168 protein-coding genes, 3 tRNA genes, 1 other RNA gene, 3 pseudogenes, 2 riboswitches and 1 other annotated feature are annotated in these 171,954 nt (G+C 33.5%); of the genes and pseudogenes, 75 read left to right on the forward strand and 100 right to left on the reverse strand.

Annotated elements, in window-relative coordinates; all coding sequences use genetic code 11:
* Positions 1 to 704: 704 nt before the first annotated feature.
* The 8 genes from recR to gltB form a co-directional block, all read right to left on the reverse strand.
* The gene (recR, locus tag HMPREF3154_RS02675) at positions 705 to 1,301 is read right to left on the reverse strand and encodes a recombination mediator RecR (RefSeq protein WP_002434514.1); all 597 of its coding nucleotides are present in this window, start codon (positions 1,299 to 1,301) and stop codon (positions 705 to 707) included.
* Positions 1,302 to 1,307: 6 nt separating this feature from the next.
* Complete coding sequence (locus HMPREF3154_RS02680) at positions 1,308 to 1,625, reverse strand: YbaB/EbfC family nucleoid-associated protein (protein ID WP_002434018.1); 318 nt, start codon at positions 1,623 to 1,625, stop codon at positions 1,308 to 1,310.
* Positions 1,626 to 1,713: 88 nt separating this feature from the next.
* Positions 1,714 to 3,420 (reverse strand): DNA polymerase III subunit gamma/tau, encoded by a 1,707-nt coding sequence (gene dnaX / locus HMPREF3154_RS02685; RefSeq protein WP_030065376.1) that lies wholly within the window; start codon positions 3,418 to 3,420, stop codon positions 1,714 to 1,716.
* 68 nt (positions 3,421 to 3,488) lie between these two features.
* Positions 3,489 to 4,019 carry a GNAT family N-acetyltransferase gene (locus HMPREF3154_RS02690; RefSeq protein ID WP_030065378.1) on the reverse strand — a complete coding sequence of 177 codons (531 nt, stop codon included), beginning with the start codon at positions 4,017 to 4,019 and terminating at the stop codon, positions 3,489 to 3,491.
* Between the two features lie 367 nt (positions 4,020 to 4,386).
* Positions 4,387 to 4,656, reverse strand: an RNA gene (gene ffs, locus HMPREF3154_RS02695) — signal recognition particle sRNA large type.
* A 274-nt stretch (positions 4,657 to 4,930) separates the two neighbouring features.
* Positions 4,931 to 5,023: transfer RNA gene (locus tag HMPREF3154_RS02700), tRNA-Ser, on the reverse strand.
* Positions 5,024 to 5,084: 61 nt separating this feature from the next.
* Positions 5,085 to 6,548 carry a glutamate synthase subunit beta gene (locus tag HMPREF3154_RS02705; protein ID WP_023349874.1) on the reverse strand — a complete coding sequence of 488 codons (1,464 nt, stop codon included), beginning with the start codon at positions 6,546 to 6,548 and terminating at the stop codon, positions 5,085 to 5,087.
* A 17-nt stretch (positions 6,549 to 6,565) separates the two neighbouring features.
* Positions 6,566 to 11,062 carry a glutamate synthase large subunit gene (gene gltB, locus HMPREF3154_RS02710; RefSeq protein ID WP_070474320.1) on the reverse strand — a complete coding sequence of 1,499 codons (4,497 nt, stop codon included), beginning with the start codon at positions 11,060 to 11,062 and terminating at the stop codon, positions 6,566 to 6,568.
* Between the two features lie 200 nt (positions 11,063 to 11,262).
* On the opposite strand from gltB, the gene gltC reads away from it, so the two are divergent.
* The 3 genes from gltC to HMPREF3154_RS02725 all read left to right on the forward strand — a co-directional run bounded on the left by gltC (position 11,263) and on the right by HMPREF3154_RS02725 (position 14,195).
* On the forward strand, positions 11,263 to 12,144 hold the full coding sequence (gene gltC / locus HMPREF3154_RS02715) for a glutamate biosynthesis transcriptional regulator GltC (protein WP_070474324.1): 882 nt from the start codon (positions 11,263 to 11,265) through the stop codon (positions 12,142 to 12,144).
* A 150-nt stretch (positions 12,145 to 12,294) separates the two neighbouring features.
* Positions 12,295 to 13,407, forward strand: coding sequence for a YibE/F family protein (locus tag HMPREF3154_RS02720; RefSeq protein ID WP_030061234.1), 1,113 nt, complete (start codon positions 12,295 to 12,297; stop codon positions 13,405 to 13,407).
* On the forward strand, positions 13,404 to 14,195 hold the full coding sequence (locus tag HMPREF3154_RS02725) for a YibE/F family protein (RefSeq protein WP_030061236.1): 792 nt from the start codon (positions 13,404 to 13,406) through the stop codon (positions 14,193 to 14,195). Before HMPREF3154_RS02720 ends, HMPREF3154_RS02725 begins: the two co-directional genes overlap by 4 nt.
* A 56-nt stretch (positions 14,196 to 14,251) precedes the next feature.
* Here HMPREF3154_RS02725 and HMPREF3154_RS02730 read toward each other — a convergent pair whose 3' ends face one another.
* Together HMPREF3154_RS02730 and HMPREF3154_RS02735 are read right to left on the reverse strand one after the other, a co-directional pair.
* Positions 14,252 to 14,716, reverse strand: a complete 465-nt coding sequence (locus HMPREF3154_RS02730) for a GNAT family N-acetyltransferase (RefSeq protein WP_037582502.1) — start codon at positions 14,714 to 14,716, stop codon at positions 14,252 to 14,254.
* Between the two features lie 9 nt (positions 14,717 to 14,725).
* A complete protein-coding gene (locus tag HMPREF3154_RS02735) occupies positions 14,726 to 15,121 on the reverse strand; it encodes an NUDIX hydrolase (RefSeq protein ID WP_030061240.1) in 396 nt (131 codons plus the stop codon).
* Positions 15,122 to 15,305: 184 nt separating this feature from the next.
* Between HMPREF3154_RS02735 and HMPREF3154_RS02740 the strand changes: the two genes are divergently transcribed.
* Positions 15,306 to 15,575 (forward strand): hypothetical protein, encoded by a 270-nt coding sequence (locus HMPREF3154_RS02740; RefSeq protein WP_002434052.1) that lies wholly within the window; start codon positions 15,306 to 15,308, stop codon positions 15,573 to 15,575.
* A gap of 184 nt (positions 15,576 to 15,759) precedes the next feature.
* On the forward strand, positions 15,760 to 17,265 hold the full coding sequence (locus HMPREF3154_RS02745) for a glycosyltransferase (RefSeq protein WP_030061243.1): 1,506 nt from the start codon (positions 15,760 to 15,762) through the stop codon (positions 17,263 to 17,265).
* A 66-nt stretch (positions 17,266 to 17,331) separates the two neighbouring features.
* Here the strand turns inward: HMPREF3154_RS02745 and HMPREF3154_RS02750 are convergent, their stop codons facing one another.
* The 4 genes from HMPREF3154_RS02750 to HMPREF3154_RS02765 all read right to left on the reverse strand — a co-directional run bounded on the left by HMPREF3154_RS02750 (position 17,332) and on the right by HMPREF3154_RS02765 (position 21,361).
* The gene (locus HMPREF3154_RS02750) at positions 17,332 to 18,342 is read right to left on the reverse strand and encodes a LysM peptidoglycan-binding domain-containing protein (RefSeq protein WP_070474327.1); all 1,011 of its coding nucleotides are present in this window, start codon (positions 18,340 to 18,342) and stop codon (positions 17,332 to 17,334) included.
* Positions 18,343 to 18,778: 436 nt separating this feature from the next.
* Positions 18,779 to 19,624 carry a dipeptide ABC transporter glycylmethionine-binding lipoprotein gene (gene gmpC, locus HMPREF3154_RS02755; RefSeq protein ID WP_030061247.1) on the reverse strand — a complete coding sequence of 282 codons (846 nt, stop codon included), beginning with the start codon at positions 19,622 to 19,624 and terminating at the stop codon, positions 18,779 to 18,781.
* Positions 19,625 to 19,673: 49 nt separating this feature from the next.
* Positions 19,674 to 20,333, reverse strand: a complete 660-nt coding sequence (locus HMPREF3154_RS02760) for a methionine ABC transporter permease (protein WP_002434501.1) — start codon at positions 20,331 to 20,333, stop codon at positions 19,674 to 19,676.
* 2 nt (positions 20,334 to 20,335) lie between these two features.
* Entirely contained in the window at positions 20,336 to 21,361 is a 1,026-nt protein-coding gene (locus HMPREF3154_RS02765; protein ID WP_030061249.1) for a methionine ABC transporter ATP-binding protein, read from the reverse strand.
* 265 nt (positions 21,362 to 21,626) lie between these two features.
* Between HMPREF3154_RS02765 and HMPREF3154_RS02770 the strand changes: the two are divergent.
* Positions 21,627 to 22,559: pseudogene (locus HMPREF3154_RS02770) on the forward strand (alpha/beta hydrolase family protein).
* Between the two features lie 100 nt (positions 22,560 to 22,659).
* Here the strand turns inward: HMPREF3154_RS02770 and HMPREF3154_RS02775 are convergent.
* Together HMPREF3154_RS02775 and HMPREF3154_RS02780 are read right to left on the reverse strand one after the other, a co-directional pair.
* Entirely contained in the window at positions 22,660 to 23,805 is a 1,146-nt protein-coding gene (locus tag HMPREF3154_RS02775) for a bifunctional cystathionine gamma-lyase/homocysteine desulfhydrase (protein ID WP_002434084.1), read from the reverse strand.
* A complete protein-coding gene (locus tag HMPREF3154_RS02780) occupies positions 23,798 to 24,706 on the reverse strand; it encodes a PLP-dependent cysteine synthase family protein (RefSeq protein ID WP_023349885.1) in 909 nt (302 codons plus the stop codon). The genes HMPREF3154_RS02775 and HMPREF3154_RS02780 overlap by 8 nt, the downstream gene beginning before the upstream one ends.
* Before the next feature lie 336 nt (positions 24,707 to 25,042).
* Here HMPREF3154_RS02780 and HMPREF3154_RS02785 point away from each other — a divergent pair, with 336 nt between their 5' ends.
* Both HMPREF3154_RS02785 and HMPREF3154_RS02790 read left to right on the forward strand, forming a co-directional pair.
* Entirely contained in the window at positions 25,043 to 25,582 is a 540-nt protein-coding gene (locus HMPREF3154_RS02785; protein WP_002434461.1) for a pentapeptide repeat-containing protein, read from the forward strand.
* 78 nt (positions 25,583 to 25,660) lie between these two features.
* Positions 25,661 to 26,209, forward strand: coding sequence for a hypothetical protein (locus HMPREF3154_RS02790; protein WP_002434499.1), 549 nt, complete (start codon positions 25,661 to 25,663; stop codon positions 26,207 to 26,209).
* A 49-nt stretch (positions 26,210 to 26,258) separates the two neighbouring features.
* Here HMPREF3154_RS02790 and HMPREF3154_RS02795 read toward each other — a convergent pair whose 3' ends face one another.
* The 6 genes from HMPREF3154_RS02795 to HMPREF3154_RS02820 form a co-directional block, all read right to left on the reverse strand.
* The gene (locus tag HMPREF3154_RS02795; protein WP_030061254.1) at positions 26,259 to 27,587 is read right to left on the reverse strand and encodes a sodium-dependent transporter; all 1,329 of its coding nucleotides are present in this window, start codon (positions 27,585 to 27,587) and stop codon (positions 26,259 to 26,261) included.
* A gap of 130 nt (positions 27,588 to 27,717) precedes the next feature.
* Complete coding sequence (locus HMPREF3154_RS02800; protein WP_030061256.1) at positions 27,718 to 27,966, reverse strand: hypothetical protein; 249 nt, start codon at positions 27,964 to 27,966, stop codon at positions 27,718 to 27,720.
* 33 nt (positions 27,967 to 27,999) lie between these two features.
* Complete coding sequence (locus tag HMPREF3154_RS02805) at positions 28,000 to 28,734, reverse strand: alpha/beta hydrolase (protein ID WP_030061258.1); 735 nt, start codon at positions 28,732 to 28,734, stop codon at positions 28,000 to 28,002.
* A gap of 133 nt (positions 28,735 to 28,867) precedes the next feature.
* Positions 28,868 to 29,719, reverse strand: a complete 852-nt coding sequence (locus tag HMPREF3154_RS02810) for a patatin-like phospholipase family protein (RefSeq protein ID WP_030061261.1) — start codon at positions 29,717 to 29,719, stop codon at positions 28,868 to 28,870.
* A 24-nt stretch (positions 29,720 to 29,743) separates the two neighbouring features.
* Positions 29,744 to 30,421, reverse strand: coding sequence for a phosphatase PAP2 family protein (locus HMPREF3154_RS02815; RefSeq protein WP_070474330.1), 678 nt, complete (start codon positions 30,419 to 30,421; stop codon positions 29,744 to 29,746).
* Between the two features lie 69 nt (positions 30,422 to 30,490).
* Positions 30,491 to 31,174: a GNAT family N-acetyltransferase gene (locus HMPREF3154_RS02820; RefSeq protein ID WP_030061263.1), complete on the reverse strand. Its 684-nt coding sequence runs from the start codon at positions 31,172 to 31,174 to the stop codon at positions 30,491 to 30,493.
* Between the two features lie 211 nt (positions 31,175 to 31,385).
* Here HMPREF3154_RS02820 and HMPREF3154_RS11210 point away from each other — a divergent pair, with 211 nt between their 5' ends.
* Positions 31,386 to 31,634, forward strand: a complete 249-nt coding sequence (locus tag HMPREF3154_RS11210) for a hypothetical protein (protein WP_023349893.1) — start codon at positions 31,386 to 31,388, stop codon at positions 31,632 to 31,634.
* 41 nt (positions 31,635 to 31,675) lie between these two features.
* Here HMPREF3154_RS11210 and HMPREF3154_RS02825 read toward each other — a convergent pair whose 3' ends face one another.
* From HMPREF3154_RS02825 to HMPREF3154_RS02835, 3 genes are all read right to left on the reverse strand, one after another.
* Complete coding sequence (locus tag HMPREF3154_RS02825; RefSeq protein ID WP_002434441.1) at positions 31,676 to 32,044, reverse strand: Na-translocating system protein MpsC family protein; 369 nt, start codon at positions 32,042 to 32,044, stop codon at positions 31,676 to 31,678.
* Between the two features lie 106 nt (positions 32,045 to 32,150).
* Positions 32,151 to 34,721, reverse strand: a complete 2,571-nt coding sequence (locus HMPREF3154_RS02830; protein WP_030061265.1) for a DUF2309 domain-containing protein — start codon at positions 34,719 to 34,721, stop codon at positions 32,151 to 32,153.
* A gap of 17 nt (positions 34,722 to 34,738) precedes the next feature.
* Positions 34,739 to 36,238: an NADH dehydrogenase subunit 5 gene (locus tag HMPREF3154_RS02835; RefSeq protein WP_030061267.1), complete on the reverse strand. Its 1,500-nt coding sequence runs from the start codon at positions 36,236 to 36,238 to the stop codon at positions 34,739 to 34,741.
* 613 nt (positions 36,239 to 36,851) lie between these two features.
* On the opposite strand from HMPREF3154_RS02835, the gene HMPREF3154_RS11770 reads away from it, so the two are divergent.
* The 4 genes from HMPREF3154_RS11770 to HMPREF3154_RS02840 all read left to right on the forward strand — a co-directional run bounded on the left by HMPREF3154_RS11770 (position 36,852) and on the right by HMPREF3154_RS02840 (position 38,524).
* Complete coding sequence (locus HMPREF3154_RS11770; protein WP_098905584.1) at positions 36,852 to 36,920, forward strand: alpha-1/alpha-2 family phenol-soluble modulin; 69 nt, start codon at positions 36,852 to 36,854, stop codon at positions 36,918 to 36,920.
* A gap of 90 nt (positions 36,921 to 37,010) precedes the next feature.
* Positions 37,011 to 37,082 (forward strand): PSM-delta family phenol-soluble modulin, encoded by a 72-nt coding sequence (locus HMPREF3154_RS11775; RefSeq protein ID WP_095323428.1) that lies wholly within the window; start codon positions 37,011 to 37,013, stop codon positions 37,080 to 37,082.
* A 260-nt stretch (positions 37,083 to 37,342) separates the two neighbouring features.
* Positions 37,343 to 37,606, forward strand: a complete 264-nt coding sequence (locus tag HMPREF3154_RS11215; protein ID WP_023349896.1) for a hypothetical protein — start codon at positions 37,343 to 37,345, stop codon at positions 37,604 to 37,606.
* A gap of 39 nt (positions 37,607 to 37,645) precedes the next feature.
* Entirely contained in the window at positions 37,646 to 38,524 is an 879-nt protein-coding gene (locus HMPREF3154_RS02840) for a trypsin-like serine peptidase (protein ID WP_002434468.1), read from the forward strand.
* A gap of 155 nt (positions 38,525 to 38,679) precedes the next feature.
* On the opposite strand, the gene HMPREF3154_RS02845 is transcribed toward HMPREF3154_RS02840, so the two are convergent.
* The 11 genes from HMPREF3154_RS02845 to xpt all read right to left on the reverse strand — a co-directional run bounded on the left by HMPREF3154_RS02845 (position 38,680) and on the right by xpt (position 52,109).
* Positions 38,680 to 39,882 carry a GTP-binding protein gene (locus HMPREF3154_RS02845; RefSeq protein WP_023349897.1) on the reverse strand — a complete coding sequence of 401 codons (1,203 nt, stop codon included), beginning with the start codon at positions 39,880 to 39,882 and terminating at the stop codon, positions 38,680 to 38,682.
* Between the two features lie 171 nt (positions 39,883 to 40,053).
* Positions 40,054 to 40,437, reverse strand: a complete 384-nt coding sequence (locus HMPREF3154_RS02850; RefSeq protein WP_002454466.1) for a VOC family protein — start codon at positions 40,435 to 40,437, stop codon at positions 40,054 to 40,056.
* Positions 40,438 to 40,846: 409 nt separating this feature from the next.
* Positions 40,847 to 42,022: an MFS transporter gene (locus HMPREF3154_RS02855; RefSeq protein WP_030061270.1), complete on the reverse strand. Its 1,176-nt coding sequence runs from the start codon at positions 42,020 to 42,022 to the stop codon at positions 40,847 to 40,849.
* Positions 42,023 to 42,038: 16 nt separating this feature from the next.
* Positions 42,039 to 43,250 carry an ATP-grasp domain-containing protein gene (locus HMPREF3154_RS02860; protein ID WP_023349899.1) on the reverse strand — a complete coding sequence of 404 codons (1,212 nt, stop codon included), beginning with the start codon at positions 43,248 to 43,250 and terminating at the stop codon, positions 42,039 to 42,041.
* Positions 43,247 to 44,494: an ATP-grasp domain-containing protein gene (locus tag HMPREF3154_RS02865; protein WP_023349900.1), complete on the reverse strand. Its 1,248-nt coding sequence runs from the start codon at positions 44,492 to 44,494 to the stop codon at positions 43,247 to 43,249. The genes HMPREF3154_RS02860 and HMPREF3154_RS02865 overlap by 4 nt, the downstream gene beginning before the upstream one ends.
* A gap of 3 nt (positions 44,495 to 44,497) precedes the next feature.
* Positions 44,498 to 46,207, reverse strand: coding sequence for a hypothetical protein (locus HMPREF3154_RS02870; protein ID WP_070474361.1), 1,710 nt, complete (start codon positions 46,205 to 46,207; stop codon positions 44,498 to 44,500).
* Between the two features lie 5 nt (positions 46,208 to 46,212).
* Positions 46,213 to 46,452, reverse strand: a complete 240-nt coding sequence (locus tag HMPREF3154_RS02875) for a ferredoxin (RefSeq protein WP_002434152.1) — start codon at positions 46,450 to 46,452, stop codon at positions 46,213 to 46,215.
* A gap of 585 nt (positions 46,453 to 47,037) precedes the next feature.
* Entirely contained in the window at positions 47,038 to 48,579 is a 1,542-nt protein-coding gene (guaA, locus tag HMPREF3154_RS02880; RefSeq protein ID WP_023349905.1) for a glutamine-hydrolyzing GMP synthase, read from the reverse strand.
* A gap of 178 nt (positions 48,580 to 48,757) precedes the next feature.
* Entirely contained in the window at positions 48,758 to 50,224 is a 1,467-nt protein-coding gene (gene guaB, locus HMPREF3154_RS02885) for an IMP dehydrogenase (RefSeq protein ID WP_030061277.1), read from the reverse strand.
* A 38-nt stretch (positions 50,225 to 50,262) separates the two neighbouring features.
* The gene (pbuX, locus tag HMPREF3154_RS02890; RefSeq protein WP_030061278.1) at positions 50,263 to 51,531 is read right to left on the reverse strand and encodes a xanthine permease PbuX; all 1,269 of its coding nucleotides are present in this window, start codon (positions 51,529 to 51,531) and stop codon (positions 50,263 to 50,265) included.
* Positions 51,531 to 52,109: a xanthine phosphoribosyltransferase gene (gene xpt, locus HMPREF3154_RS02895; protein ID WP_070474333.1), complete on the reverse strand. Its 579-nt coding sequence runs from the start codon at positions 52,107 to 52,109 to the stop codon at positions 51,531 to 51,533. The genes pbuX and xpt overlap by 1 nt, the downstream gene beginning before the upstream one ends.
* A gap of 288 nt (positions 52,110 to 52,397) precedes the next feature.
* A riboswitch (purine riboswitch) is annotated at positions 52,398 to 52,500 on the reverse strand.
* 216 nt (positions 52,501 to 52,716) lie between these two features.
* Here xpt and HMPREF3154_RS02900 point away from each other — a divergent pair.
* The 4 genes from HMPREF3154_RS02900 (at position 52,717) to HMPREF3154_RS02915 (ending at position 56,574) form a co-directional block, all read left to right on the forward strand.
* On the forward strand, positions 52,717 to 53,124 hold the full coding sequence (locus HMPREF3154_RS02900; protein WP_002434071.1) for a YflT domain-containing protein: 408 nt from the start codon (positions 52,717 to 52,719) through the stop codon (positions 53,122 to 53,124).
* A 160-nt stretch (positions 53,125 to 53,284) separates the two neighbouring features.
* Complete coding sequence (locus tag HMPREF3154_RS02905; protein ID WP_023349907.1) at positions 53,285 to 53,953, forward strand: hypothetical protein; 669 nt, start codon at positions 53,285 to 53,287, stop codon at positions 53,951 to 53,953.
* 116 nt (positions 53,954 to 54,069) lie between these two features.
* The gene (locus HMPREF3154_RS02910; protein WP_030061279.1) at positions 54,070 to 54,924 is read left to right on the forward strand and encodes a hypothetical protein; all 855 of its coding nucleotides are present in this window, start codon (positions 54,070 to 54,072) and stop codon (positions 54,922 to 54,924) included.
* Between the two features lie 261 nt (positions 54,925 to 55,185).
* Positions 55,186 to 56,574, forward strand: coding sequence for an L-cystine transporter (locus HMPREF3154_RS02915; RefSeq protein WP_030061280.1), 1,389 nt, complete (start codon positions 55,186 to 55,188; stop codon positions 56,572 to 56,574).
* 58 nt (positions 56,575 to 56,632) lie between these two features.
* Here the strand turns inward: HMPREF3154_RS02915 and HMPREF3154_RS02920 are convergent, their stop codons facing one another.
* Positions 56,633 to 57,388 (reverse strand): NADPH-dependent oxidoreductase, encoded by a 756-nt coding sequence (locus HMPREF3154_RS02920; protein WP_030061281.1) that lies wholly within the window; start codon positions 57,386 to 57,388, stop codon positions 56,633 to 56,635.
* Between the two features lie 159 nt (positions 57,389 to 57,547).
* Between HMPREF3154_RS02920 and HMPREF3154_RS02925 the strand changes: the two genes are divergently transcribed.
* The 5 genes from HMPREF3154_RS02925 to HMPREF3154_RS02945 all read left to right on the forward strand — a co-directional run bounded on the left by HMPREF3154_RS02925 (position 57,548) and on the right by HMPREF3154_RS02945 (position 62,365).
* Positions 57,548 to 58,327 carry a 2-keto-4-pentenoate hydratase gene (locus tag HMPREF3154_RS02925; protein WP_049427022.1) on the forward strand — a complete coding sequence of 260 codons (780 nt, stop codon included), beginning with the start codon at positions 57,548 to 57,550 and terminating at the stop codon, positions 58,325 to 58,327.
* Positions 58,328 to 58,773: 446 nt separating this feature from the next.
* Positions 58,774 to 59,343, forward strand: coding sequence for an alkyl hydroperoxide reductase subunit C (ahpC, locus tag HMPREF3154_RS02930; protein WP_030061284.1), 570 nt, complete (start codon positions 58,774 to 58,776; stop codon positions 59,341 to 59,343).
* A gap of 14 nt (positions 59,344 to 59,357) precedes the next feature.
* Positions 59,358 to 60,881, forward strand: a complete 1,524-nt coding sequence (gene ahpF, locus HMPREF3154_RS02935) for an alkyl hydroperoxide reductase subunit F (RefSeq protein ID WP_030061286.1) — start codon at positions 59,358 to 59,360, stop codon at positions 60,879 to 60,881.
* A 321-nt stretch (positions 60,882 to 61,202) separates the two neighbouring features.
* On the forward strand, positions 61,203 to 61,829 hold the full coding sequence (locus HMPREF3154_RS02940; RefSeq protein WP_030061288.1) for an NDxxF motif lipoprotein: 627 nt from the start codon (positions 61,203 to 61,205) through the stop codon (positions 61,827 to 61,829).
* A 158-nt stretch (positions 61,830 to 61,987) separates the two neighbouring features.
* Positions 61,988 to 62,365 (forward strand): hypothetical protein, encoded by a 378-nt coding sequence (locus HMPREF3154_RS02945; RefSeq protein WP_023349914.1) that lies wholly within the window; start codon positions 61,988 to 61,990, stop codon positions 62,363 to 62,365.
* A 107-nt stretch (positions 62,366 to 62,472) separates the two neighbouring features.
* Here the strand turns inward: HMPREF3154_RS02945 and HMPREF3154_RS02950 are convergent, their stop codons facing one another.
* The 4 genes from HMPREF3154_RS02950 to HMPREF3154_RS02965 form a co-directional block, all read right to left on the reverse strand.
* Positions 62,473 to 63,051 (reverse strand): histidine phosphatase family protein, encoded by a 579-nt coding sequence (locus HMPREF3154_RS02950; RefSeq protein ID WP_030061291.1) that lies wholly within the window; start codon positions 63,049 to 63,051, stop codon positions 62,473 to 62,475.
* A 27-nt stretch (positions 63,052 to 63,078) separates the two neighbouring features.
* Positions 63,079 to 63,711, reverse strand: a complete 633-nt coding sequence (locus HMPREF3154_RS02955; protein ID WP_070474336.1) for a LysE family translocator — start codon at positions 63,709 to 63,711, stop codon at positions 63,079 to 63,081.
* A 340-nt stretch (positions 63,712 to 64,051) separates the two neighbouring features.
* Positions 64,052 to 64,906, reverse strand: a complete 855-nt coding sequence (locus HMPREF3154_RS02960; RefSeq protein WP_002434588.1) for a patatin-like phospholipase family protein — start codon at positions 64,904 to 64,906, stop codon at positions 64,052 to 64,054.
* Between the two features lie 162 nt (positions 64,907 to 65,068).
* Positions 65,069 to 65,323, reverse strand: a complete 255-nt coding sequence (locus HMPREF3154_RS02965; RefSeq protein WP_002434433.1) for a GlsB/YeaQ/YmgE family stress response membrane protein — start codon at positions 65,321 to 65,323, stop codon at positions 65,069 to 65,071.
* 301 nt (positions 65,324 to 65,624) lie between these two features.
* Between HMPREF3154_RS02965 and HMPREF3154_RS02970 the strand changes: the two genes are divergently transcribed.
* Positions 65,625 to 65,885 (forward strand): hypothetical protein, encoded by a 261-nt coding sequence (locus tag HMPREF3154_RS02970; RefSeq protein ID WP_002434577.1) that lies wholly within the window; start codon positions 65,625 to 65,627, stop codon positions 65,883 to 65,885.
* Between the two features lie 3 nt (positions 65,886 to 65,888).
* Here the strand turns inward: HMPREF3154_RS02970 and HMPREF3154_RS02975 are convergent, their stop codons facing one another.
* Positions 65,889 to 66,638, reverse strand: a complete 750-nt coding sequence (locus tag HMPREF3154_RS02975) for an amidohydrolase family protein (RefSeq protein ID WP_030061295.1) — start codon at positions 66,636 to 66,638, stop codon at positions 65,889 to 65,891.
* Between the two features lie 156 nt (positions 66,639 to 66,794).
* On the opposite strand from HMPREF3154_RS02975, the gene HMPREF3154_RS02980 reads away from it, so the two are divergent.
* Positions 66,795 to 67,052 carry a helix-turn-helix domain-containing protein gene (locus HMPREF3154_RS02980; RefSeq protein WP_030061297.1) on the forward strand — a complete coding sequence of 86 codons (258 nt, stop codon included), beginning with the start codon at positions 66,795 to 66,797 and terminating at the stop codon, positions 67,050 to 67,052.
* Between the two features lie 70 nt (positions 67,053 to 67,122).
* Here the strand turns inward: HMPREF3154_RS02980 and HMPREF3154_RS02985 are convergent, their stop codons facing one another.
* The 13 genes and pseudogenes from HMPREF3154_RS02985 to HMPREF3154_RS03045 all read right to left on the reverse strand — a co-directional run bounded on the left by HMPREF3154_RS02985 (position 67,123) and on the right by HMPREF3154_RS03045 (position 74,641).
* The gene (locus HMPREF3154_RS02985; protein WP_023349918.1) at positions 67,123 to 67,476 is read right to left on the reverse strand and encodes a magnetosome magnetite crystal formation protein family; all 354 of its coding nucleotides are present in this window, start codon (positions 67,474 to 67,476) and stop codon (positions 67,123 to 67,125) included.
* Between the two features lie 83 nt (positions 67,477 to 67,559).
* A complete protein-coding gene (locus HMPREF3154_RS02990; protein WP_030061299.1) occupies positions 67,560 to 68,123 on the reverse strand; it encodes a DUF5067 domain-containing protein in 564 nt (187 codons plus the stop codon).
* A 136-nt stretch (positions 68,124 to 68,259) separates the two neighbouring features.
* Positions 68,260 to 68,514 carry a hypothetical protein gene (locus tag HMPREF3154_RS02995; RefSeq protein WP_023349920.1) on the reverse strand — a complete coding sequence of 85 codons (255 nt, stop codon included), beginning with the start codon at positions 68,512 to 68,514 and terminating at the stop codon, positions 68,260 to 68,262.
* Positions 68,515 to 68,842: 328 nt separating this feature from the next.
* The gene (gene rpsR / locus HMPREF3154_RS03000; protein WP_001831354.1) at positions 68,843 to 69,085 is read right to left on the reverse strand and encodes a 30S ribosomal protein S18; all 243 of its coding nucleotides are present in this window, start codon (positions 69,083 to 69,085) and stop codon (positions 68,843 to 68,845) included.
* 46 nt (positions 69,086 to 69,131) lie between these two features.
* On the reverse strand, positions 69,132 to 69,641 hold the full coding sequence (ssb, locus tag HMPREF3154_RS03005; protein ID WP_023349922.1) for a single-stranded DNA-binding protein: 510 nt from the start codon (positions 69,639 to 69,641) through the stop codon (positions 69,132 to 69,134).
* A 21-nt stretch (positions 69,642 to 69,662) separates the two neighbouring features.
* Positions 69,663 to 69,959: a 30S ribosomal protein S6 gene (rpsF, locus tag HMPREF3154_RS03010; RefSeq protein ID WP_002434058.1), complete on the reverse strand. Its 297-nt coding sequence runs from the start codon at positions 69,957 to 69,959 to the stop codon at positions 69,663 to 69,665.
* Positions 69,960 to 70,091: 132 nt separating this feature from the next.
* Positions 70,092 to 70,256: pseudogene (locus tag HMPREF3154_RS03015) on the reverse strand (recombinase family protein); the annotation flags it as partial.
* 115 nt (positions 70,257 to 70,371) lie between these two features.
* Positions 70,372 to 71,118, reverse strand: coding sequence for an HAD family hydrolase (locus HMPREF3154_RS03020; RefSeq protein ID WP_002434512.1), 747 nt, complete (start codon positions 71,116 to 71,118; stop codon positions 70,372 to 70,374).
* 3 nt (positions 71,119 to 71,121) lie between these two features.
* Positions 71,122 to 71,538 carry an NUDIX hydrolase gene (locus HMPREF3154_RS03025; RefSeq protein WP_227489929.1) on the reverse strand — a complete coding sequence of 139 codons (417 nt, stop codon included), beginning with the start codon at positions 71,536 to 71,538 and terminating at the stop codon, positions 71,122 to 71,124.
* Positions 71,535 to 72,425 (reverse strand): DMT family transporter, encoded by an 891-nt coding sequence (locus tag HMPREF3154_RS03030; protein WP_030061331.1) that lies wholly within the window; start codon positions 72,423 to 72,425, stop codon positions 71,535 to 71,537. Before HMPREF3154_RS03030 ends, HMPREF3154_RS03025 begins: the two co-directional genes overlap by 4 nt.
* Positions 72,425 to 72,808: an NUDIX hydrolase gene (locus HMPREF3154_RS03035; RefSeq protein WP_030061333.1), complete on the reverse strand. Its 384-nt coding sequence runs from the start codon at positions 72,806 to 72,808 to the stop codon at positions 72,425 to 72,427. Before HMPREF3154_RS03035 ends, HMPREF3154_RS03030 begins: the two co-directional genes overlap by 1 nt.
* Positions 72,809 to 72,820: 12 nt before the next feature.
* A complete protein-coding gene (locus HMPREF3154_RS03040; protein ID WP_070474339.1) occupies positions 72,821 to 73,498 on the reverse strand; it encodes a hypothetical protein in 678 nt (225 codons plus the stop codon).
* A 3-nt stretch (positions 73,499 to 73,501) separates the two neighbouring features.
* Positions 73,502 to 74,641 (reverse strand): aminotransferase class V-fold PLP-dependent enzyme, encoded by a 1,140-nt coding sequence (locus HMPREF3154_RS03045; RefSeq protein WP_070474342.1) that lies wholly within the window; start codon positions 74,639 to 74,641, stop codon positions 73,502 to 73,504.
* 641 nt (positions 74,642 to 75,282) lie between these two features.
* Here HMPREF3154_RS03045 and HMPREF3154_RS03055 point away from each other — a divergent pair.
* Both HMPREF3154_RS03055 and HMPREF3154_RS03060 read left to right on the forward strand, forming a co-directional pair.
* A complete protein-coding gene (locus HMPREF3154_RS03055) occupies positions 75,283 to 76,098 on the forward strand; it encodes a GH25 family lysozyme (RefSeq protein WP_002434109.1) in 816 nt (271 codons plus the stop codon).
* 78 nt (positions 76,099 to 76,176) lie between these two features.
* On the forward strand, positions 76,177 to 76,368 hold the full coding sequence (locus tag HMPREF3154_RS03060; RefSeq protein ID WP_002434516.1) for a hypothetical protein: 192 nt from the start codon (positions 76,177 to 76,179) through the stop codon (positions 76,366 to 76,368).
* 132 nt (positions 76,369 to 76,500) lie between these two features.
* Here HMPREF3154_RS03060 and ychF read toward each other — a convergent pair whose 3' ends face one another.
* The 4 genes from ychF to HMPREF3154_RS03080 all read right to left on the reverse strand — a co-directional run bounded on the left by ychF (position 76,501) and on the right by HMPREF3154_RS03080 (position 79,650).
* A complete protein-coding gene (gene ychF, locus HMPREF3154_RS03065; RefSeq protein ID WP_002434081.1) occupies positions 76,501 to 77,598 on the reverse strand; it encodes a redox-regulated ATPase YchF in 1,098 nt (365 codons plus the stop codon).
* 11 nt (positions 77,599 to 77,609) lie between these two features.
* The gene (locus HMPREF3154_RS03070; RefSeq protein ID WP_002445134.1) at positions 77,610 to 77,813 is read right to left on the reverse strand and encodes a DUF951 domain-containing protein; all 204 of its coding nucleotides are present in this window, start codon (positions 77,811 to 77,813) and stop codon (positions 77,610 to 77,612) included.
* A gap of 20 nt (positions 77,814 to 77,833) precedes the next feature.
* Positions 77,834 to 78,715, reverse strand: coding sequence for a mechanosensitive ion channel family protein (locus HMPREF3154_RS03075; protein WP_002454411.1), 882 nt, complete (start codon positions 78,713 to 78,715; stop codon positions 77,834 to 77,836).
* Positions 78,716 to 78,819: 104 nt separating this feature from the next.
* The gene (locus HMPREF3154_RS03080; protein ID WP_030061344.1) at positions 78,820 to 79,650 is read right to left on the reverse strand and encodes a ParB/RepB/Spo0J family partition protein; all 831 of its coding nucleotides are present in this window, start codon (positions 79,648 to 79,650) and stop codon (positions 78,820 to 78,822) included.
* Positions 79,651 to 79,920: 270 nt separating this feature from the next.
* Positions 79,921 to 80,333, forward strand: a binding site (T-box leader).
* Between the two features lie 65 nt (positions 80,334 to 80,398).
* Here HMPREF3154_RS03080 and HMPREF3154_RS03085 point away from each other — a divergent pair.
* From HMPREF3154_RS03085 to HMPREF3154_RS03105, 5 genes are read left to right on the forward strand one after another with little or no spacing between them, the layout of a single operon-like run.
* Positions 80,399 to 81,502: a PLP-dependent transferase gene (locus HMPREF3154_RS03085; protein ID WP_030061346.1), complete on the forward strand. Its 1,104-nt coding sequence runs from the start codon at positions 80,399 to 80,401 to the stop codon at positions 81,500 to 81,502.
* Complete coding sequence (gene metC / locus HMPREF3154_RS03090) at positions 81,499 to 82,674, forward strand: cystathionine beta-lyase MetC (protein WP_030061349.1); 1,176 nt, start codon at positions 81,499 to 81,501, stop codon at positions 82,672 to 82,674. The genes HMPREF3154_RS03085 and metC overlap by 4 nt, the downstream gene beginning before the upstream one ends.
* Positions 82,628 to 84,466 carry a bifunctional homocysteine S-methyltransferase/methylenetetrahydrofolate reductase gene (locus tag HMPREF3154_RS03095; RefSeq protein ID WP_037550897.1) on the forward strand — a complete coding sequence of 613 codons (1,839 nt, stop codon included), beginning with the start codon at positions 82,628 to 82,630 and terminating at the stop codon, positions 84,464 to 84,466. The genes metC and HMPREF3154_RS03095 overlap by 47 nt, the downstream gene beginning before the upstream one ends.
* Entirely contained in the window at positions 84,463 to 86,709 is a 2,247-nt protein-coding gene (gene metE, locus HMPREF3154_RS03100) for a 5-methyltetrahydropteroyltriglutamate--homocysteine S-methyltransferase (RefSeq protein WP_070474345.1), read from the forward strand. The genes HMPREF3154_RS03095 and metE overlap by 4 nt, the downstream gene beginning before the upstream one ends.
* A 21-nt stretch (positions 86,710 to 86,730) precedes the next feature.
* Positions 86,731 to 87,474: a cyclase family protein gene (locus tag HMPREF3154_RS03105; protein ID WP_002454405.1), complete on the forward strand. Its 744-nt coding sequence runs from the start codon at positions 86,731 to 86,733 to the stop codon at positions 87,472 to 87,474.
* A gap of 393 nt (positions 87,475 to 87,867) precedes the next feature.
* Here HMPREF3154_RS03105 and HMPREF3154_RS03110 read toward each other — a convergent pair whose 3' ends face one another.
* The 3 genes from HMPREF3154_RS03110 to HMPREF3154_RS03120 are packed head-to-tail and all read right to left on the reverse strand — an operon-like array spanning position 87,868 to position 90,406.
* On the reverse strand, positions 87,868 to 88,515 hold the full coding sequence (locus tag HMPREF3154_RS03110; RefSeq protein WP_030061357.1) for a 3-oxoacid CoA-transferase subunit B: 648 nt from the start codon (positions 88,513 to 88,515) through the stop codon (positions 87,868 to 87,870).
* Between the two features lie 4 nt (positions 88,516 to 88,519).
* Entirely contained in the window at positions 88,520 to 89,215 is a 696-nt protein-coding gene (locus HMPREF3154_RS03115; protein ID WP_030061359.1) for a CoA transferase subunit A, read from the reverse strand.
* Between the two features lie 3 nt (positions 89,216 to 89,218).
* Positions 89,219 to 90,406, reverse strand: coding sequence for an acetyl-CoA C-acetyltransferase (locus tag HMPREF3154_RS03120; RefSeq protein WP_030061361.1), 1,188 nt, complete (start codon positions 90,404 to 90,406; stop codon positions 89,219 to 89,221).
* A 403-nt stretch (positions 90,407 to 90,809) separates the two neighbouring features.
* Between HMPREF3154_RS03120 and HMPREF3154_RS03125 the strand changes: the two genes are divergently transcribed.
* Positions 90,810 to 91,196 (forward strand): VOC family protein, encoded by a 387-nt coding sequence (locus HMPREF3154_RS03125; protein WP_002434067.1) that lies wholly within the window; start codon positions 90,810 to 90,812, stop codon positions 91,194 to 91,196.
* Between the two features lie 181 nt (positions 91,197 to 91,377).
* Here the strand turns inward: HMPREF3154_RS03125 and HMPREF3154_RS03130 are convergent, their stop codons facing one another.
* Together HMPREF3154_RS03130 and HMPREF3154_RS03135 are read right to left on the reverse strand one after the other, a co-directional pair.
* Complete coding sequence (locus tag HMPREF3154_RS03130) at positions 91,378 to 91,629, reverse strand: helix-turn-helix domain-containing protein (RefSeq protein WP_002469649.1); 252 nt, start codon at positions 91,627 to 91,629, stop codon at positions 91,378 to 91,380.
* A gap of 112 nt (positions 91,630 to 91,741) precedes the next feature.
* Positions 91,742 to 91,942 (reverse strand): YozE family protein, encoded by a 201-nt coding sequence (locus HMPREF3154_RS03135; RefSeq protein ID WP_016898412.1) that lies wholly within the window; start codon positions 91,940 to 91,942, stop codon positions 91,742 to 91,744.
* 328 nt (positions 91,943 to 92,270) lie between these two features.
* Between HMPREF3154_RS03135 and HMPREF3154_RS03140 the strand changes: the two genes are divergently transcribed.
* From HMPREF3154_RS03140 to HMPREF3154_RS03160, 5 genes are all read left to right on the forward strand, one after another.
* Entirely contained in the window at positions 92,271 to 92,474 is a 204-nt protein-coding gene (locus HMPREF3154_RS03140) for a helix-turn-helix transcriptional regulator (protein ID WP_002434049.1), read from the forward strand.
* Positions 92,471 to 93,190 carry a DUF3169 family protein gene (locus tag HMPREF3154_RS03145; RefSeq protein WP_030061364.1) on the forward strand — a complete coding sequence of 240 codons (720 nt, stop codon included), beginning with the start codon at positions 92,471 to 92,473 and terminating at the stop codon, positions 93,188 to 93,190. The genes HMPREF3154_RS03140 and HMPREF3154_RS03145 overlap by 4 nt, the downstream gene beginning before the upstream one ends.
* 36 nt (positions 93,191 to 93,226) lie before the next feature.
* Positions 93,227 to 94,069: an ABC transporter ATP-binding protein gene (locus HMPREF3154_RS03150; protein WP_030061365.1), complete on the forward strand. Its 843-nt coding sequence runs from the start codon at positions 93,227 to 93,229 to the stop codon at positions 94,067 to 94,069.
* Entirely contained in the window at positions 94,069 to 94,704 is a 636-nt protein-coding gene (locus HMPREF3154_RS03155) for an ABC-2 transporter permease (protein WP_030061366.1), read from the forward strand. The genes HMPREF3154_RS03150 and HMPREF3154_RS03155 overlap by 1 nt, the downstream gene beginning before the upstream one ends.
* A gap of 410 nt (positions 94,705 to 95,114) precedes the next feature.
* Complete coding sequence (locus HMPREF3154_RS03160; protein WP_049427055.1) at positions 95,115 to 96,473, forward strand: MFS transporter; 1,359 nt, start codon at positions 95,115 to 95,117, stop codon at positions 96,471 to 96,473.
* A gap of 77 nt (positions 96,474 to 96,550) precedes the next feature.
* Here HMPREF3154_RS03160 and lepB read toward each other — a convergent pair whose 3' ends face one another.
* From lepB to HMPREF3154_RS03180, 5 genes are all read right to left on the reverse strand, one after another.
* On the reverse strand, positions 96,551 to 97,126 hold the full coding sequence (lepB, locus tag HMPREF3154_RS03165; RefSeq protein WP_002454395.1) for a signal peptidase I: 576 nt from the start codon (positions 97,124 to 97,126) through the stop codon (positions 96,551 to 96,553).
* 25 nt (positions 97,127 to 97,151) lie between these two features.
* Complete coding sequence (locus tag HMPREF3154_RS11365) at positions 97,152 to 97,313, reverse strand: VraH family peptide resistance protein (protein WP_002434595.1); 162 nt, start codon at positions 97,311 to 97,313, stop codon at positions 97,152 to 97,154.
* A 25-nt stretch (positions 97,314 to 97,338) separates the two neighbouring features.
* Complete coding sequence (locus HMPREF3154_RS03170; RefSeq protein ID WP_023349949.1) at positions 97,339 to 97,995, reverse strand: hypothetical protein; 657 nt, start codon at positions 97,993 to 97,995, stop codon at positions 97,339 to 97,341.
* 14 nt (positions 97,996 to 98,009) lie between these two features.
* Positions 98,010 to 98,390, reverse strand: coding sequence for a hypothetical protein (locus HMPREF3154_RS03175; protein WP_030061370.1), 381 nt, complete (start codon positions 98,388 to 98,390; stop codon positions 98,010 to 98,012).
* A gap of 217 nt (positions 98,391 to 98,607) precedes the next feature.
* Positions 98,608 to 98,802 (reverse strand): hypothetical protein, encoded by a 195-nt coding sequence (locus HMPREF3154_RS03180; RefSeq protein ID WP_133063776.1) that lies wholly within the window; start codon positions 98,800 to 98,802, stop codon positions 98,608 to 98,610.
* A gap of 274 nt (positions 98,803 to 99,076) precedes the next feature.
* Between HMPREF3154_RS03180 and HMPREF3154_RS03185 the strand changes: the two genes are divergently transcribed.
* The 5 genes from HMPREF3154_RS03185 (at position 99,077) to HMPREF3154_RS03205 (ending at position 102,920) form a co-directional block, all read left to right on the forward strand.
* Complete coding sequence (locus HMPREF3154_RS03185) at positions 99,077 to 99,478, forward strand: YxeA family protein (RefSeq protein ID WP_030061372.1); 402 nt, start codon at positions 99,077 to 99,079, stop codon at positions 99,476 to 99,478.
* Between the two features lie 13 nt (positions 99,479 to 99,491).
* The gene (locus HMPREF3154_RS03190; protein WP_049427063.1) at positions 99,492 to 99,890 is read left to right on the forward strand and encodes a YxeA family protein; all 399 of its coding nucleotides are present in this window, start codon (positions 99,492 to 99,494) and stop codon (positions 99,888 to 99,890) included.
* A gap of 162 nt (positions 99,891 to 100,052) precedes the next feature.
* Positions 100,053 to 100,811, forward strand: a complete 759-nt coding sequence (locus HMPREF3154_RS03195) for an ABC transporter ATP-binding protein (protein WP_002454391.1) — start codon at positions 100,053 to 100,055, stop codon at positions 100,809 to 100,811.
* Positions 100,801 to 102,681, forward strand: coding sequence for an ABC transporter permease (locus HMPREF3154_RS03200; RefSeq protein WP_030061376.1), 1,881 nt, complete (start codon positions 100,801 to 100,803; stop codon positions 102,679 to 102,681). Before HMPREF3154_RS03195 ends, HMPREF3154_RS03200 begins: the two co-directional genes overlap by 11 nt.
* A gap of 44 nt (positions 102,682 to 102,725) precedes the next feature.
* Positions 102,726 to 102,920, forward strand: a complete 195-nt coding sequence (locus HMPREF3154_RS03205; protein WP_002434632.1) for a VraH family peptide resistance protein — start codon at positions 102,726 to 102,728, stop codon at positions 102,918 to 102,920.
* Positions 102,921 to 103,007: 87 nt separating this feature from the next.
* Here HMPREF3154_RS03205 and lip read toward each other — a convergent pair whose 3' ends face one another.
* From lip to HMPREF3154_RS03215, 3 genes are all read right to left on the reverse strand, one after another.
* Complete coding sequence (lip, locus tag HMPREF3154_RS03210; RefSeq protein ID WP_070474348.1) at positions 103,008 to 105,311, reverse strand: YSIRK-targeted triacylglycerol lipase; 2,304 nt, start codon at positions 105,309 to 105,311, stop codon at positions 103,008 to 103,010.
* 501 nt (positions 105,312 to 105,812) lie between these two features.
* Positions 105,813 to 105,962, reverse strand: a complete 150-nt coding sequence (locus HMPREF3154_RS11495) for a hypothetical protein (RefSeq protein WP_002454386.1) — start codon at positions 105,960 to 105,962, stop codon at positions 105,813 to 105,815.
* A 477-nt stretch (positions 105,963 to 106,439) separates the two neighbouring features.
* Positions 106,440 to 107,189, reverse strand: a complete 750-nt coding sequence (locus HMPREF3154_RS03215; protein WP_049427071.1) for a C40 family peptidase — start codon at positions 107,187 to 107,189, stop codon at positions 106,440 to 106,442.
* A 118-nt stretch (positions 107,190 to 107,307) separates the two neighbouring features.
* Between HMPREF3154_RS03215 and HMPREF3154_RS03220 the strand changes: the two genes are divergently transcribed.
* Positions 107,308 to 107,718 (forward strand): DUF3139 domain-containing protein, encoded by a 411-nt coding sequence (locus HMPREF3154_RS03220; protein WP_030061380.1) that lies wholly within the window; start codon positions 107,308 to 107,310, stop codon positions 107,716 to 107,718.
* Positions 107,719 to 107,857: 139 nt separating this feature from the next.
* On the opposite strand, the gene HMPREF3154_RS03225 is transcribed toward HMPREF3154_RS03220, so the two are convergent.
* The 3 genes from HMPREF3154_RS03225 to HMPREF3154_RS03235 are packed head-to-tail and all read right to left on the reverse strand — an operon-like array spanning position 107,858 to position 110,851.
* Positions 107,858 to 109,060: an ABC transporter permease gene (locus HMPREF3154_RS03225; RefSeq protein ID WP_030061382.1), complete on the reverse strand. Its 1,203-nt coding sequence runs from the start codon at positions 109,058 to 109,060 to the stop codon at positions 107,858 to 107,860.
* Complete coding sequence (locus HMPREF3154_RS03230; RefSeq protein WP_023349962.1) at positions 109,053 to 109,739, reverse strand: ABC transporter ATP-binding protein; 687 nt, start codon at positions 109,737 to 109,739, stop codon at positions 109,053 to 109,055. Before HMPREF3154_RS03230 ends, HMPREF3154_RS03225 begins: the two co-directional genes overlap by 8 nt.
* A complete protein-coding gene (locus HMPREF3154_RS03235; protein WP_030061384.1) occupies positions 109,736 to 110,851 on the reverse strand; it encodes an efflux RND transporter periplasmic adaptor subunit in 1,116 nt (371 codons plus the stop codon). Before HMPREF3154_RS03235 ends, HMPREF3154_RS03230 begins: the two co-directional genes overlap by 4 nt.
* Before the next feature lie 243 nt (positions 110,852 to 111,094).
* On the opposite strand from HMPREF3154_RS03235, the gene HMPREF3154_RS03240 reads away from it, so the two are divergent.
* Positions 111,095 to 111,745: a YIP1 family protein gene (locus HMPREF3154_RS03240; RefSeq protein ID WP_049427073.1), complete on the forward strand. Its 651-nt coding sequence runs from the start codon at positions 111,095 to 111,097 to the stop codon at positions 111,743 to 111,745.
* A 598-nt stretch (positions 111,746 to 112,343) separates the two neighbouring features.
* Here HMPREF3154_RS03240 and HMPREF3154_RS03250 read toward each other — a convergent pair.
* The 3 genes from HMPREF3154_RS03250 to HMPREF3154_RS03260 are packed head-to-tail and all read right to left on the reverse strand — an operon-like array spanning position 112,344 to position 113,638.
* Positions 112,344 to 112,898: a TetR/AcrR family transcriptional regulator gene (locus HMPREF3154_RS03250; RefSeq protein WP_030061518.1), complete on the reverse strand. Its 555-nt coding sequence runs from the start codon at positions 112,896 to 112,898 to the stop codon at positions 112,344 to 112,346.
* Positions 112,864 to 113,259 (reverse strand): DUF3147 family protein, encoded by a 396-nt coding sequence (locus HMPREF3154_RS03255; protein ID WP_030061520.1) that lies wholly within the window; start codon positions 113,257 to 113,259, stop codon positions 112,864 to 112,866. Before HMPREF3154_RS03255 ends, HMPREF3154_RS03250 begins: the two co-directional genes overlap by 35 nt.
* Positions 113,260 to 113,278: 19 nt before the next feature.
* Complete coding sequence (locus HMPREF3154_RS03260; RefSeq protein WP_002454376.1) at positions 113,279 to 113,638, reverse strand: DUF3147 family protein; 360 nt, start codon at positions 113,636 to 113,638, stop codon at positions 113,279 to 113,281.
* 260 nt (positions 113,639 to 113,898) lie between these two features.
* Here HMPREF3154_RS03260 and HMPREF3154_RS03265 point away from each other — a divergent pair, with 260 nt between their 5' ends.
* Complete coding sequence (locus tag HMPREF3154_RS03265; RefSeq protein WP_002434582.1) at positions 113,899 to 114,534, forward strand: HAD family hydrolase; 636 nt, start codon at positions 113,899 to 113,901, stop codon at positions 114,532 to 114,534.
* Positions 114,535 to 114,600: 66 nt separating this feature from the next.
* Positions 114,601 to 115,311 carry an SDR family NAD(P)-dependent oxidoreductase gene (locus HMPREF3154_RS03270; protein ID WP_070474350.1) on the forward strand — a complete coding sequence of 237 codons (711 nt, stop codon included), beginning with the start codon at positions 114,601 to 114,603 and terminating at the stop codon, positions 115,309 to 115,311.
* A gap of 63 nt (positions 115,312 to 115,374) precedes the next feature.
* Here HMPREF3154_RS03270 and noc read toward each other — a convergent pair whose 3' ends face one another.
* The 6 genes from noc to rpmH all read right to left on the reverse strand — a co-directional run bounded on the left by noc (position 115,375) and on the right by rpmH (position 121,071).
* Positions 115,375 to 116,214, reverse strand: a complete 840-nt coding sequence (gene noc / locus HMPREF3154_RS03275; protein WP_030061524.1) for a nucleoid occlusion protein — start codon at positions 116,212 to 116,214, stop codon at positions 115,375 to 115,377.
* 47 nt (positions 116,215 to 116,261) lie between these two features.
* On the reverse strand, positions 116,262 to 116,981 hold the full coding sequence (rsmG, locus tag HMPREF3154_RS03280; protein ID WP_002454373.1) for a 16S rRNA (guanine(527)-N(7))-methyltransferase RsmG: 720 nt from the start codon (positions 116,979 to 116,981) through the stop codon (positions 116,262 to 116,264).
* A complete protein-coding gene (gene mnmG, locus HMPREF3154_RS03285; RefSeq protein ID WP_030061526.1) occupies positions 116,981 to 118,858 on the reverse strand; it encodes a tRNA uridine-5-carboxymethylaminomethyl(34) synthesis enzyme MnmG in 1,878 nt (625 codons plus the stop codon). The genes rsmG and mnmG overlap by 1 nt, the downstream gene beginning before the upstream one ends.
* 82 nt (positions 118,859 to 118,940) lie before the next feature.
* The gene (gene mnmE, locus HMPREF3154_RS03290) at positions 118,941 to 120,320 is read right to left on the reverse strand and encodes a tRNA uridine-5-carboxymethylaminomethyl(34) synthesis GTPase MnmE (RefSeq protein WP_030061528.1); all 1,380 of its coding nucleotides are present in this window, start codon (positions 120,318 to 120,320) and stop codon (positions 118,941 to 118,943) included.
* Between the two features lie 157 nt (positions 120,321 to 120,477).
* Positions 120,478 to 120,825, reverse strand: coding sequence for a ribonuclease P protein component (rnpA, locus tag HMPREF3154_RS03295; protein WP_030061530.1), 348 nt, complete (start codon positions 120,823 to 120,825; stop codon positions 120,478 to 120,480).
* A gap of 108 nt (positions 120,826 to 120,933) precedes the next feature.
* Entirely contained in the window at positions 120,934 to 121,071 is a 138-nt protein-coding gene (gene rpmH, locus HMPREF3154_RS03300) for a 50S ribosomal protein L34 (RefSeq protein ID WP_000240855.1), read from the reverse strand.
* Between the two features lie 735 nt (positions 121,072 to 121,806).
* On the opposite strand from rpmH, the gene dnaA reads away from it, so the two are divergent.
* From dnaA to gyrA, 6 genes are all read left to right on the forward strand, one after another.
* A complete protein-coding gene (gene dnaA, locus HMPREF3154_RS03305) occupies positions 121,807 to 123,162 on the forward strand; it encodes a chromosomal replication initiator protein DnaA (RefSeq protein WP_016898446.1) in 1,356 nt (451 codons plus the stop codon).
* A 309-nt stretch (positions 123,163 to 123,471) separates the two neighbouring features.
* Positions 123,472 to 124,605 carry a DNA polymerase III subunit beta gene (dnaN, locus tag HMPREF3154_RS03310; RefSeq protein ID WP_002434447.1) on the forward strand — a complete coding sequence of 378 codons (1,134 nt, stop codon included), beginning with the start codon at positions 123,472 to 123,474 and terminating at the stop codon, positions 124,603 to 124,605.
* A 374-nt stretch (positions 124,606 to 124,979) separates the two neighbouring features.
* Entirely contained in the window at positions 124,980 to 125,225 is a 246-nt protein-coding gene (gene yaaA / locus HMPREF3154_RS03315) for a S4 domain-containing protein YaaA (protein WP_002454368.1), read from the forward strand.
* Positions 125,222 to 126,337 carry a DNA replication/repair protein RecF gene (gene recF / locus HMPREF3154_RS03320; RefSeq protein WP_023349972.1) on the forward strand — a complete coding sequence of 372 codons (1,116 nt, stop codon included), beginning with the start codon at positions 125,222 to 125,224 and terminating at the stop codon, positions 126,335 to 126,337. The genes yaaA and recF overlap by 4 nt, the downstream gene beginning before the upstream one ends.
* Before the next feature lie 10 nt (positions 126,338 to 126,347).
* Positions 126,348 to 128,279 carry a DNA topoisomerase (ATP-hydrolyzing) subunit B gene (gyrB, locus tag HMPREF3154_RS03325; RefSeq protein ID WP_023349973.1) on the forward strand — a complete coding sequence of 644 codons (1,932 nt, stop codon included), beginning with the start codon at positions 126,348 to 126,350 and terminating at the stop codon, positions 128,277 to 128,279.
* Between the two features lie 36 nt (positions 128,280 to 128,315).
* A complete protein-coding gene (gyrA, locus tag HMPREF3154_RS03330; RefSeq protein WP_037550842.1) occupies positions 128,316 to 130,988 on the forward strand; it encodes a DNA gyrase subunit A in 2,673 nt (890 codons plus the stop codon).
* 177 nt (positions 130,989 to 131,165) lie between these two features.
* Here gyrA and HMPREF3154_RS03335 read toward each other — a convergent pair whose 3' ends face one another.
* A complete protein-coding gene (locus tag HMPREF3154_RS03335) occupies positions 131,166 to 131,978 on the reverse strand; it encodes an NAD(P)H-hydrate dehydratase (protein ID WP_030062309.1) in 813 nt (270 codons plus the stop codon).
* 415 nt (positions 131,979 to 132,393) lie between these two features.
* On the opposite strand from HMPREF3154_RS03335, the gene hutH reads away from it, so the two are divergent.
* From hutH to rlmH, 18 genes are all read left to right on the forward strand, one after another.
* A complete protein-coding gene (hutH, locus tag HMPREF3154_RS03340) occupies positions 132,394 to 133,899 on the forward strand; it encodes a histidine ammonia-lyase (protein WP_002434518.1) in 1,506 nt (501 codons plus the stop codon).
* Positions 133,900 to 134,272: 373 nt separating this feature from the next.
* Positions 134,273 to 135,559: a serine--tRNA ligase gene (gene serS, locus HMPREF3154_RS03345; protein ID WP_002434130.1), complete on the forward strand. Its 1,287-nt coding sequence runs from the start codon at positions 134,273 to 134,275 to the stop codon at positions 135,557 to 135,559.
* 335 nt (positions 135,560 to 135,894) lie between these two features.
* Positions 135,895 to 136,587, forward strand: coding sequence for an AzlC family ABC transporter permease (locus HMPREF3154_RS03350; RefSeq protein ID WP_070474353.1), 693 nt, complete (start codon positions 135,895 to 135,897; stop codon positions 136,585 to 136,587).
* The gene (locus tag HMPREF3154_RS03355) at positions 136,584 to 136,913 is read left to right on the forward strand and encodes an AzlD domain-containing protein (RefSeq protein WP_030062311.1); all 330 of its coding nucleotides are present in this window, start codon (positions 136,584 to 136,586) and stop codon (positions 136,911 to 136,913) included. The genes HMPREF3154_RS03350 and HMPREF3154_RS03355 overlap by 4 nt, the downstream gene beginning before the upstream one ends.
* A 125-nt stretch (positions 136,914 to 137,038) precedes the next feature.
* A riboswitch (SAM riboswitch) is annotated at positions 137,039 to 137,139 on the forward strand.
* Between the two features lie 65 nt (positions 137,140 to 137,204).
* On the forward strand, positions 137,205 to 138,173 hold the full coding sequence (locus HMPREF3154_RS03360) for a homoserine O-acetyltransferase MetX (RefSeq protein WP_030062313.1): 969 nt from the start codon (positions 137,205 to 137,207) through the stop codon (positions 138,171 to 138,173).
* A gap of 153 nt (positions 138,174 to 138,326) precedes the next feature.
* A complete protein-coding gene (locus HMPREF3154_RS03365; protein WP_030062315.1) occupies positions 138,327 to 139,253 on the forward strand; it encodes a YybS family protein in 927 nt (308 codons plus the stop codon).
* A 29-nt stretch (positions 139,254 to 139,282) separates the two neighbouring features.
* Positions 139,283 to 141,250 (forward strand): DHH family phosphoesterase, encoded by a 1,968-nt coding sequence (locus HMPREF3154_RS03370; protein WP_023349981.1) that lies wholly within the window; start codon positions 139,283 to 139,285, stop codon positions 141,248 to 141,250.
* On the forward strand, positions 141,247 to 141,693 hold the full coding sequence (rplI, locus tag HMPREF3154_RS03375; protein WP_002434521.1) for a 50S ribosomal protein L9: 447 nt from the start codon (positions 141,247 to 141,249) through the stop codon (positions 141,691 to 141,693). The genes HMPREF3154_RS03370 and rplI overlap by 4 nt, the downstream gene beginning before the upstream one ends.
* Before the next feature lie 48 nt (positions 141,694 to 141,741).
* Positions 141,742 to 143,142 carry a replicative DNA helicase gene (gene dnaB, locus HMPREF3154_RS03380; RefSeq protein ID WP_002434020.1) on the forward strand — a complete coding sequence of 467 codons (1,401 nt, stop codon included), beginning with the start codon at positions 141,742 to 141,744 and terminating at the stop codon, positions 143,140 to 143,142.
* A 278-nt stretch (positions 143,143 to 143,420) separates the two neighbouring features.
* Positions 143,421 to 144,704 (forward strand): adenylosuccinate synthase, encoded by a 1,284-nt coding sequence (locus HMPREF3154_RS03385; RefSeq protein WP_002434422.1) that lies wholly within the window; start codon positions 143,421 to 143,423, stop codon positions 144,702 to 144,704.
* 273 nt (positions 144,705 to 144,977) lie between these two features.
* Positions 144,978 to 145,052, forward strand: a tRNA-Glu gene (locus tag HMPREF3154_RS03390).
* Positions 145,053 to 145,057: 5 nt separating this feature from the next.
* Positions 145,058 to 145,130, forward strand: a tRNA-Asp gene (locus HMPREF3154_RS03395).
* 512 nt (positions 145,131 to 145,642) lie between these two features.
* On the forward strand, positions 145,643 to 146,344 hold the full coding sequence (gene yycF, locus HMPREF3154_RS03400) for a response regulator YycF (RefSeq protein ID WP_070474356.1): 702 nt from the start codon (positions 145,643 to 145,645) through the stop codon (positions 146,342 to 146,344).
* A gap of 12 nt (positions 146,345 to 146,356) precedes the next feature.
* Positions 146,357 to 148,189 (forward strand): cell wall metabolism sensor histidine kinase WalK, encoded by a 1,833-nt coding sequence (gene walK / locus HMPREF3154_RS03405; RefSeq protein WP_002434451.1) that lies wholly within the window; start codon positions 146,357 to 146,359, stop codon positions 148,187 to 148,189.
* Positions 148,182 to 149,519 (forward strand): two-component system activity regulator YycH, encoded by a 1,338-nt coding sequence (yycH, locus tag HMPREF3154_RS03410; protein ID WP_002434631.1) that lies wholly within the window; start codon positions 148,182 to 148,184, stop codon positions 149,517 to 149,519. The genes walK and yycH overlap by 8 nt, the downstream gene beginning before the upstream one ends.
* Positions 149,520 to 150,308, forward strand: a complete 789-nt coding sequence (locus tag HMPREF3154_RS03415; protein WP_030065550.1) for a two-component system regulatory protein YycI — start codon at positions 149,520 to 149,522, stop codon at positions 150,306 to 150,308.
* Between the two features lie 624 nt (positions 150,309 to 150,932).
* The gene (locus HMPREF3154_RS03420) at positions 150,933 to 151,715 is read left to right on the forward strand and encodes an MBL fold metallo-hydrolase (protein WP_030065548.1); all 783 of its coding nucleotides are present in this window, start codon (positions 150,933 to 150,935) and stop codon (positions 151,713 to 151,715) included.
* Positions 151,716 to 152,126: 411 nt separating this feature from the next.
* Positions 152,127 to 152,606: a 23S rRNA (pseudouridine(1915)-N(3))-methyltransferase RlmH gene (rlmH, locus tag HMPREF3154_RS03425; RefSeq protein ID WP_030065546.1), complete on the forward strand. Its 480-nt coding sequence runs from the start codon at positions 152,127 to 152,129 to the stop codon at positions 152,604 to 152,606.
* Between the two features lie 377 nt (positions 152,607 to 152,983).
* Here the strand turns inward: rlmH and HMPREF3154_RS03430 are convergent, their stop codons facing one another.
* The 11 genes from HMPREF3154_RS03430 to HMPREF3154_RS03475 all read right to left on the reverse strand — a co-directional run bounded on the left by HMPREF3154_RS03430 (position 152,984) and on the right by HMPREF3154_RS03475 (position 164,890).
* Positions 152,984 to 156,013, reverse strand: a complete 3,030-nt coding sequence (locus HMPREF3154_RS03430) for a type I restriction endonuclease subunit R (RefSeq protein ID WP_058649866.1) — start codon at positions 156,011 to 156,013, stop codon at positions 152,984 to 152,986.
* A gap of 12 nt (positions 156,014 to 156,025) precedes the next feature.
* On the reverse strand, positions 156,026 to 157,264 hold the full coding sequence (locus HMPREF3154_RS03435; RefSeq protein ID WP_228279883.1) for a restriction endonuclease subunit S: 1,239 nt from the start codon (positions 157,262 to 157,264) through the stop codon (positions 156,026 to 156,028).
* Entirely contained in the window at positions 157,257 to 159,044 is a 1,788-nt protein-coding gene (locus HMPREF3154_RS03440) for a type I restriction-modification system subunit M (RefSeq protein WP_058649867.1), read from the reverse strand. The genes HMPREF3154_RS03435 and HMPREF3154_RS03440 overlap by 8 nt, the downstream gene beginning before the upstream one ends.
* Before the next feature lie 142 nt (positions 159,045 to 159,186).
* Positions 159,187 to 159,408 (reverse strand): hypothetical protein, encoded by a 222-nt coding sequence (locus tag HMPREF3154_RS03445; protein ID WP_058649868.1) that lies wholly within the window; start codon positions 159,406 to 159,408, stop codon positions 159,187 to 159,189.
* A gap of 13 nt (positions 159,409 to 159,421) precedes the next feature.
* The gene (locus tag HMPREF3154_RS03450; protein WP_058649869.1) at positions 159,422 to 159,925 is read right to left on the reverse strand and encodes a DUF1643 domain-containing protein; all 504 of its coding nucleotides are present in this window, start codon (positions 159,923 to 159,925) and stop codon (positions 159,422 to 159,424) included.
* Between the two features lie 14 nt (positions 159,926 to 159,939).
* Positions 159,940 to 160,251 carry a DUF960 family protein gene (locus HMPREF3154_RS03455; RefSeq protein WP_058649870.1) on the reverse strand — a complete coding sequence of 104 codons (312 nt, stop codon included), beginning with the start codon at positions 160,249 to 160,251 and terminating at the stop codon, positions 159,940 to 159,942.
* 86 nt (positions 160,252 to 160,337) lie between these two features.
* A complete protein-coding gene (locus HMPREF3154_RS03460; protein ID WP_058649871.1) occupies positions 160,338 to 160,688 on the reverse strand; it encodes an SAUGI family uracil-DNA glycosylase inhibitor in 351 nt (116 codons plus the stop codon).
* A 520-nt stretch (positions 160,689 to 161,208) separates the two neighbouring features.
* Positions 161,209 to 162,834 (reverse strand): cassette chromosome recombinase CcrB, encoded by a 1,626-nt coding sequence (gene ccrB, locus HMPREF3154_RS03465; RefSeq protein ID WP_058649872.1) that lies wholly within the window; start codon positions 162,832 to 162,834, stop codon positions 161,209 to 161,211.
* Complete coding sequence (ccrA, locus tag HMPREF3154_RS03470) at positions 162,831 to 164,192, reverse strand: cassette chromosome recombinase CcrA (protein WP_058649873.1); 1,362 nt, start codon at positions 164,190 to 164,192, stop codon at positions 162,831 to 162,833. Before ccrA ends, ccrB begins: the two co-directional genes overlap by 4 nt.
* Before the next feature lie 213 nt (positions 164,193 to 164,405).
* Positions 164,406 to 164,582 carry a hypothetical protein gene (locus HMPREF3154_RS11500; protein WP_172412331.1) on the reverse strand — a complete coding sequence of 59 codons (177 nt, stop codon included), beginning with the start codon at positions 164,580 to 164,582 and terminating at the stop codon, positions 164,406 to 164,408.
* Positions 164,583 to 164,587: 5 nt separating this feature from the next.
* Positions 164,588 to 164,890, reverse strand: coding sequence for a hypothetical protein (locus HMPREF3154_RS03475; protein ID WP_070474359.1), 303 nt, complete (start codon positions 164,888 to 164,890; stop codon positions 164,588 to 164,590).
* Positions 164,891 to 165,042: 152 nt separating this feature from the next.
* Between HMPREF3154_RS03475 and HMPREF3154_RS03480 the strand changes: the two genes are divergently transcribed.
* Complete coding sequence (locus tag HMPREF3154_RS03480; RefSeq protein ID WP_058649875.1) at positions 165,043 to 166,236, forward strand: FAD/NAD(P)-binding oxidoreductase; 1,194 nt, start codon at positions 165,043 to 165,045, stop codon at positions 166,234 to 166,236.
* Positions 166,237 to 166,320: 84 nt separating this feature from the next.
* Here HMPREF3154_RS03480 and HMPREF3154_RS03485 read toward each other — a convergent pair whose 3' ends face one another.
* Together HMPREF3154_RS03485 and HMPREF3154_RS03490 are read right to left on the reverse strand one after the other, a co-directional pair.
* Positions 166,321 to 167,016, reverse strand: a complete 696-nt coding sequence (locus HMPREF3154_RS03485; protein WP_058649876.1) for a CocE/NonD family hydrolase C-terminal non-catalytic domain-containing protein — start codon at positions 167,014 to 167,016, stop codon at positions 166,321 to 166,323.
* Complete coding sequence (locus tag HMPREF3154_RS03490) at positions 167,013 to 167,192, reverse strand: hypothetical protein (protein WP_058649877.1); 180 nt, start codon at positions 167,190 to 167,192, stop codon at positions 167,013 to 167,015. The genes HMPREF3154_RS03485 and HMPREF3154_RS03490 overlap by 4 nt, the downstream gene beginning before the upstream one ends.
* 153 nt (positions 167,193 to 167,345) lie before the next feature.
* Here HMPREF3154_RS03490 and HMPREF3154_RS11505 point away from each other — a divergent pair.
* Positions 167,346 to 167,765, forward strand: a pseudogene (locus HMPREF3154_RS11505) (hypothetical protein); the annotation flags it as partial.
* An 86-nt stretch (positions 167,766 to 167,851) separates the two neighbouring features.
* Here HMPREF3154_RS11505 and cstB read toward each other — a convergent pair.
* Together cstB and HMPREF3154_RS03505 are read right to left on the reverse strand one after the other, a co-directional pair.
* Entirely contained in the window at positions 167,852 to 169,180 is a 1,329-nt protein-coding gene (gene cstB / locus HMPREF3154_RS03500) for a persulfide dioxygenase-sulfurtransferase CstB (RefSeq protein WP_058649879.1), read from the reverse strand.
* A gap of 18 nt (positions 169,181 to 169,198) precedes the next feature.
* A complete protein-coding gene (locus HMPREF3154_RS03505) occupies positions 169,199 to 170,272 on the reverse strand; it encodes a DsrE/DsrF/DrsH-like family protein (protein ID WP_070474360.1) in 1,074 nt (357 codons plus the stop codon).
* Positions 170,273 to 170,410: 138 nt separating this feature from the next.
* On the opposite strand from HMPREF3154_RS03505, the gene cstR reads away from it, so the two are divergent.
* The 3 genes from cstR to HMPREF3154_RS03520 form a co-directional block, all read left to right on the forward strand.
* Positions 170,411 to 170,671 carry a persulfide-sensing transcriptional repressor CstR gene (cstR, locus tag HMPREF3154_RS03510; protein ID WP_000456194.1) on the forward strand — a complete coding sequence of 87 codons (261 nt, stop codon included), beginning with the start codon at positions 170,411 to 170,413 and terminating at the stop codon, positions 170,669 to 170,671.
* Entirely contained in the window at positions 170,668 to 171,426 is a 759-nt protein-coding gene (locus HMPREF3154_RS03515) for a sulfite exporter TauE/SafE family protein (RefSeq protein WP_000623680.1), read from the forward strand. Before cstR ends, HMPREF3154_RS03515 begins: the two co-directional genes overlap by 4 nt.
* 214 nt (positions 171,427 to 171,640) lie before the next feature.
* A partial coding sequence (locus tag HMPREF3154_RS03520) for a YSIRK-type signal peptide-containing protein (RefSeq protein ID WP_031811701.1) occupies positions 171,641 to 171,954 on the forward strand: 314 nt, incomplete at its 3' end.

Here is a 171,954-nt window from a genome sequence, read left to right on the forward strand (position 1 = left end):
TTACCGACAAGAATTAATTATACGCTTTATTGATAATGAAGTCAATAACTTTTTATAATTAATTTTATTGTCTTTTTTTAGAATTAAGTTGATTTGTTTCGTTCAACAAATAAATACTATACAGGCTTTAGAGAGTTTTAACAACAGTAAAATTTACACTAGCTTAACAAAATCACTACACTATACCTCCAATAACCGAACTTTATGATTTTATATCGAAATAACTATCGTTTTTAGAGACAAAAATGAACTTTGCGATAAATTATACAATCTTACTATAGCCATTTCACAAACTTTAAAGAAATTTTATTTTTTTTGAAGTTAGTTACTTCATTATTGTTTCATAGTCTCAACTACTTTAATAATGTCAGCCGTTTTAGTTATAAAACATAAATGCATTATCCTCTCTACGCTACGTTTAATGAATTATTTCCTCTTATTTAGGAAAAACTCAAGGACATAAAATTTAAACTTATAATATATCTAAAATTTTCACCCCCTTAATTACTAACCAATTACGTATGCTATTTAAAAATCACATATAAGCAACTCTTGGAAAACTTAGCTGAGAATTTACACCAAAAACATGAATCTATAGAATCCCTATTATTAAAATAAAAAGCACAAAGATGATTTCTAATTCACAACATCTTTGCGCTATTACTCCTTTGGGTATTTATAGCCCGTTCTTATTAATTTTAAATCTACATTTCGGTTCTACCAGCAATCGCTTTAGATAACGTAACTTCATCTGCGTATTCTAAATCTCCACCAACCGATAGTCCTTGTGCTAAACGTGTTACTTTAATACCAATTGGCTTCACTAATCTCGAAATATACATTGCTGTAGATTCTCCCTCTAAGTTGGGATTCATTGCTAAAATAAGTTCTTTAACTTCATCACTTTTTAGTCGCTCAACTAATGCTGGGATGTTAATATCTTCTGGCCCTATACCATCCATTGGTGATATCGAACCATGTAGAACATGATATAAACCTTTATACTCGCGCATTTTCTCCATCGCTATAACGTCTTTATCATCTTCAACAACACAAATGACCGAACGATCACGTTGCTTATCTTGGCAAATGTAGCAAGGGTCATTTTCAGTGATATGACCACAAACACTACAATAAGTAAGTTCTCTTTTAACATCTACCAATGCTTTAGCAAATTGAACAACATCGTCTTCCTTCATATCTAAAGTATGAAAAGCCAGACGTTGAGCCGTCTTAGGTCCAATGCCTGGCAGTTTCATAAAACTGTCTATAAGTTTAGAAATTGGTTCTGGATATTGCATGTGTTATCACATTCCAGGGATGTTTAAGCCTTGAGTATGTTTACCTAAACGTTCTTGAGTTAACTCGTCAGCTTTATTCATCGCTTCATTAGTAGCAGCTAATACTAAATCTTGAAGCATTTCAACGTCATCTGGATCTACAGCTTCTTCTTTAATTTCTACATCTACAACTTCTTTATGGCCAGTAACTGTTACAGTAACCATACCGCCGCCAGCTGTTCCAGCAACGCGTTCTTCTTTTAATTTTTCTTGTTCTTGAGCCATTTTCTTTTGCATTTTTTGCATTTGTTTCATCATTTGTTGCATATTTCCGCCACCGCGCATAATATCATTTCCTCCTTGAAATTAAACAGTCTCTATTAAAAATTAGCTTTTATTATATTATACATACGAATATATTGCTTGTCATGTATCAGTCTTCGTCTATCATATGTACTGTTTCTTCACCAAATAAATCTTTAGCCTTTTGGGCCACATCAACTTGTGCTGGCTGTTGTGCCTCTCCTGACTCGCTGTTATTTTCACCATTAGCGTTACGATTTTGAATATATTCAGATCTAACTCTTAACCATTGATCCGAAGGTACACCAACGACTTTTACCGTTTTATTTACTATATTACAAACTACACTCTCTATATTGTTACGCTTTTCATCATCTTTATTTACAATTTCGCAATGAATCTCTTCCTCAAACTTAACTAACACATGATCTTCACTCGCTGCCACTGGTTCTGAGTTTTGGAGTAAACTTACTAATGATTTTTTGTCATTACTTTTAGCATGATCAATCACTTCTTGCCAGTGGTCTTTTAATAATTTTATGTCTTCTTTATTAGCTTTATCTAATACTTTAGCTATTTGTTGCATTGAAAATGCATTTTTAGAGCGTTGAACTGTACGTGTAGGTTTCTTCGGTTGTTGTGTTTGACCACTATTCGAAGCACCTTGCGCTTTCAGTGTTTTTAATTCATTTTCAAGTTGCTCCATACGTTGAAGCAGTACATCATTATCAGGTTCAGTAGCTACAGCTGTTGTAGCCATATTCTGAACAGTCTGTGGTTGCGCTTTAATCATTTCCGCAAGTTTAACTAGTAACACTTCAAAATGAACGTTTTGGTTAACGCTAAAACGAATTGAAACAAGTGTATCATTAATGATATCAATCATACGATATAGTGTGTCTAATTCAAAACTAACTAAAGCATCATATTCAATTGATTCATTTGATGTTTTTATCATTATCGTATCTCTAACGAAGTAAATCATGTCGTTAATAAGTCGATTCACTTCTTTTCCTTCTGAAATAAAGTGATGATATCTACCAAAAGCTTCTTTGACATTCCCCTCAACAACATCTTTGAACAAATCATTTAATGCCGCTTCATCAACGCTACCAGTCACGTTTAACGCATCTTGTAGTGTCAAACGCTCGTCCCCAAAAGCAATCGCTTGATCCATGATACTTAAAGCATCACGCATACCACCTTCTGAAGTTTTAGCAATAAATTCTAATGCTGCATTGTCATACTCTAGTGACTGTGATTCAGCTACGAACTTTAGGCGGTCTACAATTTGATCCATACTAATCGCTTTAAAATCAAAACGTTGTGCTCGAGAGATAATAGTAGGAGGAATTTTATGTGGTTCTGTAGTCGCTAGAATAAATATCGCGTGACTAGGAGGCTCTTCCAAAGTTTTAAGTAAGGCGTTGAACGCCCCCGTCGTTAACATATGTACCTCATCTATAATATATACTTTATATTTGGATTCACTTGGTGCGTATTTCACCTTATCTCTTATATTTCTAATCTCATCCACACCGTTATTACTCGCCGCGTCAATTTCAATCACATCAGAATTTGTACCTTGAGTAATACCTTTACAAATCGCACACTCATTACAAGGTTCTCCATCATCGCTATTAAGGCAATTAATCGCCTTGGCAAACACTTTTGCGATACTTGTCTTCCCAGTTCCTCTGGGTCCACTGAAAATGTAAGCATGTGATTGTTTACCTTTAGAGATGGCATTACGTAACGTTTTCGTGACGTGTGTTTGTCCAACAACATCATCGAAACTTTGCGGTCTATACATTCGATACAAAGCTTGGTAATCCACTGTAACACCTCCATTAACAATTACTCATCATTATATCATGTTCGTAACAATTCTTTTCAATGAAAAAATTAATCAAATACTTCAGGTAACATAACAGTCATACCATGAAGTGATGCTATGTCTGAAGTTAAAAATTTCACACTTAAGGTATCATCGTTACCTAATTCTTCCATAACAATATCGTATTGTTTCGCATCAACGTATCCTATGTGATTGAAAAATTCAGTATAGCAATGAACAAAAATTGCTGGATACCCTTCAGCTTTGGCACGCTCTTCTACTGCTTGCATTAAAGCTTTTCCTAGTCCTTGTTCACGCACATCTGGTTGTACTGATAAAGCTCCAACTGCTAGTGCAGTAGTTTGATGATTATTAGAAACTAATAAAATTTCTCCTAATAAGACATGGCCAATGACATCGTTCGTATCATTTTTAGCAATAACTTCTAATTCAGAATTATAATTCTCGGATTTTCTGAGATTCTTAACTCTGGCACGTTCTTTCCAACTCATCTCTGGGTCTTGATCATAATTTTGTTCAATGCTATCAAGTGATCGTTCATAATCAACTTCAGTTAAAGTACTTAAAAATATTTGCATGTATCCTCCAATTTTTCTATCAACTTTTTAATGATATATCAATACACGTTATATATTATTTGCTTAGTTCGTTATAACCTTAACAAATTATTGAAAATTAATCTATTTAATGAAAGAAGAGTGGGATAGAAATTTAAATTTGTAAAAAATTAATTTCACTATCCCACTCCAACTTGGTTTGTATATAAAATTTTTTATAATTCATCTCTAGTAGAGGCTAGCTGACAAAGTTGTTTAGAAGTATGAGAAGCTCGGTTCAAACATATTTCCAGATCAGTTAACTACTGCCAAAATAAAAAAGGCTACGACAATCTGATATGTCCCAGCCTTTTATCTATGTGATATTTGCTTAAATCTCATAATAATACCGTGCACCTTTGTATCGAACGCATATCATAAACGTTACCGAAGTCGACAGCTAAATCTCGGCTACCCTACGGCACATATGAGGATCCACTTAATGCTGCTTCCGTCAGGACCTGACATGGTTCATGGGTTCATATTGCATAGGACCGAAATCTTCAAACACTACGTGCTTCGGGCAGACTTCACAAAAATGCGCCCTCAACAAAGGAATTAAGTCTCGCATAAAGCGGATTTCGAGTACAGGGAACCGCTACCTCCCCACCTAGCACGGTAAGATTTATAATACTATAATTTCATATCCCTTTGCAAGCGTAAAAATTTCATCAACAACTTATATATGAGTTTAGATTACTCTTTTAATGAACTCAAAATTTCGAAATGATAGGCACATTGCTAATATATAAAAATCGATAAATTTAAAAAAATTCTATTTGTATGTATGAGCAATTCAGTTAGAGGAGGGTAAAAGCAAAATAAAAAAGGCAAATACTCATTAAAATAAGTACTTGCCTTTTATATCTATTAGTCTTGGATTTTAATTCTAATGGCGGAGGAAGAGGGATTCGAACCCCCGCGGCCCGTTAAGGCCCTGTCGGTTTTCAAGACCGATCCCTTCAGCCGGACTTGGGTATTCCTCCAATGAACACAATAACAATCATATAATAGCGTTCATTAAAAGTCAATATAATTATTTTGTGTCTACACCAGAATTTTTTTATTTAAATATTGGTCAACAGATCGTGCTACAGCGCGACCTTCTTTGATTGCCCATACGACTAAACTTTGACCTCTACGAGCATCTCCAGCTGCAAAAAATTTAGGATGATTAGTTCGGAAGTCAATGTCATTAGCAACTATTTTATTACGTTCAGTTTTAATACCAAACGCATGAGGAATAGTTGTTTCTGTTCCTATAAAACCAATTGATAATAAGACTAAATCAGCTGGCCAAAAACGTTCTGGACCATCTGACATTACCATGCCTTCAGATGTCTCTTGCAGCACTTGAGTGTACAATCCTCTCACACGACCAAGACCATCTACATCATAGCGCATTGTTTGTACCCCATAAGCTCTTGGTTCTTTACCAAATTTTGCTTCATATTCTTTATGCGCATAATCCATTTTAAATACAGGCATGGCTAAAGGCCAAGATGTATTACTTTCAAAGGTAATTTCTTCAGGCTGCTTAGTATACTTGTTAAATTGTACGATTGATTTACAGTTTTCACGCAATGCAGTCGCTACACAGTCGGCGCCTGTATCACCTGCACCTATGATAATAACGTTTTTATCTTTAGCAGTAATAGAAACTTCATCAATTTCTCCATTGAGATATTGTGTTTGTTCAGTTAGGTAATCCATTGCAAAATGAATACCAAAGCCCATACGTCCTTCTAAAGGTAAATCTCTCGCATTCTGCGAACCCGTACATAAAACAATTGCATCAAATGCATCTTCAAGCTCTTCTTTACTAATATCAACGCCAATCTCAACACTTGTTTTAAACTCTATACCTGCCTCTTTCATTAACGCTATACGACGACGTACTACATCTTTATCTAATTTCATATTTGGGATACCGTACATTAATAAGCCACCTGGTTCATGTGCTTTTTCAAACACGGTCACTTGGTACCCTTTAATGTTGAGTTCTTCAGCAGCTGTAAGTCCTGCAGGTCCACTTCCTACTATTGCAACTTTTTGCTCTTTACGTTCTTCAGGATACTTTGGTTTAACCCAACCATTATCATAAGCTTCATCTATAATAGTACGCTCAATACCTTTAATTGCAACGGATTCTCTATTGATTTTCATGACACAAGAATTCTCACATGGCGCGGGGCATACACGTCCAGTAAATTCCGGAAAATTATTTGTCTCACTCAATCTTTCATAAGCCGTTTTAAAGTCTTGATGATATACTAAATCGTTCCACTCTGGTATATAATTTCCAATAGGACAGCCGATAGTTTCTCTTCCATATAACTGTCCTGTTTGGCAAAATGGTGTGCCACAATCCATACAGCGTGCACCTTGAACGGAGGCATCTTCCTTAGTAAAGCGTTGTTGAAACGCATCATGACCAGAAAGACGATCTACCAAAGACAATTCTGATAAAGACTGTTTATTATATTTCATAAATCCTTTAAATTCGCCCATGATTATCCCCCACTTTTTTAATAAACTACTGCTGGTTGTAATTCTTCTTCAATACTTTTCCTATCATCATAAAATGCTGCGAGTGTCGCTTCATCTACTTGTTCTATTCGTCGTTTTTGTAAATCAATTTTTTGCATCATCAATTTGTAATCTTTCGGTATGACTTTCACTACATATTGGCTTACATTTTCAAATTGATTCAAAATTTGTCGTGCTTTCGTACTACGTGTATGTTTATAATGCGCTTCAAGCATCTCTTTAATTAATGCTTTTTCCTCATCATAGCGAACCTCACTAAATTCAAGAGTTTCTAGTGCATTGACCTTTTTAAATTCTTCAATACTTGATGGGAAGATATAACTTACGCCGCCACTCATACCTTGGCCAAAGTTTTTACCAACATCTCCTAAAATAATGACATGTCCACCAGTCATGTACTCTAGTCCGTGGTCTCCAATACCTTCTACCACAACATCAGCGCCACTATTTCTAATACAAAAACGTTCTCCCGCCTTACCATTTATATAAGCTTTTCCTCTTGATGCTCCATAAAAACTTACATTACCTGCGATAATTTCTTGTTCTCGCTCTTCATTTGGCGCATTAACAATAACTGTTCCACCTGATAAACCTTTACCTACATAGTCATTCGCATCACCAGTATGATGAATCGTCAAACCGTGTGGCGCATAAGCAGCAAGACTTTGGCCGGCATGCCCTTCTGTATAAGCGAATATTGTATCCTCAGGAAGGCCTTCTTCTCCGTATTGACGTGCAATGGCACTACCTGTGATAACGCCTACATCTCTTTGTTCATTGTTGACCACATAACTTCCTGTGAATGAATGTCCATTTTGAATACTGTGCTTAGCATCTGGATATAGATAATTCAAATCAAAGCCGATATCTAAGTGATGATCTTGCATTATTTGTTTCGTATTAGGTCCTTCAGACTGTTCGATAAGATTCTCTATTTGAATTGCTGCAGCTTTGCTTCCAGAAGTTAACTTAGAAGAACGCTGTAGTAAATCTGTTCTACCTACTAACTCCTCTACTGTCGCTAGACCTAGAGAAGCTAAAATTTCTCGTAGTTCTTCAGCAATGAAATACATAAAGTTGACTACATGTTGCGCCTTACCTGTAAATAGCGCACGTAAATCTTTGTTTTGCGTAGCAACTCCTACTGGACATGTATCGTTGTGACATACACGCATCATGATACATCCCAATACAACAAGTGGGGCTGTCGCAAATCCAAACTCTTCCGCTCCAAGCGCACAAGCGTACGCTACATCTACTCCAGTGAGTAACTTACCATCTGTTTCTAACTTCACTCGACTACGTAAATGATTTAATTTCAATGTTTGATGTGTTTCCGCTAATCCTATTTCCCAAGGAACTCCAGCATGTTGAATACTGGTCTTTGGTGAAGCCCCAGTACCTCCGTCATAACCACTAATGACTATCTTATCGGCGAATGCTTTAGCTACCCCTGAAGCGATGGTTCCTACACCTGTTTTAGAAACTAATTTAACTGCAATATCCGCTTCTTTATTCGCATTTTTTAAATCATGAATAAGTTGAGCTAAATCTTCTATAGAATAAATATCGTGATGTGGTGGAGGAGAAATCAATCCTATACCCGGCGTTGAACCTCTTGTTTCAGCTATCCACGGATAGACCTTTGACCCTGGTAATTGTCCACCTTCCCCTGGTTTAGCGCCTTGTGCTACTTTGATTTGAATCTCTCTTGCATGTTGGAGATAATCACTCGTTACACCAAATCGTCCGGACGCAACTTGTTTAATTGCGCTCGTCTTATTACTTCCATCCTTTTGCAATTCATATCGAGACGGATCTTCTCCGCCTTCACCACTATTGCTTTTACCACCAATTTGATTCATCGCCTGTGCCAAAGTTTCATGCGCTTCAGCTGAAATTGAACCATAACTCATAGCACCAGTATTAAACCTTTTCACAATTTCACTTGCCGGCTCCACACGACTAATATCAATGGCTTTTTGTTTTTTAAACTCTAACAGATGACGTATGTGATCTGTACGTTTATCATTGACTGCCTCTGAAAATTCTTTAAACAGTTCATAATCATTTTCTCTACAAGCATGTTGTAGTAAAAAGATTGTACGAGGGTTAAATGCATGATGTTGACCTTGTTGTCTCCATTGAAATGTACTACCTGATTCTAAGTAATCTGTTGCATTACTTTGTCGCGCTTTATTCTCATTGTCGATTTGTTCAATACTTATTCCAGATATTTTTGACTGTGTTCCAGTAAAATAACGATCTATAACATCTTGAGATAATCCAACTGCTTCAAAAATCTGCGCCCCTTGATAACTTTGCACAGTTGAAATTCCCATTTTCGCCATAACTTTTATGACACCTTCTGATAATACGCGTGTATACGTTTCTACGTTCTCAATTACTGAACCAGATAACTGTCCTTTAAGTGTCAATTGTTCAATCGTACGTTGCGCAAGATAAGGTACGATTGCATTAGCACCATATCCAAGTAGACATGCCACATGATGTACCTCTCTAGTTTCACCTGTTAGAGTTACAAGACTTGTATCCATTCGCAATCCTTCACGTATCAGTAACTGATGAACATGACTAAGAGCAAGTAACATTGGCATCGCATAACCTTCCTGTGAGACAAGTGTTTGATCATCTAGCACAATAATCTTAGCACCGGATTTTACTGCTTCAATTGCTTGTTCTCCAAGTGAGTTTAATGCACTTTCAAGCTCCCCTGTATACACCGTTGATAGATGGGTTACATTGAAGCAACTTGAGTCTATGGAAGCAAGTTGTGCCTCAGTAATAACAGGTTTCTTCAATTGAATACGTTGTAGCGCTGTCTCATCAGGATGAAGTAAATTACCTTCTCCACCTAAATATGACATTTCACTCGTTACAATCTTCTCTCGATAAGCGTCGATAGGAGGGTTAGTGACTTGCGCAAATAATTGTTTAAAATAATTAAATAATGATTCTGGCTTATCATTAAGAACAGCAATTGGTGCGTCATACCCCATCGCTCCAATAGGATCCTTTTTGCTACTAACTAAATCAACCATGTATTTATTTATATCTTCTTTAGTATAGGCAAATTGCTTTTGCAGACGAAATAACGTATGTTCATCCCAATCAGACGGCTCATAATCTATTCGATCAAAGCGATCATCAATTTTAAATGTTTCTAACCATTGTTGATAAGGTAATTCGCTAGCTATATCTGCCTTTAAGTCATTGTTTTCGACTACTTTATTTTGTAAAAAGTCGACGAGTAACAATTTGCCTGGATTAAGTTGTCCTTTAAAAGCGACATTCTCTTCCGGCACATCAACTACACCAACTTCAGAAGAAAATACAATAAAGTTATCTTTAGTAATCGTATAGCGGCCTGGACGTAAACCATTTCTATCTGTAAGCGCACCAATTTTATCGCCGTTACAAAATGAAATCATCGTTGGACCGTCCCATGGTTCCATTAAATAGCTATAATATTCATAAAAAGCACGCACATTTTTGTCATTAGCTTTGTTATATAACCAAGGTTCTGGAATCAATAACATTGCTGCTTTTTCAGGTTCCATAGCCAATGAAAGAAACTCAAGCGCATTATCCACAATAGCTGAATCACTTCCATCTTCATCTACTATGAAATGAACTTTATCTTTTTCATCTCCAAATAACGTCTCAACCAATTTATTTTGGCGTGCTCTCATCCAATTCACATTACCTTTAATTGTATTAATCTCACCATTATGCATGAGCATTCGGTTAGGATGTGCACGTTTCCAGCTGGGAAAAGTATTTGTGCTAAATCTTGAATGCACTAATCCTAATTTAGATTGAAACGTTTCATTCTGAAGATCTAAATATAATTCTTTGATTTGATCAGAGCGTAACCAACCTTTATAAACAATTGTCCTCTTGGATAAACTTGTGAAATATAACTCCAGTGATTGCTCTTCTCCATATCTCTCAATCTGTTTTCTCGCTAAAAATAATTGTTTTTCAACATGTTCAACGCCTCTAATATCTACAAAGATTTGTTGAATGTAAGGCATTGTATCAGCAACATGTTTAGCTATCGCATTAGTATTTACAGGGACATCTCGATAACCAATAACTTTGAAACCTTCATTTTCGAAATATGAGTTAAAAATGGGTTCATGAATCGAATCTTTAACTTTTTCTTTAGAAAAAAATAATCCCACAGCATAGTTACCTTCGCCGGGAATATTAATTTCATCTAATTGATCAAAAAACTTAAATGGAATTTCAGTCATTATGCCCGCACCATCACCAGTGATACCGTCAGCACCAACGCCACCTCGATGGTCTAACCGACGTAACATTTCTAAAGATTTTTCAATAATATCATGAGACCTTTTATTATCCATATTGGCATAAAATCCAATACCACACGCATCATGCTCTTCACGATAATCATATAAACCTTTTTTTAATTTCTCATTGTACATGATGCACACTCCTCTTATTAGAATTTTCTGACAATTTTAGTTTGATAATAATTACTATAATGTAATATATTTATCTGTTCAATATATAAATTAGATATAACTCATCTAAAAAATAGAACAATTACTCAAATTACTGCTATAATACACTTATACCATTTTAAATTTTAGAATTTTTCGTCAATTAATAAGGAGTGGCTATTGTGGAGATTAAACAACTTAAATACTTTGTAGAAGTGGCACGTCGTGAACATATATCAGATGCCGCTTTAGAATTAAACATTGCGCAGTCAGCGGTAAGTCGTCAAATCACACAACTTGAGAAAGAGTTGAACGTAACCCTTTTTAAAAGAAGTGGTAGGAATATCATCCTCACCTCCGAGGGAAAGAAACTCATGTCTCAAGCTACTCAAATTCTCAAACAAATGGACCACACGATTCAATTATTCAAACAGCAAGCTTCTACAGATCAACGGACGATTTATATTGGTTACGAAGAAGGCGACATTTCACAAATGATGTTGCCACTATTACAATCCTTTGAGCAACAAAGTGAGAGTATTATAACGCCGCAACTCTTGAAACATAATCACATTGTAGATCGAGTAAATTCGGGCCAACTCGATATAGGGCTTATTGAAATGACTAAGGATATAACAACACAGACAGAACTTCATGTCACACCTTTATTCGAAGAGAAATATCATATGTATGCGCCTAAAGACCATCCCATTACTTTGACAACTCAACCCCTTTTAACTCAACTTGAAAATGAATCATTATATTGTCTCATGCCTTTCGCCAACTCAATAAAAAAGAAACTCGAACAATTAATTAAAGCAAATGTGTATACATTATCGAATAAACAACTTGCTCAGTATCTCGTGCGTCAAAATAAAGGATTTATTATTAGCAATGAAAATATTCATCTTAACGAAAGCGAAGATTGGGTCCAAATCCCTCTTTCACATACTGAATTAAAAAGAACAATATGCGCCATCACTAAATATGATAATAAGAAAAAAGATATAGATTTAGTATGGCATTATATTCATACTATGATTAATCAAACGGCTCAATTTTAGTTGAACACATCGTTAATCACACTCGCTTTATTTATAAAATCCGACGAATCATTCAATTAACTCATTTTATAAATTTTTGTAATCATTGATTAATGGGCGTATAATCACTATGTCAATTTAATACACTAAATTGAGAATTGAGGTTCAAATATGCAGTTCAAATCTTTTTTTAAACAGCCTTTCAGTTGGATGATTATAATTTTTTGTTGCATCTTTCTTGGCTTATTTATATTTACGTTTTTTAACGATAAATTTTACAATATGCCGATAGGAAAAATTACAAATGTACATCCTATTCACACTGAAAAAATTACGGATGAACAACACAATAAAGATATTAAATATAAAGAAAAACTCACTTTAGAAATTTTGAATGGTAAATTTAAAGGTCAAACAGCAACGATTGACCACCAATATGTAAAATCTCAAGCGGACTCGGAGTCATTTTCCAAAAATGACAAAGTGTTATTACATATTTCTAAGAAACCTAGTGATGCCAATATTATAGAGAAAAAACGTGATGGTTTGGTTGTGGCAATAACAGGAATCTTCCTACTCACAGTACTCATCGTTGGTAAAAAAGTTGGCTTACAATCAATATTATCACTAATCATCAATACAATTGCCGTCATAGGGGCAATCTATATACACAATCAAAATGGGCAAATCAACTTATTCCTATTAATGACGATCGCGATTATTGTCTCGACAACGTTAACCCTATTACTTGTAACTGGGTGGCACATGCGTACACTCGTCACAATAGTAAGTACACTCATTGGTACATTTCTTTGCGTTGGAATTACAGAATTAGTGATTAAAATGACAGGTGGTAACGGGATTAAGTATGAAACAATGACCTTCCTTACACTACCTCCTAAAGACGTCTTTCTCGCTTCCGTCTTAATTGGAACGCTCGGAGCTATTATGGACGTAGCCATTACGATTTCAAGTGGAATGTATGAAATTCTTCAACGTACTCCAAATATAACAATGGGTCGTTGGGCGCTTGCGGGACGTCACATTGGCCAAGATATTATGGGTACAATGACCAACATCTTACTTTTTTCTTATCTGTCTGGAAGTTTACCAATGTTTCTAATTTATTTGAAAAATGCTAATACAATCACTTACACCATTTCAATGAATTGGTCATTAGAAGTTGCTAGAGCCATGACAGGTGGCATAGGCATTGTGTTAACAATTCCTATTACCATTGCATTAATGGAAGTATTGCTAAAATTGAGAGGTGCTAAACAATGAGTGCGATAACAATTTTAGGCTTATTACTCTTGGTGCTAATGATAATTTTCGGAGGAAAAAAAGGTCTCATTTCTTTCTTCACACTATTTTTAAACTTCATCATACTTATTATTAGTATCATTTTAATAATTTTTGGTGTACCGATTTACTTAGTAACTTTTATCTTCTGCATAGTTATTGCTGCTGTGAACTTATTCGTGTTAAATAGTTATAACGTTAAAACACAAGCAGCATTTATCGGTACAATAATTACGACACTCATATTGATACTAGTTATTTTCCTATCGGTTAAGGTAGGTCATCTTCAAGGGTTTGCGACAGAACAACAAGATGAAACATATGTGTATTCAATGAATATTGGTATTGATATGATAGAGTTTATGGTTTTTACAATCGTTTTGGCTGTTATAGCCGCTGTAATCGATTTAGCCATTACAATTAGCTCACCAATGTATGAATTAAGCGAGACCAATCCGGAACTAAATCAAAGACAACTATTCACTTCTGGCATGCGAGTAGGTAGAGAAATTTTAGCTACTTCTGCCAATACTATTTATTTAGCATATTTTGGGGGTCAATTAACTTTATTTTTCTGGTTCTTTAAATTACATTATTCTTTTGGACATATTATTAATTCTAAAATTTTCGCTCAAGAATTTGTGTCGATATTACTAGGAGGCATTGCAGTTGCACTCAGTATTCCAATAACTGCATGGGTAACTGCTTTGATGATTAAAAATAAAAAACGTAAAAATTCTACTCAATCACAACATCTTAAGAATGATTAATATATTTAAAGACCCCAGTGCCTTATTCTCTTAGCATTGGGGTCTTATTATTATGATTAAATTTTTAGCGACATCACGTAAACAGGTCGCCCTATTAATTCACTATCATGTGTGTGGCGATAACCAGCTTGCTCATATAAATTGATTGCTTTCTCATTATCTGTATTTACTGCTAATGTAATTTCATTAATGCATGGATAATGTTGTTTAATATATGCAGGCAATATTTCAAGGGTCCTCTTACCTATGCCTTGTCCTCTATAACGTTGATCAACACTAAATGATCTAAAGAAAATGGCCTTTGGATTATCAGTGAATGGTTTAGGCCCATTTCCTTCGTGTAAAGTGAAAAACGCGATACACGACTCATTATTCATAACTAACGTAGGATGTCTATCACTATCTTGATTAGCCGATTTGATGTTTTCAACTGGTGATTTCGTAAATTTATAGTCACTTTCTAGAATTTCTAAGTTTTCGACTTGCTCAAATAATTCCGGTTCATATGCTTTTAAATACACATTTTTCACCTAGCCTTTAGCTTTTTTAGAAAATTGGTCTATCCAAGTCAATACGGCAGGTGCTATGTTCTCTGAATCATTGATATTAAACCATCTAATATCAGTAATTTCATTGTCAGCAGTTATACTGGACCAATCAATAGCATTTGTCGTTTTAAATCCGTTTAATTCAGTAAGCGTATCTGGTTGAGGATATGCCTTTCCAACAACGGTGCCTATAAATTCTAAATCAGTTTCAGCCAAATCGAGGCGTAACTCTTCTTTAAGTTCTCGTTGTAACGCCTCAACATAGCTTTCACCTTCATCGATTTTACCACCCGGGAAATAATATTTGTCTCTATTACGAACTTGAACGAGTAAAATTTGATTTTCTTTCTCTTCAACTAAACAAACACATTTAATCATTCGAATAAACACCCTACCCTATTCTTTATTACTTCAAAAAGCTTTTTATATTTAGTATTATGTTATCATAAATTAAATGATGAAGTGATTGAGTTCAAAATGGATAATTTTGAGTATAACAATATATCAATCATTTATGAGCGTATGCTTTTCATGCAAAGATATCATTCGGAGGGAATTTTTTATGGCAAAACAAACTGGCGCTGTACGTTTATCTAACTTATTTAACATGGCAGGTTTCATCGTCGACGGTTATAATGGAATACGTCACGATGCTAAAAATAAACAAATGGTATATTTATCATTGGGTCTAAGTGCTATCGGTACAATCATCGATTTTTATGTATCTATTAAGTCACCATCAAAATTACGTAAATTAGGTGCGCTTACTTCATTCGCGATAAACGGTTTACGCTTATTTACTAGTTTCCGTAAAGTTAAAAATGAATATTAAAGATTATGATTGAGAAAGGAAGACGAAACAATTAGTACATTCTTAAAGAATGTACTAATTGTTTCGTCTTTTTATATTCGATTTTCTTGTAATTTTCATAAAAATCTTTAACATGTGTGATAATTAATTTTTGATAGTATTCTAATGCAACAGTATGAAGGTAACTACTAAAGGAGACATTTACATGCTTTACACTGTCACAACAACACTTCCTATTTCTCACGGTGGAAGAACCCAAGCTCTTTTAAGACGTATCAAACTTATAGATGAAGAATTTAACTTACCTACTAAAATTCTTACCACAAACTATTATGGCAACTACCCAAGTGTCTACAAACGTTTTTTAAAAGAAAATAAAATTACTAAAAATATAGAGTTTGAAAATATGTATGAATGGTTGTCTAATTTCAAACTTTATAAGGTTCCCAAAACTTTTATTACTAAAAATCCTAAATACGTTAAAACTAAACGTAAAATTAAAGGTCTAAAATATGAATTAGGCAAAGACCAAAGCGAGGTTCATTACTATAATAAGAAGTCATATGTCCGTTTTCGCAAATATTATGGCCAATCTAATGTTCTTCAATATGAAGACTATATCTCGCCTTCAACTGGTTTAAAGTATGAGCGACATGAATATAATTTATATGGCTTACTTCACAGAAAAATTTTCTATGTAAATAACTCATCAATAAGACACAGTGATGAATTAATAGATGCTGAAGGTACCATGTATTGTAAAAGATATTTTAATAATAATGAGAAAAATAAAATTATCTGCGTCGAGTTATACGAAAATGGCAAAGTTATTAAAACTTTTAAAAATGATAAAGTACTTGCGCAGTATTACTTTCAATCGCGTTTTAAAGACAACGATGTGGTGTTTAGTGATGCAAGATTTTTAGATGCACCATTAATTAAACAAACGCATCAAACTAAAAATATCTTAGTCTTTCATAGTTCGCATTTAAAAGAGGGTAAAACTAAAAAATCTTATAAATATGCTTTAGAACATAGCAATAACGTGGATAAATATATAGTACTTACGCACCAACAAATGCAAGATATTCAAGAGATGTATCCTATTGAAAATGAACGCTTTGAACTCATACCTCATTTTATAGAACTCAATCATAGAAAAGGTGAAAATGAAGTTATACAAGAAGATCGTTTCATTTATATCGGTAGATTTAGTAGTGAAAAACAAATGGATCATTTAATTAAAGCTTATGATAAGTTTGTTAAAAGTGGTCATCAAACAAAATTACATTTATTTGGTAGGGATGAAGATAATCAATTACCTATGATGAGAAGCTTGATTGCTGAGTACCATCTTGAAGATATGGTTAAAATTTCAAAATATACAAAAAAGCCTTTAGTAGAATTTGAAAAATCGAAAGCTTCTATATTAACAAGTAAGTATGAAGGTTTTGGATTGACTATTATGGAGAGCATTGAAATGGGTTGCCCTGTTCTATCATATGACGTTCGATATGGACCTAACGAAATTATCAATCATGGAGAAAATGGTTATTTAATAGAGGAAAACCACATCGAGCAATTAGCTCATCGAATGATAGACATTGTGGAACATCCATTAAGAAATGTAAGAAATCAAGAGAAATTAACATATTCTGCAGCAGTAAAGAATTATCATCACTTACTAAGAAATCTCAATTTAAACATTTAAACACAGTAAAGCTGACGAGGATGAGTGACCTCGTCAGCTTAATTTATTGTTTAAATGATATATCACTTAGTGAATAAATTTATAATTTCTAACTTGATATGAAGGGATAGTTCTATAAGTCATGTAACCTGGTGCTGCACTCCAGTTCATTTCAGAGACTAAAATACCACCATCACTATTCACGCGTTCAACAAAGGCTACATGACCGTAGTAACCAGCGTCAGTTTGAGCAATTGAACCTACTGTCGGATTATAATCAATAGTATAACCATCTGCAGCTGCTGCGTTGTCCCAATTATTTGCATTCCACCAATATGTGCTGATACCTTTTCCGATTTCAGAACGACGGTTAAACACGTGCCAAGTACATTGACCCCATGTATATAAGTTTTGGTGGTAGAAAACTGGCGTATAATAGCCACCACTTGAAGTTGATTTACTAGTAGATGAACTACTTGAACCTCCACTACCTCCACCTGGCACTTTTAATTTTTGACCTGGGTAGATAAAGAAATTAGAAAGTCCATTTAATTGCATGATTTTTTGATATGAAGTACCGTACTTACTTGCAATTAATGATAAAGAGTCACCATATTGAACAGTGTACGTAGATGTACGACCTGAGCTACTTGAAGTCGCTTTTTTAGAGCCACTTGTAGATTTAGACGTTGATACTGATCCAGAAACCTTTAACTTCTGACCAGGTACAATTAAGAAGTTATTTAAACCATTTAACTTCATAATATTTTTATAAGTAGTTCCGTATTTAGCTGCAATAGATGATAATGAGTCTCCCGCTTTTACAGTGTACACTGAACCACTATTAGATGATGTCTTAGATTTTGACGCGCTAGATGATGATCCTGATACTTTAAGTACTTGATTAGGGAAAATTAAGTTTGAAGTTAGGCCATTAAGTGATTTTAATTTAGCAATTGAAATACCGTATTTATGAGAAATTGACCAAACTGATTCTCCACTTTTTACTGTATGTGTCGTTGCTGCATGTGCTTGCGTAGTTGCTAAAGCACTAATTGCTGTTGTTCCGATAAGGGCAGTAATATATTTTTTTTGCACTTGAAATCCTCCTCTACTTGTCTTTTTTTATCCCCGAATTTTTTAATACAAGCACATTATACTCTTTAATTATGTATAGGATGTGTGTTTTAGATGACATTATGATTACAAAATATTATTTCATTTAAAAAATAGCACTCCAGACAAATATCATTTTGCCTATCTAAACTAATACAATTTATCATAAATTACAATGACAATTTTATTACGAATTCACTAATGACAACTACACAGTATTACCCTCACAACTGAATACAATTTTCATTCTATTTAAAAAGTAATATCAAAAGATAAACGAATTAAGTAGAACATTCAATAAAAACAAAGATATTTACATAACTTTCATAATGCCTAAAGCAAGAAAATACTGCCGTCAAAATGATATTTTGTCGGCAGTATTGAAATGAGTATTACGTCTTAAATATAAATTTGTTAATTATTTTTTAACTAAGTCATCTTCAATTTCTTTGATTTCTTTTTTAGATAAATCTACTGCTTTTTCACCATCTTTAGTGTCTTCTTTAAGCGCTTTTTGGGCTTCTTTAGAATGATATAATTCTACAATTTTCTTGTATGTTTTATTATCCATATCTTTAGAATTTACTGCTATAACATTAATGTATGGTTTCACAGCGTCTGAACTTACTTTTTCTAAATAAATTGGGTCCTTCTTAGCATCTTTACCTGCTTTAGTTGCTACACCATTATTAATAACTGAAATGTCTACATCTGATAATGCACGTGCTGTTTGTTGTGCATCTACAGCTTTGATTTTGAGATCTTTGGGATTGCTTTCAATATCTTTAGTAGTTCCATTTAAACCGAAATTCTTTTTCAATTTAATTAATCCAGCAGACTCTAATAATTTAAGCGCACGTGCTTGATTAGATACATCGTTAGGAATGGCTACTTGAGCGCCCTTTTTAACATCTTTAATATTTTTAATTTTATCAGAATAAATACCCAGTGGCGCAAGAACAGTTGTACTTAGCGCTTGAATTTTAGCATCTTTATGCGCTTTTTTATATTGATCTAAAAATGCAAAGTGTTGAAAAGCATTCATATCAATATCACCGTCACTCAAAGCTTTATTAGGTACGTTGTAATCTGAAAAGTGTTTAATTTCTAAATCTATATCATCTTTTTTAGCTAATTCTTTTACTTTCTCCCAAGCTTTTGTATCATTAGAAGCTACACCAATAGTTACTTTTTTGTCATTATTGCCTCCACAAGCAGCTAACACAATAACTGCCGCTATTAATAAACCAAGAATTTTCTTCATCTAGAAAATGCCCCCTAACAATTGTAATTTTCAATATATAATTAAGTACTTAATTTCTACGAATAACCCTTGAAATAAAGTTACCTAATGACTGAATAACTTGTACGATAATAATTAACACAATGACAGTAATAATGATTACCATAGTATCGAAACGTTGATAACCGTATACTAATGCAAGATCACCTATACCGCCGCCACCTACAGCACCTGCCATAGCCGTACTACCAATAAGACCTATAATTGCTGTAGTTATAGCTAAAATCAGTGAACCTAATGCTTCAGGTAACAAAAAGTAGCGTATAATTTGAAGAGGTGATGCCCCCATCGCTTTAGCTGCTTCAATAATACCGTCATCTACTTCCAGTAAAGAGTTTTCTACTAAACGCGCTATGTACGGCGCTACATAAACCGTTAGAGGCACAATAGCCGCCGTCGTCCCTATAGATGTACCTACTAACAATTTAGTAAATGGCACGATTGCTATAAGTAAAATTATGAAAGGGATAGATCTTAAAATATTGATTATAGGATTTAAAATTTGATGTAACACTAGGTTTTGCCAAATACCATTTTTACGGGTCACTACTAATAAAATCCCTAAAGGTATACCAATTAACGCACCAATTACTAGTGCTACAGTAACCATATACAATGTTTCATATAATGCTTGAAACAGTTGGGATGCATCTAAACTTGAACCAAACATATTTATTGCACCTCCTCAAATTGAATATGCCGTTCAGTGAAATATGTTTCTGGATTAAATCGTTTAAACTGCGAATCATGCTCAAATCTCAACCACATATAACAAACGGTTTCATCTTGAATATCTGACATAGATGAGAAAAGTACATTCACATTTAGCTGATGACGATAAATCAATTCATTTAATAATGGCCTCTGGATTTGTTTCGCGTCTAAGAATAATTTATAGTCAGAGAAATCATCTTTTCTACTTCGGTTGAACGATTCTCGCAAACGTTTCGAAGGTTCAGTACTAATGACTGTTGATACGAAGTTTTTAGCTGTTATTGTTTGAGGATGACTAAAAACGTCTTTTACTGTCCCCATCTCCACAACTTCACCATTCTCCATCACTGCAACACGATTACAAATCTTTTGAATGACACTCATTTCATGGGTAATCATCATAATCGTTACACCAAATGTCCGATTGACATTGCTTAATAACTTTAATATCGAGCTCGTTGTTGCAGGATCTAAAGCACTTGTAGCTTCGTCACAAAGTAAAATTTTGGGATTTGTTACTAAAGCACGTGCGATTGCTACACGTTGCTTTTGTCCTCCTGATAATTCATCAGGAAACTGATTCTTCTTATCAGCTAGTCCAACAAACTCTAGCATTTCATTAACCTTTTCTTTAATTTCATTTTTATTCTTTTTACTCAAAATAAGGGGCATAGCCACGTTTTTATAAACTGTTTTAGAATTGAGTAAATTGAAATGTTGAAATATCATTCCGATATCTTTTTTAACATTTCTTAAATCTTTTTCTTTATAAGTATCAATTTCATGACCATCTACAACAACTTGGCCATCCGTCACTTTCTCCAGTTGATTAACTAGTCGAACTAGTGTACTTTTACCAGCACCACTATATCCAATGACACCAAATATATCGTGTTTATCTATCGTAAATGAAATATTTTTCAAAGCATGTACAGTCTTATTCTTTTTCTTAAAGACTTTGTTCACATTACGAAATTCAATCAATTCGACTCACCCTCATCAACTCTGATTATACTTATCTGAATATTTGAATTATATTGAATTGTCTTAATACCGTCAATAGTATTTTTTGATTTTTTTAAATCTAATAAATATTCTGAATAATTAATATCGTTTTTCGTCCTATGATGTTGGTGAGCATTCTTTTTGTCCTCTTAAATATCTTGAATTTTAAGCAAATTAATTCATTATACTTATGCTTTTTAATATACTCAGAAGCACCTCATTTCTATAAAGAAAGGAAGAGATTATGAGTTTAAGTGAATTTAAAATACCAACTTCAACGTCAATATTGTCAATGAAGCCTATTGTAGTACCCGCTTCCTATAGAGGAATAGATTTACAGCTAAAGGTCTCTTTCCCTAATGAAGGACATCAACTTCCTATTATTTTGTTAGCACATGGATTTGGTTCATCTATGGAGGGCTATGGACCCTTAGCTGATTTTTACGCGAGTCATGGTTTCATAGTTATTCAACCAACTTTTCTAGATTCAAGAACGATAAATTTAGATAAAGATGATAAAAGACAATCAGAACTCTGGAGATATAGAGTGCAAGATATGAAAAATATCATCGATCATTTAGATCAAGTCACTGAAGAAATTCCAACATTACATCAACGAATTGATAAAGATAATATTGCAGTAGTGGGTCATTCATTCGGAGGTCAGACTGCCGGCAATCTACTTGGTCTACAAGTCTTTGATCCATTAACAAATTCTTATACCGATTACCTAGATTGAAGAGTGAAAGGCGGTGTACTGTTAGCAACTGCAGGTGAAGGTGGAGATAAATTAACTCAATTCGCCAAAGATAACTTCCCATTCCTTAATCCGACATTTAAACACATGTCCAAACCTGCTCTTATAATTGCTGGGGATAAGGATGATTCTCCATTAACACAGTTAGGGCCTGAATGGATGGAAGAACCTTACTATTTAAGTCCCGGTAAAAAATCATTGCTTAAATTATATGATGCCGAACATTCTCTTGGCGGCATAGCTGGATATGAAGTGAAAGAAACCACAGATGAAAATCCAGAGCGAGTATCATTAGTACAGTATGTTACTTGGGCATATTTACGTTCATTATTGGATATTGAACACGATAGTTGGAATCATGCTCAATCCGTTTTAGATGATAAAAATGCAATGGGAATCATTCAATCTAAAATGCATTAAAATTACAACTGCACACTCTAAAAATTGTTTTATAAAAATTAAAAAAAAACGGTAATGTTTATTCGTCTAAATAAACATTACCGTTTCTTTAAATGATTAACTAATTTAATGTGTCTAATGCATGACTTAAATCATTCACAAGATCATCTGTATCTTCAATACCAATTGATAATCGAATTAAGCCATCAGTAATACCTTCTTTTGCGCGGACATCCGCTGGTATAGAAGCATGTGTCATTAATGCTGGTACTGAAATAAGACTTTCAACTGCACCTAAACTTTCAGCTAAAGTGAAATATTTTGTAGCATGAATCACTTGTTTAGCCGCTTCAGTGTCTTTCACTTCAAATGCAATAACACCAGTGTGTCCACTTGCTTGAGATTGGTGAATATCATGATTCAAATGACCTTCTATACTTGGATGGAAAACTTGTTGAACTGACGAGTGGTCTTGCAACATTTTAACAATACCTTCAACATTGCGATTGATTTGTTCCATACGTAAACCAAGTGTTTTAATACCTCTTACTAATAAATAACTATCTTGAGGTCCAAGAACGCCACCTGTTGAATTAGAAATAAAACCTAAACGCTCACCCAATTCATCATCAGCAGTTGCTACTAAACCAGCGACCACATCACTATGTCCACCAATATATTTAGTTGCCGAGTGTAAAACGATATCAATTCCGAAATCTAGAGGATTTTGATAATAAGGTGTCATAAATGTATTATCAACCACTGAAATAAGATTGTGTTTTTTAGCAATTTCAGCTGATGCTTTTATATCAGTTACACGTAATAATGGATTTGATGGTGTTTCAATGTATAACATTTTAGTTTCTGGCTTAATGTATTTTTCAACATTTTCAATGTGCGTTGTATCTACAAAATCAACTTCTACACCAAATCGTGTAAATACTTTAGTTAATGCACGATATGTTCCTCCATAGACATCAGAGTTTAAAATTAAATGATCACCTTTATCTAACAACATTATAACTGCACTAATCGCAGCCATGCCTGAACCAAACGCGAACCCATGCTTACCATGTTCTAAATCCGCAATAACACTCTCTAGTGACGCACGTGTTGGATTAGCTGTACGTGAATATTCATACCCTTGTCTTAAATCACCGATATCATCTTGTAAATACGTACTTGTTTGATAAATTGGCGTTGTTACTGCTCCAGTATAATCGTCAGTTGTATGTCCACCATGAATCATTTGCGTTTTTTTATTCATTGTCATTACTCTCCTTATAATTGAAAATTTGTTTCGACATATAACGGTCACTACCATCAGGGAATATCGTTACGATTACGCCTTTTTTAATGTGTTTTTTTAATTCTAAGGCACCTTGCAATGCAGCACCAGATGAACTTCCTACTAGTAATCCCTCTTTATTAGCGATGAGTTTGACGTTATTAAAGGCATCCTTATCTGAAATAGTAAATATGCCATCCACTAAATCTCTGTCTAAGAATGTAGGCCACTTTTCAGAACCTATGCCCTCTGTCGCATGCGCGTGTATTGGGCCTCCATTCAAAATAGATCCTTGAGGCTCAACTATATAATTCTTAACTCCCAGTGTTGTCATATGTTTCGCAACACCAGTAAATGTACCGCCTGAACCTACACCTGCTACGAAATAATCAATATGGTCTAATTGATGAGTGATCTGTTTGGCTAAGGTATTCGTATATGCACCAGGATTGTCTTCAGTACCAAATTGATTCATATACAACGCATTGTATTTTTTAGCATAAGACTTCGCTTCTTCTTGCGCCCCGATCATACCGTCAACTTTTGGTGTTCGCCTAACATCTGCACCTAACGCTTTCATAATTGAGATCTTCTCCTCTGAAAAGCCCTCCGGTGCAAAAATAACGCATTTGACTCTGAAACGGTTCGCAGCTATGGCAAGTCCTATACCAGTGTTTCCAGCTGTCGCCTCAACAATTGTGCCACCTTCTTTGAGACGCCCATCCTCAATTGCCGTTTCAACTAAATATTTTCCTAGACGATCCTTTACACTGCCTCCAGGGTTGAATTGCTCTAGTTTCGCATATATTTTTACATTTTCATCACTAAAACTTTCCAATAACACCAGTGGTGTCTGCCCAATTAAATCATAAGCTATCATATTCCATCTTGTCCGATTAACGCTCTACACGTCTCACGAACGTAACCTACTTTCTAATTTATGTTTTTTAAATTCTTACTTATCAGGTATGAATTATAAACGAAACCTTCCCTTTTTGCAATTTTCGAAAATGAAGAACACATACTAAGCGAAGAAATCAAATTACTTTTGCGAAATATAAAATCCTTAGAAATTAATTAAAAGTCAATCATATGTGATTATATGTGCAACATGTTATCATTAAAGTGAATAGAGCTAAGTTAAAGATGTATATACACATCTAAATATATGAATCCAAAATTGAGAGAAATTATAAACTAAAGGAGATAACAAATTATGACGAAACGTGACTTGTCCTTATCAGTATTTACGAAAGAAAATTTTAAAAATCTACGTTATACATCGTCTAATTTTAGAAATTCAATGTATGATGAATTAGAAGTTAATAAAAGTCGTTTTAAAAACTGCAACTTTAATGAAGGTATTTTTAAAAATATAAAAGCGATTTCTAATAGTAAGTTCACTACATGTGGTTTTAATAATTGCATCTTTGAGAGTGTTCATTTTTATAAGAATCAATATAAAGACACAACATTTGTGAATACATCATTTGATGAAACTGTTCTTAATAACATGGTCTTCCAAGATATCTTGTTCGACGAAAATCTCGCTCGTAATGTTAAAATGACGGATACTACATTCAAAAACGTTAACTTTAAAAATGTTGAAGTTGATAATGCTTCATTTGAAAATGTTAAATTCAAAAATTGTGCGTTCGATAATGTAGTCATTAAAAATGCTACAATGTCTCAAAAACTTATAAATGAATTACAAAAGCAACACGTCGAATTAGAGAATGTTCAACCTTCAAAGTAGATTTAATATAATTATGTTTAAGATAGGTCTAAGCTAGGTAAATTAAACCTAAATTAAAACTTTTGAGGAGGCCTTTATATGAATGTCACTGGCCATTATGAAGAATTTGATAAAAGTAATTTAAATAAAGAAGATTTAACATCTTTTGATAAAATTAAGCAAAATATAGAGAAAATTAAACAACTTAATGATTCAAATTCGGAAGATAGTAAAAAGCTTGAACAACAAATACAAAAAGATTTAAATGATTGGAAAGAATATTTAAAAGATGAGTTTAGACCTGATAACGAACCAGAAAAAGAACGTTTATCCAATATTAATGATAAGGTTAAAAGTGATTTAGATGCAGCTTTTAATTATAAAAATGGCGCTAAAGTAATGAGTTTATTAGAACCTGCTTATCAACGTAGTAAACGTGACTTACCTTATGGTAGAGCGCTCATCATTTATAGCGATAGTAGCATTGTAGAAAATGCTAAAACGTTCTTCGAGTCTAATGAAGAAAATGAAAAATTAGCACATTTTATTTTAGATAAAAATATTGAATTAAGCGAAGAAATTATGTCTGATGATTTTGTAGAGTTACTTAAACTAGATAAAGCATATCTTGAAGCATACTTTAACTAAAAAATAAGGGATCGTTACCAATGAATTATTTTTCTGGTAACGATCCCTTTTATACTAATTGAACGATAAAGACTAATATAATCACCACTGGCATTACAAATTTAATTAAATAATACCAAGGTAAGAATAATTTGAACTTGTCTTTACCAAAGCTCTCTTGTAATAACTTTTTATCTAACAATTGACCTACAACTAATGTGGTACCTAAAGCACCTATTGGCATTAAAATGTTTGAAACAATAAAATCCATGTTATCGAAGATGGTGCCCGCACCTATTTTCACATCACTTAAACTACTAAATGAAAGGGTAGCCGGAATGCTAATCACAAATACTAATACACTGCCGATGAATGCTACTCGTTTACGTTTGCGATTATCATTTTTAGTAAAGTTAGATACATTTAACTCTAACAATGAAATAGAAGATGTCAATGCTGCAAATAAAAACAATACTAAAAAGATAAAGTAGAAAATCGCTCCAAAGTGCATTTGATTAAACACTAATGGTAAAACTTTAAATAATAAACCAGGACCTTCTTGAGGTTGGTAACCAAACGCTTTTAAAGCTGGGAAAATGGCTAAACCTGCTAAGATAGACACTAGAATATTCATAACTACAATTGAAATTGCTGAAGATTTAATAGTCATTTCTTTTGGTGCGTAGCTTGCATAAGTAATCATTCCTGTTGTACCAAGTGATAAAGTAAAGAAAGATTGCCCTAGTGCAAAGAGCACACCTTCCATTGAGACATCATGAAGTCTTGGTTGTAAAATATAGCGCACGCCCTCTAGCGCACCGTCTAAAGTTAAAGATTTTACTACAATAATTAATAAAAAGATAAATAATAATGGCATCATAATTTTAGATGCTTTTTCCAAACCTTTTTCAACACCGAGCATAACAATAATCATCGTTAGAAAAATAAATATCCCCTGTCCGAGTACTGTTAGCCAAGGATTACTAATAATATCTTCAAATTTGATACTAGTTAGAGAAATGGGCTTGAAAGATAGTGCTTGTACAATAACATTGCCCATATAGATGATAATCCAACCACCTATAACACTATAAAATCCAAATAATATTAATACGGCTAAATTCCCGTTCCATCCAATGAGATTTAACCATTTCTTACCAGTTAATTTACTATAAATTTGAGTCGTATATGTACGCCCCATCTTGCCTACAGTAAATTCCATTATGAGTAACGGAAGTCCTACAAAAATAGTGAAAATCAAAAACATTAATAAGAATGCGCCACCGCCGTATATTCCGGCCATGTATGGGAATTTCCACATTGCGCCTAAGCCAATTGCAGAACCTGCGCTAGCTAGGATAAAACCGGTAGATGTCTTCCACTGCGATTGGTTGCTCATTTTACCAACTCCCTTTAAAGCGCTAAAGTGTTTTTGTGCTTAAATACCACTGTATCACGAGTTGATTTTAAGTGCAATGTACCTATATATTGTCAGAATAATTAGATTTAACATTTTTGAATTTTAACTTTTACTCATCATCTAATCCATAAACAATATTTTGCCCCTCAGATACTTCCTCAATATCTAAACTCTCAATATGATTTACATTAATATAACGAACAATATCTTTTTTGATATATAGATACGGGAGTTCATCAAACTCATCTATAATACGTCTCACACAAGTGTCATAGTCGGGACCATTTTCAAAAGTTTTAAATTCTGTATAAGTTTTACCTGAAATAGTTGTATAAGTAAGTAAGAATGTGCGTTTCATAAACTATTAGTCTCCTTTAATATTTTATAGCTCTTACTCGTTATCGTTAAAAAATTCAACAATAGCTTGCTCTAATGCTTCTCGTCCCTCTCCATATGTCATTAAATGACCGCTTCTTTCAAAAGAATTCAATTCTTTATCCTCACTAGCAATATGGTCAAAAATAAATTGCGCACTATGGGAATACGCCTTATCATCTTGCTCGCCATACATTACCTTAGTTGGAATTGTAATTCTATCAAGATGAGACATGATATCATCAATGATATTTTGAAAAACCTCAATTTGTTTATTATACTTTTGAATATTTTCCAATTGATCAAAGCTTTCTGCGTCATCGAAGTTTAAAATTTGATTCATTCTTCGCCCGTAAGTTTCAAGTCTTTTAGCAATACCACTCTCACCTTTTTTATGAGGTGCTGACATGACAGCTATTCGCTCTAAATCAAATTGCTCAGCTAGCCTAAGCGTAAACAATCCTCCTAAAGAAACACCTGTAGCATAAATATGTTGATAACCTTCGTCCTCTAAGAAGTGATAGGCATCTTTAACTTCATTCCACCAATCATTAATATTAAATTGTGTAAATTGATCTAATGGTAAACCATGACCTGGATAGTTTGGCACATAACAGGTAAAACCTTGGTCATTTAAAGTTGTCGCTAAGTGCTTGACGTCGCGCACTGTACCTGTAAAAGAGTGTAATAAGAGAATCGCTTGGTCACGATTTCCCTTTAAATAAATTGGTTGAGGTGCTTTAATCTTCATTTCTTAATGTCACTCCTAATATAATTACGTTTTCTCAATTTTAGACGGCTCGCATGATACAGATAGACTGAATCATTTAAAAACACATTATTACTGAGCTATTCTATTTATTTTAACAAATGGATGATGGTATCTATGACATCCATACATGATGATGTTGTTTGATTTCTTCAGCTATTGATATGCCCTGCTCATAACCAGCATGTCCAATATTAATTAAATTATCAGGACTATAAATGTTCTCACCAATAGCTTTTTGACTATCATTATTTGGTGTGACAGTAATTACATTACTATTTTTATTTAATTTATTTGCATCATCGTTTACACTAGGTAGATTTCCATAACCATCAGCTAACGGGGCTATGATAATGATATTTTTAAAATCTTTAGCTGCCATTGCATTTGCTGGAGAAGTCATTCCTCCATCAATCCAATCTTGATTTAATAGGCGTATATGAGGCCATAAACCTGGTACAGCACCACTTGCTGCTACCGCTTCTTCTAACGGTATGTTGCTCTCTTTATTGAAAGTGGCTAGCTGTCCAGATTTGGCATTAATAGCGGTTATAAAAAGATTACCTGTCCAATCCACATTACCTAAGCGCTGACGGACTGCATGCATACGTTGGTTTAATGGCATTTTAGATGGATGCGTATAAACAATATCTCCAAGCATTTGACCTACTTTAATTGGATCATCTTTGCCTACAACAAATGCATTTTGCCAAAGACGATATAAATCCGAATTTAATGAACCTCTATCATTCGAACTAATTTGAGATGGTAATTCTAAATAATAGGATTTCATATCCACTTGATTTGCTAATATAGCACCAATAAATGAACCAGCTGATGTCCCAATAATCGCATCGGCACTAGATACATTTATATCATTTTCAATTAATCCTGCTAGAACACCTGCTTCCCATGCCATTCCTGTGATTCCACCGCCGCCTAGTACAAGTGCTTTATCATTTCCCATATTATCTAAACTCCTTATATCACTCTAGTTTTTCTTATTATTCCGTAAAGTAAACAAAGGGTAAGCCATTATAAATAGTAATACCCATACAACTGCTAATGTTCCACCGCCAATAACATCAGTAAGATAGTGTGCATGAAAATATAATCTGCAAAACAAAATGCTTATCCAGAGTATGCTTGTTACAATTATAATAATGATTCGAATCACTTTTACTTTTATAACAGGTACAATTGTAAGCATAATCACTAAAAAGAGTAAGGTACTCGCATTAGAGTGACCACTAGGAAAGGACCATCCAGAATCAATAGCTAAATGACTAAATGGACGCTGTCTTTCCACAGTTTGCTTAATAAGATAATTAATCCATGTACCTGTAGTCATTAATAATAATACCCATATCGCTTGATGTTTATTTTTGAAAATAAACAAACATATAACGAGTATTGATGCTAATTTAAGAACGGCACTTACATCGCCAACTGTAGCACAAAAAGTCATATATAAATTTAAAATATCACCTTCATATACTCTTGGTGGGTGACCAAAGCATTGTGTAAACCACTCTAAAGATGATTTATCTATAACTTTGAGTAAGTGACAGTTTGTCATTGCACCATACATCATAAAACTAAAAATAATAAGCAACATGATAAGCAAAGGAATTGTTACTTTTATTAAATTCAACCTTTCAATCTTCATTTAAACACCTATTTCTCTTAGTTGTGATAGAAGATAAATCATATTCTTGTTCTTCTTAAAACTAACTTTTTACAACTTATTAACTTGATTGCCTTTTTCATCAAAATTTTGAGGTTTTAGCCAAATTTCATATCTCTTTTTTATTTGAGGCCACTCTTTATCGATCATAGAAAACCATGCAGTATCACGATTTCTATTTTTATAAATAACTGCCTGTCTAAACACACCTTCAAAGGTAAATCCTAAGCGTTGTGCAGCTTTTTTAGAAGGCTCATTTAAATGATCACATTTCCATTCATATCTCCGATAACCTAAACCTTCAAAGACATATTGTGCTAATAAAAATTGGATTTCAGTAGCAACTCTTGTACGTTTTAACTGATTAGAATAATGTACATTACCTATCTCAATTGAGCCATGATTTTGATTTATCCTCATTAGTGAGACATAGCCTAATGCACGTTGCTGGTTGCGATCGATAATTGCGTAAAATACTGAGTCCTCCTTGTGTATTAAACGTTGGATGTACTTATTAAATTCCTCTTTGTGTAGAATTGGATTCTCAAATAAATATGTCCAACTAGGCCGACTATCTTCCTTACCTAAAACTTGAAACAAATCGTCAATATGAGATTCATTTAATTTAACTAATGAACTATACCTTCCGTCTAATTGTTCTTTTTTAGGAAATTGGAATTGATAATTATGAGATACTTCATCCCCTATAGGCTGATTAAATTGATTTATTCTCATTGAATACGCCTCACTTTAACCACAAATTCACTTGCTAAATGATTTATTATTTCTCATTCTACCTCAAATTCTAATCAATTACTTTTTCAAACAATCTCTTGTATTAATTTATGCACTAAGCTATCATTTATCATTAAGATTTTATACTTATTACATGAATATTAATGTATAATAAGTTTTATCTATTTTATATATGTTAGGAAGGAATATTTTGAAGGATAAGCGAATACTCATTTACATTGCTCTCATTATTACACTTATACGCTTTTTTATACCATTCCATCCCAACTTTGACACGTTATTATTATGGTTATTTATACTTTATATAATCCCTATTATTTTAAGTTTAATTGCATTTAAATCTGAAAAGTTAATCGCCACAATGGTTATTATTCCTAATTTAATGGGAATCATCTATCGTTTAGTTGTATACGTCAATGATTTATTTCATCTAAAATAAAAAACAGCACTATCTCTTCGATAGTACTGTCTTCATTCCGTTTATTGATTTATTCTTTTTTCAAAATTATCTTCTAATTTAAAAACAATCACGCGCTCACCAGTAACTGTGCTTAAATCACTATGAAATGTCACAACTTTTACGCCTGTCAAATCATAAATAATCGCATTTAAATCATCTTCTCCTGATTCGACAAGTTCTGAACGTGTACGCTTAATATTTAATAAGCCTTCGTTCGTCTTACATACACGATATTCAGCAGGTGTTAATATACCTTGTAAATTAACAATTATCATATCGCGTAATATGTCAGTTTTTACAGATAATGACCCTCTACCTAGAAAGTCCTTTTCCCATTGCGTAATAGCTTTACTTATTTCGGATTCATAAATACCTTTAGTCTTTTTCATAACTAGACTACTCCTATATCTTGATTAACTATAGTTTAACATTAATCTAGATATTTCCGAAATCGCGTTAATTTAGATCACAATTCTTTATCACACTAATTAACAATTACCAATCTTTCCAGCTATTATTTTCATCAATACTAGCAAGTCTGACCCAACGATGATCAACTTTACGACGAAAATGATCATTTTCATTTAGCAGGCGTTGAATATGCGCATCAGGCGCTTGGATAACTACAAGGAGGCGTATTGGCGAATGATACATTTCATTATCTCCTGCCATAACAGACTGCCACGGCAGCCCGTACATTAAATCACTTGAGTTCCCTTGCATCACACCTACACCTGAAGTCACAGATTGTGTCGTCTTATTTCCACTACCATAAAAGTGTGGTGCCACTGTAGACGCATAATATTGTAAGTTAATCCATTGAGCAACAAGGGCAGGGCCTGAGATAATCGTGTTTAAAATTTGGCCATCTTCATCTTTCGCCCAATCATAATTGTGTAAGAATGCTCGCCCCTCTAGATCACTATTCTCAGTAATTTCACGTTTACCAATTATAAATTCTGCATTTTTAGCTAATCCCCATTCAGGTCGAACTTCGCTCCAATCACTTGCATAACGATGCGCTTCACCAATAGGGTCCTTGTGATGTTCATCAATACTCGGTAATTCACCTAGACGTTCTAAATTAGCTTTATAGCTTACCTTAGGCATTGCTGCTTCTAATTGATCAAAAGCATGTTGTGCGGCTTCACTTAAGTGTGGCATGTAAATGTACTCTAAATAATCTACTGATGTTTTATGTTCTGCAGCTATAAAAACAGTGTCCTCAGGAATGTGAATTCCTTCTTGGGCTAACCCTTCTCTTACAGATGGCATATTACACATGGTAGCTAATAATTTAGCGTTAAATCCACTCGATGCCCCCCCACAAGCGCCACACTCTAATGTGGCATGATAAGGATTATTATGAGACTCACTACCATGACCGCCTAAAACTACAAGTGGTGCAAAGTCTTTTGTTAAATCCATTAATTGTAAAGCATTTTTAGAAAATTGAACTTGCTCTTCCTCAGTAAACCCTATCGGTAATTCAGAGTATTGACCGTGTTCTCTTTCAATTGTTAATTTGGCATCAGGTTTACGAAGCCATTTTTTTGTAAGACGATTCACAAATTGATGTGCTTTCTTCGGTAAAATGGTATTAGCAATAGTATTAATACTGAGAAATGGCCCACTTAGTTCGGGTAATAATAGACTAGGTAATACATTATGCTTCATTAGTTTAAATGTATAAAACATCGAAGTTACAGAACGTTGTTGTTGATTATACATATTTAACTCTTGTCGATCAGCATATTCCTTAATTTTATATGCAGGTTCTACCATGACCGGTAATGAATTATGCGTAAATTGCTCATCTAGCACTTCTTTTTGAATAGGTAAACCAAAGAATCCTGCTATACCTATCGTTTCAAAAGGACCTTCACTCTCTAAATGACGTCTAAACGGTTCAGAACGTACATCAATACAGAATGCTAGTTGTACTTGTGTTCTTTGTTTATCATGTATCTTACGTGGTGAATCATAGATTTTTTCAACTAATTCATTTTCATGCGTTTCTTCCCACGCATAAAGCCACAGTTTCTGGAAATATGCCGGACTAAAAGTTTCTACTAATTTTAAATAATCACTCTGTTTAGACGCCGGTAACTCTAACCATTCACTCACAGACATGTTGCTGTGATAAAGTAACGTATGAACTTGCTCCAAACCTTTTTTTATATGAAAAGGCAGTCCATTAGAGGTATCAAATTGACTATTAATCAGCAATGCTTCCATAGACAAGCGTATAGCTACATATTCAGTAAGTAAGTCTTTTTCAAATTCATTTTTTTCTGCACGGTAATACATCATTCCAGCCCAACCAGGTAATGATAATAAATGACTTTCTACATATGCTTGCTGGTTTTCTTCCTTAATGTTCAAATATTTAAAAGCTTGATAAATCGCTTCATTGACGTCATGAGATAGCATTTTAATTTTTTGACGTTGTTCTTTCTGTAACATTGGGTCGTGTTGTGCTAAATGTAACCATGCTGTATAAAAACCTTTATCACGTTGTGGCATTGTCCAACTTGATTGAAAATCGTCTAAATATAATTTTGACCATTTAATCATGTGTGCGTCTAAAATATCGATAAGTTTTTCTCCGTTTGAACTAAGACGGTCAGCACTCTTAGCTCTAACACGTGTTTGACTCACAGAATCTTTAAAATGATCTTTCACCCATTCTTCTAATTTTGTTTGATCATTTTCATTAAAATATTCCTCATCAATGTGAGATAAATGTTTAGCATTATCCATATATGCGTGAACTTCATTTTCAGAGAGAGGCGTATCAAAAGCGTTTATATCTTCTTGAAGAACGTCTTCAAACACCTTCTTATCAATCTCTCCATTTTTAATTCCTGCATGAATAGAAGCATGGTTAGGATACATATCAATATCTCTTACCTCTCTAATCCACTTTGCAACTTGATCAAAGGTACGATCTTCTAAACTTTCCCATGGATTGCGTGCAGCAAATATAGAAATAGGTGATAAGGGTGTAATGACACGTTTTGCACGTGATACCAATTCATTCATATCTTGTTGATATTGAGTCATAACCTTTCTCTCCTCTTTTATAAATATTTCTTCAGATAAGTTGGGTGACTTTCGATTGATTTCGTCTTGGCTTCACCTAATTTAACCAGCCACAAATACAAAACAGCAAACGCTTTTGAATCTCTCTGACGTGCAACCCAAATACTAAGAACGCTTCCAAACACTAAAATTAAAATACCAATGATCACACTCATTAATGGTGGATGAGCAACATTCATATAAACATGACTTAATGTATTGTAGAAATAATGATGTGTAACAATATAAACAAGAGCAACAATAACAATCATTATAATACCTATCACTCTACCGATTAGTCCTCTACTAAATGCCACCATTTGATTCCATGATACCATTAGCGACCACGCCAATATTAAAGCACTTAAAATTTCATATGCACTGCGGTCACTACCTAACCAAAATAAAATAGCAATAATAATTGCTAAGCAACGACCTAATACTACCCAACTATAAGAACGCTTAGCGCTAGGTGGTATTGGTATATTAAATCGTTTCACAACCGAACCTGATTGTAAGAATAGCGTTGCTTTAAATACACCATGTAAAATTAAATGAATAATCGCTGCTGAGTAAACTCCTAAGGCACATTGAACAAGCATAAAGCCCATTTGGCTCATCGTAGAACCAACTAATTGTCTTTTATAATCCACATGTACCAAGCTGATGCCAGACCCTAGTAATACAGAAATACTTGCGATAATTAACAAGATAGTAATTGCTAATGGGTCATTAAAGACAGGTGAAAACCGTGTTAGTATTATGCCTCCCGCATTCACAATGCCCGCGTGCATAATTGCAGAAACAGGCGTAGGTGCAGCTACTGATTCAATTAACCAACTTTGGAATGGAAATTGAGCAGCAGGTACGATTACTGCTAAAACGATGAGCATATCAATGATGAATCTCATACCACTAGTTATTACGTCATCGTTTGCTAAAGTGACATTAATATGCCAGTTTCCTGTAGCTACATATAATAAGATGACAGCAACAAGTAATGAGAGCCATCCCAAAGCAAATGACTTTCCAGATACTTTAGCCGCCTCGTAAGGTATCTTCCAAGAACGATTTACTCTTATGAGTAGCGTTAAAGAAAGTAACGTTGCTCCCCAAAATAAAACCATCAATCTCAAATCTCCACTTAACCATGCAATAGATGCAAAAGATGTGATTAACGTAAATAATGGAAAATACTTGCGGTAATTACGGTCACCTATTAAATAACGAACTGAGAACTTTTGAATAATAAAACCTAAAATAAGTATGAAACTTCCCATTAACCACGCGAGATGATCCATTGTAAAAGGCCCAATTTGTTCTCTATCACTAACATTCAATAGTCCTATAACACTTATAATAATTGGTAGAACAATGAGATAAAGGTGTATTTTAATGTATTTAATTGGTACTGATGGAATGAGAAATATTAATCCACTCAGTATAGCAATGACAAGTGTTATAAAAAATACTATTAAAATGATGCTCATACTTAACATTGCACGTCCCCCACTTTTCAAAAATGACTTCTATTTCACTTAATTTCCATAATAAAAAAGCCTACAATAGTTAATCCCTTCACCACCATTGAATACAATGATGGTTTAAAAGAATTTATAACTACTGTAGGCTTCAATTCAACTCAAGTATGTATAGAGTAAACATGTTAATCAATTAAACATGTACTATTATTAACTTTATTTAAATAAGCTGCCTATATATCATTTATAGCAAAGTAAAAACTCTTTCTTCTTCATCAATTTGGATGTCGAAATCCATAATCGCTAAAGTAAGACTTAGCTGTTACTTTTGCGCACATTAGTATAAATGTAATTCATTTTAATACTAATGTCAATTTAAATTGGCTTGTCACACCAATTTTTCTACCTAAAATAAGGTTAAATTGTGAAGTGAAGAACAAGCTCAAAATATGAATGTAAAGGTTTTGTAAAGGTTTACACTACTTAACTACATCTAGGAATAATTGTGTGTAACTTAATGACCTAAAAATTTCACTTAGGCTATTTAATAAACGAGTTAGGGAATATCACACCCAAAACATCACTTTCTCGTTAAACTATACATATCAACTAAGCAAAGGAGGTAATTTTAATGAGTGATATCATCAATCAAATCGTTAAAGTTGTCAAAGGCTTAATTGAAAAATTCACTAACAAATAAGTTTATTGATTCATTTAGCTATTACTCATAGCTTATGAATATTCAATAAAAATTCTCTAACATACAATGTTGTGAAGGGAGGCAACAAACATGGGTATCGTTACAACTATCATCGAAATCGTTAAAACTATCGTAGACTTAGTTAAAAAATTCAAAAAATAGTCTATAATTTTTATCCAAACCACTACCTAATAAGGTAGTGGTTTTTTTATTTGCAAATCACTTACTACTTGAATAATAGATCTCCCCACTATCTAATCGCCCTTTCTTTTTGTTTATTTATATTAAAAATTAAAATAACTATTGTAATAAACATATTTATACATATAATAGAATATACAGCATGAAATTTGCTAACTCTTAACTATGATTTCAATGCTAAAAATTTAATTATTACTACGACATCGAAAGGAACGACATACATGAGAAATCTATCAATTTTAGATATTTTATCAATCTTATTCACACTAATTAGCGTGTTTATTTGCTATACAACAATGTTCACTAATCTATATAACGAAAGTGGATTTAGTTTTTGGTATTTCCCAGGTGCAACATTTTTCGTTATATCTATCATTGTTAACATTTTAGGAATGTTTAGAAATAATAAATCACTTAATATTTCTCTATTCTTCGTTAACTTTTTTGTGTTACTCATTTTCACTACGCCATTCGCTATTGTCTAATTAGATCATTTATTTTCATTAACAAAGGGAGAGCTAATTATGAAAATATCTCAAATCATTAAAACTGTTATTGCTGGTACACTGATTTCAACATCCACTATTACATTTAGTTTGTACCACAGTGAAAAAGCTAAAGCTGAAGTTGATCATTATTATCGAGACGGGTTTCAGTATCCAACATATGTTACAGCTTTGAATAAAGCTAAAAAAATCAGTAATAAGAAACTTAGTATCTCGCATTACACAACTACTAAACAAAGTAAATTAAAAGCAATTGGTAGAGTATCTAATAAGAATGGCTGGAAAAAAGGAAGCAACGACCCAAAAGTAAGAAAACAAGATTCAATGGGAACAGGAACAGTGATAGGTTCGCATACATTTATTACGAATGCCCATGTCATTGATGACAGATATGGTAAAGCTGCAGCTGCTAAATACATTTCATTCGATATGAATCGAGATGGCAAGTCTATCCCATATCATTTTCATGCCTCAAAGGTGATTAAAGTACCTCAAAGCGATATTGCGGTAGTACATACTAAAGAAAATATGGGCAAGTATGTTAAACCTATACGAATCGCTACGGACAAAGAAATTAAAAGTTTAAAATTCAACTCGACACTTTACTCATTAGGTTATCCATGGCAACATAATGATAATACTAAGGCATATTTTAATCGTTTACGCTTTGTACAATTTTCTGGAAATGGTTCAGAAATACTAACAAAAGATATTTTCAGATCAGGCGCTTCAGGTTCACCGATGTTAGATTCCAAATTCAGCAAAATTTATGGCTTGAGAACATATGGATATAATTTAGATGGAAAATCAACAGACCAATATGCGAAACAAGAAATGGCTGGTGGCGAATCATTTAAAGGTTCGGCAGGTCAATTTGTTAGAAAGAATATTAAATAAATTAAAACAGGTTATTGCAGGAGTGCTTAATTACATTCACTTTTACAATAACCTGTATTTTTAATGTATTTTTCACGTGGAACAATCACTTATTTTCTTGAAACTCAAGACTCTAAGTTCACCCAGAATAGTAAATGATACGCATCAACTCCTCACTACATTCTTTTATCATATTTCCATTGATAAGGATCGTAAAGTAATCGCCAATCTTGATTAATTTCTGAAGTATTTATTAAACAAGCATCTAGCTGTCTAGTTATTTCCTCTTGGTCTAAGTCAGTTCCTATAACAACAAATTGCGTATGACGATCCCCATATTCTAAATCCCATTCAGCAGCTACTTCCGCACGTGCTTGAAGTATTTCTTTCTGCTTTTGTTCAGGCATGGTAGCAACCCAATATGTTACAGGATGAACATCACATGACGAGCCTGCTTGCGACAATAAACAAGCTACACTATTATGTTGTGCAAACCAAACGATTCCCTTTGCTCTCACGATATTGCTAGGTAAATGATCGAACCAATCTTTAAAACGTTCTGCGTTAAATGGGAGTTTTCTGCGATAAACAAATGATGAAATTCCATACTCCTCTGTTTCAGGCGTATGATGTTCATGACCACCTTCTGTAAGCTCTTTGATCCATCCCGCAGACTCACTTGCCTTCTCAAAGTCAAATAACTGTGTATTTAATACTTCTGATAAATCAACTTCTGAATTTACTGTTTTAATCATCTTTGCTTCAGGTTGTAACGCTCTAAGAGTCTGTTCTAAACGACCTAATGCCTCTTTACTTACTAAATCAGTTTTATTGATAATCATCACATCACAGAATTCAACCTGGTCAATCAGTAAATCTGCTATTGTGCGTTCATCAGCATCCCCTATACTTTCATCTCTATCAGCTAATAAATCTTCAGATTGTATATCGTTAACAAAACGATTCGCATCCACTACAGTTACCATAGTATCTAACCTACATAAAGCGGTTAAATCAATCCCCAATTCTTCATCTATATAGGAAAATGTTTGCGCAACCGGTACAGGTTCTGAAATTCCTGTAGACTCAATGACAATTTGGTCAATACCGCCCTTTTTAACTAAACGTTCAACTTCTTTAAGTAAATCATCTCTTAAAGTACAACAGATACACCCATTTGATAGTTCGACAAGTTTTTCATCCGTTCTAGATAACCCTCCGCCTTGAGCGACTAAGTCTTTATCAATATTGACCTCACTCATATCATTGACTATGACAGCAATTCGACGCCCCTCTCTATTTTTAAGAATATGATTAAGCAATGTTGTCTTTCCAGCACCTAAATATCCACTTAGCACTGTCACTGGTATCTTAGCCATTCATATAACCTCTCTTTATGTAAATAGTAATTATTACGTTTTACATTTTATAGAAAGTTGGTTTAAGTATCAACCTATTCTTTTGAAAATGAGTTTAGCAATAGCACAAATAAAAAAAGTTAGTTAAAAACGTTTCTCGTTTTTAACTAACCCATAACGAATTGTTTAATTTTAAAATGTGCCATTAATGAAGTAATTTAATACCCATGTAATACCATTTAGGCGGTCTTTAACTTCAGCATGATACGCATTAAAGAACGTCTTCTCTAATTTCACTTTAATTTGACCACCGTCATCTACTAATCGTTGATACACACGTTCCAATTCTTCTTGCGAATCACATTCGATAATGAGGTGAGGATTTTTAGAAATCGGATGTTTATGGAAAGTATCTGCGAAATGAACAAAAGTACTCTCTCCAATAATCAATTGGGCATGATACGTTTTACCATCTTTACCCATCAGAATTTCAGTATTTGCCTGAAATACATCTTTATAATAACTTAATGATTTATCTACGTCTTTTACATAAATAAATGGACTGACAGTCTTCATATACCCCTCCATAATTTTAGTCTTAAAGTTTGTTTAACAAATATATATTAAACTTTCGAAAATTTCAAAAATCTTAATGTTTAATTTTTTACGTTGTACTACAATTCAATACAACAAAGCCACTCCTTAATGGAGTGGCAATTTATTTAAAACTTAGGTCCACCATGTACTAGAATACTTCTTAAGAAGTCGAAGACTTTTTTCGCGAATTGAATTAAATCACTCATGAAATTCATCTCCTCTCAATTATTTCTTTACATTATTATTATAAAACCTTTAAGATATAATGAATAAATTTTGCTTAACTGACAGACTTGAATACTTAGACGTTGAAATCATCACAATATATAACATTTAAATCTATATTTATACACTTATGAATTTAAATATACAATTCCAATCTTGATGATTATGCAATTTTATTACTTTTATAGAAAAATAATATACTGAAAGAGGTTATAATTGATAACAATCCGAATATTATCCAACTTTGCTGAATAATGTCTAAACACACACCACCTATGATTGGCGCTAACAAAGCTCCCAGGTTTTGCAACCCAGCTAACGAATAATATGTCCCTTTAAAATTATCATTAGATAATGCATCAATACGTATATCCATCATTGTAAAAACCAACATTTCGCCTAAAGTAAACACGACCATTGATATACATTTTAAGATAACATCATCAATTATCCCTAGAGCAAATAAACTCACAGGTAATAAGAAGGCCCCCGTAATCATTGCTGTTTTAATGGATGCGCGTTTGCTAAAAACATAAACGAAGAATTGACATGTGATAACAGTAATTCCATTTACTGAAAGTAACAACGCAAATAACTTTGAGGCATTAAGATTTTTATAATATATAGCAAAATATTGGGGTAATATGCTAGTCATAACGGTATAACCAAACACAAACAGGATCAATCCAATGATTAAATATGAATATGCTCTATCATCACGAAATGTAGTATACATACGACTAATATCAACTTTCAAAGTATTATTTTTATTTTGTAAATCTATTTTAAGTACGTAAAATGCATATATAAACGCATTGAAATTGATACAATAAGCCATAAAAATGATGTAACAAATAATATGTACACCTAAGAATTGTAATTGTACTGACACCAATGGAGCTAATGTAGCTGAAATGTTAACAAGATAATAGCGTATATTAAATACAAATTCCTTATTCATTTTATCAGTGGATAATGCCAAAATTGTTTTATATGTCGGCGAAAGAAGACTACTTCCAATACTATTAACTAAAGCAAATATAACGAAAAATAGACATTTACTGATTAGAGGGAAACATAGGAAACTCATTGCCGATAGAAATAAACCAACAAAAATAATGACTTTTTTATCGATTTTGTCTATAAAAGGCGCCGCTATAAAACTCATAAATAGAGATGTAATCGCAAATGTCGAAACTACCAAACCTATTTCCAAACCACTTAAATGATAATTTTGAGCTAAATAAATAGATAAAAAAGGTATAATCAGAAAATAGCTAAATCTTTCAAGAAATGTAGCTAAAAATAATATATATATGATTTCAGGTAAATTTTTCAATAAAAACTCCTTTATTCTATTGATGATGTTCCCATATAACATTTTTTTCATACCATTCATTGACAATATTAATTCTAGAAATAAGTTCATTTTCACTGTTGCCTTCTATTACAACAGATATGATATGATCAACACTTAATTGCGCATCGTTATATGTTTTATTTTTTTTAGCAAAAATTTTAGTCGCTACTACCCAGTCAAAATCTAAATTTTTCTTAATTCCTTTATAGACGCCACGTTGAGGTGGAATCAAAACAAAACCAGAGTATCGTTCAACTGGTTCTTGTGGAATTGAAATAGTATGTTCCTCAAACATTTGCAAATATAAACTTTCTTTATTTAAGTGTATATACGTCGAATTTTGAATCACTTTTCCTATTTCTGCGCCTCCAGTTCTACTGCCTATTTCACAAAAATAAACTTCGCCACTGTTAGTTACGAAAAATTCAGCATGAAATGAGCCGTTTGGAAAGCTAGGTAATATATCTATGACTTTTTCAGCTTGTGCTTTTAAAATTTTATTGATCGAATTTTTTTCTTCAATCATAAAACTCGATAAAGGTTGATTTTCTTGAAATTCTAAACAGCCTTTATAGTATTTAGAAACATAAGAAACGATGACTTCATGATTTTGAATTAATCCATCAACATGATACATTTCTCCATTGATAAATTCTTCGATTTCATAATTATTTATATTTAGATTTTTTTCAAAAAAGGCGTCTATGTCTTGTTGATTCTTAATAATATATACATCCATGGATCCTGAACCATAGATTGGTTTTAAAACCACAGGATAGCTCGTTTGTTGAATAAACTTTTCAACTTGTGTTTTAGAAATTACTTTTTCAAATTTAGGAATATTTACAGATGAATCATATAGTAATTGTTTCATCAATATTTTATTTCTATATGATTCCGCACTCATCAATAACTGACCGGGACAATGTAGTATCTCTCTTAACCGCGCACTCCGTACAACGTCAAATTCCGATATGGATAATACATTTGTGATATTGTACTTTTTGCTTAGCTGTATCGCTTTAGTTTCAACCTCCACGTTATCCATGTAATTTTCAAATGCTTCAATTAATAAAAAATGCTGTGAATTGAATGTATGTTCTTTTTCTACTGGACAAAAAAGAATAATATTTTCTTTAGCATTAGGAAACCATAAATCGTAAGGCGTTTTGTTTCCATCGGTACTAGACAATATAATTACAGTCATTGTATCTCAACCTTTATAAACGATTCGATTTCATCGATAGTATTTTCAATATCTTCAGTGCTTTCTCCTTCTAAAATAATATTTGCAATGAAGCAACTAGAGAAATGTTGTGGTGGCATAATGACTTCATCGCCTTCTTCTTTCAAAGGTATGACGGCAATGACTCCGGGAATTTCCATAATAAAATCTAGACCTGCAATTTTTTTGAACAGTCCACTTTGATGTGCACGTATACTATAAAAGCATAATTTTTTATTACCATTTTCATAATCTGGCCAGCTATCTTTAACATTATTTCCAATAGCAACATCAATGATTTTTTCGATAAATGAGTGACCCGAAGAGAGTCTAATAAGATGCGACGTTATGAAGCCACCAGCTGGTCTCGCTGCAATCTCTATCACTTTAAAACCAGATTCCGTCAACCGACCTTCTAAATGAAATGCACAGTGATCAATTTTTAAACTTTGAATCGCTAATTTCGTTTTCTTTTTAATTTCATCTTTCACCTTTTCAGGCTTATCAGAAGGGAAAAATGCAATATATTCTAAAGAAAATTTAGGTGTTACCCTTTTATCAGTAATTCCAGCAATAAATACTTCTTTATTTTGCACAACACCTTCGACAGAGAACTCTTCTCCTTCAATGTATTCTTCATAAATATATAGATTAGGGTAGTAACTATAAACCTTATCTTTATTTGGGGAGGTAGAATCCAATAATAAATTAAAAGTATCTTCCAAATGTGCTTTACTTTCAATTTTAAAAATACCTTTGCTACCAGAGGCACCAACTGGTTTTAATATACCTGGCATTCCAATATTAGCTACTGCCTCTTTTAAATCATTCAAGCTTTTAACCTCTTGAAAATTTGGGCAAAGCCCCTTAACACTCGACATAGCTTGTCTCATAAAATATTTATTTCTCACATTTTGTACTATTTCTGGATTAATACCAGGCAAACCCAATTCTTTGTTTAAAAATGACACAAGCTCTACATCTTTATCTGACCAAGTAAAAACACCACTAATTTTTATATTTTTGTTGTATTCAATAACTGTATTAATCGTTTTTTGAATATCATAAGAATCTATAATAATTAATTCATCTACTAATTTTCCGATTAACTTAGGATTTTTATCTGCCATTAAGACAACACGATACCCTAAATTTTTAGCTTCTATAATAGGTTGAACTCTTTCTACCTTATGGCTTCTTATATTTATAAACAATAAGGTTTCCATATCCTAACCACCCACTTTATCTTTAGTATATTTATTTTGGTACCATTCTCTACTATAAATATTGATATTTATTTCTTTCTTGGTTTTTTTACATATATCAAACCAAGATTGAAATAATGACTTCAATATTTCTTTATAATATATAGCGATGACTAGGTCATTCTTACTGTAATCACTTCCGCTTTGCTTCATTAATCTTAGATCAAAAAATGCGTTATATATTGTTGCCCCATTTTCAATAAATCCCGGACAACGTATGGCATGTTTAACTTTAGCGAACACATGTCCTTTATGATGCTGATCACTCCACATAGTTATGTCAGCCATAACAGGTGGAAAATAAAAATGACGAGTGATCCTTGTTTGATTATTCAAAAAATTTCCCGGGGTATAATGCCAACTGTTATATTCCATTCTTTTACTTATAGCGGTAAGTATTCCTGCTAATATTTTAGAATTATCTTGAAATGCATCTTTCATGAGTGAACTTGGGATAACACAACAAAAATATTGATTTTGTCCCCAGTTAAAAATTTCTTCTAACTTATCTTTTTGATGGGCTTCATAAAATTTGAGTGGCGCTCTAAAACCTCTAGCCATACCTATATCGGATGAAGTTCGGTCAATTGCTTTATTGATAATCATATCCATAATTTTTTCAATCATTTGATATGGTTCTTTATCAATATTTTTCTCTATAATTTGGCAAAAATAATGATAATAATCTTTTTTGAATTTAATTGAGGTAAATTTTTCTAAATCAGTTTTTAAGCTACCGTCATTTAGTTTAGCTAGTTCGCTTTTATCGATATATCTTTCCTCTTTATGTAAATTCAGACCATTGATATACCTGTAGATTAAATAGCTATTTTCAATTTCTTTTCTCAACGAATATATACGTGCCGCTTGTTTTTCTAGGCTAAGACTACTATTCGTCTCTCTTTTCAAAATATGACTATATTCTTTGATTTTTTCATTAAAATAATCTTTTAAAAATGACAGCGAGAAATGTATACCATTTACTTCCTCTCCACGTGAGGGAGGTCCAGATTTAAGTAATAGATACATATTAAAAACAAAAATTTTTTCTGCTTTATCCCATTTTTCAGCACTTTTATAGGGCAAATCATTTAATAAAAAGTCCTCTGTATCTCCATCGAATTCTTTTATCAAATTATTATAATTATAAAATGTACTAAAAGTTTTATCTTTAACATAAAGCAATATGGGTGCCATGTGATAGATATTAAACTTAATAAATTTTATTATTTCGTTAATCTCATCTTTGCTTTTACCTTTGAAAAAGTTCTTTACTTCTTTATTGTATATTTCTTCTATCTCTAACGCTTTTCTTATCTTTTCATTTATGATTTTTATCACTTGTTCATTTACAACGAAGTAACCTAATACAAGTGCATAATCATCAAAAAAGTTATCCGCACCCAAGAGTATTCTTCCATATTCAGTTATACCGAAATAAATTCTATTTTCATCAACATTTTCTAACTCAGAAGTAAAAACGATTCTAGAATTATGTTCGGTTAAACATTGATAAATAGCATTTTGTTCTATATTGAGACTTTTCACTCCAACAGATTCAGCTATTTTCCCATCTAACGTAAAAAGCGTACGAATAATTGTAGATGGATTCTTTAAACGCTTAACTTTATTTTGAACTTCTAACAATAACTTGCCAAAACCATTTTTATTCATATTCATCACTCACCCTTTTCATTAAAAGGATGTTGCGATATTTTAATTGATTCTGTTGGACATCCCTCAAGTGCATTTTTCAAATGTTCAATTTCATTAGATGGCACCGATTCACATCCGCGGTTATTATCTAAGCACGCATATGCAATATCTTCTACATCATATTTAAATAAATTAGGAGCAGCTACTCCACAGGCAGCACATGAAATACAATTTTCTCTATCTACATAAGTATAATAGTTCATATAGAATCCCCCTTATATTCAATTCTCAATGTGCAAGTGGAAATATTGATATATTAATCATGATTTTCTAAAAGAATGATAGCTAGAAATACATTGCTTATACAAAAGATAATTTCTCTAAAATCATATTATTTTAATTTTATATAAATCCCCTTTTCCCACAATCCCAAAATAATTTTAACTTTTCGAGTGTAATTTTGCAATAAAGATGAAAATATAAATTAATAAAATAATAGAAGATAGCTTCATTAAACAAAAATATAGAAAGAAATACATATACTTTAAATATTTATGCAACAAAGTTTTTATTTTTTTATATTTCATAATACAAAGCAAATAAATAGTGGTAATAAACTTCAGAGTGGGTTTAAGTTAAATTGTTAAAACGGTAGGCTAATAGTTATAACTTAATAAATCATCATTTCTTTCCTTCTGTTTATTAAAGTGAATAACACACCAAAAAACCTTTAACCACAATGGCTAAAGGTTTAGAAATGCGTAATCATAACGTATTCAATATAAAAATAAATAGGCTAGAGACCCTATTGTTATGATGTCTCTAACCTACTTAGTATGATTATTTCATTATTCCCATTCAATTGTACTTGGGGGCTTAGAAGTAATGTCATAGACGACGCGGTTTACGTGGTCAACTTCATTTACAATACGACTTGAGATCTTTTGTAAAACTTCCCAATCAATACGAGCAAAGTCACTTGTCATTCCATCAATGGATGTCACTGCACGAATACCTACAGTGTGATCGTACGTACGATAGTCACCCATCACACCTACCGATTGAATGCCAGGTAAAACTGTGAAATATTGCCAGATATCTCTTTCAAGACCTTCTTCTCGCACAACTTCACGTAAAATTGCATCAGATTCGCGTACAATTTCTAATTTATCTTCAGTAATTTCTCCAAGTACACGAATACCTAAACCGGGACCTGGGAATGGCTGTCTCCAAACTAAGTGCTCTGGAATGCCTAATTCAATACCTAAAGCACGTACTTCGTCTTTAAATAACGTGTTAATCGGTTCGATAAGCTCAAATTCCATATCTTCAGGTAACCCACCTACGTTATGGTGAGATTTGATTGTTTGAGCCGTTTTAGTACCAGACTCAATCACATCAGTATAAAGCGTACCTTGAGCTAAGAAATCTACATCCGTTAATTTAGCCGCTTCATCGTCGAAAACATAAACAAACTCATTACCTATAATTTTACGTTTTTGTTCTGGATCAGACACGCCTTTTAACTTGTCCATAAAACGGTCTTGCGCATTAACACGAATAATATTCATATCAAAGCCTTCACCGAATTGCTCCATGACCATATCGCCTTCACCTTTTCGAAGTAAACCATGGTCAACAAATATACAAGTTAATTGATCGCCGATTGCTTTATGTAACAACACTGCTACCACTGATGAATCTACGCCACCACTCATAGCACATAAAACTTTACGGTCGCCAACTTGTTCACGAATCTTCTCTATTTCAATTTCAATGAAATTCTCCATTGTCCACTCGCCTGTACAATTACAAACGCGACGTACGAAGTTTCTTAATAAGTCATTACCATATTCAGTATGACGTACTTCTGGATGGAACTGAACGCCATAAATACGACGTGATTTATCTTCAATCGCAGCATAGTTTGTACTAGGACTATCTGCAATCACTTCAAACCCTTCAGGAATCTCAATGACTTTATCAGAGTGGCTCATCCATACAGTTTGTTCTGAAGGTAGTCCAAAGAATAACTCATCAGATTTAGCATTGATAATAGCCTTTCCATATTCACGCTCGTTTGCACGCTCTACCTTACCACCTAGAAGTTTTGTCGTTAATTGCATTCCGTAGCAAATACCTAATACAGGGATACCTAAATTATATATTTCAGGATCAATTGTAAATGAACCTTCTTCATATACAGAATTAGGACCACCCGAAAGTATAATTCCTTTAGGATTCATTCGTTTGATTTCTTCAATTGAAATCTCATGATCATGTAATTCACTGTAGACGCCCATTTCACGAATACGTCGTGTAATTAATTGATTGTATTGGCTACCAAAGTCTAAGACAAGAATTAATTCTTGCTCTTTCGCCATCTCCATAATTGCGAATCTCCTTTATTATTGTGATTTTTATGTATAAAACTTAGAGAAACGCTCCTCCCAGTGCTATACTTCGCTATCATTTTTCATCCGATTATCCGAAAAAGAATTTCAAGCTAACATATAACATAGTCATGAAGAGCGATCTCTAAAATAATGAATGTATTTCAATTCCTAATTAGAAAGAATAATTTGGTGATTCTTTAGTAATTTGAACGTTATGAGGGTGACTTTCCGCTAAACCAGCAGGTCCCATGCGAGTAAATTGGGCTTCTTCACGTAGAGCTTTAAGGTCTTTCGAACCAGTATAACCCATACCTGCTCTTACACCGCCCATAAGTTGATAAACAGTGTCTTGTAAAGGACCTTTGTATGCTGTACGTCCTTCAATACCTTCTGGAACAAATTTTCTAGGAGCTTTATCTTCTTGGAAGTAACGGTCGTTTGAACCTTTTTCCATAGCACCTAATGAGCCCATACCACGATAAACTTTATATTGTCTTCCTTGGAATACTTCAGTAGCACCTGGGCTTTCTTCAGTACCAGCTAATAAGCTACCTAACATAACGGCATGTCCACCTGCTGCTAATGCTTTGATAATATCTCCTGAGAATTTAATACCACCATCGGCAATAATAGCTTTGCCATGTTTACGTGCTTCAGTCGCGCAATCATATACAGCAGTAATTTGAGGAACACCAACACCTGCTACAACACGTGTCGTACAAATAGAACCAGGTCCAATACCTACTTTAACAACGTCAGCGCCTGCTTCAAATAACGCACGTGTAGCTTCAGCAGTGGCAACGTTACCAGCTACAACAGTTACCTCAGGATACGTGTCTTTAATGTGTTTAACTTGATCGATAACACCTTTAGAGTGACCGTGCGCTGTATCAATGATTAATGCATCGACACCCGCTTCAACAAGTTTTTGAGCGCGGATTTCAGTATCTTTAGACGTACCGATAGCAGCTGCTGCTAATAATCTACCGTATTCATCCTTAGCAGCATGTGGGAATTCAAGTACTTTTTCAATATCTTTAATTGTAATTAAACCTTTCAATTTACCATTTTCTACTAAAGGTAGCTTTTCAATTTTGTGTTCTTGTAAAATTGCTTCTGCTTCATCTAAAGTTGTACCTACTGGAGCTGTGATTAAACCTTCTTTCGTCATCACATCTGAAATTTTAATTGAGAAATCTTCAATAAAACGTAGATCACGGTTAGTAATGATGCCTACTAAATTTCTGTCAGAGTCGTTATCAACAATTGGAACACCTGAAATGCGATATTTACCCATTAAAGCTTCTGCTTCGTAAACACTTTCATCAGGAGTTAGGAAGAAAGGATTAGAGATGACACCATTTTCAGAACGTTTTACTTTTTGTACTTCATCAGCTTGTTCTTCAATGCCCATATTTTTATGAATAACACCTAATCCACCTTGGCGTGCCATTGCAATTGCCATTTTTGATTCTGTTACTGTATCCATACCTGCAGAAATTACTGGAATGTTTAATTTAATTTTATCTGATAATTCAACGCTTAAATCTACGTCACTTGGTAAAACATTTGACTCAGCTGGAATGAGTAATACATCGTCGAATGTTAAAGATTCTTTAGCAAACTTATTTTCCCACATTTAAAAACCGCCTCCATTTTTATTTATAATTAGTTACATTATTTCACATTTTCATCACTTTGTTTATAGTTTATACCATTAAAAAAGAAATTTAAGATAATTGCCGAAATAGCACCCAATACAATTCCATTTTGAGTTAACCAAGCGAATTGATCTCCTAAGCTTTTGAACGCTTGGGGAACGGCACTAATACCTGTTCCTAAACCAACAGATACAGCAATGATTAATAGATTGTTTTGATTATTAAAGTTAATATTTCCTAAAATACTTACCCCATACGCCATTACCATTCCAAACATGGCAATCATAGCTCCCCCTAATACAGGGAGTGGGATAATATTCGCTAATGCACCTAACTTAGGAATACAACCACAAATGAGTAGTAAAATAACCATCCCATAAATAACGTTGTTCTTTTTCGCACCTGATAGTGACACAAGACCAACATTTTGTGAATAAGCAGTATATGGGAATGAATTAAATACAGATCCTAAGATGATGGCTAGACCTTCCGCAGTGTAACCCTTACGAAAATCTTTTCTCTCAAGTTTTTTACCAGTTATCTCACTAAGTGCGTGATAGACACCTGTGGATTCAATTAAACTTACGATTGCTACAATAAAGAAGACAAGTGTCGAACTTAGATCAAAGCCAAAACCTGAGAATCTAAATGGTAAAGGTAAGCCTACCCAGTGTGCATCTCCCACTTGTTTAATATCTACAAGGCCAAACACTGCTGCCAAGGCTGTACCTAGAACTAGACCTATTAAAATAGCTATCGATTTTAGGAAACCTTTAGTAAATCTTTGTAATACCAAGATGATAATTAAAGTCACGCCACCTAAAATTAGATTTTTAGGATCCCCATAATTTTTAGCACCTTCTCCACCTGCTAGATAATTCATTGCGACAGGCATAAGATTAATTCCAATTATTGTAACTACACTTCCTGTTACTACAGGTGGAAAGAATTTAACTAAATAGGAAAAGAATGGTGCAATAATAACAACTAAAATTCCTGATACAAATAATGAACCATAAAGTACTCCTAAACCTTTTGTCTGCCCAATTAAAATCATCGGAGCGACTGCTGTAAATGTACAGCCTAAAACAATAGGTAATCCTGTACCTGTTATTTTATTAGCTTGTAAAAATGTTGCTACACCACACATGAAAATATCAACTGTTACTAAATAAGCAATCTGTTCAGAGGAGAACTTCAAACTCGTACCGACTATAATAGGTACTAAGATTGCTCCAGCGTACATAGCTAAGAGATGTTGAAGACTTAAAATGAAATTTTTCATTATTGCTCACCTAAGAACGTCACTTTATTACCTTTTAAAGAAGCTACTTTACATAGCGACGTTACATTTAGACCTTCGTTCTCAAGTCGTTGACGTCCGTCTTGGAAACTTTTTTCAACCACAATACCAATACCTACAGTTGTTGCTTTAGCTTGTTGCACGATATCATTAAGACCTAATGATGCGTCTCCATTTGCAAGGAAGTCATCAATAATAAGAACTTTGTCGCCCTCTCCAAGAAATTCTTCAGAGACAATAACTGTGCTTGTCTTGTTTTTAGTAAATGAATGAATCTCTGTGCTATAAAATCCATCTTTCAAAGTACTAGGTTTAGCTTTTTTTGCGAATAGACAAGGAACATCAAAATGGAATGCCGCCATAATAGCAGGGGCTATACCGGACGCTTCAATAGTTAAAATCTTTGTTATTCCTGCGTCTTTATACGCGTCATAAAATGTCTGACCTACTTCATTCATTAGCGTTGCATCAATTTGGTGGTTTAGAAATCCATCCACCTTTAAAATCTTCTCATCGATGACTACACCGTCTTCTTTGACTTTACGTCCTAACGACTCCACTCAAAAAACCTCCTCAAATAATTAATAATTTGAATAAATTAGATATAAAAAAATCCTCAAACTAAAATTTAATAGTTTCAGGATCTACGAGTGAACATGCAATACTTTGCATTAAAGCAAAAATAAGAAGAAGTTACGCAAAATTAGTCCTAAAAACGTTTATTAAAATTTGATAAAGCTTAATTACAATTGCGCTAAAGGTATTTATGTACAAATACTCACTTCATAGCTATAAGACATATCAAAAACGTTTTACTTTGTGTTGTTTTACGATCTAAACTGCTCTTAATGTATTGTATTGTTACTCATAGTCATGTCGTTTGAGGCGACACGGTAGAAACTTCTAAAGCCATATTCTCTAGATTATATGAGTCATATAAATTATTTAATGATAATAGCAAACTTTTTGTGTATTTTCAATATGGTTAGAGGTAAGTTAATGATTGCAATATCAACAATTAATTGTGAAATCGCTTTAATTTTCAACTATTAATTCATATTGGAAAAACCTAAATCAAAATTATATAATTATATATGTAAAAGTTTTATATAAAAGGACAAGGGTATAACTTTGTAAAGCAAGTTTTAAGATGAAGGGGCGATAACCATGGCAGAAATTACTGTAGTAAATGACAAAAGTGAATTATATAATGTCATTAACCAAAAGAAATCTGAAGGCTATTTAGAAACTGAATTAGCAGTTATTAGTAAAAGTAAATTACACTTAGATGACCTACACAATTCTCAAATCTCTATGATTGCCACAAGTGGTTCATTTAGTGATCGCATGTCTCGTTTATTAACTGGCGAAGATGGTGAAGAGGCTGTTCTTTCTCGTTACAATTTAACTGAAGATGAATTAGAATCACATAAAAACGACATTTTAAATGACAAATTATTACTTGTAGCAAATCGTGATCGTTCTTCTCACGATGAAGTTGAAGAGAATAATTCAGCTTATGAAGAGATAGATATTACGCATTATGCTGCTGAATCAAAAGGTCCTAAATCATAAGTTCTTATAATTAGAACGTTTCAATTTACGTCACCACAATGTTTACGTTAAAAATCGTAGACCTTGTGGTGCTTTTTTATAAATAAATCACTCACAGGCAGTGAATAGAGCTTATAATTATCCTATAATAGAATAAATAAAATTTGATGGGGGCAGTGTTATGGAGTTTAAAACGATTCAAACCGCTAAAGATCCTTTATTTGAAAAAGCACTCCAATTATATGATGCAAAATTAGATATAAGTTTAAGTGAAGATAGTTCTATATTTAAACGTTCACTTGAAAATAACAAAACTGAAAATGACTATGCATTCGTTGTAGGTATAGAACATGACCAAGTGGTTAGCCTTGCTACAGCTCACTATGAAGCGACAACCAATGCCGCGTTTCTAATCTATTTAATCGCCCAAGATGGACCTAATCATGACGAGCTCATTACTTTAACGTTAGAGGAAGTCGAAAAACAACTTAATCTTTTATCCAACGAAGTTCATGATAGAGACATTAATTTTATTATGCTCGAAGTTCCAAAAGAACCAAAGACTGTTGATGATAAAACTGATAAAATTCTTGAACATCGAAGACAATTTCTTTATGAACATGAATTTGAAAAGCAAGAAGAAATTGACTACATTCATCCAAATTACGCCTTGAATGAAGAATCTAAAAAAGTTGACTTATTTATTAAAGCCAATATCGAACTCACGAAAGACATATACGGTACGAGTGTTAAATCAAATTACATTCTTAAATATGTCTTCGCTAATGGAATTTCACGCGATATTATTTATCCCCTTTTAGAAGAAATGAATTTAAGAACCCCTCTATAGAACAACTTGAAATCACAAGCGAGAAAGAGTAAACTATCATATGAGGTAAGACTGACGTTTCACTGACCGAAGACAAACGTCACTATACATAAACCAAATATGAAGGGACTTTTTCAATGTTAACCAAAGAATTTGCACAACGTGTCGAACTAAGTGAAAAACAAGTCCGTAAAATCGTACAACACTTAGAAGAACGTGGATATCAACTTAGTAAAACTGAATATCGTGGACGTGAAGCTACAGATTTTAAAGAAGAAGATATTGAATTATTTAGAGATATCGCTGATAAAGTAAAGCAAACTAATAGCTATGATTTAGCATTTGATGAACTTGAAAAAGAAAAAGATTTCTTACAAGTAATTGTAAAAGATGAAGATAGCCAATTACCTACTGACCAAAATGTTGCGCAGTTAGTTGAAGATTTACGTAGCGAAATTCAAAAAATGCGCGAAGAACGCCAAATGCTTGGCCAAATGATCAATCAAGTTCATCAACAACAGCAAGAACTTAAAGATTTACAAACTGAAATCACAAACAAAATTGATGCGAACACTGAATCTTTAAAAACTATTCAAACTTCACAAGAAGCTATTCAATCTTCTCAAGAGAAACAAGCAAAAGAAATCAAGAAGGCGAATACGCAATCTAGTGAAACTGTATCCTCACCATCATTAAGTGAGAATAAGGAGAAAGTTATTTCTGAAAGTACATCATCTACTAAAAGTGAAAGCGCAAGCACATCTGACTCTCTCTCTACATCTCAATCAGAAAGCAGTAATTCATTAAACGGAAGTGCATCAAATTCTCAATCACCAAGTACCACTGTAAGTACTTCAGAACAACCAGAGTCAACTCATAGTGAATCTACTATTAACTCTAACTCAACAACATCGTCTCATTCACCTAACGAAATGAACACTCAACCTAGAGAAGAGAAAAAAGGATTCTTTGCGCGTTTATTTAATTTATAAATGAGCATACAACTTCTAAACACTTATCTGAGTATGTGTTAAATACACATATTTAGGTAAGTGTTTTTTAAATCACCGTGTTTCATCGCAACTACCCACACCCTACTCTACACATTCTCTTTTATTTAATTATTCAGAAAATTATTTCTATATTATTTTCATAAAAAATGAATTCAACTACCTTGAATTCTATAATCGCGAGTAATACCCTTATTATATATGTCGGAATACTATATTTTAGAACAAAGGAGTATATACATTATGGAAGCATTCTTCACTATTATTAACGTAGTAGTGTTAATTATTTTCATTATTATGTTAAACATAATGGCTAGAAAACATGTTTCATTTCCTAAACGTGTATTTACCGCTTTAGGTATAGGGATTGTATTAGGAATAGCTTTACATCTTATATTCGGAGCAGAATCGAAGGTATTAAAACAATCCACAGATTGGTTTAGTATCGTGGGCGATGGCTATGTTGCCTTACTTCAAATGATTGTAATGCCACTGATCTTCGTTTCAATTGTGGTAGCTTTCAGTAAAATCCAGATTGGAGATAAATTTGCTAAAATTGGGACATTCATTTTTATGTTTTTAATTGGCACTGTAGCCATTGCAGCTATTGTCGGCATCATTTACGCTTTAATCTTTGGACTTGATGCTTCTTCAATCGACTTAGGTAGTGCAGAACATTCTCGCGGTACTGAAATTAGTAAGCAAGCTAAAGATTTAACTGCAAACACGTTACCTCAACAAGTTCTTGAATTACTGCCAAGTAATCCATTCTTGGACTTTACAGGTCAACGTACGACATCAACTATCGCAGTTGTCATTTTTGCAACTTTCGTCGGTTTTGCATATTTACGTGTTGCACGCAAAGAACCAGAGTATGGAAATCTGTTAAAACGTGGCATTGAAGCTGTATACTCAATCGTTATGGCCATTGTAACTTTCGTTTTAAGATTAACGCCATACGGTATACTAGCAATTATGGCTTCTACATTAGCAACCAGTGACTTTGCGGCAATCTGGACTTTAGGAAAATTCTTACTCGCATCTTATGCTGCTTTAATCACAATGTATCTCATACATTTAATCATTTTAGGAGTATTAGGTGTTAATCCAGTTAGATATGTTAAGAAAACTTTAGAAGTGCTAATCTTTGCTTTTACTTCTCGCTCAAGCGCGGGTTCTCTGCCATTAAATATCCAAACCCAAACACAACGTCTAGGTGTACCTGAAGGTATCGCAAACTTCTCAGCTACATTTGGTTTATCAATAGGACAAAACGGTTGCGCGGGAATTTACCCTGCTATGCTAGCAATCATGGTTGCGCCTGTGGCACATGTACACATTGATTTTCAATTTGTCATTACGCTAATAGCTGTTGTTATCATTAGTTCATTTGGTGTTGCAGGTGTTGGTGGCGGCGCTACATTCGCTTCCATCTTAGTACTATCTACGTTAAACTTACCTGTGGCACTTGCAGGTGTACTCATTTCTATTGAACCGCTCATAGACATGGGGCGTACTGCATTGAACGTGAATGATTCAATCTTAGCTGGTACAGGTACTGCACGCTTAACAAAAAATTGGGATAAACAAACATTTGAATCTAATAATTATGGGGAATTATCTTCAAACTGATTTGAACAATAAGTAAGACGCACTCACAACTAAGTGGGTGCGTCTTTTTTTATTTGCATTAACGTTTTATAAATCCAGCTTTATTAAGTTGGTCTAGCATATCTAGCCTAGTTTTTCTTCCTAAGAAAGATTCAATTTGTTCGGTCCAAGTTTCAGTTCTTTCGCCATTTGTACGTTCTTTATAATAATCACTAACCACTTGGTCATATTCATCTAATTCACGACGTTGTTTATCATTACTTGCATCGTAACTATTTTTATGGAAAATGTGTTCAAATGGTAAACGTGGTTTAGGCTCACCATCTTCATCCTCAGCGGGTTCTCCTACAGCCATACCAAATAGAGGGAAAGTATAGTCAGGTAAGTCTAAAATTTCACGAACACGACCTACATCATTACGTAGGGAACCTAAATAAACGATACCGTAACCCATATCTTCAGCTGCTACAGCCATATTCTCAGATACAAGAGCCACATCAATCGTGCCTACTAATAAGCCTTCAGCTGAACCGTATGAGACTTCCATATCTGAATCCACTTTTTCATTTACTAAACTATGACGGTAATAATCTAGAACGAAGACGAATAAATAACCATTATCTAACACATAAGGTTGCCCTGAAACTTCTTTTAAATTTTCTTTAATTTCGGGATCATCAACACCTATAATTGAGTAAGTCTGAAGATAACTAGAAGTTGATGCGCCTTGTCCAGCCTCAACTAATTTCTTCACAGTATCATCACTAAGAGGACTATCTTTGAACTTTCTTACTGAATGATGCTTACGCATTAAGTCGTATACATAATCTGACACACTAATCACTCCTAATAAATTTATACACATATGATAAATCCTAATTTGTCTTTAAATATTCTATACCCTGAACAAAGGACTTTTAAATTTATTTGCACACAGCTTATTTAAAAGTTATCATAATAGTATTAATTTTCAGATATTTTAAGGAGAGATATCATGACTCAAGCTATTAAAAATATTTCAAATGCCCTTTTCAATTCTTTTAAAAATAAAAAACCTATTGATTTTGTAAGCGAAAATTACAATATCACTGAGGAAGAAGCTTATTTAACTCAAGATGATTTAATTGAACAGCTAAAATTTAAAGATCGTACACATGTTGCTGGATACAAAGTGAGTATGACGAGCGCTACAACACAAGCAATTGCTCATACTAATGAGCCTGCTTATGGCACTATTTTATCAGATAAAATAGTAAATAATGGTGACGCTGTCTCACTTTCTTCATTATTTTCCCCATTATTAGAACCAGAAATTATGTTTATTGCAAAAGAAGACTTACCTTATGATGCAGATTTACAAACAATTATTCTTAATACTGAAATCGCTGCCGGCATTGAGATACCTGACGCAAGATATAAAGATTGGTTCCCGAATTTCACTCTTGGTGATTTAATTTGCGATGATACTGCAACAGGATTGATTGTTGTAGGAAATAAAGTAGATCCTTTAGATATAGACGCATTTGCGCATGTACAATTGAATTTATATAAAGATGAAGAATTAATTGCTACAGGTGACTCATCTGAAGTATTAGGTAACCCTCTCAATGCTGTACTTTGGCTTATTAAAAAGTTACATTCCCACGGTAAACAAATAAAAAAGGGACAAGTCATTTCTTCAGGAACATTCATCTCTCCGCTTAAATTAGAGTATGGTACGTATCGTGCAGAATATAGTGGAATAGGTACCGTAGAGTTTAAGGTTTCTAAATAAAACTAAACCAAATAGAGTTAAATTCAAAATAGTAACAATTATTTTGAATTTAGCTCTATTTTATTTATATAAACTGTCATAAAAGAAAATTGAGGGTACAGATGTTATCATTAATGTATAGATGTAATAAAATTACACTCCATTATCAATGAAACATGTTTAGTTGAGAATGATATGTGTTATTTATGGTATAAGAAGTGGTTGGAAAAGAATATTACATTCGATAAATTAAGCTTCTTATCACTTTATAGTTCGCATTGTTCATCTCTAACATGACGCTATATAAAGGCTATTGTTATTCATTTTCTCAATTAAAAAGTTTCTCAAGTTGACTATTTAGATTGTAGATGTGATAATACTTATCAAGAGATTAGAATTATTATAAACAAACAATTATTGTTAACTAATTCTAATTTATACTTAAAAATTTCAGGAGGTATTTACCTATGTCTTTAATTAACAAAGAAATCTTACCTTTCACAGCGCAAGCTTATGATCCAAAAAATGATGAATTTAAAGAAGTTTCTCAAGAAGATTTTAAAGGTTCTTGGAGTGTAGTATGCTTCTATCCTGCTGACTTCTCTTTCGTATGTCCTACAGAATTAGAAGATTTACAAAACCAATATGATAAATTACAAGAATTAGGTGTCAACGTATTCTCAGTATCAACTGATACTCACTTTGTACACAAAGCTTGGCATGATCATTCAGATGCAATCAGCAAAATCCAATATCAAATGATTGGTGACCCATCTCAAACAATCACTCGTAACTTCGATGTATTAGATGAAGAAGTTGGTTTAGCTCAACGTGGTACATTCATCATCGATCCTGATGGTGTAGTTCAAGCAGCTGAAATCAACGCTGACGGCATCGGTCGTGACGCTAGTACATTAGTTAACAAAATTAAAGCAGCTCAATATGTACGTCAACATCCAGGCGAAGTTTGCCCAGCTAAATGGGAAGAAGGTTCTGAATCATTACAACCTGGTTTAGACTTAGTAGGTAAAATCTAAGGAGGCATTAAAAAATGCTTAATGCTGATTTAAAGCAACAATTAAAACAATTATTAGAGCTAATGGAAGGCGACGTTGAGTTCATCGCTAGCCTTGGCTCAGATGATAAATCTAAAGAACTTAAAGATTTACTAGATGAAATTGCTGATATGTCAGCACGCATCACTGTAACTGAAAAAGATTTAAAACGTACACCAAGTTTCTCTGTAAATCGCCCAGGTGAAGAAACAGGTGTTACATTTGCAGGTATTCCATTAGGTCATGAGTTTAACTCACTTGTATTAGCGATATTACAAGTAAGTGGCCGTGCTCCTAAAGAAAAACAATCTGTGATTGACCAAATTAAAGGTCTTGAAGGGCCATTTCATTTCGAAACTTTCGTTAGTTTAACTTGTCAAAAATGCCCTGACGTTGTTCAAGCATTGAATTTGATGAGTGTTATTAATCCTAACATTACGCATACTATGATTGATGGTGCAGTTTTCCGTGAGGAGTCTGAAGACATCATGGCTGTACCAGCTGTCTTCTTAGATGGTCAAGAGTTCGGTAATGGCCGTATGACTATTCAAGATATTTTAACTAAATTGGGAAGCACTCAAGATGCTTCTGAATTTAATGATAAAGACCCTTATGATGTTCTAATCGTAGGTGGTGGTCCTGCAAGCGGTAGTGCTGCTATCTATACTGCACGTAAAGGACTACGTACAGGTATTGTTGCTGACCGTATTGGTGGTCAAGTTAATGATACTGCTGGAATTGAAAACTTTATTACTGTTAAAGAAACAACAGGTTCTGAGTTTTCTTCTAACCTTGAAGATCATATCTCACAATATGACATTGATACGATGACAGGTATCCGTGCTACTAATATCGAGAAAACTGATTCAGCAATTAAAGTTACTTTAGAAAATGATGCTGTACTAGAAAGTAAAACTGTGATTATTTCTACAGGTGCAAGTTGGCGAAAACTTAATATTCCTGGTGAAGATCGCCTTATTAATAAAGGTGTAGCATTCTGCCCTCACTGTGACGGCCCTCTATTTGAAAATAAAGATGTCGCAGTTATCGGTGGCGGTAACTCTGGCGTTGAAGCAGCTATCGATTTAGCAGGAATTGTTAAGCATGTTACTGTATTTGAATATTCATCTGAATTAAAAGCAGATAATGTCTTACAAGATCGTTTACGTTCTTTATCAAATGTTGATATTAAAACGAACGCTAGAACTACTGAAGTTCTTGGTGAAGACCATGTTACCGGTATTAGTTATGAAGATTTAAATAGCGGTGAAACTCAAGTAGTAAATCTTGATGGTATTTTCGTTCAAATCGGTTTAGTTCCTAACACTGCATGGCTACAAGATGCTATTGAACTAAACGGACGTGGCGAAGTAGTCATCGATCGTGATAACGCGACAAACGTTCCTGGTGTATTCGCAGCAGGTGACGTGACAGATCAGAAGAATAAACAAATTATAATTTCAATGGGTGCTGGCGCTAACGCTGCGTTAAATGCATTCGACTATATTATCAGAAACTAAATGATAATTATTTACCTATCATAATATCTTCACACTAAAAGAGCCTTAATTGTTAAGGCTCTTTTGCTTCAGACTGTTGGCAAAGTATCAGACTTTGTCGGCAGTTTTTTTATATTCAATTAATATTGTAACGATGTAGTTTTATATCATTGGATCAGAATAGTGAAAATGATTTTATACACGACACAAAATAGTCATACATCACTATGAATTGTAGTTCTTAAACATTCAAATATTTTTTCATAAATGATACTCTATAATGTGTGTAATAACTAAAAATAATACTTAATTATAGAGATGTTAAAGGAGTTCCATCATATTATGAAAAAAAGAGTAATTTTAAGTTTACTAATTGTGCTCGCCTTGGTACTTTCAGCTTGTTCAAATCAAAGCGAGGATGATAATGACCAAAATAGTCATAGTAGTACTCATGCACCTAAAAAAGCTAAAAATATGAAAGAAAAAGACATTTTCTCCTCTAATAAAAAGGGACAAAAAATAAGTGATGCTGAAATGAAAAATGCTCTTAAAACATATTTACAAGCTAATAGCGATATTCTTGATAATAAATACGTAATGCAACATAAGTTAGATAAACAAAGTGATAGTAGCCCTAAAATCACTAAATCTCAGGCAAACAAATTAAGCGAATTATCTAATTTAGCTGTTAAAAATGATTTACGTTTCAAAAAATTTGTTAAAAACAATCACATTCCACAAGAATATAAAGATCCAACACAACGTATTATCAACTATTTCAACGCTTTAAATAGTACAATTGCAAATGTTGATGAAGATATTGAAGAATTAAATTACCAACCTCAAAATTCAATCAATGTCGTTGACGTACCTACTAAATATGCAGGTGACGTCAATAAAAAACAACAAGATAAAATCACTAAATTCCTCGATAAAAAAGGAATTAACACTGAAGTATTTAATAAGTAATCAATTAAAAATACCTCTATTTGATGAGATTTAACATCAAATAGAGGTATTGCTTTTTAACCTTTGAAAGCGCTAACAATTTACTTCACACTAATAGTGTCTAATGTATTTATTGTATAGAAACTAAAAATTTTACAAATTTTATTAGGAGTGACTCGATGAAACTACGTGTAAGTTTTATAATTCTAGCGATACTAGGATCAATTGGCGCGATTTTAACACTTGCTAAGTATCCGAGCGGCCCAAATACTATTAATTATGACGAGCCTTGGCAAATATTCACTGCTATCGTTACTCTATTAGTGAGTGCTTTACCAGCTTTAATATTAGGATTCTTCAATAATTTAGTATGTAGAATCGTATCGGCAATAATACAAATTTTTGCATTAATGCTTTGGTTCATCTTAGCCGTAGTCACTTTTTTAACAGGGTATATACAACCTGGTTTAATGAGTGGTTTAACAGTCGTTTTGATACTAGTAAGTACTATTATCACACTTTCTGTGGGCTACAAAAAGACACAGTCTTATGCATAATTATAAACTTTAAATATTGATTATTAAGACACCCATCAGTCTTATTTCCTAAAAAAATAGTGAATGGATATAAGAGGATTTAGCCTACTCATATCCACTCACTATTTTTATTTATGAACTAAATATGGATAACAGTTCTTAATCTCGGCATCTAAAGCATCTTCTTTATTGAGTTCACCTAAATAAACTAATATACATCTTATAACTACTTGATGAGCAATTATAACTATATTTTCATCGTCATGATTTAACTCCTCATTAAAGAAGTGCTCAATACGTTCATAAACATCTTGATAGCTTTCACCCTCAGGTGCTTTTTGACTAAAGCTATGTCGAAAGTCTTTAAACTCTGGGTCATTGAAGTATCTTTCGTATTCTACATCTTCACTAACCTCTTGTTTATTTTTCCCTTCAAATACACCTAATGAACGTTCTCTCAACGATTTAGTGAACGTTGTAGGTATATTATACGGAAAGATACCCTCATATGTTTGTTGTGTTCTCAACAAATCAGAGACATAAACATGTTCAATCTTCTTATTAGTAAAATAAGTGACTAAATCTTGCGCACTTTGCATACCTTTTTCAGTTAAAGGAACGTCTAATTGGCCACAAAAATATGGTTTACCATGTTTATTATCATAATTGGACTGAGATTCACCATGTCTTACAAGATAGATATTCATTTTATAATACTCCTTAAAATTATATGATTAACTACTTTTACTTAGTAGTAAATTAATTGATAAACCAATTAATACGATTCCAACTACATAGTCAAAAACCACTTTGAACTTAGGTTTACTAAATAATAGTTTAATATATTGGAAAATAAACACACAGAATAAAAACCATAAACATGTAACAAGTACTACTGATAAAGATAAAACAGCTACTTCTGATTTTACTTGAATACCTCCATTTGAGAGAAATTGAGGTAAAATACTCACGTAAAATAATAATGCTTTAGGATTTAAACTTGTACTAAGAAAACCTTGTCGATAAGATGTTAAATAGCTTACATTTCTTACATCTTCCAACGCTTCCTTACTAAAATTCATTGTACTATGGGCGCTTCTAATACTTTGAATTCCTAAATAAATAAGATAACAAGCACCTAATATTTTAATAATTAAAAAGACGTAATATAAACTAGTCAATATGTATATAATGCCGAAAATTGCTAAAGAAGAATAAAGAATATGTCCTGTAGTAATTCCTAATGCTGCTACTATCCCATTCATTTTACTAGAATTAATTGTATTTTTCATCACAATTAAAAAATCAGGACCTGGCACAATGATAATCAGTAACGTAATAATAATGAATGAAAATAGTCCTTCCATACGCGTCCCCTCCTTGATGTCGTTTTATACATTAACAATTATTACATACAAAAAATCATAATGTAAGACCTCCCTAAGACATCCCTGAAGTTCTATAATTGTGAAATTTTAGAAAAAACTCCATTTTCAATATCTTATCTCAAATTGCTATTTTGCGAATTTGATTTATAGTTTTAAAAGAATTTAAAAAATTATTATTGTCAGATAAATGTGAATCATGATACTATTAGAGTGTAGTTAGTAGTAACTACAAAGTCTTTTATATTCATGAACATAATACTCCTGGATGGCGTAACCCAGCGCCATCCTCTTTTTTTGTCTAAAATCTAATAAATCATTATTATAAATTTTTTAGAAACTCTTTCACTTTATTTGAATCTGCAAGTCCTTGTTCTCTGGATGCTGCTGCAATTACTTTTCTAATACTTGGGTCAACTGGATTATTACCCATTTCATTAAACTTAGCTACTACACTAGCATTCGGTATTAATGACAATACTTGTTTGCCTTCTTGTATTAATTGATCAACTTGCTGCTTTAAACTTATAGGCGTATCTACTTGGACATTAGGTGAAAGAATAATTACTTTCTCAGTCTCAGTAGCTAAATCTGCATTTTCCATTGAATAGGATCCGCCATCTGAATATTGTTTACCGTCAATCGTAGTAGGAGGCCATACTCCTGGAAGTGAAGAACTTGCACTTAAAGCTTGATGGATATTTATATTATCTTCTTGCTTCCAAGTCTTTCTACGTACAGTTTCAATATCAGTACCAGTAATTATTAAGTTATCTCCCCATTGGATATCACCTATACGTTCTTTTATTCTTTTAATATGTTCATCTTCTGTTACAGCTACTTGGTATGTTTTCGCAAATTCACACAATTTCTCAACCCAGTCATCTCCATTAGTAGCTTCTTTAGTTATACGTTCATATTCATCGAATACTTCTCCCATATTAGGGTTAGGATTAACTTCATTAATTTCTTCATCAATTTGTTCATTCCAAATCTCTTCCCAAGTTTTATTTGATGCGATTACGGCACCAACTTGTGAACCCGCTGAAGTTCCAATAATTTGTTCAGAAAGTCTTAGCTCAATTCCATGATCAGCTAATCCTTTTAGTAAACCAATTTCCCAGGCAATACCATATTGGCCACCGCCACCTAATACTAAAGTGATTTGTTCAGACATTTGAGCAACCTCCTTATTTAATCTTATAGTATATTTTACCCTGGGACACGTCCTATCATTCGAACAATTGTTAATGATGTTAGGTATGCAAGATATATAAATTTAAGCAATAAAAAAGATGACCCCTTAATGAGGTCATCTCATGTAACTTATCTTTATTGTTTATTTCTTTTTGAATAAACGTAAAACTAATGAAATTAAAAAGATTAAAATAATTGAACCAAGTAACGCTGGGAAGATGTGAATTTTACCTAATTGTGGACCCCAATGTCCAAGAATTGCAGTACCTACCCATGAACCTACGATACCTGCGATAATATTACCTAAGATTCCGCCTGGGATATCTTTACCCATAATTAAGCCGGCAATCCAACCAATGATACCACCGACAATGATCATACCTATTAATCCAAACATAATGATTGTCTCCTTTACTTAATAATTATTTATCCAATAGTAATTGATACCCTTCGACAGATTTATTAAACAAATTTACGAAAAAAATTTATTTTAATTTAAAAAAGAAACATTTATTATCTACTTTCAATAGAAAAAAACACTTACTTTTAAAGTATTTATGCATCGTAAAAATACTAAGTATATTTTAATAGTAACATTGTAAAATTGCCTTCATGACAACAATAATTTGTATGTTAAAATATTTGAGTAATATTTGCTTAGCGCTCATAAAACTCTTATTTTAGGAGGTTTACGTCATTTGAATAGTAAATTGAACATACTCAAATTTTTAAATAAATTTTTCCAAATTATAGGTTTCTTATCAGTCATTACAATTTTATTAATCATTACATTTAATTTTTTCATTTATGGCCATCTGGAAGGTAATTTTGAAATAGGATTTAACATTAAAAGTAAACAAATCTATATTATGACTACGTTAATTATCTTAATTATAGTTTGTACTATTGCTTCTCTAATCATTAGAAAAATTGAATATAAAAAAGAAAAAAATCAATGATTACTACTTTGTAATCCTATAAAAATGCATCGCATTTTTGTAAAAGATCTTTTCTTGTTCTTCTTTAGAGAAGTTTTTCTCAATCAGTTCAATGTCTGACTTCTCAAATGGACGTTTTGCTCGAGTAGATGGTAAGTCTGTGCCAAACATAATCGCGTTAGAATTAATTTCCATCAGTGCTTTAAGAGTTTGTAAAGGATCAACCTCTATTCGACCGAAACCTGTCGCTTTTACATAAACCCCATTACGAACTAAATCTTTTAAATCTTCAAAGCCTTCTTTAGTAAGCCCCAGATGGTCTATTGAAACTTGAGGCAATTCTAAAATAATATCTTTAATTTCACCCAATTTTTTTGATTCAATATAAAGCTCAGTATGCCATCCCACTAAATCATAGACACGCTGTGCAAATGATTTAAGATGTCTTAAATCTTCCGAACCTCCTCTTTTTACATTAAACCTTACTCCTCGTACTCCTAATTCGTTTAATTTTATGATTTTTTCATCAGACGTTTCTACAGGTAGTTGAGTTGTACCTACAAAGTGTCCTTTTAAACTTTTAAGTGCATGTATTAAATAATCTTGATTGAATCCTTGGAATGAGCCAGAGACAATTACACCATCATCGATCCCTAGATCTTTTTGCCATATTTCATAATCTTCTTCTTTAAATTCTGGAGGCATATAACCTTTATTTTCTTTTACAGGATAATCAAAATTAATAATATGAAAATGTGCATCAAAAATTTTCATTCTAGCACCCCCTAATTTTTTATTTTATTAATTTATTACCACAAAAATTAAATATAACGACACATTTAGATTTAATATCACATTGAAAGCTCATTTTTATAATTATAGAATAAAAATACACCAAGATGATATCAGCAAGAATTGGAGTTGTTTCATATGAATTTACATATTCTATATAATTTAAGAACTAAACGCCATTTAGAAATTGAGGAATTAGCCCAACAGTTAAATGAGAAATACGGAACGCACTACGAAGCTCATCAAATTTGGGAGTGGGAAAATCACTACCACGAACCTAAATTTAAAGATGCATTGCATTTAGCTGATTTCTTCAACACTCCATATCAAATGTTTCTTGAAAGTAAAGTTACAGAGTATCAAAAGCATTTAGATGATGTGGATATTAGAATGTAGCACGCGATACAAAAAGAAAAGCTAAGATAGTACGTTTCAGTATAATAAACGTATTACCTTAGCTTTTTTATCATTTCTTTCCTTGATTTAATATTTTAACCCCAGTAACAATGCTTATAATCAAACAGATTAAAGCTAAAATACCAAAGATAATTCCAACAATTAAACTAATAATGAAAACTGCATCAGGATGCGCATGAGCACCATTATGTGCGTATTTAGCATTATTAAAAGCACTTTTCATTATCCAAACAAATATAGTCCATGAAATATGATTAATTAATGAGTTTTTACCATATTTTGACATTGGTTTATCAGCGAATATCCATACGCAAAATGGAAATAGCAACGGCGCGAATAAGATACTAAAATAACTTAAAGCCGCAAGTAATTTTTGATTTTTAGTCATTTCAATATTGTTCATTTCAATCACCTCTACAAAACTTATTAAAACACAAACAATTGCCTTTAATAACCTTCATAGCGATATCTTTCAGTAGTGTAAGTTTATCGATTGGAAAGTTGATTTAAATCAACTGTTTTAAGTTCTGAAATAGGGTAATCTTGTTCAGCTAATATCTTACCTTCATAACCTCGTTTCGCTTGCAGAACAACCTTTTGGGCATTATTAAGGTGATAAATTACCATTCCTTTACGCGTCTCACCTTTTTCTATTTTTTCATCATTCTTAGTAAGCCATTTTCTATAGTGATACAAATGCTTTGTATTCTTTCTCATCCCTAAGGGTTTATCGTTTTGTAAAACTCTAAAACCTTTCTCCCAAGAGTTTTTTACAGTTACACTGTATTTATCAGATTTACTCTTCACTTTGTATTGAATAGCTAAATCAGTAACATTATTACGAGGATCCCTTAGTATGAAAATCCTTTTGATTTTAATTATCTGTTTATCGAGAACCAATTTATTATTCTTAAATTGCACAATATTATTATTTAACATCTTATGTACTAATTTATTTTCACTTTTAACCTCATCTTTTTGAGCTTTACTCTTATCGCAAGAAACACCAAACAGACATAATATTAAAATAGTAGCAAGAATTCTTTTCAATACACTCACCCATAAAAATTAATAATTATATTATACTATAATATTTTACTTCATTTGGTGCAGGCAGGTATTTACTTAGGAGGAAAATTTAAATTCTTACTCCTGGTCTCCATAATCAAATCATTATTTTATTTCTCTATTCATCATCGTCATCATCGAAGAATACATCATAAATAAGTTCAATAATCGTTATAACCAAACCTAAAATAACTATAGCGTTAGCAGTTTTGTTATCAAAAATATGTATAAAATCAATTTTACTTATTATATTAAAAAACCATCCATGTCTATCATTATTTATATTAAAATAATCAAAGACAAAAGCCACAACAAACGTGACCACTAAATTGATAAATAAATTTTTAAGAACTTCCTTTAAATTATATTCCATCGTAAGACTCCTTTGTTTATTTAATACCGTCAATACTTAACTTATCATAAACAAAGTAAATTGATATAAAAAATTAAAAAATTGCCTATACTAATATAAATTACTAATCTAGTTATATATTTAATGAAAAGATATACTTATTACTAAATAGTGGGGCGCATCTGCGCGGAGTGTACTTGAGGTTAACTGTTGTGACGGTTGCCTTTTTTTATGCTCAAAATTTCAAAAACTCTTAAATTATGCCCTTTAACTGCCCTTTTTCTAAAATTTAAAGCACAAAAATAACCCCGTAAGCCTATGCCTACGGGGTTTAACAATAAACTATATATTATTGTTCTTCTTTTACATATGGTAATAAAGCCATATGACGAGCACGTTTAATAGCTGTAGTCAACATACGTTGATATTTGGCTGAAGTGCCTGTTACACGACGTGGTAAGATTTTACCGCGTTCAGAGATAAAACGTTTTAATAATTCAGTGTCTTTATAGTCGATGTGTGTAATACCATTTGCTGTGAAATAGCAAACTTTTTTACGACGACGTCCGCCTCTTCTTGGTCCACCTGCCATGGTTAACTGCCTCCTTTGACTTATTTTTCGTTTTTATACGTTCATTTTAGAATGGTAAATCATCATCACTAATATCGATTGGGCCATTAGCATTTGCAAATGGGTTGTCTGATTGATTAGCGTTTGATGAATTATTGTTATTGTAAGACGTATTTTGTCCTGATTGTTGACCACCGAATCCTTGACCATAGTCTTGGAAATCGTTGTTTTGTGAACGTTGGCCACCTTGTTGTGAATTCTTAGGTTCAAGGAATTGAACACTATCACACACAACTTCAGTAACAAAAATACGACGACCTTCTTGATTTTCATAACTACGCGACTGTATGCGACCATCAACGCCAGCTAAACTACCTTTAGATAAGTAGTTATTAACATTTTCAGCTTGTCTTCTAAAGACAACACAGTTAATGAAATCAGCTTCGCGTTCCCCTTGAGCATTCGTGAAAGTACGATTAACTGCTAGAGTAAATGTCGCTACACTTACGCCTGAGGGAGTGGTTCTGTATTCTGGATCTTTCGTTAAACGACCTACTAATACAACTCTATTTAACATTTAAACGCCCCCGTCTAATTATTACTTATCTTGGTCTTCGCGAATAACGATGTAACGGATGATATCGTCATTGATTTTAGCTAGACGTTGGAATTCGTCTGTAGCTTTATTGTTATCTGTTTTAATACGTACGATGTTATAGAAACCTTCTTTGAAATCATTGATTTCATAAGCTAGGCGACGTTTACCCCAGTCTTTTTCTTCTAAAACTTCTGATCCTTCTGAAGCTAAGATACCGTTAAAACGCTCAACTACAGCTTTTTTAGCATCTTCTTCAATGTTAGGACGTACGATATACATAATTTCATATGTTCTCATAGTTTATTTGCACCTCCTTATGGTCTATGCGGCTTATCAACATTTATGTGATAAGCAAGGAATAATTTTCATTACTCACAATCCAGAATTATAGCACAGAGTATTACTTTTTACAATTCATTTTATAATGATTCTCTCGTTAAGTTCTTTAACTAATGTGATTAAATCCTCCATATTACATCCTAGTCTATCTAATCTCCAAAAGATAATAGTATCTCTTGATCTCGCAATTTCAATTGCTTTATCTAAACTAGGTCTTTTACTTTTTGAACCACTCACAAGTTTTTTTGTGAACATAGATTCTTTGTTGAGTTTTTGAACACACAAATATATATAATTCTTACTTATTTCGATATAGAAAGAGAGTGTATAGAAAATGGTTATTTTCAGTATACTCCTTTTTTATATGATACTAGTTATTAATTGTAAAATCTTTATATTCATCATTAAGGAGCTTTTTTAGTAGAACTTCTATATTATCTTCGCAACCACAAAGACCATTCTTTTTATATAATTCTGTATCTTTATCAGAATTAGTTAACCAAATGGCAGCCATATTAACATCTAATGCTCCCAAGATGTCATTTTTAAAAGAATCTCCTATAAACAAGCACTCTTCAGGATTGACGTTTAGATTAGACGTGACATTTAAAAATGCTTTAGGGTCCGGCTTTTCATAACCTATATTCTGAGATATAAAAATATTCTTTTCGAATATTGATCTAATATCGAGGTTATCAATTTTAGTGTTCTGTTCTTTAAGCTTACCATTGGTAAGGATGGCGATGTTTACATTTTCTTTCAAGGACAAAAGCAAATCATTTATTTTTCTATTAACAGTTATACTAGACAGCAATTTAGTAAAAAAGGATTGGAAATACTTATTAGCTTCTGCATGAGAAATATCTATATCAAAATGTTTTAAAGTTTTAATTAATCTTAACTCTCGCAATTCATCTAAGGTAATAATCCCTTCATCATGCTGTTTCCAAAAATATAAATCATATTTCTTATATAATTTCATAAAGTCACTATACTCTATGTCTTTAAATAACGTATATTCTTCAAAAGTATCTTTATTAGCTTTTATCCATAAATTATTAAAAGAAAATAGCGTATTATCTAAATCAAAAATAACCAATTTCACTTTTCTAGCCATTACTCACACGCCTTTTAAAATGTATGAAGATTGTTTTAAAATATGGTATAAATTACCATTGCCTGCAAAAATATCAAGATCATTAAAGTTGCTTTGAAGGTCTATCCAATAAAGTGATTGTTCATAATTTGCAGGTGGTATATAGTTTTTATTTAGTATACCAGAATAAACATATATCTGCTGTTTGTCTTGATAATATGTTATATCCATTATTGGATGCAATATCACATCATCGCATGTTAGGGATATCTCTTCTAACATTTCCCTATATACACTAGACTTAAGACTTTCACTTTCTTCAACCTTTCCGCCTATCAAATTATACATATTTTTAAAAGGTGGATTAATTCTTTTACACATTAAGATATTTTTGAAGTTTCTATCAAAAATTGGAATTAGATTGGTCTTTTGCAATATCATCCATTCTTTTTATTAATTGAATATTCTTCATATACTAACCAAATGATTGATACTAGAGTAATGATAAGGCCTAAAATTTTCATGAAATTGGGAAGTGGTCCCCAGAGAATCCATGAAATTATCATAGCTACAGGTAACTCTATAGTAGTTAAAGTTGCCATACTAATTGAACTGACTCTTTTTGTTGAAAACATAAGTAATTCAAATGTTATAATCTGACCTAATATAGCTATTGTAGTACCATAAAAAATGACGTTGGTTTTTAAAAGAGAGAGCTCCTGAATATAAAAAATACTACAAAATAAAGCTGTAATTACTGCTATTGCAAATATATATACCTTTATAAATCCATGATTGGTTGTTTTAGGTAATGTAAACATATTTGTTGCAAATGATACTCCAGCAAACAAGCCCCATAAGCACCCTAGGAAACTTATTTGTGTAATATTAGCACCAATTAAAATAAAGGAGCCAATCCAAAGCATTATAATAGAAAGAATGTGTTTATAATTAAATCTTTCTTTGTTAAAGATCACACCTAACAAAAATAATATCCATGGAAATTGGAATAAACCTAGTGATGCTATGCTTGGATTAGTTAATTTGATCGATGAATAATAGCAAATACCTGTTAGCGCTGTAGTAATACCAGCAATATAGTTAAATGGATTTTTTAAAATATTAGGTGTAAAACTTTTATAAGTTGGATTAGAAACTAAATATCGGATTATAAAATATACTAAACCTATTACTAATTGATATAGTATTATATTGATAGTTTCTACACCATTTACATTAGCCATTTTGACTATATTAGAATTAAAACCAAATGAAATTCCAACGAACAAAGCAGCTATTCCACCGATAACAGAAGGTTTTTTAGACATTAAAACTCGCCTCTTAATTTTGGAATTACAAATTTAGCAATGCCACTACCTATTTCAGTGTTACAGTTTGCATGAATAGGTATCCATTTCACATTATGAATCTCATTATCTGGATATGGTTCGCCGTTTATTTCAGTGATATATGTTCTTAAAAATAACTTTTCATTTTCTAACATAGAAATATCTTCATAATCACCAAAAAATTCCATTTTTGAAATAGTTACATTTAGCTCTTCTCTCAATTCCCTTGATAACGCTTCAATGTCATTTTCTGTCCCTTCATATTTACCGCCAGGTAACATATAAAAATTGGGTGCTTTCTTTTTACTAACGGATAAAATACAATCATTTTTTATAATGACAGCAGCAACTTTTTTAATCATAAAAAAGACTCCTTAATATTGGTAATTTTGCATTAAATCTTTTGTTTTTGTCATAAAATGCACGTGTTCTTCACATATATCTAATTTATCTTTAATGTACTCTCCTACTACTTCTTCCGTTGGTTCACTGAAAGCATCACCAAATATAGAAACACCTTCTAAAGATTTAGAAGATAATCCAAATGTCATAAGAGCATATTTAACATCGTCTTGATTTCCAAAGTTATAAATAGGACACTCGTAATCAATACCATATTTAGCTTCAAATTCTCTAAATAATTCTATTGCAACATTCTTTTGCTCAGCTAAATCTTCTTGATAACCTACACAACCATCAACTATTTTTTTAATACCGTGTTCTAAACAATATACTGTCGCAGCTGCATGTATAGCTAATTTATCGCCTAAAAGCACTAGATTTATACCCCATCTTTTGAAATCGGCTTCTAAATTTTTTATTGCAATACTTCTAAACAGTCCATATGTAGGTAAAATTGTTCTCCCTACAATATTATTTGGAAATCTTTCAATCAATTCTTTAACCCTCATTTCTGAAAGTTCACTTTTTATGCCAATACTACTATTACAAGTTATTAAATGTACTTCTTTATCTTGTAGGGATTCCAAACAAGCAACTAAAGAAGAATCTCTTCCACCAGTAAATAAAATAGCAACTTTTTCTCTTTCCATTATTCATTCCTCCATATATTCTTTAATTTTTTTTAGTAAAAATTGAATGTCCTCTTCATTATTTATAAAACTTAAAGATACCCTTATGGCATTAATATCTACGATATCTTTAGTGAAAATAGAAAAAAACTCTAAATGCTCTTTCAATGCCTTACAGTTAATGTTTTCTGGGAAAGTTAAAGTACAAATATTATAATTGTTGTCTGTAACAATACTTATATTAGCAATATCGGAAACTAAACATTTCATATAATTATTTAAACTTTGCGTTTTTATGTAAACGCTTTCAATTTTTCTCGAACCAGTTAAATATTTTAAAACATCGTTCATACCATAAACACTAGGTCTAAACATAGTTCCTAATTCCCATCTTTGTCCATTGTCTTGAATGCTATAATCGTTATAATCATTAAAGTATTCAAAGGTTGAAATTCCAGAAAATATAATATCTAAATCTTTTTGGATATTTTTCCGAACAAATAAAAAACCTAATCCTTCAGGCCCATAAAGCCATTTATGAGCAGGAAAACAATAAAAATCTGCATTAATATTATGTAGATTTACAGGATATGATCCTGCAGCTTGAGCACCATCTACTAGTACTTTCATCCCTCTACTATGTGCAATATCTATAACTTCTTTAATAGGTACTACTTCTCCTGTCTTCCAAAATATGTGAGATATAACTATCATTTTAGTTTTACAGGTAATTAGGTCTTCTAGTTCCTTGATATTAAATCTTTGCTTTACTTTATACTCTTTGATTACTACGCTTTTTTTGTTTTTCAAATTTATTAAAGGAGATATACTTGCAAGATGTTCCATAGAAGTTGTTATTATTTCATCTCCAGTATTAAATTTCATACCATTAAGAACTATATTAAGGCCAAACGTAGTATTATCAGTAATGGTTATTTCCTCACTATAAGCACCAATTAAATCGGCTATCTGTTCTCGTAAATGAGATAATTGTACATTAAACTTTTTTCTTGATCCTTTTCTTGATCGTCCGTAATAAAATTCATTTTTTATTTCTTTTATCATTTTACATTTTAATTCTTTAATTACTATAGATAATTCACCTGTATTAAAATAAAGATTATTTTTTATAAAATTTCCTCCTTTTAAAATAAATAATAACACAAAAAGAAATTTTTACACATTTTCTAGAAATAGTTCATTTTGTGTTCACTTTTATGTCAACAAGTATTAGAAACATTAATATGATAAATCGATGTATGTAAGAAATTTATTTGTCATTTTACTCATTTATCGCATTATTAACTTTTAAGTATAAAAATTAATTTATAAAGATACTGAAATGAGTAAGAATTTATCTAATTTTAGTGAAGAGGTATGTAAAAAAGCTATGCATAGATATTATAAAATTGAACCTTATTTTAAAAGATTAGAATCAGTGAAAGAAATTAGTGAGTCAACTAAAGTCCCTATTCGTGCGCTTTATAATTGGATTAATAGATACAATAGCGATGGGGTTACAGGTCTCATAGATAAAGCAAGAAGTAATAAGTATCGAATAAATACAGATGAAGATATTAAGAATGAATATTTCAGTACATCCCCTTTACATCCCTGCTCATTTCGAATAATAAATTTTTATAAAATTAAGAACTTTTTATGTTCCGTATAACTTAATATTTAAACATTACAAATCGTACTAAATGCGTTGTTGCGAATTGAGTTTAATTGTTATAGCATAAAAATTACATTTTACATATAATTGTACGTAATTTCTAAATTCTCAATAAAAAAGGAGCACATTTATGTTAAAGAAGGTTACATACTCGATAATTTCATTTTCAATGTTAGCGACAAGTTTGGGCATGGTTAACGCAAATGCAGAGGAATCTTCTAAAAGTCAGTCAACAAGTGAAAAAGGAACAATGGGTTATGGCTACCAACAATATTTAAAGAAACATCCTAATCAAAAAAGTAACGCAACACAAAATCGTTCAACGTTCTCAACTAAATCTAGATCAGCTGTAACTAACACTGGAGAGAGAGTATTAGATATTTCAGAATGGCAAGGTAATTTAACTGACGCTCAAGTTAAAAAACTCAAGAAAAATTATGACTTCATCATTATACGCGGCCAGTATGGTTCAGAATATGTAGATCAATGTTTAGAGCACAATTCAGCTTTATTAGACAAAAATAATATGAAATTCGGTGTTTATTCTTATAGTATGTATGAGAATGCTGATGACGCGCGTTATGAAGCAAGAACTTTATACAATCGTGCTCCAAAAGCTTCATTCTATATTAATGACTATGAACAATCTTCAGTAACGAGCGGCGATGAGAATACAGCTACTCAAGCTTGGGCAAATCAAATGAGACAACTTGCAGGAAACAAAAAAATACTCTTCTATTCTTATGAAAACTTTATGGTAAATCACGTTGCAAATGCAGTGAGTTCGTATGATGGCTACTGGTTAGCATCTTATCAAGCTGAAGAACCTACACGTGAAAAAGTTTTATGGCAATATACTGATAGTTATTATTCACCTGAGTTAGACCAAAATGTAGATGCCAATTACCTTGATAGCAATGTTGATGCTTCTTGGTTCACATCTTAAAATTAATACGAACACAATCGAACAAAAACACTTCACTTTTACGAACATTCGTTCTATAATATAGGTGAGGTGTTTAGCATGAAATTAAATTTAGATTGGAATAAAGATTTCCAAGAATTTCAAGATATCTTAAATTGTGGTATTCACCCTGAATGGCTTTATTGTGCTAAGGCAAATATGGTCCTTGAACCTGCATACACTGGCGAAGGAAAGCAATTCTTTAGCACTCAAGATATAATCGAAGCAAGTGAAGTAATTCCATTTTTTTAAGAATTTGGAAATTCAAATATAAAAGCAATGTAGTTGAGTCACTTAGCCACTTTGAGCATACTAAACTACATTGCTTCTTTTTTATAAAAAAGAGCCATCTCCTAATGAGATAGCTCCATAATATTTATTCAATTATACATTAAAGCGGAAGTGTACGATGTCTCCATCCTTCATAATGTACTCTTTACCTTCTAAGCGTTGTTTACCCGCTTCTTTAGCGCCATTTTCGCCACCGTGTTCAACATAATCTTCATAACTAGTAACTTCGGCACGTATAAATCCACGCTCAAAGTCAGTATGAATAATACCTGCACATTGTGGTGCTGTCATACCTTGTCTAAATGTCCATGCACGAACTTCTTGGACACCAGCTGTAAAGTAAGTAGATAAGCCTAATAAGTCATAAGTAGTTCGAATTAAACGATCTAAACCAGGTTCTTCAATACCTAGATCTTCTAAGAACATTTCTTTATCTTCATCATCTAATGTTGCGATTTCTTCTTCAATTTTGGCACTAATCACAATGACTTCAGAATCTTCTTTTTCAGCATATTCGCGAATTGCTTTAACTTTATCGTTATCTTCATCGCCAATTTCATCTTCACCAACATTAGCGATATATAACATTTTCTTAGAAGTTAATAATTGTGCTTGATTTACCCATTTTTGGTCATCTTCATTGAAATCAATACTTCTAACCGGTTTACCATCTTCTAACGCTTCTTTAATTCTAGTCAAGATGCGCAACTCCATCTCAGCTGTTTTATCCTTTTGACGAGCCATTTTTTCAATTTTAGGTAAGCGTTTATCAACAGATTCTAAATCTGCTAATACCAATTCCATATTGATTACTTCAATGTCATCTAGAGGATTCACTCGACCAGATACATGCGTTACATTTTCATCGTCAAATGCACGAACAACCTGGCATATCGCATCTACTTCACGGATATGGGATAAGAATTTATTTCCTAACCCTTCGCCTTTAGAGGCACCTTTCACGATACCTGCAATATCTGTAAATTCAAATGTAGTAGGAATTGTTTTTTTAGGTTGTACCATTTCTTCTAATTTAAATAAACGTGAATCTGGTACTTCTACGATTCCCACGTTCGGATCAATCGTAGCAAATGGATAGTTTGCTGCTAATGCACCAGCTTTAGTAATTGCATTAAATAGGGTAGATTTACCTACGTTAGGTAAGCCTACGATACCTGCTGTTAAAGCCATTAATCATTCTCCTAACTTTCTTTGTCTTGATGAGATTCAAGAACTTTTTTCAATTTTTTATTAAACGTCTGACGTGGAATCATAATGCTACGCTGACAATTTTCACATTTAATTCTTATATCAGCACCCATTCTTATAATTTTAAAGCGATTTGTTCCACATGCATGTTGTTTTTTCATTTCTACTATATCATTTATTCCGTAATTTGACGTCATAAAATGACCTCCAATGATAATTAGCTTTTACTTTGCTCTTCACTATACTGAGTGAATAGAGGTTGTGGCATGCGTATGCCTTCTTGAATAAACATTTTTTGTGCTTCTTTTCTAATAATACGTGCACCTGAGGCACCTTCGCCAGGAATTGTCTCGGCAGAAATACGAATCGTTGCTTTATTATTCTCTAATGCATCAATACCTTCAACCACTGGATCACTAACAAATAAATAGTACTTACTACGTAATGAAGTAAATAATTTATTTAATTTCTTCTCAACTTGGTCTAAATTCTCATCAACTGAGACTGGAAGTTCCACAATAGATGTGCCGTTAGTAATTGAGAAATTAGTTATCTCTCCCATGCTACCATTTGGCAAAATCGTCAATTCACCAGAAATAGTGTTGATACGCGTAGATCTCAAACCAATAGACTTAACTGTACCTTCTGCTACAGTTGTTCCACCGCTATTGATTTTAACATAATCTCCAACATCAAATTGATTCTCAAATATAATAAAGAAACCTGTAATGATGTCTTTGACAATCGTTTGAGCACCGAAACCTACTGCAACTCCGACCACACCAGCACTGGCGATAATTCCTTCAACACTTATACCAAATTTACTTAAAATGGTAGTAATCACAATAAACCATACGATATATTTTACTACGTTTTGTACTAGTGACACGAGTGTCTTAGAACGTTTCTTGTTTCCTTTTTTACTTTTATTTTGTATTTTAAAAGCTTGTTCAATGACTTTATTTAAAATCGCTATAACGATGAGTGCGACAATGATATAAATCAAAATCATAATAATTTTTATGACAAGATTTTCATAAGTCTCTACTTTAGTTAAAGGTTCAAATAAAGAAGATAAAATATGCTTTACTTGGTTCATAAATGTATTACCTCCTTTTCAAATTTTCCATAATTCCCATATTATAACTTAAAAAAATACAGTTTTAATCAGTCTACAGTTTTAAAAATAACTTTATAACTTCACTACTTTCTATTCAATTGCTGAATAATTCTTTTAAACTCGTCTTCTGATTTAAATTCAAACGTGATTTTTCCAATATTTTTAGACGTGGAAATTTCAACTTTGGAACCATACTGCTCTTTAAGTAACCTTTCCTGTTGTTGAATAAATTTCGGTTTTTTATTGTTCGCTTGCTTTGATTTTGCATTCGACTCGCCTTCTTTTAAATGTGTATTTACATATTGCTCAAGTTGTCGTACGCTCCAAGACTCCCGGACGGCTTCTTTACCTACCTTTTTCATTAAAGCTTCGTCCTTTAAGGATAATAAGGTGCGGCCATGTGCACCAGAGAGCTCTCCCTCTCTAACCATCTTCATAATGGCGGATGGAAGATGGAGTAATCTAAGCATATTCGCAATATAAGGACGTGATTTACCTAATCTACGAGCAACTTCTTGCTGCGTAATCTTTAAATCCGACATTAATTTTTTATAACTTTCAGCCTCCTCAATCGCATTTAAATCTTCACGTTGTAAATTTTCAATAATTGCGAGCTCCATCATATCTTCATCAGATAACTTTTTAACTATCGCAGGAATACTTTCTAACCCAACGATTTGTGAAGCTCTAAAGCGTCGCTCGCCCACTACAATATAATATCCTTGTATGGTTTCTCTTATTACAATAGGTTGAAGGATTCCATGTTGTTGAATGGATTTAGCTAAATCTTGCAATTTATCCTCATCAAAGGTCTTACGCGGTTGGTAAGGATTAGGCTTGATTAAACCTATAGCTACATGTTGAACTTGCTCATCTCTCTCGAGTTGCAAGCGCTGATCATCATTCTGTGTCATATTTTCACATCTTTCTATAAATGATTAACAATTTTTTGCAACACATCATTTCTTAACACTTATTATTTTAAAAATTTCACTCTTGTAGTACAAGCTTTAGTAAATGATTATACTAACTCAAATGAAATTTTTTCAATAACGCGAAACTCTATGTTAAAAGTATTCGTCGCACTTCTAAGTAAACTGTTTAATCTAAATTTTCAGAAAAGTTGTTGACAAATCATTTCCTACTCTGTAATCTAAGTATTAACAATTACAAAACGAAACATTTTACACACTATAAAAAGGAAAGTAGAACTTACACTGCTTTTACAGAGAGTCTTCGTTAGCTGAGAGAAGGTATTGAAAGAAAGTTTGAAAATGGCCTTGGAGTGTTGATGCCAATATGAGGTATCAACGGGTTCGCCCGTTATAGCGATACAGTATTAACATTGTAGTTGAATGGCGTACTGGAATTCATTACCATCGTCACAACATATCGTTAATACTCATTTATTCTTCCTAAGACTAAATGAGTTTTTTATTTGGCTCAATGATTTAACATAACGATAATGCTTGTGATTAAAGTTAACACTTCCATAAATAGACGTTGTTCAAATATAATGGCGTACTGGTAGAGGTCACTTTAGCAATAAAGTGACAAACAAAGGTGGTACCGCGAAACTTAAGCTTTCGTCCTTTACATCCGAATGAATCGGGTTTAAAGGACGGAAGCTTTTTTTATTTATTTAATTAGGAGGGTCTAGAAATGAAGGATACTGAATTAGCTCAAATTGCTCTAACAAAGGATCATACCGGCGCTATTGCCAATCCAATTTATTTATCTACTGCATATCAACATCCTCATCTAGGTCAATCAACAGGATATGATTATACACGCACTAAGAACCCAACTCGCACAGCGTTCGAAGAATCATTTGCCAAACTGGAAAAAGGCATTGCATCTTTTGCCACTTCTAGTGGAATGGCAGCAATCCAACTCGTTTGTAACATCTTCAAACCTGGGGATGAAGTGCTCGTAGCATTTGATTTATACGGAGGCACTTTCCGTTTATTCGATTTCTACGAACAACAATATGGCGTGAAATTTAAATACGTTGATTTCTTAGATTATGAAGATGTTGAAAAAAATATAACTCCACAAACAAAAGCTTTATTTATTGAACCGATTTCCAATCCACAAATGATAGAAATTGATGTCGAGCCGTATTATGTTCTAAGTAAAAAACACAATTTATTAACAATCATTGATAATACGTTCTTAACGCCCTATCTATCAACACCTCTTGAAGAAGGTGCAGATATCGTTTTACATTCAGCAACGAAATATATTGGTGGACATAACGATGTATTAGCCGGCGTCGTAACTGTGAAAGATGAACGCTTGGCTGAACAACTTGGACAATTCCATAATATGATTGGCGCAACGTTATCACCTTTAGACAGTTATCTACTTCAAAGAGGACTTAAGACATTACATCTTCGTATCGATCGCTCTCAAGAGAATGCACAACGACTGGCTGAACGTTGTCGTCATTCAGAATCCATAGACGAAGTCCTCTATAGTGGCCGTACAGGAATGCTTAGTTTAAGACTCAATAAGGCTTTTAGCGTCGCTAAGTTTTTGGAAAATTTAGACATTTGCATATTCGCAGAAAGTTTAGGAGGTACAGAAACATTTATCACCTTCCCATATACACAAACACATGTAGATATGCCTGATGCTGAAAAAGATAAACGAGGAATAGACGAACACCTGATTCGACTATCAGTTGGCATTGAAGATTATCAAGATATTGAAGCAGATATTATTCAAGCATTAGAAAATTCTAAAGTAGGAGTGATTTCATGAGTTTATCTAGAGAGACAGAAGTAATCTTTGATTCACGTAGAGGACAGGATTATCACTCAGCAAATCCACCCTTATATGATTCTTCAACATTTCACCAAACAGTACTTGGTGGGAATGCACAATACGACTACGCAAGAAGTGGAAACCCAAACCGTACACTTTTGGAAGAAAAATTAGCACGTTTAGAAGGTGGAAAATATGCTTTCGCATATGCCTCAGGTATAGCAGCCATAACTGCTGTCTTACTTACACTCAAATCAGACGATCATGTAATTCTTCCTGATGACGTTTATGGTGGCACATTTCGTCTTACTGAACAAATATTAAATCGTTTTAACATTAAATTTACGACGGTAAATACGACAAACATTCTAGAAATTAAAAATGCAATTCAATCAAATACAAAACTCATATATGTGGAAACGCCATCGAACCCACTTTTCAAAATTACGGATATTCGTGCAGTAGCCAGAATAGCCAAACAAAACAACTTACTCTTAGCGGTAGATAATACCTTTATGACACCCCTTGGTCAATCTCCTTTAGCTCTAGGAGCAGATATTGTAGTACATAGTGCTACTAAATTTTTAGGTGGTCATAGTGATCTTATTGCTGGAGCAGCGATCACTAATCGTAAAGATATTGCAGATGCCCTTTACCTCTTACAAAACGGTACTGGTACGGCGCTTTCAGCTCATGATAGTTGGACGTTAGCAAAGCATCTTAAAACATTACCTGTAAGATTTAAACAATCTGTAGAAAATGCCGAACGTTTAGTTAAGTTCTTAAGTCAAAGTAACGAAATTGCTGAAGTATATTACCCAGGAAATAATCCAACACATTTAAGACAGGCTTCAACCGGTGGTGCTGTCATTGGCTTCAGACTTAAAGACGAATCAAAGGCACAAACCTTTGTAGAGTCTCTAACTTTACCACTTGTGTCTGTCAGTCTTGGCGGAGTTGAAACAATCCTTTCCCACCCAGCCACAATGTCTCACGCAGCTGTTCCTGAGGCAATAAGAAATAAGAGAGGCATTACTTTCGGTTTATTTCGCTTAAGTGTAGGACTAGAGGACCCAGAAGAAATCATTGCAGATATTAACTACGCTTTAAAGGAGGCTTTCAATGAGTCAATTTCTGAACCAATTGCAGAACAACGTTTTGGTAGCTGATGGAGCTATCGGAACAATATTTTATTCAGAAGGGCTCGACACTTGCCCTGAAGCATATAACTTAACCCACCCTGATAAGGTAGAACGTATTCATCGCTCTTATATTGAAGCAGGTGCAAACGTCATTCAAACCAATACGTATGGTGCTAACTTTGAAAAGTTAAAAACTTTCGGCTTAGAACATCGTGTCAAAGAAATTCATAAAGCAGCAGTTCAAATTGCAAAACGTGCAGCGCATCATGACACATTCATCTTAGGAACTGTAGGTGGCTTTAGAGGTGTCAGACAAGATGACATCAGTTTGTCTACGATTCAATATCACACCGAATTACAAATTGATACTTTGATTGACGAGGGCGTAGATGCGCTACTATTTGAAACCTACTACGATTTAGACGAATTAAAAAGTATTGTTGTCGCCACACGTCGAAAGTATGAGATTCCTATCATCGCACAGTTGACCGCTTCAAATACGAACTATCTTGTTGATGGTACTGAAATCAATGACGCTCTTAAACAACTGGTTGCATGTGGGGCTAATGTCGTAGGTCTCAATTGTCACCATGGTCCACACCATATGCAGCGTTCATTTTCACATATAGAACTTCCGGATAATGCCTATTTATCGTGTTATCCAAACGCGAGTCTCTTAGATATTGAAAACAGTGAATTTAAATACAGTGATAATGCCCAATATTTCGGAGATGTAGCACAAGAATTAATTAATGAAGGTGTGAGATTAATTGGCGGATGTTGCGGCACGACACCTGAGCACATTCGTTACATTAAGACTGCTGTTCAAGGTTTAACACCTATAAAAGACAAGAAGGTCGTTCCAATCACGAAGAAATCTAATCACAAACCTACGAAAGTGGTTAAACAGAATCTGACTTCTAAAGTTAAGAATGGTCCAACGGTCATTGTGGAACTTGATACTCCTAAGCACTTAGATACAGATACCTTCTTTGAAAATGTAGGCAAACTCGATGAAGCAGGTATCGATGCCGTCACATTAGCTGACAATTCACTTGCAACGGTTCGAGTAAGCAATATTGCAGCCGCAAGTCTTATTAAACAACAATATGATATCGAACCACTCGTTCACGTGACATGTCGCGACCGAAACCTTATCGGCCTGCAATCTCACCTTCTAGGATTATCACTCATTGGTGTAAACGAAATTCTAGCAATTACAGGAGATCCTTCTAAAGTAGGTCACTTACCAGGAGCAACCAATGTCTACGATGTAAATTCAAAAGGTTTAACGGAACTCGCATTGAGATTTAACCAAGGTATTAATACAGATGGTGATGCGCTGAAGAAACATACAAACTTCAACATCGCAGGTGCGTTCGATCCAAACGTACGTAAACTAGACGGCGCCGTAAAGCGTCTTGAGAAAAAAGTCGCAAGTGGCATGAGCTATTTCATTACACAACCCGTTTACAGCAAAGAAAAAATTAAACAAGTTTATGAAGAAACGAAACATTTAAATACACCGTTCTTCATTGGCATTATGCCTATCGCTAGTTATAATAATGCACTTTTCTTACATAACGAAGTGCCAGGCATAAAGATGTCAGAAGATGTATTGAACCAATTCAAAGCTGTTAAAGATGATAAAGAAAAAACGAAAGAGTTAAGTTTACGACTTTCAAAAGAATTAATCGATACAGTGCATGAATATTTTAATGGTTTATACATTATTACACCATTCCAGAAGGTGGATTACTCACTAGAACTCGCAGCATACTCTAAATCAATTACTGCTAATAAGGAGGCAATATTATGACAACAATTAAAACTTCAAACTTAGGATTCCCAAGATTAGGTAGAAAAAGAGAATGGAAAAAAGCTATCGAAAGTTACTGGGCTAAAAAAATTAATAAAGCTGAATTAGATCAAACACTTACTGATTTACACAAAGAAAACCTATTACTTCAAAAGAATTATCATTTAGATAGTATTCCAGTTGGAGACTTCTCATTATATGACCATATTCTTGATACATCTCTACTATTCAATATTATTCCTAAACGTTTCCAAGGTCGTGAAGTCGATGACGATTTATTGTTTGATATCGCCCGCGGTAATAAGGAACATGTAGCGAGTGCACTAATTAAATGGTTTAATACAAACTATCATTACATCGTACCGGAATGGGACAATGTAGAACCAAAAGTTGAGAAAAATACATTATTAGAACGATTCAAATATGCTCAATCTATTAATGTGAATGCTCACCCTGTGATTGTTGGACCTATCACATTCGTCAAACTCTCTAAAGGTGGCAACCAATCATTTGAAGAAAAAGTTCAAACATTGCTTCCACTTTATAAAGAAGTTTTATCATCATTGATTCAAGCTGGTGCTGAATACATTCAAATTGATGAACCTATTTTAGTAACTGACGATAGCGAGAGCTATGAGGATATTACAAAAGAAGCTTATGAATATTTTGCTCAAGCGGGCTTAGGTGAAAAGTTAGTCATCCAAACTTACTTCGAACGTGTGCATTTAAAATTCTTAAGTTCATTACCAGTTGGCGGATTAGGTTTAGACTTTGTTCATGACAATGGTTATAACTTAAAACAAATTGAATCAGGAGATTTCGACTCAAGCAAGTCACTTTATGCTGGTATTATTGATGGTCGTAACGTGTGGGCTGCAGATATTGAAGCTAAAAAGCAATTAATTGAAACGTTGCAACAATATACTAATCAATTAGTAATTCAACCATCGTCCTCTCTCCTACATGTGCCAGTCTCATTAGATGACGAAACGTTAGATGAATCTATTGCCGAAGGTTTGAGTTTTGCTACTGAAAAGTTAGACGAATTAGATGCATTACGTCGTTTATTCAACAATAATGATAGCGCAAAATATGACGAGCTCAAAGCACGTTACGAACGTTTCCAAAGCCAATCATTCAAAAACCTTGAGTATGACTTTGATAGCGTTCCTACAAGTCGTAAATCACCATTCTCAGAACGTAAACAAAAACAATATGCACGTCTAAATTTACCAGATTTACCAACTACAACAATCGGGTCATTCCCTCAAACACGTGAAGTACGTAAATATCGTGCAGATTGGAAGAACCGTCGCATTACAGATGCTGAATATCAAGAGTTCCTACAAAATGAAATTGCACGTTGGATTAAAATCCAAGAAGACATCGGTTTAGACGTCCTCGTGCATGGTGAATTCGAACGTAATGACATGGTTGAATTCTTTGGTGAAAAACTTCAAGGCTTCTTAGTAACTAAGTTTGGTTGGGTGCAATCATATGGCTCTCGTGCAGTTAAACCACCTGTGATTTACGGGGATGTAAAATGGACTGAACCTTTAACTGTTAAAGAAACAGTCTATGCACAAAGCTTAACTGATAAGCCAGTCAAAGGTATGTTAACTGGATCAGTAACAATTCTTAACTGGTCATTCGAACGTGTAGATGTATCACGTAAAGTTGTTCAAGATCAAATTGCATTAGCTATTGATGAAGAAGTCTTAGCGCTTGAAGAAGCAGGCATTAAAGTTATTCAAGTAGACGAACCAGCATTACGTGAAGGCTTACCATTACGTTCTGAATATCATAATCAATACTTGAAAGATGCCGTCAACTCATTCAAGTTAGCAACATCGTCCGTTCATGATGAAACACAAATTCATACACATATGTGCTATTCTCAATTCGGACAAATCATTCATGCTATTCACGACTTAGATGCTGATGTTATATCAATTGAAACATCACGTAGTCATGGTGATTTAATCAAAGACTTTGAAGATATCAATTATGATTTAGGTATCGGATTAGGTGTTTATGATATTCATAGTCCACGTATTCCGACTGAAGAAGAAATTACAACAGCAATTAATCGTTCTTTACAGCAAATCGATCGTTCATTATTCTGGGTAAATCCAGATTGTGGTCTTAAAACGCGTAAAGAAGACGAAGTGAAAGATGCCTTAACAGTTTTAGTTAATGCCGTTAAGAAGAAACGCCAAGACAACGATGCAACAATAGCTTAATATCATTCAGAGGTGATGGTTATGACAAACTATCCTTTATGGGAGCAACTCAATCAACTTAAAGAGGCCCAATGGGTCGACTTAACTCATACGTTCGATCCAGACATTCCTCGCTTTAGTGAGTTTGAAAAAGGCGAAGTTTCAACACTCTTTAACGTCAAAGATCATGGTTTTTACGTTCAACGATGGAATATCGTTACTCAATATGGTACACATATCGATGCGCCTATTCATTTTGTGGAAAATAAGAGATATTTAGAAGAGTTAGACTTGAAAGAACTAGTATTACCACTTATTGTCTTAGATTACTCTAAAGAGGTTGCAGAGAATGCAGATTTCATCGTGACACGACAACACCTTGAAGAATGGGAAAGTCAGCACGGCAAAATTGAAGCCGGTACCTTCGTCGCACTCCGTACAGATTGGTCTAAACGTTGGCCAGATATAGATCAGTTTGAAAATAAGGACTCCGACGGCAACCAACATTTACCTGGTTGGGGTTTAGATGCGTTAAAATTTCTTATTGAAGAACGTGGCGTAAAATCTATAGGCCATGAAACGTTTGATACCGATGCCTCAGTTGATACTGCTAAAAATGGGGATATTGTAGGAGAACGTTATATTCTAGGTAAAGATACATTCCAACTTGAATTATTAACAAACTTAGATCAACTTCCTACAAGAGGGGCCATTATTTACGCAATAAGTCCTAAACCTAAAAATGCACCCGGCTTCCCTGTCAGAGCATTCGCAATCAAACCATAAAAGTAAAAAGATTTGAGCGATTCTATTTAAAACAATCAACTATCGAGTATATCAATCATCTAAAGTAACATACTCAAACACTTTGGTAAGCTTTGAGCCGGCTTGCCAAAGATTCATAACTCAAGGTGCAACACAGCCTTAACAAAAATTAAGATCGCACATCACCTTTTGCCATGAGTTACATGCGCGAATCGTAATGAAAGAGCCATTCATTACGTCATCGCCCAATCTAACCTTCCTATTTTAATAAATATAATAAAGCTTTAAGTGATATCGTAGTAGAGTATCACTTAAAGCTTTTATAATGTAGCTATTAATTTTTCAAATCAGTATTAAAATGATGAAAACCAGAAAGAGAGGCGTCTTAATTAAACTTCCCCTTCACAGTCGCATTTACTTCAAACAATTCACAAAGTGTGCTTCTGTTTTATCTTCAACTTCTTTAAGTGTCACACCATCTTGTAACTCAACCAAACGCATCTGACCATCAATAAAATCAAATACGGCTAAATCGGTAATTAATCTAGATACAACACCCGCACCAGTTAATGGTAAATCACATTGCTTTTTCACCTTTGACGCACCATGTTTATTGGTATGGAACTTAATCACCACAACCTTTTTAGCACCAACAACTAAATCCATTGCGCCTCCCATACCTTTGACGAGTTTGCCAGGAATCATGTAATTCGCTAAATCGCCTGTTTCAGAAACCTCCATGCCGCCTAAAATTGCTAAATCTATATGTCCACCTCGAATCATCGCAAATGACTCCGCATTATCGAAGTAACTCGCCCCTTTTGCGACTGTCACTGTTTCTTTGCCTGCATTGATCAAGTCTGGATCTAGCTCGTCTTCAGTCGGATAAGGGCCTATACCTAGTAAACCATTTTCCGATTGAAAATAAACATTCTCTACACTTTCAGGCATCGCATTCGCTACCAATGTTGGCATACCAATACCTAAATTAATGTACATATCACTTTTAATTTCACGTCCTGCACGTAGCAAGATTTTCTCTTTAGGTGTTAATTCAGTCATGCGTTTAACCCTCCCTTAGCGTTCTTTTTTCGATGCGTTTTTCAAAATTTTCACCTTCGAAAATATAATCTACATAGATACCTGGGAGATGCACCTGATTAGGATCAATTTCACCAACATCAACAATTTTCTCTACTTCAACAACGGTTGTCTGAGCAGCCATCGCACATAATGGATTAAAATTACGTGCTGTTTTATTAAATATTAAATTTCCAGCTGTATCCGCTATATCAGCTTTTACGATGGCAAAGTCTCCTTGAATCGCTTCTTCCATGACATACTCACGGCCATTAAATACGCGTGTTTCTTTACCTTCAGCAATCTCAGTACCTACACCTGTGGCAGTGTAAAATGCGGGAATCCCCGCCCCTCCTGCACGTAATTTTTCTGCTAATGTCCCTTGAGGCGTAAGCTCTACGTCTAACTCACCTGAGATAAATTGCTGTTCGAATAATTTATTTTCACCTACATAAGAACTAATCATCTTGTCCACTTGTTTATCCTGAAGTAACACACCAAGGCCAAAGTCGTCTACACCACAATTGTTACTAACAACAGTGAGTCTCTTAGTACCACGTGCTTGAATAGCTGCAATACTGTGTTCGGGAATGCCGCATAGACCAAACCCACCAGCAAGTATAGTCATGCCGTCTTCTAAATGTTCAAAGGCAGATTCAATATTCGTAATGACTTTACCCATGCATTATCCCTCCTCATAGTGAGAGACAACAGTAGCAATACCTTGTCCTCCACCAATACATAATGAAGCGATACCCGTTTTTGTGGTTTCGTTCAATTGATGTAATAACGTTACAAGTATACGCGCACCTGATGCACCGATAGGATGACCTAGCGCAATTGCGCCACCTTTCACATTTACTTTATCTTGTGGTAGTTGAAGTTCGCGATCAACTGCCAATGATTGAGAGGCAAAGGCTTCATTTAATTCGAAAACATCAATATCTGAAACTGATTTATTCGAGCGCTTCAATGCTTGACGAACCGCTTCAACAGGACCAATACCCATGATTGATGGATCCACGCCACTCGTGCCGAAACTATCAAGAATTGCAATCGGCTTAACACCTAAGGCTTTTGCTTTCTCTTCAGTCATCACTAACATCGCAGCCGCACCATCGTTAATACCGGACGCATTACCAGCTGTCACTGAACCATCTTTTTTAAACGCAGGACGTAACTTACCTAACTTATCTGCTGTTGTGCCTTGGCGGATACCTTCATCTTGCGAAACAATAATAGGATCACCTTTACGTTGAGGTACCTCAACCGGTACAATTTCAGCGTCAAATCCACCAGTTTCTTGTGCATGCGCCGCCTTTTGTTGTGATTGGGCTGCGAATTGGTCTTGTTCCTCTCTACTGATGCCATATTTTTCAACTAGATTCTCTGCAGTAATTCCCATATGGTAATCATTGAATTTATCAGTTAAACCATCACTTACCATGCTATCTTCTAATGCTTGATTGCCCATTTTAAAGCCAAAGCGACCATTTTTTAATAACATAGGTGATTGCGACATACTCTCCATGCCACCTGCAATAACAACCTCATTATCACCAGCTACGATAGATTGATATGCAAGTTGAATTGCTTTCAACCCAGAACCACACACTTTATTCAGAGTAAATGCCGGCGTTGCTTCAGATAATCCTCCTTTAATAGAAGCAATACGAGCAGGATTTTGTCCTTGTCCTGCTTGTAAGACATTGCCCATAATCACTTCATTGATTTCATTTGAATCTATACCTGTATTTTTAACGATGTGCTTGATGACTGTTGCACCTAAATCATATGCAGGTACATCTTTGAATGCGCCTCCAAATACGCCAATAGGTGTACGATATGCTTCTGCTAGAACTACTCGTGTCATGTATTATTCATCTCCTTATTATTTATCTTTTTATTCTGAAAATGGGGGTCGAACCACATGTCAGTCTCATGTAATTTTCCCTAATCTATAAAACAGTAAAACGTCTATATATTAAATATGAATTTCACCTGAATTACTGTTCTTTAAGGTACGATTTAAGTATGTATTCATACATCGCGCGTTCCCACTCATTACTGACAATAGTACCAAAATTTAGCTTTAATTTTCCAGAAACAATACATCTCTAAATAGATAAAAATGATTTAACATGATTAAAACGTTTAACTTGTCATTTTAAGACTGACCTTTCATGAAATATTACCTTAATTAATCATCCAATATTATGTATAACACAAAAAATATAAGGGAATTATTTAAAAAGTAGATAAAGGGGGAGAAATATATGGATATTATTGCAAATAGTATATTCGTTGAAAATCAAGAAGAAGCATTACAATTTTATACAAACGTGTTAGGCTTTAAGAAAAAACGCGATGAACCTGTCGGAGAGGGATTTCGCTGGTTAACACTTGTCTCTCCAACACATCAAGATGGTACAGAATTAATTCTAGAACCAAACGGCAATCCCATTTCTAAAGACTATCAAGAGCGCCTATATGAAGCTGGGATTCCAATTACAATGTTTGGTGTTAAAGATGTACAACAAACATATGAAACGTTATTAGAATCAAATGTTAACTTTAAAGTTACACCTACCACGATGGGTAGCGTCAGAATGGCTATCTTTGATGATACTTGTGGTAATTTAATTCAAATTATTGAAAATTAAATAAAAAATTAAGAAGAAATAGCAGAGTTTAACACGGCCGGGTAGACTGACCGCATTATTATAAACTCATATAGCTATTTCTTCTCGATTTTACATATCATGTTATGAATATAAGGTGAGAACTATTGTTGATTATTATGAATTGAGAAGTATATACTTACTTTCCTTTACATTTGCCTTATTACTTATTAATTGAAACATCATCAACTGAATCTTTTAGCTTTTTCATTTCACTATCTAAAAACTCTTGATGAGGTACATCGAAATACTTACTTAAAACAAGTGCATCTTCCATTTTGGGTTCGTTCTTACCATTTTCCCATTCCCAAATATGATGAACTTCATATTTAGTACCAAATTTCTTGTTTAAGTCTTCTACAAGCTCTTTAATTTCTAAATTATTTTTTTCTCGAATATTGTGTAAATTATTCATACTCAACACTCCCTGAAAGTCTTTTATACACATCACTTAAATACTTTGTTAAGTCTCTTTACTTTTAGAGAATTCATTTTCAATAAATATTAATAGTGATGATAAAAACTAATTACTTCTGTTGATACGTTTCAATAGCCTGATGAATTGTATCATGTAAACTTGGTTCTTCAAGCCAATGATGAAATCTTTCAATGATGTCTCTAGGGGTAGAGATATCTTCAGGAAAATCAATATCTTTCATACCTTCAAATAAATCGCCAAAATGACTTTTCTCACCTTCATAGTTTTTCATGAAGTTATAAAAACTCACCACTTGCACCTCCTGCATTTCATAACAATAGATATATATTAACAAAATATATACATTTCCAAAATACATTTGTTTTAATTTATTAGCGAAAAAATGTAAATAAACATTACAATTAATTGAATACATTTTTTAAATTAAATGTAACAGCAATATTCCTTTAACAATCGCTCGTTTAGTTCGAGTAAAGACAATCCCTTTCCCTCTTAAACCTTTAGCAGACATTTAAATTAACTTAAATGTTTTGACATTAATGCGCGTCAATTTGACTAATATACTTGTCAAATTGACTAAAGTAATATATGTTATTGATGTAAGGAGTTGATAGAAATTGCGAAATCGACTTAAAGAATTACGTGCAAGAGACGGATATAACCAAACGCAACTTGCTAAGAAAGCAGGGATTTCAAGACAAACCGTTTCTTTAATTGAACGTAATGATTTCACACCTTCTATTTTGACAGCAATCAAAATAGCTAGAATTTTTAATGAACCAGTAGAAAACATTTTTATCATCGAGGAGGGAGATTTATGAAAGTAGGAAGATACATATTATTAACACTTATCGGAGGAATAATTGGAGGATTGATAGGTCTTTCTTTCGGCGGAATTAAAATTTTAAGTCTGACACCATTCACTCATTTTGCCAAAACTAACGTCGTTATCATAATTGCAACTATATCTTCAATAATCAATATACTTCTAACTTTATATTTATTTAAAGTACACAAAGATGCACTCAATTTAAAAGTTAAAACTAGGAATCACATTGATGATGAGTCTGCAGATTTATATGAGAAAAAGGCATATCTAAAATCGATGAAAAGTGACTTTATCTATTCAATACAAATACTAATCAGTCTACTAACTATTTTAATCGTTGTTTTAGGTAATGCGTCAGCAAAAAATATAATGTTTGTGATAATACCTTACGTTATTACAATTATTCCAGCTTTGATGATAGGATTTTTCATCCGAAAATTTGATCCTAGATATCCTAAACTAGGAGAGAAAAACTATATCGAAAAAACATTAAATTTATTCGATGAAGGTGAACGTCATATCACTTTAATTGCTATGTATAAATTGTATAGAGTTAACATCTCATTGATAATTGGAGGGTGTTTAATCGTTGGTCTATTCTCAATTTCCACAGGCATTAACCAAACATTGAGCTTAATCATATTAATTATTCTTTTTGTTTATAACACATTTGGTTACTTAACTAAAATCAATAAATTTTATAAATAATACTAAACATGTTTAATTTTTCAGGAGGATAGTCTTATGGAAAAGTTTTTAGATATTCAAAATCTTAATAAGTCGTATACAAATTCAGAATTTCGACTTTCAAATATTTCTTTTTCAATTGGACAGGGTGAAGTGATTGGCTTAATCGGTAAGAACGGATCAGGGAAGTCTACCCTCATTAATACAATTGTAGGAAATAGACATAAAGATAGTGGTTCAATTCGCTTTTTCGATGAAGAAGTGAGCGAAGAAGACGTTCAATACAAAGAGCATATTGGTGTAGTGTTTGATGATTTAAGAGTACCTAATAAATTGACTTTAACATCTATAGACAAAGTATTCACTAATATTTATAACACTTGGAATAGTGATAAATTCTTTTCATTGGTAAAGGAATTTGAATTACCAACACATAATCAAATCACTACCTTCTCAAGAGGTATGAGAATGAAAACAGCATTATCTATTTCAATGGCACATGACTCAAAGTTACTCATTCTTGACGAAGCAACTGCTGGGATGGATGTATCAGGCCGAGAACAAGTGATTGAAATTCTTGAAGATTTTGTGGCACAAGGTAACAGCATTCTAATTTCTTCTCATATTTCAGAAGATATAGAACAACTCGCTAATCAATTAGTATTTATGAGAGACGGCGAAATCATTTTAAAGGAAAGTAAAGAAGAACTACTCAAAAATTATGGCATTGTTGACCAACCTGTTGAATCATTTAATATTTCTAACGACTATTTGGTCGCGTCACGTCAAAGAAATCATAATAGAATTAGTCTTGTGAACAATCATCATGAGGTTCCCGAAGCCAAACAAATTAACAACATTGATGATGCAACTAAAATTATTATGAGAGGTGATAAATAATGAAAGGTTTAGTATTGAGTACTTTATATGCAACTAAAAAACCATTAATTATATATTTCATTGTTGGAATCATAACAGCTATAATTATGACTTTTTTAAACCCAACTATGAGCGGTTTCATGGTAGTAGTATTATTGGTTTCATCTATTGCAGATAATTTCAAACGCGAAAAAGATTCTAAATGGATGTATTACGTCTCTACATTGCCTGTAAAACGTGCTGATTATGTAAAGAGTTACTATTTACTTTTTGGCGCTATCACAGTCATCTCTTTTGTGATTAGTTTCCCAATTGTATTGATAATTACACACAGCATAAATATGGCGTTGATTGCCTTTTTAGTTTGTGTTGGTTGTACAGGGTTATATTCCGCACTATTCCCATTAACATTTAAATTCGGCCCTGAAAATTCAAACACAATCATCATGATTACCGTTTTCTTTATGATTATTATATATTTCGTATTCTATATTTTAGCACTTGCTCTAGGTGCACATCATGATAGTTCAATGATTAATATGTTAAGTAGTACAAATAGTTTACTTGTGTTTATTGTCTTTGGCATATTGGGGTTAGTGACTTTTGCCTTAACTTATATTTTATCTATAAAAATTTTTAATAAAAAAGAACTATAATAAGTTTCATATATCCCCTCACTATTACAATAGTGAGGGTTTTTTAGTATGGCTAAGATCATCCATTAATAACCTACTTTTTTATTTAATATGATTAAAAGCAATTATGCTTTAGATAATAGACTTTAATAAGGGATAAGAATATTTTTAAAATTAAATTCTAAATCTAAACAAATAGATTTTTCGTACAATTCTGGATATTATCAACATGTTATTATATGATGTGGATAACTTGAAGTTTATCTCTAAATGTTGCTATACAGGTGTTTGGGTTTAGTTATCCATAAAGTTATCCACAATTATTAAATAAATATGTTAGTAATGTTAATAAAATTTTAATCTCAAGTTAATTGTTACTTAATGACACTCAATTACGCTTAAAAAGACAAATAATTTAAGGGAATGATAATATGGAAATCGTAAAAAATAAAAATGATTTATTTAGAATTATCGACCATGCAGACCAGAAACATACATCTAAAATTCTTCTTTTTATGATATTAGGCACGATTTTTTTAGATGCGTATGACATTACCATTTTAGGTACAATGACAGACCAGCTAACGAAAGAATTCCACCTATCTCCAACAATGCTTTCAGTGGTTATGACTTCCTTACCTATTGGAGCACTTTTTGGAGCCATACTAGGGGGTTCACTTGCATATAAATTCGGGCGTAAGCGTATATTATCTGTCTCATTACTTATCCTTGTAATCACTTCTTTAGGCGCAGCACTTGCTCCTCATTTAGCTATTTTACTTATCTGCCGCTTCATTATGGGCTTCGCTATCGGTATGGATAGTCCTGTTGCATTCACTTTCATTGCTGAAATTAGTAATAAATGGCAGAAAGGTCGTAATGTTAACTATTGGCAGGTTGTATGGTATGTAGCAATCGTTGCCTCAGCTTTAGTAGTTATCGCCTTCTTTTTAATGGGTACAGGTGAACACTTATGGAGATTCGCAGTTGGCTTTGGTGCTTTGATTGCTTTAGTACTCTACATTTTACGTATTAATTATTTAAAAGAGAGCCCAACTTGGATGATTAATCACCACTCTCTTAAAGAAGCTACCGAGTATGTACGAAATAATTATGATGTGGATTTAAAACTTGAAGGTACTGGGGAGTCATTTTCCGAGAATAAATCTTCAAAGTCTTCTGGCACTGAAATATTTAAACCTAAATATTTGAAAAGGATTGTACTAGCAACAGCCATTTCAACATTACAGGGAATGCAGTACTATGGAGTAGGATTATATATCCCAATAATTGCAACTTACATAATTAGTAAAGATAAATTAGGCGTGCTATTAGGTACAGCTATCGTGAATATAGCAGGTATTATTGGTGCTTATGTAGGATCGCAACTGACATATAAGGTAGGTACACGCCGACTCACAATGATTGGTTTCAGTCTTGTGTTAATCGCGATGGTTATGACGGGCTTGTTCTATCATAGTCTACCAATGATTATCAATACATTCTTGATCGCATTGTTCTTATTTGGACATTCTGGTGGACCTGGTACACAAGGTAAGACGATTGCGGCTTTATCATTCCCAACATATTTACGCTCACAAGCTACTGGTTTCGTAGAATCAGTAAGTCGTACGGGAAGTATTATCGGTACATTTGTATTTCCGATTATACTTGCAGCTGTGGGATTAACAAATACGATGCTTATCTTAGCCATCGTTCCTTTAGTTGGTCTAATTATCACGACTGCATTGAGATGGGAAGCTGTTGGAAAGAATGTAGAGGACGAGTAAATATTATATAAAGAAAGCCTCTTAGCTAGACCTCCCTTAATTGAGGGTAGTCTAAATTGCTAAGAGGCAATTTTTTATTAATTAGGGAAAGTACCTGGATTAAATCCGCCTTTCCATTTATTTAACGGCCAATATCTAAATAATACTTTACCAACAAGTTGATCTTTATCGACTAATCCTACATCGTAACGACTATCAACACTATTTTGACGATTATCCCCTAATACTAAGTATTTATTTTTAGGGATTTTCATATGTCCATTAGCGCCTCTAACTGTTTTAGATTTAAAATTCTCAGTTAAATACTTTCCGACTTTATGTTTCTTATTATAATTTAAATATGGTTCCGACACTTTCTTATTATTTAAATATAATTGGTCTTTCTTGTACTCTACAGTATCTCCAGGTTTACCTATTAAACGTTTAATATAGTCATCTTTTTTAGTTGCATGAAAAATAACTACGTCGCCAGAATTAATATGATTCAATGTTTTAGAAATACGGCTAACCATCACTCTATCCCTGTCTTCAAAAGTAGGATGCATAGACTCACCTGAGACGGTATAGGAAGTAAACAAGAATTTCTGTACTAATCCAACAATGATAAGCGCTACTGCAATTGCAATAATCCATTCTAATATCTCTTTTTTCATGGTTTAGGCTCCTTGATTCTTTAAATTATTCTTCTTCAGTTGTGTGGATAAGGTAACCAACACCTAACGCTGCAGGTATACCAATAAATGGTGTGAACATTGAACTAAATAATAAACCAAATACTAAGGTACATAAGATACCTAAATATCCACTTTTTTGTTCATTCTCAATAAATTTTTTTATCAAAGATTTAATTCTCCTTTAATGCTCACTATTGTACTATACCATTTTTAATTTTCACATTCTTACCGGTTTTAATTTTATCGTATTGTTTCTTTGGTACAACAATGACGCGTTTACCTTTATTCGTTTGTATAGTAACAGTGTATAATTTTTCATGAGGTTTCATTTGATTTTTTAACATATTCATTTGGTACTTCACACTACTTGTCTTACTCTGATTCTCTTGAGAGGCAATGATATAGAAATACAACCAATTATTATAGTATGACGTCGCCATATATTGTGAAGTATATGGCGCACCTGAGCTGTATCGTCGTCTTGGTGCCATCATTGAACGTGCTTGTTGAGATTTAGTGTGATATGCACCTTGTTTATACTTCGAAGCATTTCTACTAGAAGCTATACTACTTGTTCTAGTTGCTTGTTGCGCAGCACGTTGGCTTGATTGTTGGGCAGCTCGTGACGCATTAGCTGCACTTGAGCGACTCATTGATGAACTAGATGATGTTGAGCCTCTTGCAGCTGACGAGGAAGCACTTGATGATGAACTACTACTTGAACTACTTGAGCTAGAACTACTAGACCCTCCTGATGTTGCAGCGTCTAATTCCGTTGATAACATACCAAGTGAGGCTGTAGTGATAATAATCATTAAACTTATAAATTTTAATATTTTACCTTTCATCAACTCACCTTTTCTTATTTAGATACTTCATCTTTAGAAACTGCTTTACCTTCAACATCATCATCGCCGTATGTCATGTAAGGTGGGCGATAGACATGAATTTTACTACCATCTTTAACTATGTATGGTTTTTTATTTCCATCACTTAAAATATGTTCATAAACATGTTTTAAATCTGTTTTCTCTAAATGTGATTTACCTTTATTGTCTTTATATTTAATCTCTACATTAGGCGTGTCTTCTCCACCATCATTTAGTACTTCATAATATACGTATTCATATTTATCTGATTTTTGACTTTCCTTCGAAGGTTCTTTCTGCTTTCCAGTTCCCCCACAAGCTGTGAGGATAAATGCTAAACTTAACAAACTAATTAATAGTATTAACCTTTTCATAAACATACTCCTTTATAGTCTTTAAAGTTTCATAAAAATTATAACAATTGTTTTTTAAATTCATATTAAGATTTAACCAAACTCAATGATTTACAATGTTATTTAACTGCATCATCTCATAAATTAATTATGTAATACAAATTATTTTTTAATATCCCAAATAATTAAAAAATGTTGAGAATGAACATTAAAAATTCCCAACACTAGTTGATTACATCTATTTACTTTCTTTAAAATCTTTGATGACTATAATATTGATAATTAGCCAAATCAATTGGCAAATCAAAGGCGCAAGAAATATTCCTATAAATAGAAAGGCAAATTTATATCCTTCCATTTCATTGTTTAAGCCATTCATTAAACCTAATACTAGTAAAATAAGTGCCACCACTACCCAAAAAATTGTAGACACCACCATCAAATCCATGAAATTTTCATACTTTTACCTCACTTATAGTTATGAAATATATATTAAGTATGGCTATTGTTTCAACTTTTAAATTGATGTAATCATATCAAACAGTTCTAAAGGTTAAAAACGTTCTTAATTACACATAGAAGGATCAAATTTTATAAACCTTTCAACCGTGTAAGTTTCAATCGTTGATTTGTAAGATTAGATAAAGGCAACGTTACAATAAAGCTCCTACAATGAAATTGTAATCAATTCAAAGGAGTGTTTATTCATGAAAGCATTAAAAATTTCATTAACTACTGTAGTAGTTATTATCTTATTACTAGTAGGATTACTTTTCGGATTAAAAGTTTATGGCGATCATCATCCAAATAACAAAGATGTTAAAAGTTTAAATATGGCTAACCCCTTAGAACCAACAAAAGAATATTATGTGAAAACGACTAAACCAATGAAACATAAACCTAAGCAATATGAAGATGTTGATAACGTTTATAAGACTACTGGTTATGATGATAAAGGCAACAGTAAAAAAATCTTATACACAGGAATGAAAAAACTTAAACCAAATCATTATTTAAAAATTAAAGAAAAATTAAACACAGTGAGAAGCTATGACGAAGTTAAAAAAGATGAAATTCCTAAAAAAACAATGAGTAAATTAGAGAAATAAATGGTGAAAGATTATGAAAGCTTTGAAGAAACTATCAATTACACTAGGCGTTTTTATTCTTCTAATTGGTGCGCTCATGCTAGTAGGTAAAATTTATAGTGAACATCATCCAAACGACCCCACAGTACGAGATTTAAATAAATATAATTTTATGATACCTAAAGAAGATTATTTTGTTAAAACTGATAAACCTGTTAAAAAAGAAAAATTCGGAACAGACTTCTATAATTATACTTATAAAACTGTTGGTTATGATAAAAAAGGTGATGGCAAGAAAATCACCTATACCGCAACTAAGAAATTAAAAACAAATCATTATCTCAAGTTAACAACAAAACAGGATCAAGTTTTAAGTTATTCAGAAGTTAAAAAAAGAGAGATTCCTGAAGACGCCAATAAAAATTTAAATTAATTTATTTCCACGATCTTTTAAAAAGTCGTGGTTTTATTTTTATAAAGATAATTAAATCTTACATACCTGTAAGTTACAACAAGCAATTTGTAAGGTTAGATAAAGGCAACAGCCATAGATTCTCTCTACAATTTAAGTATAAACACATTGAGGAGTGAGAAGATGACGATATTAAAAGTTAACAAATTATCAAAAGTATATGGAGACAAACAAAAGTACCAAGCACTTAAAGATATCAGTTTTTCAGTTGAAAAAGGAGAATTCGTAGCAATCATGGGACCTTCTGGTTCAGGTAAAACTACATTATTAAATGTTCTTAGTTCTATTGATACTATCTCAGGAGGTTCTGTAGAAGTCGATGGTAATGAAATAAACAAACTAAGTAATAAAAAGCTTGCAAATTTCCGTAAAAAACAACTTGGATTCATCTTCCAAGATTATAGTGTACTGCCTACTTTAACCGTTAAAGAAAATATTATGCTTCCACTTTCAGTCCAAAAAATTCAAAAATACGAAATGGAACAGAATTACAAAGAAGTGACAGAAGCTCTTGGTATTAATGACCTGGGAAATAAATATCCTAGTGAAATTTCAGGTGGACAACAACAACGTACGGCAGCCGCCCGTGCTTTCGTTCATAAACCAAATATTATCTTTGCCGATGAGCCTACGGGTGCTCTAGATTCGAAAAGTGCTCAAGATTTACTTAATCGATTAGAAGATATGAATAAACAATTTAATTCAACGATTATTATGGTTACTCATGACCCATCAGCAGCAAGTTTTGCTGAGAGAGTAATTATGTTGAAGGATGGTAATATTCATTCTGAAATTTATCAAGGAGACGACTCTAAACAAGACTTCTATCAAGAAATCATCAAATTGCAATCGGCATTAGGTGGTGTCACTCATGACGTTTAATCAAATTACGCTTAAAAATTTAAGACAGAACATCAAACACTATGGCATGTTCTTATTCTCTTTATTATTAAGTATCGTACTTTATTTTAGTTTCTCAACTTTGAAGCATTCACACAGTATTAATAATTCAACTTCTATGGCAATAATTCAAAAAGGATCTAGTTTCGGAGCATCAATTTTATTCATTATTATTATTATATTCTTAATGTACGCGAACCACTTATTCGTTAAAAGACGTACAAAAGAGTTTGCATTATTCCAACTTATCGGACTCACAAGAGGAAATATTCTTAGAATGTTAAGTATTGAGCAATTCGCGATATTTGTAATTACAGGTATCTTAGGCGTGCTCATTGGAATTTTCAGTTCACAACTTTTACTTGCCATTGCTTCTAAATTGATGAAGTTAAAAGTTCATCTTTCAATAGGATTTGAACCCCAAGCACTAATCATTACTATCATAATGTTAGTCATTGCTTTTGTTTTAATACTTGTTCAGAATTACCTTTTCCTAAAAAGAAGAAGCATCTTAACAATGATGAAAGATAGTTCTCAATCTGAAGCAACTAAAGCACGTATTTCAGTTCCTGAAATTATTGGTGGTATCCTAGGTATCTTAATGATAGCTTTAGGGTATTATATGGCAACTGAAATGTTTGGTGTATTTAAATCACTTACTATAGCATTAGTTACACCATTCATTATTTTATTCTTAACAATTGTCGGTGCTTACTTATTCTTTAGAAGTTCAGTGTCACTCATTTTTAAAACGATAAAACGTTCAAAGAATGGTCGTGTTTCAATCACAGATGTGGTGTGTACATCTTCTATCATGCATAGAATGAAGAAAAATGCGATGTCATTAACAGTCATCGCCATCATTTCAGCGTTAACTGTTACAATTCTTTGTTTTACAGCTATTACTAAAGCAAATTCGGATTATAATATTGAATCATCAACACCACAAGACTTTGACTTCTCAAAAGGTAAGCAAGCGCATAAATTTGAACAGCAATTAGATAAAAATAATATTAAACACGATAAACATACTTATGAGTCAATTAATCCTAAAACAGTTAAAGATAACGTTATGACATTACAAGATGATTCTGAAGGTTTCTCACAGAATACGTCAATGATTGTTAATAAAGATCTTAAAGGTAGTAACGCTCGATTAACAAACACTAAAACCGCTATCGGAATGATGAAATTTAATATGAATCAAAGTATCACAGTTAAAGGTAAGTCTAAAACAACTGTAAAAGTAACAGATAAAGACGATTCCAAAGTTTATCCATCTGAATTATCATATGCAGCTCCTATAGTAGAAGTAAGTCCTAAAGTATACAACTCATTAAAAACAGATAAAAATACTGCGCACGTTTATGGATTTAATATTAAACATCATAGCGATATGAAAAAAGCTGAACGTATCGCGTCGAAAGTTGATCCAAATGTAACTTCTAAAGATGAATTGAAAAAAGTGGTGGACGCAACAAATGGTATTTTCATATTTGTAACTTCATTCTTAGGATTAGCGTTCTTAATCGCAGCTGGATGTATTATTTACATTAAACAAATGGATGAAACTGAAGATGAAATCGATAATTTTAAAGTCTTACGACGAATCGGATTTACTAATTCTGATATGTCTAAAGGGTTATTATTAAAGATTTTATTCAACTTTGGATTACCTTTAATTATAGCTCTACTACATGCGTTATTTGCGGCACTAGCCTTTATGCATGTTATGGGCAATGTAACAATGGTACCTGTATTCCTAGTAATGATTGTTTACACAGTCATCTACCTCATCTTTGCTCTTATAGCATTTATACACTCAAATCGTGTCATTAAGCGCTCAATTTAAAAAGGATTTTTCAAATAATTAATTAAAAAAGGATGGTATTTATTATGAAAATTAAAGATTTAATCAAACAATCATATGAGGATTTAAAAAATTTAACTATTAACTGGTTCAATATCTTAATGTTAGTTGTCATTGTATTTGTTTTAAGTAATATTATTACGCCTATCGCAGGTATTCCTGTTGGACTATTAGGAGGCGCATATTTCTTAAAACGTCGTGAAGAAAAAGAAGATCAATAACTTAATCATAAAAAAAATAACACCCTCATTGGAGATGTCAGTACAGTTCGACACATCCTTTGAGGGTGTTTTTACTATGTGAAGTTATTATTTTTTAGTTAGACCATCTAATTCCTCAACTCTCATCATATTATTTATCATACCTAAATAATATTTTCCTAATTCAGCACCAGTACGTTTGAAATCAGGGAGATCAAGGCCGATTAAATCTGCATGATCCCAACCGTTTTGTACAGGTCTGACTTGCCAAACCCCTTTACTTGTAGCTGGGTTCAAGAAGCCTACTTTTTTGAATGCTTGAGCAGTAGGATATATTGACGATGATACAGGTACTAGACCGTCATTCACTCTTACATTTTTATTTTTATCTCTACCAATGATACGACTCGTTATATCCATTGCGAATAACTGTCTTACGTCTGGTATTTGAAATCCTAGAGGGCCAGTATGCGTAGCTGCACCTGTATAAGTTGTGTATACAATATTAGGGTTTAAGTTTGTCATTTTATTTAACTTTTCAGCACCAGCAGTTGTTAAATCATTAATTGCTTGATCTTCAGTATCCCAAATTCTACTATTTGCAACGCGTTCAGCATATTCTATATAGCTTTCATTTGGTTTTTGTTTAAAGCCCCATTGAGAAAAGCCTAAATTTAAATCTAGCAATCTACTACCACTTAGACGTCCTATACGATTCATTGCATCTTTAACAATTTTACGTGTACCTAATTTATCGGCAGCAGGCGTACCATTATGTGGTGTTCCTACAGTAGTGATAGTTGATATCATATTATCTTTTCCACCTTTGAAGAGATCTGATACCGTACCACCATGTTGACGTTGATAGTCTATTTCTTCTTGATTTCCATTTCTTAAGAAATGCTCCATCAAACGAATCGTTTGACCACCCATACTATGACCAACTAAATGAATTTTTTTACCAGGTGCCCAATCCGGCATAATACCTTCATATGTTCTACCATAACGATGATGACCATATTTAGCCGCATGAGCTGCACCGTAGTCTACGCGACCGCCTTTAATGTAGTAGTACAAGTCAACCGCACGATCATAGTTACTGCTAAATGCACCAATATTTGCTTCATGTACACGGTAACCTTGTTTAGTCAATTCACTTTTAATATTATATTTACCTCCACCCCAATAATTTGGGTAAAGTGTAAACGCATCTTCACCGACTAAACCAGCAAAACCATGAACGAACACGACAGGATATTGATTTTTATATTGAGCTTGTAGCGTTTGTTTAGAAAGTTTGTTCGGTTGATGAGATTGTAGTGTTTTTGGTTCTGTGGAAGTCGGTCTTTCTGTTTTATCTGTTTTAACTGATTGTTTCGTAGTATTTTTATTTTCTTGTTTCATGGATGGAGTTTTCTTAGTTGGTTGGTCTACTTCTTTTTCATTATTTTGTTCCCGAGTATCTTGTTCTTTATTTGAAGATTTTAATTGAGTTGAGTCTTTCGGGTCATCATTGTTTTCAGTAGATCGAAGTTGAGTATTTTGTGATGATTGATGGGCACCCTTAGACTGAGGATTATCATTGTCAGTTTCGTCTTTGTTGTTTCGAGACTCTTGCGTTGTTTCTTGAGGTTGTGAAGATGAGGAATTTTGTTTAGATTCTTTTGGGTATGTAGTATCACGAGTTGATAAATTATCCTCAGATTTTTGTGAGTGCTGTGAATCTGGTTTATCTTGAGGGTCTTGTTGATCTTGCGACTTAGTTGATTCTTGAGATTCAGAAGGATTATCGCTTGAGTTACTTTGAGTTACTTTATCATTTTCTGATTTGGTTTCTGTTGGTTTACTTTCTGATTCATATTGCTTGTTATCAGTAGATGTTGCGTTGTCTTGCGTAGAAGTGTTATCAGCTTTTCTTTCACTATTCTTTGTTTTTTTAGACGGAAGGACGTCTTGATTATCTAATTCTTCCTTCTTAGTATCAATCGCTTCTGATGTGTCTGGAGTATCGTTATGATTAGTTGCTTCTTTCGTGCTTTCTAATGATTGATTTTGAGAGTTTTCTTTATCTTGAGGATGTTGAGTTGGATTCGTTTGTTGTGTTTGAGTAGATTGAGTTGATTCGGTTTGTTGAGGTTGAGAATGTTGCGTTGATTCGGATTGCTGTGGTTGAGAAGTTTTTGAAGATGATAACTCAGACTCACTTGGCCGTGATTCATTTTCTTTTAAATTCTTTTGAGCAGTTTGAGTTGTTTCATTTGAATGTGAAGGTGTATTAATTTGTTGGTTTGTCTCTTCTGCGGCATGTGCTTGTTGTCCCCCAATAAAAATCGTTATACCTGTGACAATAGACACGACTCCGACAGCGTACTTTCTAATACTAAATCTTTTCTTTTCATTATAATTTTTCAAAATAATCACCTCTATAAGTTTTTTCCCTTATAAAGATTGAAAATATAACTGCTATCTTTAAATTAACATACAAACGTTTAAATTTTTTAACTTTTTTTATTAAAGTTTTGTTAAAATTTTCATTTTTATATTTTGCTTTCTTCTATATTTTCAATTTAACAAATAATTATTATAATTCGATAGATTACCTGTAATTTGATATATTAAGTACTAAATAATATGTGTGAGGTTATTTTTAATGGAGAGTTACCAACAATTTCTAAACAGCCCTAATACATTTATATGGATAGCTTTTATTTTATATTTAATTAGTAGTTTAGTCTTTTTTAGTGTCACAGTTTTCGTGGGTTTACGTCATGTGTCTCTTAAAGAAAGAATCATTACTACCTTTGTTTTAAGTATCGTTTTAACACTTACGTTGACTACACTTACTTATTGCATCGTCTCTAAATAAAGAACTGGAAAGTCTGAATTAAATAACAACTTTCCAGCTTCACTATGTTAAACTCTATAATCTTCTACATTTATTATTTCATCACATTGTTTTGCTATTAATTGATCATGTGTGGCTATTATAATAACACGGTCTTTAGCTTTTAGACTGAGGAGTGCTTTAATAATTTTCTGACAATAGTCAATTATATATTTCATTATAAAACCCACCTGCAATAAACAAGTGGGACATGTTTCTCATAAAAATTAGTAAGATTCTCTTTTGAAGTTATTTAAAATCTTTTTCACATAAATCTATCTTGTTGATAAGTATTTGTTTTAAGATAAATTGCATAAAAATATTTCTTTATGAAAATAAATAGTCTCTTTGAGTAAAAAAGAAGCTGAGACGTAATTCATTGTCTCAACCTCACTCAATATGTTGGCAGTAGATGTCTGAATTGAAAGTGCGCTTATATCAAGCTTCTTTCAATCCTAGTCATCCTTGTCGCGGGACCCCAACATAGAGAATTTCTTTAGGAAGAAATTCTACAAACAATGAAAGTTGGGGTGGGACGACGAAAATAATTTTGACAAATTATGTTTTCTGTCCCACTCTCTTTTCGATGAGTTAATATAATGATGTATTATGAGTAGTACTTTCGTATATTTTATACATTTAATACCTTAATCATTTTAACCTCTTGTATATATCCGAACCGGTTTTGACTTGATATACCGATGGAGAGCATATGGATAAATAATGAATTGTGGTTGAGAGAAAGGGCGAACTGAGGATGGTCCGGCACCATAATAATAAGATTGCCAAACAAGTTTCGAACAATATGTAGCTCCTTTTGAATATGGATTCGGCGTTATATTATAGGGCACATGATTAAAATGAGATTTCGCATAGTTTCTAGCTTTGCCTCTATATTTTTTTGATGCTCGATATACACTGATATAACGATGTTTGGGGTGTCCTTTTTTCTTTTTTAAAGTACTATATTTCCATTTTCGAAAGCTTTTTGTCCTTGTAGATTTTCCATATCCACGAGCTTCTTTAATGTATCCATTCCCTACGTAAATCGCAGCATGACCTGTGAGCCCTTTGGCGCTTACACCATTTGTGATGAAATAGTCACCTTTTTTCAAATGAAATTTCTTTTTTCTTTTACGATTTTCTCGATCTATTTGGTCTTGTTTTTGTTGTTTCTGCCATTGTTCTTCAGCTGTTCTCTCAAACTTTGCTTCTTCTTCACGATTTTTAGCTTGAATTTGCTTCCATTGTTCTTCAGTAATTGATTTAGACACAACACCTTCATCTTGAAGTTCTTTCAACGAATTAGAGTTAGTTGAGCTCTCAACTTGAGCGTCTATACTTCCTGTAGTTAAAACTGTGCCACATATTGTAGTACATAATAAACTAGTTATTAACTTTTTCATTGATTTCCTCCTATGACTTGACTGTGTTTCATTAAAAAACATATCATATAATTGTATTATTTCTTTAAATTTTACAAAATATTAACAGAATAAAAATACTTAGTTAAGGAGATTAAATATGAAAAAAGAATATACATTAAATTATATTATTCCAATAAGTATTCTTATTGCTTTAATTGTTGTCCCTATATTAATTTTCACTTTAGGTAAACATATTTATTTAAATTATCAAAAACATGAAGAAGATAAACTCGAAGCAAAAGTTCACAGTGTACTTAAGCAAAAAGGTTGGGAAAACAAAATTAAAACAGAGAAACCCAATTTCACGTTGAATACTGGAGAACGTGACGTAGTTGTTACTTTTAAAGATGAGCCCTATAATACATATCAATATGAGGTTAATGATGATGGTAAAGTAACGGGAGATGCAGAGTTAAAAATGAAATATCAAGAGCGTTTTGATAATGATAAAAAATACAGAGAATATAGAAAGCGTCATCATTTTGAGGAAAAGTATGATTTAAAATAAAAAGACCTACTCTAATATCATTAGATAAAGTAACTTCAATTAAATCAATTTTTTAATAACAATTATTAAAATTTAAGCGTGAGTAGTCAACATTAAAGTAACTACTCACGCTTTTAAGATAATTATATAGAAGCAATCGTTATTTAATAATATCAATTAATTCTTTCTTAGATGCGGCACGTGCAGGTATCCAACCGAACACAATACCGATTAGGGTAGATACACCAACAGCTAAGATTACGGATCCTAGACTGACGGAACTTTTAACCATTTCTGGCGTCACAGCATCAATTAGTGTCGCTATGATAATACCGAGTATTAATCCAATAATACCACCAATAAGACATAGGACCACACTCTCGACTAAGAATTGTATTTCTATATCTCGACCTTTAGCGCCAAATGCACGTCGGATCGCAATTTCTTCTGTACGCTCAGTAACTGAAATGTACATCACATTCATCACACCAATACCAGCAATAAAGAGTGAAATACCTGCAACTGCTGCAACAAAGTAAGTAATGGTATCTAATACTTTTCCGATACCTTTCATCATTTCTTCATTGTCTTGATAACTATATTGCCCCTCAGATGTGCCAGTACCTTTTTTATTCAGTTCTTTTTCAACTTTTTTACCAACGTCTTTTTTAGCAGAACTCTTATCCACAGTAACTAATAATTGAGGCATACCCTGAGACAAGTTACCCATATATTTATTGAATGTCTTTGTAGGGAGTTGTACTGTTGATTCTTCAGGCATACCCATACCGCCAGCGTCAATTCCTGAACCTTCAGATACACCAACAACTTTAAATCCTTCGCCATTCACATAGATAGACTTACCTATCGCATTATTATTAAACACTTTTTTCGCAAGTTTACTATCAATGACAGCGACTTTCTCTTCAGTGTCATTATCATCTTTAGTAAAACCTTTCCCTTTGTCTACATCGGTAAGCTCGTTTTGTTTTTTAAGACTGACATCACCGCCACCATGTGAATTGGTGATTTTAGCTGAATACGTGCTATCATCGTCTTCTTTTATTTTGGCATTCTTAACACCTTTAACTTGTTCTACTACACTTATATCTTCTTGTTTAAACGGATTATTCTTAGGTGCCTCCATATTCTCAGTCATAAATGAAATAGAAGCTTGATCTTTACCCGCACCCGCTTCATCAAATTGTTCATTTGTTGATTTCTTAAATCCATTACCTAAAGACATAATAGTAATGACAGCTGCGATACCGATGATAATCCCAATCATCGTAAAGATGTTTCGACGTTTATTCTTTAAAATTGAGCGAAAGGCGACAGCAATAACATTAGAAAAGTTATTCATGCGTCAACACCTCTTCCTCTCGCACACGACCATCTAAAATATGAATAATACGATCAGCTTTATCCGCTACATCACGGTCATGTGTAACCATAATCATCGTCGTTCTTTTTTCTTTATTTAGTTTAACGAAGAGTTCCATAATATCTTGAGACGTCTTAGAATCAAGCGCACCTGTAGGTTCATCAGCGATAATAAACTTCGGATTATTGATAATCGCTCTAGCGATGGCCACACGTTGTTGTTGACCACCTGATAATTTATTCGGCAATAAATCTTCTTTACCTTTAAGACCGACGTCTTGAAGACCGTCTAAAACTTTATTTTTACGCTCTTTACTCCCTATTCCATTATAAATAAGAGGGATACTAACATTCTCAAGAATGGTATTATTTTGAATCAATTTAAAGTTTTGAAAGACAAACCCTACAGTATGATTTCGAATTTCAGCAAGCTTGTTGTCTGAACTTTTTTGATAATTTTCTTTATTGAAAAGGTATTCCCCTTCATATCCGCGATCGATAAATCCTAATATGTTGATGAGCGTACTTTTACCTGAGCCTGAAGGACCCATGATAGCGATAAACTCTCCTTCATCAATATGAATATCAATATCCTTTAAAATATGATTAGATTCATTACCATTTTTAAAGTGTCGATTGATTTTTTTCAACTCAATCATGATGACACCTCAACTTTTTCTCCATCATTTAAATTACCTTTAGGATTTTTAATGACTTTATCACCTGATTTAAGACCTTTTTTAACGATAATTTGACCATTGTTTCGTTCAATTTTGATATCACGTTTATGAACTTTATGATTTTCATCAACCACGAACACATCGTTATCTTTAGTTAATACATTGTCAGGTAATTTCTTAGTATTTAAAGGAATCTTCGCATCCATAGAGAAACCTGATCTAACTGGGATATCTAAATCTCCAATAACTACTCTGTATTTAGATGTGTCGCCTTCTTTACCTCCAGAAGGATTATTCACAGTTGGATTAGAAGCTTGAGCGCCTGAACCTTCACCTTCTTCACCGCCTGCTTGAGCACCACCAGCTGCTTCACCCTCACTACCGGAATCATAACTAGTAGGAAGCTCATCAATTTTGATAATCTTACCTTCGCCTTTTTTACCTGTACTATTTACAGTAACGTCGACTTTATCCCCCTCTTTAATTTTATTAATATCAAATTCTGTAACGGTCGCATTAATTTGAGGGTTATCTGAAATTAATTGTAAAATCGGTTGTCCATCACCAACATCTGAATCATTTTTGATATTTACTTTACCATCAAATGAAGCATACATACTGTCATTCACTTGTCTGTCGTGTTGTGCTAATGACTGTTGTGCTTCGTTTAATGAGCTTTGATCTTGAGTAAGTTTAGATTGCAATTGGCTATTATTAGGGCTTTGATTAATCTTTTGATAATCATCATTCACTTGACTTTGTGCTTGGTTCACCTTATTCGCTAATTGTTCACGTTTACTAGCATTCGTGTCATAATTAATTAAACGATCCCCTTGTTTAACCTTCTGTCCATCGTCTACAGATGTACTTAAAAATGTCCCAATTGAACTGTTATTATTATATGTCTTTACAGATTTAGGAGAAGCTTTCCCCTCTAAACTGATAGGTGTTTCTTTTTTAACTGTATATGTATCGTAACCTTCACTATCTTTCTTACCTGATCCATTTACCTGTTTCACGATAAAAGCAGCGATAATTAATAATAGAATGATTGCAATTCCTATGATGATCCACAATATTTTCTTTTTCATATCTATTTCTCCTTAATAATTGATTGCAATTGAAATGATAACACAAATGTAAAATTAGTAATATTTTATATATATAAAATTTACAAAATCTTAGAAATGTTAATATTGAAAAAACATTCATTCTCTAAAATTATTATGTATAGGCAATGAAATTTAACTAAAATTTTAAATTGCTTATTTTATAAAATAGATTTAAATGTTAACATTTAAGTGATATTAATAAACAAAGGAGATATACATATTATGGAAAATCAAAATATCGATACTAAACAACTAGAAAATTCTAGCATTCCATTTGTAAATCATTTTAGTAAGTTAAGAGAAAATCCAAAATGGTTAGTGAAGTTGTTAATTTTAATAGTTTTAGCCATAATAACTGCATTCGTAAGTTACTTTGCTACAAAAGATTCTTTATTATCACAAACTAATGGTCAGATGAATTCTGGAGTTTACTTGATAATAACAATAATAACTGGTTTCTTTGGCATGCTTTTTAATGCAGGAATAGTTTTTGTGATTTTCTTAGTTATTTCTAAAATATTTAAATCTGATGCTAAAGGTAGCAGTATCTTTTCTGCTGCACTTTCATACTCAATTATAATTAATGCTTTCTCTCTTATTATCATTATTATCCAACTATTATTTGGATTAAGTATTCTTGAATATAAATTAGACAGTTTAAACATCTTCGCTAAAGGCAACAAATTTTTAATGGCATTAAACTTAACTAACTTATTAAAAGCATTTTTAACAGGCGTAGTTTATTACTCAACGAGTCGCTTATCTAAGAAAACATCTATTATATTAGGTATCGTTGCTCTAGTTTTATTAGTTGGATTTGGTTTAATAAGTGGAGCTTCTGGTCAATCAATGCCAAATATGAACACTAAATAATCACAAGAGGTACAAAAATGAATTCAGGATTAATATTATTGATAATCATTTGTTGTGGTATGTTACCAATTATTATTAGCTTGAATGAGAAAAAGAAAAAATAAGTGATATCAACCATAACCTAAAAAATCCCCTCACTATCTCGAGTAGTGAGGGGATTGGTAATATTAATGCATGAACTCTTATTAATTTAATTATACTAGATTACATAGAAATGCATAGTAGATTAATTAATTATTTTTTATTTAAAGCTCGCTTTCATTAGATGCTATTATTTTTTTGGAGGAGGATTTTGATGATTACTATACTAATAGTTTTTTTACTACTTCATTTGTTACCTGCCATATATCTTGGAATAAAATACTTTAAATTAAAAAACAATAATGCCTCAGATAAAGAATTTAAAAATCTTTCTAAATCAATGATGAGAGCAGAAAGTATCATTATTCCGATTTCAATATTATTAATGTTATTACTATATTTTATTAAATAAAAAGTTGTCTGATCATTAGATTTTAATAAACTGCATACAAATAAGAAACTAACACTTCGTTCAGTCTACCCTCTACATAAAGAACGTTCCTTATTTAAGGAACGTTTACTCTTTCGTTTCTGGGTCATACGCTTCGATAATTCTATTCAACATCTTTTCAATGTAATTTTCATCTAATGAGTCGGGTTTGATTAATATATTGAAGTAAATAGGCGAGAAGATAAGATCTATAAATAAGTCTTGCTCTTCATCTTTAATATGCTTGCTGATAATCTTTTTTAATGTTCTTCGATTACTATTAAAATAATCTGTCATAAACGTTTCTCGTGCTTCGATCTGTTGATGACTGATTAAAATTTCAATCACTGCACTACCTAATTTCGTCTTATAAATATCTTTGATTTTCACTAAAAAATGATACAAATCTTCATATAAATTGTCGCTCTCATGGATAAATATCTTTTGTGATTGTTCAACAAACATATCCATAATAATTGACGATTTATCTTTCCATCTGCGATAAATCGTCGCTTTAGAGATACCAGTATTTTCCGAAATCTGATCAATTGTTATGTCTCTAAAATGTATTGTTTCTAATAAACGGTTAATTTCTTCATAAATTTTCTTATTTATTGTTGGATCTTTCGGTCTTCCAGCCATGTTTAACCCTTCTTTTATGCGTAATAAATTCAACAATTTCAAATATAACCACTGCACTTACAAACCATACAATAAATCCACCAATAATACTAATTAACCACATTTGTGTTGATTGTAAAAGTCCCCAAGTAGCTAAAATACTAAATAATACACCTATCATACCAAAGACTGCGCCTCTACTCACATGCATTGCCATCTTATCACCAAATTGCATGCCTGTGATAAACATTGAAACTAAGAACACTGCTGGAAAAGTTGCAAAGATACCTCCGAACTCTTTCCAAGGTAATACCATTGATACAATGTAACTCACTAATACTGCTAATCCACCAACGAGAAATTTTATTAATACTAATTTCATTATTACAATGCCTCCATCATTAAATGTGTCTAACTACAAATATTGCTATAGAAATGACAAGCCAACATACAATTGAAAATATAGTCCCACTCTTGTAATTTCTTTTACCTATAAATAGTGAGGTAAAGAATACAGTAACTATACAAGATATAATTCCTACAATTGCACCTGTACTAAGATGTATAGACATTTGAATCAGTTGTTGACCTCGATGATCTATAGCTAAAGCAATCACTGCAGCAAGGTAGACTGCCGGCATAGTGGCTATAATACCACCTAACTTACCACCGACTTTATCTGCCATTACTGATGCGAGCGCAACTGCAAGACCACCTATTACAAAATGGAGAATAGCACTTGAAATCGATATACCAAACACAATAACCCTTCTTATCAATTTTAATTATTAAACGAAACGTTTCGTTTACTTTTAGTGTAAATCGATTATAGTGCGTTGTAAACATTTCCACTAAAATACCTAATTTTCTAAAAATAGTAATAGTATGTGTTTCACGTAAAACAATTATTAAAGTTTTTGCATTATCTAAAATAACTTATTTATAGTTTAGTTTGTTGCTTGATAGATTTATGTTAAAGTTTTTATAAAATCATTTTCTAATTAAGTGAGGTTAGACATTCATGTACAAAAATTTAATCTTTGATTTCGATGGTACAATTGCAGATTCTAAAGAATGTAGTATAGTTGCTACTCAAAAATCTTTTAAAGAAAGAGGGCTAGAAGAACCGACAGTAAATCTGATTGAGTATTATATGGGAATACCAATAGAAAAGTCATTCAGTTTAATGAGTTCCGTTGATTTAGATGACCATCAGTTAGAAGCGCTTATCAAAACCTTTAGGCAAAATTATAAAGAGGTTGAATCATCTTATTTAAAACTTTATAAACATATGACTGAACAACTCCAATCACTCTCAAAAGATAAACAGTTATTTGTAGTATCAAGTAAGAAAACAGATGTGCTCATTCGTAACTTAGAGATCTTAGACATAGATCACTTATTTACAGAAGTAATAGGGTCAGACAAAGTTAATCATTATAAACCTTCACCTGATGGCATCAACTATATCTTGAATAAATACCAATTAGAAAATGAAGAAACTATTTATATCGGGGACGCTATATTTGATATGCAAATGGCAAATAGCGCAAAAGTGGCATCATGTGCAGTCACTTGGGGTACACACAGTATTGAGGAATTAAAATCTGAGAATCCAACATATATCATTCATGAGGTAACTGAATTAAATTTCTAATCTTTTTTAAATTCTCGAAAATTCAATTAACATCCCTTCATCAAACATATAAAGGAGAAAATCACTTTGAGTAAAAAAGTTTTAATTACAGGTGCGAATAAAGGCATAGGCTTTGAAACAGCGAGACAACTTGGAGAGCAAGATTGGTACATATTACTCGGGGCTAGAAATGAGCAAAGAGGGATGGAAGCAGTTAATACGCTTCAACGAGAAGGAATTAACGTAAAATGGGTTAGAATAGATTTAAATCACGATGAAACAATAGATTCAGCTGCACAATACATTAGAGCACATCACAGTGATATTAACGTCTTAATAAATAATGCAGGTGTTTCAGGAAATATGCAGGCTAAGCCATTAGATGTGGATATTGATGAGTTAAGATCTTTAACAGAGGTTAATTTCTTCGGTAATTTCCAAATGATTAAAGCTTTCACACCAATCTTAGCCCGTAATAAAGGTAGAATAGTGAATTTAACCATCCCTTTGAAACCATCAAGTTTCTTCGAACCATTTAGTTACATTGCAACGAAAGAACCACTTAACTCAATGATTAAGCTCTTTGCAAGACAATTCAAGAAAAGTAAAATACCAGTCGAAATTTTCGGTATTATGCCAGGTGGAGTGACGACTGATTTAAACAATCATCAAAAAGGTCTACTCATGCGTACCGTCAGTGAAGCTGCCCAATCCATTGTAAAAGTGGTCACAGACAACCGTAATCACAATGGTAAAATCTTACTTAGAGTCACGCCTTTTAAACTATTTAAAAAGTAAATACTTTCAATAGAAAAAACGAGTTAGTGCAACAATATACTGCATTAACTCGTTCTTTTCTTACTATTTCTTATATATTCTAATTTTTATTTCATAATAGTCATCATGGTCTTTGTCTTTATGTTCAACACGTAAGCCAGACTGCTCGATGGCTTCAATACTTTTACCCACTTCATCTCTCGCTTGAGTCAAATCTTGTGAAAATTGGAAAGTCTGAGCTTTAACTTTTTCAGGACCTGTCTTTTGACGTACTTTATCTTCAGTTTGTTTAACGTTTAATTTCTGATTAATGACTTGCTCAATTAATTCTTCTTGCTCATCTTCGGGTAAAACCAAGACAGCACGGGCGTGTCTTTCAGTTATCTTTCCTTCACGAAGTCGTTTAATCACGTTAGGAGCAAGTTTTAATAAGCGTAATTTATTAGCGATGAAACTTTGACTTTTACCTAGACTCTTCGCTAATTCACTTTGCGTCGTATCTCCTATTTCAAGCAATTTTTTATAAGCTTCCGCTTCTTCAACCACAGATAAATTCTCACGTTGAATATTCTCAATTAACGCAACTACTGCCGTTTCTTCATCATTCATGTGACGAATAATGACGTCAGCTTGTGGTTTATGCAATGATTGTAATGCTCTGAATCGACGCTCACCAGCAATAATTTCAAACATATCCTCTTCTATCGGACGTACAACGATGGGTTGCAATAACCCATGTTCTTCAATCGATTCAGCTAATTCTCTTATCTTATTTGGCTCAAATACTTGTCTTGGTTGATAACGATTGGGTACGATACGTTCAATATGAATGGATTCAACATTATTATTGCGCTCTTCTTCAGTATAACCAACGATGTCATCTTTATTTTTTAAACCAAATAATTTTGAAAAAGGTTTCTTCATTATCCATTCTCTCCCTCTCAATTATTTGTTATATCATATGTCTCTTCTTAGCTCTCAAGTAGTGGAGATTTGTTTGGCGTACCTGGTTTCCTTGGGTATTTCTTAGAAGTCTGTCTACGTTTATCAATCACTATCATTTGTCTTTCGCCAGCATCCTCAGGCAATTCAAATGAAAATGTTTCTTTCACGTTTCCACCTAAAATATTAATAGCAAAGTTCGCTTCTTGCAATTCCTCTTCGCCTTTAGATGACTTAAGTGCGATAAATTGGCCACCTTTTTTAACTAAAGGTAAGCACAATTCACTCAATACAGTAAGACGTGCAACAGCACGTGCTGTAACGATATCATAAGACTCCCTGTAGGCTCCCTTACCATAAGATTCCGCACGATCATGCACAAAACTGACATCTTGGAGGCCTAACTCTGCAGCTAAGTGATTGAGAAATTGAATTCGTTTATTAAGTGAATCCACAATCGTTACCTTCAATTCAGGAAAAACTATTTTCAAAGGAATACTTGGAAATCCTGCACCAGCTCCAACATCGCAAATGCTTAATTCTCCATCGAAGTCATAATAGAAGCTAGGTGTAATTGAATCATAGAAGTGTTTTAAGTATACATCATGTTCTTCCGTAATACTTGTTAAGTTCATCTTTTCATTCCACTCAACAAGTAATTGATAGTACGTTTGGAATTGTTCTTTTTGCGTTTCAGACAATTCAATGCCATGTTCACTTAATTTCTTAGATAGCCATTCTACACTCATTATTGATTCACCCTTTGAAGTTTCCCTTGTTCTAAATAGACAAGTAAAATTGAGATATCTGCTGGATTTACACCAGATATACGTGAAGCTTGTGCAATATTTAATGGTTTTACTTCTGCTAATTTTTCTCTAGCTTCAGAAGCTAAACTATCTACTTTATTATAATCCAAGTCTTCAGGAATTTTCTTCTCTTCCATACGTTTTACTTTTTCAACTTGTTGTAAAGATTTATTGATATAACCTTCATATTTCGTTTGTATTTCAACTTGTTCTTCAACCGCATCAGGTAGTTGGTGGTCTTCTTCTAGAATCTCTAAAATCGTATCATAAGTCATCTCAGGACGACGTAATAAATCAATTGCTAAGATACCATCTTTCAAGCGTGAGCCACCTTTAGACTCGATAACAGATTGAGTGTGATCGTTTGGTTTAATACGAATGTCAGTTAAGCGTTGAATTTCATTTTGAATTTGTTGACGTTTCTCATTAAAGCGTGCGTAGCGTTCATCAGAAATCATGCCTAACTCATAACCTACATCAGTTAAACGTAAATCTGCATTATCATGACGTAGTAATAAACGATATTCAGCACGAGAAGTTAATAATCTATATGGTTCATTAGTTCCTTTAGTCACTAAGTCATCAATTAATACACCGATATATGCATCAGAACGACTTAAGATTTTCTCTCCAGTACCTAGCACTTTACCTGCTGCGTTAATACCTGCCATGATACCTTGTCCTGCCGCTTCTTCGTACCCTGACGTACCATTAATTTGACCTGCAGTATATAAGTTCTTAATTGATTTTGTTTCAAGGGTTGGCCATAACTGTGTAGGCACAATCGCATCATATTCGATTGCATAACCTGCGCGCATCATGTCTGCCTTTTCAAGACCAGGAATTGTCTCTAACATTTGACGTTGAACATGTTCAGGAAGACTTGTAGATAAACCTTGTACATACACTTCATTCGTATTACGACCTTCAGGCTCTAAGAAAAGTTGGTGTCTAGGTTTATCGTTAAAACGAACAAATTTATCTTCAATTGATGGACAATATCTAGGACCAGTACCTTTAATCATACCTGAATACATCGCAGATAAATGAAGATTATCATCAATCACTTTGTGAGTTTCACCATTTGTATATGTTAACCAACAAGGTAATTGATCTAAAATATATTCAGTCGTTTCATAACTAAATGCACGACCTACATCATCACCGGGTTGAATTTCAGTTTTAGAATAGTCGATTGTTTTAGCATTCACACGTGGAGGCGTACCTGTCTTGAATCGAACTACATCAAATCCAAGTTGTCTCAAGTTGTCAGCTAAAGTGATAGAAGGTAATTGATGGTTTGGACCACTAGAGTATTTCATGTTACCTAAGATGATTTCACCACGTAAGAACGTACCTGTTGTAACAACTACTGCTTTAGAGCGGTATTCTGTTCCAATATTCGTACGTACGCCTTTCACTTCATTTTCTTCAATAATTAACTCATCCACCATGCCTTGCATAATATCTAAGTTATCTTCGTCCTCGATTACACGTTTCATTTCTTGTTGATATAACACTTTATCTGCTTGTGCACGTAATGCTCTTACAGCCGGCCCTTTACCAGTATTCAACATACGCATTTGGATATGTGTTTTATCAATCGTTTTAGCCATTTGTCCACCTAACGCATCGATTTCACGCACTACAATACCTTTTGCAGGGCCACCAACGGATGGATTACATGGCATAAAGGCAATATTATCTAAATTAATTGTTAACATTAACGTTTTCGCGCCACGTCTTGCAGAAGCTAAGCCCGCTTCAATTCCTGCATGACCAGCTCCAATGACAATTACATCATACTCTTGAACCACTTTTTTACCTCCTTATATTCTTAAAAACTTTTCCGGAAAATGAAGACACCCTACCGTCTTATTCCTTAAATATTAAATATCATTATTTACCTAAACAGAATTGACTAAACAGTTGATCAATTAACTCATCGCTCGCTGATTCTCCAATGATTTCACCAAGTATTTCCCAAGTACGCGTTAAATCAATTTGAACCATATCCATAGGCACACCAGATTCAGCAGCATCTATCGCATCTTGAATTGAATGTCTAGCTTGTTTTAATAAAGAAATATGACGTGAGTTAGATACATATGTCATATCCTGATTTTGAACTTCTCCACCGAAGAATAAATCTCTAATTTGAATTTCTAATTCATCTATACCTTCTTGTTTTAACATAGAAGTTTGGATTAATGGCATGTCACCAATCATTTCTTTAACTTCATTTATATCTAAACGTGGTTCTAAATCTGTTTTATTAATAATTACAATAACGTCTTCGTTCTTCACAACTTCATACAATGTTTGATCGTCTTCTGTTAGAGGTTCATTATTGTTAAGAACAAATAAGATTAGATCCGCTTCACTTAATGCTTTACGTGAACGTTCGACACCAATCTTCTCTACAATATCTTCTGTATCACGTATACCTGCTGTATCAACTAATCGTAATGGTACCCCTCGTACATTGACATATTCTTCTAAAACGTCTCTAGTCGTACCAGCTACTTCAGTAACGATCGCTTTATTATCTTGAATAAGATTATTTAACATTGAAGATTTACCTACATTAGGACGACCAACGATAACGGTTGATAATCCTTCACGCATTATCTTACCTTGAGTACCTGTTTCAAGCAGTCGATTAATTTCTTCTTTAATATTCTTAGACTGTTCAAGTAAAAACTCAGTTGTGGCATCTTCAACGTCATCATATTCAGGGTAATCAATATTAACTTCTACTTGAGCGAGAATCTCCAATATGGATTGACGTTGTTTTTTAATAAGGTCACTTAAACGACCTTCAATTTGATTCATTGCTACTTTAGAGGCGCGATCAGTTTTAGAGCGTATGAAATCCATAACTGCCTCTGCTTGAGATAAATCAATACGACCATTTAAGAAAGCACGCTTCGTATATTCACCTGGTTCAGCCATACGTGCACCATACGTCATAGTTAATTCCAGTATGCGATTAATTGTTAAAATACCGCCGTGACAATTAATTTCAATGATATCTTCTCTAGTAAATGTTTTTGGTGCACGTAGCACAGATATCATCACTTCTTCGACAGTTTCATTAGTTTCTGGATCAATAATATGACCGTAGTTAATCGTATGTGTATCTACTTCAGATAATTTTTTCTTTCCTTTATAAAGTGTATCTCCTATTTCAATGGCTTGTGGGCCTGATAAACGGACAATACCGATAGCTCCTTCGCCCATAGGTGTTGAAATACTAGTAATCGTATCAAAATCCATAAGAGTCTCGCCTCCTTATTCAAGTAAAATTTCATTATAACATTGTAAATTGTTTCTCTATAAAAAGCTAACATAGTGCTTTTAAAGTATCCGAGTTAGGCTTACGTTTGTCTGAGGTAAGACTTCGGTTAGTCTTATTTAAAGCATATCCCCTACCCTACTTTATCTTTTTATTAAATACCTTAGCTATTTTTAGTACATGTTCTAAACTACCTTGAATTTCTAAAGTTGTCATATCTCTAGATGGATGCCTCGCAATAACAACAATATCTTTAGCTATAATATCTTCTTTGTGAACTTTAAAATTTTCTCTAATAGCTCTTTTAATTCTATTTCTAGTTACAGCATTACCCAATTTCTTAGAAACACTTATACCTAAACGAAAATGTTTATTTTCTTTATTATTATAGGTATAAACCACAAATTGTCTATTCGCTACAGATTTACCTTTTTTATAAATAGTTTGGAAATCTGAATTTTTCTTTATACGATATGCTTTTTCCACATAACATCACTCGCTTATTCAATTATCCATTATATGAATGTTTTTATTTCAAATGAATCTTTTTTCCTAATTAAAACGAAAAAAAAGACCACTGATGAGTCAGTGATCTTATGCTGATAAAACTTTACGGCCTTTACGACGACGACGCGCTAAAACTTTACGGCCATTTTTAGTGCTCATGCGTTTTCTGAAACCATGAACTTTACTATGTTTACGTTTATTTGGTTGATAAGTACGTTTTACCATGCAAAACACCTCCATCTGTATTCAATTATCTAATATTTCCAATTTCATACCTTGAAACTGGCTCATATACATAGATAAATTATCAAAGTATGTTGCAGCCTATAGTACTAACATACTTCATTTGAGCAATTGCTCTCTTATTGTGTCTGCTATTAAGAAATTTCTTATTTAGCTCATTATTATCTAGTCATAATTCAAGCAACTACTACAATATAACAAAATCCCTTTTATAAAGCAAGATGATTTTATGATGTATAGCATATCTTTCAATTAAATTTTCAGTTTTAAATCATTACGATTCTTGCAGCTCAAGAATTTTATATTAGTTATACATTTTTCATACATGTGTTATAAATTATTTCCCAAACGATTATTAAGAAATAATGAAGATTATATAAAGTTATCCACTTATTCACAAAACTATTGCTTATTTCTGTGGATAAAATAGAGTTCATACACATAGTTATGCCAAATTTAAGAACATATTCACAGTCATTTGACATCTGTCTAAGTTAAAAAGTATAATTATGTGGATAAGTCGTTCAATCAATGATTTTATAAGGATTTATTTATTAAACTTTTATACATAATTACTGTGAATAAATCATAGTATTGTGATAGTTATCCACTATATGTGATTAACTTGTGGATAATTATTAACATGCTGTGATTATTTTTATCCACTAATGTTATTTATGTGTATAAGTCAAAAATTTTAAGAAAGATGGAGTTTTTATGTCAGAGAAAGAAATTTGGGACAAAGTTTTAGAACTTGCTCAAGAAAGAATTTCACATACCAGTTATCATACGTTTATTAAAGATACTCAACTCTATTCACTTAAAAATGACGAAGCCATTATTTTAACGAGCCTATCTTTTAATGCGAATTGGCTTAATCAAAAATACTCTGAAATAATGCAAGCTATTATATATGATGTCATTGGTTATGAAGTGAAACCGCTATTTATTACTGAAGATGAACTCGCCGACTATAACAATGGTGCATCTAATGAACCTCAAGAACCACAAACGTCAACATCTACAATTGAAGATAATGATGGTGGTAAAGAACAATTTAATATTCATAACACATTCGATACATTTGTTATTGGTCCAGGGAACCGCTTCCCACATGCTGCAAGTTTAGCTGTAGCTGAAGCACCAGCTGAAGCTTATAACCCATTATTCATTTATGGGGGCGTAGGTTTAGGTAAAACACACTTGATGCATGCGATTGGTCATCATGTTCTTAGTAATCAACCTAGTGCTAAAGTGATTTACACATCTAGTGAGAAATTTACTAACGAATTTATCAAATCTATTCGTGATAATGAGACTGAAGCTTTCCGTGAGAAGTATCGAAACATCGATGTATTACTTATAGATGATATTCAATTCATTCAAAATAAAGAACAGACGCAAGAAGAATTCTTCCATACATTTAATGAATTACATCAAAACAATAAACAAATAGTTATTTCAAGTGATCGTCCACCTAAAGAAATTGCTAAATTAGAAGATCGATTACGTTCACGTTTCGAGTGGGGATTAATCGTTGACATTACACCACCTGATTACGAAACAAGAATGGCGATATTACAAAAGAAAATTGAAGAAGAAAACCTTGATATACCACCAGAAGCGCTTAATTATATTGCCAATCAAATCCAGTCAAATATTCGTGAACTTGAAGGTGCACTCACTAGACTTTTAGCTTATTCCAAACTTCAAGGCAAACCGATAACTACAGAATTAGCTGCTGAAGCTCTAAAAGATATTATTCAAGCACCTAAATCCAAAAAGATTACAATTCAAGATATTCAAAAAGTCGTTGGTCAATATTATAGTGTACGCATTGAGGATTTCAGTGCTAAAAAACGTACTAAATCTATTGCATATCCGCGTCAAATTGCTATGTATCTATCCCGTGAATTGACTGATTTCTCACTACCAAAAATTGGAGAAGAATTTGGTGGACGAGATCATACAACTGTCATTCATGCACATGAAAAGATAGCTAACGACATCAAAGCAGATCCTACTTTTAAACAAGAAATCGAAAACTTAGAAAAAGAAATTAGAAATCAGTAACGGGAAATAACAAGATAAGTTTTATACTCTAAGCAACCAGATTTAAAAAGATAAATTTCGGGAATAATTACAATGAAAATGAAGTAAATAATTTTCTCAAAATATGAGAGTTAAGAAATGGATAAAGCAAAGAATTGTGGATAATGTTTAAAAGTAGTACACAGCATACACAGTTTATCCACATGTGCATAACTTTGCTATTTCGGACATTTATGGACTTATCCACCAATCCACAGTCCCTACTACTATTACTATGAATTTAAAACCTATATAATTATATATAAACGACTGGAAGGAGTTTAGAAATTAATGATGGAATTCACAATTAAAAGAGATTATTTTATTAATCAACTTAATGACACATTAAAAGCAATTTCACCTAGAACAACATTACCAATTTTAACTGGTATCAAAATTGATGCTAAAGATAATGAAGTGATTTTAACTGGTTCAGATTCAGAAATCTCAATTGAAATTACAATTCCTAAACAAGTTGACGGTGAGGACATCGTTGAAATCTCAGAAACAGGATCAGTAGTACTCCCTGGTCGTTTCTTCGTAGATATCATCAAAAAGTTACCTGGTAAAGATGTTAAATTATCTACAAATGAACAGTTCCAAACATTGATTACTTCAGGACATTCAGAATTTAACTTAAGTGGATTAGATCCAGATCAATATCCATTATTACCTGAAGTATCAAGAGATGACGCAATTCAATTATCAGTTAAAGTACTTAAAAACATCATTGCTCAAACAAATTTTGCAGTGTCCACCTCAGAAACACGCCCAGTGTTAACTGGTGTGAACTGGCTTATACAAGATAATGAATTAATATGCACTGCCACTGACTCACACCGCTTGGCTGTAAGAAAGTTACAATTGGAAGATACTTCTGAAAATAAAAATGTCATCATTCCAGGTAAAGCTTTATCAGAATTAAATAAAATTATGAGTGATAGTGACGAAGATATTGATATCTTCTTTGCATCAAACCAAGTTCTATTTAGAGTAGGAAACGTTAACTTTATCTCTCGTTTACTTGAAGGTCATTATCCAGATACAACGCGTTTATTCCCAGAAAACTATGAAATTAAGTTAGGCATCAATAACGGTGATTTCTATCACGCTATCGATCGTGCATCTCTTTTAGCACGTGAAGGTGGAAATAATGTTATTAAATTGAGCACTGGAAATGAGTTAGTAGAATTATCCTCAACATCACCAGAAATTGGTACAGTAAAAGAAGAAGTAACTGCAAATGATGTTGAAGGTGGAAACTTAAAAATTTCATTCAACTCTAAATACATGATGGATGCTTTAAAAGCCATCGATAATGACGAAGTTGAAGTAGAATTCTTTGGAACAATGAAACCATTTATTTTGAAACCGAAAGATGACGATTCAGTAACTCAATTGATTTTACCAATTAGAACTTATTAGTTAGACCATATGGATTAAAACATAAAAATTTAATAATGCTATAATGAGTTTAGAGATTGTCACTTAGACAATCTCTTTTTAGTTACTTTAAATTCATTTTAAAGATACTGAGAGGTATTTTAAGAAACATCAATAAATTTTTTAGGGTAAACCTCCTATTTGTTAAAATTAAGTAAAATACCCCTTTAAATTTAAATTAGAGAAGCATACACAATTAAAATATGATGTCTCTTAAAACTAAAAAAATTTACCAAGTAGATTGCAGATTTTGAAAAATAAAAATATATATCAAAGTAAACGATTTCATTCTTTATTTTAAATGAAATCTAAGGCAAAAAAAGGTATAATATATTAATGACACATAAAGAAATGGAGTGATAATTTTGGTTCAAGAAGTTGTTGTAGAAGGAAACATAACTTTAGGTCAATTTCTTAAAACTGAAGGCATTATTGAATCTGGTGGACAAGCTAAATGGTTCCTCCAAGATTTCGAAGTTTTAATAAACGGCCAACGTGAGACACGTCGCGGGAAGAAATTAGAACATAACGACCGAATTGATATCACAGAATTACCTGAAGATACTGGTTCTTTTCTAATCATCCATCAAGGTGAACAATGAAACTTAATACACTCCAATTAGAGAATTATCGTAACTATGAAGAGGTTACATTAGATTGTCATCCTGAAGTGAATATCCTCATAGGAGAAAACGCGCAAGGAAAGACAAATTTACTTGAATCAATTTATACGCTAGCGCTAGCTAAAAGTCATCGTACTTCGAATGACAAGGAACTCATACGTTTTAAAGCTGACTATGCTAAAATAGAAGGTGAGCTGAGTTATAGACATGGCACAATGCCACTTACAATGTTTATAACTAAAAAAGGTAAACAAGTTAAAGTCAATCACCTTGAACAAAGTAAACTGACTCAATATGTGGGACACTTGAATGTCGTTTTATTTGCTCCTGAAGATTTGAATATTGTTAAAGGTTCACCACAGATACGACGACGTTTCATAGACATGGAGTTAGGACAAATTTCAGCCGTTTACTTAAATGATTTAGCTCAATACCAACGTATTCTTAAACAAAAGAATAACTATTTGAAGCAATTACAAATTGGGCAGAAGACAGATACGACAATGTTAGAAGTGTTAAATCAACAATTTGCTCAATATGCTTTAAAGGTAACGTTACGTCGTGAGCATTTTATAAAAGAACTGGAAGAACTTGCGCAACCGATTCATTCAGGGATTACGAATGAGCGTGAGAAGTTAGGACTTAAATATTTACCAAGTTTAAAGTTAAGTGATTATGAGAAGGAAGAGTCAGAATTGCTCGAGGAGGTCATCGAATTATTAAACGATAACCTTCAAAGAGAGAAAGAAAGAGGTGTGTGTCTTTATGGACCACATCGAGATGATTTAGGATTCAATGTTAATGACATGGATGCACAAACATATGGATCACAAGGACAACAAAGAACTACAGCATTGTCGATCAAATTGGCAGAGATTGAATTAATGAACATCGAAGTTGGAGAGTATCCAATATTATTACTGGACGATGTACTCAGTGAACTTGATGATTCACGTCAAACGCATCTTCTAAGTACAATCCAACATAAAGTACAGACATTTGTGACTACAACCTCTGTTGACGGTATAGACCATGAAATTATGAATAATGCTAAGTTATACCGTATAAGTCAAGGCGAATTACTAAAGTAATAAGAAAGTGATGGTGAATACATTGTCAGATGTAAACAACACAGATAATTATGGTGCTGGACAGATACAAGTATTAGAAGGTCTTGAAGCGGTGCGTAAAAGACCAGGTATGTATATTGGTTCAACTTCTGAAAGAGGCTTGCACCATTTAGTATGGGAAATTGTTGATAATAGTATTGACGAAGCATTAGCAGGTTATGCTAATCAAATAGAAGTCGTAATTGAGAAAGACAATTGGATAAAAGTTACTGACAATGGCCGTGGAATTCCAGTTGATATTCAGGAGAAAATGGGACGTCCTGCTGTCGAAGTTATCTTAACGGTATTACATGCTGGAGGTAAATTCGGCGGTGGCGGATATAAAGTATCAGGTGGGCTTCATGGTGTTGGTTCATCAGTAGTTAACGCGCTTTCCCAAGACTTAGAAGTATATGTGTACAGAAATGATACTATTTACCACCAAGCGTATAAAAAAGGTGTACCTCAATTTGACTTAAAAGAAATCGGTGAAACAGATCAAACAGGTACGGCAATTCGTTTTAAAGCTGATGGCGAAATTTTTACAGAGACAACTGTGTATAATTATGAAACATTACAACAACGTATACGCGAACTTGCTTTCTTAAACAAAGGTATCCAAATTACGTTAAGAGATGAGCGTGAAGAGGAAGGCCGTGAGGATTCTTATCACTATGAAGGCGGTATTAAATCTTACGTAGAATTATTAAATGAAAATAAAGAGCCACTTCATGAAGAACCTATCTACATACATCAAACAAAAGATGATATTGAGGTTGAAATCGCTCTTCAATATAACAGTGGATATGCGACTAACTTATTAACATATGCCAATAACATTCATACGTACGAAGGTGGTACGCACGAAGATGGCTTCAAACGTGCGTTAACACGTATTCTTAATAGTTACGGTATTCAAAGTAAGATTATTAAAGAAGACAAAGATAAACTTTCAGGTGAGGATACACGTGAAGGTCTAACAGCTATTATTTCAATTAAACACGGCGATCCTCAATTCGAAGGACAAACTAAAACGAAATTAGGTAACTCTGAAGTACGTCAAGTAGTGGATAAATTATTCGCTGAATACTTCGAGCGTTTCTTATTCGAGCATCCTGCCGTAGGTCGAATTATCGTTGAAAAAGGTATCATGGCGTCTAGAGCACGAGTAGCAGCTAAAAAAGCACGTGAGGTTACACGTCGTAAATCAGCATTAGATGTATCAAGTTTACCTGGTAAATTAGCGGATTGCTCTAGTAAAAATCCTGAAGAGAGTGAGATTTTCTTAGTAGAGGGTGACTCTGCCGGGGGGTCTACAAAATCAGGTCGTGATTCAAGAACTCAAGCGATTTTACCATTAAGAGGTAAAATCTTGAACGTGGAAAAAGCACGTTTAGACCGTATCTTAAATAACAATGAAATTCGCCAAATGATCACTGCTTTTGGTACAGGTATTGGTGGAGAATTTGATATTTCAAAAGCACGCTATCATAAAATCGTAATCATGACTGATGCGGACGTTGATGGTGCGCATATCAGAACACTATTACTCACATTCTTCTATCGCTTTATGAGACCGTTAATTGAAGCGGGCTATGTTTACATTGCACAGCCACCTTTATACAAATTAACGCAAGGTAAACAAAAGTATTATGTATTTAACGATAGAGAGTTAGACAAGCTTAAAGCTGAATTAAACCCTACTCCTAAATGGTCAATCTCTCGTTACAAAGGTCTTGGTGAGATGAATGCAGACCAATTATGGGAAACGACTATGAATCCAGAACATCGTTCAATGTTACAAGTAAGACTTGAAGATGCAATTGATGCAGACCAAACATTTGAAATGTTAATGGGTGATGTTGTTGAAAATCGTAGACAATTTATAGAAGATAATGCAGTTTACGCCAACTTAGATTTCTAAGCATTATGAATTGAACTTTTGAAGGAGGATATCTTGATGGCTGAATTACCTCAATCAAGAATTAATGAACGAAATATAACCAGTGAAATGCGTGAATCATTCTTAGACTATGCCATGAGTGTTATCGTGTCACGTGCATTACCTGATGTTAGAGATGGTTTAAAGCCAGTGCACCGTCGTATATTATATGGTCTGAATGAACAAGGTATGACACCAGATAAACCATATAAGAAATCTGCACGTATTGTTGGGGACGTTATGGGTAAATATCACCCACATGGTGACTCTTCAATATACGAAGCCATGGTAAGAATGGCACAAGACTTCAGTTACCGTTATCCTCTTGTAGATGGTCAAGGTAACTTTGGTTCAATGGATGGTGATGGCGCAGCAGCAATGCGTTATACCGAAGCACGTATGACTAAGATTACGTTAGAACTTTTACGTGATATCAACAAAGATACAATTGATTTTATCGACAACTATGATGGTAATGAAAGAGAGCCGTCAGTCTTACCTGCACGCTTCCCAAACCTTTTAGTTAACGGTGCTGCAGGGATTGCCGTAGGTATGGCTACTAATATTCCTCCTCACAATTTAACAGAAGTCATTGATGGTGTATTAAGTTTAAGTAAGAATCCTGATATCACGATCAATGAATTGATGGAAGATATTCAAGGTCCTGACTTTCCGACTGCAGGTCTTATTTTAGGAAAAAGTGGTATCCGCCGTGCATATGAAACAGGTCGTGGTTCTATCCAAATGCGTTCACGTGCAGAGATTGAAGAACGCGGTGGTGGACGTCAACGTATCGTAGTAACTGAAATACCATTCCAAGTTAATAAAGCACGTATGATTGAGAAAATTGCTGAACTTGTTAGAGATAAAAAAATCGATGGTATTACCGACTTACGAGATGAAACAAGTTTACGTACAGGTGTTAGAATCGTTATTGACGTACGTAAAGATGCGAATGCAAGCGTTATTCTTAACAACTTATACAAACAAACACCGTTACAAACATCATTCGGTGTAAATATGATTGCCTTAGTTAATGGCAGACCTAAGTTAATTAACTTAAAAGAAGCATTAATTCACTACTTAGAGCATCAAAAAACAGTTGTAAGACGACGCACTGAGTACAATTTAAGAAAAGCTAAAGACCGTGCGCATATTCTAGAAGGTTTAAGAATAGCTCTAGATCATATTGATGAAATTATCACGACAATTCGTGAATCAGAAACAGATAAAATCGCGATGGAAAGCTTACAAGAACGCTTTAAGCTATCTGAACGTCAAGCACAAGCTATCTTAGATATGCGTTTAAGACGTTTAACAGGTTTAGAACGCGATAAGATTGAATCTGAATATAATGAATTACTTGAATACATTAAAGAATTAGAAGAAATTCTAGCTGATGAAGAAGTATTATTACAATTGGTTCGTGATGAACTCTCTGAAATCAAAGAACGATTTGGAGATGAACGTCGTACTGAAATTCAATTAGGTGGATTAGACGATATTGAAGATGAAGATTTAATCCCAGAAGAACAAATTGTAATTACTTTAAGTCATAATAATTATATTAAACGATTACCTGTTTCTACATATCGTTCACAAAACCGTGGCGGACGTGGTGTACAAGGTATGAACACACTTGAAGAAGATTTCGTGAGTCAGTTAGTTACTTTAAGTACACACGATAACGTGCTCTTCTTCACGAATAAAGGTCGAGTATATAAACTTAAAGGTTATGAAGTTCCTGAGCTGTCTCGTCAATCTAAAGGTATCCCAGTCGTTAACGCGATAGAACTTGAGAATGACGAAACGATAAGTACGATGATTGCGGTTAAAGATCTTGAAAGTGAAGAACATTACCTTGTATTTGCTACAAAACGAGGTATTGTTAAACGTTCAGCGTTAAGTAATTTCTCACGTATTAATAAGAACGGTAAAATCGCAATAGGCTTCAAAGAAGACGATGAACTAATAGCCGTACGCTTAACAACTGGTAATGAAGATATACTTATCGGTACATCGCACGCATCACTTATTCGCTTCCCTGAATCTGCCTTACGTCCTCTAGGTCGTACAGCAGCAGGTGTGAAAGGTATCACACTACGTGAAGGCGACGTGGTTGTAGGTTTAGATGTGGCTCACGCAGAAAGTGAAGATGAAGTTCTAGTTGTTACTGAAAATGGCTACGGTAAACGTACACCAGTAGATGAATACCGATTATCTAATCGTGGTGGTAAAGGTATTAAAACAGCAACTATTACTGAACGTAACGGTAATATCGTTTGTATCACAACAGTCACTGGTGAAGAAGACTTAATGGTTGTTACCAATGCAGGTGTGATTATTCGCTTAGATGTGGAAGATATCTCTCAAAATGGTCGTGCTGCACAAGGTGTACGTCTAATGAGATTAGGCGAAGGTCAATTTGTTTCAACAGTTGCTAAAGTTAAAGAGGAAGAAGATAATCAAGCAGACTCAGATGATACTGATGCGAGCGAGACAGCAACTGAAGAAGTTATTGATGACCAAACACCTGGTAATGCTATTCATACAGAAGAAGCCGAAGATGTAACTAATGAAGAAACAGATGATAACGCTAATGATGATAGAATCGATGTTCGACAAGACTTTATGGATCGTGTAAATGAAGATATTGAAAGTGCTTCAGACGACGATGATGACAACGAATAATAGATATTAAAGCAGGTTCTCGCTATATAGTGAGAACCTGTTAATTTTTAGACTACCCTGCTTGAGGGTAGTCTTTTTTATTATAAAAAAAGCACACCAGCAATAGGTATTCACAATAAGTGAACAACTTTGAGGTGTGCATCGTAAATAGTATTTAATATATAACGTGTCTATAACTTAACCTTCCAATTGTTTCATAACATAAGGAATTTCACTGATTAAACGAGAAGGTGGTACGACATACATAGACTCAGATAATTTCTCTCCAATATAACTATGTGTGTAAGTCGCACTTGTAACGGCATCTTTAAGACTATCAAATTGACCAACGAAGCTTGTAATCATACCAGCAAGTGTATCTCCCATACCACCAGTAGCCATTGCTGGTGTACCGATAGATAATTTGTAAGCATCATCTTTAAAGTAAATTTCAGTACCATGTTGTTTTAAAACGACAGTAGCACCTAAGTTATTAACAGCTTCACGATTACGTTCATATGTTTGTTCTTCGATAGGAATCCCACTTAAACGTTCCCATTCTTTTTGATGAGGAGTGAAAATCACACGACATGTAGGAATTTGAGGTTTCAATTTACTAAATATGATGATTGCATCTCCATCTACAATAAGATTTTGGTGTGGTTGAATATTTTGTAGTAAAAACGTAATCGCATTATTACCTTTGAAGTCCACACCTAATCCAGGCCCGATTAAGATACTATCGGTAGCTTCGATCATTTTAGTTAGCATCTTCGTATCATTGATATCAATTACCATTGCTTCTGGGCAACGTGAATGTAATGCTGCATGATTATTAGGATGTGTTGCGACTGTAATTAATCCACTACCACTATAGACGCATGCGCGCGCAGCAAGCATAATTGCGCCACCCATATTGGCAGAACCACCAATTAATAAAATCTTACCATAATCGCCTTTATGCGTTTCATCTTTTCTTATAGGAATGTTAACTGTATCTAACGTTTCCATAATGACATAACCTCCGTTAAAAAACTCACTTCTCGCATCTCGTACACAAGACATCCGACCGTCTTAAATTTCACTTTATAAATTGTTGTGTACATCCATTTTTAAGAAATTAAAGTCCTTTAAAATTGCCCAATCTCTTTTAAATACAATAGAAAATACTATACCTGTAATACTCTTTAGTCAATAGCTATTTTAGAAATTTAATAATGAATACCTCTATCCGCACAAAATATCAAAAATACCATTTCCATCTACCTTATTAAAATAATAAATAATAATATTCCTATTTCTTTAACCTGTTAAATTATTACATTGATAATGCATTATAAAAAGTGCAAAAAGTGTTGTTAATATAAAAATGAAAACGTATACTTTCCTGTAATGGGGTTAAAATTTAAACAAAGGGGTTGTTTATATGACATTAATTTTAGATGGAGAGGCTTTGACTATTAAGGAAATTAAGACGTTTTTAAGCCAAGACTTACAAATTGATATTTCAGAGGATGCCATTGAACGAGTGACGAAAAGTCGCCAAGTCGTTGAACGTATCATACAGAATAAAGAAACAATCTATGGTATCACAACTGGCTTCGGTCTATTTAGTGATGTTTTAATCGATCCAGGTCAATATAACGAATTACAAGTCAATCTCATTCGTTCACATGCATGTGGTATCGGGAAACCATTTTCAGAAGAAGTGGCATTAGTCATGATGGTGTTGCGCTTAAATACATTATTGAAGGGGCATTCAGGTGCGACACTTGAGTTAGTTGAACAATTAAAATTCTTCATTAACGAACGTATTATTCCAGTGATTCCGCAACAAGGTTCATTAGGGGCATCAGGGGATTTAGCGCCTCTATCACATCTTGCACTTGCACTTATTGGTGAGGGTGACGTTTATTATAACAATGAACAAGTCGACAGTCGCTACGTCCTTAATGAGTTAGGACGTGAACCGTTAAAACTACAAGCTAAAGAAGGCTTGGCACTTATCAATGGGACACAAGCAATGACAGCTCAAGGTGTGATTAATTTCATTGAGGCAGAGGATTTAGGTTATCAAGTGGAATGGATTGCTTCACTCACGCATCAAGCTTTAAATGGTATTACAGATGCGTATAATCATAACGTGCACAAAGTCCGGAATATTAAAGAACAAGTAGATGTGGCAGCACGCATGCTTAACTGGCTTGAAGATTCACAGCTTACGACACGCCAAGCTGAATTACGAGTGCAGGACGCTTATAGTTTACGTTGTATTCCTCAAATCCATGGTGCAAGTTTCCAAGTGTTCAATTATGTAAGAGAAAAATTAGAATTTGAGATGAATGCAGCTAATGATAATCCTCTTATCTTCGATGAGGATGATGAAACATTAGTGATTTCAGGTGGTAACTTCCACGGTCAACCAGTCGCACTTGCATTAGACCATCTAAAATTAGGCGTGAGTGAATTAGCCAACGTTGCAGAGCGACGTCTAGAACGTTTGATTAATCCTCAATTAAATGGAGATTTACCTGCATTTTTAAGTCCTGAGCCAGGGTTACAAAGTGGCGCTATGATTATGCAATATGCTGCTGCAAGCCTTGTCTCTGAAAATAAAACCCTCGCACACCCAGCGAGTGTAGATTCAATTCCATCTTCAGCAAACCAAGAAGATCATGTATCAATGGGCACAATCGCTTCAAGACATGGTTACCAAATGATTGAGAATACACGTCGTGTGATTGCGATTGAATGTGTCATCGCATTGCAAGCTGTGGAATTAAAAGGTGTAGATAAATTATCTCCTAAAACACGTGAGAAATATGAAGAATATCGTAAAATCGTGCCTTCAATCAATCAAGATCGACAATTCCACAAAGATATCGAAGCGGTAGCGCAGTATCTAAAAGATGATGCTTATCACAGAGCATAAATACGAGGTAGTTTACACACATTTACATTTACTTGAAAAGTTAAAAAGACTTTGCTATATTAAAAATAACTTAATAAAACATTGTTCGTAGGCTAAGTAGCATTAACCGGACGATTTCAGAGAACTTGTGGTTAGTGAGAACAAGCAATCGACTTTGATGTGAATCTACCTACTTTATGAGAGCAATCGGTAATAACCGTTATTTTAGTTAAGTGCAGTTTAGAATAAGTGATTCAACGTTTATTTTAAATTGTTAAATAGGGTGGCAACGCGTAGACCACGTCCCTTGTCTGGGATGTGGTCTTTTTTTATGATTTTATACATACGTGCCCCCATTAAATCTATATTTTATTTGGGAAAGGATGAAGGTTACATGTTAGATATTCGTTTATTTAGAAATGAACCAGAAAAAGTTAAGAGCAAAATTGAATTAAGAGGAGACGATCCTAAGGTCGTTGACGAAGTTTTAGAATTAGATGAACAACGACGTCAATTAATCAGTAAAACTGAAGAAATGAAAGCAAGACGTAATAAAGTCAGTGAAGAAATCGCTCAGAAGAAACGTAATAAAGAAGATGCTGATGACGTTATTGCAGAAATGCGTAACTTAGGTGATGAAATTAAAGAAAACGATGCTAAATTAAATGAAGTTGATAATAAAGTAAGAGATATTTTAATCCGTATTCCAAACTTAATTAACGACGATGTACCTCAAGGGGATTCAGATGAAGAAAACGTTGAATTGAAAAAATGGGGTACACCACGTGAATTTGATTTCGAACCAAAAGCACATTGGGACTTAGTTGAAGAACTAAAAATGGCAGACTTCGAACGTGCTGCTAAAGTATCTGGTGCGCGTTTCGTTTACTTAACTAAAGATGGTGCATTATTAGAACGTGCATTAATGAACTATATGATTACGAAACATACAACTCAACATGGTTACACAGAAATGATGACACCTCAATTAGTGAATGCAGATACTATGTTTGGTACAGGTCAACTTCCTAAATTCGAAGAAGATTTATTTAAAGTTGAAAAAGAAGGCCTATACACAATTCCAACAGCAGAAGTACCTTTAACAAACTTCTACAGAGATGAAATCATTCAACCAGGAGTGTTACCTGAAAAATTCACTGGGCAAACGGCATGTTTCCGTAGTGAAGCGGGTTCAGCTGGTAGAGATACAAGAGGATTAATTCGTTTACACCAATTCGATAAAGTTGAAATGGTTCGTATCGAAAAACCTGAAGATTCTTGGGATGCTTTAGAAGATATGACTAAAAATGCTGAATCAATTTTAGAAGAATTAGGATTACCATATCGTCGAGTTATCTTATGTACAGGCGACATTGGCTTCAGCGCTAGTAAAACATATGACCTAGAGGTATGGTTACCAAGCTACAATGATTATAAAGAAATTAGTTCTTGCTCAAACTGTACTGATTTCCAAGCACGTCGTGCTAACATTCGCTTTAAACGTGATAACTCAGCTAAACCAGAATTAGCTCATACATTAAATGGTAGTGGTTTAGCCGTAGGTCGTACATTTGCAGCTATCGTTGAAAATTATCAAAATGAAGACGGTACAATCACAATTCCTGAAGCATTAGTTCCATTCATGGGTGGAAAAACTAAAATTTCTAAACCTACAAAATAATAACTTAAAATAGGCTAAATAATTACTACAATACAACGATGAATGACTCAATTAATTATTTGAACTGTCGATAAGATCTTAACGATTTTGTCGACAGTTTTTTTGTTGAACAGGGTAGGGGAAGAGAAATGATTCAACTTCAAATCTTCAAAAATGAGAGGGATGTCTAAAAGAAGAAACAAAATTCTGAAATTTTATAATCGTTGTAGTTACAACGATTTGACTATGAGGTTTGTCTTACTTCACACAAACCGAAGTCTAAAAATATTGAACAACTTTTCCAAATATAATAGACTTATTTTACTATTTTAGAAAGTGGAATGGAGGCTGATCAAATGACCCATCTTTCATTTAAGCAAGGGGTAAAAGAATGTATTCCTACTTTATTTGGATACGCCGGAGTAGGTTTATCATTTGGTATCGTTGCAGCCTCTCAAAACTTTAGTATCTTAGAAATTATTTTATTATGTCTCATTATTTACGCCGGTGCCGCACAATTTATTGTTTGCGCTTTAGCGATTACAGGTACTCCAATATCTGCTATCGTGTTGACCACACTTATCGTTAACTCACGTATGTTTCTATTAAGTATGACTTTGGCGCCTAATTATAAACAATATGGATTATGGAATAGGGTAGGTCTCGGTACATTATTAACCGATGAAACCTTCGGAGTTGCCATTACGCCATATATTAAAGGTGAAAAGATTAATGATCGTTGGATTCATGGTCTTAATATCACAGCATATCTTTTTTGGACTATTTCGTGTGTGGCCGGCGCCCTTTTCGGCAAATATATTTCTAATCCTAATGCACTTGGATTAGACTATGCGATTACTGCAATGTTCATTTTCCTAGGTATATCTCAATTTGAGTCAGTGAAGAAATCAAGATTTCGTATATATATAATTTTAATTATCTGTGTAATCACAATGATGCTTCTTTTAAGTTTAGTGATGCCTTCATATGTAGCAATATTAATAGCCGCAACATTCGCTGCAGCCTTAGGGGTGGTGATGGATAAATGACAACAGATTTACACACACTGATACTTATTATTTTATGTGGAATTGTAACGTTACTCGTTCGAATTATTCCCTTTATGATGATATCTAGAGTTCATTTACCTGAAATTGTCGTTAAATGGCTTTCATTTATTCCTATCACATTATTTACCGCACTTGTCATTGATGGCGTCATACAACAACACGATAACACCTTTGGATATACGCTCAATTTGTCATATATTATTGCGATTATACCAACAGTACTCCTTGCCATTTTCACACGTAGCCTTACTATCACAATAATTGGAGGTATTATTACTATCGCTTGTTTACGTTTAATCTTTTAACTCCTGAAAATGACAGCAAAGTATTGAAGTCATAAACCATTTTAGTTAATATTATATTAATTAGAAAATTCAGACTATTTAAGATTGAAATTTAATCAACATCAATATACAAATCAATTCAACAAATCTTATTTCGAGAAGCTGAGGGAATTGGCCCGACGATGCTTCAGCAACCGACTAATGATAGCACGGTGCTACAACCAACGAGAATCTCGAATGATAAGTACTGACCAGCTTCCTACTTTTTCATTTGAGTAGGAAGCTTTTTTGTAAGAGGAGGTAGCGTTAACGATGACGAATTACAGAGTAGATACGTTAGAATTAGGGACATTTACAACTGAATCAGGAGAAACCATTAATAATTTAAAATTACGCTATGAACACGTTGGATATAAAGGTCAACCATTAGTTGTTGTTTGTCACGCATTAACAGGTAATCACTTAACTTATGGAACAGACGAGAAACATGGATGGTGGCGTGAAATTATAGATGGTGGTTATATTCCACGTCATGATTATCAATTTCTAACTTTCAACGTTATTGGTAGTCCCTTTGGTTCAAGTTCCAAACTTAATGACCCTAATTTTCCACAGCATCTTACATTACGAGATATTGTTAAAGCGATTGAAAAAGGTATCAAAGCACTAGACTTCGATAAGATAAACATCCTAATTGGAGCAAGTCTAGGTGGTATGCAAGCAATGGAATTGCTGTATAATAATCAATTTCAAATCGACAAAGCCATTATTCTCGCAGCAACTGGTAAAACGTCATCATACAGTCGTGCTTTCAACGAGATCGCCCGACAAGCAATTCATCTTGGTGGGAAGGAAGGCTTAAGTATCGCTCGACAACTTGGCTTCTTAACATACCGCTCCTCTAAAAGTTATGACCAACGATTTACACCAGATGAAGTTGTAACGTATCAACAATATCAAGGAAATAAATTCAAGAAAAACTTTGATTTACAATGTTATTTAACACTGCTCGACGTCTTAGATAGTCACAATATTGATAGAGGACGAGATGATGTTGATGAAGTCTATCAATCATTAGATACAAAAGTTCTAACGATGGGGTTTATAGATGATTTACTTTATCCAGATGATCAAGTAAGAGCAGTCGGAGAGAGATTTAAATATCATCGCCATTTCTTTGTGCCAGATAATGTAGGACATGACGGCTTCCTTCTAAACTTTAACGATTGGGCTCCAAACCTCTACCATTTCTTGAACTTAAAACAATTTAAAAGGAAATAAACACAGCTATATTTAGACATACTAAACTTTGGCTAAGCAAAGTAAGTATGTCTTTAGCATAAGTGCTACTAATTAATGACGAAGTCATTAAAAGTAGCGCTTTATTGTTAATTTTTGGCAAAGAGGTTAAAATAGAAGTTATAGTCAAAAAGTATGGGAGTGGCGTGTGTGTTTTCAAAAATACAACCTAAAGCAACTATTATTGCAACTATTTCATTACTGATAGTCGCTTTAGTAACACATGTATTACCTATTCTCGGCTTAATTTTATGTTTATTTGCAACGATTCCTGGCATCGTGCTATGGAACCGCTCTGTACAATCATTTGGAATTAGCGCTTTAGTAACAGTGATTCTGACAACGTTATTAGGTAATACATTTGTCTTAAGTATGATGGTACTTATCTTAATTTTAAGTTTTATCATCGGTCAATTACTTAAGGAAAGAACTTCAAAAGAAAGAATTCTTTATGTTTCAACGGTTTCATTGAGTTTAATAACATTGATTGGATTCATGTTATTACAAACATTCGAAAAAATTCCAAAAGCAGCCGTATTAATTAAGCCATTTAAAGATGCGATGTATGATGCCATCTTAACAAGTGGATTAAATTCTAACTATAGACAGATTCTTGAGGAAGGTTTCCGACAATCAACGGTCCAACTCCCTAGTTATCTTATTATAGTCATTTTCCTTTTAATCTTAATTAATCTGATTATTACATTTCCTATCTTACGTAAGTTTAAGGTCGCAACTCCGATCTTTAAGCCATTATTCGCATGGCAAATGAATCGTGTACTATTATGGATTTATCTTATAGTTCTTATTTGTGTAATGTTTGCGAACCAACCAAGTATATTCCAAAGTATCGTCTTGAACTTTGAGGTTGTGTTATCATTAGTGATGTATATCCAAGGTTTAAGCGTTATACATTTCTTCGGTAAAGCTAAGAGATGGCCGAATGCTGTAACGATTTTATTAATGGTGGTGGGGACACTACTTACACCGATGACACATATCGTTGGTTTACTTGGAGTTATTGATTTATGTATTAATTTAAAACGAATTATTAAAAAATGATTATTAACTAAGTGATTAGAGGTGGAAGAATGAACCGTCAATCCACTAAAAAAGCATTGCTCATACCTTTTATACTCATGGTACTTACAGCCATTGCATTAGTCATCGTATGGTTTATTTTCAACCAAATCGTCGCTGGCATTGCTGCAGCAATCCTCGTCGTGATGATTATTATTAGTGGCGTGTTATTGAGACAAGCTTTTCTTAAAATGGATAATTATGTGGATGATTTAAGTGGTCACATCTCGGCAAGTAGCAATAAAGCAATCAAACATTTGCCGATTGGGATGATTGTGTTAGATGAAGATAACCACATTGAATGGATGAACCAATTCATGACAGAACACGTTGAAACTAATGTGATTTCTGAAAATGTAAACGAAGTCTTTCCTAACATATTGAAACAATTAGAAAAAGTACAAGAAGTAGAAATTGAACATAACAATTATCATTACCATGTGCGATATTCAGAGAATGAACATTGTTTATATTTCTTTGATATCACAGAAAGCGTACATACCAACGAGTTGTATGAAGATTCAAAGCCAATTATCGCAACGTTGTTCTTAGACAACTATGACGAGATTACGCAGAATATGAACGATACACAACGTTCAGAAATCAACTCAATGGTTACACGTGTCATTAGCAGATGGGCACAAGAATACAATATTTATTTCAAACGTTATAATTCTGATCAATTCGTTGCATATCTTAACCAAAAGATATTAGCAGAACTTGAAGATTCAAACTTTGAAATTTTAAGTCAGTTGAGAGAGAAAAGTGTCGGTTACCGTGCACAACTCACTTTAAGTATCGGTGTCGGTGAAGGTACAGAGAACCTTATTGACCTAGGGGATTTATCTCAATCTGGTTTAGACTTAGCACTCGGTCGAGGAGGCGACCAAGTAGCCATTAAAAATATGAATGGTAACGTTCGCTTCTACGGTGGTAAGACTGACCCTATGGAGAAACGTACGCGTGTACGTGCCCGAGTAATTTCTCACGCACTTAAAGATATATTAACTGAAGGCGACAAGGTAATTATTATGGGACATAAACGCCCTGATTTAGATGCAATTGGTGCAGCAATTGGTGTCTCACGTTTTGCATTAATGAATAATTTAGAAGCCTTTGTTGTTCTCAATGATTCAGATATTGATCCGACTTTACGTCGTGTCATGGACGAAATTGATAAGAAACCAGAATTGAAAGAACGCTTTGTCACTTCAGATGAAGCTTGGGATATGATGACGTCTAAGACGACAGTCGTTGTCGTGGATACGCACAAGCCTGAAATGGTCTTAGATGAAAATGTCTTAAATAAAGCAAACCGTAAAGTCGTTATTGACCACCACAGACGTGGCGAAAGCTTTATTTCAAACCCACTATTGGTATATATGGAGCCATATGCAAGTTCAACTGCAGAGCTTGTTACTGAATTATTAGAATATCAACCAACTGAACAAAGATTGACACGTTTAGAATCAACAGTCATGTATGCAGGTATTATAGTAGATACTAGAAACTTCACATTAAGAACAGGTTCAAGAACATTTGATGCTGCAAGTTATTTACGTGCGCATGGTGCAGATACAATCTTAACGCAACACTTCTTAAAAGATGATGTAGATACTTATATTAATCGTTCAGAACTTATTAGAACGGTTCAATTACAAGATCATGGCGTAGCAATCGCTCATGGTTCAAATGATAAAATCTACCATCCTGTTACGGTTGCACAAGCAGCCGACGAGTTGTTAAGTTTAGAAGGTATCGAGGCATCTTATGTTGTGGCTAAACGTGAAGATAACCTCATCGGTATCTCTGCACGTTCACTAGGTTCTATCAACGTTCAATTAACGATGGAAGCATTAGGTGGTGGTGGACACCTTACAAATGCTGCCACACAAATTAAAGGTGTCACTATAGAAGATGCTATAGAACAATTACAGCAAGCAATTACAGAACAAATGAGTAGGAGTGAAGATGCATGAAAGTAATTTTCAAACAAGATGTTAAAGGTAAAGGTAAAAAAGGCGAAGTAAAAGACGTACCAGTAGGTTACGCAAACAACTTCTTACTTAAAAACAACTATGCTGTAGAAGCAACTCCTGGTAACTTAAAACAATTAGAACAACAAAATAAACGTGCTGAAGCAGACAGACAACAAGAAATTGATGATGCGAAAGCACTTAAAGAAAAATTAGAAAACATCGAAGTTGAAGTATCAGCTAAAACAGGTGAAGGCGGTAAATTGTTTGGTTCAATCAGTACTAAACAAATTGCCGAAGCATTAAATAAACAACATGATATTAAAATTGATAAACGCAAAATGGACTTACCACATGGTATCCACGCGTTAGGTTATACAAATGTGCCAGTTAAATTAGATAAAGAAGTTGAAGGTACAATTAGAGTACACACAGTAGAACAGTAATTTCGAAAATAACAAAGATGGATTGAAATAAGAGGTGTAAAGCAAACAATGGATGGAATGTATGAGCAAAATCAAATGCCGCATAGCAATGAAGCTGAACAATCTGTCTTAGGTGCCATTATTATAGATCCAGAATTGATTAATACAACTCAGGAAGTCCTCCTTCCTGAGTCGTTTTATAGAGGCGCCCATCAACATATCTTCCGAGCAATGATGCATCTTAATGAAGATAACAAAGAAATCGACGTTGTCACACTTATGGATCAACTATCTAGTGATGGAAGCTTAAGTGAAGCGGGTGGCCCTCAATATCTCGCAGAGCTATCGACTAACGTTCCAACAACGCGAAACGTTCAATATTATACAGATATCGTCTTTAAACACGCGTTAAAACGTAAGTTAATTCAAACGGCAGATAGTATTGCAAATGATGGCTATAATGATGAATTAGAACTAGATACAATCCTAAGTGATGCCGAAAGACGTATCCTTGAACTTTCTTCTACAAGAGAAAGTGACGGGTTTAAAGATATTAGAGATGTCTTAGGACAAGTGTATGAGACTGCCGAAGAACTCGACCAAAATAGTGGTCAAACGCCTGGTATTCCAACAGGTTATCGAGATCTCGACCAAATGACTGCTGGGTTTAACCGTAATGATTTAATCATCTTAGCGGCTCGTCCTTCCGTGGGTAAGACTGCCTTCGCTCTTAATATTGCCCAAAAAGTTGCGACACATGAAGATATGTTTACAGTAGGCATATTCTCGCTTGAGATGGGTGCAGACCAGTTAGCAACGCGTATGATTTGTAGTTCAGGTAACGTAGATTCAAACCGCTTAAGAACTGGTACGATGACAGAAGAAGACTGGAGTCGTTTTACGATTGCAGTTGGTAAATTATCAAAAACTAAGATTTTTATCGATGATACACCAGGTATTCGTATTAATGACTTACGATCTAAATGTCGCCGTCTTAAACAAGAACACGGCTTAGATATGATAGTGATTGACTATCTACAATTAATTCAAGGTAGCGGTTCTCGATTCTCAGACAACCGTCAACAAGAAGTATCAGAAATCTCACGTACACTTAAAGCCATTGCCCGTGAACTAGAATGCCCAGTTATCGCACTGAGTCAGCTTTCACGTGGTGTTGAACAACGTCAGGATAAACGTCCAATGATGAGTGATATTCGTGAATCTGGGTCTATCGAGCAAGACGCTGATATCGTTGCTTTCTTATACCGTGATGATTACTACAATCGTGGCGAGGATGAAGATGATGACGATGATGCAGGCTTTGAGCCACAAACGAATGATGATAACGGTGAAATTGAAATCATAATTGCTAAACAACGTAACGGCCCAACAGGAACTGTGAAACTTCATTTTATGAAACAATATAATAAATTTACAGACATTGATTATGCTCATGCAGAAATGACATAAAATTTATTTTTCCGTACAATAAACTTATTTTTAGTTTTATTGTACGGTTTTTATTTTGTTTTCATTCTTTGCAATCACTTGAAGTATGTATATCATTTTCCGGAAAATGAATTCAAAAGCACTGATAACACAACGATGAAACTGTATAAAAAGTAAAAACAAGATGAATCAATTGCAAACAACTTAAACAAATTTAATGTTCGATTTTTATTTGCAATCTCATAGGCATATTGGTAGAATATCTAATGGTTAAACGAGAAAAACTTGGAGGTGCTCTTATGTCATCAATCGTAGTAGTTGGGACACAATGGGGAGACGAAGGTAAAGGTAAAATCACAGATTTCTTAGCAGAACAAGCAGATGTTATCGCTAGATTCTCAGGTGGTAATAATGCAGGACACACAATTCAATTTGGTGGAGAAACTTACAAATTACATTTGGTACCATCAGGTATCTTTTATAAAGATAAATTAGCAGTTATCGGTAACGGTGTAGTTGTAGATCCAGTAGCATTATTGAAAGAATTAGACGGTTTAAATGAACGTGGTATTTCAACTAACAACTTACGTATCTCTAACCGTGCACAAGTCATCTTACCTTATCACCTAGCTCAAGACGAATATGAAGAACGTCGTCGTGGAGATAATAAAATCGGTACAACTAAAAAAGGTATCGGCCCAGCATACGTAGATAAAGCACAACGTATCGGTATTCGAGTAGCAGACTTATTAGAGAAAGAAACATTCGAACGTCGTCTTAAAGAAAACATTGAATATAAAAATGCTTATTTCAAAGGAATGTTCAACGAAACATGCCCTACGTTTGATGAAATCTTTGACGAGTACTATGCAGCAGGTCAACGCTTAAAAGAATATGTCACTGACACAGCTAAAATCTTAGATGATGCTAACGTTGCAGACGACAAAGTATTATTCGAAGGTGCCCAAGGTGTCATGTTAGACATCGATCACGGTACTTACCCATTCGTTACGTCAAGTAACCCAGTTGCTGGTAATGTCACAGTAGGTACAGGTGTAGGTCCTACATCAGTTTCTAAAGTCATCGGTGTATGTAAATCTTATACGTCACGTGTAGGTGACGGTCCATTCCCTACAGAATTATTCGATGAAGACGGCCATCACATTAGAGAAGTAGGTCGTGAATATGGTACAACAACAGGACGTCCACGCCGTGTAGGTTGGTTCGACTCAGTAGTACTACGTCATTCACGTCGCGTAAGTGGTATTACAGACCTTTCAATCAACTCTATCGACGTTTTAACAGGTTTAGATACAGTTAAGATTTGTACAGCATATGAGTTAGATGGCGAAGAAATCACTGAATACCCAGCTAACTTAGATCAATTAAGACGTTGTAAACCAATCTTCGAAGAACTTCCAGGTTGGACAGAAGATATCACAGGCTGCCGCAGTTTAGAAGAACTCCCTGAAAATGCACGCAAATACTTAGAGCGTATTTCAGAATTATGTGGCGTACACATTTCAATCTTCTCTGTAGGCCCAGACCGTGAACAAACAAACCTATTAGAACAATTATGGTAAAACAAAGGTGTAAAAGAAAGCTGAGATCATTAATGATATCCCAGCTTCAAAGAAGACCGACTTGTTTCATTACAACGAGTCGGTCTTACTTTATTTATATAGAAGAAAGTAGTTGAATACGCGATATGCAATCCCGTTTTAAACGGCGCCATCAACACTTTTATAGCAATATTTCTCATTTATTAACCCTTAAAAAATATTGTTAAATTTATGTAAAAAATAGCTTGTCATGAAAAGATGAGCTATGCTATAATCTATTTTGTGCTTAAGAACGGCTCCTTGGTCAAGCGGTTAAGACACCGCCCTTTCACGGCGGTAACACGGGTTCGAGTCCCGTAGGAGTCACCATGATAGGTCCCGTAGTGTAGCGGTTAACACGCCTGCCTGTCACGCAGGAGATCGCGGGTTCGATTCCCGTCGGGACCGTATTGCCTACCCAATAGGGTAGGCATTTTTTATACCTTCATATCCGTTTTATTCCTGTTACAATCCATCCACTCATATAAAGTAATAACTCTATCCTCACCCAGACATAACGCTCACTTTACAATATCCATGACGTTGCAATAAAAACTTAACATTTACGCTATTTGTTTACATTTTCAAAAGGGAGAATCGCATAAGCATACGTTTTACACCAAATATTTATATTACAAAATAATGAAAACACTGATATATAGATAATTTGAGCTATTTGCAACTGTTCAACATATTTTGTAATACAGTATTTCAATGGTAAAATTATAAATAATATTATTCTATAATTTTTAATACAAAAATAGAATTACCCGTTCATAAATGGTAAATTATATATTAGGTAACTATGCGCTATATATATTACATACATCACCTTTCACAAGGTATAATAGAGAAAAATATAGCCTTCACATAATTAAACGAACGGAAGAATTACACTTTGAGAAAAGAGGTTAAAATATATGGCTAGAAAAGTTGTTGTTGTCGACGATGAAAAACCAATTGCTGATATTTTAGAATTTAATTTGAAGAAAGAGGGATACGAAGTATTCTGCGCTTACGATGGTAACGATGCAGTAGATTTAATCTATGAAGAAGAACCAGATATCGTACTCTTAGACATCATGTTACCAGGCAGAGATGGCATGGAAGTATGTCGCGAAGTACGTAAAAAATTCGAAATGCCAATCATCATGTTAACAGCGAAAGACTCAGAAATTGATAAAGTATTAGGACTTGAACTTGGTGCAGACGACTATGTAACAAAACCTTTCAGCACGCGTGAACTTATCGCACGTGTGAAAGCAAACTTACGTCGCCCTTATTCACAACCAGCTCAAGAAGTGAGTGGCGCTACAAATGAAATAACAATCAAAGATATCGTCATCTACCCAGACGCTTACTCAATTAAAAAACGTGGTGAAGATATCGAATTAACACATCGTGAATTTGAATTATTCCACTACCTTTCTAAACATATGGGTCAAGTAATGACACGTGAACATTTATTACAAACAGTGTGGGGTTATGATTATTTCGGTGACGTACGTACAGTTGACGTAACGATTCGTCGTTTACGCGAAAAAATTGAAGACGATCCATCGCACCCAGAATACATTGTGACACGTAGAGGCGTTGGATACTTCCTCCAACAACATGATTAGAGGCAACATCCTATGAAGTGGCTTAAACAATTACAATCCCTTCACACTAAACTCGTTATTGTTTATGTATTACTGATTATTATTGGTATGCAAATCATCGGTTTGTATTTTACTAATAGTTTAGAAAAAGAATTACTAGATAATTTTAAAAAGAACATAACGCAATATGCGAAGCAGTTAGATGTTAATATAGAAAAAGTTTATAACGATAATGACAAAGGTACGGTAAACGCTCAAAAGGATATCCAAAACCTTTTGAGTGAATATGCCAACCGTCAAGAAATCGGAGAAATTCGCTTCGTTGATAAAGACCAAATTATTATGGCTACGACAAAGCAGTCTAACCGTAGTCTAATTAATCAAAAAGCGAATGACGGTTCCGTCCAAAAGGCACTTTCTCTCGGTGAAACCAACAACCACATGGTCCTTAAAGACTATGGTAGTGGTAAGGAACGTGTCTGGGTTTATAACATACCAGTTAAAGTCGACAAACAAACTATCGGTGATATTTACATAGAATCGAAAATCAACGACGTATATAACCAACTCAATAACATTAACCAAATCTTTATCGTCGGTACAGCTATATCATTATTCATCACAGTAATCCTCGGTTTCTTTATCGCCCGAACGATTACCAAACCAATTACCGATATGCGTAACCAGACTGTTGAGATGTCTAAGGGTAACTATACTCAACGTGTGAAGATTTATGGTAACGACGAAATCGGTGAGCTCGCACTTGCTTTCAACAACCTATCTAAACGTGTGCAAGAGGCGCAGGCTAACACCGAAAGTGAGAAACGCCGTCTAGATTCAGTTATCACACATATGAGTGATGGTATCCTCGCGACAGATCGCCGTGGACGCGTGCGTATTGCGAATGATATGGCGCTTAAGATGCTCGGTCTCGCGAAAGAAGACGTTATCGGCTATTACATGCTCGGTCTTCTTAACCTTGAAAATGAATTCTCACTAGACGAAATTCAAGAAAATAATGATTCCTTCTTATTAGATATTAACGAAGAAGAGGGCATTATTGCACGTGTCAACTTTAGTACCATCGTGCAAGAAACAGGATTCGTCACAGGTTACATTGCCGTGTTACATGATGTAACAGAACAACAACAAGTTGAACGTGAACGTCGCGAATTCGTAGCAAACGTTTCACACGAACTACGTACGCCACTCACATCAATGAACAGCTATATCGAAGCACTCGAAGAAGGCGCTTGGCAAGATGAAAGCCTTGCACCACAATTCTTATCCGTTACACGTGAAGAAACAGAACGTATGATACGACTCGTTAACGACTTACTCCAATTATCCAAAATGGACAACGAGTCAGACCAAATTACTAAAGAAATCGTTGACTTCAACATGTACATTAATAAAATTATTAATCGACATGAAATGGCAGCGAAAGATACAACATTCGTAAGAGAAATCCCACAACAAACAATATTCACAGAAATCGATCCAGATAAGATGACACAAGTATTCGACAACGTTATCACTAACGCAATGAAATATTCACGTGGTGATAAACGAGTTGAGTTTCATGTGAAACAAAATGCACTTTACAATAGAATGACCATTCGTATAAAAGATAATGGTATTGGAATTCCAATCAATAAAGTAGATAAAATATTCGATAGATTCTACCGTGTTGATAAAGCACGTACACGTAAGATGGGTGGTACAGGACTCGGTCTCGCAATTTCCAAAGAAATTGTAGAAGCGCACAATGGACGCATCTGGGCAAACAGCGTAGAAGGTCAAGGTACGTCTATCTTCATCACACTTCCTTGTGAAATCATTGAAGACGGTGATTGGGATGAATAGTAAAGAACATATTAAATCAATTATCCTAGGTCTTCTCGTACTCATCAGTATCGTTTTGACATACTTGGTCTGGAACTATACACCAGACCTCAATAATGTTACTAACTCAGATAGCAGTAAAAAGAACGAGCCGAAACCACTAAGTAAACCTATGACAGCAAGCATGGAAGGCACGGTTACACCATTTCAGATCATTCATTCAAAGGATGATAAACCACAAGGAACGGTCTCAACAGGTGATGCACTTGATAGCATTACGAAGCCATTGAAGAATCAAGAAGTTAAATCTGTGTCACATATGCGCAGAGATCATAACCTTGTTATACCAGAACTAAGTAATGACTTTACCGTGCTAGATTTCACATACGATTTACCTTTAACGACATACTTAAGTCAGGTATTGAACATCGATGCGAACGTACCCAACCACTTTAACTTCAATCGATTACTTATAGACCAAGATAATGACAATCACGTGGTGCTTTATGCGATAAGTAAAGACCGTCACGAAGTCGTGAAATTAAAAACATCAGCACAAGGTAAAAATATAGATAGCGCCTTAGACAGTATTAAGTCAGATATGCAACCATATACTGAAATCATCACTAATAAAGACACTATCGATAAAGCAACACACGTCTTCGCGCCAAGTAAACCTAAAGACTTAAAATCATATCGTATGGTCTTCTCAACAATGAACGTCGAACGAATGAATTCCATTCTCTTTGAAGATTCAACTATCGTACGAAGCTCTCAAAGTGGTGCGACAACATATAACAACAACACAGGCGTCGCGAACTATGACGATAACAGTGAAATGTATCATTATAAAAACCTATCTGAAGACGCGAAAAGCTCAAGCAATATGGAAGAAACAATTCCAGGTACCTTTGAATTTATCAACGGCCATGGTGGATTCCTTAACGAAGATTATCGTTTATTCAGTACAGATAATAAGACAGGTAAACTGACTTACCAACGCTTCTTGAATGGTTACCCTACATTCAACAACCAGAATTTAAATGAAATTCAAGTCACATGGGGTAAAAAAGGCGTCTTCGATTACCAACGCTCATTACTTAAGAGCAGCGTTCAACTGAACAGTGAAGAACCTAAGACCTTACCTACAGCCGAATCCGTTCGTTCAGCACTTGCCAATAATAATAATATTGACTTTGAAAAGGTAACCAACATTGCAGTCGGCTATGATATGGATGACAAACCAGATAAAGATGATATAGAAGTTCAACGCAATAGTGAATTCACACCACAATGGTACGTAGAATACGATGGCAATTGGTACGCCTATAAAGATGGGAGGCTTGAATAAATGAATTGGAAACGCACAAAGACGCTATTCATTTTCGTATTTATTCTCGTCAACATCTTACTCGTCATGATATACATCGATAAAGTCAATAAAGCACAGATTAATGACGCAGAAAGTGGGAACAACGTTAATTTTCAACAAGAAGAAATTAAAGTCCCTACAGACGTACTTAATAAGAAAGTTAAAGATACGAAACTCGCACAAATCACAGCACGCTCTAAAGACTTCTCGAGCTACGCTAAAGAACATTCAAGCTTAGATACATCAGACAAAAACAAGACATTAGAAGGCGATATAGACAAAACTGTGAAAGTAAGCGATAAGAACCTAAAAGACATTAAAGATTTTATTGCAGATAGTATTTATAACGGTAAACAATATCAATTGAGTGATCTAAGTTCAGATAAAATCACTTACGAACAAACCTTTGAAGGTTATCCTATTATGAATAACAATAAAGCCCGTTTAACCTTTAATTTAAATGATGGAAAAGCAACAAGCTACAAACAAACAGCGATGAATAATATCCATATCGCAGAAGGGTCAAATAGTACTAAGAAACAAGTCATTAGCCCACGTAAAGCCGTCGAAGCACTTTACTTCAACAGATATCTAAAACGAAACGACCAAGTCATCGACGCACGCCTAGGCTATTACTCAGTCGTCAAAGAAACCAACGTACAATTACTACAACCCAACTGGGAAATTAAAGTTAAACACCACGGTAAAGACAACATAGAAACCTATTACGTCGAAGCCACCACCAAAAACCCAAAAGTTATAAATTAAGGTGCTAAGAAAAGCGCTTAGGTCGCGAGCAATAACTAGCATCAAGCGAAAATTGTTCCTCAAATTTTAGCGCGATGCGTATTATTGTCAAACGACCTGCTTTTCGAAGCCCGTCAATTAAGGTGCGAAAGTGAGCGTTTAGGTTTTGAGCAGAACCGAAAAGCGAGCAAAACTGTTCTTTAGTTTTGACGAGAGTTTGAGAGTTTCTGCCGAAAAACCTGCTCACTGAAGCCCGTCTATCATTCCTGCAACACTCAGTACAATAACGTTCATCATAAACGACCACTCCCCGAAACAGAGTGGTCGTTTCTTTATGCTATAACGAAGCGGTCAAAAAATGATATTCCACGACACTAATTATTCATAAACTGACAATTGGCACACACCTCTTAAAATTGGTATAGTATAATATAAAGGAATTTTAGAGAACGTTTCGTTTCGAGAATTCATATTTAGAATCAACACACCTCGAAACCTCATTTATAACTCACATTAACGTGCAAAAAAGTAAAATAAAACTTAAGAACTACTAGAACCAAATGCACGTCTCACCCGTACCGCACAAACAATTCTCAAACAAATACAGATTGTACATATTAGAAAGGATGAAGTCGCTTGATACGTATGAGTGTATTAGCAAGTGGTAGTACAGGTAACGCCACTTACGTAGAAAGTGAGAAAGGTAGCCTACTTGTAGACGTAGGTCTAACCGGCAAGAAAATGGAAGAGCTATTTAGCCAGATTGATCGAAATATCAAGGATCTAAACGGCATTCTAGTCACACATGAACATATCGACCACATCAAAGGACTTGGAGTTCTCGCACGTAAATATAACCTTCCAATTTATGCAAATGAGAATACATGGAAAGCCATTGAAAAGAAAGATAGCCGAATCCCAATGGATCAGAAATTCATCTTCAATCCATATGAAACGAAATCTATCGCAGGATTCGATATCGAGTCATTCAACGTCTCACATGACGCGATTGACCCACAATTCTATATTTTCAACAATAACTATAAGAAATTCACGATACTGACGGACACAGGCTATGTGTCAGACCGTATGAAAGGCATGATTCGTGGTAGCGATGCATTCATGTTCGAGAGTAATCACGATGTTGATATGTTACGCATGTGTCGCTATCCTTGGAAGACGAAACAACGAATTTTAAGTGATATGGGACATGTGTCTAACGAAGATGCTGGTCTCGCTATGACAGACGTCATCACAGGTAACACGAAGCGTATTTACCTATCTCACTTATCTCAAGACAACAACATGAAGGATCTTGCTCGTATGAGTGTCGGCCAAGTGTTAAATGAACATGATATTGATACTGAGAAAGAAGTACTTCTCTGCGATACGGATAAAGCTCAAGCTACACCAATTTATACTTTATAATTGAATAACAGTAAGACACCTGACCTACTTAAGTATCTTTCTTAAGTAGGTTCTTTTTTTGAAAATATTCTGTGGAAAAGTAATGAAAAATGAGGAAAATAATACGTAAGTTAGTCTTAAAAGTAGGTTATATATATGTTATAAATATAATTATTGAGTTTAGACACCCTCAAAGTTATCCACTAAAATGTCCATAGTTATCCAGTATTGTGTACAATACACACAAAAATACCCACATTATACACAGAGTTATCCACAAAATAACAGGTTATTACACAGGAAATGTGTATAAATCTCAAAAATAATTAAGAAAGTATAAATATTATTGTTATAATAAGAGGGAATAGTGTGCACAAGTGAATAATTTGTGGATAAGTTGGATAAATCATACATATTTACATGGAGGATAAAATGAAAATTACAATCCTGTCAGTAGGAAAACTAAAAGAAAAATATTGGAAACAAGCAATAGCAGAATATGAGAAACGACTAGGACCTTATACCAAAGTTGAAATTATAGAAGTTCCAGATGAGAAAGCCCCAGAAAATATGAGCGACAAAGAAATAGAACAAGTAAAAGAAAAAGAAGGCCAACGACTACTCGCCAAAATCAAACCACAATCCACAGTCATCACATTAGAAATACAAGGTAAAATGTTGTCATCAGAAGGATTAGCCAAAGAATTACAAACACGTATGACCCAAGGACAAAGCGATTTTGTTTACGTCATAGGTGGATCAAATGGCCTACACCAAGATGTCTTAAACCGCAGCAACTACGCACTCTCCTTCAGCAAAATGACCTTCCCACACCAAATGATGCGAGTAGTCTTAATCGAGCAAATCTACCGCGCCTTCAAAATTATGCGTGGTGAAGCATATCATAAGTGATGCGGTTTTTTCTTGAAAAATTTAATCAGATATTAGAATCCTTTAATTTATTTGAAAATCAGAAGTGAGTAACAATGGCAATTGAAATAGTTAGGGAAATAATTGGAGTTATAGGAATTTATTGAAACGTATGAAATTGCGAGGCACTTATTGAGTAGATTATAATTAGAGCATGTAGGTGATTTGCTTCTCCATGCAAGTAGATATGACCTTTTAAAAATCCTATAAGAATTTAGAAATTTTAGAATAACTAAATATTAAAAAACATATCGTATGAAAGTGAATTTGGGGTGAGAGACTATAGCTAAATTAAAAATTTAGCAAAAACTAACTTAAAGACTGTGAACAATCTTTAAGTTAGTTTAAAAATAATTAATTTAAGCAAAATTATCTGCTTTTTGTGACCGCAGCCATCTGTAATAATCTTTTGCTAGTAGTTGATAAACAGTGTCATAAAAATCTTTATCATTGCCAAACATTTTAGAGTATGCAGCTTCTCCTTGATTATATTGATCAATCAAGGAGTCTTGGAATTGTTGTTGGAATAAACTATTCGCAAACATTTCTTCGGTGTTGTTTTGAGCCATGTTTACAAGTTTCACATCTGTATTTTTTATCAACGTTTCTCGCATATTTTTAACGAGTACTCTATCGCCTTGAGTAAAATCATCTGGGAAACGTTCATTGATTTTGTGTATAATTTCATTTAAAGAATCGTACTCTTCTTCAGATCTAACAGTTGCACTCACTTCTGAAGGGTGAGCCAATTGCCCACTTTCCATATCTTCATTGACGAGTTCTATATTTCCTCTGAAATCTTCTTGCAATTTATAGTATTCTAACTTTACTTTGTCTTCTATATCGATATAATTGCGTTGTTTTTTAGGAATGAATTTTAATAAAAAACCAGTAAAAATACTTTCTTCTAGTAACTCTTTGTCAAAAGTACGATCAATTTGAGCGATATAATTATACCATTTGTTGAAATTTCTTAGTGTAACTCTGAAATCGTATTGAACATCTTCTGGAAGATCATTGTATCTACTAATACCGGGACGTAACACGCTACTCAATCGACCAAGTAATTGATCATTTTGTTTTTGTTTTGCTTGACGATTTAATTTCATGACTGTTTGAATGTCATCATCATTGTATATGTGGAATTTACGGAGTTTACTCTGTGTATCATAAATTAAGTTAATATTAATTTCTTCTTTTAGAGAAGTTGCTTCGTAAAAAGGTTGAAATGCTTCATATATTTCTTCTTCTGTATTTACAAAATCAAGAACAAAAGTATCTGTTTTTCCAGGCATAGTACGATTGAGACGAGATAATGTTTGGACTGCCTTTACTCCGCGTAATCTCTTATCGACAAACATTGTATGAAGTAAAGGTTCGTCAAATCCCGTTTGGTATTTTTCTGCGACAATTAATAAATTAAAGTCTTCACTATGAAATGCTTCTTTCAGTTGATTTTCTTGGATACGTTCTCCAGAATGCGTTAAGTTCATCTTTGGCTCTGTATATTCAATTCCATCATCTTCTACTGTACCTGAAAAAGCGATTAACACATCCATATCTGTGTAACCTTTTTCTTTGATGTATTTTTTAAATTCTTGCATATACCGTACGGCGTGGAGTCGAGAAGCTGTCACAATCATTGCCTTTCCTCTACCTTGAATTGCTTTTTGTGTCACTGATCTAAATTGTTCAATCATAATCTCGGCTTTTTGTCTAAGAACCCAAGGATGAAGAGATTGATATTTAGCGATAGCTCGAACAGCTTCTGTCTTTGGCAATTCCGGGTCTTCTTCAATCGATTTCGCAATTTTATAGGAAGTACTATATGTCATGTAATTTTGTAAAACATTTAGAATAAATCCTTCTTCTATGGCTTGTCTCATGCTATAAATATGGAATGGATGATAGGAACCATCTCCTTGTTTTGTTCCAAACATTTCAATGGTTTTTTCTTTTGGTGTAGCTGTAAAAGCAAAAAAACTTAAGTTATCATGTTGACCTTGAGATAGTAGAGTTTGAACAATTTGATCTTGATCATCTAGCGATTGATTTTCAACGCTTTCTTCAAATTCTTGGTATTCCTTTAAAGAAGCTTCTTTGTCTGCTAACGCATGTTTTAATTTTTGCGCACTACTTCCTGTTTGAGAAGAATGCGCTTCATCGACCAAAATCGCAAAACTTCTACCTGCTGTATTATCTATTTCATCATAAATTACTGGGAATTTCTGTAATGTAGTAATAATAATTTTCTTTTGGTCATTTATAGCTTTTTTTAAATCTTGAGAAGTTTTATTATCTCCAATAGTTTCGACTTGCCCAGTGGTATGCTCGAAACTCATTAATGTATTTTGAAGTTGGCGATCTAAAACAGTACGGTCTGTAACAATAATGACCGATGAATAGATCGGTTGATTCTCATCATTATGCAAGGAAGCGAGATGGTATGCCAACCAAGCAATACTATTAGACTTACCCGAACCAGCAGAATGTTGAATGAGATAATTCTTTCCAGGACCATGATGTTGAGTATCTGATATTAATTTTTTCACAACATCTAGTTGATGATAACGCGGGAAAATCAGTAGTTTCTTCTTCTCTTCTAAATTCATAAACCGCTCAATAATGTCCAATAACTGATGACTTGTGAGTACACTTTCCCATAAGTAAGAAGTCGGATATCCATCAGGATTTGGTGGGTTTCCTGCACCTCCAACATGACCAGGTCCGTTAGATCCTTGGTCAAATGGGAGAAAGTAAGTTTTACTTTTTGCGAGTTTTGTTGTCATTAACACATTAAAGTGATCTACCGCGAAATAGACTAAAAAACGAGTGTTAAATCGAAAAATTAATTCCCTTGGATCTCTATCTTGTTCGAATTGTAATCTCGCATGTTCTACATTTTGACCAGTGTATTGGTTTTTAAGTTCTAACGCAACAAGAGGGATTCCATTAATCATTAGCACCATATCAATAGTGTTTCTATGTTGGTTACTATACTGAAATTGACGCACACATTGAAAACGATTGGCTTTATATTTTTTAATGTTTTCTGTGTTCAAAGAAGATGCAGGTTGAAAGTAAACAACTTTAAAAGAGACTCCTCGATCTCTGATTCCTTTGCGGAGGATATGTAGTATTCCGTGTGTTGTGATTTCTTCATTTAAGCGTTTTAAAAACTTCTGTTCTGCATCTGTACGGTAAATAGAAAAATATCGTTTCCAATTTTTAGGTTGAGTTTCTTTTACAAATTCTAATAATACTACTGAGTCAAGTGCGACACTTGCGTCGTAATGAGTATCTTGAAACCGTACAGATTCCCATCCTCCGTACTGAACTAGACTTGTTTCTATATCTTGTTCAAAGTTAATTTCTCTATTTGCAATCACTGATACTCCTCCTTATACTTCTTTCTTACCTGTGACATATTCATAAATTAATGATTTTTTATAATTCTCTAACTCTTCAATAACTTTTGTTTTATCTTCAATGAGTCTATCGATAATAGAAATTTTATTATCTAAATATTGGACGATTTGTTGTTGTTCTTGTAGTTTTGGTATTAATAAGAAAGTATTAGCAAAAGTGTGATACTTAAAGTCTGATGATCTTACTCTTATACCTTTAGCCATTGATTCAATATAACCTAGATAAGCATACACTCTCATTAAATAAGAGAAATAAGGATTATAAATATTAGAATTAAAACTATTTAAAACAATGCACACTGGAGAACATTTACCATTATCTTGAGAGATTCCGATTGCCCCAGCAAAAGCATCCATAGAATGTATCACTAAATCTCCTTTTTCAACTCCTTGATAACCAATTTCTTTTAACGAGTTAGTAAAACCTTCAGTTCTTCTTTTACTTCTTTGCATCACCTGTCCATCTCTAAAAGCTGTTACGATTTCATCGCATCTAATAGGACGTTGTAATTTTTTAAAAATATATTTACCTTTTATAAATTTCCAATGTTTTGGGATATTTTCAATCCATCCAACACCACTATCTTTCATCTCAACATTTGGATCGAGACCTTTTGTCACAGATTCTGTGATGAGTGATTGTTTGTATTTCTTTAGTTCTTTGATGGATTGTTGGGTTTGTTTTAATATATTATCAACTTTTTGTGTGATTTTATTTAATATTTTAACTATTTTCTCTTGTTCTTTTAGACTAGGATAAGGAACAGGGTTATTATTTACTTGATTAACTGTTATTTGCGGAATTGCTGTATCATCAAATTTAAACCAATTATCTTTTAACCCATCACTGCAATATTTTAGAAACATTATATTGATTTCATTTGAAAATACTTTACTGTATATGGTTGTCTGTGTAGATGTTGCTGTTTTATCTACAACTTTAATGTGTCCTATTGAGTTTCCGCGAGCAGGGATTACCAAATCTCCGCACTCCAATAGTAGTTTTTTGTTTTCTGTATATCCAAAAAACTCATTTCCTTGAGTCGCACTATATACAGGTATTGAATCCGCTGTCTCTCTATCTAATAAGTCGCTTTTCAATAGAGTTACACCCATTCCAGACTTCGCAAACCTTTTATATTTTACCAAAAGCCAATCTTCCGGAATCTCTCCAACCCATTCAATTCCGCTGTCTTTCATTTTCTTAGTCAATATTCTCCACCCCCTTTCCTGATAGTGCTTGGAAGTTCGCAACAATGGATTCCTCTGATTTTTTTATCCGTTCCGCAATGACTTCTGATGGTTCTGGTGGTGTGTACTTATAGAAAAGTCGCGTGAAGGGAATTTCATAGCCAATATTGTCTTTTGAGCGATCCATCCAAGCATCTGGATTGAATGGTAATACTTCCCTCTCAAAATACGCATTTATATCTTCTTTTAAAGGAATGTCTTCTGTATCACGTAATTTCGCATCAGTTTTTGGGTCACCGTTCTTTTTACGCTCGATTTCTCCATTTTCATCTTTCAACGGACTTTCGACCGTCACTCTTGTAAAACTAAATTCTTCATTATTAAAGATTTTCGATTCAACAACGCGTTCATCTAAGTAGTATTCATCATTAGTAAACTCTCCGTAAGCTTTGACAATTATATCACGACATTCTTCCGAAATATCTACGCGTTTTTCACCAATATTCTTACGACGTTTTTCATACATATTAGATGCATCAACGAGTTGTACTTTTCCTTGACGTTCTGGAGACTTATCTTTAGTAATAATCCAAATATATGTTGAAATTCCTGTATTGTAGAATAAGTCGTTAGGGAGTTGGATTATGCCCTCTAACCAATCATTCTCAATAACGTACTGACGAATTAAACTCTCGCCTCCACCAGGATTTCCAGAAAACAAGGCAGAACCGTTGTGAATAATTGCCATGCGTCCTGTTTCCTTTAGCTTTGAAATACCATTGAGTTGAAATAGTAACTGTCCGTCACTAACTCGAGGTAATCCAACGCCAAAACGACCGAGTTCGCCGAGTTCGTGCTCTGCTTTCACTGCTTTTTGATCCTTTTTCCAATCGACACCAAATGGTGGGTTGGAGATACAGTAATCAAACATAAATCCTTCAAACTGGTCGCTCGTTAATGTACTTCCAAGCGTCATGTTTTCAGGCTCTCCACCACGAATCATTGTATCTGCTTTCGCAATCGCATAAGTTTCGGGGTTTAGCTCTTGACCAAATGTGGCTACCTCTGCAGTATCATTCATATCGTGAATACGTTCTGTCATTGCTGAGAGCATTTGAGAAGTTCCCATTGTTTGGTCGTAAACAGTTTTGAATACATGTTCTTTAAACAAAGTATCTTTATCTTCGATAAGCAATAAATCAGTCATGAGATAAATGATATCTCGACTCGTGAAGTGTGCACCTGCTTCCTCGTTATAGCTTTCCGAAAATTTTCGTACAAGTTCCTCGAACACGTATCCCATATCTGTGCTTGTCATCTTGTCTGGACCTAGATATGCATCTGCTTTGTTAAATTCTTGAATCACATAAAATAGCGCGTCATTATCTGCCATTGTTGTAATTTCAACGTCGAACTTAAAGTTATCGAGAATATCTTGCATGTTTTCAGAGAAACCATTGAGATAAGCTCTAAAGTTTGATTCAATATTTGCTGGGTCTGCGAGTAATGTTTCAAAAGTATATAAGCTTGTATTATAAAATGAATACCCTGAAGCGTTCTTCAAAAGGCGTTCTCGTATCACGTTATTTATTGATTGAGTATTTTCTGCGGTTTTAAGAACTTCGTCTCGCGTTTTTAGTAACGTATCATGAAGACGTTTAATGACTGTCATTGGTAAGATGACCTTCCCATACTCATGAGGTTTATACAATCCTCTTAAAATGTCTGCAACGTTCCAAATAAGGTTTGCTTGTTTTTGAACATTAATTGATGTTTGCTGGTGTCTTTTGTGTTCTTTCATTATGTATATCTCCTTTAATAGACAAAAAAGTTAAAATTCTCTACTTCTATATTATCAGAGATTGAAAATAGAAAAAAATAGTAATAAAAAGCATCCCTCACCGCAAAGTGAAGGATGCTCTAGTTTTATTAGAAAATAGTTTTCATTTTGATAGGTAATGGTTAATAATTGTTTGTAAATCATTATTAAGTACCGTGGTTATAGAGTCATCATTCATAAAATCATCATAGATTTTATCCAATATTTCTTCATTTTCAATTGCTGTGAAATGACTTATTAGACCTTTTACTATTGAAACGTAATCTTGCGATTCTAAATAACTAGCAACTGTTCGCCAATTTGATTGTGTAGTGTCATGGTTCATAGATAATCCTCCCTTATTTCAATGTCCATTTTTGACGTGCTTTAGGGTTGAGTGGATGCATAATTTCATTTGTTGCTGGGTTTATAAGCTTTTTAATTTTCTTTTTGTGAGGCTTCAACATTTCCATCACTTGCTCAACTCGTTCGACGACAACTGGTCGCTTCGCATAAGCACCATAAGCTAGAATCACTGTTTCACTTTCGCTTATCGCTTTCATCAAGTGGATGTCTGTGTGTTTATCATAAGGTTCTTTAATATGTTTAAGGTTCTCTGGGGTTTTAATATTAGAGAATAGATTTACAAGATATACAGCACCGTATTGCTCAGAATTGGCTAACTGATTGAGAATGAGAACAGTAGTAAGATCGAGTGATAATACACCATCTAAATGAGGGTACATCGTTATCACTGTACAAGCAGGTTTCTTTTCATCCCACGTCTTTTTGAGTAAGTAGCGGTGTTGTTCATCATCGCTAAAAATCGCTTCTGTGTGTATGGTACTTTTGATTGTATTCATCATCGTCACTCCTTTTAGTATTCTTCAGGTAAAAGCATTACATAATAAAAAGTGTCTACGTCATTTTCACGAATAACGTAGACTTTCTTAGGTAATGCAATTTGATTTTTTTCATAGTTTGTATAGTGATATTCCAATTTGTATGCGGGTTGTTCTTGTTCATGTGTAATTGAGAGTATATTCTCATCTTCTTGTAGTCTAAAAATGTGTAGGTAATCTGTATGACTTTGATTATCTCTTTCTTTTACCATATTCCAAAGTAAGATTTGAAGGTCTAGAGATAGGTGTTCACTAATGCCTCTTGTGATGTAGCGATTGATTTTCATATTATTTTACCTCGTCTTGAATTTCCTTCATGATGATAATCGCTTGGCTAATAATCGTAACAGATATTTGTGCCACTTTGATCCAATTATTCATGGTTATTCCCTCCTTCTTTTAGTAGATGACGTTCATCAATAATCGTATTTTTAGTATCTGTAAGGTATAGAAAGTCCATATCAAAATGATCCAGATAACCAATACTGATGAGTTGATTATTGGCGTACATTAGAAATGGATAGATACTTAGCTCATGTAGCTCATCGTTATAGTAGGTATAAGTTTCAAGTGTAAGATGTGCAAGTGGAGAACCATTAATAAAACGTTCCGGTAGAATATTTTCTGCTGCTTCCTCAAGTGCTTCACATTCCCATGTTTCGTTGTTAGATAGTTGGAATAGACGAGTTATATATTGTTTGAGTTCTTGAGTGGTTGTTTGCATATTATTGCCTCCTAGATAGTGTGATAGTGATGTATTTCATATACATCACTGAGATAATATATATTTGATTTATCATTTATTACGAATCCCGGTGGGAATAAGAGAAAATTCCAATCAAAAACCCGTGATAAACGTTGGTGTAACAAGGAAATCCCGGAATCCCACTCATTTTGACGAACAATCAACTCATTATTTATAAGTATTAATAATTGTGCTGGGTCACTATTTCCTTATATATATTATTTATTTATAAAGAATAACGGGATTTTGGGATTGTGCTTGCACAATCCTTCTGCTTCTTCGAATCTGCAAATCCCATTCCTTTCCCGGTAAAAAATCATCGTGGGATGTTCTTTAGCAATTTCAATATAAGCATCGTGTAGTTATGAAAAAAATTACGACAATGACTGTTTCATTAGATAAGTGTTATTGAAATTGATAAAGAGAATTCTAAAAATGGTTAGATAAAATAAGTGAAAGAAGATAAGAAAGATTATTGTCAAAACAATGATTCTATTAGCTAAATAGTAAGATATAGTGTTTGGGGAAAAAATAAAGACGAAGTGCTAAGGAGCACTTCGTCGAGTGGATGATTATCAAATAGTTGTTTAATAATATCGTTATTCAATTTGAGCGTAACATAAAATTGCTTCTTATGATGTTCATGTTTTCGGATATCAATACGATCGATAACCGTCAGATAGAGTGATTTCAACTGCGATTTCTCTAATTTATTAATGTCTTTGAATATAGCTTGTAGTACGTTGGCAATCATATCAGCATCATAATGTGGAGCTTCCGCTTGTTTATCTCGTTCTAGTTGATGTATTTGATTATTTATTTGATTCAATTCATCTTGGTAGCTAAGTATTGTTGGTTTCAATACGCTATTTAAGTCAGGTGAGTCTTCAATGGTTTTCGTTAGTGTATGCATTTTGGCTTTTATTTCTTCACATTGTGACTGTTTATAGGCAATATCATGATTCAAAGAAGAGACGTCTATTTGACTGTTTTCATTTATCTTTTCAACCAATTGCTTCAATACTTTTTTACTTTTGATAATCTCCAATATTTGATCCATAACGTATTTTTCCAATACATCTGCTCTAATGCTATTGGCCGAACATACTTTAGAACCTTTATTACGAAAATTACTACATGAGTAATATCTGATTCGTTTCTTAGTGCCATCTTTTAAAGTATTGGTTGTATTACTTGCGGCCATTGCTGCACCACATTTTGGACATTTTACAATGCCAGTCAGTAGGTTGGTCCCTTTACCGTGAACTTGTGGTTTCTTGCGACTCTCTTGGCGTTTAAACTGTACTTTATCCCATAAAGCTTTATCAATAATAGGTGCATGCTTACCATCTGCAATAATCGGTTCTTCATTGAGTCCTTTTCGTCTTTTATCGCTCCAGTGTCTATACTTCGCAAATTGTATCTTTCCAATATAAAAAGGGTTTGAGATGATGTAGGTAATGGATGAAATACTAAAAGGTTTCCCTTTCTTAGTCACATAACCTTTATGATTTAATGCGTTCGCAATCTTACGATAACCATGACCTTTGGCGTATGACTCAAAAATATATTTAACAATATTCGCTTCATGTTGATTGATCATGAGCTCTTTTTTACTATCAGGCACTTTATCATAGCCTAGAGGTAAATTACCTTGGTAATAACCTTCAATGGCACGTTGTCTTTGACCGTTATAAACGTTTTCTACGATTGTATTTCTTTCAAACTCAGAGAAACTAGCAAGAATTTGGAGCATCAATTTACCTGTTGAGCTGGCAATTTCTATTTTTTCAGTGAGACTAAAAAATTCGACATTAATCTTATACAATTCTTCGACAATATTTAGTAAGTCTGAGGTATTTCTAGCTAAACGATTGGTTTTGTAGACCATAATACAGTCTAACTTACCGTCGTTTGCATCTTTTAACATACGTTGCAGTTCAGGGCGTTGGGTTGTTTTACCAGATATACCACGATCGGTATATTCATTAACAACTTCATAGCCTTGAAATTGACAATAATCTTTGAGTTGGTTCAATTGACCTTGAATACTGTAACCATCGGTTTGCATTTCAGTTGATACACGGGCATATAATCCAATACGTTTCTTTTTGAGTTGTGTCATATGACTTCATTCCTTTCAGGAGTTATTAAATGTGATTGTTCAACGATATTAAGTCGACTGTTTTTAAAGTAGATCTCTTTTAATTGTTTAGTTTGAGTTATCTTAATGTCATCAATCAAAGGTGCTATGTTTTCTAATGTCAATTTATCTTTGATTACATGACGGATTGCTTCGGCAATTTGTTTATGTGAATAATTAGAGTAACGTTCTTCACTTTCAGAGCCAGCAGATAAATGTTTAAACGTCTCGATATCAATTTGATTTTGTGCTAGCTTTTCGATGAGTTGTTCTTGTGTTAGATGTGATTGTCTGTGTTTCATTTGTTGGTATTTTAGAACTTTTAGTATTGTCTCATTTAATTTGTCATGAAATGACTGATTGTTACAATATGCTTTACAAGTGTTGAGGACCTCTGTTTCAATCATTTGCGCATTGATACCTTTAAATGGACACGTATGATAAGCTTCATTCATATTTTTAGGACAGACATAGTAACGTAGAGAACGATGTTCTTTTTTTATCGTTAAGTTTGTTAATGTTGATTGACAGTAAGGACATTTGATTCGTCGCTTTAACTTATTTCTAGAATTGGATCGATTGTGTTGTTTATGAATACGACGCTCTTGTGCTTCCTCAAACGTATCAACATTAATAATAGGTGGAACGATATCATTAAACGTTCCATATTTATTAATGACACGACCACAATAGTTAGGGTTCAAGAGAATATTTCTAACTTGATAGGGCTTACGAGAAATAAAATTCATATCTTTATCCAACTTTTGAGAAATTTTCTTATAACCCAGGCCTTGTAAATACCAACGATAAACTATTTTAACTATATAAGCTTCTTCTTTGTGTACAATAAAGCGGCCTTTTCTATAACGATAGCCAAAAGGGGCATGTGTTGTAATCAACTTACCTTGTTTGGCTTTTTCCCTTATACCATTTTGTGTTTGTTCACTAATATTGTTCGATTCCATTTCTGCTAGACTCATAAGTATGTTTAGGCGAAAGCGATCAAAATCTTTAGATAAGTCAAAATAGCCATCATTCACGCTGATGATTGTGACGTGATGCTTTTTACAAATTTCAAAGAATTGTATAGCGTTTTTCAAATTACGATGGAGTCGATTCAGACGATAACAACATAATACTTTACATTTTCCAGATGTAATCATTTCTACCAATTTTTGATAGCCCGAACGTTTTGTATGTCGACCTGTTTTCTTATCATCATAAAATGTTACATTGGACCATCCATATTGCTTAGCAGTGTCTATAATGAGGGATTTCTGAGTGGCTAAGCTTTGTTGTTTTAGTGTACTTTGACGTACATAACCAATGGTTTCGACCATAGTATCCACCTCCACGAAGATAATATATATTTATGAATAAATTCAAATAAAGGTCCAACGTGTCATCAACACGTTGGACCGCAATAATTAATGATCATGAGGAGATTTTTCAATAGGATGATTAGTTCGTGATACAATAAGTTCATATAAAAGAGATTGTTTAAATAATGTAAGCTTTTTTCAAGATAAAATACTTGTTTAACTTAAAAATTACTAATTTTTATTCCAATATGGATACAAGAAGGCTAAATATATAATAGCAAATAAAGCAAAACCTATTATAAATATAGTAATAAATGAAAGTCCACCTACTGCTAAATCTATTTGAATTGCTAAAAACACACAAAATAACTGTAATAAAATTAATATAATACCTTTGGCTAATGTCATTTTAATTACTCCCCATACATTTTTTGATATCTATCATCTAAGCGATGTTGTAAACCGTTAAGTTCTTTATTTGACATTCCATCTTGTCCTGTGAACAAGCTTAATGTCATGCTACCGTACATCATAGGAACCCATAATATTAGCATAAGTAAGAATGATGCAATCATTACTGATAATCTATTACCATTTTTCAACCCTTGTAGAAACGATTGTAATTTATTTTTTGATACATTTTTCATATCATTATTTTCAATATATTTTTTAGAATCTTTAATTTTTTTATTAACTTTTTCTTTATAACTACTCATTTAATTATTCCTTTATTTATGTTTTTAATTAAGTTTCTTTAATACCCCTATAGGTATTTGACAAATCATATTTTATCTTTTAATATACCCTTATAGGTATTTTTAGAAAGATTAAATAGTGACGAATTATAAGATAAAGGAACGTGTTAAACATGACGCAACATTACAAAGTGGTCATTATTGGTGGTGGCACTGCTGGTATTACAGTGGCAGCGCAACTATTAAGACAAGATAAAAGTTTAAGAGGACAAATCGCAATTGTGGATCCAGCGACTAATCATTATTATCAACCACTATGGACATTAGTAGGTGCAGGTGTATCGACTTTAGAGTCTACACGTAAAAGCATGAAACAAGTTCTACCTAAAGGTGTGAGATGGATTAAACAAGCGGTTCAGAAATTTAATCCTGAAGAAAATAATCTTCAATTAGATAATGAAGAACAAGTCAGCTATGACTATTTAGTGGTATGCCCTGGTATCCAAGTAAATTGGTCTGATATTAAAGGACTAAAAGAAAATATCGGTAAAAATGGCGTATGCTCTAACTATGCGCCCGAATATGCGGGAGAAACTTGGAAACAATTGTCTCAATTTAAAGGTGGCAATGCGATATTCACAAACCCAAATACAACAGTGAAATGTGGCGGCGCACCTATGAAAATTATGTTTTTAGCAGACGATTATTTCAGAAAACATAACATGCGTAATCAAGCGAATGTTATCTTTGAAACCGCAAAACCTGGAATCTTCGATGTACCAAAATATAAAAAGACATTAGAACGTATTATTGATGAACGAAACATCGATGTGGATTATAGACATAACTTAATCGAAATTAATGGTGAACAAAGAAAAGCAACATTTGAAAACTTAGAAACAGGCGAAACAAAAACATTAGATTATGAAATGTTACATGTGACACCTCCAATGGGACCTTTAGATGTGATTAAAGAAAGTGACTTAGCAGATAAAGTAGGCTGGGTAGATATAGATCCTACGACAATGCAACATAAGAAATACAACAACGTCTTCTCATTAGGTGATGCATCTAACGCACCAACATCTAAAACAGGTGCTGCTATCAGAAAACAAGCACCCGTTGTTGTGAAGAACTTACTACAAGTAATGAATAACGAAATGCTGACACATCACTATGATGGTTATACATCATGTCCGATTGTCACAAGCTATAACACAATGATGTTAGCTGAATTTGATTATAATAAAAAACCAAGAGAAACAATGCCATTTAACCAAGCGAAAGAACGTCGAAGTATGTATATCTTGAAGAAAGATATTCTACCAAGAATTTATTGGTACGGTATGTTAAAAGGTTTAATGTAATAAGTAGAAAGAAACAGAAAAGAGGGCGGGATGTCTCATCCTACCCTCTTGATTTTATAAAAAGTTTCTTTTATATTTTTTGTGTCATTCTTTTTCAAAGCAGTGCTGCTCATTATTATAAGCAATAAGTTTATTATAGAGATAGAAGTAAGTTTCATCACACCACATCTCACTAATCGTTTTGACTCTTGTATCGATGTCATCATCTTTGACCACTACATCCCAGGTACATTTAACATAAGCAGATAATGGGTCATCTTCGACAATCACAAAGTCATTATAGTTTTCTGTACCATACGTAATATTTAAATGCGGTAAGTTTCTTAAACCTTCCTCTAAATAATCCGCTAAGCCCCACTTATCCTCAGTAAGTTGCTTAATCACATTTCTTGTTCGACTACCTTCTCTGATAACTTCTTTCTCTAAAGGTTCTGCTGTTTCTGAATGTGGATAGTTTAAAGTAACTGCTTTGAAGTCATTCACATAAGACACTTCAATATTTGAATGTGTTAAATTAACTTCTGCAGAAGGCCAAACTTGAGGCCAATATGTTGGTGCCATTGAAACTTCTAGTTGATGTCCTTTCGGTAAGTGATAACCGATTACATCTAATGGGAACTCAACATCTACATATTCATCAATTGGTAAGGCTTCTGGAAATTTGTGACTCTTATGATGATTGATGTTGAACTGTCCTCTTGTGATTAAAGTCTTCTTACCATTAGGATGTACATCTGAAAGTCTCACATGGATATTGGCTTGTTCTTTATCAGATTTCACACGTACGTTGCTAACGTATTATCAATTGTTTGGTCATCTGGTAAATCTCCTTCTTGTCCAAATGGACAGAAGACGCTTGAGTACAGAAAATGATGTTGACGGTTAATTAATCTCACAGTACCTTCTGAATCTTTTAAGATATCTTGATGATTCACTTGTTCTTTTAGTAAATCCAACCATTGACCTGAACGGTATGAATAAGATGTTTAAGGTTCTCTGGGATTTTAATATTAGAAAATAGATTTACAAGATATACAGCACCGTATCGTTCAGAATCCGCTAATTGATTGAGGATTAGAACAGTAGTGAGATCGAGTGATAATACACCATCTAAATTCGGCTATATTAATGTGGAAAATCATTTTAATTATATTGAGAACTTAAATACACTTAATAACGAATTAACGATTATATTAAGAAGTGAGTTCGCGCATATTTCAAATGATATGTATAATAATTTATTTAGTAATTTATTCGATGTTGTAAATACATGGAAAAAAGATTATTCAAATAATTTTTATGATAATACTCAGAATACTATAACTACAGAAAAGTTAGATATAATATCTTCATTTATAAAACAATATGATAAACCATTTGAACGAGACGAACATGGCAAACATGTTAAAGCAAAAGTGTTTGAAGGTATAAGTGATTTTCATAAGCGTGTAAAAGAAGGATTTGATAATAATGATGTGCTATTGCATTTGAGATTGGAAATGAGTGTACATGAAAATAAGTATGATTAACTACTAGTTTATCCAATAATATAAAAAGGGACTATAAGCTATATCTAACTACTTATAGTCCTTCTTCATTAGTATAAATGTAATTATTAAGAAAGTTGTATATCTTTGTAACCTTCATTTACATTAATAATGTTGTGATAACCTTTGTGCTCTAAAATACCAATAGCTATAGAACTTCTAATGCCAGATTGACAGTGTACATAAATATCATCATTTTTATTGAAAGGTAAATCTGTGTCTAAAAGTTTGCCGTGTGGTACATGAACCGCTTGAGATAAGTGGCCATTATTCCATTCATTATCATTACGTACATCTAAAACATGTGCTTCATTACCAGTTATATCTTTACTATGAACAGATTGTGTTTGAATTTGAGCTTGTGGTAACTGATATCCAGACACATTATCATATCCAATAAGTTGTAAAGTATGTGTTGCTTTTGAAACAAGGTGATAGTCTCCAATCAAGTTAATTTCTTGATCATAGTTTAGATACCAGCCAATTTGATTGATGAAATTTTTATCATATGGAATATTGATTGTACCTTCAATATGTCCACCATGATAAGCCTCCTTACTGCGGAGATCAAAAGTTAATCTGTTTGTATTTGTGGCTGGATAAACCGTATAAGGTTGATATAAATTCATACCGAATTGATTAATTTTTTTCATTTGTGCAAAATGATGTGGTGGTGCAGGTTGGTCAGAAATGAGTTTATCGATAAAGGTAGCTTCATTATTTTCAGAAAAAGCCCAGTTCGTTTGTTTTTCATAGCCAAGCGTAGATGTTGGAATAGCACCTAAAGATTTACCACAAGGACTACCAGCGCCATGACCAGGCCAAATTTGAATGTAGTCTGGCAAGTCTTTAATACTTTCAATCGATTTAAACATTTGTTTTGCGCCTATTTCAGATGATCCTTCTACTTTAACCGCTTTTTCTAGTAAATCAGGTCTACCGATATCTCCTACAAAAATAAAATCACCACTGAATAGTCCCATTGGAACTTGTGCTCCAGCACCTTCGTCAGTAAGTAAAAAACTTATACTTTCTGGCGTGTGACCCGGTGTATGAAGCACTTTTAATTTTATATTTCCTACATAAATATCGTCATTATGTTGAACAAAATGAGTGTGGTTAGGCATATTTTTATAACCTAATGTGTCATCACTTTCACCCGATACATAAATATTAGCATTTAACTTTATAGCAACATCTCTAATTCCTGAAGCAAAATCTGCATGTATATGTGTTTCAGCTGCATGAGTAATGGTTAAACCCTCTTCATCGGCAACTCGAATATATGAAGATAAGTCACGAATAGGATCAATAATCATGGCTTCTCCAGTTTTTTGACACCCGATTAAATAAGATGCTTGAGATAAATGTTTATCATAAAATTGTTTAAAAAACATAATATCATTCCTTTCTAATTATATAAATAAATTGTGATTAGCTTGTTCTGTATATCCAATATATGCACCTACGCCACCGTATTCTACATCATCGCGTAGTTCTTCTTTTGTAATGCCCATAACATCCATGCTCATTGTACAAGCAATAAGTTTAACACCTTGTTCAACTGCTTGATTGATAAGAGAAGGTAAATCATCGACATTTTTCTTTTTCATGACATAACGCATCATTAAATTTCCTAAACCAAACATATTCATTTTAGAAATAGGCATTTTAATTGGTGAATTTGGAAGCATGAAGTCAAAAAGTTTTGAGATACCTTTTTTCTTAATGCGTTGATTTTGAATTTTTTTAAGTGCATTTAAGCCCCAAAATGTGCAAAAAATGGTTACATCTCTACCTGCGGCTTTAGCACCATTAGCAATAATCATTGCTGCAACTGCTTTATCTAGCTCACCGCTAAATAAAACAATCGTTGTTCCATTTTTCGTGTGCGTCACTTCTATATTTTTATTTTCTTCTTTTTGAATAATAGCGCGAATTTCATTACCAGAATCATTGAGTCTAACAAGTGTGTGTCCAGTTTGTTTGATCCAACTTTTAATATCATTTAAAAACCCGTGATCAGTCACAACGACTTCTATTTGATCACCAATAGCGATGTTTTTGATTTCTTTACTAATATTAACAATAGGTCCTGGACATTGTAGATTACTATAATTAAACGTCTTACGATTGTCTTTGATTTGAATTTCTTTATCTTCTTTTACTTTAGATAAATTATCATTATGATGTTGTTGTTCGTATGCGGTATAACCTCCATCTAAATTCACCACATCGTATCCGCGTTGTGCAAGAAATTGACTTGCTTTTCTACTTCTATTACCACTTTTGCAATAAATATAGTAAGTTTTATTGCGATCGTGTTTAAAATTTTCTATGTTTTCAACTGAATGTAATAATGCATTTTTAATGTGCCCTAATTCATATTCTTCAGGTTGTCGGGCATCAATTAATTGACCCTTAGAACCCAATTCTTGTAATTCTTTTTTAGTGAAATCATTAATGTGTTTCGTTTTATATTGTGACATAATAGCCTCCTTTCAAATACCTATAGGGGTATATTATAATGGATTAGATAGTTTGTCAAATACATATGGGGGTATTTGACAAAATAAAATTTAATCAATATGATGTAATTATTAAAAATTAATGTGGAGTGAAATATATTGGAATATAATAAAAAGATGATTAATCGTATTCATCGCATACAGGGACAGCTTAATGGTGTGATTAAAATGATGGAGGAAGAAAAAAATTGTAAAGACGTCATTAGTCAATTAAGTGCATCTAAAAGTTCTATTCAACGTTTAATGGGTATTATTATTAGCGAGAACTTAGTAGAATGCGTCAAAATGTCTGAAGAAAATAGTGAAGATTCTCAGGCACTAATTAATGAAGCTGTTGAATTATTAATAAAAAGTAAATGATAAGTATAACAGTAATTATAGTAATGTTAGTTATTGGTATATTAGGAGGATTTATTTCTGGATTAGTCGGTATAGGGGGAGCCATTGTTATTTACCCTGCTCTCTTATTATTACCACCATTATTTGGTTTACCTACTTATAGTGCTTATATTGCCTCAGGATTAACTTCAAGTCAGGTGTTTTTTAGTACATTGAGTGGATCTTTAAAAGCATATAAAAATAAAAATTTTTCTAGAACGCTTATACTTAATATGGGAAGTGGAATGGTAATAGGTAGTATTCTAGGTGCGTTATTAGCAACTGTATTTAATAGTCAGTTTGTTAATGTAATTTATATAATTATTGCTTTGTTAGCTCTTATTCTAATGTTTATTAAAGTCACACCATCTACTAGTCATATTAAGTTTAATCGCGTACTTTTAATTACAATAGGTGGTATCATCGGTTTAGTATCTGGTATTGTAGGAGCTGGTGGAGCATTCATTATTATTCCAGTACTACTTGTTATATTTAAATTACCAATGAATATGGTTGTTACAAATAGTATTGTAATTGCATTCATTTCTTCTATTGGAGCATTTATTATTAAATTATTACAGGGTTATATTCCTATCAATAGTGCAATACCGTTAATTTTAGGTAGTATACTATTTACGCCTCTAGGCATGAAAATAGGGCAAAAAATACCTGATTCTATTCAAAAAGGGATTGTAAGTATTTTAATCGTCATTGCAATCATTAAGTTGATATTTTAAAAATATGGGAGTGGGGCAACATTTATTTTGAATTTGTAGTCTCGCTCCCTAAATCAATTTATACGGTATTTAATTCAAAGGTTATTTATTAGAATCTAATCAATTTTACAAAATTTTAACAAAAAAACTTTTTCTAAATTGATATATAATAGCGGGTATGGTAATTTCAAAATAGATACTCGTATCTAACTAATTTTTAGGGGTGGTTAATTGTATGAATAAAAATTCGAAGAAGAAGCTCGATTTTCTTCCAAACAAGCTTAATAAGTACTCAATTAGACGTTTCACTGTAGGGACAGCTTCGATTTTAGTAGGAGCTACTTTAATTTTCGGTGTTGCAAATGATCAAGCAGAAGCCGCTGAGAATAACACAACTCAAAAGCAAGATGATAGTTCAGATGCAAGTAAAGTAAAAGGTAATGTTCAAACTATTGAACAATCTTCTGCAAATTCAAATGAATCTGATATTCCTGAACAAGTTGATGTAACTAAAGATACAACTGAACAAGCATCAACAGAAGAAAAAGC

The sequence above is a fragment of the Staphylococcus sp. HMSC06C11 genome (assembly GCF_001808345.1).
GTDB classification, from domain to species: domain Bacteria; phylum Bacillota; class Bacilli; order Staphylococcales; family Staphylococcaceae; genus Staphylococcus; species Staphylococcus capitis.

What these genes read in the sequence shown, in the direction of transcription:
- HMPREF3154_RS11215 (WP_023349896.1), top strand. Translation starts at nt 37,343, where the DNA reads ATGAGAAATCTATCAATTTTAGATATTTTATCAATCTTATTCACACTA.
- HMPREF3154_RS03475 (WP_070474359.1), bottom strand. Translation starts at nt 164,890, where the DNA reads ATGAGTAGTTATAAAGAAAAAGTTAATAAAAAAATTAAAGATTCTAAA.
- HMPREF3154_RS02995 (WP_023349920.1), bottom strand. Translation starts at nt 68,514, where the DNA reads ATGGAATATAATTTAAAGGAAGTTCTTAAAAATTTATTTATCAATTTA.
- HMPREF3154_RS02840 (WP_002434468.1), top strand. Translation starts at nt 37,646, where the DNA reads ATGAAAATATCTCAAATCATTAAAACTGTTATTGCTGGTACACTGATT.
- HMPREF3154_RS03230 (WP_023349962.1), bottom strand. Translation starts at nt 109,739, where the DNA reads ATGATTGAGTTGAAAAAAATCAATCGACACTTTAAAAATGGTAATGAA.
- HMPREF3154_RS03350 (WP_070474353.1), top strand. Translation starts at nt 135,895, where the DNA reads ATGACCCATCTTTCATTTAAGCAAGGGGTAAAAGAATGTATTCCTACT.
- ssb (WP_023349922.1), bottom strand. Translation starts at nt 69,641, where the DNA reads ATGTTAAATAGAGTTGTATTAGTAGGTCGTTTAACGAAAGATCCAGAA.
- HMPREF3154_RS03455 (WP_058649870.1), bottom strand. Translation starts at nt 160,251, where the DNA reads ATGAAAATCAATCGCTACATCACAAGAGGCATTAGTGAACACCTATCT.
- gmpC (WP_030061247.1), bottom strand. Translation starts at nt 19,624, where the DNA reads ATGAAGAAAATTCTTGGTTTATTAATAGCGGCAGTTATTGTGTTAGCT.
- HMPREF3154_RS02825 (WP_002434441.1), bottom strand. Translation starts at nt 32,044, where the DNA reads ATGAAAAAGACTAAAGGTATTTATGAATCCGAAATAAGTAAAGCTATT.
- HMPREF3154_RS02850 (WP_002454466.1), bottom strand. Translation starts at nt 40,437, where the DNA reads ATGAAGACTGTCAGTCCATTTATTTATGTAAAAGACGTAGATAAATCA.
- HMPREF3154_RS03160 (WP_049427055.1), top strand. Translation starts at nt 95,115, where the DNA reads ATGGAAATCGTAAAAAATAAAAATGATTTATTTAGAATTATCGACCAT.
- HMPREF3154_RS02950 (WP_030061291.1), bottom strand. Translation starts at nt 63,051, where the DNA reads ATGAATATCTATCTTGTAAGACATGGTGAATCTCAGTCCAATTATGAT.
- HMPREF3154_RS03150 (WP_030061365.1), top strand. Translation starts at nt 93,227, where the DNA reads ATGGAAAAGTTTTTAGATATTCAAAATCTTAATAAGTCGTATACAAAT.
- HMPREF3154_RS03085 (WP_030061346.1), top strand. Translation starts at nt 80,399, where the DNA reads ATGAAGGATACTGAATTAGCTCAAATTGCTCTAACAAAGGATCATACC.
- HMPREF3154_RS03440 (WP_058649867.1), bottom strand. Translation starts at nt 159,044, where the DNA reads ATGAAAGAACACAAAAGACACCAGCAAACATCAATTAATGTTCAAAAA.
- HMPREF3154_RS03215 (WP_049427071.1), bottom strand. Translation starts at nt 107,189, where the DNA reads ATGAAAAAGTTAATAACTAGTTTATTATGTACTACAATATGTGGCACA.
- HMPREF3154_RS02775 (WP_002434084.1), bottom strand. Translation starts at nt 23,805, where the DNA reads ATGAATAAAAAAACGCAAATGATTCATGGTGGACATACAACTGACGAT.
- serS (WP_002434130.1), top strand. Translation starts at nt 134,273, where the DNA reads ATGTTAGATATTCGTTTATTTAGAAATGAACCAGAAAAAGTTAAGAGC.
- HMPREF3154_RS02980 (WP_030061297.1), top strand. Translation starts at nt 66,795, where the DNA reads ATGAATTTACATATTCTATATAATTTAAGAACTAAACGCCATTTAGAA.
- HMPREF3154_RS02815 (WP_070474330.1), bottom strand. Translation starts at nt 30,421, where the DNA reads ATGAAGATTGAAAGGTTGAATTTAATAAAAGTAACAATTCCTTTGCTT.
- HMPREF3154_RS03480 (WP_058649875.1), top strand. Translation starts at nt 165,043, where the DNA reads ATGACGCAACATTACAAAGTGGTCATTATTGGTGGTGGCACTGCTGGT.
- HMPREF3154_RS03460 (WP_058649871.1), bottom strand. Translation starts at nt 160,688, where the DNA reads ATGCAAACAACCACTCAAGAACTCAAACAATATATAACTCGTCTATTC.
- HMPREF3154_RS03420 (WP_030065548.1), top strand. Translation starts at nt 150,933, where the DNA reads ATGAGTGTATTAGCAAGTGGTAGTACAGGTAACGCCACTTACGTAGAA.
- HMPREF3154_RS02690 (WP_030065378.1), bottom strand. Translation starts at nt 4,019, where the DNA reads ATGCAAATATTTTTAAGTACTTTAACTGAAGTTGATTATGAACGATCA.
- HMPREF3154_RS03365 (WP_030062315.1), top strand. Translation starts at nt 138,327, where the DNA reads ATGGGAGTGGCGTGTGTGTTTTCAAAAATACAACCTAAAGCAACTATT.
- ahpF (WP_030061286.1), top strand. Translation starts at nt 59,358, where the DNA reads ATGCTTAATGCTGATTTAAAGCAACAATTAAAACAATTATTAGAGCTA.
- HMPREF3154_RS03445 (WP_058649868.1), bottom strand. Translation starts at nt 159,408, where the DNA reads ATGAACCATGACACTACACAATCAAATTGGCGAACAGTTGCTAGTTAT.
- HMPREF3154_RS11500 (WP_172412331.1), bottom strand. Translation starts at nt 164,582, where the DNA reads ATGACATTAGCCAAAGGTATTATATTAATTTTATTACAGTTATTTTGT.
- HMPREF3154_RS03110 (WP_030061357.1), bottom strand. Translation starts at nt 88,515, where the DNA reads ATGACTGAATTAACACCTAAAGAGAAAATCTTGCTACGTGCAGGACGT.
- HMPREF3154_RS02835 (WP_030061267.1), bottom strand. Translation starts at nt 36,238, where the DNA reads ATGTTAAGTATGAGCATCATTTTAATAGTATTTTTTATAACACTTGTC.
- HMPREF3154_RS03415 (WP_030065550.1), top strand. Translation starts at nt 149,520, where the DNA reads ATGAATTGGAAACGCACAAAGACGCTATTCATTTTCGTATTTATTCTC.
- lepB (WP_002454395.1), bottom strand. Translation starts at nt 97,126, where the DNA reads ATGAAAAAAGAGATATTAGAATGGATTATTGCAATTGCAGTAGCGCTT.
- HMPREF3154_RS02785 (WP_002434461.1), top strand. Translation starts at nt 25,043, where the DNA reads ATGACGAAACGTGACTTGTCCTTATCAGTATTTACGAAAGAAAATTTT.
- ychF (WP_002434081.1), bottom strand. Translation starts at nt 77,598, where the DNA reads ATGGCTTTAACAGCAGGTATCGTAGGCTTACCTAACGTAGGTAAATCT.
- HMPREF3154_RS03105 (WP_002454405.1), top strand. Translation starts at nt 86,731, where the DNA reads ATGACAAACTATCCTTTATGGGAGCAACTCAATCAACTTAAAGAGGCC.
- pbuX (WP_030061278.1), bottom strand. Translation starts at nt 51,531, where the DNA reads ATGAAAAATTTCATTTTAAGTCTTCAACATCTCTTAGCTATGTACGCT.
- HMPREF3154_RS03200 (WP_030061376.1), top strand. Translation starts at nt 100,801, where the DNA reads ATGACGTTTAATCAAATTACGCTTAAAAATTTAAGACAGAACATCAAA.
- HMPREF3154_RS02680 (WP_002434018.1), bottom strand. Translation starts at nt 1,625, where the DNA reads ATGCGCGGTGGCGGAAATATGCAACAAATGATGAAACAAATGCAAAAA.
- HMPREF3154_RS03120 (WP_030061361.1), bottom strand. Translation starts at nt 90,406, where the DNA reads ATGACACGAGTAGTTCTAGCAGAAGCATATCGTACACCTATTGGCGTA.
- HMPREF3154_RS03025 (WP_227489929.1), bottom strand. Translation starts at nt 71,538, where the DNA reads ATGATATTGCAAAAGACCAATCTAATTCCAATTTTTGATAGAAACTTC.
- HMPREF3154_RS03030 (WP_030061331.1), bottom strand. Translation starts at nt 72,425, where the DNA reads ATGTCTAAAAAACCTTCTGTTATCGGTGGAATAGCTGCTTTGTTCGTT.
- recF (WP_023349972.1), top strand. Translation starts at nt 125,222, where the DNA reads ATGAAACTTAATACACTCCAATTAGAGAATTATCGTAACTATGAAGAG.
- gyrB (WP_023349973.1), top strand. Translation starts at nt 126,348, where the DNA reads ATGGTGAATACATTGTCAGATGTAAACAACACAGATAATTATGGTGCT.
- guaB (WP_030061277.1), bottom strand. Translation starts at nt 50,224, where the DNA reads ATGTGGGAAAATAAGTTTGCTAAAGAATCTTTAACATTCGACGATGTA.
- HMPREF3154_RS02985 (WP_023349918.1), bottom strand. Translation starts at nt 67,476, where the DNA reads ATGAACAATATTGAAATGACTAAAAATCAAAAATTACTTGCGGCTTTA.
- HMPREF3154_RS03370 (WP_023349981.1), top strand. Translation starts at nt 139,283, where the DNA reads ATGAACCGTCAATCCACTAAAAAAGCATTGCTCATACCTTTTATACTC.
- HMPREF3154_RS02975 (WP_030061295.1), bottom strand. Translation starts at nt 66,638, where the DNA reads ATGAAAATTTTTGATGCACATTTTCATATTATTAATTTTGATTATCCT.
- HMPREF3154_RS03240 (WP_049427073.1), top strand. Translation starts at nt 111,095, where the DNA reads ATGGAAAATCAAAATATCGATACTAAACAACTAGAAAATTCTAGCATT.
- HMPREF3154_RS03145 (WP_030061364.1), top strand. Translation starts at nt 92,471, where the DNA reads ATGAAAGTAGGAAGATACATATTATTAACACTTATCGGAGGAATAATT.
- mnmE (WP_030061528.1), bottom strand. Translation starts at nt 120,320, where the DNA reads ATGGATTTTGATACGATTACTAGTATTTCAACACCTATGGGCGAAGGA.
- HMPREF3154_RS02945 (WP_023349914.1), top strand. Translation starts at nt 61,988, where the DNA reads ATGAAACTACGTGTAAGTTTTATAATTCTAGCGATACTAGGATCAATT.
- dnaN (WP_002434447.1), top strand. Translation starts at nt 123,472, where the DNA reads ATGATGGAATTCACAATTAAAAGAGATTATTTTATTAATCAACTTAAT.
- rpmH (WP_000240855.1), bottom strand. Translation starts at nt 121,071, where the DNA reads ATGGTAAAACGTACTTATCAACCAAATAAACGTAAACATAGTAAAGTT.
- HMPREF3154_RS03130 (WP_002469649.1), bottom strand. Translation starts at nt 91,629, where the DNA reads ATGAATAATTTACACAATATTCGAGAAAAAAATAATTTAGAAATTAAA.
- HMPREF3154_RS02780 (WP_023349885.1), bottom strand. Translation starts at nt 24,706, where the DNA reads ATGATAGCTTATGATTTAATTGGGCAGACACCACTGGTGTTATTGGAA.
- rsmG (WP_002454373.1), bottom strand. Translation starts at nt 116,981, where the DNA reads ATGAGTGTAGAATGGCTATCTAAGAAATTAAGTGAACATGGCATTGAA.
- HMPREF3154_RS02955 (WP_070474336.1), bottom strand. Translation starts at nt 63,711, where the DNA reads ATGGAAGGACTATTTTCATTCATTATTATTACGTTACTGATTATCATT.
- HMPREF3154_RS02745 (WP_030061243.1), top strand. Translation starts at nt 15,760, where the DNA reads ATGCTTTACACTGTCACAACAACACTTCCTATTTCTCACGGTGGAAGA.
- HMPREF3154_RS02965 (WP_002434433.1), bottom strand. Translation starts at nt 65,323, where the DNA reads ATGTTTGGATTAATAGGTATGATCATTGTCGGTGGTATCATTGGTTGG.
- ahpC (WP_030061284.1), top strand. Translation starts at nt 58,774, where the DNA reads ATGTCTTTAATTAACAAAGAAATCTTACCTTTCACAGCGCAAGCTTAT.
- HMPREF3154_RS02810 (WP_030061261.1), bottom strand. Translation starts at nt 29,719, where the DNA reads ATGGGAAATGATAAAGCACTTGTACTAGGCGGCGGTGGAATCACAGGA.
- rplI (WP_002434521.1), top strand. Translation starts at nt 141,247, where the DNA reads ATGAAAGTAATTTTCAAACAAGATGTTAAAGGTAAAGGTAAAAAAGGC.
- HMPREF3154_RS02905 (WP_023349907.1), top strand. Translation starts at nt 53,285, where the DNA reads ATGGAGTTTAAAACGATTCAAACCGCTAAAGATCCTTTATTTGAAAAA.
- HMPREF3154_RS03265 (WP_002434582.1), top strand. Translation starts at nt 113,899, where the DNA reads ATGTACAAAAATTTAATCTTTGATTTCGATGGTACAATTGCAGATTCT.
- HMPREF3154_RS03450 (WP_058649869.1), bottom strand. Translation starts at nt 159,925, where the DNA reads ATGAATACAATCAAAAGTACCATACACACAGAAGCGATTTTTAGCGAT.
- HMPREF3154_RS02795 (WP_030061254.1), bottom strand. Translation starts at nt 27,587, where the DNA reads ATGAGCAACCAATCGCAGTGGAAGACATCTACCGGTTTTATCCTAGCT.
- HMPREF3154_RS03175 (WP_030061370.1), bottom strand. Translation starts at nt 98,390, where the DNA reads ATGAAAAGGTTAATACTATTAATTAGTTTGTTAAGTTTAGCATTTATC.
- HMPREF3154_RS02875 (WP_002434152.1), bottom strand. Translation starts at nt 46,452, where the DNA reads ATGAACTATTATACTTATGTAGATAGAGAAAATTGTATTTCATGTGCT.
- HMPREF3154_RS02820 (WP_030061263.1), bottom strand. Translation starts at nt 31,174, where the DNA reads ATGAGAATAAATCAATTTAATCAGCCTATAGGGGATGAAGTATCTCAT.
- HMPREF3154_RS03080 (WP_030061344.1), bottom strand. Translation starts at nt 79,650, where the DNA reads ATGACACAGAATGATGATCAGCGCTTGCAACTCGAGAGAGATGAGCAA.
- HMPREF3154_RS02725 (WP_030061236.1), top strand. Translation starts at nt 13,404, where the DNA reads ATGAGTGCGATAACAATTTTAGGCTTATTACTCTTGGTGCTAATGATA.
- walK (WP_002434451.1), top strand. Translation starts at nt 146,357, where the DNA reads ATGAAGTGGCTTAAACAATTACAATCCCTTCACACTAAACTCGTTATT.
- HMPREF3154_RS03255 (WP_030061520.1), bottom strand. Translation starts at nt 113,259, where the DNA reads ATGAAATTAGTATTAATAAAATTTCTCGTTGGTGGATTAGCAGTATTA.
- metC (WP_030061349.1), top strand. Translation starts at nt 81,499, where the DNA reads ATGAGTTTATCTAGAGAGACAGAAGTAATCTTTGATTCACGTAGAGGA.
- HMPREF3154_RS02860 (WP_023349899.1), bottom strand. Translation starts at nt 43,250, where the DNA reads ATGACTGTAATTATATTGTCTAGTACCGATGGAAACAAAACGCCTTAC.
- HMPREF3154_RS03385 (WP_002434422.1), top strand. Translation starts at nt 143,421, where the DNA reads ATGTCATCAATCGTAGTAGTTGGGACACAATGGGGAGACGAAGGTAAA.
- HMPREF3154_RS03170 (WP_023349949.1), bottom strand. Translation starts at nt 97,995, where the DNA reads ATGAAAGGTAAAATATTAAAATTTATAAGTTTAATGATTATTATCACT.
- HMPREF3154_RS03075 (WP_002454411.1), bottom strand. Translation starts at nt 78,715, where the DNA reads ATGAACCAAGTAAAGCATATTTTATCTTCTTTATTTGAACCTTTAACT.
- HMPREF3154_RS02760 (WP_002434501.1), bottom strand. Translation starts at nt 20,333, where the DNA reads ATGTTTGGTTCAAGTTTAGATGCATCCCAACTGTTTCAAGCATTATAT.
- hutH (WP_002434518.1), top strand. Translation starts at nt 132,394, where the DNA reads ATGACATTAATTTTAGATGGAGAGGCTTTGACTATTAAGGAAATTAAG.
- HMPREF3154_RS02870 (WP_070474361.1), bottom strand. Translation starts at nt 46,207, where the DNA reads ATGAATAAAAATGGTTTTGGCAAGTTATTGTTAGAAGTTCAAAATAAA.
- HMPREF3154_RS02925 (WP_049427022.1), top strand. Translation starts at nt 57,548, where the DNA reads ATGACTCAAGCTATTAAAAATATTTCAAATGCCCTTTTCAATTCTTTT.
- guaA (WP_023349905.1), bottom strand. Translation starts at nt 48,579, where the DNA reads ATGGAGATGGCGAAAGAGCAAGAATTAATTCTTGTCTTAGACTTTGGT.
- HMPREF3154_RS03355 (WP_030062311.1), top strand. Translation starts at nt 136,584, where the DNA reads ATGACAACAGATTTACACACACTGATACTTATTATTTTATGTGGAATT.
- HMPREF3154_RS11495 (WP_002454386.1), bottom strand. Translation starts at nt 105,962, where the DNA reads ATGAAATATATAATTGACTATTGTCAGAAAATTATTAAAGCACTCCTC.
- ccrA (WP_058649873.1), bottom strand. Translation starts at nt 164,192, where the DNA reads ATGGTCGAAACCATTGGTTATGTACGTCAAAGTACACTAAAACAACAA.
- HMPREF3154_RS02960 (WP_002434588.1), bottom strand. Translation starts at nt 64,906, where the DNA reads ATGTCTGAACAAATCACTTTAGTATTAGGTGGCGGTGGCCAATATGGT.
- rpsR (WP_001831354.1), bottom strand. Translation starts at nt 69,085, where the DNA reads ATGGCAGGTGGACCAAGAAGAGGCGGACGTCGTCGTAAAAAAGTTTGC.
- noc (WP_030061524.1), bottom strand. Translation starts at nt 116,214, where the DNA reads ATGAAGAAACCTTTTTCAAAATTATTTGGTTTAAAAAATAAAGATGAC.
- HMPREF3154_RS03020 (WP_002434512.1), bottom strand. Translation starts at nt 71,118, where the DNA reads ATGGCTAGAAAAGTGAAATTGGTTATTTTTGATTTAGATAATACGCTA.
- HMPREF3154_RS02705 (WP_023349874.1), bottom strand. Translation starts at nt 6,548, where the DNA reads ATGGGCGAATTTAAAGGATTTATGAAATATAATAAACAGTCTTTATCA.
- rlmH (WP_030065546.1), top strand. Translation starts at nt 152,127, where the DNA reads ATGAAAATTACAATCCTGTCAGTAGGAAAACTAAAAGAAAAATATTGG.
- metE (WP_070474345.1), top strand. Translation starts at nt 84,463, where the DNA reads ATGACAACAATTAAAACTTCAAACTTAGGATTCCCAAGATTAGGTAGA.
- HMPREF3154_RS03225 (WP_030061382.1), bottom strand. Translation starts at nt 109,060, where the DNA reads ATGAATAACTTTTCTAATGTTATTGCTGTCGCCTTTCGCTCAATTTTA.
- HMPREF3154_RS02830 (WP_030061265.1), bottom strand. Translation starts at nt 34,721, where the DNA reads ATGACTCAATATCAACAAGATATGAATGAATTGGTATCACGTGCAAAA.
- yycH (WP_002434631.1), top strand. Translation starts at nt 148,182, where the DNA reads ATGAATAGTAAAGAACATATTAAATCAATTATCCTAGGTCTTCTCGTA.
- HMPREF3154_RS02845 (WP_023349897.1), bottom strand. Translation starts at nt 39,882, where the DNA reads ATGGCTAAGATACCAGTGACAGTGCTAAGTGGATATTTAGGTGCTGGA.
- HMPREF3154_RS03235 (WP_030061384.1), bottom strand. Translation starts at nt 110,851, where the DNA reads ATGAAAAAGAAAATATTGTGGATCATCATAGGAATTGCAATCATTCTA.
- HMPREF3154_RS02900 (WP_002434071.1), top strand. Translation starts at nt 52,717, where the DNA reads ATGGCAGAAATTACTGTAGTAAATGACAAAAGTGAATTATATAATGTC.
- HMPREF3154_RS03155 (WP_030061366.1), top strand. Translation starts at nt 94,069, where the DNA reads ATGAAAGGTTTAGTATTGAGTACTTTATATGCAACTAAAAAACCATTA.
- dnaA (WP_016898446.1), top strand. Translation starts at nt 121,807, where the DNA reads ATGTCAGAGAAAGAAATTTGGGACAAAGTTTTAGAACTTGCTCAAGAA.
- gyrA (WP_037550842.1), top strand. Translation starts at nt 128,316, where the DNA reads ATGGCTGAATTACCTCAATCAAGAATTAATGAACGAAATATAACCAGT.
- HMPREF3154_RS03205 (WP_002434632.1), top strand. Translation starts at nt 102,726, where the DNA reads ATGAAAATTAAAGATTTAATCAAACAATCATATGAGGATTTAAAAAAT.
- HMPREF3154_RS03250 (WP_030061518.1), bottom strand. Translation starts at nt 112,898, where the DNA reads ATGGCTGGAAGACCGAAAGATCCAACAATAAATAAGAAAATTTATGAA.
- HMPREF3154_RS02800 (WP_030061256.1), bottom strand. Translation starts at nt 27,966, where the DNA reads ATGAAACGCACATTCTTACTTACTTATACAACTATTTCAGGTAAAACT.
- HMPREF3154_RS02790 (WP_002434499.1), top strand. Translation starts at nt 25,661, where the DNA reads ATGAATGTCACTGGCCATTATGAAGAATTTGATAAAAGTAATTTAAAT.
- HMPREF3154_RS03335 (WP_030062309.1), bottom strand. Translation starts at nt 131,978, where the DNA reads ATGGAAACGTTAGATACAGTTAACATTCCTATAAGAAAAGATGAAACG.
- HMPREF3154_RS03115 (WP_030061359.1), bottom strand. Translation starts at nt 89,215, where the DNA reads ATGGGTAAAGTCATTACGAATATTGAATCTGCCTTTGAACATTTAGAA.
- HMPREF3154_RS03190 (WP_049427063.1), top strand. Translation starts at nt 99,492, where the DNA reads ATGAAAGCTTTGAAGAAACTATCAATTACACTAGGCGTTTTTATTCTT.
- HMPREF3154_RS02865 (WP_023349900.1), bottom strand. Translation starts at nt 44,494, where the DNA reads ATGGAAACCTTATTGTTTATAAATATAAGAAGCCATAAGGTAGAAAGA.
- yycF (WP_070474356.1), top strand. Translation starts at nt 145,643, where the DNA reads ATGGCTAGAAAAGTTGTTGTTGTCGACGATGAAAAACCAATTGCTGAT.
- HMPREF3154_RS03195 (WP_002454391.1), top strand. Translation starts at nt 100,053, where the DNA reads ATGACGATATTAAAAGTTAACAAATTATCAAAAGTATATGGAGACAAA.
- HMPREF3154_RS03220 (WP_030061380.1), top strand. Translation starts at nt 107,308, where the DNA reads ATGAAAAAAGAATATACATTAAATTATATTATTCCAATAAGTATTCTT.
- HMPREF3154_RS03185 (WP_030061372.1), top strand. Translation starts at nt 99,077, where the DNA reads ATGAAAGCATTAAAAATTTCATTAACTACTGTAGTAGTTATTATCTTA.
- dnaB (WP_002434020.1), top strand. Translation starts at nt 141,742, where the DNA reads ATGGATGGAATGTATGAGCAAAATCAAATGCCGCATAGCAATGAAGCT.
- HMPREF3154_RS02940 (WP_030061288.1), top strand. Translation starts at nt 61,203, where the DNA reads ATGAAAAAAAGAGTAATTTTAAGTTTACTAATTGTGCTCGCCTTGGTA.
- HMPREF3154_RS02915 (WP_030061280.1), top strand. Translation starts at nt 55,186, where the DNA reads ATGGAAGCATTCTTCACTATTATTAACGTAGTAGTGTTAATTATTTTC.
- HMPREF3154_RS03125 (WP_002434067.1), top strand. Translation starts at nt 90,810, where the DNA reads ATGGATATTATTGCAAATAGTATATTCGTTGAAAATCAAGAAGAAGCA.
- HMPREF3154_RS02740 (WP_002434052.1), top strand. Translation starts at nt 15,306, where the DNA reads ATGGCAAAACAAACTGGCGCTGTACGTTTATCTAACTTATTTAACATG.
- HMPREF3154_RS02910 (WP_030061279.1), top strand. Translation starts at nt 54,070, where the DNA reads ATGTTAACCAAAGAATTTGCACAACGTGTCGAACTAAGTGAAAAACAA.
- cstB (WP_058649879.1), bottom strand. Translation starts at nt 169,180, where the DNA reads ATGTTTTTTAAACAATTTTATGATAAACATTTATCTCAAGCATCTTAT.
- recR (WP_002434514.1), bottom strand. Translation starts at nt 1,301, where the DNA reads ATGCAATATCCAGAACCAATTTCTAAACTTATAGACAGTTTTATGAAA.
- gltB (WP_070474320.1), bottom strand. Translation starts at nt 11,062, where the DNA reads ATGTACAATGAGAAATTAAAAAAAGGTTTATATGATTATCGTGAAGAG.
- HMPREF3154_RS03040 (WP_070474339.1), bottom strand. Translation starts at nt 73,498, where the DNA reads ATGGAAAGAGAAAAAGTTGCTATTTTATTTACTGGTGGAAGAGATTCT.
- HMPREF3154_RS02735 (WP_030061240.1), bottom strand. Translation starts at nt 15,121, where the DNA reads ATGATTAAATGTGTTTGTTTAGTTGAAGAGAAAGAAAATCAAATTTTA.
- HMPREF3154_RS02720 (WP_030061234.1), top strand. Translation starts at nt 12,295, where the DNA reads ATGCAGTTCAAATCTTTTTTTAAACAGCCTTTCAGTTGGATGATTATA.
- ccrB (WP_058649872.1), bottom strand. Translation starts at nt 162,834, where the DNA reads ATGACACAACTCAAAAAGAAACGTATTGGATTATATGCCCGTGTATCA.
- HMPREF3154_RS03060 (WP_002434516.1), top strand. Translation starts at nt 76,177, where the DNA reads ATGAAATTAAATTTAGATTGGAATAAAGATTTCCAAGAATTTCAAGAT.
- HMPREF3154_RS03360 (WP_030062313.1), top strand. Translation starts at nt 137,205, where the DNA reads ATGACGAATTACAGAGTAGATACGTTAGAATTAGGGACATTTACAACT.
- HMPREF3154_RS02805 (WP_030061258.1), bottom strand. Translation starts at nt 28,734, where the DNA reads ATGAAGATTAAAGCACCTCAACCAATTTATTTAAAGGGAAATCGTGAC.
- HMPREF3154_RS03055 (WP_002434109.1), top strand. Translation starts at nt 75,283, where the DNA reads ATGTTAAAGAAGGTTACATACTCGATAATTTCATTTTCAATGTTAGCG.
- HMPREF3154_RS03515 (WP_000623680.1), top strand. Translation starts at nt 170,668, where the DNA reads ATGATAAGTATAACAGTAATTATAGTAATGTTAGTTATTGGTATATTA.
- rpsF (WP_002434058.1), bottom strand. Translation starts at nt 69,959, where the DNA reads ATGAGAACATATGAAATTATGTATATCGTACGTCCTAACATTGAAGAA.
- HMPREF3154_RS03095 (WP_037550897.1), top strand. Translation starts at nt 82,628, where the DNA reads ATGAGTCAATTTCTGAACCAATTGCAGAACAACGTTTTGGTAGCTGAT.
- HMPREF3154_RS03505 (WP_070474360.1), bottom strand. Translation starts at nt 170,272, where the DNA reads ATGTCACAATATAAAACGAAACACATTAATGATTTCACTAAAAAAGAA.
- HMPREF3154_RS03070 (WP_002445134.1), bottom strand. Translation starts at nt 77,813, where the DNA reads ATGACGTCAAATTACGGAATAAATGATATAGTAGAAATGAAAAAACAA.
- HMPREF3154_RS03035 (WP_030061333.1), bottom strand. Translation starts at nt 72,808, where the DNA reads ATGATTAAAAAAGTTGCTGCTGTCATTATAAAAAATGATTGTATTTTA.